Genomic DNA, 230686 nt, shown 5'->3' with positions numbered 1-230686 from the left:
GCAGGGCATCGAGGAAGTAGTCGTTGATGAGCGCTTCCGTCTGGGGGCGGATATTGAGCTCGTCGTAGACGGCGCGGACGGCGGCTACCTTAGCCTCCTCGTCCGCGACGGGCTGGCCGATGTGGCGGGCCAGCACGGCGCGCTGGGCGGGGCCGGCCTGGGCCTGGGCCGTGAGCAGCAGGTAGGTTTTTTTGTCGGAGAGAATGTCGCCGCCCACGCGCTTGCCGAAGGTGGCCGCGTCGCCGTACACGTCCAGCAGGTCGTCGCGGAGCTGGAAGGCCAGCCCGATGCCCACCCCGAACTGGCGCAGGTGGTCGGCATCAGCCTCCGATGCGCCCCCGAGAAGGGCGCCCAGCTCCAGAGCGAAGCCCAGCAGCACGGCCGTTTTCAGCCGGATCATGTCCAGGTACTGAGCAATGCTCACGTCGGACTGGGTTTCGAAGTCCATGTCCCACTGCTGGCCCTCGCAGACCTCGGCGGCGGTTTGGGAGAAGCGGCGCAGCACCGGAGCCAGCAGGGGCGCGGGCACGTCCAGCAGCAGCTCGTAGGCCCGCACCAGCATCACGTCGCCGCTCAGGATGGCCACGTTGGGGTTCCACTTTTCGTGCACCGTGGGCTGGCCCCGGCGCAGGGGGGCCTGGTCCATCAGGTCGTCGTGGAGCAAGGTGAAGTTGTGGAAAACCTCGGTGGCCAGGGCGGGCTTCACCACGGCGTCGAGTTCCTCGGTGAAGAGGTGGGCGCCCAGCAGCGTGAGCACGGGCCGGATGCGCTTGCCGCCGAGGCGCATGATGTAGCGGATGGGTTCGTAGAGGCTCTCCGGCTGCTCGCCGTAGCGCAGGCCCACGAGGCCGGCCGTGAGTTTATCGGTAAAGAAAGAAAGGTCCACGCAAAGGGCTAAAGGTTCAGAAGGGAAAGGTACGGACCCCGGCGCGGTTCTGATTGCCCAGGGCTTCTGATGGCCACGCGAGGGCCAAGGCAGCGCCGGTACTTCGGCCCCTCATCGTTATCTTACTACTGATTAACCGACTTACCCCGATGCGCTACCTCCCTATCCTGACCCTGCTACTGCTCCCGCTGTCAGCGGCGGCCCAGAACTCTTACAACCGCTGGGATGCCCGCCCGCCCGACCCCATCGTGCCCCTGCCCCGCAACACCGGCACCCGCCTACCCAAACCGGCCCCAGAGGCGGCGCCGGCCCCCACCGATTCGGTGGTCCTCACCACGGGCAAGTACCTTTTGTTGGAAGTGACGCCGACCTTCCCGGGCGGACAGCAAAACCTGCTTGCCTTTATCAAAAAGAACCTGAAACGCCCGCCCGGCCCGAAACAACATGGGCAGGTAATGGTACAGTTTACAGTGCTGGCCTCGGGTGCCGTGACTGGGGCGCACGTGGAGCCGGGCCGGGGCCTGAGCCCCGCCTACGACGCGGCGGCCGTGGATGTTATCAGCCGTCTGCCCAGCTATAGCAGCCCGGGAAAGCGCCGGGGCGAGGCGGTTGCAATGGAGCTGACGGTGCCCGTGGAATTTAAGTAGTCGCCGGTGAGAACCGGCACGAAAAAGCCCCTGCTGCCGATTCCGGCAACAGGGGCTTTCCGCTGTCTGGGGTTTACCCTGACGAGCCGGGGCGTTACCGGCGGCGCTTGCTGTTGCCGCCTTTGCCGCCGCCACCTTTGCTGCTACTCCGGCCGCCAGCGCTGTTGCTGCTGTTTTTGCCGTCGGCGCGGCCCCCACTTTTGCCGCCGCCCGACTTGCCGCCGCTGCGCTCGGGGCGGTAGCCGCGGGGGTTGTTGTTGTCGCGGCGCTCCTGCTGCTCGCGCTGCTTATCGGCGTCGGGGCGGTCGTCCACCAGCTCGAAGTCGATGGTGCGGTCGAGCAGGTTCACGGCTTTCACCACCACCTCCAGCTCGTCGCCGAACTGGATGATGCGCTTGGTGCGCTGGCCCACGAGGCGGTAATTGTCCTTGTCGAGCTCGAAGAAGTCACCGGGGATTTCGCTCACCCGGATCATGCCTTCGCACTTGTTCTCCTCAATCTCGACGTACATACCCCACTCGGTGAGGCCCGACACCACGCCGGTAAACTGCTCGCCGATGTGGTCCTGCAGGAACTCCACCTGCTTGAATTTGATGCTGGCCCGCTCGGCGCTGGCGGCCAGTTTCTCGCGCTCCGAGGAATGCTTGCACTCCTCCTCAATGGGCTCCACGTCCACGTTGCGGCCACCCTCCAGGTAGTGCTCCAGCAGGCGGTGGGCCATCATGTCGGGGTAGCGGCGGATGGGCGAGGTGAAGTGCGAGTAGTGCTCGAAGGCCAGGCCGAAGTGGCCGCGCGGGTCGGTGGTGTAGGTGGCCTTGGCCATGGTCCGGATGGCCAGGGTCTGGAGCACGTTCTGCTCGGGGCGGCCCACCACTTCGCTGCTCAGGTCGTTGAGCTCGGTGCTGAGTTTTTGCGGGTTGGTCAGGTCGAGCTGGTGGCCGAATTTCTTGGCGAACAAAGCGAAGTTCTGGAGGCGCTCCGGGTCGGGGGCGTCGTGCACGCGGTACACCATCGTGAAGCGCGGCTTGGTTTTCTTGAGCTTGAACACGAACTCGGCCACCTTGCGGTTGGCCAGCAGCATGAATTCCTCAATCATCTTGTGGGCATCCTTGCGCTCCTTCACATACACGCCCAGCGGCTTGCCGTCCTCATCAAGGCGGAACTTCACTTCCTGGGTTTCGAAGCTGATGGCGCCCTGGCGGAAGCGGGCCGCGCACAGCTTTTTGGCGATGCTGTTCATCAGCTGCACCTCCTGGGTGTAGTCCGACTCCAGCCCTTCGATGCGCTCCTGGGCGTCTTCGTAAGCGAAGCGGCGGTCGGAGTGAATGACGGTTTTGCCAAACCAGGTGCTGTAGAGCTTGCCGTTCTCATCGAGCTCGAACACGGCCGAGAAGGTGAGCTTGTCCTCGTTGGGCCGCAGCGAGCAGAGGCCGTTGCTGAGCCGCTCGGGCAGCATCGGAATCACCCGGTCCACGAGGTAGACCGAGGTGGCGCGGTGGCGGGCTTCCGTTTCCAAAGCCATGTCGGGCCGCACGTAGTGGGTCACGTCGGCAATGTGCACCCCGATTTCCCAGCGCCCGTTGTCGAGCTTCTGAATGGAGAGGGCATCATCAAAGTCCTTGGCGTCGGCGGGGTCGATGGTGAAGGTGGTGATGCCACGGAAGTCGCGGCGGCGCTCAATTTCGGCGGCCGGAATCTCCACCGGAATGCCTTCCGACTCGGCCTCCACTTCGGCCGGGAATTCAAACGGCAACCCGAACTCGGCCATGATAGCGTTGATTTCGGCTTCGTTGCCGCCGGCCTGCCCGAAGCTGCGCTCAATCACGCCGGCCGGGGAACGGTCGGAGCCGTCCTCCGGAAACTCGGTCACGCGCACCAGCACCTTCTCGCCGTGCTGGGCGCCCTGGAGGTCGTCCTGGCTCACGTACACATCGAAGTACATCTTGCGGTTGTCGGGCTTCACGAAGGCCACGTTGTCGCGGATCTGGAGGCGGCCCACCACCTCGGGGCGCTTGCGTTCGAGCACCTCCACCACGTCGCCCACCGGGCGGCCGTCGCGGGAGCTGCGCAGGCGCAGGCGCACCGTGTCGCCGTGCATGGCAAACCGGAGGCGGTCGGTGAAGACGCGCACGTCCTTCTCGGTCTCCTCGCTAATCACGAAGGCGTACTTGTCGGTGGCCAGGGCCACCGTCCCGACGATGGTATCGCCCCCGCTTTCGCGGCGGTTGCGCGGCGGCTGGGGTTCGCCGGCGTTGGGAAAGTCGAAGCCGGCCTCGCGGCGACGGTGCACCACGGGCGTGTCGCCGAACTCCGATTCCACGGGCCGGCCACCGCCGTAGCTGCGGCTTTTGTCGGCGGGCTTCTCGTCGGCCGCGGCGGGCTTGCGGCGGCCCTTGGGGGCGGGCGCAACGGCCGCGGCGGCGGCCTCCGTGAGGCGGTACTCGTCGTTCTGAATCAGCTCCAGCGTGGCCGACTTGCGCAGCTCGCGCAGGTGGGCAAATACTACTTCGCGCTGCTCCTTGTTGGTCACGCCGAGGCGGCGCGAGAGCTGGCGGTAGGTGAGCACCTTGCCGGGGATGTCGTAAAAAATGCGCAGAATCTGGTCCTGGCTGATGGGGGCAGCGGCGGCGGGCTCACTGCGGTCCGCCTTCGCGCGGGAGGCGCGGGGGGCGGTAGTTTCGTCTTGTTCTTTCATGTAGAAAACGGGCCGCCAGTAAGGGTCGGGTTCGCAGGCGGCGGGGTTGAATGAGGGAGGAAAGCCGGGATACTTTCGGGGCCTTCCGGGAGAGAGAAAGGAGGAAGCCGCTAAGCAGCTTCGGTAGATACTACGGAATATAGCAGGTAATAACTATAGTGTACTGGAAAGGATAGGTTATGGTTGAGTGAAGGCCGTGCAGCTCGCAGCGAAGCAGCTCGCAGGCTGATGCTTACCCGGCACTCCAACGCCATGCTGAGCGCAACGACGCGGCGCGTTCAGCATGACTATTACGCCCGGCTGGCCACGGCGGCCCGGATGTCGGCGGGCGTGTCTTTAGGGATGGCCGCCAGCAGCTGCCGGGTGTACTCGTGCTGGGGGTTGGCGTAGAGTTCGGCAGCGGGGCCGCTTTCCACAATCCGGCCCTGACGCATGACCAGCAGCCGGTCGCTCATGAAGCGGGCCACCGACAGGTCGTGGGTGATGAACAGATACGTGATGCCGAACTCGCGCTTGAGGTCGTTGAGCAGGTTAAGCACCTGAGCCTGCACCGAGACGTCGAGGGCCGACACGGATTCGTCGCAGATGATGCACTTGGGTTGCAGGGCCAGGGCCCGGGCAATGCAGATGCGCTGGCGCTGGCCGCCGCTGAACTCGTGGGGGTAGCGCATAAAGTGCTCCTCCCGCAGGCCCACCGTGCGCAGCAGCTCCAGCACCCGGTCCTTTTGCTGCTGGCGGCTGCCGCCTACGCCGTGCACCCGCATGGGCTCCAGAATAGCCTCGCCCACGGTCATCATGGGGTTGAGGGCGGCATAGGGGTCCTGGAAAACCATCTGGAAGTCGCGGCGGCGGCGGCGCAGGGCCTCGGCCGGCAGCTTCGCCAGATCGTCGCCTTCGAACAGGATGCGGCCCGCAGTTGGTTCCACCAGCCGCAACAGAGCCCGGCCCAGCGTCGTCTTGCCGCAGCCCGACTCCCCTACCAGGCCCACCGTTTCGCCGGGATAAATATCGAAGCTCACCCCATCCACGGCCCGCACGAACTCGGGTTTGCGGTTGAAGAACCCTTTACGGATGGGAAAATGCACGTTCAGGTCTTTCACTTCCAGCAACGGCGTCCCAGGGTTGAAACCCTGGGCTACGGAGCGGGCACCGGAAACGGCGCCAGCTACTGGGGCATCATCCGCCGCTGCACTTGCCCCCATGCCCAATTCGCTGACTAGCCCAGGTCTTACGCCCTGGGGCGCCGGGCCGGCGCTGGTAAGCGGAAGTTCCACGCCGGATTCGGCCCCGGGAGCCGATTCAAGGCCGAAATGCGGTTTCACAGGGCGTGAAACAGGATGTTCCACGGGGAACGTTTTGGTGGTTTCACGGTCGTTGTGAGAGGCAGCAGTGCTACCGGCACCGCTTTCACCATCAGCTACTTGCCCCGGAGCAGTTTCAGTGGCAATAAAGCCTCCATCGGCCGTTTCACGCATGAAATCGGCCACTACGGGAAGTTTTTTTCGCCCGACGGAAAGTTTTGGCCGGCAGGCCAGCAGGCCCTTGGTATAAGGGTGCTGCGGATTGGTGAAAATATCGAGCACTCCCCCCTGCTCCACCACGTGGCCGCGGTACATCACGAGGATGCGGTCCGCTATTTCGGCCACCACGCCCAGGTCGTGGGTGATGAAGATGACGGCCGTGTCGTGCTCCCGGCGCAGTTCGTCGATGAGGCGCAGCATCTGGGCCTGCACCGTCACGTCGAGGGCCGTGGTGGGCTCGTCGGCGATAAGCAGGGCCGGGTTGCAGGCCATGGCCATGGCAATCATCACGCGCTGCTTCTGGCCCCCGCTGATTTCGTGGGGGTAGCTGGCGAAGATTTTCTCGGGCCGGGGCAGGCGGGCCATCGTGAACAGCTCCACGGTGCGGGCCGCGGCTTCTTTCTCGGAGAGGCGGGTGTGCAGGCGCAGGGCTTCCACCACCTGGCTGCCGCAAGTGTACACCGGATTCAGGGAGGTCATGGGCTCCTGAAAAATCATCCCGATGTCGTTGCCGCGTACCTGCTGGAGTTTATCGTCGGTGAGGGTGAGCAGGTCCACCTCCCCTAGCGCCCCGCTCTGAAACCGGGCCTGGCCGCTCACCACGCGGCCGGGCGGCATCGGAATCAGGCCCATCAGGGCCAGCGAGGTCACCGATTTGCCCGAGCCCGATTCGCCCACGATGGCCAGCGTCTCGCCCCGGTGCAGGTCGAAGGAAATGCCCTCCACGGCCCGGGTATTGCCTCGGTGGCTGTGGAAGTCAATGGTCAGGTCGCGGACGGAGAGGATGGGCTGGGACACGGGGCAACGCGGAACGAGGCGGAAAAAGGTAAAGATAGGCCGGGGCGTGGTAGCTTGCCGCGGGCGTTTCGCGTACTACCCACTACACCCCACTCCGTTTTCTTTCCTTCTTCTTCTATTCTATGCAGTACCGCAAACTGGGCAAAACCGGCTTCCACGTCTCCGAAATCAGCCTGGGCACCTGGCAGGTGGGCGGCAAATGGGGCGACCCGTTCAGCCACCAGACCGCCGACGCCATTCTCAACGCCGCCGTAGATGGCGGCATCAACTTCATCGACACGGCCGATGTGTACGGCGACGGGGAAAGCGAGCAGGCCGTGGGCCGGCTGGTACGCAGCCGCTCCGAGCGCGTGTACGTGGCTACCAAGTGCGGCCGCCAGCTCCAGCCTCACACCAACGACGCTTACCAGCCGGCCGCCCTGCGCCGGTTCGTGGAAGCCAGCCTGCGCAACATGCAGCTCGAAACCCTGGACCTGGTGCAGCTCCACTGCCCGCCCACGGAAGTATTCTACCGGCCCGAAATCTTCGAGCTGTTCGACCGCCTCCGGGACGAAGGCAAAATCCGCCACCTGGGCGTGAGCGTGGAGAAGGTAGAAGAAGGCCTGAAAGCCCTTTCCTTCGCTAACGTGACCACCATTCAGCTCATCTTCAACATGTTCCGGCAGCGGCCCCAGGAATTGCTGTTCCGCGAGGCCCGGCGTCACGACGTGGGCCTGATTGTGCGCGTGCCCCTGGCCAGCGGCCTGCTCACCGGCAAATTCTCGCCCCAAACCACCTTCTCCCCCGACGACCACCGCCAGTTTAACCGGGAAGGGTCTGCTTTCGACAAAGGTGAAACCTTCGCCGGCGTGGACTACGAAACCGGCCTGGCCGCCGTGGAAGAGCTGAAACTGGTGTTTCCCGACCAGCCCAACCTCGCCCCGCTGGCCCTGCGCTGGGTGCTGATGTTTGACGAAGTGAGCTGCGTAATTCCGGGCGCTTCCAGGCCCAGCCAGCTCCAGTCGAACCTGCACGCCGCCGAGCTGCCGGCCCTCAGTCAGGAGCAGATGCAGGCCGTGAAGGCCATTTACGAGCAGCGAATCAAGCCGCTGGTGCACTACAGCTGGTAATCGAGCCCGTTCTAAACGCAAACGTCCCGCCGGAATAATTCCGGCGGGACGTTGCTGTTTTAGGCCTCAGGAGTTGGGCTAGGCCGGTTCCGAGGCGTCGCGGCGGGCCTGGGCGGCGGCGGCATCAGAGGCGGCCAGGGGTTGGGCGGCGGCCCGTTCCTGAGCGGCCCGGGCTTCGGCGGCTTCAAAGTGCGGGCCGTAGAAGCGGTTCTGAAAAATCAGAATCAGGGCCACGCCCACGAAGATGGCGGAGTCGGCGATGTTGAAAATGGGCCAGAGCGAGAGGTGGGTGCCGCCCACCAGGGGCCAGGTGGAGGGCAGGATGCCCTCGTAGAGGTCGGCATACAGCATGTCAATCACCTGCCCGTGGAACCAGGGCGTGGGCGCACCAAAGGGGGCATTGTCGTAGATGACGCCGTAGAAAATGGAATCGACCAGGTTGCCGATGGCCCCGCCCTGAATCATGGCAATGCAGATAATCAGGCCGTTAGGCGCGTGCTGCTTCCAGAGGCGGTAAATATAGTAGCCGATACCCGTGACGGCCACCAGCCGGAACAACGTCAGCAGCAGCTTGCCGTAGGGCGGTGGCAGCTCCACCCCGAAGGCCATGCCGGGGTTCAGCGTGTAGTGCAGCTTGAACCAGTCGCCGAACACGGGAATTTCCCCGGGCAGGCCCATGACCATATAGCGGTGCACGGCCCACTTCGAGAGTTGATCCACAACGATGACGAGCAGCGCCACCAGGTAATATTTCCAGTACTTCATTTAGGAGAAGTGAGAGGTTAAAAGGGAGAAGTGAGACGCTGAGCTGACGTCTTGTCAGAACGAGTCCCTCTCCCCTCTCGTGGCACAAAGTGACGCAGAATTTTAGACTTCGGCCGCGGACCTGAGTGCCGGGCCGGTACGCCGTTGGTATATGTTTCGGGTGGCAGCTTATGCCGTTTTGAGCCGGATTCGGTGACCTGTTTCACGCTTTGTGCGCCGGTGTGCCAACCGCCGTTTGGGAGGCGGCGGTTGGCACCTGAGGCTTAGGCAGTTGCCACATTCAGCAATACGGGCACGGAAAACTCGTCGAATTCCAGCACTGCGCCGCCGCTGATTTCCGGGGCGAAATCCAGGCTCAGGGCCTGCACTTCCTCCCGGATGTAGCCGCCGAACGACTGCACGGCGGCTTCCAGCTCGGGCTGCTGCTGCAGCGTGACGCGGATTTTGTCCTGCACTTCCAGGCCGCTGTCTTTGCGCAGGTTCTGGAGGCGGTTCACCAGCTCGCGGGCCACACCTTCCTGGCGTAGCTCGTCGGTCAGGGTCACGTCGAGGGCCACGGTGAGGGGGCCGTCGGTGGCCACCAGCCAGCCGGGCAGGTCCTGGGTGCGGATTTCCACGTCGTCGGGGGCCAGGGTGTAGGCTTCGCCGTCGATTTCCACGGCCAGCTGGCCGGTTTTTTCGAGGGTGCTGATTTCCTCGGCGCTCATCTGCTGGATGCGGGCACCCACGGCTTTCAGCTTGGCGCCGTACTGCTGGCCCAGGCGCTTGAAGTTGGGCTTCACCGACTTCACCAGCACGCCGCTGGCATCGTCGAGGAACTCCACGTGCTTCACGTTCACCTCGGCGCAGATCAGGTCTTCCACCAGGGCCACCTGGGCGCGGGTGGAATCGTTGAACACCGGCACCAGAATGCGCTGCAGCGGCTGCCGCACCTTCAGCACCGACTTCTTGCGGAGCGAGTGCGTGAGCGAAGAAATGCGCTGGGCCAGCTCCATACGCTCTTCCAAAGACTTGTCGATGCGGGCCTCATCGGCCTCTACCAGCAAGGTCAGGTGCACCGATTCGGCGGCCAGCGGGGTGTTGCGCTCGATGGCTTCGGCGCGCATGCCGTTGGTCATGTTCTGGTAGAGCCATTCGGCGAAGAAGGGCGCAATCGGGGCCATGAGCTGCGACACCACCACCAGGCATTCCTGCAGAGTTTCGTAGGCGGCGCGCTTGTCGGCGGTCAGCTCGCCCTTCCAGAAGCGGCGGCGCGAGAGGCGCACGTGCCAGTTGGAGAGCTGGTCGGTCACGAAATCCTGGATGGCGCGGGCGGCCTTCGTGGGGTCGTAGCTGTCGTAATGGCCGCGCACTTCCAGAATCAGCGACTGGAGCTTGCTCAGAATCCAGCGGTCCAGCTCGCTCAGCTCGGCGTGCGGCGTACGGTCGAACTCGCGGGCCTGGAAGCCGTCGAGGTTGGCGTAGAGGGCGTAGAACGAGTAGGTGTTGAACAGCGTGCCGAAGAAGCGGCGCTGCACCTCCGTGATGCCCGCCACGTCGAACTTGAGGTTGTCCCAGGGCTGGGCGTTGGCAATCATGTACCAGCGCGTGGCGTCGGGGCCAAACTGCTGGATGGTGGCAAACGGGTCCACGGCGTTGCCGAGGCGCTTGCTCATCTTGTTGCCGTTCTTGTCCAGCACCAGGCCGTTGGCCATCACGTTTTTGTAGGCCACTGAGTCCTCCAGCATCACGGCCAGCGCGTGCAGGGTGAAGAACCAGCCGCGGGTCTGGTCCACGCCTTCGGCAATGAAATCGGCGGGGAAGTTCTTCTGAAACTGCCCTTCGTTTTCAATCGGGTAGTGCCACTGGGCGTAGGGCATGGCGCCGCTGTCGAACCACACGTCAATGAGGTCGGTTTCGCGGTACATGGGCTGGCCCGAGGGCGACACCAGGAAGATGTCGTCCACGTAGGGCCGGTGCAGGTCTGCGCCACCAAATGTCAGTGGTATAGATTCAACTTTTTCCTCGCCGTCAGAATTTCTAATGTGGCGCTTTAAAGTTGAGAAGTCGATTGACGAGACATCTATTGAGTAAATGTCACCACCCAATTTTCTGTCTTTAAAATTTACTGTGTTGCCGTTGAATAATTCAGGCTTGCTTAAGAATGAGCCTTCGTAGACGTTTCCTTGCTTGTCTTTGAATGACACCCACCCGAAATCATTCACAACTAATCCCTGAATCACATTCTTAACGAATGGATTCAGGGTCATGACTTCGGCGGCGACGGCCTTGTCGATTTCGGCGTTCAGCTGCTCGATACTGCCGATGCATATTTCCTCGGTGCCGTCCTGGGTGCGCCAGATGGGCAGGGGCGTGCCCCAGTAGCGCGAGCGGCTCAGGTTCCAGTCCACCAGGTTTTCCAGCCAGTTGCCGAAGCGGCCGGTGCCGGTGCTGGCGGGCTGCCAGTTGATGGTTTTGTTGAGCTCGATGAGCCGGTCTTTCACCGCCGTGGTCTTGATAAACCAGGAGTCGAGCGGGTAGTAGAGCACGGGCTTGTCGGTGCGCCAGCAGTGCGGGTAGGTGTGTTCGTACTTCTCCACCTTGAAGGCCGTGCCGTCGCCTTTCATGCGGATGGCAATGCTTTCGTCGAGGGTTTTGTAGTCGGCGCCCGACTCGTCGTGGCCGTCGTAGTTTTTCACCCAGCGGCCGCCGAATTCGCCCATTTGGGCCACGTAGCGACCCGTCCGGTCCACGATGGGGCCGAGCTTGCCTTCGTCGTCGGCTACCAGCAGAGCGGGCACGCCGGCCAGCTGGGCAGCCCGGAAGTCGTCGGCACCAAACGTGGGCGAGATGTGCACGATGCCGGTACCGTCCTCGGTGGTTACGAAGTCGCCGTTGATGACGCGGAAGGCGTTTTCCTCGCCCTCAAACGCCGGATAGCCTTTGTTCTGGCCGAACAGCCGCTCGTAGCGGATGCCCACGAGGTCGGCACCTTTGAAGGTGTTTTCGATGCGCCAGGGCAGCACTTTGTCGCCGGGCTTGAAGTCCTCAAACGAGGCCTCTTTGCCTTTCACCGAGAAGTATTTGCCCACCAGCGCCTCCGCCAGCACCACCCGGATGGGCGCGTAGGTGTAGGGGTTGAAGGTGCTCACCAGCAGGTACGGGATGTTTTTACCCACAGCCAGACCGGTGTTGGCGGGCAGGGTCCAGGGCGTCGTCGTCCAGGCCAGGATGTACACGTCCGGCTCCGAGGCATTGTCGCCGTAGAGGGCCGCCAGGGGCACTTCGTCGAGTTGCACGTTGCCAAACAACGGCTCCGACTTCTCATCCCGCTTCACCTTGAACTGGGCTACCACAGTGGTGTCCTTCACGTCGCGGTAGGTGCCGGGCTGGTTCAACTCGTGCGACGACAGGCCGGTGCCGGCGGCCGGGGAGTAGGGCTGAATGGTGTAGCCTTTGTAGAGCAGGCCCTTGTCGTAGAGCTTCTTGAGCAGGGCCCAGCAACTCTCAATGTACTCGGGCTCGAAGGTGATGTAGGGGTCGTCGAGGTCCACCCAGTAGCCCATTTTCTCGGTGAGGTCGTCCCACTGGGCCTTGAAGCGCATCACGGTTTCGCGGCAGCGCTGGTTGTAGTCCTCGATGCTGATTTTTTTGCCGATATCCTCCTTGGTGATGCCCAGCTCCTTCTCTACCTGCAGCTCGATGGGCAGGCCGTGGGTATCCCAGCCGCCTTTGCGGTGCACCTGCTTGCCCAGCAGCGTCTGGTAGCGGCAGAAGATGTCCTTCACCGTCCGGGCCATTACGTGGTGAATGCCGGGGGCGCCGTTGGCCGAGGGTGGGCCTTCGTAAAACACGAACGTGGGCTGCCCTTCGCGGGTGCTCACGCTTTTCTCAAAGATGCCGTTCTGCTTCCACCACGCCAGGATATCGGTGCCGACCTGGCCGTAGTTGAGCGGCTGCTTGAATTCGGGGTAGTTCATTGTTGGGGTCTTGGGGGCTTAGGGTCTTGGGGGCTTGGTTTTGTTGGGCGCGAATCAGGATTCCAGGGCTTCAGACAATGTTCCAGCCGTTTGATTACGGTTGCTGGTAGAACATCATCCAAGTCCCTAAGCCCCCAAGTCCCCTTTCTGCATGCGGCTCAGGTTCAGCTCCAGGTCGTCGTCTTCCTCGTGGTAGTTGTCATCGTAGTGCTTGATGCCGGACTGGTCGATACTCGTTTCGTCGGCGCCGTGCTCGAAGGTAACCAGCAGGCAGGGCAGCAGAATCAGGTTGGAGAAGTTGGTAATCAGCAGGCTCGCCGACATGAGCAAACCCAGGGCCTTGGTGCCGCCGAACTCGGAAAAGGCAAACACCGAAAAGCCCAGAAACAGCACAATGCTGGTGTAAATCATGCTGGTACCGGCCTCCGAAAGCGTGGTGCTGATGGCGGCCCGCACCCGGCGGCCGTTGATGGCCATTTCCTGGCGGAACTTGGCCAGCAGGTGAATCGAGTTGTCGCCGTCAATGCCCAGGGCAATGCTGAAAATGAGGGCCGTGCTGGGCTTGAGCGGAATGCCGAAGTAGCCCATAATGCCGCCCGTGAGCAGCAGCGTAAAAAAGTTGGGCAGCAGGGCAAAGAACACCGTGCGGATGCTGCGGAATAGCACCAACACCACCAGGCCCACCAGCAGAAACGCGTGCAGCAGGCTGCTTTTGAGGGTGCCAATCAGAAACTCGTTGCCCTTGGTGAAGATGATGGTGGTGCCCGTGAGCTTCACCTTCATGCCCGTGCCGTTGAAAATCTTGTTGATCTGGGGCTGAATCTGGTTGCTGAGCAGGGTATCCAGGTTCTGGGAGCCGATGTCGGCAATCTTGAGCGAGATGCGCGCCTCCCGCATGGTGGAGTCGGTGAAGGAGCGCATGAGCTTGCTGGTGAGGTTGCCCTCCGACCCTTCCTTGCTCTGGGAGCGGGCCAGGTAGCTGAACACGTAGTTCTTCTCCGAGTTGTCGGGCAGGCGGTAGAAATCGGGGTTGCCGTTGTAAAAGGCCTGGGTGGAGGCCTTCAGGAAGGTCACCACGCTCACCGGACTCGTGAGCACGGGCTGGGTGCGCAGGTAGTTTTCCAGCCGGTCGATGCGCTCCAGGTTTTTGATTTTGAGCAGGCCCTTGGCCTTGCCCGTGTCCACCACCAGTTCCAGGGGCATCACCCCGTTGAAGTGCTGTTCGAAAAACTTGAGGTCGGAATTCACCGACGAGTTTTTGGGCAGATCATCCACCATGTAGGAGACGGAGCGCACCTTGCTCACCCCCACTCCGGCCAGTACGGTCAGGGCCAGGGCCGTCAGGTACACCGTGCGCCGGCGCTCCAGCACCAGGTAATCGAAGAACTCGAGCAGCTTGATGAGGGGCTTGGCCTCCAGGTGTTCCAGCTGCTTGGGCGTGGGCGGGGGCAGCAGCGTGAAGATGATGGGCATCAGGATAAACGACACCAGGAAGGCGACGAAGATATTGATGGTGGCCACCAGCCCGAACTGGAAGAGAATGGCAATGTTGGTAAAGCAGAACACCACGAAGCCGATGGCCGTGGTGGTGTTGTTCATCAGGGTCACGAAGCCGATTTTGCGCACCACCCGGGTCATGGCCAGCACCTGGTTGCCCGATTTGCGGTAGTCGTAGTGGTAGCGGCTGAGCAGGTAGGTGCAGTTGGGAATCCCGATGACGATGATGATGCTCGGAATCAGGCCCGTGAGCAGGTTGATTTTGTAGCCCAGCAGCACCATGCTCCCGATGCACCAGGTTACCACAATCAGCACAATCAGCAGCGGGAACACCACCGCCGACCAGGTCCTGAAAAACATGAGCAGCGTGAGGGCCATCATCACGATGGTCAGGGCCACGAACAGCTTCATTTCCGAGGCCACCTTGGTGGTCATGGTGGCCCGCACGTAGGGCAGGCCGGCGTAGTGCATCCGGATGCCGGTTTTGCGCTGGAACCGTTCGGCGTGACCCAGGATTTCCTGCATCACGGCCCCGCGGCGGCTGGAGTTGAGGTACTGGGGGTCGAGGGTGAGGGCCAGCAGGGTGGCGCCGGTGGTGGACGAAATCAGCTGGCCCTTGTAGAACTCCTGCGCGTTCACCACCCGCATCAAGGAGTCGAGCTCGGTTTGGGTACGGGGCGGGGTGCGGAAGATGGGTACGGCCCGGAAGGCCCGGGCGGCAGTGTCTTTTTCCAGGCGGGGCAGGCGCGTAACGCCCAGCACGCCGTTTACGCCCTCTACGGCGCTGAGCGTGTCGGTGAGCAGGCGCAGCTCGTTGAAGTTGCCCAGCTCGTACACCGAGCTGTCCTGCATGCCCAGCACGAGCACGTTGCCGTCTTCGCCGAACTGCCGCTTGAACTGCTGGAAATACACCATGTCCGGGTCGTCGGGCGCGACGACCTGGGCGAAGTCGTAGGTCATTTCCACCTTGCGGGCTTCCCAGGCCATGAACACGGTAATGGCCGCCAGCAGCCCAATCAGCAGCCGACGGTTCTTAATCACAAACAAGGCGAGGTTTCTCCACATAGGCCGCTAAAATGCAGCAAAGGTACGCAACCCCGGGCAGGTATGGGGTGAGCGTCAGTGGTTAAACCTGCGGGCCCGGTTTCTATCTATACAGCCGGCCGGTTGGAAAAGGCATTTTTTCTTCCGAATATAGGGAACATTTTATGCCCTATACGTCGTAACTACGCGCACTTCAAGCCGTTGCGAAGTACTTCAATTGCACTTTACCTGTTTTGGCTTGTTATTTTTCCTTTCATTATGACCCTGTACCATTCGCCAGACGCGTCGCTGACGTACAATCCGGTATCTAAAACCCTGCACCTTAGCTACAATGCCACCCGTTTATCCCTGTCGTTCGGGCAGGCGTACCAGCGGGCCCTGGAAGAAATGCTTCATCATAACGTAGGCAAGCTGCTGCTCGATCTGAAACGCAATGCCCCCCCCACCGACGAAGCGGAGGAGCTGCTCGCCCCGCTCACCCTGGCCCTGGCCGAACAGCCCGACCGCCCGCTCTTCATTGCCGCCGTCGTGTCGGAGGGCCAGTACCAGTATCAGATTGGCTCCTCCATTGCTTCCTCCACCCTGCCCCCGGCCCAGGTGGAGTTCAACTACTTCACCTCCCGCCGCGACGCCACCCAGTGGCTGAGTGAAAACTGAGTTGAGAAGGTTAGCAAGTTGATGAGTTAGGAAGTTTTTAAGTTAGAAAGTGAAAAAAGGAACGGCTATCCGCATTCGTGCAGGATAGCCGTTCCTTTTTTCACTTTCTAACTTAAAAACTTCCTACCCTTCCAACTGCTCAAATATCCGCGAGAAGCTCACGGCCTCGCCGATGTAGGCGCGCAGCTCCGAAATCGGCATGCGGGTCTGCTCGCGGGAGTCGCGGTGGCGGACCGTGACGGTGTCGTCCTCCAGGGTCTGGCCGTCGACCACGATGCAGAAGGGCGTGCCGATCAGGTCCTGGCGGGTGTAGCGCTTGCCGATGGCGTCGCGCTCCTCCATAATCACGCGGAAATCGTGGCGCAGCGAGTTGAAGATGTCGGTGGCCTTTTCAGGCATGCCGTCCTTTTTCACGAGCGGGAAAATGGCCGCCTTGATGGGCGCCAGGGCCGGGTGCAGGCGTAGCAGGGTACGGGTTTTGGTCTGCTGCTGCTCGCCTTCGCCCTCGGTAATGGTTTCTTCCTGGTAGGCCTGGCAGAGCGTGGCCAGGAACAGGCGGTCGGCGCCCACCGAGGTTTCCACCACGAAGGGCACGTAGTTGCCGTAGGCCTTGCCGGTTTCGGGGTTGATGTCGGCGTCGAAGTACTGCTGTTTCTTGCGGCTGAGCGTCTGGTGCTGGGTCAGGTCGAAATCGGAGCGGGAGTGGATGCCCTCGATTTCCTTGAAGCCGAAGGGAAACTCAAACTCGATGTCGACGGCGGCCTTGGCGTAGTGAGCCAGCTTGTCGTGGTCGTGGAAGCGCAGCTTGGCGGCGGGCAGGCCCAGGGCCTCGTGCCAGCGGCGGCGGGTGGCCTTCCAGGTCTCGTACCACTCGCCTTCGGTGCCGGGGCGCACGAAAAACTGCATTTCCATCTGCTCGAACTCCCGCATGCGGAAGATGAACTGCCGGGCCACAATCTCGTTGCGGAAGGCCTTGCCGATCTGGGCAATGCCAAACGGCACCTTCTGGCGGGCCGACTTCTGCACGTTCAGGAAGTTGACGAAGATGCCCTGGGCCGTTTCGGGGCGCAGGTAAATCTGGCTCGAATCCTCAGCCACGGCCCCCACCTGGGTCGAGAACATGAGGTTGAACTGGCGCACGTCGGTCCAGTTGCCGGTTTTGCTGACGGGGCAGACGATTTTCTCGTCGAGGATGAGCTGCTTGACGCCGGCCAGATCCTCGCTCGTGAGCAGGCGGCCCATTTCGGCCAGCAGGGTTTCGGCCCGGGCCAGCTCGCCGTTCTTCTCGTACTCGGCGGCCTTGTCCTCGAGCAGCACGTCGGCGCGGTAGCGCTTCTTGCTGTCGAGGTTATCAATCATGGGGTCGGAGAAGCCGTCGACGTGGCCGGAGGCTTTCCAGGTGAGCGGGTGCATGAAGATGGCCGCATCGATGCCCACCACGTTCTGGTGCAGCTGGGTCATGGCCTTCCACCAGAGCTGCTTGAGGTTGTTTTTGAGCTCCACGCCGTTGGGACCGTAGTCGTAGACGGCGGCCAGGCCGTCGTAGATTTCCGATGACTGGAACACGAAGCCGTATTCCTTGGCGTGCGACACGATATTGGCCAGCGTACCCTCGGTGGTAGGCGCGGCAGATTTGGGCTCGTTGCTCATGTTATAATAGAGAAGGGAGAGGCAGGTAGGGAGAGGTGAGAAGGAGCCAGCCTGGGGTACTCCGGTCCGAAGGCCCGTTTCCATTTGCGCCTTGTTTCTCGCTTCTCACGCCTGAACTGGGGCAAAAGTAGCTAAAGCCCGCACTAGAAGCCTAGCCGGGCCAACAGAAATAGCCCTGAAAACCTGCCAGTCAGGAATTTAGGCACGCCGGGGCAACTAGCTCAACCAATATGAGCAGGCTGCGTTTAGCGGCTCAACTCGCCGGGCCTTCGGGCAGTGCGGTAACAATTTCATAATCTTGCGCCCCCTTAGGGCGGCAGTACCTTTGGTTGCCGAAACTGAATCCTCACCAATCCCCCTTGTATGTTTGGCTTAGAGCCTCATGTGCTGCTGCTACTGGTCTTGTGCCTGATGGCGGCCTGCGCATTTGAATTCGTCAACGGTTTCCACGACACGGCCAACGCCGTGGCTACCGTTATTTACACCAACGCCCTGCGGCCCTGGGTGGCCGTGGTCTGGTCGGCGTTCTGGAACTTTATCGGGGTACTCACCGGCGGTATTGCCGTGGCCATGGGCATTGTGTACCTGCTGCCCGTGGAGAGCCTCGTGGATCAGAACGTGTACCACGGCATTGCCATGGTGGGCGCCCTCATCGTGGGGGCCATCATCTGGAACGTGGGCACCTGGTACTACGGCCTGCCCTCCTCGTCGTCGCACGCCCTGATCGGGTCCATCCTGGGCGTGGGCATTGCCTACAGCCTGCTGCCCGGCGTCAATAACGCGGCCGTAAACTGGGCCAAGGCCGGGGAAGCGGGTCTGGCCCTGATTGTGGGTCCGGTGTTCGGTTTCACGCTCACCATCCTGCTCATGTTCATCCTCAAGCGGGTGTCCACCAGCAAGGTTATCTTCAAGGAACCCCACAAGCGCAAGCCCCCACCCCTCTGGATTCGCCTCACGCTGGTGGTGACCTGTACGCTGGTGAGCTACTTCCACGGCTCCAACGACGGCCAGAAGGGCGTGGGCCTGGTGATGCTCATTCTCATTGGCATCGTGCCCTCCTACTTCGCCCTCGACCAGAGCAAAAACCCGCTCGATATGCGCGACTCCCTGGTGCGCGTGGAGCAGGTGATGAGCCGCGTGAACGTGAACGAGCTGAGCGTGGTAGACAAGAAAACGGTAGCTGACATTCGGGTACAGACCGACCGGCTGGACCAGATTTTCGCCGGGGCCCAGACCCTGGAGCAGTTGCCCCAGCAGGCTCGCTTTGATATCCGCAAAGCCATTCTGCTGCTCTCCGACCGCGCCAAAAAAATCCAGAACAGCGACAAAGTGCGCCTGAGCACCCTCGACCGGGACACGCTGTCGACGGGGTTGGCTGATATGAAGGGCTTCACCGATTACGCGCCCACCTGGGTGTTCGTCATCGTGTCGCTTTCGCTCGGCATCGGCACTATGGTGGGCTGGCAGCGCATCGTGAAAACTATTGGGGAACGAATCGGCAAGGAGCACCTGACCTACGCCCAGGGCGCTTCCTCGGAGCTGGTAGCGGCCTCCATGATCGGGGCCAGCTCGGCCCTGGGGCTGCCCTCCTCCACCACCCACGTGCTGTCGTCGGCTATTGCGGGCAGCATGGTGGCCAACCGCGGCATCAAGAACCTCAACCCCCAGATGGTGCGCAACATCGGACTGGCCTGGGTGCTCACCCTGCCCGTCACGATGACCCTGTCGGGGGGACTGTTCCTGCTGCTGCGGGCCCTGATGCCCTCCTAAAACCTTACCGGAATATTCGACTGCGTCTTGAAATTACACAAAAAGGCCCGCCGGTTTCGGCGGGCCTTTTTGCATGGGTGGGCTGAGTATCAGGGCCGTGTGAAACTTGCCTGACCAGTGCTCCAAATCGGGAAGCGTTGTTGAAAACTCCGGATTATTAGTGAGTTGTCAACTTATCCACAGCTTTTTCAGGGCATTTTGTGGATAACTCCGAACTAGGCGGGCCACTGTACCTCCAGATCCTCATCGATGAAGACGCCGAAGTTGACAAACTGCAGCTCGTTTTCGTCGAAGTACAGATCAATCATTTCCTTTTCGTAGGAAATGCGCATCTCGCCGGTGTCCATTTTCTCCACTTCGCTTTGCTCGTGGCCGTGGCGCTTCATGAGGGCCTGAATTTCCTCGGGGCTTTTGCCGTGAATGGCTTCGCCGTAGAGGCGGATGCCGGGATGGTCGGTTTCGATGCAGCTCAGGCGGTAGTCGTCCTCGCGGTCGAAGTAGAGCGAGTAGCCTTCTTCGAGGTAGTTCCAGGCCTGGTGCTCAAACTCGTCGTCGTCGTCCGACTCTTCTATTTCTTCGGGCTCGCCCATCAGGGCGCGCACCTCGTCCATGGAGGCGCCGAACTTGAGCGGACCCATGCCGATGCCGAGGCTGATTTCGTTTTCTTCGGTGCTGGAGTTGGGGGCGGATGTCTGCATTGCCGGGGGAATGGTAAGAGAGGGTGAAGAATGGTGCTTTCAGTGGAAAGCGGCTGACGGCCAATGATGGGCCGCTGAACCAGCTAACGTTTTTTTAAGGGTCAAGGGCCAAAGCTAACAGCTAATCCTTCTCAGCTGAAGGCACACTGCAAAATTACTTGCCGTAGCGCTGCTCAAAGGCGGCGCGCTGGGCCTGGTAGCCGGGATGAGCACGGGCCTCGTCCCAGCGGGCCTTAAAAATGGCCGCCGCTTCGGCTTTTACGGCATCTTCGGGCGAGCGGGGCAGTTCCTCGCGGCCGTGGGCTCCGCTCTGGCCTTTCTTATCGGCCGGTACGGGGCCCGCATATTTTTTCCCACCCCGGTGGTTGGCGTAGCGCCGGGCCCGGGTGTAGCCCATCTGCAGAAACTTACGGGCCATGTCGGCCCCCACAAAGTCCTGAGCCCGCAGATAGGCCTCAAACAGCCCGTAAATCGTATCGGCCGACTCCCGGGCCACTTCCGGGGTGCGGAAGCGCCAGTGGGGCAGAATCTCGCCTTTATAAGGCTGCACCAGCAGTACGCCCTGCTCGCCCTTGCCCACCCGGTACAGTTCGGGGCGCTGGCGGAAATCAACCGTCTGAAAGTCCAGGGTGTAATCGAAGGGCATGGCAGTGGGGATAACGGGCGCAGGCACCCTGAGCAGGGCATTTTTATACGAGCCGACTGCCCCGGGGGCTGCCTCCCGGGTCCCCGATTCCCCAAAACAGTGGATAACGCCGTCGTTTTGGTGGATAACTTCTTCAGGCCAAGTGAATAAGTGCCTCCTTTTTTTCATACCGGGATTTTCCCCGATGGCCAGCCCCCAGTCGGGCGCGAGTCCGGTGGGGGAACTGCCCGGCAGCCTTGCGTTGCCTGGCCGGACTGGTCAGCAGCAGGAGCGGGAAACCCGGGCCGCTTATCCACAGGGTTAATAACTTTTAAGATTCTTTTTTTAAATAAATTCTTTTTGTCCCCCATCATTAGGGGTGTTGATAAGTGGATAAGAATCAGGAGTTATCCACGAGTGGGATAACATGTGTACAAGAACGGACTTATCCACCGTCCATCAACAGGGGGTGTGGATAATAACTTGTTGTTTATCAGACGATTATCATAGTTTTTAACAATCCACAGGACTTATCCAGAAATCCACAATCCACAGCCTTGCCCGAGTGTGGATTGTGGGATTTTCGGGGGAAAGTTATCCACCTCTATCCACCGCTCATGTGGGTAAAGTACCCCCTGTGGAGCGGGTTGAACAACCAAAAAAACTTGTCCGCAAGTTCTCCACGCATTATCCCCAGGTTTCCCCACCATTATCCACAGGTTATGCTCCCAAGCTTCAGATTCGTGGAAAACTATGTGGATTACGTTTCCCGGAAGGCCCCGATATGCTCTTCCGACGCCCCAGGCCCCGATTTGCAGTGTGGATATCTTTGCCGCCCGTACGCTATATAGGCACAAGTAGGACTTTAGCTGGTTTGCCTCTTTCCGCCCGTCAGGCCGGCTCCAGCTACCTTGGGCCGGCTACCATCCGAGGCGGGCGGGCCACGGTAAGGGCAGGAATAGCACCCTTGGATGCGCCGTGGCCCACCAGCAGCCATGCCGTACTGCCAAGCGGTGGTGCGCAGCGGGAACCTCCTTCCGTAGCCCCTGGCCGACCGAAGCCAGCGCGCAGAAAGCCGTTGGGCCGGCAACACCACGCCGAGGCATGCTGTTGCCGGCCCAACGGCCTGGCAGGTATTGTGCAGCGGAACGGATGATCCGGGCTCCGGGTCTGCCTAGAAGCTCAGGGTTTCCACGTTATCAAAGTTGGAGCGAATCTGGATGGTTTTGGGCAGCAGATACACCGGCTCGGGTGGCGTGCGCAGGTCGGGGGCACCGCCCTGCCAGCGCCCGTCCTGATTCTGGTCCAGGAGCACGCGCAGGCGGTACGTTCCGGGGGGCAGGTTATCGAAGCGGTAAGTGCCTTGGGGACTGTCGAGGGTTTGCTGCACCTGGCCGCGCTCATCCAGCAGCTGCACCCAGTAGCGTTTGGCCGTAGTCTGCACGGGGCCGCTGAGCGTGCCGGTGGTGGTTTGCTCCACGACGGGCAATTTCAGCGGTTTCAACCCCAGGGACTGGCCCGTAACACCGCGGACCACCGCGCTGTCGAGAATAAAGGTGACGGTTTTACGGGCGCTGGTATTCAGGTTCAGGGCCAAGGTGGTGCGGTCGGGACTAAGGGAGCCGTCCTGGGGCAGGCGCAGGGGACGGCGCTTCAGGGAGTCTTCTACCAGCGTGCCGATGGGCTTACCGGGCACGAGGCGCAGCGGTTCGGAGAACTCAAACTGCACCTGGCCCTGGCGATACACTTCCCGGGGGCTGCCGGCCACCGTGTATTTCGGAGCCGGTTTGGGCGTTACTTTCGGCGCTTCGGCGAACTTTACCGTCAGCGTGTCGCGGCCGGGGTTGCCGGCGCTGTCGGTGGCGGCCAGCAGGTAGCGCCCTTCGGTCAGATCCGGCGTCCGGAAGAGTACCACCGTGCGGCCGCGCTCGGTGAGTTGCACGGCTTCGTTGAGGGCAGCGGGGGCCGCCGCCGCCCCCAGGGGGGTGAGTACGGCCTGAGTCAGCCCTTCGCTGTAGCTCACCCGCAGGTCGGTGGGGCTGGCTTTCTGGGCCGTCACGAGCGGGCGGCGGGTATCGGGGCGGGTGAGCAGGAAGCGCAGGCTGTCGGGGCCGCCGCCGGGGCCGACCGTGAGCAGGTCGGGCAGGTAGCCAATGAGCTCGGGCTCCTCGTAGCGGTTGTTCTGATTCTTGTCGGCCAGGGCGTAGGCGCGGTAGCGGCCGGCCTTGAGGTAATTGAGCTCGAAGCGGCCTTCTTTGTCGGTGCGGGCCAGGTAATAGGGCCGGCCGCGGCGGATGTTGGCCGTGTCGGCTTCAGGATAAAGCACCACCGATACGTTCTCGGCCGGCTGCTGGCTGAGCACGCCCACCACCGTGCCCCGCACCGCGGCCGAGTCCAGCTCGGGGCCGGTGCTGAAGCTCACCCGGGCGTTAGCGGCCTTGTTGCTCTCAGTGATGTCACTGATGGCTTCCCCGAAGTTAAACGAGTAGGTTGTGTTCGGAGCGAAGGGCTTCTCGAAGGTGAGGGTAACGGCCGTGCGGTCTTCGCGCAGTTTGTAGGGGTTATCGGCGTCGAGCAGCGGGGCCACGATGAGGTTTTTGGCCAGATCCTTCACCTGCACCTGCTCCGAGAACTCCAGCCGTACGCTCTGGCCGCTCACGTTGCGGGACCCGTTGGCGGGCGTAGTGCTCACCAGCTTGGGCGGCGTCGTGTCGCGGGTACCGCCCTCGGGCGAGCTGATGGCCGCGCAGCCACTCAGGCCCGCCGCCGCGGTAGTCAGGAAGAAAAGAAAGCGCATCGCGGATGTTGCGGATGATGGAATTGCGCAGCCCGGGAAGTAGTCCGAGGACACTCCTGAAGCCGTTGGCTGGGCCGGGGCCGAAGGTACAAACCCTAACGCTGGCCGCCCCGCAAACAGGTATGCCGACGGCCGGGCAACGGGCCAGCTTCCTCATCCGGAGGACCAAAACCCCTCCCCTACCCCACCGGCTACCGCTTGTGGGCCACGTAAATCAGGCTGCTGTACTGGCCCTCGTGCCGGGCCGCGTACTGGTTGGATTTGTAGCCGGCCTTGAGCACCGACAGCATGCCGCCGCCCCGCTCGGCCCGGTGCTTCTCACTGAGCATGCTCACATAGTAAGCATCCAGGGGCATGGGCAGCACCTGCGTCACCTGCATTTTATGCTTTTTAAGCAGTTGCTTCATGGTTTTGGGGCTGAAGTGGTACAGGTGCCGGGGCACATCGTAGGCGGCCCAGTCCTGGCGGTAGTGCTGGGCGTCGAGGCTGTCCACGTTGGGCACGGCCACCAGCAGGGTGCCGCCGGGCTTCAATAGCCGGATGAGCTGCTGGAGGGTATCGTTCAGCTCGTGAACGTGTTCGAGCACGTGCCAGAGCGTAATGGCCTCGAAGGAAGCTTGCTGGTACTGCACCAGGCTTTCGGTGCCTACGGGCTGGCCCACGCGCCGGCTGGCTTCCTCCCGGGCCCGGGCGTTGGGCTCCCAGCCGGCTACCTGCCAGCCGTCGGCCTTAGCGGCGGCCAGGAAATGGCCCGTGCCGCAGCCGTAATCGAACAGCTTTCCTTTAGTGGCCAGCTTGTTCACCAGGGCCACCTTGCGGCGCATGGTGAAAACCCGCGCCACCTTGTACGCCTGGTTGATAATCCCCCCGGCCCCACTGTTGTGCGATACGTACTCATCCGACTCGTAATAGCGGCCGATGTGGGCGGCGTCGGGGCGGGGGTTGGTGAACTGGAACGTGCAGGCCTCGCACTGCTGAATGGCGAAGCTCTCCTTGCTGACGGATTTATCCTCGACCACCAGCTTGTTGCGAAACTCCGTTTTGCCGCAAACCGGGCACTTCTCCAAACGCTCGTAAATCACAGATGCTCGCTGATTAGGTTGATGACGCAGATTGCAACAGCCGGCCGGCCGGACCCGCAATGCGCACCACGAAAGTACGAAACCAAACCGGCCGCAGAACCTGGAAGATTCTGCGGCCGGTTTGGGTAACAGGAACGTCATAAGTAAGAACGTCATTCCATCAGAACGTCATTCCGAGCGGAGCGAGGAATCTCGCGTGCTGATACAGGAGTAGTAATCCAACCTCAGCACGCGAGATTCCTCGCTGCACTCGGAATGACAGTTAGCCTCGGGCGAGATTCCTCGCTCCGCTCGGAATGACGTTCTGGTTGCTCAGGATGACACCATCCTACCGCCCCAGATACACCATCAGCACCGATACATCCGCCGGTGAAACGCCGCTGATGCGCGAGGCCTGGCCCAGGGTTTCGGGCTGGATCCTGAGCAGCTTTTCGCGGGCTTCGTGCGAGAGGGCGGGCATGGCGGTGTAGTCGAGGCGGCCTTGGATGACGAAGTTTTCCAGCTCCTGCACGCGGGCGGCCTGCTGGTGCTCTTTCTCCAGGTAGGCCTCGTACTTCACCAGAATTTCGGCCTGCTCCAGCGCGTCGGGGCGGTACGGGGCCAGGGCCAGGGTGAGCTCGGGCAGCACGCGGGCCAGGGCCGGCAAATCAATGCCGGGGCGGCGCAGCAGGTTCACGGCGCGGGTTTTCTCGCTGATAACGGCCGAGCCGATTTCCGTGAGCCAGGGATTAATGTCCTGGGCCTCGATGCCGAAGTTCTTCAGCAGCTTGGCTACTTCCTTGGTCTGCTGCTCCTTTTCGCGCACCAGCTGCATGCGCTCCTCCGAGGCCAAACCCAGCTCGTAGCCCAGGGGCGTGAGGCGCAGGTCGGCGTTGTCCTGGCGCAGCAGCAGGCGGTGCTCGGCGCGGCTCGTGAACATGCGGTAGGGCTCGTCGGTGCCTTTGTTCACGAGGTCGTCGATGAGCACCCCGATATAGGCTTCGCTGCGCTTGAGCACGAAGGGCGCCTTGCCGTGCACCTTGTTGTGGGCGTTGATACCGGCCATCAGGCCCTGGCAGGCGGCCTCCTCGTAGCCGGTGGTGCCGTTGATCTGGCCCGCGAAGTACAGGTTCTGGATCAGCTTGGTTTCCAGGGTGAGCTGGAGCTGCGTCGGCGGGAAGAAGTCGTACTCGATGGCGTAGCCGGGGCGGAACATCTTGGCGTTTTCGAAGCCGGCAATTTTGCGCAGGGCGCGGTACTGCACGTCCTCGGGCAGCGAAGAGCTGAAGCCGTTCACGTACACTTCCACCGTGCTCCAACCTTCCGGCTCCACAAAAATCTGGTGGCGGTCCTTGTCGGCGAAGCGGTTGATTTTGTCTTCCACGCTCGGGCAGTAGCGCGGCCCCAGGCCCTTGATGCGGCCCTGGAACATCGGCGACTTCTCGAAGCCCTCCTTCAGGATTTCGTGGACTTCGGAGTTGGTGTAGGTGATGTAGCACGGGCGCTGGTTGCGCAGCGCGGGCGTGTCGAGGTACGAAAACTTGCTGGGCTCAGCGTCGCCGGCCTGTTCCTCCATTTTGCTGTAGTCCAGGCTGCGGCCGTCCACGCGGGGCGGGGTGCCGGTTTTCATGCGGCCGGCTTCGAAGCCCAACTCAATCAGCTGCTCCGTGATGCCGGTGCTGCCCTTCTCGGCCGCGCGGCCGCCGCCAAACTGCTTTTCGCCGATGTGGATGAGGCCGTTCAGGAACGTGCCGTTGGTAAGCACCACCGACTTGCCCCGGAACTCGATGCCAAGCTGGGTTTTCACGCCCACGCACACGCCGTCTTCCACCACGAGGCCCGTGACGGCTTCCTGCCAGAAATCCACGTTGGGCGTCTGCTCCAGCGTCATGCGCCACTCCTCGGCAAAGCGCATCCGGTCCGACTGCGCCCGGGGGCTCCACATGGCGGGGCCTTTGGAGCGGTTCAGCATCCGGAACTGAATCATGGTTTTGTCGGTGATGAGGCCCGACTGGCCGCCCAGCGCGTCTACCTCGCGCACAATCTGGCCCTTGGCCACCCCGCCCATGGCCGGGTTGCACGACATCTGCGCGATGGTGTTCATGTTCATCGTCACCAGCAGGACTTTGGAGCCCATGTTGGCGGCCGCGGCGGCGGCCTCGCAGCCGGCGTGCCCGGCTCCTACTACAATGACGTCGTACTTTTCTTGCTGAAACATGAATTCGCGGATTTAGGCGGATTAGTCGGATTTCGCGGGTAATGGAGCCCAAGCGCGGGCCCGGCCCGGATTGAACACGGTTTCGTCCGGTAGTCGTTCAACGAGGCGCCAAGCCTTTGCTTGGCGTTGCCTTGCCGGGCTGTTGGCGCTCCGGATAAACAGAAAACGCCTGCCTCGGGCCGGCGTAGCGTCAGAAAAAACCGGGCTTCCCGGCGGCCCCAACCCGCTCAAAACGTGCGCAAAGATACGCACTCGGCCGCTTCTTTGCGCGCCGCCGGAGCTTATTCGGGTTCTTCCTCTGCTGCCTCCTCCTCTCCCCAACCGGCCAGCAGCTCAGCGGATTGCTCCCGCACCGCCTCCCAGTCGAAGGGCTGCCACATGCTGCGCCGGCAGTCGAACACCTCCGTGGCAGTCAGGCAGGGAAATAGCTTGTAGTCGAATTTGGGGTAGTCGTTGACGAGGTAGCCGGGGTAGTAGTAGGTGTGGCCGCAGCGGCGGGCGTGCTCCAGCTTGAGCAGCATCAGGTACTTGCCCAGGCTGTTTTTGCGGTAGGTGGGGTCGTAGAAGTTCATGATGCCGGCCAGGGTGCGGGCGCCCCGGTCGAAGATGCCGGCCGCAATTAGCCGGCCCTCGTCGCGCACTTCCAGCACCTCGGTCCGGAACACGTTATGGGTGGCGCCGGCCAGCAGGAAGGCCTCGACCGTATCGGGGGCATCGAAATTGATGCTGCGGCGGTAGCGGGCATAGAGCTCCTCCACCTCGGCCGTCAGCTCAAACGGCCGCAGCCGCACCGAAAACGGCGCGTTCAGGCGCAGCAGGCGGCGCTGGGTGGGACCGTACACCACATCGGCCAGGCGCAGACGCAGCCAGTGCACGGTGTACAGCTGCTCATTGATAGGCAGAAACCGGCAGGTAAACAGGTCCTGGTGCATCCGGTAATACCCCTGGCCCAGGTAGAAATCCAGGGCCTCGCCGGGAATAATGCGGATAGGTGGCGGCGTAGCGGACATAGGCATTTCAGGCGGGTAGAGGAATGATTTAGCGGATAAAACGTCATTCCGAAAAGAAAACGTCATTCCGAGCTTGCCGAGGAATCTCGCGTGCTGACGTTGAATTACTCTGGCAACATCAGCACGCGAGATTCCTCGGCAAGCTCGGAATGAGGTTCTTTTTTAATTCATCGGACACCAAAAACGCCCACGTTTCGGCGGGCGTCTCTGGAAAAAAACAAGGCGGTAAGCGCCTAAAACGTGCGCAGCGAAAGGCAGTCGTCTTCCTTTTTGCGCATGGCGGTCTGGCTGAGTAGGTCCTTGTCGGCGTAACCCAGCAGGTGGAGCACGCCGTGAATCATGACGCGGTGCAGCTCATCGCGGAAGCTCACGCCGTGGGTCTGGGCGTTTTCGCGCACCCGGTCCACGGAAATAAAGATGTCGCCCTCGATGAGGTCGGCGTCGTCGGCGTTGTCGAACGTGATGACGTCGGTGTACGTGTCGTGGTCGAGGTACTCCACGTTTACCTTGTGCAGGTATTCGTCGGAGCAGAAAATGTAAGTGAGCTGCACGATTTCGTGCTCATGCACTTCCGCCACGCGCTCAATCCAGGACGTCAGGTCCTGGGCATCGGCCAGCTCAAACTCCACGTCCTCCACCAGGAACTCGATGCCGTGCGATTCAGCTTCGAAGCCCTCATTTTCCAAATCATCGTGCTCAGTTGGCAGGTCGCTCATGAGGGCAGCAGGCAAAGAAGGTACTAACAGCAGGAAACCCAAACGGGCCGGCAGCGCAGCCCGGCGGGCAACTTAGATGGTTTCGTTGGCGGTCGAATGCTCGGCCTCCGCCTCGTTGGGCGTGGTGGGCAGCATGAAGGTGAGCTGCACGTGGCGGCCGTCCTTGGTGAATTCCACCTCGTCGGCCAGGTGGCGAATCAGGAAGATGCCGCGGCCGCCGGGGTTTTCGATGTTTTCAGGAGCCGTAGGGTCGAGCAGGTTGTCGTAGTCGAACCCGGTGCCTTCGTCCTCCACTTCAAACTTCACGCGGTCGGGCTCCACAAACAGCGACAGGAACACGTTTTTGTCCTTGTCGAACTTATTGCCGTGGCGAATGGCGTTGTTCACGGCTTCCGTGACGGCCACCATGATGTTGCCGTAAATGTCATCGTCGATGTGAAATGTATCCTTCGAGTTGTCGATAAAACTTTCTACAACGCGGATATTTTCAACCAGGGAGGGAATCTGAATTTTGACCTGCTTCATAAAAGGGAAAAAGGAAGGGCAGCGGGTAAGGGAGGTAAAATTAGCTGAATGCTATTTTATTTTCTGAAAATATTCACTCACTTCCCGCTGATAGTACGGAGTAAGCGCCGGGGGTACAATACGCAGCAGTTCGGTCTGGCGGTTTTGCTGCCGTTTGTACTGCTGAAATGCCGGCGGAAAAACCGGGGGACGTTGCTGGGCCGTCTGCGCCTCCCGCTTGTCGTCCTGGTCCCGCTCCCGGGCCGATTTCTCGGCTTCCAGCAAACGGGTAAGGATTTGGCGCTGACGCAGAACAGTCTGTTCCGTCAGCCGCTTGTTTACGAGGTCGGTTTCGGTTTGTTCCATCATTTTTTTCACGTCGCCGAGGCCGCCGGCGCCGTCCTGGCCCTGGCCATCCTGGTTGGAACCGGGTTTGCCGCCGCTTTTCTGCTGCATGCGCTCCAGCTCCTGCAGGGCCTGGCGCAGCATCTGCTGCTGGCCGGCCAGCTTGGCCAGTTCCTCGGAGAGGGCCCGGCCGGTTTTGCCGCTCTGCTGGAGCTGCTGAATCTGCTGGTTGAGCTGCTGCTGCATGCGGCCCATCTGGCCTTCGCCGGCGGAGCTGCCCTTCTTCTTCTTGCGGCCCGGCTTGCCCCCGCCCTGCATCTGCTGCTGGCCCTCGCGCTGCTGCTGCTGCATCTGCTGGAGGGCGTCGTTGAGCATGAGGGCCAGGTTGTTCATGCTGGTCATGGCCTGCTGCTGGGCGCTGGTGGCCCGGCCCACGTCGCGCTGCCGGATCTGGTCGAGGGCCTCGTCCATGCGGCCGTTCATCTCGCCCACCTCCCGGGTCACGAAGCTCTTGATCTGGAACACGCGGTTGGCCAGGGCGTAGAGCGAGTCCTGCACCACCCGGGCGTCGTCCTTGAGCTTGCGCTGGGTCTGGCCGAGCTGCACGAAGCGCGGGTCGCTCTGGTCTACCTGCCGGAACTGCTGCATAAGGTTTTCCTCGTCGAAGCTGAGCTTGAGCAGGTTTTCGAGGATGTCGCGCAAATCGTCGATGTTCTGCTGCTGCTGGTCCTGCTCCTCCTGCTCCATCTGCTGCTGCATCTTCTGGGCCATCTGCTGCATTTTCTGGGCGGCCTGACGCTGGCTCTGGCTGGCTTTCTGATTCTGGTTTTTGCCCAGCTGCTGCTGGCTCTGCTCCTGCTGCTCGTCCACCTGCTGCTGGTCCTGCTTCATCTCGTCGGCCCCGTTCTGGCCATCGAGCTGCTGGTCCATCTCCTTCAGGTCCTTGAGGTCCTCTTTCACCTCCTCGAACTTTTGCTGCTGCTCGGCCTGCTGCTGCTGTAGTTTTTGGTTTTCGGTTTTTTGTTGTTGGCTATCCTTCTGATTAGCGGGATTCTGCTTGTCGTTCTTCTCAGTTTGTTCGGCCAGCTGCTGCTGCTCCTGGGCCAGCTGCTGGAGCTTTTCGAGGGCCTGGTCCTGCTTCTGCTCGAACTGGAGCTGCTTGAACATTTCGAGGGCCCGCTCCAGCTCCTTTTGCAGGGTGTTTTCCTTGTTTTCGAGCTGCTGCAGCAGTTTCTGCATCTCGGGCTGGTTCTGGTCCTGCTGCTGCTCGAGCAGCTTGCGCAGCTCCTCGTAGAGCTTCTTGGTTTCGGGGTCGAGCAAATCGTCCATGAGCTTCTGGAGCTCCTTGGCCTTCTCGGCCAACTGCTCGTTCTTTTGCGGGTCGAGCTGGTTCTGCTGTTCCTGAAGCTGCTCGAACTGGCGCTTGAGCTCATCGAGGGCCTGATCCATCTGCTGCTTCTCGTCGAGCATGTTCCGGAGCTGCTTGCGGTCCTGGAAGCTCAGGTCGCGCTTCACCTTGAGCTTGTCCTCGGCCTTGGCCAGCTCGCGCTCCATCTTCTTCGACTCCTTGGCGGCCTGGCTCATCTGGCTCTGCATGGCCTGGCTCTGGGAGGCCAGCTGCTGGCGCTGCTCACTGCGCGAAGGCAGGCGGAACTCGGCGGTGCGGCTGCGGCCGGGTTTGGCCCCGTTCACGCCGTCGTTGTCCCAGACCTGCACGAAGTACTCGAGCCGGTCGCCGGGCTTGAGGCTGAGCTTGCGCACGTCCCACTGGTAGGCGTAGCTCTGGCTGGGGCCGCGGCCCAGGGGCAGGGCGCGGGCCTGGTAGGCGGCGTTGGGCCGGCTCTTGCTGAGCACGCGGTAGTGAAGTTGGAGGCGGGAGAAGCCGTAGTCGTCGCGCAGGTTGCCGCCCAGGGCCAGAAACTGGCGGGCGGTGGTGTCCTGGAAGCTCTCCAGCGTGACTTCGGGCGCCGCGTCGGGAATCACCGTCAGCTGGTATTCCATCGGGTCGCGGTTGGGACTCACGGCATTGCGCAGCTGCACGGCGTAGGTCTGGGAGCGGGTGGCGCGGCGGCGCAGGCGGAACTGGCCGGCGGCGGTTTCGTCGGGGGTGGCGGCCACAGTTTCGGCGGGGTCGCGGAATTGCAGGCGCAGCTGGTCGGTGGCCTCGGTCTGGAACTCCCAGCTCAAGGCCGTGCCCTCGGGCACGGTGAGGTTGCCGGTGTTGCGGATGGTTTCGGCCGCCCGGCCCAGGTAGGCCGGGTACGTGGCCCGCACGGCAAAGTCGCGCAGGTTGGGCCGCTGCTTCACCTTCAGGTCGTATTCCTCCGACGAAAACCCGGCCGCTTCGAGCTGGAAAGCCACGTCTTGGCGCAGCTGGCGGAAGTCGTAGCGGAAGCGGCCCGCGGCTTCGCGGGTCAGGCGGCGCTCCTTGCCCTCGTACTGAATGCTGATTTCGTTGGGCAGCACGTCGCCTTCCACCGTTACGCTGAGACTGAAATCCTCGCCCTGGAAGGCCGTCAGGTCCTGGTTTTCCACCACGAACCGGAACGGTGCGGGCGGACTGTATTGCTGGTTGTAGTGGAGAATCCGGCCGGTGCCCTGCACGAAGAAGCTCGGGTAGGCCAGCAGCAGCACGGCCACCACGGCGGCGGGCACGGCGGCGTACTTCCACAGCGGCCGGGTCTGGCGCTGAATATCAATGCCCCGCGCGAACTCGACGCCCCGCAGCTGCCCGGCCCGCTGCTCGAGGCTGGCGGCCAGCAATGCGTTCTCCTGGGCCTGGCCCCGCAGCTGGAGGGCGTTGAGCAGCTTGTCCTGGACGTCGGGGAAGAGCTCCCCCACCCGGCGGGCGGCCTGCTCGTCGCTGAGCATGCGCCGCAGATGCGTGAGGGCCGCCAGCGGCTGCCAGATCCAGCGCAGGAAGGCGTAGACGGTGCCGCCCACGAACCCGAACAGCAGCCCGGCCCGCACCCCGGTGGGCAGGTACAAGAAGTATTCGAGCAGATTGAGCACCAGAAACAGGCTCAGCAGCAGGCCGCCGGCCACCAGGGCCCCGCGCACCAGCAGGCTCAGGTAAAACTTCCGCTTAAACGCATCGAGGCGGGCCAGCACATCATCCAAAGCCCGGGTCGTTGCGGGGTCTTGCTCCACTACCATATACTTCCTAAGCTGTTAGCTGCAGCTATAAGCCGTCAGCTTTTTTTCTGACCTGCAACGGCTCATGCAAACCGCGCTACGCATGCAAAGTTGAGTAGCCTCTTTCGCCACCCGTTTCAGGCCTGGGAAAGATACGTATTTCGGCCCGGCGGCTGCATGTAGTGGACAAACCCGGTGGGGCAACAGGTTCCCGGCGTGGCTACTCCGCCGCTACTCCCCGGAAAGATAAACGCCAATAAACGCCAACCGGCCCGGCCCGCACTGCGCGAACCGGGCCGGTTTTATCAAAGAGCAAGAACCGTTAGTCCTTGTCTTTGTCGCGCTTGGACTTGCGCTTCTCCTTTTTGCCCTTGCCGTCCTTGGTTACCACTTTCATCTTCTCGGTTTCCATAGGTGCGGTCAGGCTGCCGGCGGCGGGAGTGGGCGTCGGGGCAGGGGTTACGCGGGTGCCGTTCGTGTCTAGCTCCACTACTTCGTAACCCAGCTCGTTGAGGCCGGGGAAGGCCTTGGCCCGGTCGCCGACGACCACGATGTACATCTGCTCGGCGGGCAGGTACTTCTGGGCGATGCCCTGCACGTCTTCCTTCTTGAGGTTTTTGAGGATGTCGTTCTGCTGCTTCACGTAGTCCATGGGCAGCTCGTACTCCAGCAGGCGGCTCAGGAACAGGGCCTTCTGCTGGCCGGTTTCGTACTTGAGCGCGTCGCTCTGGCCGATGGAAGCCTGCAGGAACTGGAGCTCCTCGTCGGTGATGCCGTTGCGGTAGTTCTGGATTTCCGACATGAATTCCTTCACCGAAGCGGCCGTGGCATCGGCGCGCACCCCGGCCGAGGCCGTGTAGGGGCCGGCGTAGCGCGTGGCCTGGAAGCCCGAGCGGGCCCCGTAGGTGTAGCCTTTGTCCTCGCGCAGGTTCAGGTTGATGCGCGAGTTGAAGGCCCCGCCCAGCAGGTAGTTGCTCAGGTAGGCGCGGTAGTAGTCGCCGGTGGCGTCGTAGGTGAGGGGCGTGAGGTAGCCCACCCGGATTTCCGACTGCGCGGCCCCGTCCTTGTTCACGAAGTAGATGCGCGTCTTATCGGGCTGGGTGGCCGTTTCGCCGGCCGGCAGGCTGATTGGCTTCTGCTCCCAGCCTTTGAGGAAGCTCAGCTGGTTGGTCAGCGTGGCCTGGTCTACGTCGCCGGTAGCCACCAGGTAGCTCACGTTGGGCGCGTAGTAGCTCTGGTAGAACTTCTTCACGTCGTCGAGCGTGATGCTGCCCACGGTGGCCGCGGTGCCGCTGCCGGGCACGCTCATGATGTCGACCGGGTTGTACACCAGCCGGTCGAACGTGTTGTTGGCAATGACTACGGGCTGGGTGACCTGGTTGGCAATACCTTCCAGGGTCTGCTTTTTGAGGCGGGCGAAGTCGGCCTCGTCGAAGCGCGGGTGCAGCAGGCGCTCTTCCAGCAGCTTCATGGTGGCGGGCAGGTTCTTGGTCAGCGTCTGCACGTACACCGTGGTGTTGTCGTTGCCGGAGTTCACCCGGATGGTGCTGCCCAGCTTGTCGAGCTCCGAGCTGAACTGCTCCGCCGTGTACTTCTCGGTGCCCTCGTTCATAAGGGCCGCCGTGAGCGAGGCAATACCGGCCTGGTTGCGGTTGAGCTGCTCGAGGCGGTGGCCGCCGCGGATGGTGAGCAAAGCCGTCACGGTCGGAATCTCGGTGTTGCGGTTGCCCATCACGCGCAGGCCGTTATCGAGCTGGGTCTGCCACACTTCCGGCACCTGCACCACGGGGTTGCTGCCGCCGGCCGGCTGCTTGCTGCGGTCGAAGCTGTCGGTGGCTTTGGCGTAGGTGAGGCCGGCGTAGCCGTAGTCGGGAGCCTTATAGCCGTCCTTGGAAACCGTGTAGTTATCGGCTTTGGCCGGAGCCATGCCGCCCGTTTTCGGCACCACGCTCAGAATCACGGCGTGCTTGCCCTTGATGTACTGGTTGTAGACGCGGTTCACGTCGGCCGGCGTCACGGCCCGCAGCGCCTTCAGCTCCAGGGGCAGGCGGTTGGGGTTGTTGTAGTAGGTCTGGTTGGCAGCCAGCTGGCTTACCTTGCCGCTCACGCTGGCCAGGCTGTTGACCACCTGGGCCTCGGTGCTTGACTTGAAGCGGGCCACCTGCTCGGCCGTGGCGCCGGTTTTCTCAAACTCGGCCAGGGTGCTGCGCACCTGTAGCTCGAGGCTGTCGAGGCCTTTGCCGGGGAAGGGCAGGGCCACCATGGTAAACTCGCCGGCCAGCTCCGAGGTGGAGTTGTAGGACTGGGCCTGAATGGCGCGCTGGGGCTTGATGAGGTTTTTGTAGAGCAACGAGTTCTTGCCCTGCCCGATGATTTCGGCCAGCGCATCGAGGGCGTACTCGTCGGGGTGGCCGCTGGGCACCGTCGGGAACACCATCTGCAGCATGGGGAAGCGCACGTTGTCCTGGTAGCTCACGTAGCGGTCCTGGCTGAGCTTGGGGGCGGGCAGCTTCTGGGCCGTTACGGCGGGGCCTTTGGCAATGGGGCCGAAATACTTGGCCGCCAGCCGGAGCACATCCTGGGTTTTCACGTCGCCGCCCACCGTGAGGGTGGCGTTGTTGGGCCCGTACCAGCGCAGGAAGAAGTTTTTCAGGTCGTCGACGTTGGAGCGGTCCAGGTCTTCGAGGTAGCCGATGGTGAGCCAGCTGTAGGGGTGGCCGTAGGGGTAAAGCGTTTTGGATACGTTTTCGGAGGCCAGCCCGTAGGGACGGTTGTCGTAGTTCTGGCCCCGCTCGTTTTTCACGGTGGCGCGCTGCACCTCAAACTTCTGCTGCGTTACGGCATCGAGCAGAAAGCCCATGCGGTCGGCTTCGAGCCAGAGGGCGGTTTCGAGCTGGTTGCTGGGGACGGTTTCGAAGTAGTTGGTCCGGTCGCGGTTGGTGGTGCCGTTGAGCGTGCCGCCGGCCGCCGATACCAGCTTGAAGTGCTGCTCGTCGCCCACGTTGTCGGAACCCTGGAACATCATGTGCTCGAAGAAGTGGGCAAAGCCCGACTTGCCGATCTGCTCCCGGGCCGAGCCCACGTGGTAGGTCACGTCCACGTGCACCAGCGGGTCGGAGTGGTCTTCGGTGACTATTACCGTCAGGCCGTTGGGCAGCACGTATTTTTCGTAGGGGATAACCAGCTCACCGGGCTTCCGGGTCACTTTTTCCACGAGCCGGGCCCCGCCCACGGCGGTGGCGGCCGGGGCAGCGGAGGTGGTTTTCTGGGCGAAGGTGGGCTGGACCGACAGAGCAGCGCCGAGGCCCAACAGCAACAAGTGGTTACGCGTCATCAGACAGAGATAGGGAATGGAGGGTGTAGAATGGGGTGGGAAGGTACAACGCGAAGGACAAACGCGCCAGCGGGTGGGCTGCACGCCCCGCTGCCCCCGCCCGGTATGGGCCGGTGGCCATCATCCGGTGTTCATAAAGGCCGGCGCACTTTGCGGGAGCGGGGCACCGGCCCGGTTCCGGCGGGCCCGGGCTGGAAAGCCGTCATCAGCGGGCCCCGATTCCGCCGTATCTTTGTTCGGCCTCTCCCCTGCCCTACTGCCCTACCGCCGTGCCCGTTTCCGACTACGTCCTGATTACCTACCGGCCCGATCTGCAGCTGCTGATTATGCGCTGGACGCGGCCGGCTACCCCGGCCGAGCACCGGGCCGGCTACCAGGCCGCCCTCGCGCTGGCCCGGCAGCAGCAGGTGGGCCGCTGGCTGATCGACCTGCGCAGCCGCGGCCTGGCCGACCCCGCCGACCTGCTCTGGGTGATGCACGATTTCCGCCAGGAGTTCCGCACCGCGCTGCCCACCGCCGCCCGCCGTATTGCCTACTTCACCACCCCCTATCACGCCGATATCCTGAGCGCCCGTCTGCGGGAGCTGGAAGCCGCCACCCTCGACGGCCTGCAACTGGCAGTCTTCGTGGAAGAAACCCCGGCCTACCAGTGGCTGGTTAAGTAAACGGCCGCACTGAAAACCCGTCATCCTGAGCGCAGCGAAGGATCCTCTCTCGCCAGCACGCATCGTTAGTACGATACCGTTCCGACGTGAGAGGATCCTTCGCTGCGCTCAGGATGACGTTCTTTTTGCCAACAGTTACAGGCGCGGGTCCGACTCGACGGTGGTATCATAGCCGGGCGAGCTGGTGTGAATAGTAGCGTCGGCAGTAGGGAGCTGGATGTCGTCGGCGTCGTGTACGCGCAGGGTCAGCAGGCCCGAGATAATCATGGAGCAGCCGCCCAGCACCAACGTGTACACCGCTTCGCCGTGGAACACGTTCTGGGTGAAAAAGCCCAGAATCAGGCCCGCCACTACCTGCGGAATCACGATGAAGAAGTTGAATACGCCCATGTAGTAGCCCATTTTGTTGGCGGGCAGCGCGCCGGCCAGCATGGCGTAGGGCACGCTCAGAATGGAAGCCCAGGCAATGCCCACGCCCACCATCGAGAGCAGCAGCATTTTGGGGTCCTGGATAAAGAAGATTGAAATCAGGCCCAGGCCGCCCGCTACCAGGCAAATCAGGTGCGTGACGCGGCGGCTGGTGCGCCGGGCAATAACGGGCAGCAGCAGGGCCGCCACGGCCGAAACGCCGTTGTAGACCGCGAAGCAGATGCCCACCCAGTCGGCACCCTCGTTGTAGAGCTTGGAGGTGGTATCGGTGGTGTGGTAAATGTGGCTCGTGACGGCGGGCGTAGTGTAAATCCACATCGAAAACAGGGCCAGCCAGCTGAAAAACTGCACGATGGCCAGCTGGGCCATGGTTTTGGGCATGTGGAAAATGCCGGCAAACGACTCGCGGATACCGTTCCAGAAGCCGGCCGTGCGGCGCTTTTCCTCCTCAAATTCTTCCAGGTTCTCGGGCGGGTACTCCTTGGTGTTGAACACCGTCCAGAGCACGGCCGCCAGGAACACGGCCCCGCCGATGTAGAAGGCGTATTTCACCGAGAGCGGAATCTGGCCGGCCGGGGCCGTATTGCTGATGCCAAACCAGTTGGTGAACATCCAGGGCAGCGACGAGGCCACCACGGCACCCACGCCAATAAAGAACGTCTGGGCCGCGAAGCCGGTGGTGCGCTGCTCGGAGGGCAGCAGGTCGCCTACCAGGGCCCGGAACGGCTCCATGCTGATGTTGATGCTCGAATCCATGATCCAGAGCATGCCCACCGCCATCCAGAGGGCTGTCACGTTGGGCATCACCAGCAGCGCCAGCGAAGCCAGAATGGCCCCCACCAGGAAAAACGGCCGCCGCCGCCCCCACTTTGGGCTCCAGGTACGGTCCGACATGTAGCCGATAATCGGCTGCACCAGCATGCCCGTGAGGGGGGCGGCCAGCCAGTAGAGCGCTATTTCGGTGCCGCCCAGGGTTTCAAAAATGCGACTCACGTTGGCGTTCTGCAACGCAAAGCCGAACTGGATGCCCAGAAAGCCGAAGCTCATGTTCCAGATCTGCCAGAAACTCAAACGGGGTTTTTCGCGGGTGCCGGTGGGAGCGGCCGCTACACTGGATGCCATAGTGGGGGAATTTGGGAGGTTGTTTGTGCTTAGTGCTTAGGTGATTGTGCTTAGTGCTTAGTTGGTCGTGCATAGTGCTTAGGCCGGACGGGTGAACGACCTAAGCACTATGCACGACCAACTAAGCACCAATCACTACTTCTCTTTGATCTCGAAAATATAGGCGCTTTGCGGGGCCAGCGTCACGGTGAGGTTGCTGGTGGCCGGGGCCTGGCTCAGCAGCTCGGTGTAGGTGTAGAGCTGGTTGCCGGGCAGGCCGAGGCGCTCCAGCACTTTCTCGGGGAGCTGCAGGTTGGGCCGGTAGGTCTGGTCGGGGCTGAAGTTGACCACGATGAGCAGGCGCTCGGTGTCGGTGTAGCGCAGGTAGCTGTACACGCGGTCCTGGTGGTACTGCGCATCGAGATTATAAGTATCCTGGAGCTCGTAAAACCGGCCCTTACGGATGGCTTCGCGCTGGCTGGTGAGCGTGAGCAGGCGCTGGTAGAAGGCGTGGAGCTGCTTCTGCTCGGAACTCAGGCGGCCCCCGTCGAACTTGCCGCCGTTCATCCATTTCTGGTGCTCGGGCACGCCCCAGTAGTCGAAAATGGTGGTGCGGCCGTCCTCGCCCGAGAAGCCTTCCGAGCCCTGGGCCGGCTCGCCCACGTGCTGCCCGAAGTAGAGCATCACCGGGCCGGTGCCCAGGGTGGCCGAAACCGTCATGGCCGGCAGGGCGGCGCGGGCGTTGCCGGCAAAGTCCGGGCTGACGATGCGCTGCTCGTCATGGTTTTCCAGGAAGCGCAGCATGTGGCCCGAGAAGCCCCGGCTTTCCTCCTTCCAGACCCGGGTGATGTCCTCGGTGGTGCCCTCGTTGCGCATGAGGCGGCGCAGCCCGTCGTAGAGACCCACCTTGTCGTAGAGGTAGTCGAAGTGGCCCCGCTCGATGTACATCTGGTAGGTTTTGGCGTCGTAGGCTTCGCCGATGAACACGAGGTCGGGCTTTATTTTTTTTAGCTCCGGAATCACCCAGGCCCAGAATTCCACGGGCACCATCTCGGCCATGTCGCAGCGGAAGCCGTCCACGTCTTTCTGGGCCCAGAAGATGAGAATGTCGCGCATTTTCAGCCAGGTATCGGGCGTGGGCTCGAAGTGGGGCTGGCGGCCGTTCTGGTAATCGACGCCGTAGTTGAGCTTGATGGTTTCAAACCAGTCGTCCACCTTGGGCGTGGCCGAAAACACGTCGTTGCCGGTCGCCTTGGCGGGGTTTTCCTGGAACTTGCCCTCCTCGCCGGGGCCCTTGAGCGCGCCCAGCGGGTTGTAGCCGGCCGGCACCACGAAGGGTTGGCCGGGGAAGTAGTAAAAGTTGTTGGACGGCTTGAACGCCTGGGTTTTATCGTCCCGCTCGCCCAGGTCTACCACGCCGGCCGGTTTGGCATCCGACTTATAGGTGCGGGCCACGTGGTTGGGGATAAAGTCGATGATGACCTTCAGGTCGTGGGCGTGGGTGCGCTTCACCAGGGCCTCAAACTCCTGCATGCGGTTTTTCACGTCCACGGCCAGGTCGGGGGCCACGTCGTAGTAGTCGCGGATGGCATAGGGCGAGCCGGCGCGGCCTTTTATCACGTCGGCGTCGTCGAGGGCAATGCCGTACTTGGTGTAGTCGGTCATGGTGGCGTGCTCGATTACGCCGGTAAACCACACGTGGCTCACCCCCAGCTGCTTGATGGCGCGCAGGGCCTGGTCGTTGATGTCGTTGAATTTGCCCACCCCGTTTTCCTCAACGGTGCCGTAAGGCTTATTCACGGCGGTTTTGTTGCCGAACAGGCGGGTCATAAGCTGATAAATCACCAGCTTATGGTCCTGGGGCTGCTCGTCGGTGGTATTGCGGTCGGAAGTCACGGCGGCGGTTGGGGTAGAAGTTCCGGCGGCGGGCCCGGGAGCGGCCGCGGCGCTAGTGCCGGCAGGTTGGGTGGTGGAGCAGGCGCTCAGGCCGCAACACGCCGCCAGGACGGCCGGAAGAAACAACAATTTCATAAAGCGGGTGGGGCGGGAAAAAAGAAGCGGAACGAAGAAGGCGCGGCTAAAGCTACCATTCCTGGGACACGGGATGCAACATCAGCTCATCCACCACCACGTGGGCGGGCGCCTCGAGCACGTAGCGCACGGCCTGGGCCACGTCGGAGGGGCGCAGGTGAGTTTTTTCGGCGGCGGCGCTGCCCGGCTTGGAGTCGTTGAAGTAGGTATCCACCATGCCCGGGTAAATGGTGCTCACCTTGATGCCGTGGGGCCGCACCTCCTTGCGCAGGGAGCCCAGCAGCGCGTCCTGGGCGTACTTGGTGGCCCCGTAGGCGGTGCCGTGCTCAAAGGTGCGCCGGCTCACATCGGAGGCAATGCCCACGATGTGGCCCCGGCCCTGGGCCTTGAAGTGGGGCACCACGGCCTTGCAGAGCAGGAAGGTGCCCTTCACGTTCACGGCAAACATCTGGTCCCACTCGGCGGCCTCGAAGTGCTCGAGTAACCCGAAGGAACCCACCCCGGCGTTGCAGATGAGCATGTCGAGGCGGCCGTAGCGGCTCAGGGTTTCGTTGACGATGTGCTGGGCGTCGGCTTCGTCGGCCACATCGGCCGGAATGGCCAGGCCCTGAGTTTTGGCGTTAAGCTCTTCCAGTTCCTCGGCGGTGCGGGCTACGGCTACCACTTTGGCACCCTGCAGGGCCAGCAGCAGGGCAATGGCCCGCCCGATGCCGCGGCTGGCACCCGTTACAATGGCTACTTGGTCGGTGAGGTCAGTCATGGTTTTATCAGGTTTACACTGAAAATACTACAAGCGTAGCATATAAGTAGCGGGGGCCGGCGGTGGTTCCCGGCGGCCCCGCAGTTCTTATTTTTTCAGCTCCACCACCCAGGACGTGCGGCCGGGAATTGTAAAGGTTTTAAGGTCGGAAAGCGCCGCACCGGTCATGATTTCGGTGCCGCCCGTGAAGCCGCCGGTGCGCTCCACAAAGCGGGCCCCGTCCACGGTTTTCTCGTCCTTATTGCCGTTGAGCAGGATCATGACGGCCTCGCCCTGGTCGTTGTAGCGGAAGTAGGTGTACACGCCATCCTGCGGGATGAACTGCATGAGCTTGCCCGTGGCCAGCACCGGGTGGGCCTGGCGGTAGAGGCTGAGCTTGCTGAGGTAATTGAACGCCTCGCCCGCCTGACCCGTGCGGCCGGCCGCCGTGAAGTAGTTCTGCTTATCACCGGCAAAGCCGCCGGGGAAGTCCTCGCGCACCTTACCGTCGGGGTTCGAGAAGTTCTTCATCAGCACCTCGGTACCGTAGTACAGCTGCGGAATGCCGCGGCTGGTGAGCAGCCAGGTAACGCCCAGCTTGTACTTGTCGAAGTCTTCGCCAATCACCGAGTAGAAGCGGCTCATGTCGTGGTTGTCGAGGAAGGTCACGTTGCGGGTGGCGTCCTCGTACATCCAGTCGCCCTGCAGGGCTTCGTACACCCGGTTCAGGTTGGGCTGGTCGCCCCGCAGCGCGTCGTGAATGGCGTTCTGCGACTGGAAATCGAACACCGATTCCAGGTTGGACTTGAAGCCATCGACGGGCTGGAACACGTTGCGGGCGAAGAACGCCTGCTGGGCTGTGCTGCCCACCCAGGCCTCGCCAAACTTGAACAGGTTCGGAAACTCCTCATTCAGGGCCTGGCCCCACTGCATCAGAAACTTAGGGTCGGAATACGGGTAGGTGTCGATGCGGTAGGCGTCGAGGCCGGTGTACTCCACCCACCACAGGAAGTTCTGAATCAGGTAGGTCGCCACCAGCGGGTTGCTCTGGTTCACGTCGGGCATGGTGGTATCGAACCAGCCTTTGTTATACAGCTTGCGGTCCAGCTGGGAGCCGTAAGGGTCGTTGAGGGCCGAGGAGTTGTAGTTGCTGCGCGTGAAGCCGGGCCACTGGTTGAACCAGTCCTTGGCGGGCTGATCCAGGAACAGGTAGTTTTGGGAACCCATGTGGTTGAGCACCACGTCGTGCACCACTTTCAGCCCGTTCTGATGGGCCTTTTCTACAAACTGCTTGTATTCTTCCAGCGTGCCGTAGCGGCGGTCAGTGTTGTAGTAGTCGGTGAGGGCGTAGCCGTGGTAGCTGGCCTTGGGCATGTCGTTTTCCACCACCGGCGTCAGCCACAGAGCCGTCACGCCCAGGCTCTTGAAGTAGTCGAAGTGGTTTTCGATGCCCTTCAGGTCGCCGCCGTGGCGGGCGTACATCGAGTCGCGGGCCACTTTGGGCGCGCGCATGTCCTTGATATAATCGTTTTTCGGGTCGCCGTTCGAGAACCGGTCGGGCATCAGGAAGTAGATGAAATCCTGTTGCGCGAGGCCCTGCACCTTCTGCTGGTCGCCGGGCGTGGTGCGCTGCCTGAGCTCGTAGGCGAAGGTGGTTTTCTTGCTGCCCTTAAACTCCAGCTGCAGCTTGCCGGGCCGGGCCGTGGGGCTGATGGTGAGGTTGAGCAGCAGGTAGTTGGGGCTTTCCAGCTTCTGCACCCCGTCCAGGGTCACGCCCTCGTAGGCCCTGAGCGTGGCGGTGCTGCTGGCAATGCCGGGCCCGTGCACCAGCAGCTGCAGCTTGGGGTTTTTCATGCCCACCCACCAAAAGGTCGGGTCGATGCGCTGGATGGCGGCGGTTTTGGCGGCCGGGGCGGCCAGTTCGGTAAGCGTTACGGCCGGGGCAGCCAGGGTGGCAGAGGTGGTGGCGGCAGCCAGCAGTGAGCCGGCCAGCAGCGGCAGAAATCGGGAAGGTATCATACCAGTGAGTGGGAAGTCGGAAACGTGGCAGACAAGGTACGGTGCCCGGCCCCGGTTACGCTACTGCCTCACCACCCCAAACTAGTGGGCTATTGACGAATGTTGCGTGCCTCGTTGCGCTGTCGAGCCGTTTCTGCTCCACAACCCGGCTAATGGGGCACGGACTCCAGTTCGTAGCCCGCCGCCCGAACGGGCCACGGACTGAAGTCGGTGCCCCCATAATCAGCCTACGCAAAAGCCCCGCCACCTGTACACCAGGCAACGGGGCTTCGGGAACGGGTGTGGACCGGCGCCGACTTCAGGACTCAGCCGGCAGCAAAATCAGGAGACGCGGGCAGGCCAAGGGAGCTTAGAGAGTCGGGCCGTTGTCGACCTTGGCTTCCACTACCTGCTGCACGCTGGCGGGCAGCGCGGAAAGCACGTCGAGGCCGGTGGCCGCCTCAATGGCATCGACGCTGGTGCGATACTGGCCCCAGTTGCTGGTCGTCCCCTGCTGATTGGGCGTGTCGATGGCGATGATGCGGGTCGAAGTCGACACGCGGCTCACATCGTTATTGCCCACGGGCAGCACCACGATAACCTTCCACACGCGGGCCGGCACCTGGATGCGGCCCTGGTCGATGGTTTCGGTGTAGCCGGCCGAGCCAGTGCCGCCACGGCCGTAGGCGCCCATGATGATGTAGAGCTCGTTGCCCTGGCTCAGGAGCGTGCGGGAGTAGTTTTCCAGCGCCGCCCAGGTAATCTGGTTGTTGTTGGGCGCCTGCGGAATCATGTTGGTCATCAGGAACGTGGCCGAGTTGGCGGCCACCGAGCTGGTGCGGTCCGCGGAGGGGCAGTTGTGGCCCCGGTCGAAGCCGGAACCGCTGTAGCTGGTGCCCTGCACCTGGTACCAGCCGGCGGGCAGGGTGTTGTCGGCCCGGAAGTCATTCTGGCGGGCGGCGGAGCCGCTCCAGCTGGCATCCAGGTGCCAGCTTACCCACGTAGGAGTGCCCCGGTCGCGGTGGTAGCTCAGCGCATACTCCGGCTTGTTGAGCAGGTAGTTGGTGGGCATACTGATGTTGGTTGCCGCCCCGCTGGGGTTGCCCATGGTCAGGTGCTGATTGTCGGCCGCGGCGGGCGGGGGCGGCGAAGTAGTTCCGCCGTACTGCTCTACCGTGATGTTATCAAAGTTGATGCGGCTGGTACCGCCCGAAGTCTTGCGGATTTGCAGCCGCACGGTGCCGGTCAGGTTCACGCTGATGGAGGCCGTGCTGAGCGCGGTGCTGCTGGTGGTGATGGTGCTGCCCTTCTTGGTGAAGGTGCCACCATTCTGACTGGCCCACAGCTCCCACTGCGACGAGGCGTCGGAGCCGTACTTGGCGTGCTGCACCGTAACCACGCCCGCGCCGGTGGTGAGGTTAAAGTTGGTGGCCAGCGAGCCGGTATTGCGCACCCGCGCCGACTGGCTGCCGGTTTTGCGGTCGGCGGTGGTGTTGCCCAGCAGCGCGTCATTCAGGGTCCAGGAGCCCGAGCCGAGCGTGACGGAACCCGTAGTATAAGAGGTTTTGGTGCCCGTTTCGAAGGTTTCCGGGAAGCCGGCGCTGCTGACATCGGCCGCAGACGTTACGGCGGCAACTACGGGAACGGGCGTGATTTCCTGCTTGGCGCAGGACAGAACGGAGAAGCTCAGCAGGGAAGCTGTGAGCCAGCGCAGGGGGTAGCGCATAGAAATGAGGGAGGTGTGTGTGGTTGTGGAGAACGGGACAGGGCTGCCATCCGCGCCGCAAAGCTACCGGGGCCGCCGCGTCGGATAAGGCCGCTTACATTATGTAATTATTACCAAATCAGCAGGCTGGCAGCCGCCGTAGTGGGCAACCCGCCGCCGGAGTCGCCACGGGCCTGATGGCGAACGGGTCCGCACCCAGCGCGCCGCCCGGCAATGATGCTTGTTTGCCTATTATCGGTGGTTGATTTGCATTTTGCGCTTCTTCACGAAGTCCAATCGAACTGCTACCGGGTTTTCCGCTTTTTTTGGGTACTCATGCGTGGCCCGGCTCCGGTCCGGCCGCTGGTTCTTCTTGTATTCCCCACTGACGACCCCGCCCTATGGCCTTCGAATTTACCCCCTACACCCCCGCCCCCGAGTTTGCCACGCCGGCCGCCTACTTCTCCATGGAATTTGCCCTGGACCAGGCCCTGAAAACCTACTCCGGCGGCCTGGGCTTTCTGGCCGGCTCCCACATGCGCTCCGTGTACGAGCTCAAGCAGAACGTTATCGGCATCAGCATCCTGTGGTCGTTCGGCTACTACGACCAGGGCCGCAACGAGGACCAGACCATGCGGGCCGACTTCCGCCACAAGCACTACAGCTTCCTGCAGGATACCGGCCTGACCTTCCCCATCACCATCCACAACGCCCAGGTGCTGGTGCGCGCCCTCTACCTGGCCCCCGACACGTTCGGCACGGCCCCCATGTTCTTCCTGACCACCGATATTCCGGAGAACGACTACCTCTCGCGCACCATTTCCCACCACCTCTACGAGGCCGATACGGCCGCCCGCGTGGCCCAGAGCATCCTGCTGGGCGTGGGCGGCGGCAAGCTGCTCGACCTGCTGGGCCGCCAGACGGAGGTCTACCACCTCAACGAGGGCCACGGCCTGCCCCTGGCCTTCTACCTCTACGATAAGTTCGGCCGCGACCAGCAGAAGGTGCGCGAGCACCTCGTGTTCACGACCCACACCCCCGAGCTGGCCGGCAACGAGGAACACCCCCTGGATCTGCTCTACAAGATGTCCTTCTTCGGCACGCTGAACCTGGAGCAGGTGCGCGCCCTGGGCATCGTGGAGAACGAGCGGGTGAACTATACGCTCACGGCCCTGCGCTTTGCCCGCATCAGCAACGGCGTTTCCAAGGTGCACGGCAAGGTGGCCAACGAAATGTGGGGCCACAACGCGGGCATCAGCCCCATCATCGCCATTACCAACTCCCAGAACGGCACCTACTGGCGCGATAAGGCCCTGCACGAGGCCCTCGAAGCTAACGACGACGAGGCCCTGCTGGCCCGCAAGCGGGAGCTGAAAAAGCAGCTGTTTGACATCGTGGCCGACCAGACCGGCACCCTGCTCGACCCCGATGCCCTCACCCTGGTGTGGGCCCGCCGCTTCGCCGGCTACAAGCGCGCCGACCTGATTCTGCGCCACTTCGAGCGGTTCCGCAAGCTGGTAACCGACTCCGGGCGGCCGCTGCAGGTGATCTGGGCCGGTAAGCCCTATCCTAAGGACTACGGCGCCATCGGGGTGTTCAACAGCCTCATCGAGCAAACCAAGAACTTCAACACCTGCGCCGTGCTCACCGGCTACGAGCTTAACCTCTCGGCCGCCCTCAAGAAAGGTTCCGACCTCTGGCTGAACACGCCCCGCTTCCCCCGCGAGGCCTCCGGCACCAGCGGCATGACGGCCGCCATGAACGGCAGCATCAGCCTGAGCATCCCCGACGGCTGGATTCCTGAATTCGCCCGCCACGGCGAAAACAGCTTCCTGCTGCCCCTGGCCGACCTCCACGCGGCCGATAACGTGAAGGACGATTTTGAGGCCCAAGGCGTGCTCGACGTGCTCGAAAACGAAATCATCCCGCTCTACTACGGCTCACCCGAGAAGTTCCTGGCCATCCGCAAAGCCGCCATGCGCGAGGTGGAGCCCGAGTTCGAGTCGGGCCGCATGGCCACCGAGTACTACGAGCGGATGTATAAAGTGGGGTCTTAGGATCTTAGGGTCTGGGGGTCTGGGATGACGTCCAGGCCGGCGCAACGGCTTGGCCGGTTTATAAGGGTCTGGGGTCTGGGATGATGTCCACCGGCATTGGACATCATCCCAGACCCTAAGACCCCAAGACCCCACTCAGCACCGGCCACACGTTGTCGGCCAGGAGTTTCTGGCCTTCGGCGTTAGGATGCACGCCGTCGGGGAGGTTGAGGTGGCGCTGGCCCAGCACGCCGTGGAGCAGGAAGGGCACGAACTCGACGGCATTTTTCTCGGCCAGCTGGCGGAACAGGGCCTTAAACTCCTGGGCGTAGTGGCCCATACGGCCCCCGCCCAGGGTAGCCAGCGGCCCCAGATCGAAGGGAAACTCCATGCCTACCAGCACCCGGCGGGCCTCAGGGTGAGTGCGCTTCACCTCATCGAGCATGAATTGCAGGTTCTGGGCGGTTTCGCGGACCGGAATGCCACGCAACGCGTCGTTCACGCCCAACTCCAGCACGAATACGCTGAGGCGCTCGAAACGGGCCAGCACACCGGGCAGGCGCTGGCGGCCACCGGCCGTGGTTTCGCCGCTCACGCCGTAGTTGTGGGCTTTATAGGGCAGGTGGTGGGCATCGAGCTTTTCCTGAATCCGGGAAGGGAACGACTCGCTGGCGCGGAGCTGGTAACCCGCCGTGAGCGAGTCGCCGAAGAAGAGAATGGAATTCATAGCGCAGGAAAACCCCGGCCGGCCCCGAAAAGTTGCCCCGGTGCCCGCCTGCACCCCGACATTCGGCTACGCGCATGTTCCGGTCCGCAGGAGAACTTTTTTGTCGGCCCCAGGCTTTACCTTTGCCGGTAGAGGAGAATGATTCTCTGCTGTCCGCTTTTTTTGCCGTTTCTCAAACTTGCCTAGCATGTCCGTTACCAAAGCCACCGACGCCGATTTCCAGCAACTGCTCCAGGAAAATGAAAAGGTAGTGGTGAAATATTACGCCGACTGGTGCGGCAACTGCCGCCTGTTTTCGCCTAAGTTCAAGCGCCTGGCCCAGGCCGAAGAAAACCAGGGCATGACCTTCCTCGACGTAAACGCCGAAACCAGCCCCGAAGCCCGCAAGCTGGCCAGCGTGACGAATCTGCCCTTCTTTGCCGTATTCCGCAACGGGGAGCTGGTCGACACCGTGGCCGCCAGCAAGGAAGAAGCCGTGGCTTCGCTCATCGCCCGCCTCAACTAACCCGCCGCGCCATGAAAATGCCCGTTATCCGGCACCTGGTGGAAACCCAGACCCTGGAAACCCTGGTGGCCGCCGAAGAAGCCCTGCTGGAAGAGCAAACGCCCGCCTTTGCGGTAGAGGGCGAGGACGAAGGCGAGCAGCTCACCCACGTGTTTGCCGCTATCTTCATCCTCAACCACATGCAGGACCACCAGTCCGACTTCAAAACTGCCCTGCGCGAATACACTAAAAAAGTCCGTGTCAGCATCAGCTAACGGAGAAGTGAAATAGTGAGGTGGTGAAATGGTGAGTTGATGTTCAGGAATTCTAACCGCGCTGATTGCGCCGACAGGACTTCCGAACATCAACTCACCATTTCACCACCTCACTATTTCGCCTTCAGCCGGTACACGCCTTTGGTGCTGGTGGGCTCGTAGCGGCCGAAAATGCCGGGAATCTTGTACTGGAGCTCCGGCACGAGGCCGCGCTGGTCGATGAGGTAGCGGGGTGGGTTGGGGCGGAAGTTGCGGGCCAGCCGGAACACCGCTTCGTATTGGTTGAGGTGGCCGAAATCGGTTTGGGCGAGCTGCCAGCTGAGGTAGGGCGTGGCGAGGCGGTTCTGCACGTAGGGGCCCATATCGGGGCCGAGCACCAGCAGGCGCTGCCCCTTCAGAAACTGGTAGCGGGGGTTGGGCCGGCTGGCATAGCGGCTTTCGGAGGGTAGCCGGAGTACGTTGTCCAGGAAAAATGCCGCGCGGTAGCGCACCACCAGCACCGCGCCCACCAGCACCAGCAGCAGCAGCTCGGGCACCCAGGCCCGCTGGGTTTTCTGCCACAGGTAGAGGCTGAAATACGTGAGGGGAGGCAGCAGCAGGACCAGCGTGCCGGGGGCAGTGCCCCGGCCGGCGGCGGCCATGAGTGCGGCCACCAGCAGCCACACCAGCATCAGCTGCTGAAACTTCACCTGAAACACGAGGCCCGGGGGCAGCACGAAGCTGCGCAGCAGCCCCGCCAGCAGTACCACGCCCGGCAGCAGCAGCAGGCGCAGCTGCACCCACAGCGGCAGGCCGTCGGCCCCGGCTACCAGCCCGCTGAGCGTAGGCCGCAGGTGGAACTGTGCAAAGCCCGGCAGTGAATCGGTGTAGAGAAAGAAGGTGCCCACCACCGCGTAGGGAAACAGAAATCCGCACACCAACAGCAAAAAGCTCCGGAACGAGTTGGCGGCGAAGATAATAACCGCAAACAGGGCCAGCAGCAGAAACAGGGCCAGCGGCAGATAGCACAGGGCCGCCACCCCAATCAGAAAACCCGCCCGGAACAGGCGCCGGTTGTCGTAGCCCTCCCGCGAAGTGGGCAGCAGGGCGCTGAAACCGGCAATCAGGAAGGTGTGGCCCAGCAGCAGGGGCGAGAGGATGTCGAGGTCGGTGGAAACGGACCCGAGCAGCAGATACACCAGGGCCGCCACATAGCCCCGCTCGGGGTGCACATCGGCGCGGTTGAGCACGAAGTTGAAGCGCAGGGCCTGGAACGCGAGCAGCCCCAGGGCCAGCAGGCGGTAAAGCCACAGGGGCCGGTTGGCTACCAGCTCGAGCAGACCAGCCAGGGCCGCCGCCAGCGGGGCCGTACTGTCGTACAGGTCGCGGTAGAGGTGGGCGCCCGCTCCCAGCTGCTCGCCCAGCAGCATTTCGCGCAGCTCCACGGGCATCAGCGGCAGGCCCCACCAGAGCAGCGGCAGGCGCAGGGCCAGCAGCAGCAGCAGCAGCACCGCGAGCCGGGTAAGCAGGGAGCTTTTAAAAAATTGTAGCAAGTGGACGTGGGGGCTTGGGTAGCAGAGGCTCGGAAGCCCGGAAACAAATATACGGCCTCCCTCGTGGCCTCCCGCGCCTCATTTCTTCCTGAGCCTCCTCCGAAATGCCCCCGCGCCCTGGTGGCCCGCTACGCGCTGCTATGCGGGCCAGCATGCTCGTTGTTGATTCGGCTTCCCTGACTTCAACCAGACTCCCGGCGTTTTACGCTTCTAAGACCCTAACAAAGACGTATCTTTGCCGCCTATTATGGAAAGCAAACGACAGCAAAAAGTATCCAGCCTGCTCCAGCAGGAATTAGCCGCCGCCTTTCAGCGCGACCTGCCCCACCTGTTTCCGGGTCTGCCGCCCGGCATCAGCACGGTGCGCGTATCGCCCGACCTGGGCGTGGCCCGCGTGTACCTGAGCGTGCTCACGGTGGGCGGCACCAATCCCGGCGAGCAGCAGCTGGTGCTGGTGAAAGACAATGGCAAGGCCATCCGCCAGGCCCTGGCCAAGCGCGTCCGCAGCCAGTTGCGCATTGTGCCCGAGCTGGTTTTCTTCCTCGACGACTCGGCCGCTTACGCCGCTCAGATGGACAAGGTATTCGGCGACCTGCACATTCCGCCCGCCCCCGCCGAAGACCCCACCGGTACCGCGGATGAAGCCGGCAGTGCCCCCAAACGCCCCAAACTCTTCGCCGACGATGAAAGTGAGTGAGCTGGCGAACTAGTGAACTAGTGAGTTGATGTTCGGCTGGCCCTGTTTGGAGCAGATTGCTCAGGCACCCAGTCAGTCGACCGGCTCCTTATTTTGCTGTTCCAACCTCAACTCACCATTTCACCATTTTCCCCTCTCACCTTGTACTACGACCCGATTAAGAAGTCGCTCGGCGAAGTATTCAACCGCACGCCGCTACTGCGCCGCCTCTTCTATCACCTGCTCGATTTGCTGCTGCTGCGCACCTGGCACGTGCACCGGGAGCTGCGCCAGTGGTCGAAGGGCCGTACCCAGGAGGCCCTGGCCATCCTGGATGCCGGCTCCGGCTACGGGCAGTACACGTACTGGCTCTCGGGTCAGAGCCCGAAGTGGGAAATCCTGGCCGTGGACGTGAAGGACGAGCAGGTGGCCGATTCCAACCGCTTCTTCCGTCAGATTGGCCGCACCAACGCCCAGTTTGCGGTCCAGGACCTGGTGCTCTACCAGCAGCCCAACACCTTCGACCTGGCTTTGTCGGTCGATGTGATGGAGCACATTCTGGAAGATGTGGAAGTGTTCCGCAACATTCACGCCTCCCTCAAAGACGGCGGCATGCTGCTCATTTCCACCCCCAGCGACCAAGGCGGCTCCGACGTGCATTCCGACGGGGAAACCTCCTTCATCGAGGAGCACGTGCGCGACGGCTACAACATCCACGAAATTCAGCAGAAGCTGCGTACGGCCGGTTTTGAGCGCATTGAGGCCCAGTACAGCTACGGCGAGCCGGGCCAGATTTCCTGGCGCCTGAGCATGAAGTACCCCATCCTGATGCTGGGCTACTCCAAGTGGTTTTTCCTGCTGCTGCCCTTCTACTACCTTCTTACCTTCCCCTTCTGCCTGCTGCTGAACTGGTTTGATGCCAACACCCGCCACGAATCCGGCACCGGCCTGATTGTGAAAGCCTGGAAATAGCCCTTTTCCGTTGGAGGACGTATCTTGGCTTCGGAACCCGGCCCCGGTGCACTTCACGCACCATGGCGCCGGCTGACCGCCCGTTGCCTTTCTTTCACTCTCTCCCCATCCGCCAAATCGCGCCCTGCACGTGAACGTACCGTTGCTCATTGCCCGGCGTTATTTTCTCTCGAAGAAGAAGCGCAACATCATCAGCATCATCTCCAACATTTCCATGGTGGGCGTGGCGGTAGGCACGATGGCGCTGATTATTGTGCTGTCGGTTTTCAACGGGCTCGAAGATCTGGTGCGCAGCCTCTACGGCAAATCCGACCCCGATCTGGTCATCACGGCCGTGAAGGGCAAGTCGTTTGAGCTCCAGGCCCCGCTCCTGACCAGGCTCCGGGCCACGCCCGGCGTGCGCCTGGTCACGGAGGTCATCGAAGACAATGCCCTGCTCCAGTACCGCGACCGGCAGATGGTGGTGAAGATGAAGGGCGTGTCGAAGAATTACTATAACCAGAGCAATATCGATTCGGCCATCGTGGACGGCAGCCACGATCTGCACCGCGAAGGCCTCGATTACGCCCTGCTTGGGGCCGGGGTGCAGCATGAGCTCAGCATTACCCTCGACAACCGCTTCGCGCCCATGCGCCTGCTCTACCCCAAAGCGGGCAAATTCCGGGTTTCCATGGACCCCGATGCGTACTTTACCCAGAAGAATATTCTGGCCGGGGGCGTCTTCCTGATTGAGCAGCGCATCGACGACAGCTACGTTTTTGTGCCCCTGGAATTTGCCCAGAGCCTGCTCAACTACGGCAACCGACGCACGGCCCTGGAGGTGAAAGTGAAAACCGGCGAGGATATCGGCGACGTAAAGCAGGCCATCAAACAGCGTCTGGGTCCCGATTTTAAGGTGCTCGATTCCGACGAGCAGCACGTGTCGCTGCTCAAGGCCATCAAGGTGGAGAAGATGTTCGTGTTCATCACCTTCGCCTTCATTCTGCTCATTGCCAGCATCAACATCTTCTTTTCGCTGTCCATGCTCGTCATCGATAAGAAGAAGGACATGGCCGTGCTGATGGCCATGGGCGCCGGCCGGCGCACCATCCGCAATATCTTCCTGTTTGAGGGCGCCATTGTGGCCCAGGTAGGGGCCATCACGGGGCTGGTGCTGGGCGTGGGCATCTGCTGGCTGCAGCAAACCTTCCACATCGTGAGTATGGGCATGGCCACCAGCGTGGTCGACTCCTACCCGGTGAAAATGCAACTTTCCGACGTAGTCCTCACCGGCGTGGCCATTATCTTCATCACCATTGCCGTTTCCATCCGGCCGGCCCTGAACGCTTCGCGCCTCGATGTGCGGGATAACCTCTAAAAAGTCAGGCAGTTGATTGTCTGCGCGCCTGGTTTCAAAAAAGGAAGCAGGCAGCGGCAAGGGGCAAAACTGCCCGGAAAGCTTCCCAAAATGAAAATAACCGCCTGAACAGCCCCTAAAGGGTGTTTGGGCGGTTATTTTCTTTTGGCGAAGCGTAGGAATTTCACAGGGGAAGTCTGTTACCTTCGTAGACTACAAAGCGTACTTCGGCTGGCGAATACGCAGTATTCATCTTTAAAATGTAATTATTCTTGGATAAAATTTTACTATGAAGGAAATAATATAGTATTTAGCAATTGCTACTACGTTCAACATTGCCTCCTTATTGCCGACCATGAAGGTCTCAACTTCCCAACCCTTTCAGATCGTTTACTCGCTACTCGAGCACGAGTACCTGGGCTATCTGTTTGAGTCGTACGTGGTGCAGCGCAATGCCCGCGGCCAACTCACGCTCCAGCACCAGACCGTGTCGGCCAAGAATGCGCCCGAGTTTGCGAACGGCCTCGACAAGGTGGATTTTGAGCTGGTAGCCCTCACCGACCAGATTAGTCAGGATGCGGTCATCAAGGAATTCTGGGCCAAGAAAACAACCCCAGCCGACTTCTTTCTTAAGATTTACGACGCCGACAAGGGCGATAAGGGCTTGCAGGACGCCATCTGCCACTACGTGCAGGACCGCATGGCCCAGATTCTGAGCCGCCTCAAAAACAAGCAGGTGTTCATCATGGGCAAAGATGGGGAGCCCACCTGGCGCGAAATCAGCGTGGCCCCGGAGCGGGCCTCGGTGCTGTTCCACTTCCGTCGCAACGAGGAAAGCACCCACTACTTCCCCACCATCCAGTACCAGGGCCAGAAGCTCGATTTTCAGTACAAGAACGCCGTAATTGTGTGTGAGCAGCCGGCCTGGCTGCTGCTCGGCGACGTGCTCCACAACTTCCGCAGCGAGGTGGATGGCAAGAAGATCAAGCCCTTTCTCAACAAGAAGTTCATCGTGATTCCGCGGCAGGTGGAGGACAGTTACTTCCAGCGCTTCGTGGCCCCGCTGGTGGAGTCGTTCGATGTGCACGCCCGCGGCTTCGATATCCGCTCGGAGCGCTACGTGGCCCGGCCCCAGCTCACCTTCACCGACGCCCCGGGCGCGGTGGTGCTGGCGGCTCCCGTGCGCCCCAGCACGGTTGCGCGCCGCGGGCCGGCTCCCGCCGCCCTGGCCCCCGCGGCCGTGTCCGACCACATCCACTTCGACCTGAGCTTCCGCTACGGCGACCATACGGTGCACACCGCCCACGACAAGCGGGTGTGCGTGAAGCTGGAAAAGCAGCAGGACAACTACGTATTCCACCGCCTCATCCGCAACCTCGACCAGGAGCAGGGCATCATTGCCGAGCTGCGCGAGCGGGCCCTGGAGGTGCACAACGGCCGGGCCGTACTGGAAAAAGCCACCGCCTTCCGCTGGCTCCACCACCACGCCGACGAGCTGGTACGCCTGGGCTTCACGGTGCAGCAGGGTACCACGTCGGGCAAGGACTACTTTATCGGCACGGTGACGGTGCAGGTGGGCATCACGGAAACCAACGACTGGTTTGATGTGCACGGGGTGGTGCGATTCGGGGAGTTTGAAATCCCGTTTATCAAGCTGCGGCCCTACATTCTCAACAAGCGCCACGAGTTCCGGCTGCCCAACGGCCAGGTGGCCATCATTCCGGAGGAGTGGTTTAGTCAGTATCTGGAGCTGTTTGCCTTCGCCGAGGAGCGGGAGGGCCAGGGCCTGAGCTTGCGCAAGCATCACGTGGCCCTGGTGTCGGATTTGCAGAACGGCAACCTGGCCACCGTGGTTATGAGCCGCAAGCTGGAAAAGCTGCGCGAGTTTGAGGCGGTGGAAGACCGGCCCCTGCCGGTTTCGTTCCGGGGCGAGTTGCGGCCTTATCAGAAGGCGGGCTACAACTGGCTCCACTTCGTGCAGGAGTACCACTTCGGGGGCTGCCTGGCCGACGATATGGGCCTGGGCAAGAGCGTGCAGACGCTGGCGTTGCTGCTGCAGCGCAAGGAATCGGGCCAGGCCCAGGGCGCGGCCTCCCTGCTGGTGATGCCCACCTCGCTGGTCTACAACTGGATGGCCGAGGCGTTCAAGTTCGCGCCCGCCCTGCGCCTGCTCATCTACACGGGCACCTACCGCGACAAAAACGTGGAGCAGTTCGCCGACTACGACGTGGTGCTGACCAGCTACGGTATTGTGCGCCTCGATATTGAGCTGCTCAAGAGCTATAAGTTCGATTACGTGATTCTGGACGAGTCGCAGGCCATCAAGAACCCCGGCTCCACCACTTCCCAGGCCGTGCGCCAGCTGCACTCCCGCCACCGCCTGATTCTGACGGGCACGCCGGTGGAGAACAGCACCATGGACCTTTGGTCGCAGATGTCGTTCATCAACCCCGGCCTGCTGGGCACCCAGGCCTTCTTCCGCAAGGAGTTTCTCAAGCCCATTGAGAAGGGCAAGGACGAGGCGAAAACGCGCCGTCTGCACGCCCTCATCAAGCCTTTCATCCTGCGCCGCCACAAGGCCCAGGTAGCCACCGAGCTGCCCGGCAAAATCGAGAACCTGAGCTACTGCCCCATGACGGAGGAGCAGCAGCACTGCTACGAGGAAACCAAGAGCTTCTACCGCAACCAGATTCTGCAGAGCATCGAGGAAAACGGCACGGCCAGCACCCAGTTCATGCTGCTCCAGGGCCTGACCAAGCTGCGCCAGATTGCCAACCACCCCCGCATGGCCGACGCGGACTATGCTCACGAGTCGGGTAAGCTGCGGGAGGTGATCCGGATGGTGAAGAGCGTGGTGTCGGAGGGTCACAAGGTGCTGGTGTTTAGTCAGTTTGTAAAGCACCTCGATATTGTGCGGGCGGCCCTCGATGAGCGGCAGATTGCCTACGCCTACCTCGACGGCAATACCCGCGACCGGCACAAGGAAGTGGCCCGCTTCCAGGAAACGGAGGAGTTGCGCGTGTTCCTGATCAGCCTCAAAGCCGGCGGCGTGGGCCTCAACCTGACGGCCGCCGACTACGTGTTCATCCTCGACCCCTGGTGGAACCCGGCCGTAGAGGCCCAGGCCGTGGACCGGGCCCACCGCATCGGGCAGGAGCGCACGGTGTTCACCTACAAGTTCATCACCCAGAACACGGTGGAAGAGAAAATCCTGGCCCTGCAGAACAAGAAAATCCAGCTCGTCACCGACCTCATCACCACCGACGAGGCCATCATCAAGAGCCTCACCCGGGAGGATATTGAGGAGCTGCTGGGGTAACGCAGGCATAGTTTAGCGACACTGAGGTATTGAATTTCCAGACCCTCTACCCCCTTGCCTCTGGCAAGCTCCAAATACTCAGCCTCGATGCGGATGAGCAAGGCAACTTTATTGCCTTGCTGAGCAATTGGGAAGTTTGGATCAACGAGTGGCAACTGTCGCTGCATCAGCAGTTTCGATTTCCGCTGATCAGAAAAATTGATGATAGCCGGTTCTTGGTGGTAGAATCCCGGCGTGGCCCGCAAGACAACGGTCATATTTTTGGAGTTGGCGGTAATAAACTGTTGACGTTCAACGCGGGAGATGCGGTTCAGGATGTTTTGGTGCAGGATGGGAAAATTGTTATTTCTTATTTTGACGAAGGTATCGGTAGCGGTAAACCCAGTAGTGACGGATTGGCCGTGTTCAACTTTGATGGTCAGCAGCTTTGGGGGTTCAACTCAAGCAACTCTGCTCATTTTATACTGGACTGCTATTGCATGTGCAAACTGGGTAAAGACAGTATTCTGTTCTATCCCTACACTGACTTTCCCTTGGTGGAGCTACGTCTTACTGACTACCAGATTATACACCAGGAAGCCCCGGATGACTTTTGTGGTAGCCACGCGCTAACCACCACGCGTAGCAACGTTATTTTCTGTGGTTCCTACGAGGACACGTGTTTCTTCTGGTGGAACAGGAAGGATAAAATCAAACGTTTTGGTGATTCTCCTCCAACTGGACTACGGGGAATCGGTAACGGAAAATTTCTGACTTTCGATGACCATAGCTTTACGATAGTAGATGCTATGGCAGTAATGAATGAGAAATAGTCACCTGGGCATAGTTACACAGGGATAAAGGTTAACCAGAGAAGCAGTATGGGCCTGTTCGACGCGCCAAAACCCGTTCGGGTAGAAATAAAAGGCCACACGCTCCGGTGCGTTATCTGTGGGCACTAGGGCTTCCACCGCAACGAGGTGAAGCTGGAGCGCGCCGGGCTGTTCACTTCCGACTGGTCCGACCCGCATGCCGTCTGCTACGAGTGCGACCACTGCGGCTACCTGCACTGGTTCATGCCGAAGTAAGCGCTTCTCCAAAACCCGCCGCCCCCGCCTGGGGTTAAGGCTGCTATGAACCTCTACCTGCGCACCCACGTTGCCGCCGCCCCCGCCGAGGTGTGGCAGGGCTTTACCCGGGACCTGTTTCTGGCCTTGGCCCCGCCCTTTCCGCCCTTCCGGCTGCTGAGCTTCGATGGCTGCCACCGGGGCGACGAGGTGCACCTGGAGCTGGGCGCCGGCCCGCTACGTCAGCGCTGGACCTCCCTCATCACCGACCACGGCATCACGGCCAACGGCACCTACTACTTCGTGGATGAGGGCAAGCAGCTACCCGCGCCGCTGCGCTACTGGCAGCACCGCCACCTGCTCCAGCCCGCCCCCGACGGCGGCACTTACATCGTGGAGGATGTGGAGTACCGCACCGCCACGCCGGTGCTCGACCGGCTGCTGTGGCCGGCCGTGTGGGCGCAGTTTGCCTGGCGGCGGCCCATCTACCGGCGCTGGTTCGGGGCGCCGGCCGGGCAATAAGGCTGGGCGCGGCCGCAGCAGGCAGCGCGAACGGGCGGGTTGCCGTATACGGCCCCGGTAAGCCGCGTATCTTGCCGCCCATCTGACTCCTACCCATGCCTGCTTCTACTCCCGCCGCCCGTCGTCCGCTTGCCTCCCTGCTGGTTGCCCTCGGCGCCCTGCTGATCCTGGCAGGCTGTCAGAGCACCCGCCCAACATATTCGTTCCAACCCAGTGCAACCACGGCCCCCAGCCTCCCGGCCGGCTCCGCGCTGATTACGCCGCCGAATCCGGTAACGGACGCCGACCCAGGTACTACGGCAGCGCAAACGGCCGCGTCAGCTCGGCCAATGCGCACCATGCGGCCCCGGGCCGTGCGGCAACAGCTGCGGCGGACCGTGGCTCAGGCTACCACGGCGGCTCCGCGCCGACGCACCATGCTCCGGCCAGCACCCCGGGCAGCGGCGGGCACCCAAGCAATGCAGGAAGTTGGGCTGGGAACCACCGTGCTGGGCGTGCTGGGGCTGGTAGTGGGGCCCATTGCTCTCCTTGGCCTGCTCATCTGGGGCGGGCCGGTGTGGGCCATTCTGCTGGGGCTGGCGGCGCTGGCGGTGCTGGTGGCGTATATCGACCCCTTCCAATAGCCCCCGGCCGGGGTAGATTCCGGCCGCGCTGGGCGGGGCGGGGCAGACTGTTACCTTTGTAGTCCATTTTGCTATTCCCGCTGCCATGTCTGCTGCCATCGTTACCCTCAAACCCGGAAAAGACCAGTCCCTGCGCCGCCGCCACCCCTGGGTGTTCTCGGGGGCCATTGCCCGGTTGCAGGGCGAGGTAACGGAAGGCGAAGTGGTAACGGTGCAGGCGCCCAACGGCGAAGTGCTGGGCGTGGGCCACTACGCCCCCGGCTCCATTGCCGTGCGCATGCTCGATTTCGGCCCCGAATCCCGGCTGCCCGACGCGGCGTTCTGGGAGGGCCGCCTGCGCAACGCTTACCAGCTACGCCAGGGTTTGGGCCTCACCGGCACCGGCAACACCAACGTGTACCGCCTCACCCACGCCGAAGGCGACGGGCTGCCCGGCCTCATCATTGACGTGTACGGCGACACGGCCGTGGTGCAGGCGCACAGCGCGGGCATGTACAAGGCCCGCCCGCTTATTGCCGAAGCCCTCAAAGCCGTAATTCCCGGCCTGCGCGCCATCTACGACAAGAGCGCCGAAACCGTACCGGCCAAAGCTGCGCCCGGGGCCCAGAACGGCTACCTGTTCGGCGGCAGCAGCGGGCAGGAGCACGTAGTGCACGAAAACGGTCAGCCCTTCGCCGTGGACTGGGAAACGGGCCAGAAAACCGGCTTCTTCATTGATCAGCGCGACAACCGTAGCCTGCTGGCCCGCTACGCACCCGGCCGCCGGGTGCTCAACACGTTCTGCTACACCGGCGGCTTCAGCTCCTACGCCCTGCAGGCCGGGGCCGAGCTGGTGCACTCCGTGGATAGTTCCAAGCGCGCCATTGAGCTCACCGAGCGTAACGCCGCCCTCACCGGCCTCGAAAGCCGGCACGCCGCCTACGCCGAGGACGTGTTCAGCTTCATGAAAAACAGCCAAGAGCAGTACGACCTCATCGTGCTCGACCCACCGGCCTTCGCCAAGCACCTTTCGGCCCGCCACAATGCCCTGATGGGCTACAAGCGTCTGAACGCGGCCGGCATCCGGCAGATTGCGCCCGGCGGCCTGCTGTTCACCTTCAGCTGCTCGCAGGTAGTATCGGCCGAGTTGTTCGAAGGGGCCGTGCTGGCTGCGGCCATCGAGGCCGGCCGGCCGGCGCGCATCCTGCACCGGCTCACCCAACCCGCCGACCATCCCGTGAGCCTGTTCCACCCCGAAGGGGCTTACCTGAAAGGACTGGTGTTGGCCGTGGAGTAAACACCCAAAAAACCAAAAGCCGGTCTGCACCCCTAACAGGCAGACCGGCTTCGGTAAAAACCTCCCTACGGTTCAGTAAAGAGGCAAGGCGGGGAGGCAGAAGCCGACCGTAGCATCAACGGATGCGGCCAGCGCTCCAGACGGTGGAGCCGGGTGGCTGACGCCTCCCCGGTCCACCGTCTGCGGCTACTGCTTGTACTGGTAAAAACGGGCGTAATCAACCTGCATCTGCTGGGGCAGCACCGTCGATCCATCGGGGTCGCCATCGAACTTGCCCCCAACGGCCACGTTCAGAATCAGGAAGAACGGGTTATTGAAGGGAAACGGGCTGGCGTCGTTGCCGGTGAAGGTGTAGTAAAGCTCCCCATCGAGGAAAAAGCGGAGCAGGTCCTTGCTGCGCACCACCGAGTAGGTGTGGAAGTCGTCGGAGAGGGGAGTGGCAACGGTTTTGGTCGTGCCCTTGTAGCGATGGTCGCTGGCGCTGTTGCCAAAGTGCATGGTTGCCAACAGTTCATTGGGCCGGCTGCCGCGCAGCTCCATGATGTCGATTTCGCCGCAAACCGGCCAGTTGTTCTGGTCAATGTCGGCGCCCAGCATCCAGATGGCCGGCCACACGCCCTTGCCCTGGGGCACCTTGGCCCGCACGTCGAGGCGGCCGTAGCGGAAGCTTTGCTTGCCCTTGGTGATGAGCCGGCCGGAGGTGTAGGCATTGTTGCCCGACTGCTGCCGCAGAGCCTGAATCACGAGGTTGCCGTTGGCCTGGTACACGTTGTCGCGCGAGTTGGTATAGGCCTGCAACTCCTGGTTGCCCCAGCCGCCGCCGCCCAGCTCGTAGGTCCACTTGCTCTGGTCGAGGGCCCCGCTGTTAAACTCATCGGCCCAGATCTGTTCCGTGTACTGGCTGTAGTCGCGGGCTTCCTCGTTGGCAACCGTGGTAACGGGCGGCGGCGGCGTGGGAGTAGGCACGTTCTTGGTCTTGGACTCGGTGCACCCGAGCAGGCCCAGCGTGCAGACCAGCCCCAGACCCAGGGAATAGCGGCTAATGGTGCTCATGCGGAAAGCGTACTTCATTACAAAAGGGTTAAGAGGAAAATCGGAGCAAACGAATCAGCCGACTTTCCCGGGTACCCCGGACCGAAGCGGTGGCTGCGGTCCGGGGCAGTAGGTAAGCGGCCGTTATTTAACAACCAACTTTATAGTGAATACCGTTCCCCCATTCTGGCCACTGCCGGCCCGGAGGGTCATTTTCTGGTCGTCGATGCTCAGAATGCGGTAGACCTGCTCGGTTGGGGAAGCATCGGTGGCGCCGATGAAGGCGCCGGTGCGCGTGAGCCGGAACTGGGCCAGACCAGCGCCCGAAGCCGGGCCAAATACGAAGGGCGAGGGGCCGGATTCAGGGGCTTTGCACACGTAACCAGCTGCTGCCGAGAAGGTTTCGGCCAGGGCATTGTAGGTGTACACGTTGTCCATGGAGAAGGTGTACTCGTCGTCGGACTGGCAGGCGGGCAACTCCCCGGCCTTAACGCCGGCAAAATATTCAATGGGGTTCGCCTCGGTACCGACCACGATGGGCGCATCGACCGTGTTGTCGAGCTTCCAGGTCCGCGACGAGCCGCCGGTGAGCAGCAGCTTGATGGGGGCCGTGGCGTCGAAGGGGGCCAGCGTGATGATGGTGCGGGTGCCGTCGGGGTTGGTGCCGCGTAGGCGCAGCTTCGTGTCGGTGGCTTCCAGGATGTCGTAGGTCTTGTTGGCTACCGAATCGGTCAGGCCCACGAAGTTGCCCCGGCCCTTGAGCACAATCTGCGGGTTGCCGCTCGGGTTAGGCCGGAACACGAAGCTGCCCCCGTTCGGAGCCGAGGTGCCGCAGCTGCCGTTGCTGAACGTCTGGCCGCCGCTGGTATAGCCCAGCGTGTAGTTGCTGCTGAAGGCGAACTGGTCGTCGAGCTGGCAGTTGTTGAGGGTGGTAGAGGTGGAGAGCACCGTGCCGCTGGCCGACTCGCGCACAATGGCGCCGGGCGTATTGGCAAAGGACCACACGCGGGTGCCGCTGCCGGCGCAGTCCACCAGCTTGCTGAACACGGCATTAGAGCATCCGTCGGGCACGGTTACGGTCTGTTTGTCCGAAATACCGGTGCCGCCGCGGCCGGCCGTGAGCAGCTCTACTTCGTAGGAGCCGCCGCGGGTGTAGGCGTGCTGCACCGGGCTGCCGGTACCCAGGCTGTTGTCGCCGAAGTTCCACTCGTAGATAAAGCCGTTCTGGCTGGTGGCCGTGAACGTCACGACCACGGGAAACTCGGTGGTGTTCGGCTGGAACGTGAACGTGGAAGTCGGGACCGGACCTTCCAGCTCGTTGTCGTCACCGTCCTTTTTGCAGGAGGCCAGCATCAGCGGACCTGCCAGCAGGCCCAGCAGGGCCATGCGTACCATATTTTTCATGGGAATTTTTTGAGGGAATGGGGGTGAGTCGCCGCCGGCACCAACCGGCGGCGTCCCGCCAACACGTAATTAATAGCCCGGGTTCTGGGTCAGGCCGGAGTTTACATCAAGTTCCGACTGCGGAATGGGCAGCACCACGTTGAAGGGCTTCACGCCCTTGCGCAGGTACTGGGGAGCGGTGAGCAATTCTCCCGTCCGCTTGGAATCAAACCACCGGTCGTTCTCGAAGGCCAGCTCGTACTTACGCTCCCGCCACACGGCCCGCTTGAACTCGTCGGCGCTCAGGCCCGCCCGCAGGTCGTGGGAGCCGGGGGTGTTGATGTCTTCGCCGAAGGCGCGGCGGCGGACCTTGTTGATGGCTTCCAGACCCGAGGCCGTGGGGCCTTCGGCTTCAGCCTGAATCAGGTAAATCTCGGCCAGGCGCAGCACCGGAATATTGAGCTCCGAATCCCAGACGTTGGTGTTCACCTTCCCGACAAACCACTTTTTGCAGCCGTAGCCGTTGGGCGAACCGGGCAGCGTAGCCGGCTGAGTGCGGCCGTCGGGATACTCGTCGCCGGGCTCCCAGATGGTTACGTCGCGGCGCAGGTCGCCGGGTTCGTAGCCGGCCACGAAGTCGTTTTCAGGAATGTTGAAGCCGTAGCCACCCTGGGGTACGATGCCCTGGCCACGGGGACCGAAGAACTCGTTGCCTACGAAGCCGAGTCCGTCGAAGGTGTATTCGTTGCGACCGGAAATGTAGCCCACTTCAAACAGGGCCTCCCGGCCGTACTCGTTGGCTACCTTGAAATTGTCGCCGTAGTTGGCCCACAGGCTCTTGCCGCTGCTGGCAATTACCTCCCGGGCGCGCTGGGCGGCTCCGGCCATGTTGCCCTGGGTGAGGTACACCTTGGCCAGCAGGCCGGTGGCGGCCCACTTGGTGGCCCGGCCCAGATCGTCGCCGCTGTAGGAGATGGGCAGGTTGTCGATGGCGTCGGTCAGGTCCTTTACAATCAGGGCGTACACGTCGGCTGCGGGGCTGCGCGCTACGTTCACTTCTTCGGGAGTGGTAGGAGGGGTAGTGAGCAGGGGGACGTCGCCGTAGGCCCGCACCAGGTCGAAGTAGTACTTGGCCCGCAGGAACTGGGCCTCGCCGATGCTGCGCTTTTGAATAGCGGGGTCGATGCTCATCGCGGGCACCTTCTGGAGCACGATGTTGGCCCGGCCGATGCCGATGTAGCAGCCACCCCACAGGCGCGATACAATGGGGTTGGTGGCCGGAATGTTGAAGTTGTCGAGCTGCTGCTGCTCAATCCCGTCGCCGCCGCCGCCGCCGCCGGTGTAGGAGATGTCGGACCCGATGTCGCCGAGGCTCCACAGGGCTTGGTTGTACTGGCCGCCCTTGCCCAGCTCGCTGTAAATTGCGGTGGTGGCCTGAATGGCGTCGGTGGTGGTTTTGTAGAAGTTTTCGTCCGTCACCTGGTCGGTGGGCGACTCCGAGAGGAAGTCGCGGCCGCAACCCGTGAGCAGGCCCAGGGTCAGGAGCGTGGCGGTAGTATACTTAGTGAAGGATTTCATCCGAAAGGCTGGTTAGGGAATTGTTGAGGATAGAGCGGCCGGCCTAGAAACCGAAATTGAGGCCGACCAGGAATACGCGGGGCTGCGGATACACCCCCAGATCGACGCCACTGGAACCTACCTCGGGGTCGTAACCGGTGTACTTGGTGAAGGTAGCCAGGTTCTGGGCCGTCACGTAGAGGCGCACCTGCTTGGCGGCTATGCGGTCGAGCACCAGCTGCGGCAGCGTATAGCCCAGGGTGAGGGTTTTGATGCGCATATAGGAGCCGTCTTCGAGGAAGTAGGAGCTCACGCGCAGGTTCTGGTTGGGGTCGTTGGCCACGGCCCGGGGCACTTCGTTGCTGGTACCGGGGCCGGTCCAGCGGTCCAGTACCCGGGTGCTGCCGCTGCTGTTGCCGTAGAGGGGGCTTTCCAGAATGTAGCGGTTCTGGTTGTAGATCTGGTTGCCCTGGGAGCCCTGCAGGAACACGTTCAGGTCGAAGCCCTTCCAGGTCAGCGTGTTGTTGATGCCGTAGGTGAAATCGGGGTTCGGATTGCCGATGAAAGTCCGGTCGTCGGCATTGATGACGCCGTCGCCGTTCAGGTCCTTGAAGCGGATGTCGCCGGGGGCCGTATCGCGGGTGGGGTCGTTGGGGCCGCTGGCGGCATTCTTCTGCTCCGCGTGGGCCCTTACTTCCTCCTCAGTCTGGAACAGGCCATCAGCCACGAAACCGAAGAAGGAGCCGAAAGGCTGGCCCTCGTCGTAACGTACGATGGCAATGTTGTCTAGGCGGCGTAACCCGTCGTAGGGTTCTCCCACGCCCAGGGCATCCAGTTCGGTTTTGTAAGCCGATACGTTGAGCGTCGTCGTCCAGTTCAGGCTTTGGCCCGAGCCCTGCACGTTGCGCGACGTAAACGAGAAGTCGATGCCCCGGTTGTAGGCCGAAGCCGCGTTGCGGTTGACGCTTTCAAACGTACCCGACACCAACGACACCGGTACCGGGGCAATCAGGTTGGGCGAGTTCCGGTTATAGAGGTCGATGGTGGCCTCGAAGCGGTTATCGAGCAACCCGATGTCGAAGCCCAGGTTTGCCTGGTTATTGTTCTCCCAGCGCAGGTCCGCGTTGGCCAGGCGGGTAGGCGCGGCACCGTTCTGAATGGTGCCGTTGGGCCCGAAGGGGTAGTTGATCTGGGAGTTGATGGCGTAGAGGTAGGCGAAGCGGCCGGCGTTGTTGGGGTTACCCACTTTACCGTAACCGGCGCGCACCTTCAGGTTGCTGATGACGCGGTTGCCCTTGAGGAAGTCCTCCTCCGAGATACGCCAGCCGGCCGATACGCCGGGGAAGAAGCCGAACTGGTTGCCGGGCTCGAAGTTGCCGGATCCGTCGTAGCGGGCAATGGCCTGGAACAGGTACTTTCCCGCAAACTCGTAGTTCAGGCGGGCAAAGTAGCTGGCCAGGTGAGCCGCCGGGTCAATCCGGCCCGCGTTGCCGAGCCGGGTGTTGATGGGGCCTGAGTTGATAACCTGCAGATCGTTGCGCAGGTAGCCGCTGCGGAAAGCCTCCACGTTGCTGAAGTTGAACTGTTGAGCCGACTGGCCCAGCAGCACCGTTACCTGGTGCCGGTCGGCAAACAGGTGGTCGTAGGTGGCCGTGTTTTCAATCAGGTAGCTCGGGGCGTAGCCCGCCGTGGCAGTAGCGCCGGCCAGGTTATAGCGGGTGCTGTAGGTTTCCTGACCACCGCCCGGCAAATCAACCCGCAATTCCGGAATGGAAGGCCGGAAGGCCCGGAAGTTGTCGAAGACGAAGTCGGCCCCCACATTGGTGCGGAAGCGCAGGCCCTTCACGGGCTCCAGCTCGGCGAACAGGGTGGTGAGGGCCCGGTTGCGGGTGAAGCGCTGGTTGTTGAGCGTGGCCGCTACAATGGGGTTTTCCTCAATGAAGTTGTCCTGACCGCCGCGGGGCTCATAGTAGTAGCCATCGGGCCGGAACACCGGCAGAATGGCCGGAATGCGCAGCGTCTGCTGCACGGTGCCGTACTCGCCGCTGTTGGTGGTAATCTGCCGGTCGGAGAGATGGGTGAGGGCGATGCTGTTGCCGATTTTCAGAATCCGGTTCACCTGCACGTCGCCGTTGGCGCGCAGCGTGAAGCGCTCAAAGTTGGAGCCCACGATGGTACCATCCTGCTGGAAGTAGCTGCCCGAAATGGCAAAGCGGGCTTTTTCGCTGCCGCCGGTGGCCGAGAGAGAGTAATTCTGGATGGCGGCCCGGCGGAACACCTCATCCTGCCAGTCGGTGCCCTCGCCCAGGGTCTGGGGGTTGCGCAGGCGGTCTACCACGATGGGCAGGCCGGCGGCAATGCGGCTCTCGTTGTTGATGACGGCGTACTCCTGCGCATTAAGCAGGGGCAGCTTGCGCCACACCTGCTGGATACCCCGGTAGGCATCCAGGTTGATGGACGACACGCCGGCTTTGCCGCGCTTGGTGGTAATAATAACCACGCCGTTGGCTGCCCGCACACCGTAAATAGCGGTGGCCGAAGCATCCTTCAGAATGTCGATGGACTCAATGTCGTTGGGGCTGATGGCGTTGAGCTGGTTCTCGCCAACGTTATCCGGCAGCGGGAAGCCATCCACTACGTAGAGCGGGTTGTTGTTGCCCGCCGACGTGATGCCGCGCACCCGAATGGAGGTACCGGCCGCGCCGCCCGGGGCACCGCCGTTGGAGGTCACCGTAACGCCGGCTGCCCGGCCCTGCAGGGCCTGGGTAACATCAGCTACGGGCTGGGAGGCAATTTCCTTCGACGATACCGACGATACGGCGCCCGTTACGCTGCCGCGCTCCTGGGTGCCGTAGCCCACTACTACCACCTCGCTCAGGGCCCGCAGGTCCTCCGCCATCGTAACGGCAATGCCGCTGGTAGCCCCCGTAATGGGTACTTCCTTGCGCACAAACCCTACGTAGCTGAAAATCAGGGTAGAATTTTCGGGCGCGTTCAGGGTGAAGGTACCGTCGGAGTTCGTAGTGGCCCCAATGGTCGTCCCCTTTACTATCACGGTGACGCCGGGCAGCGGGTCGCCGTTTTCCTGCGTCACGCGGCCCGATACGGGCACGTCGGCCAGGGTAGCGCGGGTAGCCGGAGTAACCGCCGGGGCGGGGGAGGCCGCCAGAGCGGGCAGCACGGGCAGCCCGCAGGCGGCCAGCCACAAAGTCCGGCGCAACGCCTGAGTGTAGAGGTGTTGGTTCATTGATGTGTGGGAATTGAGGGAAGGGAAAACAGGTAGAAGACCGGTGGGGAAAACGCTGCCGAACCCTGGGAAAATCCGGCTACCGGGAAAAATAGAAAATCAGGTTGCTGTAAGTTGTCAGCGTTTGGACCAGCGGAAGCGTAAGTCATCAGGGTCCGGAGGAGCAGCAACCGGCAGCCGGGAAGGGAAGCCGCCGGGCCGCTGGTTGTTTGCCACGGCAGAGGCGGCAAGGAGCGTATTCGGTAAGCGGGTGAGTGATGTATTACCCAGGCAGGAGGCAACTTCGTGGGGCAAGCCCGGGAGTCAGCCACGCCGAATAGTCAAATATACCCTGCCTTGTTTGGGAAAAGCAATGGCAAAAACGCTTCTACTGCTGTTTAATGGCGGTTTTTGGTTTTAGAGCACAACCCATCTATACGCTTACTGCACACGCTAAAAAGCTGCCAAAAGCCTGTAGCAGCCCCCCGATGGCGTTCCTCACAGCGGAGGCTAACACGTAAAAAACAACTAAAAAAATACGTGTTTCAGACGAAAAAAATGCACTTCCGATTGCCAGAGTGTGCACTTACATACCAATATAGGAATATCATTTGAACATTGGCCCACGGTCATTCGAGCACCATTGCGGCCCCCGCTGTCCGGGCAGGGCAAACCACCCGGCACCTATGGCCCGGGCTGCGGATGACCCGGACGAATCAGGGGAGGTACCCGGCCGCCTCCCGGACTTGGGAGGATACGGCGGCGCTCCGGCTTCCTAGGCCCGGGCCACCGATTCTTCCGAGGTGGCGGACTCTTCCGCGTCCTGGGTCGTGGCGTCGAGCAGCACGTGGGTCCAGCCCTCGTTCTCGTCGAAGTCGGGAGACTGGCGGCGGCGGCGCATGGCTTCCTGCACTTTCTGGCTGAAACTCCAGCAGGTGCCCTGGCGCAGGTCGAGCACGCGGGAAAGCTCCTGGGAAGAGTAGTTGCCCTGGTGGGTGTAAATCAGGAAGACCGCGTAGAAGGCCTTGATAATGGAGAACTTACACTTCTGAAGCAGGGTGTAGGCCGTGGCCGATTCTACGTACCGGCACTTGGTGCAGCGGCGGGAGTGGGGCTCGCGCCCGTCGCAGAACTTCTCGTGCCCACACTTGCGGCACTGGTACCCCTCGCCCCACTTCAGGTTGGCCAGGTAGGCCAGGCAGGCATCCTTGTCGGGGTAAATCTGGCTGAATTCGCCGAAATCAACCTCCTTGGAAAGCACCCGGGCCGTTTTTACCTCCTGCAGGTCGTGTTGCAGTTCTTTGTTGAGCTTCTCAATGGCCGCCGACTGGAGGGCCAGCAGGCCGTTGGCCTGGAGCAGCTCCCGGTTCTGGGCGGCAATGGTTTCACTCTGCCGGCTAAGTTCGGCGGTACGTTCGGCCACCAACCCTTCCAGTTCGGAATTGAGCTGATCCTTCAGGCTCTGATTGTGATGGAGTTGCTCTACCAACTGGTTTTGCACCTCGTGCTTCTTGCGCAGCTGCTTTACCAGCTTGCCCTGGGTGCGGATGGTAGCATCCTTGATGGCCTTGATCTTCTCGCCCAGCGCGTAGGACAGCACCACGACTTCGACCACAAAGGCCACGTTCATGCTGTACACGGTGGCCGTATTGGTGAACGTATCGATGCCCAGGCGGCGCAGAATCAGGAAGCCTACGCTCAGGGCCACCAGGGCGTGAGCCAGCAGGAAGTAGCGGGCGGTGCGCTGGCCCCGCTGCCACACCCGGTAGGCGGCGTAATAGATAAGCCCATACGGCAGCAGGTAGAGCCAGAATCCCCAGCCCGAATGCAGCCAGGCAGTATCGATAAGCAGGCCTCCCACGCTCAGCAGCACCACGGCCCGCACCCACCGGTCGAGGCGGGGCAGACGCTGGGAGATGTCGAGGAAGTGGCGGGCGTAGTAGCTGAACGTAAGCAGCAGCAGAATGGGCGAGCCAGCAATAATGAGCTCGTTAAGAGCGGGTTGAGTAGGCCACAAATACTGAAAGCCCAGCCCGTCTTCCGATAAAAACACGAGGCTGCAACTGAGCACGTACAGTACGTAGCGCAGGTAGGTCTGCTCCCCGATAAAGAGGTAGATGCACAGGTTGTAGACCACCATAATCAGCAGAATACCATAGAAACCACCCAGCAGGCCGTACTCGGTCTGGAAGTGCACGGCCAGAGGCTGCTCGGTGCGCAGGCGGCTCAGGAAGGTAGTCTTGGAGCTCGATACCAGCCGCAGGTAATAGGTCTGGGTCTGCTCGGGGCGGAGGGGGAGGCGGAAGAGGAAGTTCTTGTAGGGAAACTTGCGGGTGCTCAGGGGCAGGCCCGCGCCAGTAATGGTCGGTGCCGTACCATCGGGCGGGAAAAACTCTACGTTGTTGAGGTGGGAATCGAAGAGCTCCAGGTACCAGTGCTGGCGCAGTTCACCGCGGGCCTGTACCTGCAGGCGCAGCCAGTAGGCCGCGCCGGGGTGGTCCATGGTGGTGGTGGGCAGGGTGCTGGCGCGCTGGAACCGGCCGGCCCATTCGGGTGTCTGCACCTGCTCCAGCGTCAGGGTGCCGGAAGGGTCTTCGAGGACGCTGTAAAACGTGGGCTCGATGAACACTTCTTCCAGGGCGGCATTCACGCGCAGCGTATCGGCCGGCGGAATGGCGCTGGCGGGAAGGGCACCGAACAGGATCAGCAGCAGTCTGCTTAGCGTCAGGAAAGAAAACCAGGTAGCCCGACGCGGTGGGTGGGGGGAGGTTACGAGCTTCATGGCACGTTCAAGGTACGAAAACCTGCGAGGCTTTGCGGCGGCTGCCGGGCGGGCCGCGGGCCGTAGGAGGCTGACTCGCCCGGTTCCACCCTGGCCCCGCCCGGCGAGTAACAGCTGTCGGAGCCGCAGAAAGGCTTGCGAAATAAGCTTGCGGAGGGCGACGCCGGGTTTAGTTGCGGCCCAGGCCCTTGGGCACTTCGGGGGTAAACCGCAGCCAGCCCAGTTGGCGGACGGGCTGCTCAACCCGCAGAAGCAGCGTGTGCGAGCCCACGGGCAGGGCCGGCACGCTCAGGGCAACGGTAGTCCAGTCGGTGCCGGGCGGGACGATGGCGGTAGCGCACACGTTCCCATCAAATTCCAGGGTCAGGCGGCCGGCTTCGGGACCGGGTTGCAGGTGGAGCTGGGCCGCGTAGGCACCGGGCGTGGTGACGGTGACGGTGTAGTTGAGCCACTCGCCGGCGGCCAGGTTCTGCACGGCAAAGCCGCCGGGCAGGTGCGGAGCCGCCGTAAGGTCTACGCCATCGTTGCGGTAAGCCTCGCCCTGGTTGGTGGGCGTCAGGTCGCGGTAGTCAGTGCGGGCGGCGTAGGTGTCGTGGTAGGAAATGCCGTCGCGGCCCAGGTCATAATCGGGGGCGGCCAGGGTGCCGGGGATGGTGAGCGGGCGGAAGGGGGCCTGGTAGTCGGCCGGTTTGGTGAGGGCCGTGAGCACGTCCTGGTTCACCTGGCAGTTGGCGAAGCGGGCGTTGCGCAGCAGGTCGGCGCGGCCCTGCGGGGTGAGCAGGCTGCCGTAGGGGGCAATCCGCAGCAGGCCCGCGCCGGAATTCACCCGCTTGATGTTCCAGTGGGCCCAGCCGATGTTGGCCGCGTTGAGGCCCTGCACGGCCGTGGCAAACCAGTCGTTGGAGTTTTCGCCCGTTTCGCCCACCCACACCGGCACCTGCCACCGCTGCCGGAAGGCTACCAGGTTGGCTATCATATTGAGCTGGTTGAGGTTGGGGTCAGTAAGCGCCGGGTCGTTCGAGCACCAGTAGCGGTGGCCGTTATACACAAGGTTGGTTTTGTCACTGACCTGGAGCTTATCAGGCGTCAGATTGGTGTACTCGTTGCCGTAGCCGTTGCCCTCCAGCAGCAGCAGGTGGGGGTCCTGCCGGGCCCGGACGGCCGTAATCAGGCGGGAGTAGAGCGCGTTCAGCTCCTGGTTATCCGCCGACAGGCCGTTTTCGGGGTTGAGGCCGTGGGGCTCGTTGATGAAGTCGTAGAGGGCAATGGCGGGCTCCCGGCGGTAGCGGTCGGCCAACTGCTCCCAGAGGCGCACGGTAAGGTCCTGGTAAATCAGGCGACCCTGCTGGTCGCGGCGTTTCCACAGGTCGAGGGGGCGGAAGTTGTCGTTGATGTTCAGGTCGGTGCCCTGGCCGCCGGGGGCCGCGTGCAGGTCCAGCACCACGTACATCTGGTTGGCGGCGCACCACTTCACCACGTCGTCGATGTAGCGGAAGCCGTCGAGCTTTTGCGGCCTGGTGAACAGCTCGTTGGCGTCGTACCACTGGCTGAGCTGCTGCACGTAGGCGTTCAGGGTGGCCTCGTTGTCCGGGTCGCGGATAACGGCCGTGCGGGCCCGGCGCTGCTCCGGCGTCAGAAACAGGTCGTAGTGCAGGGGCAGGCGCACGCAGTTAAATCCCTGGCGGGCCAGAAAGTCGATGTCGGCCCGGGTGATGAACTGCTGGCGGTACTGGCGGTAGAACGCTTCCATCTCCGCTTCGGGCATGGTGCGCAGCAGGCCCTGCTTGATGCGCCACTGACTGTTGAGCGTATCGGTGCCCAGAATGTAGCTTTCCTGGAGCAGCCAGCCGCCCACGTTGTAGCCGCGCAGCACCACCTCGCGGCCGGTGGCATCCACCATCCGGGGGCCCTCGGCGTGGAGCATGCTGAGCTTCTGGGCCCGGGCGGAGCCGGTGGCCAGCAGCAGAACGGCCAGGGCCAGTGTAAGCGAGCTGGGGCGTGCGGATGCCTTTCGGGGGCCTGGAAACGGCCGGATGCGCCTTATCATAGCCATCAGAGTTAGAAGAAAGAAAAAAGCGGGAAAGGGAAAAAAAGGGACGGAGAAACTCCATCCCTTTTCCGGCTTTCTCACTCAGATATCGGTAAGCAGCAGGGCCGTTGGGCCACCGGATCTTAACTGGTTATTCTTTGGTGAATCGTTGAACAGTGGCCGGACCTTGGGCGGCGCGCAGAGTCAGGAAGTACAGGCCCGGCGCCAGGGCCTGCACGTCCACCTCGGTGGTGGGCTGTCCGGCCGTGGTAGTCTGGCGGTGTACCTGGCGGCCCAGGGCATCGGTGATGATGAGCGTGGCCGGGCCAGTAGTAGGAACCATCAGGTGGGTGTGGGCCGGGTTGGGATACAGGCGGGCCGCCGGGGCCGGGGCCGCGGTGGTGGCCAGGGCCGTGCGGCTGGCGGTGCAGGTGGCACCCGCCGTGTAGGTGTGCGGGGTGGCGCTGGAGTTGCGCTCCGGTCCGTTGGGGCCCACGCGGTACGTGAAATAGAACGACAGGGCCGCGCCGGCGGTCTGGGGCTGGGCAAAAGTGAAGTTGCTGCCCGCCGCCGTCATGGTGTAGCCCGCGTAGCCGCCCGAGCCCACCTTCACGTAGATGAGAGCCAGGTTGCTGCCGGCAATGGGCGTGAGCGGATTAAACTGCCAGGTTACGGTGCCGTTGGTAGTCGATACCTGGTAAGAATAGTCGCCGTTGGCCACGGTGCCGGTGCAGGCCGTGCTGCCGGTTCCGCCGCCGGTGGCTGCGGTGCCGTACACTTCCAGTTCGTAGAGCGAGTAGCCGTAGGGCGTGCCGCGCAGGGTGCCCAGAATGCGTACGTAGCGCCCGGTGCCGCTCAGGCCGGTGTGGTCGTTGAGCAGGGTGGTGTTGCCGGTTACCGTTTTGAGGGCAGTCCAGGCCAGGCGGTCGGCCGATACTTCCACGCGGTAGTTCCGGCCGTAAGCGCCTTCCCAGGTCAGCTTCACGCGGTTCACGTTGTAGCTCGCGCCCAAATCCACGTACAGCCATTCAGCGTCGGTGAAGGCGCTGCTCCAGCGGGTGGTGGTGCTGTTGCCATCCACGGCGGCGCTGCCAGGCGTTCCCGCGTTTTCCACCGACGAAACCGTAACCGGCTTGTTCAGGGCCAGGTTGGTGGTAGCGGGGGGCGGCGTGGCGGCGGCAAACGAGAGCCAGTTCACGTTGCAGCCCGTAGAGGCCGAGGCGTACACGCGCAGGCGCTGAGTGCCGGCCGGCAACGTAACGGTGGTGCTGATGGTCTGCCAGGCTTGCCAGCCGCCGGTATTGCCCACGTTCACGGAGCCCAGCACGGTGCCGGCACTGTTGCGCAGTTGCAGGGTGGCATTGCCGGTGGCGCTGGCCACGCGGAAGCCCACGGTGTAGGCGCCGGCCGTGGCTACCTGGGCATCGAAGTCAAACCAATCCCCGGTTTCAAACCAGTCCACGTTCAGTCCCCCGCCCGCATCAGTGGTAGGCTCCGTCTGAATGCCCTGCATGGCCACGTAGCTTTCGGCCTGGATGGTGCCCGGAATGGCCTGGGCGGTAGGCGCGGCCGAAACCGTGACGTTCACGGAGGCCGAGGTAGTGACGGCTCCGGCGTTATCGGTAGCCCGGGCGGTGAGGCTGTAAGTGCCCGCTGCCACGCCGGTCCAGCTGAAGGCGTAGGGGCTGCTGGTATCGGTGTTGAGCAGGGTGGTGCCGTTGTAGAACTCCACTTTGCTGATGGTGCCATCCGCATCGGCAGCGTTGGCCGTCAGGCTCAGCGTGGCCGGGGCCGTGAAGCTGGAGTTATTGGCGGGCGAAGTCAGGCTGACGGTAGGCGCCACGTTGGCCGGGGCCGCGTTGCCGGTGAGGCTGCGCAGGTTATCGAGGTAGAAAACGGCCCCGCTGGTCGAATTCGGGCCGAAGAGCAGCACCACGTTATCCACGTCGGCATCGGAGGTGCCAGGATCGGGCGAGCCGGTGTAGCTGAAGGTGAGCGTATGCCAGGCGTTGGTTTGCTTTACTACGGCCTGGTACACGCTGTGCCGGCCGGTGGGGTAGTTGCCGGAGTTGGAAACCGCGCTGCTTTCCAGCTGCCACGATACAATGGTGCCCACCGGGGCCGAGGTGTATACGTCCAGAGCAAACCGCTTCTGGCCGGCCACGTAGGCGCTGCCGTCCTTCACCTGGGTGGTCGTCAGCATCAGCGCATCGTACTGGGCGGTGGCGTTGCGGGTGTAGCGGGCCACGTTGGCCGAGGAGTTGCTGCCCGAAGCCGCGGGGTTGGCGCTGGGGGCCACGTAAGTGCCATCGGCCTTGCGGAAGGGCAGGTTCCGCACGTTATCGTAGTTCTCGAAGGTGGTGCCGGCCACGTAGGTCGGAGTGGCCTTCTTCGCTACCCGGATGTTGTCGAGGTAGTAGGTGTCGCCGGAAGCCACGCCGCTGTTGAACAGGAAGGCCAGCTGATCGATGGCCACGTTGGCCGTCCCGCCGTCGGGAGCATTATTGAAGGCGAAAGTGAGGGTTTCCCACTGGTTCTGCCGGGTAGTGGCGGCCAGATACGTGCTGTTGCGGCCGGCCGGGAACGAGCCCTGGGGGGAAGCCAACGCCTTGTTTTGCAGGGTCAGGTTGATGGGCGTGCCCACCGGGGCCGTTGAGTACACATCCACCTGAAACTGGTAGGTCTGGTTCTTGAACAGGGCCGCGTCCTCTACCACGGTACCAGCCGGAGCGGCATCGAAAAACAGCACGTCGTACTGCTCCGAGGCGTTGCGCACGTACCGGGCCACGGTAGTGGAGGTGTTGGGCGCCACTTTGCTGGGATTGGCCAGCACCGAATACGCCCCGTTGGTCCCGGCCGCATCGAAGCTCAGGCGGGCCGTGCCGTCGTAGTTGAGCAGCACATCGGTAGCCACCACGGGCGCTTCGGGCTGTTTCTTGATGAGCAGGTTATCAAAATAGAACGTGGCCCCGGAGTTGGTGGCCGGCTGCATCAGGAAGGATACGTTGTTGATGGAGTAGATGCTGGTACCCGCGTCGAGGCCCTTCTCAAACTCAAATTCCAGCGTTTCCCAGGCATTCTGGCGGGTGGTGTAAGCGCGGTAGGCGCTGTGCCGGCCCGAGGGAAAGTTGATGGCCGTGGTCACGTTGCTGTTCTCAAACTGCATCGTGATTTTACTGCCCACCGGGGCCGTCGAATACACATCCACGAATACCCGGCGGCGGCCGTACACGAAGTCGTTGGCGTTGCTGATGCCCAGGTTGCGCACGTTCAGCACGTCATACTGCTCCGAGGCGTTACGCACGTACCGGCCCACCCGGGCGGAGGTATTGATGACGGCCGAGGGGTTGGCCACGGCCTGGGTGAGCACGCCGGTAGTGGCCCCGTAGGTGAGCACGCGGTTGCTCTCAAAATCCTCGTACACCCGGTCCAGCTGCAGGGCGGGCGTTACGCTCAGGGCCTTGGTGTAAGTGGCCGTGGGGCAGCCGCTCACGGCCACGCTGGCCGTTACGTTGCCGCTCACCGCGCCGCTGCCAAAATTCACCAGCACGGCGTTGGTGCCCTGGCCGCCCACGATGGTAGCGCCCGCGGGCACCGACCACGAGTAGGTGCCGCCGGTGATGGCGTTGAGGCGAAACGTTTTGTTCTGGTCGCCCTGGTGGACTTCGTTCGGACCGGCTACGGCGTAGTTGTAGGTGCCCTGGTAAACCCGCACGTAATCTACCTGGGTGGTAGTGGGGTAGTCGGAGGGGGTGGGGTTCTGGTAGCCGGTGAAGCCGGTGCCGGGCCCGCCCACGGCCGAGTTCAGGATGAGGTAGAAATTGCCGTCGTTGAAGGGCCAGGAGCCGCCCGTGGTCGTTTTGGGCGAGGCCGTGTGGAAGAGCGTGTTGTCCACGAACCACTTGATCTGGTCGGGGCTCCACTCCACGGCGTAGACGTGGAAATCCTGGGATAAATCGACGGTGGAGCCATATTCGCGGCCCGTGAAGTGCCAGCCGCCGGCGTCGTAGTGAATGGTGCCGGCCGTGGATTTGGGGTTTTTGTGCTTGGCCTCCATAATGTCAATCTCGCCCGTGTAGGGCCAGTTGCCGGGGTCGGCCAGCATCCAGAACGCGGGCCACACGCCCTGGGCCGAAGGCAGCTTCATGCGGGCCTCAATGCGGCCGTACCGGAACGTTTGCAGCGCGCCGGTAGCGGGTATTTTCGACTGAAGCTTAGCGGAAGTGTAGTTGTAGGTGCGCCCGCCTTCCACGGAATTCTCGAAGCGCGTGGTAATGTTGAGGTAGCCGCCCGTGACGGTGGCGTTGCCGGGGCGGTAGACTTGTAGCTCGGCGTTGCCGAAGTTGCAAAGGCCTTCTGCGCAGCCGTCGCCATTGTACACCTGCCACTTATCGAAGTTGCCGGGGGTGTTGAACTCATCGGCCCAGACGAGCTGGTTGCACTGGGCCTGCGCCGGAGCGGGCTGGAGGAGCCAGCCCATACCGGCCGCCAGGGCCAGCCGGGCCCAGCCCCCGAGCCGACGGCCCGGGATTGGTACGGTTGTTTTCATGGTTGTGGGGGAATTGGGTAGGAAGCGTAAGCACCAACCACGGCCTGGGGAGCCGGGGTGGGGTAAAAGAAACGCCAAGGGAGCAGGAGGGCCGCCAACCGGAGCAACACGCCGGAAGAAAGCTGCGGAACCGCCCGGAAAACAGCGGGCTGGTTACCAAATATATCAGACGCGGCGAGTTAAAATCAAATGGCAAAACGCTGATTCTGTTTCGGAAACAAGGATTTTTCAGGCCGGCGCCCTGCCGCTATACGCTTAGCACACACGCGAAAAACGCTCTTGCCAACCGCACTTGCCTTGCTTGCCCCGGCCGGCTCCGGCTAAAAAACAATCTAAAAAATGGGGGCGGCGGCGCAATTATTTTGTGGTGGGCCCCGGCCGGCCCGGCGGCGGAAACATTTCCGGGGGGGCAGTTGTGTAAAACCGCGCCGCCGCCCGTTCTTCGCGGTGGCCGACCGGGCTGGCCGGTTACTTTTGTCTTTGTTTCTTTTTTACGTGTCCCAACCTTTCGCTTCGCCCGCTGCTTCCTCCACTACGGCCATCATCGGGGCCGGTATCGGGGGCATTGCCACGGCCGTGCGCCTGGCCGTGGCCGGGCACCGGGTGACGGTATTCGAGGCCCAGGAAAGCTTCGGCGGGAAAATGCACCAGCTGGAGCTGCCCGGCGGCTACCGCTTCGACGGCGGCCCCTCGCTCTTCACCCTGCCCCATCTCGTCGATGACCTGTTCCGGCTGGCCGGCCGCGAGCCCCGGGACTACTTCCGCTACCAGCGCCTCGACCCCATTACCGAGTACTTCTTCGCCGACGGCACCCGCCTCACGGCCTGGGCCGACGAGGAGAAATTTGCCCGCGAAGTGGAAGCCAAGCTGGGCACCCCGGCCGCCGACGTGCGGGCCTTCCTGGCCCGCAGCGGCCGGGCCTACGACGCCACGGCGGGCACCTTCCTGCACAAATCCCTGCACAAGGCCGGCACTTACCTCAGCCCCGAAGTGCTCAAGGCCCTGGCCGCCCTGCCCCAGCTGGGCCTCACCAGCACCATGCACCAGCGCCACCAGGCCGCCTTCCCCGACCCGCGCCTGGTGCAGCTCTTCGACCGCTTCGCCACCTACAATGGCTCCGACCCCTACCAGGCCCCGGCTACGCTGAGCATGATTCCGCACCTCGAGCACGGCATCGGGGCGTTTTACCCCGAGGGCGGCATCTACGCCATTGCCCAAAGCCTCGTGCGGCTGGCCGAAGAGCTGGGCGTAGAATTCCGTTACCAGGAGCCGGTGCGCGAAATCCGGATCAGCGGAAGCCGCGTGACTGGTCTGCGCACCGACCAGGGAAGCTACGAGTTCGAGTGGGTGGTCAGCAACATGGATGTGGTGCCCACCTACCGCCACCTGCTGCCCGCCCAGCCGGCCCCCGAGCGCACCCTGGCCCAGCCCCGCTCGTCTTCGGCCCTGATTTTCTACTGGGGCATCGGGCGGCGTTTTCCTGAGCTGGGCGTGCACAATATTTTCTTCTCCCAGGATTATAAGCGCGAGTTCGAGGCCATCTTCCGGGAGCAGACGGTGGCCGCCGACCCCACGGTGTACGTCAACATCACCAGCGGCCACACCCCCACCGATGCCCCGCCGGGCCACGAAAACTGGTTTGTGATGGTGAACGTGCCCCACGACCAGGGCCAGGACTGGCCGGCGCTGGTGGCGCGCACCCGCGCCGCCGTACTGGCCCGCCTCAGCCGGGCCCTGGGCACCGAGGTGGCGCCCCTCATCCGGGCCGAGCACGTGTGGGACCCGCCGGGCATTGCCGCCCGAACCTCCTCGTTCGGGGGCGCGTTGTACGGGAGCTCCAGCAATAACGCGCTGGCGGCCTTTTTGCGGCACCCCAATTTTTCGGGGCGGCTAAAAGGGCTGTACTTTTGCGGCGGCTCGGTGCATCCCGGCGGCGGCATTCCGCTTTGCCTGCTCTCGGCCCAAATCGTTTCTGACTTAATCAGTTAAAAATTGAAAGTGAAAAATTAAAAATCACCGGGCAGTACTTGCTGCAGCATTGAGCGAGGAACGCATGCCTGCCAGTCGTTTTTAATTTTTCACTTTTAATTTTTAATTCTCCTCTATGCCCGACCCCACGCCACCACTGCCCGCCACTACCACGGCTGATTTCCGCGCCGCCACCCAACAGCGGCGGCTGCGCTGGGCCCAGGGCGTGCTGCTGCTGTTCCACGTGACGGGCTTTGTAGGACTGGGCTTTTCCAAGGAACCCGAGTTCTTTCTGCGCTTCATGCCGCTGACCATGCTGCTCACGCTGGGGTTGCTGCTGGCCTTTCAGCCGCGGCGCACGGCCTCCTTCTGGAGCTTCTGCGTGGTGACGATGCTGGCGGGTTTTTTTGTCGAAGTAGTGGGCATCCGCACCAACCTGCTGTTCGGGCAGTACGAGTACGGTCCGGCTCTGGGCATCAAATGGTTAGGGGTGCCGCTGCTGATCGGTGTTAACTGGTTTATCGTGACCTATACGGCTGGTATTCTGGCCCGCTACCTGCCCCTGCCCGATTTCGTGCGGGCCCTGCTGGCGGCCCTGCTCATGGTTGGGCTTGATATTTGTATCGAGCCCGTGGCCGTCCGCTACGGCTTCTGGCGCTGGCAGTACGATGTGATACCGCTGCTGAATTTCAAGGGATGGTTGGCCGTCAGCCTCATTTTGCAGGTGTACTTCAACCGGGTCGAGTTCAGCAAGCGTAACCCCTTGGTTCCCTTCGTATACCTGGTGCAGTTGCTGTTTTTTTTCGGGCTGGGTATGTTGCTCTGAGCGCGTGCGGCGTTCGAGCGGCGTAGGCAGCCGGCGGGGGAGGAAGCAAATCATATTCTTAGCCCGTTCTTATGCAGGAAACGATACTCCATCAACTTCTCGACCGCGCCAACGCCTTATTCCGCCAGGTGGGCGTCGGGCTGATTCATGAGGAGCAGCTGGCGGCCGCCCTGGATTGCTCGCCGGCCGCTTTCCGGGAGCAGTTCGGCTCCAAGGCCGAGCTGCTGCACACCGTTACGCAACGCAACCTGCTGCGCCAGCGCCAGGAACACACCGAGCTGTTTGCGAACCTGGCCACGCCCGCCGAGTGTCTGGTGGGCCTGTTGCGCCACAGCCTGCACGAGCTGCGCACGGCTCCCCACCACGATTACCATGTGATGCGCGAGCGGTATCCCGATTCTTGGAACCTGGTTCAGGACCACCTGCACCACTACTCGCGCCCGCAGCTCACGCGCCTGCTGGCCGATGGCATCCAGCAGGGCCAGTTCCGGGCCGACCTCAACCCGGCCTTTATCGCCCACATCATCCTGGCCCAGTTTGGCCTGGTACTCAACGAGCAGCTTTTCCCGCCCGACGAAATCAGCCAGGCCGATACCTACCGCAATATCTTCGCCCCTTACGTGCGGGGCCTCTGCACCATCGCCGGGCTGCGCCTGGTAGCCGCCCACTTCGACCGGCTGTAGCGGCGGCGGCGAGCGAATGAGTGATTCGGTAAATGAGTGAATCGTTCGATGATGGTGAGGACGCATAGGGCCGCAATCCGTCCTGCTCGTGGTTCAAAGCCTGGAGTAAGCAGAGAGCCCCTGACGTCAGCGCGCCAGGGGCTCTTTAAAATTTGAGAATGGGAAGAAGGAGTTGCCTCGGCTACTTGTCGCCCCAACGGCACTCATTCCCTACTTCACGCATTCACCGCTAGCAGCTGATTTTGTCCACCCGGGTTTGGTGACGGCCGCCCTCGAAGGCGGTGTTCAGGAACTGGCTGGCAATGGCGCGGGCGGTTTCCTCGCTCACGAACCGGGCCGGAATGCAGATGACGTTGGCGTTGTTGTGCTGGCGGGCCAGGGCGGCCAGTTCCGGCTCCCAGGCAATGGCCGCCCGGATGCCCTGGTGCTTGTTGGCCGTAATGCAGACCCCGTTGGCCGAGCCGCACAGCAGCAGCCCGAGCGCAAACTCGCCCTTTTCCACGGCCGAAGCCAGCGGATGCACATAGTCGGGGTAGTCCACCGAATCGGGCGAGTGGGTGCCGAAGTCCTGGACCTCGTAGCCGTTGTCGCGCAGCCATTCCAGCAGCATCTGCTTGTACTCGAAGCCCGCGTGGTCGGAGCCGATAGCCAGTTTCATCTTCGTAAGGTGAAAAATGTGAGATAAATGTGGTCAGAATGTGGAGAATGTGGTCAGAATGCGGAGAATGAACTGAGTGCGATGTTTCACTTCACAGGTTCTTTTCATTCCCCACATTTCAACCACATTTCGTTCACATTCTCCCCATTAAAAAGCTACTCCGCCACGCCGTTGTTTTCGGCGAGCTGGGCGTTGAGCGAGGCCGTGCGGTTGCGGGCCACCACCTGGGCAATGTTGATGCTCAGCTCGTAGAGCAGGATGATGGGAATGGTCACGATAATCTGCGACGTGACTTCGGGGGGCGTGATGATGGCCGCAATGATGAGCACCACCACAATGGCGTGCTTGCGGTACACGCGCATGATTTCGGGCGTAATCAGGCCGGCCTTGGCCAGGAAGAACACAATCATGGGCAGCTCGAACACGAAGGCGCACGACAGGCTCATGGTCGTGAGCGTGCTCAGGTAGCTCTGCATGTCAATCTGGTTCTCGATGGTGGGGTCCACCACGTAGCCGGCCAGGAACTGAATGCTCATGGGCGCGGCAATGTAGTAGCCGAAGAGCAAACCCAGAATAAAGAGCACCGACACGAAAAATACTGCCCCGCGCGAGTTCTGCCGCTCGTGCGGATACAGGCCGGGCTCAATGAAGCGCCACAGCTCCCAGAACAGGTAGGGAAAGCCCAGCACAATGCCCACGATAAACGAGGTGCTGATGTGCATGGTCAGCTGCCCGCTCATTTCGCGGTTCTGAATCACGAAGCCAATCTTATCAATGCACAGGCCCGGGGCGTTCAGGAAGGCGGCCAGCTGGCACGACATGCGGTAGGTCCAGAAGTCGGGCCGCGAGGGGCCCAGCATCAGGTCGTGGAACAGAAAGTCCTTGGCAAAAAAGGCGCCGGTGGCAAAGACCACCACGGCAATGGCCGCCCGGATAACGTGCCAGCGCAGCGCCTCCAGATGGTCGATAAACGACATTTCCTGCTGGTCGCCCAGCGCGGGTTGAGTAGAAGCCACTTACTAAATGAGTGAGTCGGTGAATGAGTGAATGAGTGCGGCGGTGAACCAGCAGGCCAGTGAATAGTGAGGACAAACGAAATTAGGGGCCGATAGGATGTGCAGCGGGCTGATTCATCCTGGCCCCGCTCACTCATTCACCGAGTCACTCATTCGCCTAGGCGAAGAGCGGGTACTGCTGCATCCACTCGTTGATTTCGCCGCGCACCCGGGCAATGCGGGTATCGTCGGCGTTGTGGGTCAGCACCTCGTCGATGAACTCCACGATGCGCACCATGTCGGGCTCCTTGAGGCCGCGCGTGGTCACGGCGGCCGAGCCGATGCGCATGCCCGAGGTCACGAAGGGCGACTTGTCATCGAAGGGCACCATGTTCTTGTTGATGGTGATATCGGCCTTGATGAGGGTATTTTCGGCCAGCTTGCCCGTCAGGCCCTTGCTGCGCAGGTCAATCAGCATCAGGTGGTTGTCGGTGCCGCCTGAAATCAGCTCGTAGCCGCGCTCCACCAGGGCCCCGGCCAGGGCCTGGGCGTTGCGCACTACCTGCTGGGTGTAGTCGGCGTAGGCGTCGCTCAGGGCTTCGCCGAAGGCCACGGCCTTTGCCCCGATCACGTGCTCGAGGGGGCCGCCCTGGGTGCCGGGAAACACGCCCGAGTCGAGCAGGCTGCTCATCAGGCGGGTTTCGCCCTTGGGCGTTTTCAGCCCGAAGGGATTCTCGAAGTCCTTGCCCATCATAATCAGGCCGCCCCGGGGGCCGCGCAGGGTTTTGTGGGTGGTGGTGGTGACGATGTGGCAGTGGTGGAACGGGTTGTTGAGCAGCCCTTTGGCAATCAGGCCCGAGGGGTGCGAGATGTCGGCCAGCAGCAGGGCGCCCACCTCGTCGGCGGCTTCGCGCAGGGCCTGGTAGTCCCAGTCGCGGGAGTAGGCCGAAGCCCCGCAGATGATGAGCTTGGGCTGCTCGCGGCGGGCGGTTTCCTTTACTTTCTGCCAGTCGATGAGGCCGGTTTCCTTTTCCACGCCATAAAACGAGGGCTGGTAGAGCTTGCCCGAGAAGTTCACGGGCGAGCCGTGGGTGAGGTGGCCGCCGTGGCTCAGGTCGAAGCCCAGAATTTTGTCGCCGGGGTTGAGAATGGCCAGCATCACGGCCGCGTTGGCCTGGGCGCCGGAGTGCGGCTGCACGTTCACCCACTCCACTCCAAACAGCTCCTTGGCCCGGTCGATGGCCAGCTGCTCAATCTGGTCCACGATTTCGCAGCCGCCGTAGTAGCGCTTGCCGGGCAGGCCCTCGGCGTACTTGTTGGTCAGGATGGAGCCCTGGGCCCGCATCACCTGCTCCGAGACGTAGTTCTCGGAGGCAATGAGTTCAATACCGTGAGTCTGCCGCGCTTTCTCCTTCTCAATCAGATCGAAGATGGCGGTATCGGGGGCGAGGGTAGTGGCTTGGGTTTCCATGAGTTCAAAGGTAGCGGATCGGCGGTGAAATGGTGAGGTGGTGAAATGGTGAGCTTCACGTTCAATGGTCCTCATTGCGCCACTTGCTTCTTCCAGTTCGCTGAACGTCAAACGCACCATTTCACCACCTCACCATTTCACCTTATCTTGCCCGGTATGAACACACCCCAGCAGCTTGCCGAAGTCCTGACCAGCCTCCGGGTGGGCAATCAGTCTTTTCTGATTACGTTTTACGAGCAGAACCGCGGGCTTTTTGCGCGCTGGGCCCGCCGCCAGCACCAGCTGGAGCCGCCGGCGGCCCACGAGCTGCTGCGCTCCGTGCTGGTGGAATTCTACGACCAGGTGGCCGATGGTCGCCTGACCAAGCTGCCCCCCGATGTGCGGGCCTACGTGTACGGTATGGCCGATGAGCAGACCCGTGCCGCCCGTACCACGGCCGTGCTGCCCCAGGCCGAGGCCGGCCGCCGCCAGCGCCTGCTGGGCCTGTTCCGGGAACTCAGCCTCGACTGCCAGAAAATGCTCATGTACTTCTACTTCCGGGGCTATAACTTCGAGAAGATGGCCGGCAAAATGGGCTTTGCCAACGCCAACGTGGCCCGGATGCAGAAATCGGCCTGCCTGCGCAAGCTTTACGAGCTGCAGTTGCGCGCCGCTGCCCCGCCCACGCAGTAGCGCCTGTGCCGGCTTCTGCGTAGCTTAGCCCCGGATCCGTCTGTCTCCCCGATTTTCCTGCGCCGGCGCGGCCTTTTTTGCCCGTTGGCCGCCCGCCGCTTCTTACCCGTACCCATGACCCCGCCCCTCGCCGATATACGTCCTTACCTGGAAGAGCTGGAGCGCTTCGCCGACGGTCAGCTGACCACTGCGGAGCAGGAAGCGTTTGAGGCCCGACTGGAGCAGGACGCGGAACTGTATCAGGCCTACCAGGCCTACGAGCAGCTGGCGGCCGACCTGCGGTGGGTGGCCGGCCACGAAACCCTCTACCAGCGCCTGCTGGCCCTGGATCTGCGCCTCGACCAGCGTCAGGCGGCCCTTAACCGCATCCGGCGGCGGGTGCAGCGGGTGCAGCGGCAATGGGCACTGGCAGCCATCGGGAGCGTGGTCTTGTTACTAGTGGCCTGGGCGCTCTGGCCTTCTACGCCCACAATTGAAGCCACCTGGCCGCGCTACTACGTGCCCGAGGCCGGCCTTACCGATGCGGTAGTGCGCGAAAACCAGCGTCCCCTGCTGGCCGAAGCCATGCGCCAATACCGCGCCGGCCACTACACGCCCGCGCTCTACGCGCTGCGCCGCATCCCGTCCAATACCATTGGGCAGGATACGCTCACCTACTACAACGGTATTTTTCTGCTGAGTCAGCCGGAGCCCAAGCAGCAACTGGCCGCCCAGCCGTTTCTGCGACGGGTGGCCATGCAGTCGGGCTCGGCGCTGGCCGGCCGGGCGCGCTACCACCTGGGCATGGCCTACTGGCGCAACCAGCAGCTGACGGCTGCCCGCAACACCCTGCGCGCCGTGGCCAACGATGCCCGCAACCCCTACCAGGACGCCGCCCGCCAGGTTCTGCGCTCCGGCGTCATCAAGGACTGACGGATAAATGAGTGAATGAGTGAGCCGAGCGGTCATGGCGAGGCCGGAGGCCGAAGCAATCCGTCCTTCACGCGGTGCAAAGCCCGGAGTAAACCCCAAGCCCCTGACGTGCGCACGTCAGGGGCTTGGGCATAGGTCGTAATTGGAGAGAGGGTGAAGAACGGATTGCTTCGCTTCGCGCGCAATGACCGCCCGGCTCACGCATTCCCCACTTCACGCATTCACCGCTTGGCAATCGGGTACTCGGGCTCGATGTTGGGCTGCAGGATGAGTTCCTGGGTATCGAGGTTGAGGGCGGCCAGGTGGCGCAACTCCGGGTTGTGACGGTACACGCAGCCGGTATCGAGGCCGAGGGAGCCGGCCCGGGCCGCCACGCGGCGCTGCACTTCGGCCCCGGGCGTAGGCACGTGGCCGTGCACCAGGCGGCGGCCCTGGAGGCGGCTGGCATCGAAGGTGAACTCCTTGATGTTGAGCATGGTGTTCCAGTCGCGGCGCATGGCGGCGGGTGGGAGCCGGAAGTCGAAACCGGCGTGCACCAGGGTCCAGCCGGGCACGTCGAGCTGGTGGGGCAGCTCGTGCAGCCACTGCTGGTAAACTGCCGGAATATCCTCGGGCCGGGTCACGCCGAAGCTGCGCAGCGTCAGCTGGCGGTCGGCCTCCGAGGCCCAGGTCCGGTCGTGGTGGCCCTGGGCGGCGTCGAGCAGCTCCTGGTCGTGGTTGCCGCGCAGACACACCACGCGGTAGCCCTGTTTGGGTAGCTGCATCAGGTAATCGAGCACGCCCCGGCTATCAGGACCCTTGTGTACGTAGTCGCCCAGCAGGTAGAGCTCATCCGCGGCGGTGAGCCGGAGCCGGTGCTCGATCAGGTGGCGCAGGGAGTGCAGGCAGCCGTGGATATCGGTGGTGACGTAGCGGGCCATAGGCGGGAGAAAAACGGGGTAGACTGAACCGGACCGGAAGGCCCGGACGCAGCACGAGCACCCACCGGAGTGCGTGCTCGTGCTGTTGCTGAATCCGAGGCCAGGCCTAGCTGTAAGGCGGCTTGTCGATGTCGGGCTTATCGTAGTTGCGGTTGGGGTTGTTGACCAGGTGAGGCGGAATCTCGTCGAGGCCGTCTTCGGTGTATTCGTCGGCCAGCTGCTGCTGGTTGTCGTCGGCTGCCAGCGGCTGGCTGTTGGGGTCCGACTGGCGCTGACCGGTACCGGCCGGGTCGCCGTGGTTTTCCTTCGAGGATTGGGTGCTGTTATCAGACATAAGTAGGGGGATTTGTGGCTGATTGGTGGATGGCCAGCTGTTCTTTCAAACGGAAAATTTTTCGGCCGGAAAGAACGGGCCACCACCACCAGCGGGTGAGAAAATTACTGCACGATGGCCGTATCGGTGGCATCGGGGTCGGTGAGGTCGGCGTTGGTGCCCTGGCGGGCCAACTCGTCATTGGAAGGCGGGTTGGCTTCCATCTGGCCCATGCCTACCCGGGAGTCGGGGTCTTCCATCTCGTCGCGGCCGGCGCGGGCGTCGTCGGCGTCCAGTTCATCCACCGGGCGGCGGGGCTGCTGGGTCAGGTCGCGGTCGGGCAAATCTTGGTTGGGGCGGTTGGGGCGGCCTTCGTCGCTGGTGCGCATGTTATCGTCGGGCGGGGCCACCTTGTCTTCGTTCTGGTTCATCGACACGGCCGTGACGCCGTTGCTGCTGTCGGTGCCGAAGCCCTGCTTGCCGTCGCGGTTGCCGAAGCCGCCGCGGGCGTCCTCATTCTTGGGCGGATCGGCACCGGGTACGATGTGGCCGGCGGCCAGCTCCTGGTCGGTGGTATCGTCGTTGATGACGCGCACGGGGCGGTCGTTGGGGTCAATGGCCATAGGAAGTCAGGTGTTGAGGTGGGTAGTAGGTCGTTTGCTAAAGTTGTACTCCCGTTTGGGGATTTGGGTTTAGCTTCGGGCGGCTGCTCGACCCGCCGGCCCTCGTATTGCGCAACGCCCGCAGTAAGAAGCCAGACACTGTATTATGCACAACGCCCCCGTCGGTTGCGCCCGCTGCCGCCCGGAACTCCGGGAATCCTTTCCGGCCTATTGGGACTTCGACGCGTGGCAACCTGGCTTCCTGCAGAAAGCCTTTCGGCCAGTAAACCAGACCCCATCTGCACCCGAAATTCCGGCGGCGCACTCGCCCTGCTACTGCGCCTGCCCCGCCTGCGGAGAAGTATGGGTATTATCAAGCCCGGACAATGCCTGGCGCGGCTACTTTCTGCCCGCGGCAGCGGCGGCGGTGCGACATAGCCGGAGCGAAAGGCGGCTCCGGCGCTGGGGGTGGCTGGGGTGGCTGGTAGTTATCGGACTCGGACTGGTGGCCCGGTGCGGGGGCGTTAGCGCAACGACCGGCAGAAAAAACGTCGGGCTGGAATACCGACTTAAAGTCGGTATTCCAGCCCGATACCCACGCGGAGCACCGCGCCGCTTAGTGATAAAAAGGTTTTTCCTCCTGCGTAATGCGCCAGAGGTACATGGCCCGGGCGGCATCCCCCGAAACATTGGGGTCGGTGATGGGCCCCCAGTTCAAAACGGGGCAGTCGGATTCCAGGTGCACGACGGCCTCTTTGGAGCGGGCGATGGTGCGTAGGGCGTCCCGCTCGCAGTTATCCTGCCGCAGGTCGGATACGTCGGCGAAGGAGTAGAGCGCCACAATGGCCACCAGGGCCGGGATATAGAGGCGGTTGAAGCGGGGTGGGCCGTGGCGCAGCAAATACACGGTGCTGCTACCGTACAGGTACATCAGCGCCAGCGTAATGGGAATGAGCGTGTCGCGGCGTACAATATTAGGCCGGTAGTTGCGGTAGCCGCCCAGGGGCAGTAACACGATATAAATGATTCCCAGCAAAAAAAACCACTGGGCAATGCGCAGCAGACGGGCCGATGCTGGCGTGGGAGCACTGGCTTTCAGCAGCAGCAGGTTAACCAGCACCGCAGCCAGCAGCACCGGAAAGCCTATTTGGCTGGTAAACTCCAGCGGGATACCGTTCCAGAGCTTTTCGTACATCTCCCAAACCGTAAAATCGTGGTTGTTCTCGCTATTGAAGGTGCCGATGTAAAGCGAGTAGAGGCAGCAGATGATAAAAAAGCTCAGTTGCAATATCACCCCGCGAAGGGGGCCGCGCAGCAACTGCGCGGGCAGGCGAACCAGGGTGCCGAGCTGACCGCCCGCCCGCATCTGTTGCCGCTGCGTCGCTGCCGTATACAGCAACAGCGCTGCGCTAATCAGCACGCCTTCTGCCGGAATAAGGGGGCCGCTAAGTGCCAGCACCACGGCCAGCACTGGCAGCGCAACCTGCCAGCCCCACCCGAGGGCGGTGTCGGGCCGCACAAACAGCGCCCGATGCAAGGGCAGATAATAGAACAGCAGCAGCACCTGCGGCAACGCGTAAAAAAAGCAATACGTGATGGAGTAATCGATAACTGCCATCTGGAACATGTAGCCCGCCGTCTGGAAGAAGGGCGTAACCAGCAGGGCCGCCAGCAGGAAAGTCGGCGCGTTGAGGCGGCTGGTTCGGCTGATGTAGTAAGCCAGAAGTATGATGAGCCCGCCCTGCATCAGGGTTTTAGCCACGGCCGAAGCCATGTAGGTACTGTAAACCGGATCGACGAAGTGCTGCAAAAACAGCGGCATGTTGCGCATGTATGCAAACAGGGCACCGTGGGCAAAAAACCGGTTGGGTCCGTTGTAGTGCAGGCCGTCGAGCAGGGCCGAAAGCCCGAACGGGTCGTCGAGAACATACGGCGTAACGGTACGGCGCACAATGTGGGCCACCACGTCGCCGTCATGCATGGCGTTCAGGTGCTCCACGTACGAGTATGTTAGATCGATCAGCAGTGGGATAAGCAGGAGCCAATGCGCATGCCGATAGAAGCGTTGCCAGCCCGTGCGAGAGTGCGATAAAGTGTCAGCCACGAAATAGAAGGTAGAAAAGTGAGGGAAGGCGGAGAAGCGCTTGCCACAAAGCTACCAGTCGGCACTCGATTAAGAGAATTTTGTGAAACCCGGAACCACTAGCGGCCGCGGCCCGCGTTTACCCGCCGCTGGTTACCTTGCAGCCCCACCAATTCTGCCTGCCTGATGTGGACTGAACAAGACAACGCCCTCTGCCGCACCTTCCGCTTTACCGACTTCAAAATGGCCTTCAGCTTCATGAGCGACGTGGCGGAGGAAGCCGAATTCCAAAATCACCACCCCTGGTGGAGCAACGAGTACAACACCGTCAGCTTCCGCCTGCGCACCCACTCCGCCGGCAACGTCATCACCGACCAGGACCGCAAACTGGCCGCCTCCATCGACATCCTGGCCGCTGAGTACGGTGGGGAAGAGGCGTAGGCTTTTAGTTGTTGGTTGTTGGTTTTTGGTTGTCGGTAAAAGAACGTCATCCTGAGCGGAGCGAAGGAACTCGCTTGAAGCCGTTCGTCTTGGTTGCAGATTCAGCACGTGAGATTTCACGGCTTCGTTCGGAGTGACGTGCTGTTTTCCTGCAGCCAACAACGCAACACCAACAACGGACAACCAACCACCGACAACTACCTTTGCGGTATGTCAGAAACTACGCCTACGCTGCTTTACCTCGTGCCCACGCCCATCGGCAACCTGGAGGATATCACCCTGCGGGCCATTCGGGTGCTGGGCGAGGTGGATACGGTGCTGGCCGAGGATACCCGCACCAGCGGCCGCCTGTTGCAGCACCTGGGCCTGAAAAAGCCCATGCTCAGCTACCACCTCCACAACGAGCACCAGCAGGTGCAGCGCCTGCTGGAGCGCCTGGGCAAGGGCGAAACCATGGCCCTGGTGTCCGACGCGGGCACGCCCGGCATCTCCGACCCCGGGTTTCTGCTGGTGCGCGAGTGTCTGGCCCGCGGCCTGAAGGTGGAGTGCCTGCCCGGGGCTACGGCCCTGGTGCCGGCCCTGCTCAAATCGGGCTTTGGGGCCGAGCGGTTCACGTTCGAGGGGTTTCTGCCCGTGAAAAAGGGCCGCCAGACCCGCCTCAAGGAGCTGGCCCAGGAAACCCGGACCATGATTTTCTACGAGTCGCCGCACCGGATTGTGAAAACCCTGGAGCAGCTGGCCGAGGTGCTGGGCCCCGAGCGGCCGGCCTCCGTGAGCCGGGAGCTGACCAAGCTGTTCGAGGAAACCGTGACGGCCCCGCTGGCCGAGCTGGCCGCCAACTTCGCCGCCCGCGCCGCCATCAAGGGCGAAATCGTGCTGGTAGTGCAGGGCCGCGAAAAGGAAGAGCGCCTCAAGGAAGACCGTTACAAAAACGCCGCCGACCGTGACGAATAACCTCCCCCCGGCCCCGGCCGCTACCGGCCGGGCATACTGGCTCCCGAGCCTGCTGGCCCTGCTGAGTGCCGCCCTGCTCTGGGCTGGCTGGCCGGTGCACCCGGCCCCGCTGGCCCTGCTGCTGCTGGTGGCCTGGGTGCCCTACCTGCTGCTGGAAGAGCGCCTGACCCAAAGCGGGGCCAGCGGCTGGAAAGTGTGGCGCTACGGCTACCTCACGCTGGTGCTCTGGAACCTGCTGACCACCTACTGGGTCAGTTTCAGCACCCTGGGCGGCGGCATCACGGCCGTTATCTGCAACGCCCTGCTGATGAGTTTGCCCCTCTCGGCCTTCTACCACACTAAGAAGCGCTTCGGCCCGAAGCTGGGTTATCTGGCCCTGCCCATTTACTGGATAGCCTTCGAGCAGCTGCACCTGCACTGGTTTCTCACCTGGCCCTGGCTCACGCTCGGCAATGGCTTTGCCCAGGCCAACCAGCTGGTGCAGTGGTATGAATACACCGGCTTTCTGGGTGGCTCGCTCTGGATCTGGGTGGTGAATCTGTGCGCCTTTGGCGTAATTAGAAATGAAGAATTAAAAGTTAAAAATGAAGCTCTTGCGAGCAGTAAAGAGCGGCAACGTTTAGCTTTTAATTCTTCATTTTTAATTGCCGCGCTGGCGGCCACTCTGCTGCCCATCGGGCTTTCTTACCTGATTGGGAGCCGCTACCAAGAGAAGGGGGAGACGGCCGAGGTGCTGGTGATTCAGCCCAACGTGGACCCGTTTCTGGAGAAGTTCGAGGGCACACCCAATTTCATCCCCCACGACCAGCAGCTGACCCGCCTGCTCAGCCTCACTGAGCAGAACCTCACGCCCCAAACCCGGCTCGTGCTCTGGCCCGAAACCAGCCTCGACGAAACCTACTTCGAGACGACCATTGAAACCTACCCCAAAATCCAGCGCCTGCGCAGCTTTTTGGGCCAGCACCCCGGCCTGGACCTGGTGACGGGCCTGACTACGGTGGGCCAGTACGGCCCGGCCAAGGAGCAGGCCAGCCCCACCGCCCGCTTCCGCCAGGACCTGGGCTACTACGACCTCTTCAACGCGGCCCTGCACCTGGGCAGCGCCACCGGCCCGCTGGCCTTCTACCACAAAAGCCGTCTGGTGCCGGGTGTGGAAGGCGTGCCGCCCTGGCTCTCGATGTTCGTCATCGACCTCGGCGGTTCGGCCGGCGGCCTGGGCTCCCAGCCCGAGCGCAGCGTGTTTCAGGCGGCCCCGCCGGTCCTGCGCGTGGCCCCGGTCATCTGCTACGAATCGGTGTACGGCGACTTCGTGGGCGAATACGTAGCCAAGGGTGCCACCCTCATCGGCGTCATCACCAACGACGGCTGGTGGTCCGATTCGCCGGGCCACTCCCAGCACCTGCAGTACGCCACGCTCCGGGCCATTGAAACCCGCCGCGACGTGGCCCGCTCGGCCAATACCGGCATTTCGGCCTTCATCAACCAGAAGGGCGAAATCACCCAACAAACCGGCTGGTGGGTGCAAACGACCAGCCGCGCTACCGTTCACCTCAACACCGAGCTCACCTTCTACGTCCGCCATGGCGAACTGCTCGGCCCCGCCTGCCAGGCGCTGGCGATACTGCTGCTGCTGGCCACGGCCGGCGCCGCCGCAACCGGCCGGAAGCGGGTATCAGTGGGGGCGTAAACAAAAGAAACTGTCATGCTGAGCGAAGGCGGAGCCGGAGTCGAAGCATCTCTACTGCAATGGTAATTCTGCCGACTGCAACGAAGCGGAAGAGATGCTTCGACTTCGGCTCCGCCTTCGCTCAGCATGACGGTCTTCCATCCCAGGCACTAACAACGAATCACGAAGCACGAAACCGAATGGATTACAATCAGATCAGCTTTCAGCTCGCGGCCGTGACGCGCCACGCGGGCCAGTTCATCCGCCAGGAAGCCGCTACGTTTGACCGCAGCCACATCGAAAATAAGGGCGTCCACGACCTGGTTTCCTACGTGGACAAGGAAACCGAGAAGCTGCTGGTGGCCGGGCTGCGCGAGGTGCTGCCCGAGGCCGGCTTCATCACCGAAGAAGGCACCGAGGGCGCCGAGCGGGCCGAGGAGTTCAACTGGATCATCGACCCACTCGATGGCACCACCAACTTCGTGCACGGCCTGCCGGTGTACTGCGTGAGCGTGGGCCTGATCCGGGGCCAGGAGCTGGTGGCCGGGGTGGTGTACGAGGTGGTGCGCGACGAGTGTTTCCGGGCTGCCAAGGGCGCCGGGGCCTTCTGCAACGAGCAGCCCATCCGCGTTTCCGACGTGCCCGACCTCAACAGCTCCCTCATCGCCACCGGCTTCCCCTACACCGATTTCGGCCTCATGAACGACTACCTGCAGGTGCTGGGCGCCTTCATGCGCGGCTCCCACGGGGTGCGCCGCGTCGGTTCCGCCGCCGCCGACCTGGCTTACGTGGCCGCCGGCCGCTTCGAGGGATTCTTCGAGTTCAACCTGAATTCCTACGACGTGTCGGCCGGCATTCTGCTGGTGCGCGAGGCCGGCGGCCGTGTTACGGAGTTCCTGGAGGATGGCGACCCGCTCTTCGGGCGCGAAGTGGTGGCCAGCAACGGCCTCGTGCACCAGGAAATGCAGGACCTGATCGGGCAGGTCTGGCGCAAGTAAGGAACCAGGAAAGAACGTCATTCCTCGGCAAGCTCGGAATGACGTTCTTCCTACAATCCTGATTTGCGAACCTCCACCCCCTTCGCCCTGTTACCTTTGCATCATGTGGATTCAATACCTCATCATCGCCCTGTTGTTTGCCGGGGCGGCCTTTTACGTGGGCCGCATCTTCTGGCGGGCCTTCGATAAGCGCCAGACGGGCTGCGCCAAAGGCTGCGGCGGGGCCTGCTCGGTTATCGACGTAGACCAGTTGCAGCGCACCATTGAGCTGGCTGCCGCCGAGGCGGGGGCAGGGCGGTAGCCGGACGCTTTCTTTCCGGCCAGGCATAACCCGCCCCCGTACCGGCTACGTATAGCCCGGCACGGGGGCGTTGCTTTCGCCGCCCGCCAGACCTCTCCGCACCTCTCCATTCCCTAAAAATATCGTTCGCCATGCAGGACAAAGAAGAAGAACGCTCGCTCGTTAACGTAGAGCGCAAACTGAACGCCGACGGCTTCACGGCCGATTTCCGGGTAACCGAAGGCCGTCTGTTCCCAATGGGCGACGACCGCGCCAAAGGCTACGCGCCGGAGGAAGTAACCATCGTGGATTTCTACCGCTTCGAGGGTGAAAGCAACCCCGACGATATGTCCATTCTCTACGCCATCCAGACGGCCGACGGCGTGAAAGGCACTATCTCCACGGCCTACGGCACCTACGGCGACACCGACGTGGACAGCTTCCTCAAAACGGTGGAAGACCTGGGCAAGGACCTCGACAAAAGCCACAAGTAGGTCACTGCTGACGTATAAAAAGAGCCCCGCCGGACGAATCCGGCGGGGCTCTTTTTAGTGCGGTAGAACGTCGATTATTCGGCCGACTGTTCCGGCCGGGCCGCTGGCTCCGGGGGCGTTTGGGGGCGGGTGAGCTTCCGGCTGACCTGCTCCAGCAATTCGGGCGAAATATCGAGGGTGCGGATGGGGAAGGGAATCACGATGCCGGCCGCGTCGAAGGCACGCTTGATGCGCAGGATGGCCTCGCTCTTGGCCCCCACGTAATCGACCTGGCGGCGGTAGGGAATCCAGAAGCGCAGCGTGAAGTTGATGGCACTGTCGCCGAAACCGGTGAACATAACCTCCAGGGGGCGGTTGGTGAGCATCTCGGGGAAGCCCTGCATGCACGCCAGCACCACCTCGCGCACCCGCTCCAGGTCGGAGTCGTAGGTCACGCCGCACTCCACATCTACCCGGCGCTGGGTGGTAACGGTGTAGTTGATAACCGAGCTTTCGAACACCTTGCGGTTGGGCACCCGCACCAGCTCGCCGGTGACCTGCCGCAGATCGAGGGTGCGCAGGTTGATGCTTTCAATGGTGCCGAAGTAGGATTCGGTCTGAATGACGTCGCCCACCGTGAAGGGCCGCTGGATGGCGATGATGATGCCGCTGATGAAGTTGGCCGCAATGTCCTGAAACGCAAAACCCAGCGCCAGCCCGATAATCCCAACGCCGGCCAGCAGTGACGTGACCGTTTTATCGAGGCTCAGCACTTCCAGGGTGAAGAAGATGCCGATCAGCAGCACGCCCACGTGGGCAATGGTGGCCACCAGGTTGTTGAGCGTGACGCTGTGCGACACCCGGGGCAGGAACCGCACGATAAACCGCCGGGCCATCTTGGCCGCGAAGTAGGTGACGGTGAGAATAACAACGGCGATGAGCAGGTTGGGCAGCAGCAGAATCAGCTGCTGCATCCAGCGGATCAGCTTGCCCGAGAGCAGGTTAAAGGCGCGTTGAAAGTCAGTTAATCCGAACATGAACGGGGAATGTGGTGAAAGCGCCGCGGGCCGTGGCCGGACGTACTACGGAAACGAAGCCAGCCGGCCGGGGTTGTGCACGGCCCCGCCAATAGCGGGCCAGTCGGTCAAAAGGTAGATAAACCTTTCCGCCCGACCGAATTACTTTTCCAAGGGCAGTAGCGCAAACTGTGTAGTTCGCGCTACTGCTACCCCCACACTTTGGTGCCTTCGGAGCAGTTGCGGCACATGTCAATCTGGTCGCGGCCCTTGAGCAGGGAGGCGCGGAACTGGCGGTATTTGGGGCCGTGCCAGAGCTGGCGGAAGGTTTCGGTTTTGAGGTCGCCCTGGCGGTATTCGGCGTCTTTATCGAAGCAGCAGGGCACTACGAGGCCGTCCCAGGTAATGACGCAGCTGTGCCACATTTTCCAGCAGTGGTTGAGCAGCTTGTTCTTGAGATTCCAGGTGCCGTCGCCCTGGTTTTCGTAGCGCGAGTAGTAGTCGATGGTCGGGATGAGGGGGGAGCCGTGCTGGTAATCGTAAATCTGGGCGGTTTTAAACCACACGTCGTCCACGCCCAATTCCCGGGCCAGGGCCTTGGCATCGGCAATCTGGTGCTCGTTGGGCCGCACCACCAGAAACTGGAACACAATGCGCGGAGTGCTCGATTTCAGCTCCCGGCGCCACTTCACCACGTTGCGGGTGCCTTCGAGCACCTTGTCGAGCTTGCCACCCACGCGGTACTGCTGGTACACGTCCTGGGTGGTGCCGTCGAGGGAGATGATGAGCCGGTCAAGGCCCGATTCCACCGTGCGGCGGGCGTTCTGGTCGGTGAGGTAGTGGGCGTTGGTGCTGGTGGCGGTGTAGATGCCCTTGTCGGCGGCATACTGCACCAGATCCAGAAAGTTGGGGTGCAAATACGGCTCGCCCTGGAAGTAGAAAATCAGGTACCAGAGCCGGGAAGCCACCTCATCGATGGTAGAGCGGAACAGCGCGTCGGGCAGCATGCCGGTGGGCCGCGTGAAGGAGCGCAGGCCGCTGGGGCACTCGGGGCAGCGCAGGTTGCAGCTGGTGGTGGGCTCGAAGCTGAGCGCCACCGGCAGCCCCCAATGCCGGGCCTGGCCCGTGGCCTTGCTCAGCAGGTAGCTGCCCACCACCTGGGCCCCGTTCCAGAGGCGGCGGGGCGTAGCTTTCGACAGGAAGTTGAGCGAATCAGTGAGCAGGGAAGGCATAGGTGGGGTAAAGGTACGGCGCTTGCGGGGAGCCGGCGGTAAGCTGGCTGTCATCCTGAGCGGAGCGAAGGACCTTGAGCCAGCGGCTATCAGGTGGCTCAAGGTCCTTCGCTCTGCTCAGGATGACAGATGATGGGCAAGCAGTTAAAATTTTTTCCCGGCCCGTGTGGAATCCCGCCGGGGCGGGCATCAGCTAAGCAGAACCCGGCCGGTTCGCTTTGGTTCCACGCTATTCTGCTTCGCTGATGAGAAATTTCTGCTACCTCGTGCTGGCGGCCGGGCTGCTGCCCGCCCGCTTCGCCCCGGCCCAAACCGCCCCCGCGCCGGCCACCGCCGTGACGCCGGCCACCTATTCCGTCACCGGCCGCGTCACGGACCGCGCCACCGGCCAGGGCCTGCCCGGCGTGACGGTGCTCGTGAAGGGCACCACCATCGGGGTGAGCACCAACCCCGATGGCACCTACACCATCCAGGTGCCCGCCGCCGCGAAAACCCTGGTATTCACTTCCATTGGATTTACAACCAAAGAAGTGCCGCTGACCGGCCAGCGGGTGGTGGAGGTGGGGTTGGCTACTGATTCGAAGGTGCTGAGCGAGTGCGTAGTGGTAACGGGCGGCGCTTTGCAGGGACGGGTCGCCGGTGTCCAGATACGGGGAGCCGCTAAAGTAAAAGGAGGCCGCAACCGCCGCGCCGCCGACCAGGCCGGTTACTCGCAACCCTACTTCCCAACTCCCCGCCCCGAGCCTGGAGCGGGCGAAACCTATGCCAGCGTGCAGGAAAACGGTTTCCACGCCGCCCAGAAGGAACCGCTGAGTACCTTCAGCATCGATGTGGACGCGGCCAGCTACAGCAACGTGCGCCGCTTCCTGCAACAGGGCCAGCTGCCCCCGCCCGACGCGGTGCGGGTGGAGGAAATGCTCAACTACTTCCAGTACGACTACGCCCCGCCCGCCGCCCCGGCCCCCGAGCCCTTCCGCGTGATTACGGAGCAGGCGCAATGCCCCTGGAATCCCGCCCACCAGCTCGTGCAGGTGGCCCTGCAGGCCCGCCAGGTGCCCACCGAGCAGCTGCCGCCCGCCAACCTGGTGTTTCTGGTGGATGTATCGGGCTCCATGCAGGGCGACGACCGGCTGGGGCTGGTGCAGCAGGGCCTGAAACTGCTGGTGAAGGAGCTGCGGCCCCAGGATAAGGTGGCGCTGGTGGTGTACGCCGGCGCGGCCGGCACCGTGCTACCGCCCACCGCCGGCTCTGAGAAAGCCGCTATTCTGCGGGCCATCGACAACCTGACGGCCGGGGGCTCCACGGCCGGGGGCGCGGGCCTGCGCCTGGCTTATGACGTGGCCCGCCAGAACTTCAACCAGCAAGGCAACAACCGCGTGATTCTCTGCACCGACGGCGACTTTAACGTGGGCGAGCAGAGCGACAGCGCCATGGAGCGCCTCATTGTGCAGGAGCGCGAGTCGGGGGTGTTCCTGACGGTGCTGGGCGTGGGCCAGGGCAACTATCAGGATCAGAAGATGGAGCTGCTGGCCGATAAGGGCAACGGCAACTACGCCTACCTCGACAACCTCGACGAGGCCCGGCGGGTGCTGGTACGGCAGTTCGGGGGGACTTTGTTCACCCTGGCCCAGGACGTGAAGCTGCAGGTGGAGTTCAACCCGGCCCGGGTGCGCGAATACCGCCTCGTGGGCTACGAAAACCGCCTGCTGGCCGCCGAAGACTTCAACAACGACCGCAAAGACGCCGGCGAGCTGGGCGCGGGCCACACCGTCACGGCCCTCTACGAAATCGTGCCCGTAGGCGCGCCCGCCACCGTCGATGCACTCAGGTACCAGCCCGCGCCGCCCACCCCGGCGGCCCCGGCCTCGGCCGAATGGCTGACCGTGAAGCTGCGCTACAAGGAGCCCCGGGGCCAGGTCAGCCGCAAGCTGGAAGTGCCCCTGACCGGCGCGGCCCGGCCCCTGGCCGAAGCCAGCGAAAACCTGCGCTTCGCGGCGGCTGTGGCCCAGTTCGGGATGCTGCTGCGCCAGAGCGACTACCGCGGCACGGCCACCTACGCGGCCACCGCCCAGCTCGCCGACGGCGCCCGCCGCTTCGACCCCGAGGGTTACCGCGCCGAGCTGGTGCGCCTCGTAAGGCTGGCCGAGGGGCTGCACCCCCAATCCGCCTATGGCACCCGGTAACGTCGGGTGCCCCGGTCCGCCCCCTGCGGGGCCACCCCGACAAATAATTTCGCCTGATTCTGTACCGATTAACCATAAGGCGGCCAGGCTCATGCAACCATAATGCCCCGCGCCGGGCTCCTGCTGACAGCTGCGCTGTACACTACCTGCCTGGCCCTGGCGTTTTGCCCTAACCAGAACCCGGCCCGGCATTCCCGAAGGCGGCCCACTTCACTCACAGACGGCGGGCGGAACAGGTTGCAGCCACTCCGCCGCCTACGCCGCCGGACCGCCTTCGGCTTTTATCCCGATTGGGGTGTTTATCGTTCGTGTTGAACAGCTTATAACGCCAAACGGCCCCGCGGATTAACCGTGGGGCCGTTTGGGTTTCTGCTCGGAATGAGGTTCATTTTCTCACTTCTCACTTCTCACTTCTCACTTCTTTAGAAAGAGTAGTTGAGTGAGGCTTTGATGACGCGGTTCTGGGCGTCGAAGTTGTTGTTTTTATCGAGCGACGAGAGGCCGTAGTCGTAGCCGGCGCTCAGGCCCAAGCCGTTCTGGAACTGGTAGCCCAGGCCACCTACCACCCCAAAATCGACGGTGCGCAACTGGTCTTTCACGTCGAAATCGGTGTTGAGGGCGTTGAAACCGAGAGCTCCGGCCTGCACGCGGGCCTTACCCGAGAGCAGCAGCGAGGCCTGGGGACCGGCGTACACATACAGCCCGTCGGTGATATAGGCCTTGGCCAGCACCGGAATATCGAGGTAGGCCAGGCGGCCGGTGGCGGTAACTTTGGCGTTCAGGAAATCGAACTGCTCCAGCGGAATGCGGCCGGTGAGCACGGTGCCTTTCTCGGAGTAGCCCAGGCCGGGCTCAATGGCGAAGCGCGGGCCCAGGGGTAGCGTGGCGTAGAGGCCGGCGTAGAAGCCGGGCCTCATTTCCTGGGTCAGGGCGCCGTTGGTGTACTCCGCCAGGTCGTTGAAGGTGTTTACCGCGTCGCCCGATACATCGGCCACGTTCACGCCGGCCCGGATGCCGAATTTCACGCCCTCGGTAGCCGAGGAGGAGGAATAGGAGGGCGTGGTGCGCACCGGGCGGGCCTGGGCCGGGCCCGTGTATTTGGGTACGCGGTGGGTGGTAACCTGGGCTTCGGAAGCCGTGGCAAAAGCCGAAATCAAGAGAGTAGCCGCGGCCAGGCGGCCGAAAAGTCGCTTCGTATTCATGGTCAGGAAGTTTTGGAAGGAAGGTCCGGCCGCCGCGTTGCGCAGGATGGGTAGCCGGTTACGCAGAGGGTGTATTGCAAAACCGTGCCAATTTTCGGGCGTTGGCCACTCAGTGGCACGTCTATGGCGCTTATGAAAAGTGTAAGTATTTGTAAATCATCTGGAAAAACAAAGAAGTGGAGGCATGCTGCAAGCGCCGGTGAATTGGTGCGGTTGGTGCTTGGGATGGTGGCGGCCGAGCGTTTGTTCGACCATTTTCTTCCGGTTTGGATTTGGAAATACCAACTTCGGGTCCCACCTTGCCCCCAGCAAAGCCCCCTACTTCTCATGCTACAGCCCACGGCCCGCTTCTTTTTTAGCTATTACTTCTACTACCTGCCCGGTAGTCGAGCGGCCGTCCTGTAGCATTTCTAACCGAAATTTCCAGCGCCTCCCGACACCCCCGGGAGGCGCTTTTTTTGTGCCCACTGCCCAGCCCATCTTTCCCCGCCCAAACGTCAACTCACCATCTCACCACTTCACCATCTCACCACATGGTTGCCATTCAGGGTTTCGAAGGAAGTTTCCACCAGATAGCCGCCCGCCAGCACTTCGGCGCGGAGGTGGCGGTGCTGCCCTGCGCTACCTTTAGCGGGCTGGTGCAAGCCGTAACCCAGGACCGCGCCCGCGCCGCCGTGATGGCCATTGAGAACTCCATTGCCGGCAGCATTCTGCCCAACTACACGCTGCTGCGCAAGGCCGGCCTGCGGGTGGCGGGCGAGGTGTACCTGCACATTCGGCAGCACCTGCTGGCCCTGCCGGGCCAAACCCTGGCCGACATCCGGGAGGTGCACTCCCACCCCATGGCCCTGCTGCAGTGCGCCGATTACCTGAGCCAGTACCCGCATTGGAAGCTGGTGGAAACCGAGGATACGGCCCTGAGTGCCCAGCACATTCGGGAGCAGCAGCGGCCGGGCGTGGCCGCCGTGGCGGGCCAGCTGGCCGCCGAGCTGTTCGGGCTGGAACTGCTGGCGGCCGATATTCACGCCGAGCCCCACAACTACACCCGCTTTCTGGTGGTCACGCGGCCCGAGGATGCCTCCACCGAAGCCCACCCCACCAAGGCCTCGCTCTACTTCGAGGCCCCGCACGCCGCCGGCAGCCTGGCCCGCATCCTGACGGCCGTGGCCGGGCAGGGCGTGAACCTGAGCAAGCTGCAGTCGTGCCCGCAGCCGGGCCGCACCTGGCACTACTTCTTCCACGCCGACCTGGAGTTTGACGACCCCGCCCAGCTCACCGCCACCCTGGCCGCCCTGGCCCCGCTCACGGAAGGCCTGCAACTGCTGGGCACTTACCGGCGGGGGGCGGCGCGCCATCCTGCCGAGGAGCAGGCGGCCCAACTTCTACTTCAACCCTCCTAACTCCCCACTGCCATGCGCGTTGCCAGCCGACTTGAGCCCATTCAGGAATACTACTTCTCGCAGAAACTGCGCGAGATTGAGGGCCTGAATAAAGCGGGAGCTCAGATCATCAACCTGGGCATCGGCAGCCCCGATATGCCGCCCCATCCCAACGTCATTGCGGCCCTCACCCGCGCGGCCGCGTTGCCCAATACCCACGCCTACCAGGGCTATAAGGGCGTGCCCGCGCTGCGCCAGGCCATGGCCGACTGGTACCAGCGCCAATACGGCGTAACGCTGGATGCTGACACGGAAGTTCTGCCGCTGCTGGGCTCCAAGGAAGGCATTATCCACATCAGCATGACGCTGCTGGAAGCTGGCGACGAGGTGCTGATTCCGAACCCCGGCTACCCGGCCTACCGGGCCGCCGCCCACCTGAGCGGGGCCACGCCCCTCGACTACGACCTGACCGCCGAAACCAACTGGCTGCCCGACCTGGAGGCCCTGGCTGCCCGGGACCTGAGCCGGGTGAAGCTCATGTGGGTGAACTACCCGCACATGCCCACCGGCACGCCCCCGCCGGCCGGCTTCTTCGAGCAACTGGTGGCCTTTGCCGCCGCCCACGACATTCTGCTGGTCCACGACAACCCCTACAGCTTCATCCTGAACACCGAGCCGCCCCGCAGCCTGCTGGCGGTGCCGGGGGCGCGGGCAGTGGCCCTGGAGCTGAACTCCCTGAGCAAGTCGCACAACATGGCGGGCTGGCGGGTGGGCCTGCTGGCGGGCCGGGCCGATGTGCTCCAGGAGGTGCTACGCTTCAAGAGCAACCTCGACTCGGGCATGTTCCTGCCGGTGCAGCTGGCCGCCGTGGAAGCGCTCAACCTCGACGACACCTGGTACCAGGAGCTCAACGCCCACTACCGGGCCCGCCGCGAGCTGGTGCTGGAACTGCTGGCGCTGCTGGGCTGCCGGCCCGAACCCCACCAGGTGGGGCTGTTCGTGTGGGCGCGGGTGCCGGCCCAGTACCCCGACGCCTACGCCCTCAGCGACGAGGTGCTGCACCAGGCCCGGGTGTTCCTGACGCCGGGCGGCATCTTCGGTAGCAACGGCAACGGCTTCATCCGCCTGAGTCTGTGCCAGCCGGTGGAAGTGCTGCACCAGGCCCTGGCGCGGGTACGGGCGGCGGTGAAATAGTGAGGTGGTGAAATAGTGAACTGGTGAGTTGATGTTCGGGCGGCGCTATCGGCGCGAGTTGCGCTGCGAGTACCGCCCGTCAGTTCTCCGTTTCCCACTTCTCACTTCCAATTAACCCTGCACGTAGACCGCGCCACTGGCGCAATTAGGCCCCCCAAACATCAAACTCACCACCTCACTATTTCACCACCTCACCTAATGGTCGTCACCATCATCGGAATTGGCCTGATTGGCGGGTCGTTGGCCCTGAGTCTGAAGGAAACCGGGCTGGCCCACCACATCATTGGCCTCGACCGGAGCCCGGAAAACCTGCGGCAGGCCGTGGCCCTGGGCCTGCTCGACGAGCCGGCCCACGACCTGGCCGAGGCCGTACGCCGGGCCGACCTGGTCATCGTGTCGGTGCCCATGGATGCCATGCTCACGGTGCTGCCCCAGGTGCTCGACGCGGCCACTGGGCGGCAAACGGTTATCGATGTGGGCTCGACCAAGGCCCTGCTGCTGAGTCGGGTGGCCGGCCATCCGAACCGGGCCCGCTTCGTGGCGGTGCACCCCATGGCCGGTACCGAGTACTCGGGGCCGGAGGCGGCGGTGCCGGGACTGTTCCGGGACAAAACGCTGGTTATCTGCGACGCGGCGGCCAGCGCCCCCGACGCCGTGGCCCGGGTGGAGGCCGTGTTCGGGCGGCTGGCCATGCGCCTGGTGTACATGGATGCCCCGGCCCACGACCTGCACACGGCCTACGTCTCGCACATTTCCCACATCACGTCCTTCGCCCTGGCTCTCACCGTGCTCAAAAAAGAGCAGAGCGACCAGCAGATTTTCGCCCTGGCCAGCGGTGGCTTCGAGTCGACAGTACGCCTGGCCAAAAGCTCGCCCGATATGTGGGTGCCCATCTTCCGCCAAAACCGCGACAACGTGCTGGATGTACTCGATGAGCACCTGCGCCAGCTCCAGCACCTGCGCCACCTCATGGCCGCCGGCGACGACGACGCCCTGTACGAGCAGATTCAGCAAGCCAACCGAATCAAGAAAATTTTGAAATGAAGAGAGGTGAAATGAGGGGGCAATAAGAGCGTCATGCTGAGCTTGTCAAAGCATCTCTACCGCTTCGTTGTAAGGCTGATTCAGCTTCAGGATGACCACTGCGGTAGAGATGCTTCGACTTCGCTCCGCTGCGCTCAGCATGACGTTCTTTTCCTTTTCCCAATCCGCCATCATCTTCCCTTCCCCATCCAACCCCGCAAAACTCAACCAACCAACCCATGTCTCAACCGCAAACCGCCGCCGAAACGGCCGCTACCCCCAACTTCCCCGGCAAAAAACCGCTGATTATTTCCGGGCCCTGCTCGGCCGAAACCGAGGAGCAGCTGATTGAAACCTGCACCCAACTGGCCGCCACGGGCAAGGTCGACATGCTGCGGGCCGGCATCTGGAAGCCGCGCACCAAGCCGGGCATGTTCGAGGGCATCGGCACCAAGGGGCTGCCCTGGCTCCAGAAGGCCCGCCAGCTCACCGGCCTGCCCACCACCGTGGAAGTGGCCACGCCCAAGCACGTGGAGGACGCGCTGGCCTTCGAGGTGGACGTGCTCTGGATTGGGGCCCGCACCACCGTCAACCCCTTCTCGGTGCAGGCCGTGGCCGACGCCCTGCGCGGCACCAACGTGCCCGTGTTCATTAAAAACCCCGTGCATCCCGACCTGGAGCTATGGCTGGGCGCGGTGGAGCGGCTGGCCAAGGCCGGCGTGAAGAACATCGGCCTGATTCACCGCGGCTTTGCCAGCTACGGCAACACCGAATACCGCAACGCGCCCATGTGGCATCTGCCCATCGAGATGAAGCGCCGCCTGCCCGAGCTGCCCATCATCTGCGACCCGAGCCACATCTGCGGCAACCGCACCGGCCTGGCCGCGGTGGCCCAGAAATCCATCAACCTCGATTTTGACGGGCTGATGCTCGAATCGCACATCGACCCCGACAACGCCTGGAGCGACGCCAAGCAGCAGGTGACGCCCCAGCGCATGGCCGAGCTGCTCGACGGCTTGGTGTGGCGCCACGAAACCACCGACCAGCAGGAATTCCTGACGGTGCTGGCCCAGCTGCGCGAGCAAATCAACCAGCTCGACGACGAAATCCTGCACCTGCTGGGCCGCCGCATGCAGGTGGCCGAAAGCATCGGTACCTACAAGAAGGAAAACGACATCACGATTCTGCAAACCAGCCGCTGGAACGAAATCCTGGAGCGCGGCATGCAGAAAGGCGACCAGCTGGGCCTCACCCACGACTTCATCCGCAAGTACTTCGACGCCGTCCACCTCGAATCCATCAACCGCCAGAACCGGGTGATGAGCAAGTAGAAGGGATGGTTGAATGGTTGAAGGGTTGGACGGTCGAATGGCTGAACTGTCATGGCGGGCAAGGCGAAGCAGTGCGTCCTGCACGCAATCTGAAGCCTTGAAAAACCCGAAGCCCCCGGCGTGCTCACGTCGGGGGCTTCGGGCTTAGGCGGCTATTGGGCGCCGGAGCAGTCCGTTGATGGCCTTGGCATGCGCTATTCCGTTTTCGGCGAAGTGGCGGCCTTGTCTGCGGCAGGCTTAGCGGGCTCGCTCTTCTTCTTGTCCTTGGCCTTTTTGCTGGCGGGCTTTTTGGGCGGGTTCACCTCAGAGGTTTCCACAGACTTTTCCGGCGCGGGCGGCGTCTTTTCGGCGGCGGGCTTTACCGATTCAGTTTTTGCTGGTTCGGGCGTGGCAGGAGCTGCTGCTGGTTTTTCGGGGGCTTCGGCAGAGGCCGGGGCGGCTTCCTTCGTTGGTTGGGCCTGGGCAATGCGCTCCTCAATCTGAGCCATCAGGAAGCCGGCGTCCTCCTTGTGGGGAGCATCGGGGAAGAGGAACTGGGCGCTGCGGGCGTGGTAGCGGGCCTTTTCCAGGTCGCGCAGCTCCAGCAGCACGAAGGCCAGGTTGAGGTGGACGGTGGGGTTGTTGGGCCGTAGTTGCAGGGAGCGTTCGAAGGGCGGGAGGCTCTCTTCAAACTGCCCCAGGCGCTGGTAGGCGTAGCCGAGGGCGAAGTAGGAAACGTAGTCGCCCTGGCCGTGGGCGTGGGCTTCCTGGTAGGCCAGGATGGTGCGCCGGAACACCTCGTCCTCGCCCAGGCCCTGCTCGGCGCAGTCGCACTGCTGCACGGCGTAGAAGTAGTCGCCCAGGGCGCGGGCGAGGCGGTAGTTGTCGGGGTGCTGCCGGCGCAGGCGTTCCAGCACCTGGCGTACCGCAAACCGGTGCCGGGCGGTGTCCTGGTTGAGCAGCCGCAGGCTGTCGGGGGCCGGGTCGGTGAGTCGGAGGTTGCGGAAGGCGAAGCGGGTGAGGCCCTCGGTGGCGGTGTAGTAATTCAGGGCCAGACTGGCCTTCTGCACCACCACGGCCGGGTTGGTATTGGTTGAATCGAGGCGTTGCAGCAGCTGCCAGGCGCTTTCGTAGCGGCGGTCCAGCTCCAACTGCCGGGCCTGGCGCAGCCCCTGGCGTTGGGTGGCCAGGGTGGCCGCACGGACTTTGGCCGCCGCCTGGGAAGCCACTGAATCGGAAGTCGCCATGGTAACCGGGGCCGGGGACCGGGCCGCCGGCACGGTGGCCGACTGAGCACGGGCGGGCAGGGCGCTTGGCAGGAGCAGAAAAAGCAGCAGCGGCAGACGGTTCATCACGGGCAAAGATGCGGGAATTTGACTGGTTGGCGGACCGGCCCCACAGCCGGGGTATTTCCGGCGGCCGGCCCCCGGAAAAGTCTGATTGCCGCGCGAATTGGGTTGGCCATGCGGGCGGGAAGGGCGAATTACGCTTCCGAAGCCGGGCCGCGGCAACTCTGGCGGCCCCGCGCAGTACAATTCCCACCGAAATCTGCTTTTCTTGTAGCCATGCTTTTCTACACGGTCATGAAGCCCCTGGTGCAGGTGGCGTTGCGCGTTTTCTTCCGCCAGCTCGAAATCCGCCACCGCGAGCGGCTCCAGGCGCCGGGGCCGCTGCTCATTGCCAGCAACCACCCCAACACGCTCATGGATCCGCTGGTGGCCGCCGTGAACCGCCGCCAGCCCATTGCCTTCCTGGCCAAAAGCACGTTTTTCCAGAACCCGGTGCTGCGGGCCATCATGGAATCGGGCAACTCCATCCCCATCTACCGCCGTCAGGACCTGGAAACCGGGGCCGAAACCCTCACGCCCGCCCAGCTCGAAGCCCAGAACGAAAAGGCCTTTGGCCGCTGCTACGACTACTTCGACCGGGGCGGCACCATCATGATTTTTCCCGAGGGCACCAGCGTGTCGGAGCGGCGGCTTCGGCCCCTCAAAACCGGGGCCGCCCGCATCGCGCTGGGCGCCGAGGCCCGCCGCGACTTCCAGATGGGCCTGCACATTCTGCCCATCGGCATCAACTACTTCGACCCCCAGCGCTTCCGCTCCGACGTGTTTATGAACGTGGCCGAGCCCATTCGGGTAGCCGATTACGCCCAACAGTACCACCAGGACCCCGAGGCCGCCGCCGAGGCCCTGACGGCCGAACTCCGCCGCCGCCTCGAGCAGCGCCTCGTCATCACGCGCACCGATGAGGAGGACGAGCTCATCACCCAGGTGGAGCGCACCTTCGGCCAGCACCTGATTCAGGACGACGAGGAAACGCTCTACGACAACTTCCAGCTCAGCCGCACCCTGCTGCGGGCCGTGCGCTACTTCGAGCACCACGACGCCGGCCGCGTGACGGAGGTGGAGCAGAAGCTGCGCGCCTACCACCAGCGCCTGAGTGCCTTGCGCCTCACCGACGATGCCCTGGAAGCCCGTGGCCCCGCCAGCACCCGTCCGCGCCGGGCCCTGGAGGCGGGCCTGCGGCTTACGCTGGGCTTCCCGTTCTACCTCTATGGCCTCCTCAATAATTACTTACCGTACCGGATTCCGTCCCTGGTAGCGCGCCGGGCCACCAAGGATGTGGAGTTTGTGGCACCCATCATGCTGGTGGTGGGCATGCTCAGCTTCAGCCTGTTCTACCTGGCCCAAACGGCCCTGGTGCACTACCTCACCCGGCACTGGGGCTGGACGCTGCTCTACCTGCTGAGCTTGCCGCTGTCGGGGTTTTACGCCCTCAGCTACGCCAGCAACCTGGTGGAGCGCCGGCGGCGGCTGCGGGCCCTGCGCCTGTTTGGGCGTGAGCGGGGCCTCATGGAGGACCTGCTGCGCCAGCGCAACGAGCTGCTGCGGCTGCTGCGCGAGGCCCAGGCTGCCTACCTGGCCCGGCGGACCAGTTGACCCGCCCCTGAGCGGGGCGGGTTACGCAGGGGCATCAGCTAACAGACTTATAGATCCAGCTTCAGGCCCAGGGTCAGGGTCAGGATGTCGTGGGGGCCCAGGGCCTGCCGGTTCTGCACGTAGCTGAGCAGGTACAGGTCGTTGGTGCCGAGCTCGTAGTAGCCTGAGAGGTTGCGGCGGCGGCCGGTGGCGGTGGCCGGCAGGGCGTAGCTCAGGCGGCTGCCCAGCAGCGGGCCCACCCGCATGATGTTCGAAAACCAGTAGTAGTCGTCGGGGTACTGGCCGGGTTTGCCGGGGTTGCGCAGGCCGTGAGTGTAGCTGCCGTACACGCCCACCGACAACGGCTTGACCGTCAGGCGGGAGGTGAGCGGCAGCGTCCAGGGCGAATACAGGAGCTTAAGCGTGGCAATGGTCAGGGTGGTACCGGCGTGCTTGCGGGGCACGTAGCCCACCAGCACGTCCGCGTCCAGCCGGTCGCGCAGAAAGGCGTAGCCAACCCCGGCAGCTACCATCCCGACGCCCCCGCCGGTTTGCACCAGCACGTGGCGGGGCTGGTACCAGCGCGCTCGGGGCACTGGTGCGGCCGCCTGCACCGAGTCGGGAAGGATAGGGCCGGCCTGCGGGGCCAGCGGGGCCGCCAGCAGGGCGGCGCAGAGAAGGGACTGCAACATTAGAAATCCACGTGCTTAAGTCGGAATTCCTTGTCGCCCCACACCGTCACAACCAGGTAGCGGCGGCGCTCGAAAGCATAGGAATTGATGTAGGTAACGCCGTCGTTGAACGGCTGGCTCACGCTGTGGCTGTGGCGGTGGCCGTTCATTTCAAATACCAGACGCGGGTCTTCGCGCAGGGCCTGGGCGTACGCCTCGCGCAGGGTTGGGTCAAAGTCGCCATCCAGGGGCGGCACGTGGGAAAGTACCACGTGGCGGCGGGCGGCGGGGTCCCGCAGCTGGGCACTCACCCAGTCCATATCGGGAATGCGGCCGTTGAAGTTGTACTCGCGGCCGTTGGTGTCGGTCATGATGAACTTCGTGTCGCCGTAGGTGAACGAGTAGTTGCGGGGGCCGAAAATCCGCTCGTAGGCCTCACCGCCGTTGGCCACCAGGTCGTGGTTGCCGATAACGGTGAGGTAGGGGATGCGCAGGTGCCGCAGCTGGTCGTCCACCCAGCGCATCTCGCGGCCCAGGCCGAAATCGGAAATGTCGCCGGCCACTACCATGAACTGGACGTCCGGCTGCTGATTAACGCTTTTCACCAGATCCTCGACGTCGTCGTAAAAGCGCTGCGAGTCGCCGGTGAACACGAAGCGCAGGGTGTCCTGAGCGGGCAGGGGAGAGGCGGCCAGACGGGCCAGGTTTTTGGCCGTCAGGTCGCGCTGGTGGCTGGGGGCACGGTGGTCGTTGGGGCTGAACTCAATCATTTCGCAGGCGCTCAGCCAGCTGCCGGCCGCCAGGGGCAGCACCGCCCGGGTAAACAGGTTTCGTAAAAAAGGGGACATACTCCGCAGCACAAAGGGCTCTAAACACCGCCGGCTACCAGCCGGGAACGGGCCTGTATACCAAGTATGGCCCCCGGAAGTTTATGGCCGCAAAAATTCGGGTGGTCCGGCCCGGTCGGCTTGCGGGCGGGCGTTTCCGGGCCGGACCCCGCGCAAAGGGGCCGCAGCCCGGAAAAGCCGCCCGGACCACGCGCGTGCGGCAAGCCCCGGTTTCCGCGAAAAAATGTGCATAAGCGTTTCGGACCGGCTTACTCGTCGAGGTACTGGTGCACGAATTTGATGGCCATGCTGCCCTCGCCCACCGCCGACGCCACCCGGGCCATGGCCCCGGCCCGGCTGTCGCCGGCGGCGAAGATGCCGGGCACGCAGGTTTCGAGCAGGTAGGGCTCCCGGCGCGGATGCTTCCAGGTAGTGGCGTAGCGCGGGTCCGTCAGCAGGTCGCGGCCGGTGAGCAGGAAGCCCTTGCCGTCGCAGACCACCGTATCGCACACCCATTCGGTGCTGGGCCGGGCCCCGATGAATACGAACAGCGCCCGGGCCGGCCGCCGCTCCACTTCGTCCTGCCGGCGAATCACGACTTCCTCCAGGTGGTCCTGCCCGCAGACTTCCGCCACCTCCGTAAACGGCAGCAGCTCAATGTTGTCGGTCTGCCCGATCTGCTCGATGAGGTAAGCCGACATGCTGGCGGCCAGGCTTTCGCCCCGGATCAGGATGAACACCCGGCGGGCGTAGGTGGCCAGGTACATGGCGGCCTGCCCCGCCGAGTTGCCCCCGCCCACGATGTACACGTCCTGCTGGTCGCAGGAGCGGGCCTCGGTGCGGGCGGCCCCGTAGTACACGCCCGCCCCGCTCAGGCGGTCGATGCCGGGCACGTCGAGGGTGCGGTAGCTCACGCCGGTCGTCAGCACTACGGCCCGGGTGCGCACCTCGCTGCCGTCGCTGAGGGTGAGCACCTTGTAGCCGTCCTGCACGCAGAGGTTGGTGACTTCCTGGGGCGCCAGAATTTCGGCCCCGAGGCGCACGGCCTGGGCCCAGGCCCGGTGGGCCAGCTCGCTGCCGCTCAGGCCCGTGGGGAAGCCCAGGTAGTTCTCGATGCGGGAGCTGGTGCCGGCCTGGCCGCCGGGCGTCTGGCGCTCAATGACCAGGGTTTTCAGCCCCTCGGAAGCCCCGTACACACCGGCAGCCAGCCCGGCCGGCCCGCCTCCAATCACCACCACGTCGTACAGCTCCCGCGAGGCCTGCACCGTGAGGCCGATGCGGGTAGCAACTTCCGTGGGCGTGGGGTTAGCCAGGGTGGTGCCATCTTGCAGAATGACCACGGGCAAATCGGCGGCGCGGAGCTGCTTGCGGGCCAGCAGGGCCTGGGCCTCGGCGTCGGTTTCGAAATCCAGCCACTGGTAGCTCACCAGGTAGCCCGCCAGGAAATCCTTGAGCTCGTGGGAGCGGGGCGACCATTGAAACCCAATCAGGCGCACGCCCCCGAACGGGGGCTTATAGGCCCGCTGCCAGGCCGCCAGCAAATCGTGCAGGGTGGGGTAGAGGAGCTGCTCGGGCGGGTCCCAGGGCTTCATCAGGTAATGGTCGAGGCGGGCCGAGTTGATGGCCCGGATGGCGGCCTCGGTATCGGCGTAGGCCGTGAGCAGCACGCGCTTGGCATCGGGGAAGAACTCCCGGGCCCGGGTGAGCACCTCCACGCCCTCCAGGCCCGGCATGCGTTGGTCGGCCAGAATCAGGGCCAGGGGCTCTTCCCGCTCGTGCAGCTCCCGGATGGTAGCCAGGGCTTCCTCGCCCGAAGCGGCCCGCAGCACCCGGTAGTCGCGCCGGAATTCCTGCCGCAGGTCCCGCTCAATGGCGCTGAGCACCTGCGGGTCGTCATCAATACACAGCAGTACGGGCTTTTTCATGGGTGGGGGTCTGGGGTATTGCGGGCAATGAGAACGTCATGCCGAGCGCAGTGAAGCGGAGCCGAGGAATCTCGCGTGCTGACGTTGCGAAGGTATGCCACTCATCAGCAGTTACCAGTACAACGTCAGCACGCGAGATTCCTCGGCTCCGCTGCGCTGCGCTCGGAATGACGTTCTTTTTCACTCATTCACTCATTCACTCATTCACTCACTCACCGGGAGCCAGATGCCGAACTCGGTGCGGCCGGGCTCCGACTGCACTTGCAGGCGGCCGCCGTGCTGCTCCACAATGCGCAGGGCAATGTCGAGGCCCAGGCCGGTGCCTTCGCCGGCGGGCTTGGTGGTGAAAAAGGGCTCTAGGATGCGGGGCAGCACCTCGGCGGGGATGCCGGGCCCGTTGTCGAGGATGAAGACGCGCACGAACTCGTCCTGGGCGCGGGTGCGCACCGTGATGGTGCCGCCCGGCGCCAGGGCATCCAGGGCGTTGTCGAGCAGGTTGGTCCAGACCTGGTTGAGGCTGCTGACCTGGCCCCTCACCAGCGGCAGGTCGGGGGCGTAGTCGCGCTCCACGGTGAGCTGCTTTTCGCGCAGGGCATAGCCCAGCATATTCAGGGTACTTTCAAGGCCCGCCTGCACGTCGAGGGGCGCGAAATCCTGGCCCCGGTCCATGTGGCTGTAGGTTTTCACGTTGGCCACCAGCGTGCTGATGCGGGCGCCGGCCTCCTGCACATCCTGCACCAGCCGGCGGGCCGTGAGCTGGGTTTCCAGCCAGGCCAGGGCCGCCGGGCGCGCGTCGGGCTCCCAGTCTTCCAGCACCGTTTCGAGGGTGGAAATGGTAAGGCCCGCGTCGAGCAGGCCGGCGGCCAGGTGGTAGCCGTCGGGGGCGCCCTGGTTTTCCAGCCAGTCGGCCAGCTCGTCCTCGGCGTCGGCGCGGGCCAGGCCGCTCAGGGGCGAGGCCGTGGGCGGGGCGGCGGTGAGCCGGGTGAGGGCATTGAGGGCCACCGAGGTGGGGCAGTGCAGCATCAGGGCCTGGAGCAGGTCGGGGCGGGCCTGGAGGTTGCGGGCCAGCCCCTGGGCGGCGCGGGCAATGGCGGCGGCGGGGTTGTTGAGTTCGTGGGCCAGCCCGGCCGAGAGCTTGCCCAAGGCCCGCAGCTTGTCGTCGCGCTCCTGGGCGCGGGCTTCCAGACGGGCCCGGTCGTTCATGGCGCTTACCAGGCGCTGCACCAGCTCGGGGCTGACCTGCTCGAGGGCCGCAAACTGGTGGCGGGGCAGCAGAAACAGCTTGGTTTCGCCCACGGCCACGCTTTCGCCCTTTATTACGCGCAGCCGCGAATAGGGCAGTACGCCCCCGATCTGACCGGCGTCGAGGCGGAAAACCGGCTCCCGGTTGCCCCCGCGCACGGTGTAGTACTGCAGGCCCCCGGCCAGTACCGCCAGCAGGTGTTCCGCCTCGTCGCCGGGGCGGCTGACCACGGTTTCGGCCGGGTACGTGCGGTGCTCCCCGTGCTCGGCCAGCCAGGTGAGCACCTCGGGTGGCAGGTCGGCCAGCAGGGCAATGCGGGTCAGGTGGTCGGGCAGGAGCATGGCGGGGCGAGGTAAAGAGGACAATTAAGTATGCTAACTGCCAACTCCTGCCTTCGGTTGGCCGGGGGGGGCAGAACCGCCGGCGTAAAAAGGGCCGGCCTCCAGCTCGTATGGCCCGCAGAACGGAACAACGGACTGGAGGCCGGGTTTGCGGGGAAGAAGAGGGCTACTGACCCGAAGAGGGAGCAACCTGCTCGCAGTTATCGGGTTTCAGGTCGGCGTTTTTCTTCTTGTAAGTGGATTCTGTGACCTCCGTAAATACCATTTTTACGGTCATCAGGCGCATTTTTACGTCGCCCTGAATGTAGTAGACCTTGCCCGCTTCCAGCGTCATCCCGAATTCGTCCTTGTCGGGAATGTTGAGGCCACCGGCAACTGAGGTGAAAGAGGTTTCGCCGGGCTTCAGCTTGGTTACGAAGTAGCGCTTGTTGCTGAGCCGACACAGTTCGGCCCCGTTGGCGCGGACGGTAAAATTGACGCCGGCCTGGGCCAGCATGGCCGGCCGGTAAAAGACTACCGTTGCCATATCAGGCGTGGCAGTGGGCAGCACGCCCTGGGCGTAGCTACCGCCGGCACCGGCCAGCAGCAGGCCAGCCAATGGAAGAAGGAAGCGCATAGTATTGATATTTTTTGAGGGATGAAGGAAGATATTTCGGGCTAAATATAGGGGTGAAGAAGGAGTTGCACGGCCCCTTGGGTATCGGCAGCGGTGCTGGTATCGGAGAGGCCCATTGCCTTGGGAGCAGCTGCGCCGCCGGGAAGTAGGCGGGGTAGCCTCAAACGATGAGCCAGCCTCGCACAGCGGCCGTTATGTGCCGCTGCACGGGGCCGCCGAAAAACCCGTTTCTTGCCAAACTTTTTGGCTTTCTGCTGCATTTCTTAGCTTTCCCCTCTCTTACAAACCCGATTGCCCGCATGGCCAAAGTTAAAACCCTGTATTTCTGCCAGAACTGCGGCGCGCAGTCGGCCAAGTGGATCGGCCGCTGCCCCAGCTGCGGGGAGTGGAACACCTACGTGGAGGAAGTGGTGGAGAAATCCGACCCCAACACGGCCGCCAACGCCTGGAAAGCCTCTTCTTCGGTGGGCACTACCTCCAAGGCGGCCAAGCCCAAACCCCTGGGCGACATTCTCTACGAAGAAGAATCCCGCCTCAACACCCACGACGACGAGCTCAACCGGGTGCTGGGCGGCGGCCTCGTGCCGGGCTCCCTGGTGCTCATCGGGGGCGAGCCGGGCATCGGCAAAAGTACGCTCATGCTCCAGATTGCCATGCAGCTCAGCGGGTTGCGGATTCTGTACGTGAGCGGGGAAGAAAGCGAGCAGCAGATCAAGATGCGGGCCGAGCGCCTGGGTCGCCAGCACCAGGGCCTCTACATCCTCACCGAAACTAACACCCAGAACATCTTCCGCCAGATTGACCAGCTCCAGCCCAACGTGGTCGTCGTCGATTCCATCCAGACCCTGCACAGTACGCTAGTAGAATCGGGGGCGGGCTCCGTGAGCCAGGTGCGCGAGTGCACCACCGAGCTGCTCAAGTACGCCAAGGAAACCGGCGTACCGGTGCTGCTCATCGGCCACATCACCAAGGACGGCTCCATTGCCGGCCCCAAAATTCTGGAGCACATGGTGGACACGGTGCTCCAGTTCGAGGGCGACCGGCACCTGACTTACCGCATCCTGCGCACTATCAAAAACCGCTTCGGCTCCACCGCCGAGCTGGGCATCTACGAGATGCAGGGCGCAGGCCTGCGCCAGGTGAGCAACCCGAGCGAAATACTGCTCAGCCAGCGCACCGAAGTCCTGAGCGGCCTGGCCATCGGGGCCACGCTGGAAGGCAACCGGCCCCTACTGGTGGAGGTGCAGGCCCTCGTGACTCCGGCCACCTACGGCACGCCCCAGCGTTCGGCTACCGGCTTCGACGGCAAACGGTTGCAGATGCTGCTGGCCGTGCTGGAAAAGCGCAGCGGCCTGCGCCTGGGCCAGCACGACGTGTTTCTCAACATTGCCGGCGGTCTGCGCCTCGAAGACCCCGCCTTGGACTTAGCCGTGTGCGCCGCCGTAGTCAGCTCCCTCAACGACGTGCCCATTCGGGGCGAAATCTGTCTGGCGGCGGAAGTGGGGCTGAGCGGCGAAATCCGGGCCGTGAGCCGGCTGGATCAGCGCCTGAGCGAGGCCGAGAAGCTGGGCTTTGCGGAAATGTACATTTCACAGTTCAACGCCAAAGGCCTCGATCTGGCCCGCTACGGCATCCGGGTGCACCCGGCCGGCCGCCTCGATGAGGTGCTGACGGGCCTATTTGGGTAGGCCCGGCCGGTTCCAGGTCATCGGTATTCATCGTCGTGTTAAGAACGTGTTGGCTGGTAAAGTGCTATTTTTTGCTACTCTTGTACCGCAAAAACGTCAGAAGTGTTCAAAACTTTGGCCTTGCCGGAGCCGCTCCCTAAAAAGTGCCCGGTCGGGTTGGGCTTTGTGGGATAATTCAACGTATCTTCGGACAAGGAATTGACTTTTACCGCGAAATACCGTCGGTATAAAAGGCCCTCCCGGGGCCGGCAAGCCATTTTCACCACATTGCTACAGCTACTCCCGATGGCCCATAGATTTTCGTTCACAGCGGCCCTGGTGGGGGCCGGGCTGCTGCTCGCCCCGCTGCTGGGGTGGGCTCAGGGCACGGTGGTGCTCACCGGCAAGGTCACCGGCCGCCTTTCCACCGACTCTGTGGCCGTTTCGGTGCGGGAAAACCCGCTCGATGCCCGCGAGCAGATTACCTACGCCCGCCTCGATAGCAAAGGCGAGTTTCGGATGGCGCTGCCCATCAGCGGCCCCACCCGGGCCGAGCTGGTATACGGCGACGACGTGACCAACATGTTCCTGGAGCCCGGCAATCAGCTGGAAGTGCGCTTCAAGGACTCGGATCTGGCCGGCTCCATCCGCTACAAGGGCCGGGGAGCGGAAGCCAACACCTTTCTGGCCGAGATGGACGATAAATTCGTGGAAAACGATGGCTTTCAGGTGCTGCCTGATAACATCATGTTCTACGAAGCCCCGTTTCTGTCCTTCCTCGACTACCGCCGCCAGGAAGAGCTCAAGTTTATGGAAAGCGGCGCGGAGGGCCTCAGCAAAGCCTTCAAGGACTTTGTGCAGGCCGAAATCACGTACAGCTACGCCAACGACCGGCTCACCTTCCAGGACCTGCGCGAGCAGGTGGTGGCCACCGAGGGCCGCCTGAAAATGTCGCCCACGTACTACGACTTCATCAAGGACAAGGCGCTGATTGAGAACCCGGCCGCCATCCGCAGCGGCATGTACCAGGAATTCCTGCTCAATTACGTTCACCATTTGGCCACCAGCAGCGGCAAGCAGCGCAACGACCCCGATTTCTTTCAGGTATGTTATGATCTGGCCAAATCGAACCTCAGCGGCGCCGTGCAGCCCATCATTATGGGGCGGGTGCTGAAGGAGTCGTTCCGGTTCGGCCACATCAAGCAGTCGGCCGCCATGCTCGAAGACTTCCGTTCGGTGGACAACCGCAGCCAGTACTACCCGGTGCTGAAACAGGATTTCGAAACCCATAAGGCCTTCGCCATCGGTTCGCCGGCCCCGGATTTCCGCCTCATCTCCTCCACCGGCGACACGGTGAGCCTGCGCCAGTTTGCCGGCAAGCTGGTGTACCTCAACTTCTGGCGCACCACCAGCGGCCTGGCCCTGCGCGACCTGCCCTACGCCGCCGACTTGGCCAAGCAGTTTGCCAACAAGAATATCGTTTTCCTGAACATAGCCCTCGATGAAAACGACGGGGCCTGGCGGCAGCTGGTCATCAGTAAGAAGCTGCCGGGGGTACACGTGCGCTCCTCGGGCGGCCTGCGCTCGGCCGTGGCCAAGGCCTACGCCGTGCAGGATGTGCCCAGCTACTTTCTGCTGGCCGAAGACGGCACCTTCCTCAATACCCGCCCCAAGCGCCTGAGCAGCCGCGCCGCCGTGGATGAAATCAAGGAGTCCTTCGGTAAGGCCAATACCTACAGCAGCACGGTGCCGGTCAAAAAGTAAGGAGCCGGGAGCTAGAAGTAAGAAGAACTGTCATTCCGAGTGAAGCGAGGAATCTGGCCTGACCCGTTGCACGTAATCGTCCAACGAATTCTCCCAGAGTCCTCGCTTCACTCGGAATGACAGTTCTTCTTGCTCCTGGCTCCTGGCTTTCAGCTCCCGGCTCCTGGCTCCCGGCTCCCAATTCCCGGCTTCTCGCATGTTTTTCCGTCGCACTCCCCGTCCTGCGCCTGCCGCCGAGCTTTCCGATGCGGAACTGCTCCGGCGCTACCATGCCCAGGGCGACGTGCACGATCTGGGAACCCTTTATGAGCGGCACATGGCCCTGGTGCTGGCCGTGAGCCGCCGCTACCTGCGCGACGAGGCCGATGCCCAGGACGCCGTGATGCAGGTATTTGAGGAGCTGGTAGATAAGCTGCGCCGGCACGCGGTGGACAACTTCCCGGCCTGGCTGCAAACTACCGCCCGCAACCACTGCCTGATGGTGCTGCGGGCCCGGCAACGGGCCGGGCCGGCGGCGGGCGGGGCGCTGGTGGTGCATTTTCCCGATGCCGCCGGTATGGAATCGGCCGCCGCCCGGCATCTGGTAGCAGACGACCCCGCCGAAGCCGAGCAGCACGAACAGCAGCTTCAGCAACTGGAGCACACCCTCGCCGAATTGCCGCCCGGTCAGCGCCAGTGTCTGGAGCTGTTTTACCTGGAAAAGAAAAGCTACCGCGAAGTAGCAACCCTCACCGGCCTCGACCTGAACGCCGTAAAAAGTCACCTTCAAAACGGGAAGCGCAACCTGCGCCGCCTGCTGCAAGCCTCCGCCTCCGATGCCTCGCCCTGACCAGCCTTCCGCCCTCTCTGCCCCGGCCGGCGCCCACCTGCCGGTGGAGCTGCTGCGCCGGTACGTGGCCGGCAAGCTGCCGCCCGCCCAGGAGCACGCCGTGGAAGCCCATACCTTAGCCTGCGACCAGTGCGCGGAGGTGCTCGAAGGCCTGGAAATGCAGCCCGCCGCCGCGCACGAAGCCAGCGTGGACACGTTGCGCCACCGCCTGCACACCCGCGTGGCCGAGCTGGCCTCTGCCGCGGCTCCCGAACCCGCCGTCGTTTCGCTGTGGGCGTGGCGGCCGTTGGCGGCCGCGGCCGTGCTGCTGCTGTCATTGGGCGTGGTGGGCTGGCTGACCGTGAGCCGGTTCAGCAGCACGCCGGAGCTGGCCACGGGCCCGGTTCCGCAAGTCACCCGCGAAAAAACCACAACGGCCACGATACGCCCAACGGAGCCCCCTGTTGCCGCCGCCCCCGAAGTGGCGGCCGTTTCGCCGGTGGCCCTGGCCTCCCCGCTGCGGCGGCCGGGACTGGCGGCCCGGTCGCGCCGCCCGGTGCGGGTGGCCGATGGGGAAACGGCCGTCGCGGCCGATCTGGCGGGGCTGGACGCGGCTGGCTTAGCGACCAGTACCCCTGCAGCAGATGTGGCTCCGGTTGGTGAGCCGGCGGCCCTGGCTATGTCGGGTCCGGTACTAGCAGAACGCAAGGCAGCCGCACCATCGGAGCTGGTAGCGGCCAGAGCGAAAATGGCCCGCGTGGCCGGCGTGTCGGTGGCGGCCGCCCCGGTGGCTCCGGAGGCCACGCGCACCATTCAGGGCCGCGTGACGGATACGGCGGGCCAGCCCATGCCGGGCGCTACCGTACGGGTGCCTGGCACCCAAACGGGCACCAGCACCAACGCCGACGGCTCCTTTTCGCTGCAAGTGCCCGCCGCTACGCCCCAGCTGAGTGTCAGCTCCATCGGCTACTCGCCCCAGACTCGGGCCCTGCGCCCCACCGACTCGACCCTGGCCCTGGCGTTGGCGCCCGATACCAAGCAACTCAGCGAAGTAGTAGTGGTCCGCCGCGAGGCCCCGCCCCTGCTGCCCAGCCTCGGAGCCATGCCCGCGGGCGGCTTTGCAGCCCTGCGCCAGTACTTGGCCGACAGCCTCGACTACCCCGAAAAAGCCCTCACGGACCGTCGCGACGGCACGGTACGGGTACAATTCGTAGTAGGAGCCGACGGCAGGCTCAGTGACTTTAAAGTGGTCAAGTCCGTGTCGCCGGAGTGCGATGAGGAAGCCCTGCGCCTGCTGAAAGCGGGGCCGGCCTGGTTCCCGGCCGTGCAGAACAACCGCCGCGTGGCCCGCAAAGTCGTTGTCAACGTCCCGTTCAAGATAGAACGGTGAACCGGGGAGGTGTCATTGCAAGCCAAGCGAAGCCAAGCAATCCGTCCTGCACGCAGTTCCCAGCCCAACCCACGCAAAAGCCCCTGACACCAGAACCAGGCGTCAGGGGCTTGTTGCTGATCAGGGCTTTGGGGCAGTGAAAAGGACGGATTGCTTCGCTTCGCTCGCAATGACATTTCCCCGGTCCACCAGTTCCCCGGTTCACTGCTACCCGCTGTAGCCGCCGCCGCTGGCGGGCTCGGTGGCGCTGCCGCCGGCTTTGTCGGGGGTGGGCAGTTCGGGCTCGGTTTTTACTTCTACCTGGCTGTAATCGGGCGCTCCGTTGCCGGCGGTGGGCACCGACGTTTCGTTGGTGGCCGAGGTGCCGCCTACGCGGGTGCTGGTAGACTCTTTATTCTCCTCGTTGGGCGGCGTGATGGCCGCGTCCTGGTGGGCGGTTGGCGTGGCGGGCGAGGCAGACAGGGCGTCGGATTCGTCTTCGAAGGTCTTTTTCATGAGGTAGGGCAGATAAGTCGGATGGAAAGCTACTGGCCGGCTATACGCAGCCGGCGGGTTGGTGGCCGCGCCGGATACCCGCAGAATTTGGGGATTTTGGGTCGGGTACGGGGCCGGGTTGCGTACTTTTGCCCGGCGGCCCCGGCCGCAGCCTGTTTCCCTGTCACCTCATCCCCTTCTCACCCCACCAGAAGCATGACGCAGTTCCGCACCGAGAAAGACACCATGGGCACCGTGCAGGTGCCGGCCGACGCCTACTACGGCGCCCAGACCCAGCGCAGCATCGACAACTTCCAGATTGCCCAGGACATCAACCGGATGCCCAAGGAAATCATCCGCGCCTTTGCCTACCTCAAGAAAGCCGCCGCCCTTACCAACCGCGACGCCGGCATCCTGCCCGCCGACAAAGCCGAGCTGATTGGCCGCGTGTGCGACGAAATCCTGGACGGCAAGCTCGACGACCAGTTTCCGCTGGTGGTGTGGCAGACCGGCTCGGGCACCCAGAGCAACATGAACGTGAACGAGGTGGTAGCCTACCGCGGCCACGTGCTGCAGGGCGGCAGCCTCCAGGACGAGAAGAAGGTGCTGGCCCCCAACGACGACGTGAACAAGAGCCAGAGCTCCAACGACACGTTCCCGACGGCCATGCACATTGCGGCCTACAAAATCCTGGTCGAAACCACCATTCCCGGCATCGAGAAGCTGCGCGACACGCTTCAACGCAAGAGCGAGCAGTTCATGCACATCGTCAAAATCGGCCGTACCCACCTCATGGATGCTACGCCGCTGACGGTGGGCCAGGAGTTCAGCGGCTACGTGTCGCAGCTCGACCACGGTTTGCGCGCCATCAAGAACACGCTGGCGCACCTTTCGGAGCTGGCCCTGGGCGGCACCGCTGTGGGCACCGGCATCAACACGCCCGCCGGCTACTCCGAGAACGTGGCCAAGCACATTGCTGACCTCACCGGCCTGCCCTTCATCACGGCCGAAAACAAGTTTGAAGCCCTGGCCGCCCACGACGCCATCGTGGAAGCCCACGGCGCTTTGAAAACGGTGGCGGCTTCGCTGATGAAAATCGGCAACGATATCCGTTTGCTGGCCTCGGGCCCCCGCGCCGGCATCGGCGAGCTGCACATCCCCGACAACGAGCCCGGCTCCAGCATCATGCCCGGCAAGGTGAACCCCACCCAGTGCGAGGCCATGACGATGGTAGCCGCCCAGGTAATGGGCAACGACGTAGCCATCAACATCGGCGGCATGAGCGGCCACTTCGAGCTGAACGTGTTCAAGCCGGTGATGATCTACAACTTCCTGCACTCGGCCCGCCTGATTGGGGATGTGTGCGTGTCGTTCAACGATAAGTGCGCCGTGGGCATCGAGCCCCTGGAAGCCAACATCAAGAAGCACGTGGACAGCAGCCTGATGCTGGTGACGGCCCTCAACCCCCACATCGGCTACTACAAAGCCGCCGAAATTGCCCAGACGGCCCACAAAAACGGCTCGACCCTGAAGGAAACCGCCCTCCAGCTGGGCTACCTCACCGAGGAGCAGTTCAACGAGTGGCTCAAGCCCGAGGACATGGTGGGCGAAATCAAGAAGTAGCGCCACGCCCCGGCGCCCCGCCTCCCCGAACGAGGCCCAAACCGCCCCCGCGTGCCGTTCAACTGGCACGGACGCCGGGGCGCGCCGGACGACGGGGGGACATGCTGCTTAAAAACCGGCCGGACGCTCCTCAACAGGGCGTCCGGCTTGCGTTTGGAGCCCGCCGCCGCCGCCGCCGGAGCATCCCAAACACCGAAAACAGCGCCGGAATCAGCTTCGGTTGCTCCGGCAAGAGCTTCGGGTGCGCCGGCAAGAGATTCGGGTGCTCCGGGAAGGGCTTCAGGTGCGCCGGGAACGGTTTCGGGTGCGCCGGGGACTGATTCGGGTGCGCCGGGGAGGGCTTCGGGTGTACCGGGAACGGATTCGGGTGTGCCGGGGAGGGCTTTGGGTGCTCTGGTAGAGAATTTGGGTGCGCCCGGGGCTACCGGGGCGGGGCGGGGTGGGGGAAGGGGCGGGGCGGCAGTAGCGGGAGTTGGCGGGAGTGGGGGAAATCCGGCATCTTTACGGTCGGCCCCACCACCTGCTCCGCCCGCATGAACTTCGCCCGCGCCATCACGCTCGAAAACAGCCGCGTCCGCCTCCGCTCCCTCGAACTCACCGACTTCGACGAGCTTAAGGAAATTGCCTTCGAGCCGGCCATCTGGCAGTTTACGCCCACGCCCATGCCGGCCAACAGCGTGGAGCTGGCGGCCTGGCTGACCGAGAGCGTGCGGGCCCGCGAGGCCGGCCGCCGCTACCCCTTCGCCATCGTGGACCGGGCCAGCGGCCGGGTGGCGGGCACCACCAGCTACGGCAACCTGGCTTTAGCAGAAGGCCGCCTGGAAATCGGGTGGACCTGGCTGGGGCGGCCCTACCAGCGCACCGGCCTCAACCGCGCCGCCAAGCACCTGCTGCTCAAATACGCCTTCGGGGAGCTGGCCTGCGAGCGGGTAGAGCTCAAAACCGACGTGCGCAACTGGCCCAGCCGCGAAGCCATGCGCCGCCTGGGCGCCACCGAGGAAGGCATTCTGCGCAGCCACATGCCCACCCAGGGCGGCCGCCGCCGCGACACCGTGTACTTCAGCATTCTGCGCCCCGAGTGGGAGCAGCTGCGCCACACCGTTTTCCAGCAGTTCGATGCCCGCGGCTGACCCCGGCCGGCCGGCGCCCCGGCGCTTTCCGGCCCTGGTGCGGCAGCGGGCGGCCAGCTTTGGCTACGCCTTCCGGGGCGTGCGGGCGGCGTTGCGCACGGAAGTGCACCTGTGGTTCCATGCCGCCGCCACGGTGGTGGTGGTGGCGCTGGGCCTGTACTGCGGGCTGGCCCGCTGGGAGTGGGTGGCGGTGGTGCTGAGCGTGGGGGCCGTGTGGTGCGCCGAGCTGGTGAACACGGCCGTGGAAGCCGTCGTGAACCTGGTTTCGCCCCAGTACCACCCCCTGGCGGGGCGGGCCAAGGATGTGGCGGCCGGGGCCGTGCTGGTGATGGCCCTGGCCGCGGCCGTGGTGGGGGTGGTGGTGTTCTGGCCGTATCTGGCCGGCGGGTAGGGCCGGGGGCGGGCGCCAACGAAGTGTAGCCGGCCTGCGTACCGGTGGTTTATATGCATCTTTGCCGCCCCGATGGTTACGGCAGGTGCCCACCACGGCCCACAACCTGCTTTCCTATGCGCATTCCCCTGCTTCTGGCGGCCCCCCTGATGGCGGCGCTGCTCCTCTCTGCCGCCTGCCAGCGCGGCGTGGCCGTGAACACGCCCACCGATGCGCCCCAGACCGGCCTGGCGGGCGGCGTTTCAACCCCCGCCCCCACCAGCACCAATACCATCGAGCCCACCCCCAACCCGGCCCCCACGTTCGACAACGCCCGGCGGCCGGCCTGGCTGGAAACCAAAATTCAGGCGCATTTTAAGGCCGAGAAAGCCAATCCGCCCATTCACATCTACAGCTACCAGTACAACGGCGCCACGGTGTATCACGAGTCGGCGCCCTGCTGCGACCAGTTCAGCAACCTCTACAACGCCGAGGGAAAACTCCTCTGCCACCCCGACGGCGGCCTGACCGGGCGCGGCGACGGCAAGTGCCCCGAGTTTGCGGATAACCGCACGGAAGAAAAGCTCGTGTGGCAGGACCCACGGTAGGGCTTTGGCGAGGTAGAACGTTGTTGGAGTTGGGAAGCTCGAAAGGGAGCCTTGTAGGAAGATGCTGCTGCTGGCGCAGAATAGGGGTAACGCTTGCCTGCTGACACGTTGCAACTTGCCGGCCGCCCCGCTTCCCCCGCCGACTTTCTACCTTTGTAACTTCTCAACTTTCTACCTCAATAATGATTAACACCAACGAAAAGCTGGGGGCCTACGGTGTGTGGGCCAATGAAACCCTGCTGCGCCACCTTGACGGCCTTGTGGCCCAGGGAGCCACTTTGCCCGCCGGTGCGCTGCGTATTTTCAGCCACGTGCTCAATGCCCAGGCCATCTGGCTGGGTCGCCTAACCAACACGCCCAGCCCCGTAAAAGTGTGGCAGGAGCACGATCTGGCCGGTTTGCACCACTGGCACGAGCAGACCTCGGAGCGCTTCCACCAGTATGGCGTGCAGGCCGACGAAGCCGAGCAGCACCGCCTCATTACCTACACCAACTCGGTGGGCGAGGCCTACACCAGCCAGGTATCGGACGTGTTTACCCACGTACCCGTGCACGGCAACTACCACCGGGCCCAGGTGGCCAAGGAGTTGCGCGCGGCCGGTCTGGAGCCCATCAACACCGACTTCATCACTTACTGCCGCGAACTGTCGGCCCAGGCCGCGGCGGCCGACGTGCCCAGCCTCTAAGCCGCCGGATTCGACGGCAAACGAAAAACCCTTTCGGTGGCTTCGGCCAGCCGAAAGGGTTTTTCGTTTGTTAGGGTGTCTGCGGCGGCCGTCCACAACCGGCCGCCGCTTTTTGTCCGACCATCTGTTTTCCGTATGACCACTCCCATTGCCGCCCAGCCGCCCGTGCTGAGCCCCGAGCGCCTCGCCGGCGCCTACACCTACGCCGCTTACCGCCAGCTCATCGACGAGCTGATGGCCGAGGGCAAAACCACCGGCGCCACCCAGACCGACGCCCTGACGGCCTACGCCCGCCTCAACATCCAGCGCATGGAGCGCCTCGACAAAAAGGCCGAGCTGCTGCCCGAAATGACGGAAGCCCTGGCCGCCCTGACCCTGCCCTACGAGTGGGTCATCATCACGGAAGGCTGGTGCGGCGACGCGGCCCAGATTGTGCCCGTGCTCGAAAAAATAGCCCAGGCCAGCCACGGCCGCATCCGCACCCACTACCTGCTGCGCGACGAAAACCTGGACCTGATGGACCGCTACCTCACCAACGGCGGCCGCTCCATCCCCAAGCTGCTCGTTCTGCACGCCGACACGCTTACCGAAGTCACCCACTGGGGCCCGCGTCCGGCTCTGGCCCAGGATCTGTTCCTGGAAATGAAAGCCGCCGGCGCCACCCACGAGGAATTCGCCGAACAGCTCCACGGCTGGTACGCCAAAAACAAAACCCAGGCCACCCAGCACGAGCTGCTGCGCATCGTACGCGGGCTGTAAGCGGTGAAATGGTGAGATAGTGAAATGGTGAGTTTGATGTTCAGCGGTCCTACCTGCGCGAATGGCGCAACCAGGTCCCTCGAACATCAAACTCACCATTTCACTATCTCACCATTTCACTGCTGCTACCGCAGGCGGTCCATGCTGCGCACCAGGCGCTCATCGCGGCGGATAAAGCGGCTGGCCAGCAGGTTGAGCAGCAGGGCCAGGGTGGGCAGGTAGAAGCCCGCCTCAAAGGTGCCGGGCATTTTGATGTTGACCAGCTGCTCGCCCACGCCGGAGTAGTAGAAGCCCGCCCCGATGGTGCCCACAATCAGCAGAAAGTTGAGCATGCCCAGCTTGAGCTGGTTGAAGCGGTTGCGGAACTGGAAAATTTCCAGCAGGGCCACCGCCGCCGAGGCTGCCGCCAGGGCCGCAATCGGCCAGGCGCTGATGGGGGCGGCGGCGCCGGCATTGGCCTTCTCGAAAGCCAGTTGCGTGGCCGTGAGCACCACCGTTTGCTGGCTGGCGGGGTCAGACTTGCTCCAGATGGGCAGGAATAGCACGCTCAGCATGGCCAGGGCCAGCAGCAGCAGGAAAACGCTTTGGATTCTTTGTATCATCTTTGTGTTTTGACAGTTCGGCTTACAAAATACGACCCCGCGGGGCCGGCAAAAGTAGCCAACTACGACCGGAAAAACGCACTCTATCGAATGTCTACTGCCTACATTGTGGACGCTGTCCGCACTCCCATCGGGAAATTCGGCGGCGCGCTCAGCAGCGTCCGCCCCGACGATATGGCCGCCCACGTGCTGCGGGAGCTGCTGCGCCGCAACCCCTCCCTCGCCCCCGCCGCCGTGGAAGACGTGATTATGGGCGCCGCCAACCAGGCCGGTGAGGATAACCGCAACGTGGCCCGCATGGCGGCCCTGCTGGCCGGTTTGCCCATCACGGTGCCCGGTAACACCGTCAACCGCCTCTGCGCCTCGGGCCTGCAAAGCATCATGGACGCTTCCCGGGCCATCCGGGCCGGGGAGGGCGACGTGTACCTGGCCGGCGGCTCCGAGAGCATGACGCGGGCGCCCTTCGTGATGGCCAAATCGTCCACGGCCTTCGCCCGCGACTTCATGGCCCACGATACCACCCTGGGCTGGCGCTTCGTGAACCCCAAGCTCTCGAAGCTGCACCACCCCTACGCCATGGGCGAAACGGCCGAAAACGTGGCCCGCCAGTACGGCGTGTCGCGCGCCGACCAGGACGAATTCGCCTTCCACTCCCAGCGCAAGTACCAGCGCGCCTTCGAGAAGGGCCGCTTCCGCCGCGAAATCGTGCCCGTGTTCATCCCGAACCCCAAAGGCGACACGGCCCTGTTTGATCAGGACGAGCCCCCGCGTCTGTCGAGCCTCGAAAAGCTGGCTTCCCTGCGTCCCGCCTTCCAGGTGGATGGTAGCGTGACGGCCGGTAACTCGGCGGGCATTAACGACGGGGCCGCCGCCGTGCTGCTGGTGAGTGAAGAAGCGCTGAAACAGTACAACCTCAAGCCCCTGGCCCGCGTGGTGGCTTCGGCCGTGGTGGGCGTCGATCCGGCCTTCATGGGTATCGGGCCGGTCACGGCCACCCGGAAAGTGCTCCAGCGCGCCGGCCTGACCCTCAACGACATCGACCTGATTGAGCTCAACGAAGCCTTTGCTGCCCAGAGCATTGCCTGCCTGCGGGAGCTGGACCTCGACCCGACCAAGGTGAACGTGAACGGCGGCTCCATTGCCATCGGCCACCCGCTGGGGGCCAGCGGCTCGCGCATCACGGCCACCCTGCTCCACGAGATGCAGCGCCGCGAGGGCGTCCGCTACGGCCTGGCCACCATGTGCGTAGGCGTCGGCCAGGGTGCCGCCGTGATTTACGAGAAGCTGTAAGGGGTAATGTGGAGAATGTGTCGTTAATGTGAAGAATGTGGGAGATGAGAAAGAGTAGCTGGTCTGAGTAACTCTGGCCTTCCGCTTTTTAGCAGCCAGCGCCGTTCTGCCCAAGCCTCCTCCACATTTGCCACATTATTCACATTAACAACTCATTGCCTTTTCCCCATGCCCGACCCGCTGCTTACCCCCACGTTGGAGTTACCGGTAAGCGGGGCGCGGCTGCGGCCCTGGCGCTTCTCGGATGCCGCCGCCCTGGCCCGCCACGCCAACGACGAGCGGATTGCCCGGAATCTGCGCGACTCGTTTCCGTTTCCCTACTCACCCGGCGACGCGGAGTTTTTCCTGTGCTCGGTGGCCGACAGCAGCCGGGACCTGTTTCTGGCCCTGGAGGTGGAGGGCGAAGCCGTGGGCAGCGTGGGCGTGCACTTCAAAACCGACGTGCGCCGCCGCTCCGCCGAAATCGGGTACTGGCTCACGCCGGCCTGCTGGGGGCGGGGCCTGGCCACGGCCGCCGTGCGTACCCTCAGCAGCTACGTGCTGGCCAATTTCGACATCTGCCGCCTCTACGCGGTGGTTTTCGCCACCAACCCCGCCTCGGCCCGAGTGCTGGAAAAGGCGGGCTATGAGCTCGAAGCCCGCCTGCGCCGCAGCGTGGTAAAGGACGGCCAGACCCTGGATTCCCTGCTCTACGCGCTGGTGGTGTAACTTTTATTTTAAGCTGATAGCTAGTAGCTGCGGGCTGTTAGCTTTTTGATGAACCGTCCGACGACTGGCTATCAGCCAACAGCCCCAAAAAATGCGCTACTTCCTTCACCTGGCCTACGACGGCTCCGCGTTTCACGGCTGGCAGATTCAGCCCGGCGTGAGCACAGTGCAGCAGGAACTGGACCGCTGTCTGACCCAGGTGCTGCGCCAGCCGGTGTACTGCCTCGGCAGCGGCCGCACCGACGCGGGCGTGCACGCCAGCCACCAGGTAGCCCACTTCGATGCGGAGCTGCCCGAAGGCCTCGATGTGCCCACGCTGCTCTACCGCCTCAACCGGGCCCTGCCGGCCGGCATCCGCTGCCAGGTGCTGCACCCCGTCGCGCCCGATGCCCACGCCCGCTACCACGCCAAAATCCGCACCTACGAGTACCACGTGCGCCTCACCCCCGACCCCTTCGCGGCCAGCTTCAGCCTCTACCTCGACCGCGCCCCCGACGTGGCGGCCATGAACGAGGCGGCGGCTATGCTGCTGGGAACCCACGATTTTACCAGCTTTTCCAAAGTGAAGGGCGCCGAAAAGCACTATGTCTGCACCTGCTTCGAGGCGGGCTGGCACCAGGAGCCGGGCGGGCTGGTGTTCCGCATCCGGGCCAACCGCTTCGTGCGCGGTATGGTGCGGCTGGTGGTGGGCACCCTGCTGACGGTGGGCCGGGGCAAAATGAGTCCCGAGCAGTTCGGGGAAGTGTTCCGCAGCCTCAACCGGGTGCACGCCAGCGGCGCAGCCCTGGCAGGCGGCCTGTTCCTGTGCCGCGTGGAGTACCCGGCCGAGCTGGTAGAAGGCGTGGAGCTGCCCGCCGGCCTGCCGTATTTTAGCAGGAGCTAGGAGTCAGGAGGGGAACGTCATTCCGAGCGAAGCCGAGGAATCTCGCGGGCTGACGTTGCTACACTCATCCTGTCGTTGGGGTACCAGCACAACGTCAGCCCGCGAGATTCCTCGGCTTCGCTCGGAATGACGTTCTCTCCTAACTCCTCCACTCCACACCGCTGATTTCTCACAATCCGGCGGCGGGCTGGTTACCTTTGCAGTCCCTTTAGAAACCTCGAATGGAGCAAGCTACCCCCGCCACCAAAAGCGGCAACGTATTCGACTGGCAGGTGCTGCGCCGGCTCGTGAAGTACGTGCGGCCGTATCAGCGCGTCTTTTACTTTCTGATTTTCCTCACCATTGCCACGGCGGTGCTGGGCACGCTGCGCCCCTTTCTGATTCAGCGCATGGTCGACGTGACCATTGAGCAGAGTGACTGGGCGGGCCTCAACCAGATGTTTGCCCTGCTGCTGGGGCTGCTGGTGGCCCACGCCCTGGTCAGCTACCTGCAAACCTACTTCGGGGGTTGGCTGGGCCAGTACATCGTGCGCGACATCCGCGTCGACCTCTACCGGCACATCCTCGACCTGCGCCTCAAGTTCTTCGACCGCACGCCCATCGGCCAGCTCGTGACCCGCAACATCTCCGACGTGGAAACCCTCTCCGACGTGTTCAGCGAGGGACTGGCGGCCATGATTGGCGACATTCTGCAGCTGGTGTTCATCGTGAGCTTCATGTTCTACATCGACTGGCGCCTGACGCTGGTGAGCCTCTCCGTGATTCCGCCCCTGCTCTTCAGCACCTACGTGTTCAAGGAGAAGGTCAAGAAGTCGTTCCAGGAGGTGCGCACGGCCGTTTCCAACCTCAACTCCTTCGTGCAGGAACACCTGACGGGCATGAACGTGGTCCAGATTTTCAACAACGAGGAGCGGGAGCTGCGCAAGTTCAAGGCCATTAACCAGGAGCACACCCGGGCCAACATCCGCTCGGTGCTTTACTACAGCATCTACTTTCCGGTGGCCGAGGTGCTGGCCGCCGCCGGCGTGGGCCTGCTGGTGTGGTACGCCGCCCAGGGCCAGATTGAGGGTACCATTTCCAAGGGCGCGCTCATCGCCTTCATTATGTACAACGCCCTGTTCTTCCGGCCCATCCGCCAGATTGCTGACCGCTTCAACACCCTGCAGCTGGGGCTGGTGAGCACCGAGCGCCTGCTCAAGCTGCTCGACAGCAAGGAGCTCATTGCCGACAACGGCACCTACGCCCCCGCCGAGCTGCGCGGCGACGTGCAATTCGAGCACGTCTGGTTTGCCTACAACGACGAGGACTGGGTGCTGCGCGACGTGAATTTCGACGTGAAGGCGGGCCAGACCTTCGCCTTCGTGGGGGCTACCGGGGCGGGCAAAACCAGCATCATCAACCTGCTCAGCCGCTTCTACGAAATCAATAAAGGCACCATCCGCATCGATGGCCACGACCTGCGCGAGTACGACCTCAAGGAGCTGCGCCGCCACATTGGGGTGGTGCTCCAGGACGTGTTCCTGTTCGCCGGCACCATCCGCGACAACATCACCCTGGGCAAAACCGACATCACCGACGCCCAGATCTGGGAAGCGGCCGATCTGGTGGGGGCCCGCCGCTTCATTGAACGCCTGCCCGGCGGCCTCGATTATGCCGTGATGGAGCGCGGGGCCACGCTCTCGGTGGGCCAGCGCCAGCTCATCAGCTTCGTGCGGGCCATGGTGTATCAGCCCCGCATCATCATTCTGGACGAGGCCACCTCGTCGGTCGACGGGGAAACCGAGGAGTTGATTCAGCAGGCCATCGAGAAGCTCATGCAGGGCCGCACCAGCCTCGTCATTGCCCACCGCCTGAGCACCATCCAGAAGGCCGACCAGATCATCGTGCTCGACAAGGGCGAAATCAAGGAGGCCGGCACCCACGAGCAGCTATTGCGCCACCAGGGCTTCTACGCCAACCTCTACCAGATGCAGTACGCCTGATGCTGAGCGGTTAGCTGAAAGCTATTCACTTTTGGCTTTCGTTCACCGAAACCACTTATACCTGAACCTCAGCTAATAGCCGGCAGCTGTTAGCTAATAGCTCCAACGCTTCATGAATCGAATTCTCCTGATCCTGGCCCTGTTCCTGATAGTGGCGTTTGCCGTGGTATACTGGCAGATGGGCGGCTTCAAGGCGGCCGTCGTGACCACCGAAACCACCACGCAACCTTATTTCGTGGCCGGCCGCTACTATGAGGGCCCGGCCAACGACGAAGCCTTTGGCGACCTGACCCGCGAGGCCTACACCCTGCGCAAAGCCGGCAAGCTGCGCGGCGACTTCGGCAACATCTTCTACAACAACCCCGAAAGCACCCGCGACTCGGCCCGCGTATTTGTGGGCGTGCTCGTCGCCGATACCACCTCGCAACAGCTGCCCGCCGGCTACCGCTACCGCACCTTCGCCGCCGGCCAGCCGGTGCTGCACGCCCGCATCAACGCCAGCTACCTCGTGGCCCCCGATAAGCTCTACGCCGGCATCAAGGACGCCGCCGCGGACCGGAAGCTTGCTCTGCGCCATATCTACCTGGAGCACTTCCCCGAAAACGGCGAGCCCGAGGTGTTTGCGGTGGTGAAGTAGACCGGCGAGCCCCCCTGACAGCGGCCCCGCCGAAGTCCTCGGCGGGGCCGCTGTCAGGGGGGCTCGCCAGGGAGGCAATAACAGGATCAGGGAAGGTTGAGGAAAAGGGCAGAAGCCGCCCGGTTAGCGGGAATGGGCAAAAAAACAGCCCACCGAACCGGAGTTCAGCGGGCTGCTTGTGGAGAGAGTACCGGAGTCGGGGTGGCAGGATTCGAACCTACGGCCTCGTCGTCCCGAACGACGCGCGCTACCGGGCTGCGCTACACCCCGAGGGGTAATTCAGGTACTCAACTGTCGAAAAAAAGCCTCCGGGTGGGGTTCCCAGAGGCTTTTCGAACAGGAAATTCTTCGGTCGGAGTGGCAGGATTCGAACCTACGACCTCCAGCACCCCATGCTGGCGCGATACCAGGCTACGCTACACCCCGATGAATTATAGGGCAAATGTACGGTGGCCAAATGGTAATGTGCAAGCGGTTGGCTGTTTTTTCTGCGTAATTCAGCTTCATTCGAGGGTGTTTGCCGGCTATGGCGTTGCTGGCGTGGAAGTTGGCGCGACAAGAAAAATCGTCGGCTGAAAAATAATTCGGGGATTGGCGCGTTTCTTGCCACACCCGATTACATTAATTTTTTGCCTGACCAGATCCGGGTGGGGGTAGGTTTTTCGTACCTTTCATGTCCCGTATCGTTCACTCTTCTCTGATTAAGAACGCGTATGAAAACTTTTACTTTGCTGGCTGCTCTGTTGCTGACCGTGTGCTTCGGCCCGACTGCTTACGCCCAGAGTGAGGCCAAATCAGGCCCCGTAGCCCTGATTTCGGATAAAATGGCCGACCCCACGCCCAACACCGACGCCCTGAAGGTGCGCGTGGAAACCAACCCCGTAACCAAGCGTCTCACGGTCCGCACCGATGCTGCCGGTCCTACCCGGGTCGAAGTCAACGGCGTGGATGGGCGCCCGGTACTGACCCGGGACCTGATTTCGGGCGCTGCCGCCGCCGTACTCGACGTGAGCAATCTGCCGGCCGGCACCTACATCGTGAAGTGCACCTCCGGGGAGCGGCGGGGCATGAAGCGCTTGCTGCTGGGCCAGTAAATCCGGCTTTTCTTCCTGTTCAACAAACCCCGCGGCTCCGGCTGCGGGGTTTTTGTTTGAGCCTGACCCTGCCCGGGCAAGCGCCCCGGCGGCCCGTTTGAGGATGACTAGGTACTTTGGTCTTCTTTTCCGCTTTACCTCACGCCGGCGCCGATTCATGGACAACCTTTCTTACTGGGAACACCGGGCCTTTCTGGATGAGGCCGATGTGGTGATTGTGGGCGGGGGGCTGGTGGGCCTCACGGCGGCCCTCTACACCCGGCAGCTGCAACCCACGGCCCGGGTGCTGGTACTCGAGCGCGACCCGCTGCCCAACGGGGCCAGCACCAAAAACGCGGGTTTCGCCTGCTTTGGCAGCATTTCGGAACTGATGGAACAAGAGGAGCGGGGCGGGACGGCCGCGTTGCTGGGCGTGGTGCGGGCCCGCTGGGAGGGCCTGGGCCGTCTGCGCGCCCTGCTCAGCGACGAGGTCATCAGCTACCGGCCCGAGGGCGGCTACGAGCTGTTTCGCCCCGAAGATGAGGCCCTGGCCGCCACCTGCCAAGCCCGCATCGGCTACTACAACCACCTGCTGGCCCCCGTCATCGGCCGCGCCGACATTTTCCGGGAAGCCACCGGCCAGATTCCGGCCCTGGGGCTGGCGGGGGTGCGCACCATGCTGGAAAACACGGCCGAGGGCAGCCTCGATACCGGCCGCCTGATGCAGGCGCTGCTGCGAAAGGCCTGGGCGGCGGGCGTGACGGTGCTCCATGGCTGCCCGGTGCAGCGCCTGGAGCCCACGGCCGGGGCCGTGCGGGTGCACCTGGCGGGCCCCATGCTCGAGGCCGGGCAGGTGCTGCTGGCCACCAATGCGTTTTCGCGGGAGCTGGTGCCGGCGCTGGATGTGGTGCCCGGCCGGGGCCAGGTGCTCGTGACGGAGCCCATCCCGGGCCTGCGCCTGCCCGGCACGTTTCACTACGACAAAGGGTACTACTACTTCCGGCAGGTGGGCCAGCGGGTACTGCTGGGCGGGGGCCGCAACCTTGATTTCGCGGCCGAAGCAACCACCGCCCCCGGCCTCACACCGCGGGTGCAGCAGCAGCTTGAGCGCCTGCTCCACGACGTGATTCTGCCCGGCCGCCGCCCCCGCATCGACTACCGTTGGAGCGGCGTGATGGCCTTCGGGTCGGCGCTGGAGCCCATCATCCGGGAAGTGCAGCCTAACCTGTTCGTGGCCGTGCGCTGCAACGGCATGGGCGTGGCCCTGGGCGCCGGCAGCGGCTGGCAGGCGGCGGAATTGATGAGTGAGGGGTGAGGAGGTGAGGAGGTGAGGAGGTGATGGAGTGGACAGGTGAATAAGGTGCCGTCATCCTGAGTATTCCGCGCATCAAGCGGCGACGAAGGACCTTATCAGGTTGAAACGATTGAATTAACGACTCGCTCCTGCGGAATAAGGTCCTTCGTCGCCGCTCAGGATGAGGGCACCTTTTCACCTGCCCACTCCATTACCTTGCGCCCCCTCATCCTTTACGCCTCCTCGCTCTGCAGCTGGCGCTCATACAGTGCCCGGTAGAGGCCTTGCTCGTCCTGCATGAGGGCGTCGTGGGTGCCGTGCTGCACAATCTGGCCGTCGTCGAGGACCAGGATTTCGTCGGCCAGCTTCACCGAGCTCACGCGGTGGCTGATGATGAGGCTGGTGCGGTTGTGCATGATGCGCTGCAAAGCCCCCAGAATGGCGTTTTCGGTGCTGGTATCCACGGCCGAGAGGGCGTCGTCGAGAATCAGGATTTTGGGCTCTTTCACCAAAGCACGGGCAATGCTCACGCGCTGCTTCTGGCCGCCCGAGAGCGTGATGCCCCGCTCGCCCAGCTTGGTATCGAAGCCCTGGGGGAAGGCCAGGATGTTCTCGTACACGTTGGCGTCCTTGGCGGCCTGGAGCATGCGGGCCTCGTCGGGCGCATCGAGGCCGAAGTTGATGTTGTTGCGAATGGAGTCGGAGAACAGGAACACGTCCTGGGGCACGTAGCCAATCTGGCTGCGCAGCGCCGTCAGCGACAGGTCGCGCACGTCCACGTCGTCGACCCGGATGCTGCCTTCGGTCACGTCGTAGAGGCGGGAGAGCAGGGCTGCCACGGTGCTCTTGCCCGAGCCGGTGTTGCCGATAACGGCCAGCGTCTGGCCTTGCCGAACGCGGAACGAAACGTCGCGCAGGGCCTGGATGCCGGTGTCGGGGTAGGTGAACGAGACATGGTCGAAGACGATGTCGCCCTGAATGTCAAGCGGCAGGTTCTGGCGCGACACGATGTCGGTGTGCTGGTCGAGGAACTCGTTGATGCGGGCCTGGGAGGCTTCGGCGCGCTGCACCAGGGAGCTGGTCCAGCCCAGGGCCGTCACGGGCCAGGTGAGCAGGTTCACGTAAATCAGGAACTCAGCAATGCTACCCGTGGTAATGGTCCCCCGAATCACCTCCTGCCCGCCAATCCAGACTGTGATGATGGTGCTCAGGCCAATCAGGAACAGAATCAGGGGAAAAAACAGGGAGTTCACGAAGTTCAGGCTCAGCGACTTTTCCTTGTATTCGTTGGAGGCTTCCGTGAACTGGCGGTGCGAATCCTCTTCCCGCACGAAGGATTTGAGCACCCGGATGCCCGAAAAGGCCTCCTGCACGAAGGTGGTCATGCGGGCCAGGGAGCGTTGAATCTCGTCGGATTTGCGCTCAATCAGGTTATTGACGTAGAAAATACTCACGCTCAGCACCGGCAGCGGCAGCAGCGTGTAGAGCGTCAGCTTCACGTTCACCATCAGCATGAGCGGAATGATGAGCAGAAACAGAATCACGAGCTGCATGAAGTACATCAGCGCCGGCCCGATGTACATGCGCACCCGCCCCACGTCCTCGGAAATGCGCGACATCAGGTCGCCGGTGCTGTGGCGGCGGTAAAAGCTCAGCGGCAACGACTGGTAGTGCTGGTAGATTTCGTTTTTCTGGTCGTTTTCCACGTGCCGGCTCATCACAATGAGGGTCTGGCGCATGAAAAACAGGAAGATGCCCCGCAGCAGGGCCATCACCAGAATCAGCACCCCGTACAGCAGCACGTTGCGCCCGAACAGCTCGTACACCTGGCTCTGGGCCCGGGTGCCGGCGTAGAGGTGGTAGAGGTCGATGCCCTCGCCCACCAGGTCGAAGGCGTAGCGCACAATCTGGGCCGGGAAAATGGCCAGCAGCGTGCTCAGGGCCACGAACAGCACCCCGCCCAGGAAGTGCCATTTGTAGCGCAGCAGGTATTTATTGGTAGCGGAAAGAGCGCGCACGGGAGGAGAGTTGGGGAGTTTAGCGATTTGGAAGTTAGAAAGTTAAAAGCAGCAGAAAGGGTTTCGGGGGGCTAGCCGCCGTGCGGGCCGGTGCCCGGGCGCCCGTTTCTAACTTTCTAACTTCCAAACTTCTAAACTCCCGTAAAACGACGTACTTTTGCACCCGCATTGCGGGGGCCTCTCCAGGGGGAGCCGGGTTGCGGGTTTCATTGCGCGAGGGGAAACAGCCACGGGCCGTTATCAGTCGTTTAACGAAGCCTGGGGCGCGGGTTCCGGGCCGGGAGGTGCCGCAAAGGTACACTACCCACCCTACCCACCCACCCAATTCCCACCCCCATCTCATGGTTGAAACGAAAGTGTTAACCGACTCCTCCGTTTTCGGACAGATTGCCGAGCACCAGCACGAGCAGGTAGTTTTCTGCCACGACCACGAAACGGGCCTGCGCGCCATCATCGGCATCCACAACACGGTACTCGGCCCGGCCCTGGGCGGCACCCGCATGTGGCACTACGCCTCCGATGCCGAAGCCCTCAACGACGTGCTGCGCCTCTCGCGCGGCATGACCTACAAGGCCGCCATTTCGGGCCTCAACCTGGGCGGCGGCAAGGCCGTCATCATCGGCGACGTGAGCCTGAAAAACGAAGCCCTGCTGCGCAAGTTCGGCCGCTTCGTGCAGAACCTCAACGGCAAGTACATCACGGCCGAGGATGTGAACATGACCACCAAGGACATGGAATTCATCCGGATGGAAACCAAGCACGTTTCGGGCCTGCCCGAAAGCATGGGCGGCTCCGGCGACCCCTCGCCGGTGACGGCCTACGGCACCTACATGGGCATGAAGGCCGCCGCCAAAAAGGCGTTCGGCTCCGACTCGCTCAGCGGCAAGCGCATTGCCGTGCAGGGCGTGGGCCACGTGGGCACCTACCTGCTCGAGTACCTCCAGAAAGAAGGCGCCCAGCTGGTGCTGACGGATTACTACGAAGACCGCGCCCTCGACGCGGCCAACCGTTTCGGGGCCCGCATGGTGGGCATGGACGAAATCTATGACCAGGACGTGGACATCTACTCGCCCTGCGCTTTGGGCGCCACCCTCAACGACGACACCCTGGGCCGCCTCAAGTGCCAGGTAGTAGCCGGCTGCGCCAACAACCAGCTGGCCGACGAGAACGTGCACGGCCCGGCCCTGGTGGAGCGCGGCATTGTGTACGCCCCCGACTTCCTCATCAACGCCGGCGGCCTCATCAACGTGTACTCCGAAGTGGTGGGCGGCAACCGGCAGGCGGCCCTCACCCAGACCGAAAAAATCTACGACATCACCACCCAGGTGCTCGCCAAGGCCGAGCAGGAGGGCAGCCACCCTCAGGCCGCCGCTACCCGCCAGGCCGAGGAGCGCATCGCCGCCATCGGCAAGGTCAAATCAACTTACTAATTGAGTTGTCGGTTGCCAGTTGCTAGTTGTCAGGTCTGCTCACAAGGCAATCTGAATAACTGGCAACTGGCAACTGACAACTGACAACTCAACAAAATGCTCAACCGTCGCACGCTCCGCATCAAGGTCATGCAGGCCCTGTACGCCTATCATCAGGCCGTCGGGTCCGATTATTTACTGGCTCTTGACCGCATTGCGGAGGCCTTTGTGCCCGATCTGAACGCGCCCGAAGCCCAGGACCGCAAGCTGCTGCAAGGGCAGCGCAAGCTGGCCGAGGTCATCTTCAGGGAGTGGCACAAAACCGGCGAGCAGCCCGAGCCCACCGACGATGCCGACATGAACGACGCGGTGAAGGAGGCCATCAAGTTCTATCAGGTGGCCGTGGCCAAGGATAAAACCTACTACGGCGGCCAGCTGATTTACGCGGCCGAGAGCATTCACAACCAGTACCTGCACCTGCTCAATATCCCCGAAACCCTGCTCCAGGTGATTGAGGAGGAGCGCGTGCGCGATTCCCGCCGCTACACCGCCGCCAAGGAGCCCCTGCTGGATGCTTCGCGCCTGCTGGAAAACCAGGCCATCGAGAAGCTCATCAACAACCTGCAGCTCCAGGACCTGACCATCCGCCGCGCCCAGAAGTGGCACGGCGAAGACGAGCTGGAGGCCCTGCGCACCGCCTGGCGCTCCGAAATGAAGCAGGATCCCGAGCTGCTGAGCTACCTGGCCGCCCCCGCCGGCAACTACCAGGAAGACCAGGAAATCCTCAAGCACCTGTACAAAAACTACGTGTTCAAGGGCACCAGCCTGCCGGCCTACATTGAGGAGGACGACCTGAACTGGGAGGAAAACCGGGCCGTGGTGAAGAACCTGGTGGTGAAAACCGTGAAGATGCTCGACGAGGCCGCTGACGAGACGCTGGTGCTCATGTCGCTCTCGGCCAACTGGCCCGAGGACAAGGAGTTTGCCGAAAGCCTCTACCAGCAAACCCTGGCCGAGGACGCGAAGTACGAGCAGCTCATCGCCGAATCGACCCAGAACTGGGACGTGGAGCGCGTGGCCCTCACCGATAAGATTCTGCTGAAAATGGCCCTCTGCGAGATGCACCTGTTCCGGGCTATTCCGGTGAAGGTGACCATCAACGAGTACATCGAAATCAGCAAGATGTACAGCACGCCCAAGAGCAAACAGTTCGTGAACGGGATTCTGGATAAATTGGCCCAGGATCTGACCGCCAGCGGCGCCATCCGCAAGTCGGGCCGCGGCCTGCTGGACAACCAGTAGGTGAGATGGTGAGATGGTGAAATAGTGAGTTTGACGTTCCATTGGGCCTTGTGGCGCAATTGGCGCAGTCAGGACCAGCGGAACAGTAAACTCACCATTTCACTATTTCACCATCTCACCACCCGTATATCTTAACGGCTAGTTTTTCCGTATTCAGGTTCTGTACTCTCTGTTTTACTTCTCACATTCCCGTACTCACTTCCAGAAAAAATGGGTAGCAAAACCACCACCGGTATTCTCTGCTTTGCCGGCGGCGCCCTCACCGGAGCCGTCGTTGGACTTCTTTACGCACCCGAAAAAGGCCGCGAAACCCGTAGCTGGTTGAGCTATCAGCTGGAAAAATACCGCGAAACCCTGGCCGACCTCACCGAAAACCTGGTGACCAGCCGCTCCGACCAGGGCCCGAGCTCGGCCAAGAGCGAAGGCCAGCGCGTAATCCAGGATGCCAAAGTTAAAGCGGAGCAACTGCTCGGCGACGTAGATCAGCTCATCGACCAGATCAATTCCCGTAAAACGGTTTAACATGCTGGTCTGAGTGAAGGAAGTGCCGGGGTGCTGATAAAAAACTATCAGTACTTCGGCACTTCTTCATTTTCAGCACCCGGTCCGGATGGGTACCTTTGCGCCCGAATCCGGGGGGCTGATGCCTGCCCCGCAGGGAGCCGCTCTCTCTCTTCCGAGGGCCGCCCGCCGGCCCGCCCGGCTCCCCCCTCTGAATAAGCCCATTAACCCCAACTCACTACAATGCAGCTCATTACCCTCATTCCCGGCGACGGCATCGGCCCCGAAATCACGCAAGCAGTAACCGATATTTTTGCGGCGGCCCAGGTGCCTGTGCAGTGGGAAGAACAGAACGCCGGCCAGACTACCTTCGACCAGTCGGGGGAGCTGATTCCGCAGGCCCTGCTCACGTCCTTGGAGAAAAACCGGGTGGCCCTCAAGGGCCCCATCACCACGCCCGTGGGCAAGGGCTTCCGCAGCATCAACGTGACGCTGCGCCAGAAGTACAACCTCTATCAGAACGTGCGGCCGGCCAAAACCACCCAGGGCATTGCCTCCCGCTACGCCGATTCGGGCATTGACCTGGTGCTGTTCCGCGAGAACACCGAGGGCCTGTACGCCGGCCTGGAGGTGTTTGACGAGCACAACGGCATTGCCGATTCCATTGCCCGCAACACGGTGGCCGGGGCCCGCCAGATCTGCCGCGCGGCCTTCGCCTACGCCGCCAAGCACGGCCGCAAAAAGGTGACGCTGGCCCACAAGGCCAACATCCTGAAGGTGGCCGGCAAGGTGATGCTCGACGCGGCTCAGGAAGCCGCCCGCGAGTTTCCCCAGATTCAGTACGAGGAGAAAATCATCGACAACATGTGCATGCAGCTGGTAATCCGGCCCGAGCAGTTCGACGTGATTGTGACCACCAACCTGTTCGGCGACATCCTCTCCGACCTCTGCGCCGGCCTGGTGGGCGGCCTGGGCGTGGTGGCCGGCGCCAACATCGGCGACGACATGGCCATCTTTGAAGCCGTGCACGGCTCGGCCCCCGACATTGCCGGCCAGGGCAAAGCCAACCCCACCGCCCTGCTGCGCTCCGCCCTGATGATGCTCTACCACATTGGGGAGCACGAGCAGGCCAACAAAATTGAGAAGGCCCTGGAGCTGACCCTGCAGGACAAGAGCAAGTGCACCGGCGACCTGGGCGGCCAGGCCTCGACCAGCGAATTCACCCAGGCCATCATCGACAACCTGGGGAAATAGGTTGTTGGCGGCTGGGTGTCAGTTGTCAGGAGGAGAACGTCATTTGGAGCCGGCCGGGGAATCTCGGGGGCTGAGGTTGCGTTGGAACCCGGACGATAAGGGGACTGTGGCAACGTCAGCCCGCGAGATTTCCCGGCTTCGGCTTCACCTTTGCCCGGAATGACGTTCTGCCACTGACAACTGGCAACTGGCAACTGACAACTGACAACTGGCAACCGCCAACTCCGCATCCCTGTGTATCTTCGCTTTTCGAAGTATGCAAAAAGCTTCTTTTTCTGATAACCAGACTACTATGAAACGCACGTTGTTTTCTGCTGTTCTGCTTTCCGGCGCGCTGCTGCTGGGGGCCTGCAACACCAATAACCAGGCAGAGATAGGCGCCGAAGGCATGAACGCCGCCGCCGCCGATGCCAACGCCACGGCCGCGCCGGTGGTGGACAATCCCAACGTGGTGACCGAAACGGCCGCGCCCAACCCCAACGCACCGGTTATGACCTTCGCCGTGGCCACCCACGATTTCGGCGACATCAAGCCGGGGGCCGTGGTAAAGCACACCTTTGAGTTCACCAACACCGGCAAGTCGCCGCTGCTGATTGAGAATGCCACGGCCAGCTGCGGCTGCACCACGCCCAACTGGACCAAGGAACCCATTCAGCCGGGTGGCAAAGGCACCATCGATGTGCAGTTCGACTCGCACGGAAAAACGGGCATGCAGAACAAGGAAGTAGCCGTTCAGGCCAACACCCAGCCCAGCATCACCAAGGTGGTTATCAAAGCCAACATTCTGTCGGACGGTGCCAACGGCCCCGTGCTGCAGTAGTCGGCCATAGCCTGAGTCTGTCATCCGGGGCGAAGCCATTTCGCCCCGGATGACAGTTTTTTTTGAGCGGTACCGCCGGCCGGCCGCTTGTTCACGTTTCGCCTTCACTTCGCATGTTTGCCACCTTACTCCTTCAAACGCCCGCCGCTTCGGGCAGTCTGCTTTCCTACCTGCCGCTGATTGGTATTGCGGTGGTGATGTACTTTTTTATGATCCGGCCCCAGCAGAAACGGGCGGCTGATGCCAAGAAATTCCGGGCGGCCCTGGGCAAGGGCGCCAGCGTGGTCACCATTGGGGGCCTGCACGGCAAAGTGGTGGAGCTGAGCGAGGAAACCGTGACGGTGGAAGTAGACAAGGGCGTGCGCCTGCGCTTCGACCGCTCGGCCATTGCCCGCGAAACGGGTAGCAAAACCGCCACCCCGGCCGCCTAAGGCTGGCCGTCGGCCGATGATTTCGGTGGCCGGCGGGTAACCCATCCCCGGCCGGATGTGTATCTTGGAACTGCCGGCCCCGCCCGAAGCCCGTCTTTGGGTGGGTAGCCGGCAGTTGGTGCGTCCCCAATCCGCTTTGCTGTGTCGTCTGTCCGTCCGAGTATCCGTGTGCTGCGCTGGTTCGTGAGCCCGTTTTTCGGGCAGGAGCGGAGCTATTGGCGGGCCGTGACGGCGTGTTTTCTGGTGGCCAGCACGTTCTGGCTGCTCAACGCCCTCAACAAGACCTACACCACGCGCATCACCTATCCGCTGGCCTGCCGCTACGATGAAAGCCGGTTCGTGCCGGTGCAGCCGCTGCCTACCGAGGTGGCCCTGAACGTTACGGGGCGGGGCTGGAAGCTGCTGCGCCGCCAGCTGCTGCTCGATGTGAAGCCGGCCGAGGTAAACCTGCGCACTCCGGCCACGCGCTACCTCACGGCCAGCACCCTGCGCCCCGCCCTCCAGCAGGCCATGGACGGGCTGCAGTACAACTACCTGCTCTCCGACACGCTCTGGGTCAGCCTCGACCGGCTGGTGAGCCGCCGCCTGCCCCTGGCCCTGAGCCCCGCCACCGACGGGGCCGCGCTGCCCTACGACGCCCGCTTTGAGCCGGCCGCCGTGGTCTTCAAAGGCCCCGCCAGCAAAGTGGAAAACCTGCCCGAACCCTACCCCGTGCACCTGCCCCAGGCGCCGGCCGGCTCCAGCGCCGGCGACATCCGGGTGCCCATCGGGGGGCCGGAGCTGGTGAATACCAACGTGCAAGATGTGCGCGTGCGCCTGGTGCGCCGCCCCGTGGTCACGCTGCCCGTAGATGTGGTGCCGGAGCTGCTCGATGCCCCGGAAGGCCGCCAGTTCCGGCTTTCACCCGCCACCGTGCGGGTACGCCTGCAGTTTTTCCCCGAAGATACCGCCCGCTTCCGCCCCGATCAGGTGCGGGTGCAGCTCCACTACGGCCAGTTCATCAACCAGGACTCCAGCCTGCGCCCCTTCCTCTCCGAAAAGCCGCCCCAGGTGCGCGGCTACCTCGTCCTGACCCGGGGCGTGCGCGTGCGGAGTAAATAGTTGTTGGTTTCTGGTGGGTGGCTTGTGGTTGTTGGTTTACATCTGAACCCACAAACCACCCACCAACAACCAACAACCACCCACCAAAAACCAAAAAGCAGTCAGATGCTGAAAATCGGAATTACGGGCGGAATCGGGTCGGGTAAGAGCATCGTGTGCCGGCTGTTTCAGGTGCTGGGCGTGCCGGTGTACGACTCCGACGCCCGCGCCAAGTGGGTCATGAACCACGACCCCGGGCTGCGCACCGACCTGCTGGCGGCCTTCGGCCCCGAAACCTTTGATGCCGCCGGCCACCTCAACCGCCCTTACCTGGCCCGCGTGGCCTTCCCCGACCCAGCCCAGCTGGCCCGCCTCAACGCGCTGGTACACCCGCGCGTGGGCCAGGATTTCGCCACCTGGGCCGCCGCCCGCGCCGCCGAGGGCTGCCCTTACATTCTCAAGGAAGCCGCCCTGCTCTACGAATCGGGCGCCTACCGCCAGCTCGACCGGATTATCACCGTCTTTGCGCCCCAGGCCATCCGGGAGGCCCGGGTGCTGCGCCGCGACCCCCACCGCACTGCCGCCGACATCCTCACCATCATCAGTAAGCAGCTCAGCGAGGAAGAAAAGCTCGAGCGCGCCGATTTCGTGGTGCACAACGACGACGAACACCTGCTCATCCCGCAGGTGCTGGATATAGTTGATAAGTTGGGAAGTTTATAAGTTAGAAAGTCAGGGCGTTGATTTGAGGCGGATGCGGGTGAGCAGGGCCACCAGCTCGCCGGCTTCCTGTTTCAAAAGACACAGGCGTTCGGCTGCAATTATTTCGCCTTCTTCCAACACTTCCAGCCAAAACTGCGATTCATCCGCCTCTTCCAGCACAATGCTGATTTTGGCGAAGAACTCCCGCTTCGAACGCGCCCGGCAAGCTGCCCGGTAATTAGCGGCTACCGAAGTAGCCGACCGCAGCAGTTGCCTGCCGATAGTGCGTTCCAAATCGTCCTTCGGCAGGGTTTTATAGAGGCGGATCACCCGTAAGGCGAAGTCCTTTGTACGCTTCTTGAATTGCTCCCCGAACTCATAGTTGCTGATGGGTTCCTCTACGATATCCATGCGCGCCGCAGTAAAACACCGACATATAACTTCCCAACTTATAAACTTCTTAACTTTCTAACCTCCGAACTCACCGGATAATCGGGCTGCGCTCGAACTCCCTTTCGCGGTCGAAAAGGAAGCGGTAGGTGGTGTGGGTTTTGTAGATGCGGGCCCCGATGGAGCGCGTGACGGCCAGCATGCGGGGGTTGAAGTCGCCGATCCAGTTCATTTCGATGTCGTGGTAGCCGGCGCGCATGAACTCGGCGCGGGCGTGCACCATCAGGGCGCTTTCGATGCCCTTTCCCTGCCACGCGGGCACTACTCCGAAGATGACGCCGAACAGCTTTTTATCCCGGCGCTGCTGGTAGCGCCGCTTCTCCCAGAGGAAATGCAGCTTGCTCAGGAGGCCGAACCGCGGGTTCACGTGCTTGAAAATCTGGTTCAGCTCGGGCAGGCTTACGAAGAAGGCAATAGGTTCGTCGTGGTGGTAGGCGAACCAGAGCAGGCGCTCATCGAGCACGGGCTTCATCTGCTTGACCAGGTCGCGGGCCTTTTCCAGGCTCATCGGGCTCACGCCGCTGTGGTTGGCCCAGGCCAGGTTATACACGTGGTGGAAGTCCTGGGCCAGCTTCTCGGCCTGGCGCTTGTCGGCGTGCTGAAAGCGGAAGGCCGGGTACTGCTGGGCATATTTATCGAAGGCCTTGGAGAAGGCCGGGTGCAGGGGCGTGGCCACTTCGCGGTAGCAGGTGTACTGACGGAAGTAAAGCTGGAAGCCGTACTGCTCAAACAGGCGCTGGTAGTAGGGCTGGTGGAAGAACATACCGTAGTTGGGCTCCGTGAATCCATCCGTCAGCAGGCCCCAGAACCGGTCCCGCTCCCCAAAGTTGATGGGGCCGTCCATGGCTGCGAGGCCGCGCCGGGCCAGCCACTGCCGGCAGGCCTCAAACAGCTCGTTGGCCGCGGCCTGGTCGTCGATGCACTCAAAAAAGCCCATGCCGCCCACCGGCAGGGTGGGGTCGGGCTGGGCGGCTTCGTGGTTGATAAAGGCCGCCACCCGCCCGATGACGGTGCCTGTCGCATCGGTGAGCACCCAGCGGATGACCTCGCCGTGGGCAAAATTCAGGTTCTTCTTCGGGTCGAAGACGGCCTCAATTTCCGGGTCGAGGGGCGAAATCCACTGGGGCTGGTTCTGGTAAAGGCGGGCGGGCAGATCCAGAAACTGCCGGACGAGGGCGGGAGAGGTTACTTCGAGCAGGGGCATACGCTGGCAGAATGGGTCGGAAAAGTGGGCGGGCAGCGCCGCGCGGCCGCAAGTTACGGCTGTTTAGGCACGGCAGGCGGCCCCGGCGGCACGGGCAAATACAGCACCGACAAAATAGGTAGCCCGTCGGCCCGCACGGTATATACCGACCGGCCCCGTTCTGCCGGGGCCGGACCGGGCCAGCTCCGGTAGCCGAGCAGGTAGTAGCGGCCCGGCCCCGGCGGCACCAGATGGATACGCTGCCGGTCGGCGGTGGCGAGCCAGGCGAGGTTGTTGAGCAGAGGCTGCTGTTCGGCGGCTGCCACGTAGATGGGGCCGGTAGGGTGGCGGCGGATCAGGTAGGCAAGGGCCGGCCGATAAGCAAGTCCCCAATAGTCGCGCTCGAAGCCATCGGCAACCTGGCCGTTGGTCAGGCAGCTGAAGTACACCTGCTGGTGAGGGTGCAGACGGATCATCCGGCCGGCCGTCACGGCCATTTCCAGCCCGGCCAGCAGCCCCAATAGCAGCCCTAGTGGCCGGCCCCAACGGTGCTGACGGCTCCAGTACCAGAGCTGACGCGCACCCAGGGTGGCCAGCAGCAGCAGGGCCGGATAGGTAAAGTACAGGTGCCGCCAGCCGTCGTAGACAACCGAATGCAGGCCGATCACCAGTAAAAACGGCAGCAGCAGCCAGCCCGCGAGCAGTAAGTCCAGGCGACCATTCCGGGTTGCCAGCCACGCCACCGGCCGGCGTAGCAGTCGGCTGGCTGTCAGGGTCAACCCCAGCAGTGCCCCTGCGGAATAGGCTACCGGCGTTGTAATCAGCAGCCAGACGGGGGCGTAGTGCCAGGGCAGGTGCCGGGCCGCCAGCAGCTGGCCTGCGTACAGAATCCGGCCCTGCCACCGAAAATAACTCAGGTGTTGAAATGCAGTCAGAAAACGGGCTGCGGGCTCCTGCCACAGATAGGGCCAGCCGGCCACCGTGGCCGCTGCGGCCGCCAGCAGAAAGGCACCGGCTATAGCAGCCAGGTTGCGTACCGGATCGGGCCGGATGGGCCGCCAGGCTTCCAGGCCCAGCATGACCAGCGTAAACGGGACCAGAAGCACGCCCAGCAGCCGGATGTCAATGGCCAGGGCCGTTGTGATGCCGTGCAGCAGGGCCCGGCTCGGTGTGGGACGGGTGATCAGCCGGGTTAGCGTATAGATGCCCAAGGTAAAAGCCGCCAGAAAGAGCAGGTCCTTGGCGTTATAGAAACTATTGGCAAACAGGCGGGGCGATAAGACGAACAGCCCCACCGGCAACAGCGCCAGGTGCGGGTTGCGCAGCCGGTAGCGGGCCAGTCCGTAAAGGGCCCACAGGCCCCCCCAGCAGAGCAGGAAAATGAGGCCGTGCCGGAGCAGGTAATAGTTGCGGCTATCCAGCTGTCCGGGTGCGTCAAAAACCAGGCGGGCCAGTAAAGCCATGGGCAGCTCGAACAGAACGCCGTGGTCACTATCGGGATAAGCGGCCAGGTTGATGGGCTCGCGCCCGCGCGCCAGATCGGCCAGGAAGCGAAGGTTCACGAGCCCGTTCCGGTAGTCCACCGGCTCATCCCACGATACTCCGTAGTCGGGCATCACTAAGACGCCCCCAAGCAGGAGCAGACCGAAAAAAAGCCCCGTCAACCAACGCGAAAAGGGGCGGCGGTACATCAGCGGGCGGGACTAACCGTAGCAGAATCAGGACCGACAACTCCGGCCGGCGTTTCCGCCCGCTTAAATACAGACAATACCGTCAGGCCGTCCTTGCGGATGGTGTACACTTCCGTGCCCAGCGAGTCGCGGTACGACTGCGGGTGCCAGCGGTAGTGGGTGAGGTAGTAGCGGGCCGCGGGCGTATGCACATACTGCAGGCGGCGGCGGTCGGCTGGTTTGATAATGAGGGAATTGTTGTAGAGCGGGTAGTGCCAGAAGGTGTTGACGGTGAGCGTGGCGGCCGTATCGTGAGCGGTAATCCATTCCAGACCCTGCCGGAAACTCAGGCCCCAGTAGTCGCGCTCGAACAGCTGTTCGGCTATCCGGCCGGGCAGAAAGCTGAAGTACACGTTGCCGTGCGGATGCAGCTGCACCTGTCGTACCACGGTGTGGCCCGTTTCCAGCAGTGCCAGCCCCAGAGCCAGGCGGGCCACCAGGCGCCCCCGGCCCTGGAGCTGCCGACTTTGCCGCAGCAGGGCCCGCACCCCGTAGGTAGCCCAGAGCAGCAGGGCCGGATAAATAAAGTAGAGGTGGCGCCAGCCCTCGTACACCACGGCGTGCGTGCCGATAACGACCAGCACCGGGGCCAGCAGCCAGGCGGCCAGCAGCACGGCCACCCGGCCGGCCGGGGCCGTCAGCGCCGCCCGCCCACCCCGCCGGAACCCAGTGCCAACGGCACTCAGCCCGCCCCCCACCGCCGCCAGCAGGTAGGGTACCGGAATGGTGACCAGCATCCAGACCGGTACGTAGTGCCAGGGTAGTTGCTGCACCGTCAGGAACCGGCCCAGGTAGAAGTTGGTAAACGGCCACGGATACCGTACGGCGTGGGAGCTGACGGCCAGCAGCTCGGGCAGGGAGTGAGCCCACAGATAGGGCCAGCCCGCCACCACGCCCGCCAGGGCCGTTACGGTGGCTCCCAGCCCCAGGCGGCCGTAGGGTGGGCGCGCAGCTCCGGGCTCCTGCACCCCGAAGCCGGCCGCCAGACCCAGGCCCAGGGCGGTGAACAGCAGCAGCTGCAGGCCCTGCACCCGGATATCGACGGCCACTGCCACGGCCAGCCCGTGGGTGATGGCGCGGCCCCAAGTCGGGCGGGCCAGCAGCCGCAGCAGCGTGTGCATGGCCAGCGTGAAGCAGCCCAGGTACACGATATCCTTGCCGTTATAGAAAGCTTCGGCAAAGAACCGCGGCGAAGCCACCAGCAGCGCCGCCGTCAGCAGGCCCCAGCGCCAGTCGGCCAGCCAGCGCCGGCCCAGCTGGTACAGCGCCCAGACGCCTCCCACAAACACGCCGAACACAAGACTGTGGCGAACCAGGAAATAGGAGCGCGAGTCATGGTCGGTGAGGACGTAGCTTATCACCACGGTGGCCATTTCAAACAGCGGTCCGTGATGCGCATCCGGAAAGTCGCGGATGTCGGGCGTGGTGGCAAAGGTCGGGTGCTGGCGCAGGGCGTCGCCGACGGGCAGCAGTTGGGCCAGGTACTTGAGGTTGACGAGCCCGTTGAGGTGGTTGTTGGTTTCGTCCCACGACACGCCATAGTCATCGACCAGCAAAGCGCCCAGCAGCAGTAACAGGCCGAAGAACAGCCGCTCCGCCAGCCGTCGGCCGGGGGCCTCGGCCGGGGGGGGCAGCGCCGGCGGGAGCGCGAAAACGGAACGTGGAAACAGGCGGAACATGCGGGGCGAAGTACGGCCAAAGCCGGCCCAAAACAAAAAAGGACTGCCGTTGCCGACAGTCCTTTTTTGAAGGGTGGGAGATACTGGGTTCGAACCAGTGACCCTCTGCTTGTAAGGCAGATGCTCTGAACCAGCTGAGCTAATCTCCCGAGGGGTACGCGTACTAAAAAAGAGTGGGAGATACTGGGTTCGAACCAGTGACCCTCTGCTTGTAAGGCAGATGCTCTGAACCAGCTGAGCTAATCTCCCGAGCTTTATGTCCCGTTTGGGATGGCAAATATGGCGGGTCATTTTCGAATACGCAACTCTTTCCCCCATCTTTGGCCGAAGAAATTTTTCGGCCGGACCGCCGTTTTGCGGGAAGAGCCTGCCAGTCAGAAATTTCGGAAAACTCAGGGAGGTGTCGTCGGTGAATAGATTGCTGAAAATTTCTTTTGCAACCCTGCTGTTTCTGCTCAGCGCGGCTGCGCTCGGGCTGTGGCTGGGCCAGGACCGCCTGATCGGGCTGTTCGTGGCCGCCCTCAACCAGAAGCTCGCCGTGCCGGTGCGCGCCAGCCGCCTGGAGGTGTCGGTGCTTGACCAGTTCCCGCGCCTGTCCGTGACCCTGCATGATGTGGTGATGAACGGCTCCCAGCCCCACGATACCACCCGTTTGCTGCGGGGCCGGCGCCTGTTCTGCGCCTTCGACGCCACCGACCTGCTGGCGGGCCGCTACCGCGTCCGGGCCCTGACCCTCACCGATGGGGAAGTGAACGTGCGCCGCGACGCCCGCGGGGAGGGCAACTACCACATCCTGCGCCCCGATACCACGGCCCCCGCCGATGCGCCCTTCGGCCTGGAGCTGGAGGATATTCGCCTGGAACGCGTGCGCGTCAGCTACGCCGATGCGGCCCGCCGGCAGTTCTTCGCCCTGCATACGCCCGGCCTGCGGGCCGCCGTGGACGTGACCGACAGCCGCATCGACGTGGCCGCCGGCGGCACGGCCCAAACGGAAACCATCCGCCTGGGCACCGACGACTACTTCCGCGCCAAGGACCTGCGCCTGCGGGTTTCGCTGACCATCGACCGGGTCGGGCAGCAGCTCACCATCCGGCCGTCGGAAATTGGGGTGGGGGCGGCGGCTTACTCGGTGGCCGGCACCATCGGCTACGCGGGGGCACCCCAGCTCAACCTGACTGCCGCCGCCCGCCAGACCGATGCCCAGGCCCTGCTGGCCCTGCTGCCCGCCCGCTTCACGAAGCGGCTGGCGGGGTACCGCAGCCGGGGCGCGGTGTACTTCGATGCTACTGTGCGCGGGGAATGGTCGGGGGCGCGTAATCCGGCCGTGCAGGTGCGGTTCGGGTGCCGGGAGGCATCGTTCTTTCACCCCGATTACCGGCAGGCCATCGACCACGTAACGCTGAAGGGCTCGTTCAGCAACGGGGCGCGGCAAACGGCGGCCAGCACCGAGCTGCGTCTGGAGCAGGTGCGCGGGCAGCTGGCCGGCCGGCCGTTCAGCGCCGAGCTGCGCCTGCGGCATTTCCCGGAACCCACCCTCGACCTGCGCCTGCAGGCCGAGTTCGACGTAGCCCGGGCGGTGCGGTTTTTTCCGGTGGCCGCCATCCGGGCGGCCCGGGGCGAAGCCCGCCTGCGCCTGGAGCTGCACGGCCCCCTGCGGGCCCTCCGGCGCCAGCCCACCGCCCGGCAGGCCCGGGGTGCGCTGGAGCTGCGCGGCGTGACGCTGCGCCTGCGCGACTTCCGCCAGCCCTTCACCGGCGTGCAGGCCAGCCTGGAGCTGCAGGGTCCCGACGTGGCCATCCGCAGCTTCCGGGGCCGTTTGGGCAACTCCGATTTTCAGGGCCGCGGCACCCTGGGCAACGTGGCCGGCTGGGCTTCGCGCTCAGGGCAGCCCTTGCGCCTAGAGGCCAGTCTGACCTCGCGCCTGCTCGATTTCAACCAGCTGCTGTACGTGTACCAGCCAGGCGCCGCCGGGGCGGCAGCGGGTGGCGGGGCGGCCCGGCCCGGCTCCGGGGGCCTGCACGTGCCCCCCGATTTGGTGCTGGCGGTGCAGGCCCAGGCCCGGCAGGTGCGGTTTCGGCGGCTGCGGGGGCGGGCCCTGCAAGGTACCCTGCGCCTGCAGAACCAGGTGTTCAGCTCCCCCGGCCTGGCCCTGACGGCGGCCGGCGGCCAGCTACGCGTGCACGGCACCGTGGATGCCCGGCAACCGAATCTGCTGAAGGCCAGTACCGTGGCCAGCTGCCGGCAGTTGCCCCTGGACAGCCTGTTTTACGTCTTCGAGGACTTTGGCCAGCAGTTTCTGACCGGCCGGCACCTGCGCGGCCGGCTCACGGCCACGGCCGAATCGGATACCTACTTCGATGGCCAGCTCAGCCCGCTCACCGACCGCCTGGAGGCCCAGGTGCAGGCCACCGTCCGGCAGGGGGAGCTGCTCAATTTCGAGCCCATGCAGAAGCTGAGTCTGGTGGCCGACCGGGCCACGCTGCGCCACCTGCGCTTCGCGGAGCTCCACAACAGCTTCTACATCCAGAGCCGGACGGTGTACGTGCCGCAGATGGAAATCCGCTCCAACGTGCGCGCCGCCGCCCTCCTCCGCGTGACCGGCACCCACACCTTCGACCAGCAGCTCGACTACCACGTGCAGATTCCGCTGCTGCCGGGCCTGCTGCCCCGCGCCGCCGCCCGCGCCGACGGGCCCATGCTGCGGCTGGCCATCCAGGGCACCGAAAGCAATTTTACGGTGCGCTACGAAACTGCCGCTCCCGCCCGCCCCGCCCCGCGACCAGGACGGGCCCCGGTTCCGTCCGCCTCACCCGCACCGGCGGCGGTCCGCCCGCCCGCCCGGCCTTCCTGGGAGGTGAAAAAACCGGTCCCCAAACCCGCTGAACCGCAGCCGGGCGACTATTTTGAGTTCTGAGCAAGAAACCTCCGCCAAGGCCCAGCAGCCGGGAATTCTGGTTCATTTGCCGCTGGTGGAATCCGCGGCCAACCTCAACCGCAAACTGTGCGTTAAGGGGGCAGAATCATCACCCACTCTACTCTCCTTCCCATGAACGATTCCCAATTGCTCCAGAATTATTCCGACCAGGAAAAAGCTGCTTACCTGAGCGTTATTGCCAGCCTGGCTTCCGCCGACCGCGAGGCCTCGGCCCCCGAAGTGGAGTTCCTGCAGCAGCTGGCCCACCAGGCCGGCCTAAGCGGCGGCGCCACCCAGCAGGTGCTGGCCGCCGCCAAGGATGCCACCAACGAAACCATCAAAAGCAACCTCGATGCCCTGCGCGGCAGCGACCTGCGCTTTTCGCTGGTAACGGACCTGATAAGCTTTGCCCGCGCCGACGGCGCCTACTCCAACACGGAGGAAGACATGGTCAACAAGATTTCGGCTTACCTGGGCATCAGCCAGCAGCAAACCAATACCCTGGAACAGGTAGTGGACCAGGCGGCCCACGTGCCCCACGACGCCAGCGACCCGGCCAAGCAGAGCTTTTTCGGGGGGATTACGGATAAGCTGGAAGGAGCTGGCATTCCGAAAAGTGCCCTCATGGCCGGCTTGCTGGGCGTGGTAGCGCCCATGGTTATCTCCAAAGTAATGGGCGGCCGGGGCCAGAGCGCCGGCGGCATGGGCGGTGGCCTGATGAACAGCGGCATGGGCGGCCTGCTCGGCGGTGCGGCCCAGAGCGGCATGGGCGGTCTGCTTGGCGGCTTGCTGGGTGGTGGCTTGCTCGGCGGCGCCATGGGCGGCGGCCAGCAGCAGGGCCAGTACGGCAACTATCCCCAGCAGGGCTCCCACGTGGGCAGCGGCGGCCTCGGCGGTCAGCCGAACTCCCAGCCCCGCAGCTCCGGCGGCGGCGGCCTCGGTGGCCTGCTCGGCGGCGGCATGGGCGGCCTGCTCGGCGGTCTGCTCGGTGGCGGCCGGTAGGTTGGGCCACTAGCTGAATAAAATAACACGAAGGACCCTGGCTTATAAGAGCGACTGCAACAACAGGTCGCTCTTATAAGCCAGGGTCCTTCGTGTTATTTTATTCAGCTAACAGCCAACAGGCTAGGAGCTGGCAATGGACTGGCCGCCCGATTGCTTGAGGCTGCGCGGCAGGTCGGGACTGCCGCCTTCGGAGCCGGAGAAGCGCGTCATGGTGGTGTCCACGAAGCTGGCCCCGTTCTCTTCCACCGCCGACACGATGCAGAAGTTGATTTCCTCCATCACCGTCAGGTACTCGTCGTAGCTGTCGGTGCGCACGTAGTACTGCACGCGCACGTCCTTGGAGTTGGAGGTCAGGGAGGTGAACTTCACCTGCACGTCGGGGTCGACCAAGTCGTGGCCGAGGATGTCGGTGCGGATCTGGTGGAGGATGCGGTGGAGCTGCTCACTGCTGGTCATCTGGGTGAGCGACATCATGAAGAACACCCGGCGGGCCGTGCGCCGCGAGAGGTTGTCCAAGGGCTTGTCGATCATGGACTTATTGGGTACCGTGACGTAGCTTTTTTCCACGGTGCGGATGCGCGTGCTGCGGAAGCCAATCTTCTCCACCGTGCCCGTCAGGTCGCCCACGCTCACCAGGTCGCCCACCACGAAGGGCTGATCGAGGAAGATGGTGAACGAAGCCAGCAGGTTTTCCAGGCTTTCCTTGGCGGCGAAGGCCACGGCCAGGCCGCCAATGCCCAAACCACCCACCACGGCCGTCACATCGACGGCAAATACCCGGGCCAGAATGATGAGGAAAGCCACGATGGCCACGAACAGCTTGATCAGGTCGCGGGCGAAGGGCACGAGCTGGTTGGTCAGGCGGGAGGGGTCGCGCAGGGCGCGCTTCATGAACACGAGCACCGCCAAATCAATCATGCGCAGTAAAACCCAGGTGACGCCCGTGATAAAGGCAATCTGGTAGGCTCGGAAGGCAAATACCTCGAACCAGGGCGTATTACGCACCAGCTCGGCCGTGCGCACCGGAATGTCGAGCACGCTGTAGGCAACAAAAATGGTAATCAGGAAGATGACCACCGAGATAGGCCGGATCAGCAGCTCGTGAAACTGGTGCTCCGTTACGCCTTCGCCCACTCGCTTGAAGAAGCGGAACAGCGCCTTCGTGAGCAGGCGCGATACCAAGTTTTTCAGGGCGAAACCGGCCAGCAGAATGCCGATGGCAATCAGGTATTGCTGCACCGCAATGCCGAGCAGCTGGTAATCCATCAGGTCCGGGAATGACATAGGCAGGGGGAGAAAGTGAGCTGTTGAACGGCCGGGAAGGCAAGGAGCCGACGCCGGAACCAAGTAGTACTAACGCGCAATGGCCCCGACTGTTTGTCCTTTCTGAACCGGGGACACGCAAAGGCCGCCGACAGCCCGGGCTGCCGGCGGCCCCGGAACGGTGCCGGGCGCGGCTAATTACACCAGTTGGCGCAGGGCCATTTCAAACGACTTCTGGGCCAGGCCGGTGGTGGCCTCGCCCTGGGCGCGGGTGCGCTCCAGGGCCGCCCGGATCACGCGGGACGTATCCCGGAAGATGGCCTGGTCGGTGATTTCGGCGTTGGATTCCATCAGGTAGGCGAATACCCGGGCCATGCCGCAGTTGGCAATGAAGTCGGGAATCACGCTCACCTGGGCATCGGCAAACTCGCCGGTGGGGCCGAAGAAGATTTCGGGGTCCTGGAAGGGCACGTTGGCCCCGCAGGAAATCACCTCCAGGCCGCCGGCCGCCAGCTGCTCCACCTGCTGCCGCGTAACGAGGCGCGAGGCAGCGGCCGGAATAAAGATTTCGGCCCCGCTGCTCCAGATGCGCTGGTTCACCTCCTCAAAGGAGAGCCGGTTGTCGGCGGCCAGCTCGTTGCCGTTGCGGTTGAGGAACAGGCTGCGGATTTCCTCCAGCGAGAAGCCGTCTTCCCGGAGCAGGCCCCCGGCCCGGTCGATGATGCCCGTGACGCGGGCGCCCTGGCTGGCCAGGTAGTAGGCCGCCGCCGCGCCCACGTTGCCCCAGCCCTGCACGATGGCCCGCTTGCCGGCCACCGAGCGGCCGCCCCAGAGCGCGTAGTAGTGGCGCACGGCCTCGGCCACGCCGTAGCCGGTAATCAGGTCGGCCACGGTGTACTTGCGGCTCAGGTCAGGCGTGAAGGTGGCATCTTCGAGCACCTTCACCACGCCCTGGCGCAGCTGGCCCAGCTTCTGAATCTTCTGGGGCTCGGTGGCGCGGTAGTGGCCGTTCACCACGCCTTCCTGGGGGTGCCAGAGGCCGTAGTCCTCGGTAATGGGAATTACGTCGTGGATTTCGTCCACGTTCAGGTCGCCGCCGGTGCCGTAGTAGGCTTTCAGCAGCGGAATCACGGCCCGATACCAGCGCTCCAGCACGCCGCGTCGGCGCGGGTCCTGGGGGTCGAAGTTGATGCCCGACTTGGCTCCGCCGATGGCCGGCCCCGACACGGTGAACTTCACTTCCATCGTTTTGGCCAGGCTTTCCACTTCGCGCTTGTCGAGGCCCTTGCGCATGCGGGTGCCGCCGCCGGCCGCCCCCCCGCGCAGGGAGTTGATGACCACCCAGCCCTCGGCTTCGGTTTCGGCATCCTGCCATTCAAACACGATTTCGGGGCGCTTATTTTCAAACTTGGCCAGCAACTCTTTCATGGGCGGTGGGGGTGGGTATAAAATTTCGGGGCAAAGGTACGCACCCCGGGGCGGCCCGCCACACCCCAGAGCAGCCAAGGCAATCCTAATCAGGTACTAACTGCGTATATAAGATAAATACTATACAAGGAGTCGCCCTTCGGCAAGCTCGACCGGTAAGCAGCCCCGGCGCCCGGGTTTTGTCTTTGGCCCTCCGCGTGGCGTATGAGTTTGCACGGGTGCAATTTTCTTCTTTCCGTAATTTTTTTCAGCTCAGGTACACTCCAAGGAACTTTGCGGGTTTAAAATATCGTATTAGCCCTATTCCTGCATACCTACCCCTTGGTACCACCGTTGTAACGACATATGAAACCATTGCTTTCACGAGTAGAATCCAAAAAAGTAGATAAGGCGGCGGCCATGCTCAAAGTGCTGGCCCACCCCAAACGGCTGGCCATTGTGGACCTGCTGGGCAAAGAGGATAAGATGACCGTCACGGAAATCTACCGTTCTCTTGACCTGCCCCAGGCCATTGCTTCCCAGCACCTGATCACCCTTAAAGACCGGGGCATTCTGTCCTCCTTCAAGGTGGGCACCAAAATCTACTACTCCCTCTCCATTCCGAAGCTGCTCGATGTAATCGACTCGCTGGAAGAGTGCTGCGACACGATTTAGCCCCTTTGTGGTGGTGCTGAACGTCAGCAAAAGCCAGCGGCCCGACTCAGATGAGTCGGGCCGCTGGCTTTTGCTGCTTACCTGAGTGTTGGGCTGCTGAGTTGGGCTAGGCCACGTCGGGCTGGCGCTCCAGGTCGAAGAGGTCGGTGAGCGTGTCGATGAGCTGGTCGGCCTCGCCGCGTTTGCAGGCGGCCTTGAGCTGGAGCACGGGCTGCTTGAGGATTTTCTGCATCAGCGAGCGGGTGATGTCGTCGAGGCGCTTGGTTTCCTCGGGGCTCAGCTTTTTCTGGTAGCGGTCCATCTCCTCGAGGCGGATCTGCTCCAGCGCGTTCTTGAGCTTCTGGATGGTGGGCGACACCATCATTTCCTTGGTCCAGTCCTGAAGGCCCACCATGCTTTCGGCAATGATGGCGCGCACCTGTGGCACGGCGGCCAGGCGGCGCTCCAGGGCGGCCGAGGCCTTGCTCTGGATAGCGTCAATGTTATAGACCAGCACGCCGGGTACCTGCTCCACGTCGGCGGCAATGCTGCGGGGCACCGAGAGGTCGATGAAGAACTTGTAGCTGAGCACCTCCAGATTGGCCACCAGGGCTTTGGTGAAGAAGGGCTCGGCGTGGGCAATGCTGCTGATGATGACATCGGCCTCGCGCAGGGCCCCGGCCAGGTCTTCAAAATCGATGAGGCGCAGGCCGCACTCCTCAGCCAGGGCTTCGGCCTTGGCGCGGGTGCGGTTGCAGATGGTCACGTCGGTGAAGATTTTGCTGTCGCCAAAGTGGCGGCATACGTCGGCCCCGATTTCGCCCAGGCCCACCACCAGCACGCGGGGGTTGGCCACGTCGGCGGTCAGCTCTTCCACCAGCTCCAGGGCGGCATAGGAGGTGGAGGCGGCCCCGTCGCGGAACGAGGTTTCCTGCTGCACGCGCTTGTTGGTGAAGAAAACGGTGTGCAGCAGGCGGTGCAGAAACGGACCCGCCGCGTCGGCATCGGCCGACCACTGGTAGGCCTGCTTGACCTGGTTGCTGATCTGCAGGTCGCCGACTACCTGGGCATCGAGGCCCATGGCCACCTCGAAGAGGTGCTGCACGGCATCGTGGTGGGCGTCGAGGACGTCGAAATAGGGGAAGAACTCACTGACCTCGGCCAGGCCCTTGAGCCGGCCCAGGGCCTCAATGATGGAGGGGCTCTGGTCGCGCTCGGCCGAATAGTAGACCTCCGTGCGGTTGCAGGTACTGAGCACCAGCAGGTCGGAGAGGCCCAGGTCGTGGTGGAGGGTGTGCAGGAAGTGGCGGCAGGCGGCCTCATCAAGCGCAATCAGCTCGCGGATGGCGAGCGGGGCTTTCTTGAACGATAAACTGACGGCCTTGAATGGATGGAGCATAGCAGGTGCTAGTGCGAAAATCAGGGGGCAAAAATACGTTACAAATTGCTAGGGTAAAAACAGTTGATAGCCCCTCGGGGTTCGGCCGGCGGCAATATTGGCCGCATAAAGGCCGTTACCGACGGCTAACGGCGTTTCCGGGCCGCTAAAACAGGTGAAAAACAGTGGGCGCCCGCGGCCGGGCCGGGTTCCGGCCGGGGTCGGAACTGTATCTTCGCCGGGGTGCCGGCCGTATCCGGCACGTCTGCCACCCCGTTTTCAGGTCCTCCGTGCTCCCCATTCCCATCTACGATCAGAAGTCCCGCATCAAGCTCATCATCGTGGGGGTGGCCCTGCTGATTGGGGCGGCCACGGTGGTGTATACCAACATTCTGGTGCAGCGCCTATCCGAGCGGGAACGCCAGCAGATTGACCTCTATGCCAAAACCCAGCGCTACATCATCAACACGGAGGAGGAGTCGAACCTGTCGTTTCTCTACGACGAAATCATTGAGGCCAACAAAACCATCCCCGTCATCATCACCGACGGCGACGACAACATCATCGACACCCGCAACGTGAACGTGCCCAAGGGCGCGTCGGAGGCGGCGTCCATCCGGTTTCTGCGCGGCGAAATTGCCCAGATGCGCGACCAGCACCCGCCCATCGTCATCGAAATCGGGGCGGGGCTGCGCAACCGGCTCTATTATAAGGAGTCGGCGCTGCTCACCCAGCTCCGGTTTTATCCGCTGGTGCAGCTGGCCATCATCGGCTGCCTGGGCGTCATTGCCTACTTCGCGTTCAGCTACTCGCGCCGGGCCGAGCAGAACCGCGTGTGGGTGGGCCTGGCCAAGGAAACGGCCCACCAACTGGGCACCCCGCTCAGCAGCCTGGTGGGCTGGCAGCACTACCTGCGCGAATCGGAACGGTTCCGCGATGAGCCCATTGTGGAGGAGTTGGGCAAGGATATCCGGCGGCTCGAAATCATTACCGAGCGGTTCAGCAACATCGGCTCGGTGCCGGTACTCCAGGATGAGAACATTCTGCGCGTAACGGAAAACGCCATCAGCTACCTGCAAAGCCGGGTGTCGCGCAAGGTGAGCTTCGAGGTGAAAACCGATTTGCCCACCGACACGCCCGCCCAGGTGAATATTCCGCTCTTCGACTGGGTGATTGAGAACATCTGCAAGAACGCCGTGGACGCCATGGACGGCCGCGGCAGCATCACGCTGCACCTGCGCCGCCCCATCCGCAACAAGTCCCAGATTGCCATCGACATCACCGATACCGGCAAGGGCATCCCGAAAAGCAAGATGCAGAGCGTGTTTCTGCCCGGCTACACCACCAAAAAGCGGGGCTGGGGCCTGGGCCTGGCCCTGGCCAAGCGCATCATTGAGAACTACCACAAGGGCCGCCTCTTCGTGAAGTGGAGTGAGCCCGGCCGCGGCACCACCTTCCGGGTGATTCTGAACGGATGAGGAAACGAGTTGTCCGTGTGCAGTTGCTAGTTGTCAGGTCGTTTATGTATCAAGGAACGACCTGACAACTGGCAACTGAGCACGGACAACTCATTTCCCTCTATTCGTGATTTCCACGTAGCTGTTGCCTTTTACCGGCTGGCCGTGGTGGGTGCCCTCGACGCGGCACATGCCCTCCCAGTAGTGCATCTTGATGCCGGCGAAGAGCTTGAGGGTCAGCTCCTGATCGGGCATGACGGGGGTGATGGTGAGGTCGTAGCCCTGGCTGGGCACGCGCAGGCGCCACTTATTGGGGTAGCGCAGCTTGGAGTGGGGGCTGACCCAGTAGTCGAGCACGTCGAGCTGGAACTCCTCGGCGCTCAGGTGCTGGCTGCTCAGGTCGGCGCCGTAGTGGGTGCCGCCGGCTACCATCTGGTTGGTTTTGCGGTCGAAGAGCTGGTAGGCCATGAGTTCGGCCCGGGGCTCGTCGAGCTGCACCGAAAACCAGTCCCAGCCAATGCCCTTGTTGGTGACCGAGTTGCCGTTCCATTGCCGGTCGTACCACAATTCTCCTTCTACTTCGCGCACCTGGCCCCCGATTTCGAGGGTGCCGGTGGTGGCCAGGCGGGGGTAGCTGTAGTAGCCGGCCTTGGCGACGTTGCCGTAGTTTTCGTAGCCGGTGCCGCCGTGCAGGAGCACGGGCTTGGCGGGCGTGGTCGTCAGGTTGATGGCCTGGCCGGGGTGGTCGGCCATGCGGCCCTGGAGGTGGTAGCGGCCCTCCTGGCCGGTGAGGGTCCAGGTCTGGTTTTGCTTACGGGCGCTCAGGTTCAGGGGCAGGGCCGATTCGAGCAGCTCGGGCAGGCGCGTGACTTTGTAATCATAGCGGAACTGCTGGCGCTGGGGGTCGGTGAGGGCGAAGTTGACCATCTGCCAGTCGCGCTTGCCGTTGAGGTTGAAGTGGAAGAACACGTACTCCACTCCGAACATTTCGCTGGAGGCCTTGTCGCGCAGGTGGCCCGTGAAGTACCACCACTCCAGGGAGTTCTGCCGGTGCACAGCTTCCTCCCGGGGCAGCTCGGCCCGCTCCGTGAACACGTCGAATTTATTGGTGGGCTTCAGGACGCAGCCCGAGGCCGCGAATAACAGGAAAACGGTCGTCAGCAGCAGGTTTCTCATACTGCTGGCATAAGGATTTTGGGGGGCGAAAGGTTTGGGCGGTATCCCGATTTGCTACCGCCGAAACGGCCGCGTCAGCCGCTGCCACAGGCCGCGGGGCGTGTATGCAGGGTGCCAAGCTCGAACTCCTCCAGCTACGACTATCACTTCACCCGATTGAATCGTTGGATCTAAACTCATTTTAATAGCGAGTGGCTGCAAGTCGGCTAGCTTTATCGAATGGGTTTGAGCAGTAAACCCAATAGAAGTAATCATCAGATCTACTTGATTATGCATGTTGTAGGATGGGGGCAAAGCCAATTCGAACTTGCCATTCGAATCAGTACCCGTTCCCACAGGAGACCCTTTAAGCAGCACTGTTACCCCAGGTAGTCCCTCGCCGTTAGCGGCATCTGTTACCCGACCCTGAATAACCCGGTTGGGGGAAGCCGCTACAGGCGCAGCCGTTTCCCCCAACAACACCCGCTGCTCCTGCGGGGCGGCCGGTTTGCGTTGCGCCGCCACCGGTCCGGCCACGCCCAACCCCAACAAGGCCAGCGCGGTGGTCAGCCACCGCCGCGACGCCGGTGCTTCTGTCGTGGCCCGCAACGGCCGGCCCAACTGCTCCGCCCGGAACCGCCCGCAGCTTCCGCCGCTGGTCTGGTTTAGGAAAGCCACCACCTGGGCATCGGTCATGCGGCTGAAATCGACTACCGTTTTGGCGCAGGCGGCGCAGTGGCGGCCCTGGGCGGCGGGCGTCATGGTGGCCCAGCTTTCGGGGCAGGGATCGGGGATGGTGAGCGTGAGGGAACGGGCCATGGGGCAGCAGCTTTTGGTGAGGGTCTGCGGGGTTGATGCCGGGCGGCGGCGGATTCCACACGGGGCCAGCCGCTTTTTTTCAGGCCGGCGGCGGGGTGGGCGGGGGCCGGGACCCAGGGCCCCGCCGCGGCGATGGGCAGGAGGAACCCACCCGTGGCGCCGGCCGTCGGATTCTCTTTTCCGGGGCAGAAGCCCGGCTGCTTTATGCCGCTGCCCGGCATTATTCTGTATCTTTTGCCCTCTAAACCTGTTCCCCGCTACTTTGTCAACCCCTGTACCCCCTTCCCGCCTGGGCGGACTATTCCGCCGCAAAACCGTTTCGGACCTGCTCGTGAATCCGCCCGCCGACGCGGATTTGCACGGCTCCCATCCCGGCGAACATAACCTGGAGCGCCACCTCACCGTCCGCGACCTGACCTCGCTCGGCATTGCCGCCGTCATTGGGGCGGGCATCTTCAGCACCATCGGCAACGCGGCCCACGACGGCGGCCCGGCCGTGTCGCTGCTGTTCGTGTTCACGGCCGTGGCCTGCGCGTTTTCGGCGTTGTGCTACGCCCAGTTTGCGGCCACCATTCCGGTGAGCGGCTCGGCCTACACCTATGCCTACGCCTCGTTTGGCGAGCTGGCGGCCTGGATTATCGGTTGGGCCCTGATTATGGAATACGCGGTGGGCAACATCGTGGTGGCCATTTCCTGGTCGGATTACTTTACCGGCCTCCTGGACGGCGTCGGGCTGCACATCCCCGTCTGGCTCACGATGGGCATGCAGAGTGCCTACTTCCATTACTATGAAGTATTAGCAATGATGCAGTCGGGTAACCCGCTCGATGCTTCGGCCGCCCAGCTGGCCGGCTACAACGCCTGGAACACGGCCCCCGAGCTGCCCGGCGGCCTGCGCCTGGTCATCGACCTGCCCGCCGGCCTCATCACGCTGGCCATTACGGCGCTGGTCTACATCGGCATCAAGGAATCCAAGAACGCCTCCAATATCCTGGTGGGCCTCAAGCTGGTGGTCGTGGCCGTGGTGATTGCGGTGGGCGTGTTCTACATCGAGCCCGATAACTGGAGCCCGTTTGCGCCCAACGGCATTGGCGGCGTGCTCAAGGGCGTGTCGGCGGTGTTCTTCGCCTACATCGGTTTCGATGCCATTTCGACCACCGCTGAGGAGTGCAAAAACCCCCAGCGCGACCTGCCCCGGGCCATGATTTACGCCCTCATCATCTGCACCATTCTCTACGTGATTGTGACGCTGGTGCTCACCGGCATGGTGAACTATAAGGAGCTGGCCGTGGGCGACCCGCTGGCCTACGTGTTCAACAAAGTGGGCGTGAAGTGGCTGGGCGGCGTGGTGGCCGTATCGGCCGTATTCGCCATGGCCTCGGTGCTGCTCGTGTTCCAGATCGGCCAGCCCCGCATCTGGATGACCATGAGCCGCGACGGGCTGCTGCCCCCAGTATTCGCCAAGGTGCACCCCAAGTTCCGCACGCCCTCGTTCAGCACCATCGTCACGGGCCTGTTCGTGGGCATTCCGGCCCTACTGCTGAACATGGATCTGGTGATTGACCTGACCAGCATCGGCACCCTGTTCGCCTTCGCCCTAGTGTGCGGCGGCATCCTGATCATCGACCCCTACGGCACCTCCGATGCCCGTTTCAAGGTGCCCTACATCAACGGCCAGTTCCTGGTACCCCTGATTCTGACCATCTGCGGCGTACTCGTGCTCCTCTACAATCAGGCCGGCATCCAGGAGTTCACCCGCGCCCTGACCACCAGCTACGAGGAAGGCCGCCACTACATCCCGATGCTGGTGTTCTTCGCCTTCTGCCTGGGCCTCTCGTGGGTGTCGTTCCGCCGCAAGCTCAGCCTGCTGCCCACCCTGGGCCTGCTCACCAACCTGTATTTGATGACCCAGCTGGGCGTGAATAACTGGCTGCTGTTCTTCGGCTGGCTGGTCATCGGCCTGATTCTGTACTTCAACTACGGCTACAAGCACAGCAAGCTGAGCCTGCGCAAAGCCGTGGGCTGATAACGGTCCGGAGTAAAACAGAAACCCAACCAGCAGAACGTCATTCCGAGCATGTTGCGCATCAAGCAAGGGACCGAGGAATCTCGCGTGCCGATGTTGTGCTGGTAATCCGGATAGTGGAATTACTTCGGCAACGTCAGCACGCGAGATTCCTCGGCAAGCTCGGAATGACGTTCTCTTTTACGGCAGCGTCCTGGCGATAATACCAGCAGCCATCAGACAGCCTATCGTTCACCCATGACCACTGCCCTTGCTGCTCGTCTGGAAGCTGCCCGCCAGGAGCTGCTGGATCTGGGGCTGCGCAATCCGCTGCTCAATTTCCGGCCGCTGGCGGCCCGGGGCGTAACGGTGGTGGGCGAGCAGGCCGCCGCCGTGTTGGATATATTGGTGCGCCGGGGCCGGCCGATGAGCTTTGCTGCCCTGCCCGAAGCCCCGGCCCGCACGGGCTGGAAGGGCGACCCCGAACGGGCCGCCCGCCGGGCCGCCGCCCTGGGCCTGGAGCTGCCCGCCGCCCCGGCTCCCCCGCCGCCCCCGGTGGTCGACCTGCTGGATAGCCACCTGCAAACCCTCGAAACGGCGGAGCGCCTGCACCGACGCCTGCTCAACACCTATTACGCGGCCCGCACCAGCCTCGAAGAACAGGGCGCCAACATCCTGTACCTGGCCCTGGGCCAGCTCATCTGGTACGAAACCGACGCCAGTCCCGAGCCCCGCCGGGCCCCGCTGGTGCTGGTGCCCGTGGAGCTGGTGCGGGCCGGGCCCGCCGAGCGGTTCCGGGTGCGGCACACCGGGGCCGAGGTGGAGGGCAACCTCTCGCTCCAGGCCCGCCTGCGCGCCGATTTCGGCCTGCCCCTGCCCCTGCCCGACGACGACGTGAACCTGCCCGACTACCTGGCGGCCGTAGCGGCCGTGGTGGCCGGCCGGCCCCGCTGGCAGGTGCAGCCCGATGTGCTGGAGCTGGGCTTCTTCTCCTTCGGCCGCTTCCTGCTCTACCGCGACCTGGACCCCGCCGCCTGGCCCGCCGACCAGCCCCTGCTGGCCCACCCGGCCCTGGCGGCCCTGCTCGATCCGGCGGCCGGCTTCCCGGTAGCCCCGCCCACCCACTCGGCTGCCGATTTTCTGGACGACGTGCCGGCCGCCGCCGCCCTGCACCAGGTGCTGGAAGCCGATTCGTCGCAGCTGCTGGCCTTGCTGGCGGTGCAGGAGGGCCGCCACCTCGTGATTCAGGGCCCGCCCGGCACCGGCAAGTCGCAGACCATTGCCAACCTGCTGGCCGAGGCCATCGGGGCGGGCCGGAAGGTGCTGTTCGTGGCCGAGAAGATGGCGGCCCTGGAAGTGGTAAAGCGCCGCCTCGATGCCCTGGGCCTGGGTGTGGCCTGCCTGGAGCTGCACAGCCACAAGGCCAACAAAAAGGCGCTGCTGGAAGAATTGCAGACCACCCTGCTGCTCGGGCGTCCGGCCCCGCCGGCAGCGGCCGTGCAGGACCAGCTCAGCCAGCTGCCCCGCCACCGCGCCGCCCTCAACGCCTACGCCCACGCCGCCAACGCCCCCATCGGGCGCAGCCACCGCTCGGCCCACCAGGTGGCCGGCGAGCTGCTGGCCCTGGGCGAAACGGCCGCCCCGCCGGAGCTGCCCCGCCTGCCCTTCGCCGCCCTAGCCACCTGGACCGACGCCGACGCCACCCACGCCGGGGAGTTGGCCGTTCGGCTCCAGGCCACGCTCCGCCAAATTGGGGTGCCCCGCCACCTGCTGTTCTGGGGCAGCGAGCTGACGAGCCTGCCGCCCGCCGCCGCAGAGGCGCTGGGCCACGCGCTGGCGGAAGCGTCGGCCGCCGTACTCGCCCTGCAAACCGCCACCGCCGCCCTGGCCGCCCACCTCGGCCTGCCCGCCCCGCTCGACCGGGCCGGGGCAGAACAGCTACTGCCCGCCGCCCGCCACCTGCGGCTGGCCCCCGCCCTGGCCGGCGTGGCCGTGGCCGATGTGGAGTGGCACCCGGCTGCCGGGCTGGTGGCGGCGGCCGTGGAAGCCGGGGCCGCCCACGCCGCCCTGCGCCGACAGTACGAGCCGGTGTTGCAGCCCGAAGTCTGGGACCAGAACCTGACTCAGGAACGCGCCGCGCTGCTGACCTACGGCGACAAATGGTGGAATTTTCTCATCGGCGACTACCGCCGGGCCCGCCGCCGCCTCCAGACGCTCTGGCGCCAACCCCTGCCCCGGGAGCTTAACCACCTGCTGCCCGTGCTGGAAGCCCAGGCCGAAGCCGCCCGCCACGCCGCCCGGGTCGCGGCAGCCGACGCCCTGGCCGCCCGCCTGTTCGGCCCCGCCTGGCGGGGCCTGGCCTCCGACTGGCCCGCCCTGCTCCGCATCCAGCAGTTTCTCAGCCTCACCCACCAGCGCATCAGCCGGGGCGAGCTGCCGGCGGAACTGCTGCCCTACCTCACCCGTAATGCCCCGCCCGCCCCCCAACTGGCTGACCTGCTGGCGGCCCTGGAAACTGCACTGGGCAGGCACCGCGCCGCATTGGGGGCGGTGGTGGAGGGGTTGCGCTTGAACGAAGTGCGCCGGTTCGGGCCCGCCGGGCGGCTGGAGTTTCAGCCCTTCGACCAGCAGCAGGCGGTTCTGGCGGGCTGGGCGGCCGGACGGGCGGGGCTCCGGCCCCTGCTGGCGTGGAACAACGTGGCGGCGGCCGTGCTGGCCGAGGGGCACCCGGAGCTGCTGGCAGTGGCCGAGCGCTGGGAGCCCGCCGCCGACTGGCTGGCGGCGGCCGTGCAACGCACTTGGCTGGAGTTTCTGGGACAGCAGGCCCAGGAGCAGCACCCGGCACTACGGCAGTTCGAGCGGGCCGGCCACGAGGCCACCGCCGCCCACTTCCGCCATGCCGACGCCCTCAACCAGCTGGGCCACCGCGTGCAGGTGCTGCGCCGCCATCATGCCCGCCTGCCCAACCTCCAGGCCAGCGGCCAGATGGGTCTGCTCCGCCACGAATTCGCCAAGAAAACCCGCCACCTGGCTTTGCGCCGCCTGCTGCAGGAAGCCGGCCGGGCCGTGCAGGCCATCAAGCCGGTGTTCATGATGTCGCCCCTATCAGTGGCCGCCTACCTGCCGCCGGGGGGCGTGGAGTTTGATCTGGTGGTGTTTGATGAGGCCAGCCAGGTGAAGCCGGTGGAGGCCCTGGGCGCCATTGCCCGGGGCCGGCAGCTGGTGGTGGTCGGCGACTCAAAGCAGCTGCCGCCCACCTCGTTCTTCGACTCCCTGACCCGCGCCGAGGACGAGGCGGACGACGACAACGTGACGGCCGATATTCCCAGCATTCTGGAGCTGTGCCAGGCCCGGCGCATGCCCGCGCTCATGCTCCGCTGGCACTACCGGAGTCAGCACGAGTCCCTGATTCAGCCTTCTAATCAGCTTTTTTACGACGACCATCTGGTGGTTTTTCCCAGCGCCGGCGCGCCTGCTGCCGCGCCGCTGGGCCTGGCCTACCACCACCTGCCCGATACCCACTACGAGCGGGGCACCACCCGCACCAACCCCCTCGAAGCCCGGGCCGTGGCCGCCGCCGTGCTCCGCCACGCCCGCACCGCGCCCCACCTCACCCTGGGCGTGGTGGCCTTCAGCACGGCCCAGCGCCAGGCCATCGAGCAGGCCGTGGAGGAACTGCGCCAATCGGAGCCCGCCGCGGCGTTTTTCGACCGCCACGCCCACGAGCCCTTCTTCGTGAAAAACCTCGAAAACGTGCAGGGCGACGAACGGGACGTGATTTTCATCAGCCTCGGTTATGGCCGCACGAAATCGGGGCAGCTGGCCATGAGCTTTGGGCCGCTGAACGGGGAGGGCGGGGAGCGGCGGCTCAACGTGCTCATTACCCGGGCCCGGCTGCGCTGCGAAGTCTTCACCAACCTGCTGCCCACCGACCTGGACCTGACCCGCACCGCCGCCCGAGGCGTGGCCGCCCTCCAGGCCTTCCTGCGGTTTGCCCAGGCCGGCCGTGCCGCGGAAAACCTGCCGGCGCGGCCCGCGACTCCGGAAGAACCCTTCGAGGAGGTGGTGGCGCGGGCCCTGCGCGCCCAGGGGTATGAGGTGGTGCCGCGGGTGGGCTCGCGGGGCTTCTACCTCGATCTGGCCATTGCCGACCCCGCCGCGCCGGGCCGCTACTGGCTGGGCATTATCTGCGACGGGGCCATGTACGCCGGGGCCCGCTCGGCCCGCGACCGGGACCGGCTGCGGCCGGCCGTGCTGGCAAGCCGGGGCTGGCACCTGCACCACGTCTGGAGCACCGACTGGTTCCGCGACCCGGCCGCCGCCCTGGCCCGGACGGTGGCCGCCATCGAAGCCGCCCGCCGGGCCGCCGAAGCGCCGGCAGCGGCGGCGGTTGAGGAAGGACCGAAGTCAGGCGTGGAACCCGCGTTGCCGGCACTGGTGCGGGAAGCGCCCGTTGCTGCGCCGGCAGCCGTGGCCGAGCCCTACCAGCTGGCCCAGTTGCCCGCCGCCGTGGGCCACCGCGCCCTGCACCAGCACGGCCTGGGCCAGCTGGCCAGCTGGCTGGCCCTGGTAGTGCGCATCGAAAGCCCGATTCACGTGGAGGAAGCCGTCCGCCGTCTGGCCCGGGCCGGGGGCGCGCGCCAGGTGGGCGCCCGCATGCTGCGGGCCGTGGAAGCGGCGGCCGTGCTGGCCCAGAACCTGCGCTACCTGCGCCGGGAGGGCGATTTTCTGTGGGAAATTTCTATGCGCCAGCCCCCGTTGCGCGACCGGAGCGCCCTGCCCGCCGCCACCCGCAAAGCCCCCATCGCGCCCGAGGAGCTGGCCCGCGCCCTGCATACGGTAGTTGCGCAGAGCTTCGCGCTGCCTCGCGAAGCCGCCCTGGCCGCCGCCGCCCGCCTGCTGGGCTTCTCCCGCCCCTCCGATGAGCTGCGCTCCCAACTGGAAACCGCGCTGGCGGAACTGCTGACCGCCGGTCGGCTGGCGGAGAAAAACGGGGTGCTGGAACCCGCCGGCTGAACCCACCCCGCCGCCGCCCTGTTGGAGCAGTGGCTGCCGGCCCGTGGCCCGGACTTCAGTCCGTAGCTCGACAGTTTGGGTGGCCGATTGGTGGCTGCCGCCCGACTAATCGGCTGTTCAAGCCAACGGGATACGGACAAAAGTCCGAGCCACAGGTTAGTGGCCTGCGGAAGTCAACCGTTGCGTGTGGTCTATCTTAGCGAATCATTTTTTCCTGCAATTCCTGCCTATGTTCTCTTTGTTTCCTTCTTCCGGTCCCGCTCTGACGATGCTGGCCGGCCTCGGGCTATTTGGGGCCGCGCTGTCGGCCCAGGGCCAGCCGTCGGCTCCCAACCCGCCGACGGGGATGCAGCGGCCCGCCGCGCCCATGCCCCTGCTCCAGCCCTGGAGTGGACCCCACGGCGGTGTGCCGCCCTTCGACCAGGTGAACGTGGCCGACTTCAAACCGGCCCTGGAAGCTGGCATGGCTGAGAGTATGGCCGAAATCAACGCCATTGCCAACAACCCGGCCGCGCCCACCTTCGACAATACCATTGCCGCCCTGGAGCGCAGTGGTAGTACCCTCGACCGGGTGGAAACCGTGTACGGCATCTGGGGTACCTCGCTCAACGACGCCAAAGTGGCGGCTGTGCAGGCCGAAATGGCCCCCAAACTGGCTGCTTTCAGCGACCAGATAACCCAGAACGCGGCCCTGTTCAAGCGCATTGAGGCGGTGTACAACTCGATGGCGGCCCAAAAGCTTACGCCCGAGCAGCAGCGCCTGACGGAGGTGCGCTACAAGGCCTTCGTGCGGGCCGGCGCCAAGCTCGATGCTCCGGCCAAGGCCCGCCTGTCGGCCATCAACCAGGAGCTGGCCGGGCTGTTCAACAAGTTCTCGCAGAACGTGCTGGCCGATGAAGCCGACCAGACCCTGGTGCTCAAAACCGAGCAGGACCTGAGCGGCCTGCCCGCTTCGCTGCGCGACGGGGCCAAAGCCGCCGCCGACACCCGCAAAGTGGATGCGGCGGGCGTCATCACCAACACCCGCTCGAGCATCGACCCCTTCCTGACCTACTCCGACCAGCGGCCGCTGCGCGAGAAGGCCTGGCGCATGTTCACTAACCGTGGCGACAACGGCGGGTCCCACGACAACAACGCCCTGATTACCCAGATTCTGCAGCTGCGGGCCGAGCGGGCCAGGCTGCTGGGCTACCCAACCCACGCCCACCTGCGCCTTGATAACACGATGGCCAAAACCCCCGAGGCCGCCATGCAGCTCATGGAGCAGGTCTGGACCCCGGCCGTGGCCCGGGTGCACGAGGAAGTGGCCGATATGCTGGCCCTGGCCAAAAAGGAAGGCGCCCCCGCCGACTTCAAGATTGAGCCCTGGGACTACGCCTACTACGCCGAGAAAGTGCGCAAGGAGCGCTACGACCTCGACCAGAACGAGGTGAAGCAATACCTGCAGCTCGACAAGATGCGCGAGGGCATGTTCTGGGTGGCCGGCGAGCTGTTCGGCTTCAGCTTCGTGCCCGTGACGGACGTGCCCGTGTTCCACCCCGACGTGCGGGTGTGGCAGGTGAACGACAAAGCCACCGGCAAGCAGGTGGGCCTCTGGTACTTCGACCCCTACGCCCGCCCGGGCAAGAAATCGGGGGCCTGGATGAACGCCTACCGCCGTCAGGAGCGCCTGGATGGGAAAGAAGTGACGACCATCGTTTCCAACAACTCCAACTTCGTGAAGGGCAAGCCCGGCGAGCCAGTGCTCATTTCCTGGACCGACGCCACCACCCTATTCCACGAGTTTGGCCACGCCCTGCACGGGCTGTCGAGCAACGTGACCTACGGCGGGCTCTCGGGCACGAGCGTGGTGCGCGACTACGTTGAATTCCCGTCGCAGGTGCTGGAAAACTGGCTGGCGACCCCGGAGGTGCTTAACCGCTTCGCCCTGCATTATCAAACCGGCAAGCCCATTCCGCAGGTACTCGTGGATCGCATCAACAAGGCCAGCACCTTCAACGAGGGCTTCGCCACTACCGAGTTTCTGGCCAGCGCCCTGGTGGATATGAAGCTGCACCTGGCCGGCGACCAGAAAATCGACCCCGACAAGTTCGAGCGCGAAACCCTGGCCCAGCTGGGCATGCCGTCCGAGCTGGTGATGCGCCACCGCACGCCCCAGTTCAACCACGTGTTTTCGTCGGATGGCTACTCGGCCGGCTACTACTCCTACCTGTGGTCGGTGGTGCTGGCCGCGGATGCCTACAGCGCCTTCACGGAGGCCGGCGGCCCCTACGATCCGGCCGTGGCGGCCCGCCTGCGCCAGCACGTGTTCACCGTTGGCAACACCGTGGACCCGGCCGCCGGCTACCGCGCCTTCCGTGGCCGTGACCCGAAAATTGAGGCCCTGATGCAGCAGCGCGGCTTCCCGATGACCGGGGCCGCGGCAGCCGCTACGCCGGCCGCGCCGGCTGTTTCCACCGAGAAACCCGCCAAAACGACTAAGGTGAAAACCAAGGTCAAGGCCTCCAGGCGCAAGTAGTTCTGCCGAAAGGTCCCTTAAAAAGTCGGGCGGAAGCTACCTTACGGGGGTAGTTTCCGCCCGACTTTTTTTACCCCTGCTATGCTGCCCGCCGGTGAAACCATTCTGCTCACGTTGCGCCTGGCCGGCTCCGTGCCTACCCGGGCTGGCCGGGAACTGCACACCCAACGCGTGGCCGCCCAGCAGGCCGCCCGCACCGCCCCCGACCCCTTGGCCGCCGCCCGCCGGGCCGAAAAGCGGTTTTTTGCGGACTTCGATGCGCTGCTGGATGCCGCCCCTGTCGGGCCGCAGTACCTGGAGCGGGAGAAGCTGGCGGAGCTGGTGGCCGGGGAGCTACTGATGCTGGAGGAGCAGGGGCTGCGGGTGCCGGGCTTCGTGCTGCTGCCCAACCACCTGCACGCCGTGCTGCACCTGCCGGCCGGCGTGGGCCTCTCACTTTACAAAACCATCGAGCTACTCATGCAACGCACCGCCACCCAGGCCCGCCGCCTGTTGCGCGGCCAGCTCCCCCCCGAAGCCGACTTCTGGCACCCCGGCTCCCACGAGCTGGTGGTGCAGGATGAGGATGAACTGACGCGCGTACTGGCTTACCTGGCCACCCACCCGGTCCGCCTGGGTTTGCCCAAGCGGTTTCACGAGTGGCCGTATGAGAGTGACTCGGCGAATGAGTGAAGTGGTGAATGAGTGATTGAGCAAAAAAAACGTCATCCTGAGCGGAGCGAAGGATCTTGCTACGTCAGCACGAACCGTTGATATGGTGTCGTTTCAGCGTAACAGGAATCTTCGCTCCGCTCAGGATGACAGGGCTTTTTTTACTCAATCACTCATTCACCGAGTCACCCATTCACCGCTACCGCGCCCTATGAATGATGGCCACACTCACCAGGATAATGACCATGCCCAGCAGGTGCCAGCCGTTGAACTGCTCTCCATCCAGCACGCCCCAGGCCAGGGCGACTACCGGGATGAGGTAGGTGTTGGAGGCAGCGAACAGGGCGGTGGAGGTTTGGATGAGCTTGTTGAACAGTACCATGGCCACGGCCGTGCTCATGGTGGCCAGCAGGGCGATGTAGCCGAAGGCCGTCCAGGCGCCGGGCACGGTGGCCAGCTTGGGTACGAAATCGGTGCCGAGCAGCAGGAAGGCCAGGGCCGGTCCGCCGATGAAGAGCAGCAGCAGCCCCGTCACGGCCAGGGCCGGAATGTCGCTCAGGTGGCGCTTGATCACGTTCACGCTCACCCCGTAGCCCAGCGTGGCCGCCACAATGAACAGCCCGTACCAGGCATTTTCCTCGCCAGCGGGCGAAGTGCCGGCCGCCGCGCTGCCGCCCAGCAGCATCAGAACCACCGTGCCGGCCAGGCCCAGGGCAATGCCCAGCACCCGCAGGCCGGTGAGCTGCTGCCCGAAAAAAGCCGCGCCCACCACCAGCGTAAATACGGCCGTGAGGGCGTTGAGCACGCCCGCCAGCCCCGAGGCCAGCCGGGTTTCGGCGTAGGCGAACAGGAAAGCCGGAAGGAGCGTACCCACTACGCCGCTCAGCAGCAGCCACTTGAGCTTATCCCGGTTCACCCGGCCCACGTGGCGCAGGGCGAAGGGCAGCAGCAGCAGGGCCGCCACGCTCACCCGGCAGGCGCCTAGCTCCAGGGCCGAAAATACCACCAGTCCCTTCTTCATCAGAATAAACGAGGTGCCCCAGATGCCCGCCAGCACCAGCAGCAGCCCCCAGGCCGCCGCCGAAGGAGCCGCCGGCGCCGGCGTAACGGGGGGCAGCGGGGTAGGCGCGGGGGTAGTAGTGGGCATGGGGTGGGGGAGGAAAGGGTGCTGTATGAGATGATAAAAGAACGTCATGCTGAGCTTGCCGAAGCATCTCTACCGCAATGCTAACTTCTTTGATTAGCTCCGGTAGAGATGCTTCGGCAAGCTCAGCATGACGTTCTAAAGAACCGAAATTACCCCACCATCATGGGCTCGGCGGCCGATATTTCGTCGAGGATGTGGTGGATTTCCAGCGGGTCGTTGGTGTCTACGAGGCGGCTGCGCCACTGGCGGGCACCTTCGAGGCCGCGGAAGTACTGGGCGTAGTGGCGGCGCATCTCGAACACGCCGGCCCGGGGGCCTTTCCACTCCAGGCTTTTCTCGAAGTGCATGCGGCAGGCCTGCACGCGCTCCTCCACGGTGGGCGGGGCCAGCAGTTGGCCGGTGGCCACGTAGTGCTTCACCTCCCGGAAAATCCAGGGGTAGCCGATGGCCGCCCGGCCAATCATCACGCCATCCACGCCGTAGCGGTTCTTGTACTCCACGGCCTTCTGGGCCGAGTCGATGTCGCCGTTGCCGAAGATGGGGATTTTGATGCGCGGGTTGTTCTTGATGCGGCCGATCAGGTCCCAGTCGGCCTCGCCCTTGTACATCTGCACCCGGGTGCGGCCGTGCACCGTGAGAGCCTCGATGCCCACGTCCTGGAGGCGCTCGGCCACTTCCTCCACGTTCTTGGTCGAGTCGTCCCAGCCCAGGCGGGTTTTCACGGTCACGGGCAGGTGGGTGTTTTTTACCACGGCGGCCGTCATTTCCACCATTTTGGGAATGTCGCGCAGCAGCGCGGCACCCGCGCCCCGGCAGGCCACCTGCTTCACGGGGCAGCCGTAGTTGATGTCGATCAGGTCGGGGCCGGCCTCGGTGCTGATGCGGGCGCACTCGCCCATCGTGTCCACATCGGAGCCGAAGAGCTGAATGCCGATGGGCCGCTCGTAGTCGAACACGTCGAGCTTCTGGCGACTCTTGGCGGCGGCCCGGATCAGACCTTCCGAGGAGATGAACTCGGTGTACATCAGATCGGCGCCGCCCTGCTTGCACACGGCCCGGAACGGCGGGTCCGACACGTCCTCCATGGGCGCGAGCAGGAGCGGGAAATCGGGCAGGGCAATGTTACGAATGTGAACCACGGCAGGCTATTCTAGTATTTTGCGCAAATTTACGACAATAGGATTTAGTGCCTGGTGCGTAGTGCCTGGTGCGTAGGTCGTTCAACGACAAAGGGCAGTTGGTCTTCCGGACCACTAAACACTAAAATCCAAGCACTAAGCACCAAAACACCATGAAAGGTTTCGTTTCCAGCCGGCTGCATCCGGCCGCCAATCTGGCTCTGCTGCTGGTGCTGCTGCTGGCGGCGCTGTGCGTGGCGGGCTTCTTCACGATGGCCCTGAGCCAGATTTTCTTCGGCATCGGCTTCCAGGAGCTGGGCAACGTCAACCGGCACCCGCAGGACTACCCGCAGGGCTGGGGCGTGATGATGCTGGCCCAGGGCGTGACGCTGCTCGTGATGCTGGGCGGGGCGGCCGTGGCCTTCGCCCTGCTCACCGGCCACACCCTGGCCGACTATTTCGCCCCCCGCCGGCCGGTGCCGGTGGGCTGGCTGCTGCTGGCCGCGGCTCTTATCATCCTGAGTCTGCCGGCCATGTCGGGTCTTATCGCCTGGAATGCCCAGCTGCACCTGCCCGATTTTCTGGCTGATTGGGAACAGTGGGCCCGCGAGTCGGAGGACCGGGCCCAGGAAATCACGCGCTACCTGACGCGCTTTTCCTCGCCCTGGAGGCTGGTGGTGGCCCTGGTGGTGATTGCCGTGGTACCGGCCCTGAGCGAGGAGCTGTTCTTCCGGGGCGTGATTCAGCGCAACCTGGTGCAGTGGTTCAGCTCCCGGCACGTGGGCATCTGGGCGGCGGCGGCCATTTTCAGCGCCATTCACATGCAGTTCTTCGGCTTCTTCCCGCGCTTCGTGCTCGGGCTGGTGCTGGGCTATTTATACGAATGGAGCGGTAACATCCTAGTGCCCATGGCGGCCCACTTTGCCCAGAACGCCTTTCAGCTGCTGCTGCTCTACGCCCAGCAGCGCGACTGGTCGTCGGCCGAGTTCGACCCCGATTCTACGGAAGCCCTGCCCTGGTACTTGGTGCTGGCCTCCTTCGTGCTGTGCGGGCTGCTGCTGCGCTACCTCTACCACCAAACCCAAACACCCCGGCCCGAGGAGTTGCCCACCGAAATGCATACGCTCGGGGGCCGGGGCGTGGCCGTGCACCGCCCCGATACAGCGCCCCCGCCCGCCCGCACCCTCAGCCACGACGGCGTGGATGCTACCCGTTCGTAGTTTGTGACTGATAGCTATTAGCTGATGGCTGTTAGCTTTGTTCGATACGTTAAAAGTGCTGATGGCTGATTTTCGCCCGCCCGAAAGCCATCAGCCAATAGCCATCCGCTAACAGCCAAAACCGCTTGTCTACCTCTTCCGCCCCTGCTTCCTCTCCCGCTGCTGCTGCCCCGCCGGCCGATAAACCGCCCATGTCCAACCTGAGTCAGCGGCTTATTTTCGGCCTGATCGGGGCGGCGTTGCTGCTGGGCAGCGTGTGGTACAGCGCCTGGACGTTTGCCCTGTTTTTCGCGGTGGTGCAGGTAAAGATGCTGCTCGAGTTCTACCGCATGATGCGGCAGGCCGGCTACAAGCCCGCGGCCATGCTGGGCGGTACCATCAGCGTGCTGCTGTTTGCCAGCGTGGCCGCCCTCACCGATTTTCGCAGCCTGGCCAACCATACGCTGCCGGCTTCCGTGAGCGACCTGCAGCAGCTGCGCCTGCTGGCGGCCGGCCTCATTGTGCTGCTGCCCGTGATTCTGATTCTGCGCGAAATGTACGCCTGGCCCCGCGAGAACCAGCCGTTTTCGCCCTTCGCCAACGTGGGCGTGGCGTTGCTGGGGTTGCTCTACGTGAGCCTGCCCATGAGTTTGCTGCACGTGGTGGCCTTCAGCGGCACCGGCTACGACTACCGCCGCATCTTCGCGCTCCTGTTTCTGGTCTGGTCCTCCGATATTGGGGCCTACGCGGCGGGCAAAACCCTGGGCAAGCACAAGCTGGCGCCCAAAATTTCGCCCGGCAAAACCTGGGAAGGAGCCGTGGGCGGCTTCGTGCTCACGCTGGTAGTGGGCTACCTGCTGGGCTACCTGCTGCCCGAACTCTCGCTGACTTACCGCCTGGTGGTGGCCGGCGTGGTGGCCGTGTTCGGGCCCCTGGGCGACTTGGCCGAGTCCATGCTCAAGCGCAGCGTGGGTGTCAAGGACTCGGGCCGCATCATGCCCGGGCACGGCGGCCTGCTCGACCGGTTCGATGCCTTCCTCTTTATTCTGCCCGTGCTGGCGGTGCTGCGGCTGCTCTGGAGCTAGGGGTCGAAACTGCCCCGGCGCGCCGGCCCCCGGGCCACTATTCCTGAAAAGCCAACGCCCTGGGCGTTGGCTTTTTTTGGTGTAAAAAATTGATGATAAAGCCTTTGGCGTGGTCTTTGGTCGGCCGGGCGGCAGCCCAGGGCGGCGGGAGCGTAATGGGAGATGGTTCGGCCGGAAAGGCGGGCAAACTGCCAGCGCGTAACTCCACGTAAACCCTGTACCTTTGGCCACCCAAATTCCCCCACGGTAGTCCGGAACCCTCCCCCGGACGCCGGTTTTTTTATTTTCCCCACCCAACCCCTTACCCGTATGGCTGCCACCACGGTGTACAAGTACAAAGAGCCGGCTCCCCGCGTAGATGCCGAGAACCCGCTGGAGTCCATGATGTCGCGCTTCAATGTGGCGGCCGATATCCTGGGCCTCGACGAGGAAACCTACGAAGTGCTCAAAGCTGCCGACAAGCAGGTTATCGTGCACATTCCCGTGACCATGGACAACGGCAAGCTGCGCGTGTTCGAGGGCTACCGCGTGATTCACAACACCATCCTGGGGCCCAGCAAAGGCGGCATCCGCTACGACAAGAACGTGCACCTCGACGAGGTGAAGGCCCTGGCCGCCTGGATGACCTGGAAGTGCGCCGTAGTGGACATCCCTTACGGTGGAGCCAAGGGCGGCATCATCTGCGAGCCCAGCACCATGAGCGCCGGCGAAATGGAGCGCCTCACCCGGGGCTACACCCTGGCCATGAAGGACGTATTTGGCCCCGACCGCGACATTCCGGCCCCCGACATGGGCACCGGCCCGCGCGAAATGGCTTGGCTCATGGACGAATTCTCCAAGACGGTGGGCGCCAACTCGCCGGCCGTGGTCACGGGTAAGCCCCTGGTAATGGGTGGCTCGCTGGGCCGCACCGAGGCCACCGGCCGCGGCGTGATGGTGTCGGCCCTGGCCGCCCTCAAAAAGCTCAACCTCGACCCCAAGGACGTATCGGCCGCCGTGCAGGGCTTCGGCAACGTGGGCTCCTGGGCCGCCAAGCTCCTGAGCGAGAAGGGCGTCAAAATCAAGAGTATTTCCGACATCAGCGGGGCCTACTGGAACGCCGACGGCATCGACATCGATGAGGCCGTGGCCTACAAGAACGCCCACGCCGGCCGCCTCGACGGCTTCACGGGCGCCTCGCTCATGGACAACGCCGACGACCTGCTGACCCTGGACGTGGACGTGCTGGTGCCCGCCGCCGTGGAAGACGTAATTACCGAGCACAACGCCCACCAGATCAAAGCCAAACTGATTGTGGAAGGCGCCAACGGCCCCACCTCGGCTTCCGCCGACCCCATCATCAACGAGAAGGGCATTATGGTGGTGCCCGACATTCTGGCCAACTCGGGCGGCGTAACGGTATCCTACTTCGAGTGGGTGCAGAACCGTCAGGGCTTCAAGTGGAGCGAGAAAATGGTGACCGAACGCGCTGACCGCATCATGACCGATGCCTTCGAGAAGGTGTACGCCACCAGCCAGAAGTACAACGTGCCCATGCGCATCGCCGCCTACGTCGTGGCCATCGACAAGGTAGCCCAGACCTACAAGTTCCGCGGGGGCTTCTAAACGGTGAAATTGTGAATTGGTGAAATGGTGAGTTGACGTTCGGCCGGTTCTGGCGGCGCAAACAGCGCAATCGGGACCGGCCGAACGTCAACTCACCATTTCACCAATTCACAATTTCACCGCAAGGCCAGTATATTTGCTTTCCGATAGCCCGAGCCGGTGGTTCGGGCTATCTTCGTGTATTATTTGGCTGGTTTGCTGCCGGGCGGTTCGCCGTCTCTGGCTCGTTTGACGTAAGACCTCCGGTAAATGCTTCAACGTCAGCCTAACGCTTACCAGTAGCAGTCGCTTGTACCTGCGACGTCTGCACCATCTGCATCATCTGCGATTCATGAAGATCCACAAAGAAGGACGACGGATTCTGTTCTTTACCCTGCTGGCCCTGCTGGCCGTAAACCTGCTGCTGTTCCGCTACAATGCCGAAAACAGCGGCTTCAACCAGGTTTTCGCCGCCATCTCGGTGATTATGTTCCTGATCCTGCTGCAGTTCTTCCGCAGCCCGGCCCGGCGCCTGTTCACCCACGAAGACCTCATTATCGCGCCCGCCGACGGCAAAGTGGTGGTGATTGAGGATGTGCACGAGCCCGAGTACTTCGATGACGTGCGCAAGCAGATTAGCATCTTCATGTCGCCGATTAACGTGCACATCACCCGCAACCCCATTTCGGGCATTGTGCGCTATTTCAAGTACCACCCGGGCAATTACCTGGTGGCCTGGCACCCCAAAAGCAGCACCAAGAACGAGCGCACCACGGTAGTAGTGGAGTCGGAAGCGGGCCCGCTGGTGCTCTTCCGCCAGATTGCCGGCGCTATGGCCCGCCGCATTGTGTGGTACGTGAACGAGGGCGACGAAGTAAGCCAGGGCGAGGAGTTCGGCTTCATCAAGTTCGGCTCCCGCGTCGATATTTTCGTGCCCGTGGACACGGAGGTAAAGGTGCAGATTGGCGAGAAGGTGAAAGGCGGCCAGACCACCATCGCCCAACTCAAAACGCCCCCGCCCAGCCTGTTCTAACTGGTTGGCAACCCCATAATATACAGCGGCGGCTCCCGGTTCGGGGGCCGCCGCTGTATTTATGGGGTTATGGCTGAAACTGGGCCTGGATGCCAGCATCACCTACCGGTTGCTGACCGGAAGAGGCGCGACCACCAAACTTGCGCCACCCATTTTCGACGGTGTAGTACCACGTCTGGGTCGTTGCTGCTGTTACCAATTGTCCAGCTAATGCCTGCCCGTAGGAGAACCCGGTTTTCTTCTGACGCGAATCGGATGCTGTGTAAGTGTACGAACAGAGGTATTCATCAGAAGTGTAGACCCATTCCATCGCCACATACACGCCCTGTTGTGGGAAATCTATCCCGTAACGACTCAGATCCACCGTTACCCAGCCTTTCCGGGTGGCGGCCGCCAGCACGGAGCTAAGCAGCAAATCAGTGCCCGGCCCACCAGAAGGGCCATCGGCGGCATATACCCGCACCCGAAAAGGGGCCCGCAACCCAGTTTTACTGCAATGGTTAGGCTTTACGAAGAAGCGCACAGCCGTCAGGTAGCCATCGGTGGCGGGCTGGCATAGGCGGGTTATTTGCCAGCCGGTATTTTTGTCTTTAGATAGACCGTTTTGTGAGTAGCCGAAATTCTTGGGCTCCCCGTTAAATCCCACCCACTCGGCAACGCCCGGCCGCACCACCACCTCGTTCAACGAAACCGGCAACGCGGCCAGCCGCAGGGAAACCGCCGCCCCGGTTGGCACCGCCACGCGCCGCCGCTGGTAACCCAGGGCCGACACGGCCAGCGAATCGGTGGAAGTGAGGCCGGCGGGCAGCGGAAAGCTGAAGCGGCCTTCGTCATCGGCCTGCACGCCGAGCTTTTGGGCGGGCAGCTCCACCACGGCGAACGGGACGACGGCCCCCCGCTCGTCCTGAACGGTGCCGGTGAGGGTGTGCTGGGCGTGGATCGGGGCCACCGCCAAAATAGCCAGCCCCGCCAGGGCCAGCAAACAACGAGTAGGGAAGTGCATAAGCAATAAAAAAAACCGAATAGCGGGGCGAAGCTATTCGGTTTTTGGGATATAAGCCTCGGAAAGCCGCGCTTACGCAGTCTCCCGGGGTAGCTGGTAATGCAGCAGCGTCATGCCATCGGGCCAGGTTTGGGTGCGCAGCAGGTGCAGGGCCTGGGGGTGGTCCTGGTGGCGCCAGAGCGGAATACCGGCCCCGAGCAGGCGCGGCACCACGAACAGCATCAGCTCATCGATGAGGCCGGCCGTGAGCAGGGGCGAGGCCAGGGTGCTGCCGCCAATGAGCCAGATGGTGCGGCCGGGCTGGGCCCGCAGCTCGCGCACGAAGGCGGCCGGATCGGTGCTGATAAAGCGCACTGACTCGTGGGAAGGCTGCTGAGGCGGCTGGCGGCTGAACACGTAGTTCGTGAAGCTGGGGTAGGGCCACTCGCCGAACGTGGTAATCTGCTCGTAGGTGGCGCGGCCCAGCAGGGTGGCGTCGGCGTTGGCGAGGAAGTCGGCGTAGCCGTAATCTTCGCCCGGCGGCGGGGTGGGCAGCCATTCCACCGAGCCATCGGGCGAGGCAATGTAGCCGTCGAGGCTGGTGGCGATGTAGAGGACAACTTTACGCATAAGGGGGTGGGAATTGGTTGTGGGTGGGAGACACTAGAGCAAAGAGCGGAGGGGCCGGCCCGGGGGCAGCGCTGCTCCGGAATACGTACCGGCGGGCGTCCGGGCTGCGAAAGCTCCACCTTCCGGAAACCAGCTGAGCCCGACGCGGATACCCAAACGGCTGATAACCTGAGGGGAAGGCCAGGCTTCAAAATACACTTTCTTTCTGGCCCGACTCCGTTTCGGGCAGCTTAAACCGACCTGAAGCGTAAAAAACCGGGCCGGCCGACTGCCTGGCCCGGCCGGGCGACGCCGGCCGCGCTACCTTTGCGGCGCCCGGCGGGTTGTCAGCCCGGTTCCGTTCCCGGGCCGGGTGCCGAGCCCGGGCCCGTTTCACTCCTTTCCTCCGCATGGCCGAAGAACTGCACCTCGATACCACCCTCAGCAAAGCTGAGCAATACCGCCACCTGCTGCCCCAGCTCGAAGCCCTGACTGCCGCCGAGCCCAACCTGATAGCGAACCTGGCCAACACCGCCGCCGCCCTCCGCCAGGCCTTTGGCTTCTTTTGGGTGGGGTTCTACCTCGTGGAAGGCGAGGAGCTGGTGCTGGGCCCGTTCCAGGGGCCGATTGCCTGCACCCGCATCCGGCGCGGCAAGGGCGTCTGCGGCAGCAGCTGGGCCCAGGCGGCCACCCTGCTCGTACCCGACGTGGAGGAGTTTCCCGGCCACATCGCCTGCAGCTCCGATTCCAGGTCCGAAATCGTGGTACCCATCCTCAAAAATGGCCAGGTCGTTGCCGTCCTCGACGTGGACAGCGACCAGCTCAACGACTTCGACACCACCGACCAGCAGTTCCTGGAGCAGCTTATGCAGCTGGCCGCCGGCTGGTTCTGAGAGTGAATGAGCGAAGGGGTGAATGGCTGGATGGTTCAACTGTCATGGCGAGCAAAGCGAAGCCATCCGTCCTTTTCAGCGCGCGGTACCCATTTCAACACAAAGCCCCTGACGTGCGCGCGTCAGGGGCTTTGCATTTGCTGGAGTTTTTGACTGCGTGAAGGACGGATGGCCTCGCGCCGCTCGCCATGACACTTCAATCATACATTCATTTATTCACCACAGCCTGGTATCGTGGACGCCGGGGGGGAGGGGCGGAAGCTCCTGGAAGCCCAGCACGCACCAGCCCGCGGCCAGGCCAAAGGAGCCGCCGTGCAGGATGTGGCTGATCCAGCGGGTGAGGGTGCGCCCGCTGTACTGTTCGCTCTCTGGTTCATATTCCCGCAGCAGCAGTAAGTCGCCGGGCTGGAAGTGGCGGTCGTTCTCGCGCACATCGAACGGCTTGGCGCCGCTGGCGACGGCGGCGAAACAGGCGGGCCACACTTTGAGCTCGTGGGTAGCGGGCGCGGGGCGCGGGGCAGTGGCGGCGGGGTTAGCATATGAGTACGTCATGGCTTTCGAAGGGAAATAGCCCGGACAACCGGGCATGTGAAAGAAACTGCCGCCGGCCCGGCCCGGCCCGACGGTCAGGAGAAGATACGCGAAAACTGCTAAAGCGCTTGAAGTCTGGGTGGTGCAACGCATTCGCGCGGTTCCTGCAATAGCCGCCAACCCGGGATTTGTGTAGCAGAAGCGCGGATTTGTATAGCACCCGGCCCCGGGTGCCGGCCGACCTTTGGGCCGTTCATTTGTTTCGTCCGGAACTCCCCTTGCCCACTGCCATGTCGCTCACCAATTTTCGCACCCTCGGCCGCTCCGGCCTCGTGGTCAGTCCGCTGGCCCTGGGCACCATGACCTTCGGCACCCCGCGCTGGGGGGCTTCGGAAGCTGCCGCGCGGGATATTTTCAATGCCTATACCTCCGCCGGCGGCAATTTCATTGACACCGCCGACGTGTACGCGGGCGGCAGGAGCGAGGAGCTGGTGGGCCGCTTCGTGGCCGAGGGGGCGCGGCGCGACGAGCTGGTGCTGGCCACCAAATTCGGCTTCAACGCTCAGAAGGGCAACCCTAATGCCGGCGGCAACGGCCGCAAGCAGGTGCATCGGGCTCTGGAGGGCTCCCTGCGCCGCCTCGGTACCGACTACGTGGACGTGTACTGGCTGCACGTCTGGGACATGGTGACGCCGGCCGAGGAAGTACTGCAAACCCTGGGCGACCTGGTGCGGGCCGGCACAATCCGCTACTTCGGCCTCTCGGACATGCCGGCCTGGTACGCCACCAAAATGGCCACCCTGGCCCAGGCCCACGGCGTGCCCGGCCCCATCGCCATGCAGCTGCAATACTCGCTGGTGGAGCGCACCCTCGAAACCGAGTACGTGCCCGCCGCCCGCGACGGTGGCCTCGGCCTGGTGCCCTGGAGCCCGCTGGCGGGCGGGTTTCTGGCCGGCAAGTATGAGCGGGCGGAGGAAGGCGTGCAGCCCGTGGGCGGCAGTGAGGGCCGGCTCAGCGGGGCCAACCCCTTCAGCGGCCCGTTCAGCAAGTTCACCGCCCGTAACTGGCAGATTCTGGCGGTCCTGCGCGCAGTGGCGGCCGAGCTCGGCCGGCCCCCGGCCCAGGTGGCCCTGGCCTGGACGCTGGCCCGCCCCGGCGTCACGAGCACCCTCATCGGGGCCAGCCGCCCCGGGCAGGTGCCCGTCAATCTGGCGGCTCTGGAAATCGATTTCAGCCCCGCCCAGCTCCGCGCCCTCAACGAGGCCAGCGCCCCCGAAACGCCCGGATTTTTCTCGGCCGAACTAAAGCACATGATTTTCGGCGGCACCCGGGTGCAGGGCTGGGAGTAACCACTGGCCCGCCCGGCTTGGTGCGGGTTCGGTTTCACGGGTGGCTCCGGCATTTTGGCGGCGCACGGTGGGAAAAATGCTCTGCGCTGATGCCGGTAGCGCCGTTTTGTGCTGCAGAAACGGGGGTTTGTGTAGCCCTGGCAGGGTGGGCGGGCCGGACCTTTGAGGAAGTAAAACACGTTGAAATCAACTACCCTATGACAACTGAAATCAAACGCGTAGCCCTGGGCAGCCAAGGGCTGGAAGTGCCCGTGGAAGGCCTGGGCTGCATGGGCATGACGGCCGGCATCGACGGCATGAGCGTGTACGGCGAGGCCGACGAAACCGAAAGTCTGGCCACCTTGCACCGCGCCCTGGAACTGGGCATCAACCTGCTCGACACCGCCGACCTCTACGGCCCCATGCTGAATGAGCGGCTGGTGGCCAAGGTGCTGCCCGGCCGCCGGGCCGATATCATCCTGGCCACCAAGTTCGGCTTCGAGGTCAGCGACGACGAGAAGTTCACCGGCCAACTCAACGGTCGGCCCGAGTACGCCCGCAAGTGCATCGAACGCTCCCTGCGCAACCTGGGCACCGACTACGTGGACCTCTACTACCTGCACCGCCTCGACCCGAATACGCCCATCGAAGACACCGTGGTCATGATGAGCCGCTTCGTGGAGGAAGGCAAGGTGCGCTACCTGGGCCTGAGTGAAGTATCGGGCGACATCCTGCGTCGGGCCCACGCCGTGCACCCCCTTACGGCCCTGCAAACCGAGTACTCGCTCTTCGACCGGGGCGTGGAGGAAACCGGTGCCTTGCAGGCCGCCCGCGAATTAGGCATTGGTTTCGTGGGCTACTCGCCGCTGGGCCGGGGCTTTTTATCGGGTGAGATTAAAACCCCCGACGACTTCGAGCCCAACGATTCGCGCCGCTGGTTTCCGCGCTACCAGGGCGAAAACTTCTACAAAAACCTGGCATTGGTGCAGAAGCTGCAGGCCCTGGCCAGCGCCAAGGGCGTAACGGCCGCGCAGCTGGCCCTGGCCTGGGTGCTGGCGCAGGGGGTGGTGGCCATTCCGGGCACCAAGCGCCGTACGTATCTGGAGCAAAACGTGGCCGCCGCCAGCATCACGCTCACTCCGGCCGAGCTGGCGGAGCTGGACGCTAGTATGCCGGTGGGCAGTTCGGTGGGCGCGGCATATCCGGCAGGCTTTTGATTGGGGTAGAATTCAGGACTAGTTAAGTTAGCCTGCAGCGGCGCAAGAGGGCCGCAAGACCTTGCGAATTTTTACCCTGTTTCTCCGCCCATCCAACGCCCTGCCATGAAGCAGCCGAACCCCGATATCCGCGTGCTGACCTCCGTGACGGACTACACCCGTTTCTGCGGGCTGCCGGCCCCGGCTCACCCGCTGCTCACTGTCATCGACCTGGAGCAAGCCCGCGGTAACGTGCTGCCCGAAAAGCTGACGCCCGTGGTGCAGCATTTTTACACCGTGTGGGTAAAGAAAAACCTCAAAGGCAAGGTGCATTACGGCCACCAGTCCTACGATTTTGGGGAGGGCGTAATGGGTTTCCAGGCACCCGGGCAGGTGTTTGCCATTGATGGTACGCTGGATATTTCTCAGCTCAGCGGCTGGATGGTGGTCTTCCACCCCGACCTGCTGCGCAAGTACCCACTGGGGCAGAGAATCGGCGGCTACGGCTACTTTTCCTACGCCGTGCACGAGGCCCTGCACCTTTCGGCCCGGGAAGAAACATTGCTCGATGGCCTGCTGGATACCATCCGGGCCGAGTATGAGCGCCCCATCGACGGTTTCAGCCAGGATGTGCTGGTGGCCCAGCTGGAGGTGCTGCTGAGCTACGCCAACCGCTTCTACCACCGCCAGTTCCTGACCCGGCGGCCCGCCGAACACGACCTGCTCAGCCGCTTCGGGGAGCTGCTGGCGGCCTGGTTCGGCCCCGCCGCCGACCCGCGCCCCCTGCCCACGGTGCAGCACTTCGCCGATGCCCTGCATATGTCGCCGGCCTACCTGAGCGACATGCTCCGGACCCTGACCGGCCGCAGTACCCAGCAGCACATTCATGAGGCCCTCATTGAAAAAGCCAAGAGTCTGCTGCTGGGTACCTCGCTCTCCATCAACGAAACGGCCTTTCAACTGGGCTTCGAGTACCCGCAGTACTTTACCCGCCTGTTCAAGCGCAAAACCGGCCTCACACCGGCCGCCTTCCGGTTTTCGGCCCAGTAAGGCAGTGGCAGAAGCAGAAACCGCCCGCCCCAGTCCTGCAACTATTCGTTACTTTTGGTAGCTGCCACTTTCGGCAGGTATCAGTCCGGCCGGGTGAAGTTTCTGTTCGTTTTCTGGGGGTGTTTGTTGGGAGCGTGGCCAGCGTTGGCGGCGGCCGCTCCGGCCGATAGCCTGCTCGCAGAACTGCATACCACCCTGGCTCACCAGCCGGAGTACGACGCCCGGCGCGGGAACCGCATTGCGGTCCTGACGGATGCCTTCCACGCCACCCAGGGCAACGACAACGCCCGTTTCGAGCTGGGTTTGCGCATTTACGACGAGTACAAAGCCTTCCAGTACGACTCGGCCTTCGTCTACAGCCAGAAAATCAGCCAGCTGGCCCGGCAGCTGCAGAGTCCTGAAAAGGTGGAAATAGCCCGGCTCAAGCTGGGCTTTATCCTGCTCTCGTCGGGCCTGTTCAAGGAAACCTTCGAAACCCTGGAAAGCATCCGGCCGGCCCGGCTGCGCGACCCCGACAAGCTCGACTTCTACTTCCTGATGGCCCGCGCCTACAGCGACCTGGGCGACTTCAACCAGGACCTCGTCTACCGCCCCGCCTACACCGCCAAGGCCCTGGCCTACGCCGACTCGGCCCTGCGCTACGCCCGCCCCGGCTCCTACGAGCAGCTCTCCATGCAGCAGTTCCGGGCCCTGAAAACCCGGAACTTCGCCCGCGGCGCGGCCCTCTACCAGCAGATTCGCCGCCTGCCCGATTTGTCGCTGCACCAGCTGGCGGTGAGTGCCAGCACGGCCGCCTACGTCTACACCCTGCTCGGCCGCGAGGACCGGGCTTTTGAGCTGCTGCTGACGGCGGCCATTGCCGACGTGAAAACGGCCACCAAAGAAACCGTGGCCATGTTTCAGCTCTCCAACTACTGTTACCAGCGCGGCGACCTGGAGAATGCCTACGTGTTCATCAAGGCCGCGCGGCAGGAGGCGGCCTTCTACAAGGCTCGGCAGCGGCAGATTGAAATCAGCCACGTGTCGTCGCTGATTGAGAGCCGCAAAATCAACATCATCGAGAGCCAGCGCAAGGCGTTGCGGGTGTACGCGCTGCTCGTGACGCTGCTGGCCGTGGCCGTGCTGGGGTTTGCCGGGCTGGCGTTCCGGCAAGTGCGCAAGCTGCGCCGGGCCGGCCGCCTGATTTCGGCCACCAACGGCGAACTGCGCACCCGCAACACCGAGCTGCGCCAGCTCAACCGCGGCCTCCACGAAGCCAACCGCATCAAGGAGGAGTACCTGGCCTACTACTTCCACAACAACTCCCGCTACATCGACAAGCTGGAGGCCCTCAAAAAGGCCCTCGACACGCAGCTGGCCGCCAAACAGTACCCGGCCGTGCAGAAGCTGGCCGACAACCTGAATACCAAGCGGGAGCGGCGGGAGCTGCTGCGGGGCTTCGATGCGGTGTTTCTACGCCTGTTCCCCCGCTTCCTCGAGCAGTTCAACGCCCTGTTCCGGCCCGAGGACGCCTTCCGGCTGCCCGACGACCAGCTCCTGAACACGGAGCTGCGCATCTTCGCCCTCATCCGCCTGGGCATCACCGACAGCGAGCAAATCAGCCGGATGCTGGGCTACTCCATCAACACGATTTACACCTACAAGACCCGCGTGAAAAGCCGGGCCCTGGTGCCGAACGAGGAGTTCGAGGCCCGCATTCAGGCCATTCCGGCCGTCTGATTCGGGGGCGGAAATGGTGGGCCTTCCCGCCGGTGCCGGCTGCGGAATCCGGCGAGGCGGCCGCAATACTGGGGGCGTAAGGCGGGCTCAATCAGCTGGAACATGAGCCCCTGATCGGCCATATCGGGTTCATATTCTGAGGTTGTGAATTTGTATGTAACATGTTGATAACAAGAATATTAATCGAAAATAAGATTGATATTTTCTTGATCGGGGCTTGATTAGTTTCAGGCGGAAATGGTTGGGGCTTCCTTTGCTTTACTCCGGGTCGCGAGTACCCGCGCCGGCGTCAGCGTCCTGCCGTTTTATGGCCTTCTGATTTTCCCACCCCGATGAAGTACTTCGTATTCGCCGTGCTGCTGCTGAGCGGCGGGGCGGCCACCGCCCAAAGCGCGGCCCCGCTCACCGCCCGCCTCGATAAGGTGAGCCTGACCTTTGCCCTGGCCCCGAACGGGCGGCCCACCTACGCCGTGCAGTACGGCGCCAAAACCGTCATCAAACCCTCGCGCCTGGGTTTGGCGCTGGCCGAAGGGCCGGGCTTCGAGGGGCCGCTGGAAATTACCGGCTCCGAAACCAAGGACGTGGACGACACCTGGAACCCGGTGTGGGGCGAGGTGAAGACCATCCGCAACCACTACCAGCAGCTCACGGTGCACCTGCGCCAGCCCCAGGCCCCCGGCCGCCGCCTCGACGTGGTGTTCCGGGTGTTTGCCGACGGGGTGGGCTTCCGCTACGAGTTTCCCCGCCAGCCCAACCTGCAATACTTCACGGTGCAGCAAGAACTGACGGAATTCAACCTGCCCGCCGACCACAAGGCGTTCTGGATTCCGGGCGACTACGACTCCAACGAGTACACCTACACCACCTCCCGGCTGAGCGCGGTGAACACCACGCCCATCGAGGCCATTCAGCTGAAGGCGGCCCCCACGCGGGTGCAAACGCCCCTCATGCTCAAGTCCGATGACGGCCTGTACCTGAACATCCACGAGGCCGCGCTGGTGAACTACCCGGCCATGATGCTGAACGTGAACACCCAAACGTTCGGCCTGAGCAGCCAGCTGGTGCCCGCCGCCACCGGGGCCGCGGCCTATTTGCAGGCCCCCGAGCACACGCCCTGGCGCACCCTGGTGGTAAGCGACAACGCCCCCGCCGTGCTGGCCAGCAAGCTCATCCTCAACCTCAACGAGCCCAGCAAAATCGACGATACCAGCTGGATCAAGCCCCAGAAATTCGTGGGCGTGTGGTGGGAAATGCACGTCAACAAGGCCAGCTGGAACTACGCCGATACCAGCAACATCAAGCTCGTCGGTACCGACTGGACCAAGCTCCAGCCCAACGGCCACCACGGCGCCAACACCGCCAACGTGAAGCGCTACATCGATTTCGCGGCCAAGCACGGGCTGGCCAGCGTGCTGGTGGAAGGCTGGAATGTGGGCTGGGAGGACTGGGCCAACAACTGGAAGGAGGAGGTGTTCGACTTCGTGACGCCCTACCCCGATTTCGACGTGACCGAGCTGCAGCAGTACGCCGCGGCCAAGGGCGTGCAGCTGATGATGCACCACGAAACCTCCTCGTCGGTGACCAACTACGAGCGCCGCCAGGAGGCCGCCTACCGCTTCATGCGCGAGCACAACTACGCGGCCCTCAAAACCGGCTACGTGGGCCGCATCATTCCGCGCGGGGAGTACCACGACGGCCAGTGGATGGTGAACCACTACGTGCGCACGGCCCAGCAGACGGCCGCCAACCGCATTATGGTGGACATGCACGAAGCCGTGCGGCCCACCGGTCTGCACCGCACCTACCCCAACTGGCTGGCCAACGAGGCTGCCCGGGGCAACGAGTTCAATGCCTGGAGCACCGGCAACCCGCCCGAGCACGAAACCATTCTGCCCTTCACCCGCCTCATGGGTGGCCCCATGGACTACACGCCCGGCATCTTCCAGATCCAGCTGGAGCCCTGGAACCCGGCCCGCAACCAGGGCAAGCAGGTGCACACCACCCTGGCCAAGCAGCTGGCGCTGTACGTGACCCTGTACTCGCCCCTGCAAATGGCCGCCGATCTGCCCGAAGCCTACGAGCAGCACCCCGACGCCTTCCGCTTCATCGAGGACGTACCCGTGGACTGGGACGATACCCGCATCCTGCTGGCCGAGCCCGGCGAGTACGTCACCATCGCCCGCCAGGCCAAGGGCCTTGACGAGTGGTACGTGGGCAGCATCACCGACGAAAACGCCCGCCGCCAGGAGGTCAAGCTCGATTTCCTGACCCCCGGCCAGCGCTACGAAGCCACCGTCTACGCCGACGGCCCGGGCGCCAGCTGGGATAAAAATCCCATGGCCTACCGGATTCGGAAGCTGAACGTCACCCGCAAATCGACCCTGAAGCTGCAACTGGCCCCCGGGGGCGGCGCGGCCGTGAGCATCAAGCCCGTACGGTAGCCCCCGCCCAATTACGCCCATTCATCATCCCAACCCAATTCCCATGTCCTTGCTAACAAATACGTGCAAAAGCGTGCTGGTGCTGCTGACGGCGGCCGGTCTGACGGTCGGCTGCAAGTCCGAAAATTCGGCTCCGGCGCCCGTTACGCCGCCCACCGTTACGCCCGCGCCCGACCAATACGGCACGCCCTTCGCCGGCGTACCTAACCGCGAAGACGCGGCCATTTACCAGGTCAACATGCGTGCCTTCAGCCCCGGTGGCAACTTCGCGGGCGTCACGGCCCGCCTGGATTCCATCAAGGCCCTGGGCGTGAACGTGGTGTACCTGATGCCGATTTACCCCGTGGGCAAGGTGCGCAGCGTGAACTCACCCTACGCCGTGCAGGATTACCGGGCCGTCAACCCGGAGTTTGGGACTCTGGCCGATCTGCGCACCCTCGTGGATGCCGCCCACAGCCGCGGTATGGCCGTCATTCTTGACTGGGTGGCCAACCACACCGCCTGGGACCACGCCTGGATTACGGCCCACCCCGACTGGTACCTGCGCAACGCGGCCGGCACCATTCTGAGCCCGCCCAACACCACGTACACGGACGTGGCCCAGCTCGATTTCACCAACGCGGCCATGCGCCAGGAGCAGATTGCGGCCCTCACCTCGTGGGTGTATACGGCCAACGTGGATGGTTTCCGCTTCGATTACGCCGATGCCCCTCCCGTCTATTTCTGGCAGCAGGCGGTCGGGGCGTTGCGGGACATCAAAACCCACAAGCTGCTGCTGCTTTCCGAAGCCACCCGCCCTGCCAACTTCGGTGCCGGCTTCGACTATAACTTCGGCTTTGAGTTCTATGGCGGCCTGCGTAGTGTATACCGCAGCGGAGAGGCCGCTACTTTCCTGACTACTCTCAATAACACCGAGTACGCCGGGGCTACCGGCACCCAACAGGTGGTGCGCTATACTACGAACCATGATGTGAACGGCTCCGACGGCACGCCCATCAGCGTATTCGGGGGCGATGCCGCCGCCATGTCGGCCTTCGTGGTGGCCTCCTGCTTCAAGGGCGTACCGATGGTGTATAACGGCCAGGAAGCCGGCATGACCTCGGCCATTCCGTTTCCCTTTACGGGCGTGAAAGTTCGCTGGGATGCGCGTCCGGAAATTACCAAGGCGTACAAGCGCCTGTTGCGGGCCCGGGCCGCCAACACCGCCCTGCGCGCCGGCACGCCCACGGCCTACAGCTCCGCCGACGTGTGCGCCTTCACCAAAACGGCCGGCACCAGTCAGGCGCTGGTGCTGGTGAACGTGCGTAATACGCCCGTGCAGTATACGGTACCCGCCGCCCTGGCTAACACCACCTGGACCGATGCCCTGCTGGGCGGGTCCGTCACGGTGGGCACCCAGGTAACGCTGCCAGCCTACGGCTACCAGGTGCTCACCAAGTAAGCAAAGCGCAGCGGGCAGCTCCCACAGGGCTGCCCGCTGAACGGCTGCCGCAGGCAGAATCTGCCCGCGGAATCGACCAGATAGGGCAAAAAAGAAGCGTCCCGGCTGCCTGTTGGCAACCGGGACGCTTTCGGTAGCGGGGACTGGATTGCAACCCATAATCAAGGACTATACTCAGAACGACTATAAAACGGCTTTATTGGGCTTTAGAGGCAATTTCGGTCAGGTAGCCAATCGGGCTATGTAGGACAAAATCTGATTCAATCGGAATTATTGTCCTAGATACTGTCCTACATGGGACAAGTTTTCATACCTTAGGAGTGGCAATAACGCTGCTCCAATATGGCTAAAATATCGTTCCTGCTCTCTGCTCCTGGTGCAGACAAGCCTACCCCCATCTTCTGCTTCCTCAGCTTCAACGGGCGACGGGTGAAGGTGTACGCCAACCGTTCGATCCACCCCAAGCAATGGGACGCGAAAGAACGCCGCGCCCTTACTCGGGGCTACCCACGCAACGGCGCGATAAACGATTGGCTAGAGCTGTTAACCAAGCGGCTCACTGCCTGCTACGATACCCACGCCGCCGCTGGCACCGCACCCACGGCGGCGGAGCTGCGGGCACTTGCCGAAACGGAAGAAGCAGAGGAGCCCGCGCCCGTAGTCGATGCCCCGCAAAAGTTCTGGCAGCAGTACGACGAGTGGGTGAACTACACCCGTGCCGCTGGTACCGTGCGCACGGCCCAAGCCCACGCCACGGCGGGCCGCCACCTGCGGGAGTTTGCCGAGGCCAACGGCTACGCTATTGACTTCGACACCCTCACCCCGACAATGGGTGACCGTTGGGCCGCTTACCTGCTGAACGTGGCCCGCCTGACGGATAACACCATCAATAAGCATTTGGGACGGCTCAAAGCATTTATGAAGTGGGCGGGAAAGCGGGGCTACACGGAAAGCACCGCACTTGACCGGGTGAGTTGGGCGCGTAGGGAGCCGGACGTAATAGCCCTGAGTTCCGCCGAACTGGCCGCCTTGGAAACCTTGCCGCTGCCCGTTGGCTCCCGGCTGGAAAAGGGCCGCGCTTGGTTTTTGCTGGCCTGCTACACCGGCCTACGCTACTCCGACCTAGTGAGCATCCGGCCCCAGCACCTGCGGCCCGCCACTGAGAAGTTACCGGCCCACCTTCGCCTGACCGCCAAGAAAACCCGCGCCGTAGTGAATGTGCCCCTGAGTGCCGCCGCCCTGACGCTTGTAAACCGGCTGCTGGCAAATGAGCTGGACACGTTGAAGAACCAGCCCATTACCAACCCGGTACTAAACCGCTTCCTCAAAGAGCTGGGCCAGTTGGCCGGAATTGATTCGCCGGTGGAAGTTATCCGCTATCGGGGCGGAGTGGCCGATGTGACGACGTGCCCCAAGTATGAGAAGCTGACGGTACACACGGCCCGCCGTACGTTCGTAACCCTAAACTTGGGCAAGGGCATGAGTGCTGAGTTTGTAATGAAGCTGACCGGTCACACCTCGTACAAATCATTCCAGCGGTACGTGAACCTCACGCCCCAGCGAGTAGCTGAGGAATTCGCCCGATTCCACGAAATGCCGGGATAGTTCTATATATCTGATAAGTTATGAGCTTCAACGATAGCGAGTTTCGGAAAAGGCAACGGGCTGCAAATACAGCGCACTATAAAGCAGGAACCCGTATTGCAGTCAAGTATAAGGCTGGGAAGCCTGAACAGACCAAGGAGCAGGAGCAAAGGATGTTTCTAGAGTTCGGCACCCTAAAGCGCCCTCCTTATCACCATCTATTCGAATTTGAATTCGCTGATACATTAGGTGTGCATAAGTATTCAGAGGTTATCCCTTTGTTGGATGCGTGGTTTCCAAGCCCTGATGCGGTGGACCTCCAGTATGTGGAGGATATTGTTTTTACTGTTTTGTCACCTTCACAAAGAGACGGTAGGCTTGGCAGAACAAGTATAGACGATGACTTTAAAGAAAAGGCACTGAAAGCTAGAGAATGGGTTACTCAAAAAAGGCAACCTAATAATACTGTGTCGGTGGATGCCGGCAGCATAGAGAAGATTGTACCCGCTGAAGTGACACAATCTTCTATAGCTGATTTGTGTATAGCTCCGATGACCTCTGACCTTTTGGCTTCTTTACTGAAGCATCTGGGTGTGTTGGAACAAACAGGCCCTCCTTATAAGCTATACAAAGGCGTGGATGGTTTGAAAGGGAAGGGCAAAAACCGGATTAGCAAGAGCGTAGCAGCCTTTCAGGTACTAAGCGAAGACGGCTTTTTTAATCCTGACAGAAGTCTGTGGCCTTCTGCCGCTTTGCGTGATTATGGGTTACCTATTGGGGAAAAGGCGCTAGGGTATCATTATCATGGCACAGGAGAAAGGGGGAGTCCATCGTATGATAGGGCGGCAGATAATACAATAGAATGGCTAAACAGACAGAAACAACTAGATACCGACTCCTAATGAGTCTAATGGGAGCACCCCCTATAACCACCTATTAGAAGTCGGTGCTTTGCATTGTCCTTGTCGGAAAGCAACGTCTAGAACTCGCTGGGCTGCCTTCCTCCGGCACAGGAAATGCAATGGTAATAGTTACCACCATCGACCAGTTAGAGGCCGTAGTATTAGATACTCTATGGCCTAAAATCTTATTCAAGCTCAATGAGCGGGCGGAAGTGCAGGTGTCTAAAGCCCCCAAGGACGAGTTACTGACAGTCTCCGAAGCGGCTAAGATGCTCAATGTGTGCCCACAGACGGTACACGACTGGAAGCGCCGGGGGGTGCTGCCGTATCACAAGATGGGCGGCCGCACCTACCTCAAGCGTGCCGACCTGCTGAACGCGCTGCAAAGCCACCAGCGCACAGTGAAGCCCAGCCGCAAAGCTGCGTAAAGGGTCGATGTATGACAACCTGAACGCCCGTTCCTCACTGCCTGACGAGGAAGCGGAAAAGGCCCTAGCTCATTCCCCTGCCTTTGCGGGCCACGATGGGGAGCCTAACGCCAAGGGCTGGCTTACAACAGAGTACCGAGGGTTGCGGATTGGCTACAGGCGGGAAAATCGGATGGTTCGAATCCGTGGCTCTCTGCATACTTTCCACCACGGCCACAACATGGGCCAGTTCTCCGCCGAGCAGGTACGGCAAGCCTGCACCGAACTAGCGGCCGCCGTAGGCCAGCCTGCCGAGTCCCTGCAAATAGTGGGTCTGGAAGCTGGTGTAAACCTGCCCTCCGCCGTTTCTCCGAGGCCGTTTCTGGAAAACCTAGCCAGTCACAAAAGCTCCCCCTTCACTGCGACCAAGCCCCCGAGGGGAGCCACGCGGCCATTGGAATACGGAGCCTTTCACGGCGACTACTGGGTAAAGGCATACGACAAGGGCAAGTACAGCCAGATACAAGGCCGCCCGCTGCCTGTCACAGCCCCGCCGCACCTGTTGCGCTTCGAGGTAGTGTACACCCGCGCCCGGCCACTGCTGAGCCTGACAAAGCTACCCGTTCTGACTCTGGCGGACTTGCCACGGCCCGAAGTGATGGAAGCAATTAGGGAGAATATCCTTACTCATTGGAACGCCACCGAACATCACCACCTGATGCAAGACTCCGATTTTACCGGCCTGAGCCTCTCAGATGCGGCACTCCTGGCACTCGCTGATAACACGTCCTTCTGGGAAGCGATGAAGAAGGAGCAGCCCGAAAGTACCTACAAGCGCAACAAGCGACGGGCAAAGACTCTGCTAGAGCAGCGAGCAACGGCCAACCCCTACACCGACACGCTACACCAGGAGCTGGCCGGTATGGCACCCACCCCCGAGGCTCATATCTGAACCCTGTTTCCACGCATGTAATCATCTGGAATCCCTCCCCCTCTCTTACCCGGTTACGCCACCTCTCCGCAAAGGGGCACGGCCACCCGCAGCGAAGCGAGGACGTGGCAAAAGCACAGCGCAGCGTCAAGGTTTGCTGACTCTGCTGACGTTGTGTAGTCCGCACCCGTAGCCCCCAAAACGGGCACCCTGGCCCAACCATGCCTTTATGTTCGTACTTCCCAAAGTCCCCACCGCCTACCACGAAGGCCGCACGTTCTATCAAATACAGGGTGCTTACAACGCCTTTGTCAGTCCATGCGGAGGTGTGTATTCAAATCTTTCAGACCGGCTACTAACAGCTAAGCCTTGTCGGATAGGCTATATCAGAGTGGCGATAAAGTTTGCGGGCACAGCAAGAAAAAAGCTCTGTAGCATGCACCGTTTGGTTGCCATGCGCTTCCTGCCTAACCCGGAAAACAAGCCTGATGTGAACCACCGGGACGGGAACAAAGCTAACAATGCAGTAGAAAACTTGGAGTGGGTGACTAAGAGCGAGAACACCCGACACGCCTACGCCACTGGCTTGATGAAAGCCAAGCAAGGCCCAGAGCATCACCGCTATGGCAAGAGAATTGAATTCGACTCAGAGACCAGAGCTAAAATGTCAGCTCAGAAGATGGGCGAGAAGCACCCCAAGTTCACGGGCTACTATCAGGTTCCAGCCGGACTATTCCCATCGGCCCGCGCTGCTGCTGAGGCAATGGGCACTTACGCCAAGCGGATTATCCACTGGTGCAAGAGCGGGAAGAAGCGGGCCGAGGGGTACGACTTCATTCCGGCCACCTCCGAAGGTCAGGCCCTGGCAATGGCAGCCTAGCACCATGAAAGCCGCCCACCTGTTGCCCTGCCCGTTCTGTGGTGGGCCAGCCGCCGAGGATAACAACCTGTACCCGCTGGCTTTCCCCAAGGTGCCCACCGAATACTTCATCGTATGCACCAACGCGGGCCGCACCTGCCCCGCCGCCATTCTCTTTGTCGGCCCTTGCGCCACCTTCGCAGAAGCCGCGCACCGCTGGAATACCCGCGCCAAGCCTCCACCCTAAGAGGCCAGCGCAAAATGGAGCCGCGAGGCACCCACACACAGGCAATAGGCATTTCAGCCCTTTTACTGCTCAACGCCTGCGCCTCCCTACGGCGCGGATAAAAAGCGCAACCAAATGAAAATCAAGAACCCCCAACTGCTGGCCGCTTCTTTACTGGCTGCTGACCACCTACGGGCGCAAGCCACGGCAACCGGCCTTCCCGTTGGGCAGTTGCGGGTACTTCTGGCGGTTCAGCTCCTACTACTCGATGCCCACCGCCCCGCCATCACCCTGGCCGAACTTCGGGCGGCGGCTATCCTGTCTCCGACCAGATTACGGGAAGCCATTGGTGGGCTGGTGGGCGCGGAGTTGATGATAAGGCGGCGGGGTCGGCGGGGTCGGCATGAGGTAGCCCCGACCCTTACCGGGCGCATCAAGGCAGAGTTAGCCGCCGCCCAGCTTGCCCGCGCCGCAAAGAGGTTTGTCACCTGGTACTGATCGGGTGGACTGCCCAAAAACGGTGAGCCAGCTACATGGGGACACCTCACGCCCAGAAGCCGCCCCCCTGACTTCTCAAACAGAAACGGAATCCGGCGACCGGGTGCCTCTGAAAAGCACTCCCCCGGCCCCGGCAAGGTGCTGCTTTCTTTTGCCTCCGGGGCACTAGCTAACGGTAAACAGATAGGTAGAACCACGTAATTTAATTACGTATACAATTGTAAATCAATTATTTATATCGAAAAACTCTTGCGAATCACGTATCAACCCCTGACATTTAGCCCACTGTTCACCCTCTCACTACACGACAATGCAGACCGACCGGAGCCCCCAACCAATCAACCAATCCAGCGCCCCAAACGACGAGCTGCTGACCCAGCCAACCACCTACCACGGAGCGCCCGCCGTGGACCTGCTCACCACTGAGGAAGCGGCTGGCTGCTGCCGGCTCTATCTGGCCCGCAATGATGTTCACGCCCCAACCCTAATCCAGGGGGATTTCATGGTGTGCCGCCCCGTTGCTCGTGACCAATGGGCAAGCATTGCCCCTGATTCGCTGGCCCTGCTGCTCATGCAGTACGAAGCCGCCGAAGATGGGAGTTGGGAGCCTTTCCAGGCGCACCACGTTTCCCGCATCGTGGGCAATGACCCACGCGGCGGCGGCCTGCTCGTTCTCCATGACGACCCCGAGAGCATGTACGACCCAGCACAAACGGCCGCCGCCGACTTGGTAGAAGTCTATCAGATTACCCGCACTATTCGCCCGATTCAGGCCAGCACGATTGATAGCCTGTATGAGTTGGACCCCATCTTTGCCGGGCAGGATGCCAACGACCCCACCACGGGCGCATACATCTATTCAAAAGCTGGTGAGCTATTCCAACGCATACAGGAGGGCACTTTAACGGACAAAGAGGCAAGCGCCGAAATGAGGCGGCTTAACGCCTTGCTGAAAGACAGCCGGAAGGCTGTCACTACCAAAAGAGCCGAGGTCAAAGCGGGCAGCCGCCAATAGAACAATTCTGCTGATATGCCTGCTATGAAAAGTCCCCGTCTTGTTCGCCTTGCCGGTTGCCTCAACTCTGACTGTCTGCTGACCACTACCCGCCCTGTACCGGCTACCATGCAGGACGAGGAAGCGGCCAGGCGGTACCTCTCCCTGCTTTCAGCAGCCTGCCCCGAAACCCTGCTTAGTATCGCCGTTCACGAGCCGGGAGCTATCCACCCCTATTACCTGTACGCCTGTCACGGCAACCTACATGAGTGGTTCGGCTGTCAAACGGACGGCGACGCCTACCACTTGGCGGCCCTGCTGGCCTTCCCCGAAATATAACAGACCCTATGATGGACAATCCCACCGAGAAAGACGAAAAATATGAACAGTTCGCCCGCGAACATCCCGATGTAACGTGGCTACGTGAGTACCTGTATTGTCTGGCCCAGCATACGCCCGACGTGTTTCTAGAGCCTCCGACAGATACGGTTATCCGGTGTTATAGCATGGGTTACGCAATTCGCGACTTCGTTACCATGTACCAACTTGGCGGGGAGTTGCTGGCCGGAATGGTACTGGATGAATATGAAGAGCGCGAAGACTACGAAGCCTGCGCCGAGATTCAGCAAGCCATGAAGGACCATTACCAGGAGTGCCGCGAGATTCACCACACAGTTCGCCGTATCTACGGCCGGGCCTAAACCGGGCCAAAAGAAACACCCGCCCAAATTGAGCGGGTGTTTCTGCTTTCAGGGGCTAGGTGATCAGCGTACAGTGGTGAGGGTTGGCTAGTAGGCCCCGCCCCGGTTAGCTGGGCTGGACGTGCCGAAGCCTAGCACGTCCTTTTTACCGACTAGTTCCGATTTCGAGGGGTCTGGTACGCCAATACGGAGTACTACCTTATCCTTCTTTCGGTATTTGTCGCCAGAGCCAGTGGCCGGGCGGGAGTCAGGAACACCCCAATCAACGCCCGTCTTCTTCAAGGCCGGCTGGGGTTGCTGCCCGGTGGTGGGCGTCTGGGTGTACGGGTCGATTAATCGGCCGCCCTTGCGCTTCAGGGCTTCCACGGCGCGGGATTGCTCCGGGGTGAGGCGTCGCGGGTTCCAGGTGCCGCCGCTGGCCCGCTGTAGCTGGGCGTCGGTGGTCTGGTTGGCTTGTATGATTACCGATTGCTCCGTCGCCGTAGGACCTGAGCTGCGGCCCTCTGTTTCCGAAGCATCCCACGGGTTTGCCCCTTTCGGGCTGGTCTCGGCCGGTTCCCGGTTCCCGGCTGCATTCTGGCCCCCGGTGCCGCTGTTCAGGGTGCGGGCCTTGTCCGTGATACTGCCCCGGTATTCAGCCCGTAGTTCCGCTTTGCGGGCCTGTTCCGGGGTGAGCCCTTCAATGGTTTGCAGTAGATACGTGTAGGCGTCCGTATCCGAGGTAAACGCCTGTGTGCGGCCTACGCGCTTGCCGTTGATATATAGAGCCAGGTCGCGGCTGGTGATACGAGCCGGTACCTTGCCGTTGCCCTGCGCGAGCTTGGTAGTTGTGCCGTTCTGGCCCACCACCTCCGCGCCCCGGTTGTCTACCATCACCTCCGCGAACGGGCTCCGGGCGCTGGCAAAGGTCACGCCCACGGTGGGGTAATGATTGGTGACCCGGGCCGGGTCTATGCCTAGTGCCGCTTTCATGGTGCGCTGGCGAAGGCCGGAAGGTTCCGGGGTATAGGTGCTGGCCTGATAGCCAACGGTCGGCGTAACGGTAATTTCCGACGCGGGCTTTTTGGCCGCTGCCTTGGGGGTCTTGGCGGCTACCGGCCGGGCGTAGGTCTGTATTTCGCTGCTTCGCTGGTAGGCATGGGGAAGCAGCAGCTCATCCAGGTACTGAACGTATCGTTTGGGGCCGGTCTGCTCCTGCTCAACAAGCTGTTGCTCCTGCTCCGTCAGTGGCTCGAATGCCCTCATTTTCTCCACCACCCCGGCCACTGTTGCCGCGTGGGCCTGCATCTGCTGGTCGATGAGCTTACTCACAAACGGGTCGCGCCGGGCGGCCTCCACCACTTCCGGGCGGCTGGTGCGGGCAATGCGGCGGCCGGTGGCCGGGTCGAGCTTAAAAGCCCCGTCCTCCACCTCGAAGAAGTTAGACGTCGCCGTATTGCGCTGCCCGTAACGGCCGGGCGTGGCCGCCGTGGAAACCGTCGAGCTGTCCGCTTCGGCAAGCTGGTCCAGAAACCGGGTTGCTACGGCGGTCCGGTCGAACGTATTCGGGTTATCGAGCACGGCGCTTGCCACGTCGGGGTTGTAGGTGCCCGGGGGCAGGATGTTCCCCTCCTTGTCCTTCAACGTCGCCTGTAGGGCGGCATCCACGGCGGCCGGGTTGTAGGGGGCACCGGCTGCGCTGGAAAGCCTGACCACATCTTTAAACCGGCTTTCAAGCTGCTTGGTCCAGTTAACGCGGCTGTTGTAGCTGGCTATTCTCTCCTCCGCCAGGCTCTGCCTGTCGGTGCTGTTCAGGTTGGGGTTTTGGTAGACCTTCCGTACCTCTTCATACAGCCCGCCCCGCTCTTGGTCAAGCAGGGGTTTGTATGGAAGGAAGCCATCGGTGGCAATGCCTGCGCGTAGCCGCTGCATCTGCTGTGCCTCCTGTTGCGCCTGCTTCTGCTTGTCGGCGGCGGCTTTTTCGGCTGTGCGACGGGCTATCAAATCCTGCCGGGCCAATGTCGCTAAAGGCTTGTCGCCGCCTTGAAGTATATAGGCTTCACCAGTGCCCGAAACTCCGAGGGGAACGGGCGAATAACTTGGGAATGATACTTTTGCCATTACCCAAATTTACGACAAAACCAGCGGTCTGCTCAGCCTAAAGTACGACCTGCCCGGCCCCTGATGGGGTAACTAAAGCCCCTGATTTCCAAACGAGGACAGCGCGAAATGGTGCTGTCCTCGCAAGTACAGCCGTCTGCGTACTCCAGCAAGCTTCTATCGACCTTTTGACTTTACGGGAGCTGCTGCTTTTCGTATCGTCTGCAACGGTGCGATTCTTAGATATACACTTCCATGCAAATTATCACGCGTTGGGCCTGCTTCTAATGGAGTGTTGGTAAGTCTGATTGTGTAATCGTATACCGTTAGCATCCCCTTTGGCTTATCTGGAACATGGGAAATGAGATGCAAGCACTTGGGTGATTCAGGGCAGGTATCCTTTACAATCGTATTCTTCGACCACCAATAAGCTAAGTAGTCATACGTATTGGCACTGTAATCCATCATTACGTCGAAAGAGACACTATACACCTTACTACTGCCATAGTCAACTGTTTCGAAAAAGAAACGGCTCTCATCCATCAGTCCCATCCCCCTCACTACGGGGTCTTTACTGGTTTGCTCACGAACCATAGAAAAGTCGCCACTATGCTTTATTCCATTCAACGTATAGTCGGGGGTTGATTTCATTATCTTGAATCCAGCATTTTCCAGCTTTGCCTTTACTATATCAACCTGATTGTCAAAGTATAGCTGTATTATTTCGTCCAATTCCCTTCCTTCGAGTTGTTGAGCATTAAGTGAATGACTTGTAAGTAATGCGATTATTAGAAAAGCTTTTTTCATACCGAACATTACAAATTTATCTTCTCTAAAGCAAAATAGACTATGTCTGACTGTAGACACCACAATACCCCGCACTTGAATAGGGACAAAGTAGTGAGGTGCCCCCGATTTGTCCCACAAACTGTCCCACGGACAAAAGAAAAGGGCGTTTCCGTTATGGAAACGCCCTTTTAGGTAGCGGGGACTGGACTCGAACCAGTGACCTTTGGGTTATGAGCCCAACGAGCTACCAACTGCTCCACCCCGCACTGTTTGGTAATACAAATGTAACAGGGTTTTTTTAAGATGCGGCACCCCGAGCCGGAATTTGCAGCGGCCGGCGCCGTTCCGGTTGATTATCAGGGGTAAAAAAATAATGCGGATCAGGAAGGACGCTGCCTGAATAAGGGGTTGGGTCTACAATTACGGGCCCGAGCTGACGCGGCGCAGAGGCTTGGGCAGAGCGGTTGGCCTGACTTCCTCAAAACCGGCTCGTGATGCCGAAGTGGATTTTGCCCGAGCTCAGGCCGAAGCGCTGCTGCTGGCTGCGGCCCAGGGCGTACACGAACTGAAACTGGCCGGCCCCGGTCCGGAAGCTCAGGCCCGCGCCCAGGCCGGTGGGCGTGTCGCGGGGGAAGGGGTCCTGGGGCAGGTCGCGGCGCAGGTAGGCCTGGTCGGCGAAGACGAACACGTAGGCGTCGGCGCCGGTAAACTGGCGGAATTCGGCGGTGCCTACCGCGTACTGGCTGGCGTAGAAGTTGAGCTCGTTGAAGCCCCGCAGCGTGGCCAGCCCGCCCAGGCGGAACAGGTCGTTGAGGAAAAGCCGGTCGTTGAGCAGGGCCTCGCCCCGCAGGCGGGTCACGAGCACCCCGGCCCGCCCGAAGCGAAAATACCGCTCGGCCCGCAGCCCCAGGCTGGCCTGCCGGCTGCGCAGGCTCAGGCCGTCGTAGAGTTCGGGCTTTACGTCGCCGTTCCTGCTGAGGCGCTTGGTGCCGAGGGCGGCCTGCGCGCTCACCAGCAGGCCACGCCGCGGAAAATACGGGTCGTCGAGGGTGTTCCAGGTGTAGTCGAGGCCGTAGGAGGCAAAGCGCGAGTCCACATTTGCTGGCAGCCGGGTGGCCTGCTGCAGGGTCGAATTCTGGTTGAGCAGCCGCGAATTGCGCTGTTCGAAGAACACAGCCAGCCGCCCTGCCTGGGCCGTGGGGTAGGCTACCTGCACCCGCGGCCGGGTGGTCAGAAAAGAGGTGTCCTGCTTAAGCAGGTTGAAGGAGGCGCTGACTTCGAGCGGGGTGCCGAAAAACGTGGGGTGCAGGTACTGGGCATCGAGCAGCTGGGAAGTGGCATCGAGCTTGCGCCACTGCACGCCCAGGCCCTTGCCGCCGCCCCCGATGTTGCGCAGGTTCAGGGTCACGTCGCCGGTAATCTGCACCTTCTTCTGGCCCAGGCCGGGGTTGGGGTTGGGCAGCACGCCCACAATGGCATCGAACTGGTTGGCCGTGCGGTCGTCGAGCAGGAAGTACACCCGGGCCTGGCCCTGGGAAAAGCGCACCTCGGGCGCGGCCTTCACCTGCAGGTAAGGCAGCTGGCGCAGCCGCCGGTCGGCCTCGCGCAGGCGCTGCTGGCTGAAGGGCTCGTTGGGCTCAAGCTGGAGGTAGCGGGTGAGGAACCGGGCCTTGGTTTTGGTTTTGCCGATGATCTGAATGGAGTCGAAGACCACGGCCGGACCCCGGCGCAGCACTACCCGGCCCTCGATTTCGGTGCTGGTGAGCATGAGCGAGTCGAGGCCGATGGTGGCGAAGGGGAAGCCCTGGTTTTCGGCCTCGTGGAGCACGTTTTCCTGGAAGCGCACCCACTCCTGGGGGCGCAGGGGTTGCTGGCGGTAGAGCTTTTCGCGGAAGCCGCCCCGGGTGAGCAGGGCGTCGCCGAGGTTGCCGTTGCGCAGGCGGGCCCAGCGGAACTGCTCGCCCACGTACAGGCGCACCGTCAGCGTGTCGGAGCCGGGGCCCCAGCGCAGCTCGTCGGCCGAGGCCGTGAGGTAGGCATCGGCCTGCAGGGCCAGCACCAGCTGGCGCACCTCGCGCAGGGCGGCCAGCGAATCGGGTAGCTGCTGGCGGTAGCGGTAGGGGCGCAGCACGGCGGCATCGGCGGCTTCGGTAGCCAGGCGCAGTACCACCGGGCGCACCGGCCGGGGCGGGGCGGGCGCGGCTTTCCGGGCCGAATCGGGCGGCGTGGCCACGGCCGGCGAGGCGGCCAGCGGCGGGGCGGCCGGGTTGAGCGGCGTGGTGCCCTGGGCCCCGGCCCCCCGGACCACGCTCAGCAGCAACCACCAGAAAACGAGCAGACGGGCGTACATTTGTAACCAGGCAACGCGAAACGCCGCGTTTAATTTCCCGAAGATACTTTTTCGCGGTGGCACGGACTTTAGTCCGTAGCCCGCACCAGCCCACCTGTTTTCGCCGCTTGGTGCTCCGGCGCTGATTTTCCGGGCTGGTTTTCCCATTCTTGACTTTTGGGCTACGGGTTGAAGTCCGTGCCACACCCACTCCTCCCGCTTTGTCCGGCATCTACCTCCATATTCCCTTCTGTAAGCAGGCCTGCCACTACTGCGACTTTCACTTCAGCACCAGCATGGGCCTGAAGGAGCGGCTGGTGGAAGCGCTGGTGAAGGAAATGGACCTGCGGGCCGGGTACCTGGCGCCCGGCGCGCCGGTGAACACCATTTACTTCGGGGGCGGCACGCCCTCCCTGCTCACGGCGGCCGAGCTCGATACCCTGCTCTCGGCCATTTTCGCGCGGTTTGCGGTGGCCCCGGACGTGGAAATTACCCTCGAAGCCAACCCCGACGACCTCACGCCGGCCAAGGTGCGGGAGCTGGCGGCCTCGCCCGTGAACCGGCTCAGCATCGGGCTCCAGAGTTTCCACGAGCCGCATCTGCGGCTGATGAACCGGGCCCACTCGGCCCAGGAGTCGGGGGCGGCGGTGCGCCGGGCCCAGGACGCGGGCTTCGAAAATATTTCGGTGGATTTGATTTACGGGGTGCCCGCGCCCGACCACGGCATCTGGGAGCAGGACATGGCCGCCGCCTTCGCCCTCGGCGTGCCCCACCTCTCCTGCTACGCCCTCACCATCGAGCCCGATACCGTGTTCGGCCGCCAGCTGCGCAAGGGCAAATTCCTGGCCCCGCCCGACGAGTTCGTGGCCCGGCAGTTTGAGCTGCTGCTCACCGAAATGGCCCGCCACGGCTACCAGCAGTACGAAATCAGCAACTTCTGCCGGCCCGGCCGCGAGTCGCGCCACAACTCGGCCTACTGGGGCGGGGTGCCCTACCTGGGGCTGGGGCCGAGCGCCCACTCCTTCAACGGCCACAGCCGGCAGTACGCGGTGGCCAACAACCCGCGCTACGTAGCGGCCGTGCTCGAGGAAGGTACCGTGCCCGCCACCGAAGAAATCCTGAGTTCCCGCGACCAGGCCAACGAGTACCTGATGACCAGCCTGCGCACCGCCCGCGGCTGCGACTTGGCCCGCCTGCGCGACGAGCTGGGTGTGGATCTGCCCGCCGCCCGGGCGGCTTACCTGGCCCACCTGCAGGCCACCGGCCTGGCCACCCTGGCGGGCGGCTGGCTCCGCCTCACCGACGCCGGCAAGCTCCTGGCCGACCACATCACCCTGGAGCTGTTCCAGGAATAGAGCGAGCCGGCGGGCCGGGGTTTTGGGCGGCCACTGGCGGCGTTTTTCGGGTTTTCTTCTTTCTTTGGGAAAGGGCTACGGCACCTGCGGCCTGCCGGGCCGGTTCTCCCCCAGGGGTTCGTCTGCCAACTTAGTGATTATGAGACGACTGATTGACGCGCTGGCCGACGATACGGATTTCTTCATCGAACAGGTGCAGCTCACGGCCATCGTGTTCGATAACTCCGACGACGTGACCATCTGGGCCACCACGTTTTTCGACCAGGAGCCCCACTTTTTTCACCTGGGCCTCACGTTTCAGCAGCTCGACCTGATGCTGCGCCTGGCCGGCGCCCGCACCGAGGCCCTGCAGGAAGACGTGGCCGATGCCTTGGCTACCGTGCGCGAGTGGCCCTGCCTGCTCGAGTACAGTACCGAAGCCGACCCGCCCGTGCCCCTGCCCAACGTGGCCCTCAAGCTCTCCTGCACCTACCCCGCCGATGAGCTGTTCGGCGACGAAGATGAGGAGGCCGAGGACGATTCCTTCGACATCAGCATGAACGCCGACAGCGAAGACGCCGACGAATTTGAATCCGGCCAGCCCCACAATATCTTCTACCTCGAAGACGTATTTTTGCGCGTAGAGCCCTGATTTCTATGTTCTACCTGATTCCGGGTTTGGGGGCCGATGAGCGGGTGTTCCGGCAGCTGGCGCCGCGCCTGCACGGCGAAACGCAGCTGCTGCCCTGGCTGCCCCCCGAATCGGACGACGAAACGCTGCCGCACTACGCGGCCCGGATGGCGGAGGCCATTCCGCCCGATGCTGCCGGGTGGCTGGTGGGCGTGTCGTTTGGCGGCGTGGTGGGGTTGGAAATCAACCGGTTGCGGCCGAAGCTGCGCACGGTGCTCATCAGCAGCATTCCCGATGCCAGCTGCCTGCCGCCCCTGCTGAAGCTGGTGCGGGCCACCGGCCTGTACCGCCTGTTGCCGCCCCAGGCCCTGAAGCTGTTTCCGCGGGCCGGGCAGTGGTATTTCGGGGTGAAGGGCGGGGGCGAGTACCGGCTGTTCAAGCGCATCCTCCGCGACATGGAGCCGCGCTACACCCGCTGGGCCATTGCCCGGCTCCTGCACTGGGACAGCACCTCCGTGGGCCGCAGCATCCAGATTCTGGGCACCCAGGACCGCGTTTTCCCGCCCGGCCCCACGCCCGTGGAGTACCTCATCCCCGGCGGCGGCCACTTCATGGTCGTCAGCCACGCCCGCCAAATCGCCCGGATTCTGAATGGGTTAGAAGTAGAGGGTGAGGAGGTAATGGGGTGATGGGGCGAGGAGGTGATGGGGCGAGGAATAGAACGTCATGCTGAGCGAAGGCGCAGCCGGAGTCGAAGCATCTCTACCGCAATGCTAACTCCACTGATTGCAACGAAGCAGTCGAGATGCTTCGACTGCGGCTGCGCCTTCGCTCAGCATGACGTTCTTTGTTGCTTCTTCATCACCTCCTCACCTCCTCACCTCCTCACCTCCTCACCCCAAAACCCATGCTCGCCACGTATCCGCACCAGGGCCGCACGTTCAGCTTCAACCCCCACGAGCCCCTGGATATTTCCCTGCCCCTGGCCCCGGGCGGGCAGCAGGTGAACTGCTTCTGGGCCGAGCCAGTGCAGTTCGACGTGATTCGGGTGGGTGATTTTGTGGGCAGCGTAGCCGCCGGGGGCAGTACCAACTACCAGCGCGTGCACATCACGCCCCACGGCAACGGTACGCATACCGAGTGCTACGGCCATATTTCGGCCGAGCCGGGGGCTACGCTCAACCGTTGCCTGCGCCGCTTCCTGTTCGTGGCCCGGCTGGTATCGGTGCAGCCCCGGCCCCAGCCCAACGGCGACGAAGTAGTGATGCTGGCCGATGTGCAGCGGGAGCTGGAGGGTGGCCCCGCCGCGGCCGTGCGGCCCGAAGCCCTGATTCTGCGCACCCTGCCCAACCACCGCGCCAAGCGCACCCGCCACTACTCCGGCACCAACCCCACCTACCTGGAACCCGCCCTGGCCGAATACCTGGCCCAGCAGCACATCGAGCACCTGCTCCTGGATTTGCCCAGCGTCGACCGCGAAGAGGACGGCGGCCGGCTGCTGGCCCACCACGCCTTCTGGCAGTACCCCCACGCCACCCGCCAGGCCGCCACCATCACCGAACTCATCTTCGTGCCCGACGCCGTGGAAGACGGCCTGTTCCTGCTCAACCTCCAGATCACCAGCCTCGAACTCGACGCCAGTCCCAGCAAGCCGGTGCTGTATGAGGTGAGGTGGTGAGATAGTGAAATGGTGAGTTTGATGTTCAGCGGACCTAAAGGCGCAAGTAGCGCAAGCAGGACCAGCCGAACATCAAACTCACCATTTCACCATTTCACCACCTCACCTAATTCAACCACACTGTGAGCAGGATTTCGAAGCGGTGGGGGGCGAAGGCGTTGTAATAGGGGGCCTCGCCCTCGAAGCCGAGGACGTGGATCAGGGGCATGCCCTCAGTGCGCGAATCCACGGTGCGCACGGGGTAGAGCTGGCCCTGGCGGGGCCAGTCGCCGGCGTGGTTGTAGGGGCGCTGGGCGGCGTCGATGCAGCGGGCGTAGTCGATGAAGGGCGCGTGGCGGGTGGCCTCGGCCAGACTCAGATTGGCAACTTCGTACTTAGGCATGTATTCTCAACTGGGCGGAACGTGGTAAACGAATGTGAGCAATGTGCGGAATGCAAAAAGGTGGTGAGACGCATATGCTACCAGATTTTCACATTCTGCACATTGCCTACATTCAGACACATTAAATTATAGGCTGAACTTCAGGCTCACTTTCACCCCAAAGGTACGCGCATCGGGCGCGGTTCGGTAGGTGAGGCGGTGCAGGAAGTCAACCCGTACGATTTTAAAAATGTTCTCCACCGCGTAGCCTACTTCGGCGTAGGGCGCGCGGCCCAGCGACTGGAAGGTGGGCAGGGCCTGGCCGCTGACCGGGTCGGTGGGAGGGGTGATCTGGCGGTTGGCGGCACTCACGCGGCCGTAGAGCAGGTTGCCGGTGGCCACCAGCCGCCAGTTGAGCTGCCTGATGGCCGGCAGGGAATTGAGCATGAAGCCTCCGAACTGGTGCTCCAGCTGCAGGCCCGCGTACCGGTCGCTCACGAACTCGAAGTAGCGCATCAGGTTGTAGGCACCCGCGTTGTAGAACACCGACTGGTTGCCCAGGTGGCTTTTGAGCAGGGGGTAAGGCACCGTGCTCGGGATGTAGCCCGCGTCGAGGCGGTAAGTAGTGCGGCCCAGCTGGCCCAGCCGGATGCTGTGGTCGAGGAGGAGGTTGAACTTCTGGTAGCGGAAATCGGAGCCCAGCAGGTTGTTTACACCCAGCGTGTAGCGCACCGTGAGTACCGGCCAGCGCTTGAGGCCCACGGCCGTGCGCCGGTTCTGGTTGTTGGCCACCAGCACTTCGTCGCGGGCGTAGCGCGATTCCAGCACGATTTCGGAGAGGGTGAAATCGGAGCGGGTGGGGTTGCCGGGGCGGGGCTCGCCGGTGTAGTAGGCAAAGGGGTAGAGCGGCTGAAACTGCTGGCGGCGCAGCATCACGCGCTGGGTAAAGCCCCGGAACAGATCCGACTGCACGGCCACGCTGGTCAGGTCGCGCAGCAGGGGGCGGCTGCTGCTGATGTTGCCCAGGCGCGCGGCCGCCTCAAACAAGGGGTTTTCGAGGGCGTAATCGTTGTCGAGCAGGGCAATCTGGTCGATGTCATGGCGGTGCTCGAAGTTGGCCACCGTCCAGTGGCGGCGGTCCAGTACCCGCAGCACGCGCAGGCCGTACTTGAAGCGCCCGTCCTGGGTGCCGTAGGCCACGTAGGGCCGCAGCTGCCAGTCGCGGCTCCACTCCGTGGACGTGCGGAAACCCGCCCGCAGGCGCAGACCCTCAATATTATTATAGCCGAGCGTGGCCAGAATCGGGCCCAGATCCACCTTGCCCAGCGGGTAGTAGCCGTTCACCACAACATCGGCCAGCTCCAGCAAGGAGCGCACGGCCGGCAGCTGGCGCACGGTATCGAGCACCGTAAGCGTGAGCTGCTCCTGGCGACTGAGCGAATCAGGGCGGTTGGCCGCGAAAAAGCCCGCCGGCACCTCGTAGGCGTCGGCGGCTACTTCCAGGGGCTTGTCGTAGAAGGGCAGGGGCTTCACCTGGTTTACCACGAAACCGGAATACACCGTAGTGATGCGGGCCAGCACGCCGGTACTGCCTTGGGAGGGCTTGATGCTGATAACGAACCGGGTGCGGGTGGGCAGCCAGGGACCGGCCGCAGTGGGCGTCAGCTCCTGGCTGACGGCAATCTGCTCAATGAAGTTGAGGTTGGCCTGGGTGCTCACGGCCAGATCAAGCTGGCGCAGGGCGTAGGTATCGGTGGTAATCCAGATCGTGCCCTTGAAAGCCAGATCCTGGGGCCGGCGCGGCGTCACCTTGATTTTATAGCAGTAGTCGTCGCCCACCAGCAGCGAGTCCTGCAGCTCGTACTCGTAGGAAAATTTCCAGCCCTCGGCAATGGGCGAGACAAAGTCCTTGCCCACGATGCGGATCCAGTTGCGGTAGAAGTCCCAGTCCTGAAACGAGGAGCCCATCACCTGCGACACCACCGAGCCTTCGCGGGGCGCCGCGCCGTGCATCTGGGTTTTGCTCACTTCCTCGCGCTGGCGCAGCGGGTTGTTGTTCTGGTAGAAACGCGAGAGCACCTCGGAGGCGAAAACCGGCACCACGGGCCGGCCATTGGCGTCGCGGTCCAGGCCCAGGGTGTCGGCCACGGCCGTCATCTGGCGCAGCAGCTTGCGGCGGCTTACCTGGTCGGGCAGGTTATTGAGCAGCAGCTCGTTGCGGGCGTAACTGTCGTATTCGTAGGCCAGCAGCTCGGTTTTCTGGTTGCGGGCCCTGTTTTGCTGCACCCGGCGCAGAATGCGGTAGGCTGGGTTTTCGTGGGGTCGCACAATCACCTCGCCCAGTGAAACCGCCCCGGCCCCCAGCGCAAAGTTGACGGTTTGCTGGGCCTTGCTGCTGGACACGGCTTTTTTAACGGCCGAAAACCCGATGGCCGAGGCCGTGAGCGTGTCCACGGGGCCGGGGAGCGTGAGCTGGTAGCGGCCGTTTTCATCGGCCGTGGCGCCCTGGCTGGTGCCGCGCACGAATACTGAGGCGAAGGGAACCGGCTTGCCGTCGGCTTCCGTGATGCGGCCGCTAAACGTAATGCGTTGCGCCCAGCCCGCCGGAATAGTGAGCACGAGCAACAACAGGCACAGCGGATAAGCAAGACGCATACGGGATAAACTAGGGCGCGGGCAGAGGTCGGGAAGCTAGGTGCAGTAAGATACCGCCCCCGGCGGGAAAAACCCAGCCAACCCCGGCAAGTTCCCCCGCCGGCCCTGGCCTACTTGGGGCATTCTTCCCGGGTGAGGGTTTCGTTGATGCTGATGGCGGCCTTGCTGCCCTCGGCGGCGGCCAGAATGGCCTGCTGGGTACCGGGCGTGTTGTCGCCGGCCGCGTAGAGGCCCTTCACCGTGGTCTGCTGCTCCTTGCTCACCCAGATGGCGCCCTTGCCGGTGAGGCGGCAGCCCAGCTGCTCGGCCAGGGGGCTGCGCTGGTGCTGGTGGGCGTGAATGAACAAGGCCGCGCGGGCCAGCTTCGCGCCGGTTTCAAACACGAGGTGGCGCAGCTCGCCGCCGGCAGTGCCTTCCAGCCGCACCAGGGGCTCCTCGCGCACCGTAATGCGCTGGCGGCGCAGGCGGCGGCGGGCGTGCGCCGTGAGGTTGGCCGGGTCTTCCACGCACACTACCACATCGGGGCTCCAGCGGCTCACGAGTAGGGCCAGCCCGGTCACGAGCTTGGCCCGGCCGTACACGGCCACCGGCTGGTCGCGCACTTCCCAGCCGTGGCAGTAGGGGCAGTGCAGCACACCCCGGCCCCACAAATCCCGCATCCCCTTGATGGGCGGCAGCTCGTCCTCCACGCCAGTGGCCAGCAGTACCTTGCGGGCCGTGCGCGTGCTCTGGCGGCCGGTGGGCCCTTCCAGGGTCAGCTCGAAGTGCTTGCCGCACACGCGCACGGCCGTTACCCGGGCTTGCTTTATCTCCACCGACTCATACGCCGCAAGCTCCGCGCGACCCAGTTCCAGCAGTTGGGCAGGCCGGGTGCCGTCGCGGGTCAGGAAGCCCTGCACGGCGGGCGAAGGGGCGTTGCGGGGCGCGCCGCCATCGAGCACCAGCACCCGGCGCAGGCAGCGGCCCAGCACCAGGGCCGCGCTCAGCCCGGCACTGCCAGCCCCAATGATGGCGACATCAATATCGGTTACAACGCGGCCAGGTGCGTGAGGGCGAGCAGGCATACAGGGGAGCTTAGAAGGGGAGGAAATGGGGGACGGCGGGTACTGCTGAGTACCGAGGCATTCGGAATAAGTAGTCAGGCAACCTTCCGTCATCTGACTATCCTCAATGCGCAAGGAATCCAGAATGCCTATACCGACAAAGCCGGTTGCTGGTTGGGGGACTCTGGCCAACGGCCAGGCCCTAAAAAGCCGAATGCCCCTCGCCGGTTGGCAAGGGGCATTCGGTTACGGGTGGAAACAACCCGGAGGTTACTCCTTAATCAGGCGCTGCGTGAACGATTCGCCGTTGCCTTTCACCAGCACCAGGTAGGTGCCGGCCGGGAGGCTGGTTACATCCAGCGCCTCGTTGCTGGCTCCCGCCTGCGAGAAGCTGCGCAGTACGCGGCCGGTCATGTCCACGATGCTCACCTGGTAGGTGCCGGCCTCCGTGCCCGACAGATCCAGACGCGTGTTGGTCAGGTTCGAGGCGGGGTTAGGGTACACGGCCACGCTGGTGGTGCGGGTGGTCAGACCGAAAGTCACCGTCTGCACTGCGCTGAAGGTACTGGTGCCGTCCGTATCTACCTGCCGCAGGCGGTAGTAGGTTACGCGGCCCTGGGCCTTGTTGGCAGCCTGGGCGTCGGTGAGCGTGTAGTTCGTGGCCGAGGCTTTGGTGCCTTGGCCCTTCACTTCGGCCACGGCCGCAAACGCGTGACCATCAAAGCTGCGCTCTACCACAAAGTGGTCGTTGTTGAGTTCCTGGGCCGTAGCCCAGGTCAGGCGCGCATCGGCCCCGGCGGCCTTCGCCGAGAAGGAAACCAGCGTTACGGGCAGCGGACGGCTACCAATCGGAATCGTCACGCTCTGCGTATTGGTACCCCCGTTGATATCGGTAGTTGTTACGCTCACCGTGTAGCTGCCCTGACGGAGTAGCGTCCGGTCCGAAACGAAGAACTGGCCGGTAGTGGGATTGATGTCGATACCAGCTGCGTTGAGCAGGGCTTTGTCCGGCGCGGAAATCACCGCATTAGTTGTGCCTGTAGTTGGCAGGCCATTGCTGGCATCATTGACCAGGGCGCCGGTTGTAGCATCATATACCAGACCAGCGCTGTTGTAGCGAGCGGCATTAATATCCGTCACGTAAGCTAGTACATCGTTGTTGTTGTATACGTTTGCGCCACCTTTAGTCGGTGTATAGGCGTACACTGAGCTGTTGTCCTGGCCAACGGGCAGCGTGTACGTTGCCGTATTCAGCGAGCCCAGGTTGCTATTGTCGGTGGCCGTATAGTTAAAGAACGCATTGCCTATGAAACCGGTTGCTGGCAGGAAGGAGAGCTTGCCAGCATCGGCCAGTAGAACCACCGTGCCTTCGGTAACTGCCACGCCATCTACAAACATTGTTCCCTGAGTGGTGGTGTTAGGCAGATTGGTAAGTGTGAACGAACGAATCGTGCCGTTCGCATCAGTGGCAACCAGCGGCAAAATGGCTTGGGCCATGGTGGCTGTGCTGCCATCAGGGGCCGTGATGTTGTTCACTACGTCACGCGCTACCGGGGCCTGGTTGGCAATGTTCGTCCGATTCGTGTTGGTATTGTTAGCCGTATTGCTCTCTGCCGTCGAAGTGGAGACATTGGCGGTGAGCGTGTAGGCAGCCGTTGGGAAATCAAAGGCGATGGTGTTGATAACCGCCTGTAGGGTGCCCGAGTTGAGGGTCGGAATAGTTGGGAAAGTCACTAAACCCGAAGCGTTGTCGTAGGTTCCACCGCCCGAGATGCTGACCGTGCCACCGTTATTGGTGAGGCCGGCCGGAATCTGAACCGTTTGCTGCACGCTGCTGGCTGCCGACTTCCCGTTGTTGCGGGTGATGACGGTGTAGGCCACCCGCGAACCCGCGATGGTCGAACCTGGGCCGGTAATCGTGGTCTGCACATCGGCCAGGGCCGAAATGTTCACGCTGGTCTGGCTGATGTTGTTGGCTGGCACATTATCCGAAACATCCGAAGACGTGCTGGCGACAGCTAATACTGGTCCGGCACCCGGCGCCGCAATGGAGAACGTGTACGTCTGCGAGGCGCCGCTGGCGATGCTGACGTTGGCGGCGTTAGCCGTCAGCAGCACGATGCCCGTGCCATTGGCACCATTGCTGTAGCTGCCGCTGGACGTACCATTGGCAAAGCCGGTCAGGTCAGCGGGCAGTGCTACCCGGGTCCGGACGTCGGTGGCCGTGGCCGAACCGTTGTTGGTCACCGTTACGGTGTACGTGATGGGGCTGCCGGCCGCGTAGTTGGCTGCGTCGGCGCTGATGCTGACCGCTAGGTCGCTAAGGTCGCTGGTCACCGGACTCAACGTGATAGCCGAGTTGGCTACGTTGTTGCTCAGGTTCAGGTCATTGGTCGCCGCTGATACGTTAGACACGGCCGTTACATTAAGGCGGATTGCGTCAGGCGCAAGGAAGCCGATGGTGTTCGTCACCGTGCCATCGGCACCGGGAGCCACGTTCGTGCGCGTAGGGAAGGTCACAACGCCTGTGGTGGCATTGTAGATTCCGTCGCCCGAGACCGTTACGCCACTCAGGCCAGCAGGCAGCTGAACGGTGGTCGTTTCGGAGGCTGCCGGCGAGTTGCCATTGTTCTTGGTTGATACCGAGTACACGACCGGCGTACCGGCTACTACCGGCGAAACCGGTGTGGCGAGGACGATCTGCACATCGGCAGAGCGCTGGCCCGTGGTCGTCAGGGTAGCCGTGTTGTTGGTTCCATTCGACTCCGGAGTGGAGGTTGAGACGGAAGATACGCCGCTTACCTGCGTTTCGGTCGGCATATAGAAGCTCACCGTGTTCTGCGCCGTAGCGCCAGCCTCTACAGTTCCCAGGCTGAAAGTAACGTCGCCGGTGTTGTTATTATAGCTGCCACCGCCGCTGATGGTAACATTGGCTGGGCCGAGGAAGGGCGGAATCCGAACTGTCTGAACAGTACCCAGGGCCGCGGTGCTGCCAATGTTGGCCGCCGTTACGTTGTAGGTCACCAGCTGGCCGGCCACTGCGGTGGTCGTACCCGTGATGGCCGTCGTCAGATCCGTACGCGGGGTTACCGTAACGTTGGCAATGGCCACGTTATCGGCCGGAACGGGGTCGATAGTGGTGGCGGCAATGGCGGAAGTAGCCGTTACCGTACCAGCGGCCGGAGCCGTTACGCTGAAAGTGAAATTCTGGCTGGCACCGCTGGCCAGGGTAGCCAAGGGGGTGGTAGCCGTAATTTCGCCGGTTGTTGTGTTATACGTAAAGCCCGCTGGCAGGCCCGTAACTGTCAGGCCCGGGGCCAACAGAATCCGCAACGCCGGATTAGTGGCAGCCGACGGACCATTGTTGCCATAAGCCACGGAGTACTGATACAGTTCAGCCGGTGCCGGGTTAGCCGTAGAAGGCGTTATGGTCGTGAACAGATTGGCTTGGTTGTTCGTCGCAGCAGCATTTACCGTGAGTGCGGCCGTTGCCTGATTATTGGTCGTCACCGTTTCCACGCCGTTACCGGCCGCTATGTTGGCCGTTACCGAAACTGCGCCGGCCGCCGGAGCAATGAAGCTTACCGAATGGTTGGCGTTCTGCCCAACGGGTAGTGAAGCCAGGGTTGGGAACGTGACGATTCCCGTGCTTGCGTCATACACACCAAAGTCGGAAACATACACGTTAGTCAGGTTGCGGGGCAGCGTGACCGTTTGAGCTACAGCCGGGGCCGTGCTGCCGCTCAGGTTAAGTGAGGTAACGTTGAAGGTTACCAGTTGACCAGCTACTACTGTAGCCGGACCGCTAATGCGGGTGGCCAGGTCGAAAGCCGGTGTAATGACGACCGGAGCCGTTGCCACGTTGTTGGTCAGGACGATTTCGTTGCTGGTCGTTGAAATCTGGGCTGTACCATTAATTGGACCGCTGGTTGGAGCAGTAAACGTGATACCGTAGGTAGTGGAAGCGCCCTGAGCCAGCGTGCCGTTGGTCAGGAACGTAACCAGACCGGTGTTGTTATTGTAGCTCCCGCCGTTGGAAAACGATACGCCTGTCAGGCCGGCGGGCAGTTGCAGCGTCTGGGTGACGCCTGCTGCGCTGGTGTAGTTCGGGGTGGTCAGGTTGGAAGCCGTTACCGTGAACGTAACGGGTTGCCCGGCCTGTACGGTAGCAGCGGTGGTGGTTACCGTTGTGGCCAGATCGACAAGTGCACGAACCGTAACGGCAATGTTGGCCTGGTTAGAGGTTACGCCCGACGTACCATTGACGGTGTAGGGAATAACGGCCGTGCCGAGGAAGCCTGCCACGGGGGTAAAGGTCACGTTGCCTGCGTTATCGACCGTGAAGGTTCCTTGGCCGGCTACCGTTTTTGTGGTCTGGCGGCCGGGGGTGTTCGGGTCGAGGTCAACGGTGGCTACGTCGCGGGGAGCCCCGGCATCGTTACCCGTTACGCTGAACGTAATGGGCGTGTTAGGTGCGGTGACATTAACATCATTGAACGCCGTCACGCCAGTGGCCACTGGAATAGTATAGGTAGCCACGTTAGAGCCAGTGCCGCTGTTATCGGTGGCCGAGTAGGTGAAGGTGGCATTCGTAGTTCCGGCAGCATTACCAAAATCCGAGGCCGGATCGAAAAACAGGTTGCCGGCCTGAGCGGCCGGAATGACCTGGCCGGCCGTTACGGCCGTCAGGTTACCGCCCGTTGAGAGGAACAGGGTACCCGAAGCGGCAGTAGGCAGCGTCAGAATGGTGTAGGAGTCAATCTGGCCATCGGGGTCGGTTGCGCTCAACGCGGCAATAGGCGTAGCCGCGTTGGTGTTGGGCATGGCCGGGGAGTTGGTAACGTTAGCCGCTACCGGTGGCTGCGAAGCGCTGGCGCACAATACCGAGTTGGGTACGATCCGCTTGCTGATGTTGGCCGTCGTGCTGGCGTAGGAGAAGGTGAGCACGTTGCCCCCGCCGTTTTCACCGTAGATGATCAGCAGGTTGTGAACCCCAGCCGAGAGGGTAACAGTTGCTGAACGCTCTACAGTCCCATGCAAACCACCGTTGTTGATAGCGGCATTACCAGTAGTAGGAGCTACTACGGCGCCATCGAGCCACAGGTAGGAGGCATCATCGGAGCTCAGGTAGAACGTGTAAGAACCAGCCGTGGCAATAGTAATGCTTCCGCTGTAGCGGGCAGTGAAGGCCTCTGGGTCTGAAGCGCTACCGGTTGCCGGCGGCACGAGGTTACCCCAGCTGTTGGTAGCCGGGAAATTTACGGTGGCATCGTAGCGGGTTACCCCGGCCGTTTTGCCAGCGAAGAAGTTCAGGTCATCATTGAAGTAACCCGCGAAATATTCACCATACAGGCCGCTGCTGCGGGCGGGGCCGTACTGCGGGCCGGCACAGCCGTTCGAAGGTAGGCTAACAACCGTTGATACCTGGGCATTGGCCTGGCTGCCGTTGTTGTTGGTGGCCGAGGGGTCGGCGGTAGGGGAACTGCTGACCGCTACGCCCGTGATGGTCGTGCTGTAGTTCGGGGCCGGGAACGTGATGGCGTAGGTCAGGGCACTGCCCGCCCCGGGAGCCAGTGAAGCCGTGGTGGGCAGGGTTACCACGCCGCTGTTGTTGTTGTACGAGGCACCAGCGGGCAGATTGGCTGCTCCCAGCAGCAGGCCGGCGGGCAGTTGTACGGTAGATGCTACGGTAGCAGCGGCCGAAGGACCGTTGTTCTGCACCCGGGCCGTATAGGTAATGCTGGCGCCAGGAGCCACGGCCGTCTGCGTAGTCGAGAGAGTCGTGACAACGTCAGCTACGGCTGTTACCGGAATGGTGTAAGTAGCCGGCGTGGCATCCGAGACTCCCAGGTCATCGGTCACGGTGTAGTTGAAGGTGACGTTGCCTACAAAGCTGCCCGCAGGCGTGAACTGGAGTTGCGCTGCCTGAGCAGGTGTAAGTACGGTGGAGGTCGTAATGGGCGTACCGTTCAACGAGAGCGTACCTTGCGCAGGCAGGGTAGTAACCCGGTACGAGGCAATGGTGGCGTTACCGTCCGGGTCGGTGCCCGTCAGGGCCGGAATAGTGGTAGGTCCGGCGTTAGCAGCCACGGCTGGCGCGGTGATGTCGTTGGCTACGGGTGGGCGGTTTTGTACCGTCGTTACACTGGCGTTGGCCAAAGAACCGTTGTTGTTGGCGGGTTCAGTATCGGGGCTGGTTGAAGTGCTGGATGCCGTTCCCGTCACGCTGCCCGAAGCTGGCATCGTAAACGAAATAGTTGTGACGCTTTGCTGGTTGGGCGTCAGCGTCCCGATAAGGGGTAGCGTCAGCACACCAGTGCTGGCCACGTACGTGCCGCCCGTTACATTTTGCAGGTTCGTCGGCAGTTGCACCTGCGTGCGGACGCCTCCGGCATTGGTATCCCCCTGGTTACGGGTCGTGACAACGTAGCTAACTGTTTGGCCGGCTTGGCTGCGGGCCGGGCCGGTGAGCGTAGTAGCAATATCGGCCTCTTCGCACCAGGTAAAAGCCGAAATATATACGGCCTGGGTTCCAGGGTCAGTCAGTTCAGTTTGCAGGTTTTTGTAAATTAACTCCAGGCGCACGATGGGCTCCCGAAAGTTAACCGTCACGTTGCCATCGGGGCCTACTGTGCTGCCCGAGCCGGTGGCAGGGTTCGTGCGGCCGGTAATCCGGTTGCCGCCACTAAAAACGTTGTTGCCATTGGGCGCCAAGCTGATGTCGCTGGCAGCCAATGTCACCACTGTCCCGTCTACCTTATAACCGTTGAAGGTTACGTCATCCACGAAGGCACTGCCTTCAGCTGCGGTGCCTTTGTCCAAGTCACCCATCGTGAAGCTGAAGTTTTTCAGCGGACGATTGAAGACAAAGTTGGCGGTGCTGGTGATGTTGGTCGTGCCAGTGTAATCGGTAAACCAGTCGAGGGCATAGCCCGGGCTGCCAACCCGGTAATCCGTAGTAAGCGTGGTTTGCCCGGCGGGTGCCGCGTAGTCTCGGGTCGTGATGGTCACGTTGGAATTGGCCACGGCCACCGTACGTGGTGCCGACCAGTCTTCTCCGTCAGGCCGGGAGGTAAAATCGAATACTAAGGCCTGAGCACAAGTCGCCTTGTTTACCGGAATGCCGAATCGGCCAATGTTGGAGTCGGCTCCATCATTATCTTTTATTCGGAATGAGGCAATAGCATCCGTTCCGGAATAGCCTATCACGGGCTGGAAAGCGAGTTGCGCCGACCGGCCAACGGGATAATCGGTGTTGAGCTGCGCTGGTACGCCGTTCACGTACAGCGTGCCGATGGTAGCAGTGGCGGGCAGGGCTGTAAAACGAAATGACGCAACAGTGCCGTCTATGTCCACAAAGCCCCAGGCGGCCAGGTCCCGCAGGTTCTGGCGCAGGCCGTTCCCGATGAGCGTAGGGTTAGTAAAGTCCCGCGCTGTCGGAGCCGTGTTGATTATCTGAAACGTGTAGTTAGCCTCCGGCGAAGTTCCGTCGGCATTGCGGGCGCGGAATCGGAAGGACGTACTGCCTAACGTGGCATTAGTAGCCGCGCTAAAGGCAATAAATTCCGCCTGCTGAGCAGTTACTACCTGACCTGCCGTGACTGTAGTGTAGAAGGAGACAGTAGGATCAGCCACATAGAGAATTCCCTGGCTCGCCGTGGGCAGCGTAGAAAAAACAAAGCTGGTCGCATCCCGGCTGGTGCTGGAAAGCCTTGGTAACAACCGAATGATACCCGTTCCCCGGCCTACGCTAGTTGTGGAGGCAATATTGGCTACCGTGGGAATAGCCGCAGGCCTGTTGGGAGCCGTAGTAGCTGATGCGGTGCGATTGCCTTCTTCACTGGCGAAGGGCGTCAGCAGGCTAGCGGCATTTGCCTGCTCGAAAAGCGGGTGCAACGTGCCTTGCGGCTGTACCAGGCTGGCGCGAATACTGGAACTGGCCACCTCAGCGGCTGGCAGAGCCGGCCGGGTCTGTGCCCAACCGGGCACTTGCCCTATACCAGTCCAAGCCGCCAACAAGAGTAGCGTGCGTAAAGAGTTTCTCATGCGTACTAACAGGAAAATTGTAAGGCAGGTCAGGTGGCCTCCCAGAACTAGAAAACCAATTCCCAAAGGTACGCCGGCTGCAACTCTCCCAATGCATTTTTTCACGGGGTAAAAGCGCCCGTTCACCCTGTTAAATACCTGATTCGCAGAATTTCCCCGGGTAGCACAGTCCGTAAATGCCGAAGCCCGGAGTTCCATTTTGGAACTCCGGGCTTCGTGTTTCCTGCTAAGTGTTGGATTACTCGCTCTTAACCAAGGGTTTTACGAACAGCTTGCCGTTGCCCTGCACCCGTACCAGATAGCTACCTACCGGCAGGCCGGCTACGGCCAGTTCTCCGGTGCTACCACCCTCTGCTTCCAGCGTCTGCACCACCCGGCCCGTCATGTCCATGATGGTGACGGTGTAGCGGCCGGCGGCCAGTGCTTTCAGGTCCAGGTAGGTGGGCGCCTGCCCGGAGGTAGGGTTGGGGTACACCACTACATCGGTTGGGGCTACGGTCTGGAAGGCTACCGTCTGGACCGACGTCCGGGAGGCCGTACCATCGGTGTCGACCTGGCGCAACCGGTAGTATACCGTGCCCTGCAACTGCCGGCCGATACCGGTATCCGTGAAGTTGTAGCGGGTAGCGGAGCTGGTAGTACCTTGGCCGGTTACCCGGCCGATGTTGGCAAACGTGCGTCCATCCAAGCTGCGCTCCACCACGAAATGGTCGTTGTTGAGCTCCTGGGCCGTTTCCCAGTTCAGGCGCGCATCGTGGCCAACGGCCCGGGCCGAGAAGCTGACCAGCGTAACGGGCAGTGGGGCCGCCCCGATGGTGAAGCTCACGGGCTGGGTGTTGGTGCCCCCGAACTCATCCACGGTCGTTACCTGAATGGTATAGGTTCCGGCAGCCAGCTTGGTGCGGTCCTGCACCGAAATCAGGCCGGTAGTGCTGTTGAGCGTGAGTCCCAGATTAGTGAGCTGAGCAGTACCCGCCGCATCGGTGCTGGCGTTGGTAAGGCCGTTGTCGGTCACGTTGCCGGTTGCATCGTAGGCCCCGCCGTTCAGATCAAACACCGAGGCAATGGGGTCGTTGTTCTGGTAGGCCGTCGCGCCGCCCCGCACGGGGGCAGCGGTATAGAGGGAGCTCACATCCTGCCCAACGGGAATGGTATAGCGGGCGTTGGCTGACGTAGCGTTGAGGTCGTCCGTTACCGTGTAGGTGAAGAAGGCGTTGCCCGTAAACCCGGCGGCCGGATCAAAGAACAACTCCCCGGCCTGGGCGGCCGGAATACTCTGGCCTACCGTTACGGGCTGGTTGTTGAAGAGCAACACGCCCTGGTTGGCATCCGGCAGCGAGGTGATGGTGAAGAACGCCAGCGTGCCATCGGCATCCCGTCCGCTCAGGGGCGAAAGAGACAGGGCGTCGGCGGTATTGCCCTGGGGTGTTGTCTCGGAGTTGACAACCTCAATGGCCACGGGGGGCTGATTACCCAGGCTGGTATTCTGCGTAGCCGTGTTGTTGCCCGCATTCGACTCGGCAGTGGCAGTTGTTACCGCACCCACCACGCTGTAGGCTACAGTGGGGGCCGTGAAGCTGATGGTGTTCGTTATCTGATTGGCTACCCCCGGCGCCAGGCTCTGGTCGGGGAAGGTCACCAGACCCGAAGCACTGTCGTACGTGCCCCCACCCGAAACAACTACGTTCAGCAGGTTAGCGGGCAACTGCACCGTCTGGCGGGTAGCAGCGGCCACCGAAGGGCCGTTGTTGATGGTCACAACGCTGTAGGTTACGGCGCCGCCCGGCGTGGTGCTGGCCGGCCCGGTTACCAGGGTCGCGACATCGGCCTGGGGCATTACCGTGATGGTGCTGGCCGCCGAGTTATTGGCCGGGTTCGACTCGCTCTGGCTGGCACTCACAACGGCCGTGGCCGTGAACGAGCCGCTGGCCGGCGCATTAACCGTCACCGTGTACGCCGGTGAAGTAGCGCCAATGGCCTGGGAAGTCACCGCCGGGAAGGTCACAATGCCGGTTGTGCTGTCATAGCTGCCCCCGTCGGAAACTACCACGCCCGTCAGACCGGCCGGCAGGTATACCAGTTGCTGCACGTTGGTGGCCGCCACGGCACTGGTGGCACCGTTGGTGTTGCGGATGGTAAACGTTACGGGCTGGCCGGGAGTACGCGTAGTAGTACTAGGCGTAATGGTCGTCAGCAGGTCGATGGTCTGGGCCGTAGGAGCCGAGAGGGGAGTAACCGTAGTAGCCGAGTTGTTACTGGTCACTTCTTCATTCTCGGCCGCCACGTTGGCCGTGAGGGTCAGCTGCGTCGAAGCCGGGGCCAGGAAGCGGATGGTGTTGGTGATGGAGCCGACCGGCTGGGAGGCAACCGCCGGGAAGGTCACGATGCCGGTCGTGGCATTGTAGCTGCCGTCGCCCGATACCACCACGCCCGTCAGGCCGGTTGGCAGCTGCACCGTGGTAACGGCATTCACCGCGGCCGAGCTGCCCCCGTTGGTCGTCGTCACGGAATACGTCACCTCGTTGCCGCTCACGGCCGTTGCCGGGCCGGCCAGGCTAACGGTCAGATCGGCCACTGGCGTAATGCTGGTGATGATGGCAGCGCGGTTGTTGGCCAGCATCGTTTCGGGCGACGAGGTACTCACCGAGGCCACGTTGTTCAGCGGTCCGGCGGCCGGGGCCGTGTATTGAATGGTGTTGGTCAGGGAGGTCCCGGGCTGCTGGAGGGCAATGGCCGGGAACGTCACCTCGCCGCTAAGCGGGTCGTAGCTGCCCCCGCCCGATACCACCACGCCCGTCAGGCCGGCCGGCAGGGCCACGCGCTGCACCACATCGGTGGCGGCCACGCTGCCTGCGTTGGTCGTCCGGACCAGGTAGGTGAGGGACTGCCCGGCCGTGGCCGAGGTCGGGCCGCTGAGGGCGGTCTGCACATCAGCTACCGGGCTCACCCGCACATCGGTGGTGGCTACGTTGTTGGCCGGCATCGGGTCAGTGGTGACCGAGGCCACGCTGGCCACGGCCGCTACCAGGCCGGAAGCCGGAGCCGGGAGGCTGATGGTGTACGTCGTGCTGCTGCCGCTGGGCTGCGAGGCTACTGCCGGGAAGGTCACGAGACCGGTCGTGCTGTCGTAGGTGCCTCCATCGGAAACCACCACGCCCACCAAACCGGCCGGCAACGATACCGACTGCACCACCTCCGTGGCCGAGCCGGGGCCGTCGTTGCCCTGGGTAACCGTCAGGGTCAGGGGCGCGCCCGGGGCCACCGTGGCGGCGTTGGCGGTGATGGTGGTGAACAGGTTGGCCGTGCCGGCTGCCGGAGCCGCTACGGTGGTGGCCGGAGCCGAGGCCGTGTTGTTGGCCGGGTTCACGTCGCCGGTGGCGGGCGTTACTGCTGCCGTCGCCGTGAAGTTGGTGGCCGGTGCCAGGAAGCTGACCGTGTTATTGACGCTGACCCCGCTGCTCAGCGTGGGCAGAGCCGGGAAGGTTACCAAACCGGTGGCCGGATCGTAAGTGCCGCCGTTGCTCACGTATACCTGCATCAGACCAGCGGGCAGCTGGGCCGTCTGCCCCACGTTGATGGCCACGGACGGACCGTTGTTCTGGGTGATGATACTGAACGTGGTGAGCGTGCCGGTAACCGTAGTGGCCGGGCCGCTGATGCGCGTGAGCAGATCAAAGGCCGGAGTAATGGCGATGGTGGCCGCCGACGTATTGTTGGCCGTGCTGCCCTGTTCGCTTTCGGTGGTCGAAATACTGCCGACAGCCGTTACTGCCTCCCCCGAGCCGGGGGCCGTGAACAGAATCCGGAAAGTACTGCCGGTGCCGGTGGGCAACGACGCCACTTCCGGGAAGGTCACCAGACCGGTAGCCGGGTCGTAGGAGCCACCGTCGGGCAGGGAAACGCCCGCCAGGCCGGCCGGCAACTGTACCTGCCGCACCACCTGCGTTGCCGCGTTGGGGCCGTTGTTGCTGAATTCGACCGTGAACTGACCCTGGGTGCCGGCGGCAATGGGCGAAGCCTGGGCCGTTACGAGCACGGCCACATCGGCCACGCCGCCCACGGTGAGTTGCAGCGTCGACTGATCGGGCGCCGCGTTGGCACCCTGAGCCGTGGCGGTAGTGGTGTTGCTGACGACGGTAGCCGTGCCCGGGGCAGCGGGGGCCGTGAAGCTGAACTGGTAGCTGTTGGTAGCGCCGCTACCCAGGGCGGCGGCCGTCCCGAAGTTGATGACGCGGGTAGTCGGGTTATAGGTCGCTCCGTTCGGAATCACGACGGCGGTGGCCCCAATCGGCAGGGTCACGGTCTGGGCGACGTTGCTGGCGGCACTGGGGCCGGTGTTGCTGAAGGTGGCCGTGTACGTGCCGGTGGGCTGGCTGGCCAGGACGCTGGTCGGGCCGCTTACCACGGTGGTGACATCTGCCACGGGCGTAACGGTAATGGTGCCGCTGGCCGAGTTGTTGGCCGTGTTGGGGTCGCGGGCATCACCACCGATAACTGAGGAGGCCGTAACCGTTCCCCCGTTGGCCGGGCTGGTGAACGTGATAACTGAATTGGACGAAGCTCCGCTGGCCAGGCTGCCTACTGCACCGTAGGTTACAATACCGGTAGCGGGATTGTAGGAGCCCCCATTTGAAGCAACTACATTCTGCAGACCCGCCGGCAGTTGTACCTGGCGCACTACATTGTTGGCAGCATCGGGACCATTATTGGTGAAGGCTACTGTAAACTGCCCCGTAGCACCGGCGTTGATGGGAGTAGCCAGTGGCGTAACGGTGGTCAGCAGATCAGCCTGAGCACAGAAGCTCAAACTATTGATACCAATATTCTGCGTGCGGAGAGTTGTCGTATTGTTAGAGGTGTTGAAGTAGACGAGGCGAAGCCGCCGAATGGGGGTGGTAAAGCGTATCGTAGCATTGCCCGCAATATTGCCTGCCCCTACACTCTGCGTACCCCGGAGTATATTGGGTGCAACAAAGCTATTGGCAGCTCCCAAACTAAAGTTGGCTGAACTTAATGGAATCTGTGTGCCCCCGGTAGCTACGTCATAAGCTTCAAAGGCGATGTTATCGATAAAGTTACCAGTAGTTTGATCCGCGTCAACATCCTGAAAAGTCAGCGTAAGATTGTCTGTCAAACGGTCAAAGAGTAACGTTACGGCAGATCCACCACTGATAGCAGTAGTAGTCTGGTTCCATACCAATGTCTGTCCCTGCAAAATTCCTGGACTGGTGCCCACAGCAAACACGTTAGCTCCTGTTACCTGTGCAGTCTGGTAATCGGTGTAGCTAAATGTGGTGCCGTTTACTGTTTCAGTGCCCGTCTTGCGGCTGCCAGCAGTAGCAGTAGTGTAGTTTAGGGTGCTCACCTGATTACAGTCACTCACAGTCAGCGTGCGGGTGGCCGTGTTGTTGGCCGTGGCGCCGTTCTCGTTGCCGGGCGTGCTGGTGGAGGCCGTTACGGGGTAGCTGCCGGCCGTTGTTGGTACCGTGAAGCCGAACGTGAAGGCGTTGCTGCTGCCGCTGGCCAGCGTGGCCGCCGGGCCGAAGTCAATAACCCGGGTCGTGCTGTTATAAGTTGCGCCGGCAGGCAGCGTTACGTTGGTGGCGCCGGCGGGCAGCGTCACGGTGCGCGTCACCTGCTGGGCTTCGTCGGGGCCATTGTTACCGTATTCTACGGTGTAGCTCACGGTGTTGCCCACATTGGCCGCCACCGGCCCGGCCGTGAAGCGGGTGTACACATCCACCACCGAGCACCACGACATGGAGTTGATACCGATAACCTGCCCGCCGGGGTTATCAATAGGCTCCGTGTTGCGGTAGGTCAGGCGCAGGCGCACAATGGGCTGCGGGAACGTCACCACCACGTTGCTGTTGGGGCCGAAGTTGTTCAGGTTGCCCTGGCCGGTAATGCGGTTGGGGCTGCTGAAGTTGTTGGAGTTGTTGGGAGCCAGGGCAGCATCGGCCGCCGAAAGCGAAATGAGCTGCCCGCTGGCCGTAAAGCCATCGAGCTGCAATTGATCGGTCCAGACGCCGCTAACTTGGTCAATGTCCGCTAAAGCCAGGGAGAAGTTTTCCAGGGGCCGGCTGAAGGTAAAATCCACCGAAGAGGAGTTATTGGCCGATGACGAGTAATCCGTCTGCCAGAGCAGGGTTTTGCCGGGCAGGGACTGGCTGTCGAAAATCAGAAGATCAGTTTCACCGGCCGGGGCCGTGTAGTTGCTGGCCGTGATGGTCACGCCTTCTACCAGAATCGACTGCGTCGTCTGGAAGCTGCGCCCGTCGGCCAGGGTGGCAAAGTTGAGCGTGCTGGCCTGTCCGCAAATGGCCCGAGCCACCGGAATGCCGTAGCTCGCCACGGCGCCGCCAGTGCCGCTGGCATTACGCGCCGTGTAGTTGAATACCGCCGTACCGAAGAAGCCGGCCGCCGGGTCGAAGGTCAGCTGGCTGGCCTGGGCGGGAGTGATAACCTGGTTTACCGTAACAGCCGTGCCGTTCAGGGCCAGTACGCCCTGGGCGGCCGTCGGAATGCTGGTGATCTGGTAAGTGGATGCCGCCAGGCTGCCGGGCTCCACGGCCAGTGGTTCGGTCAGGGGCGTAGCCGGGGCCCCGGCCGGCACAATCTGCGAAATCAGCTGGGCCGCAACCGGTACCTGCTGAACCGTCAGGGTCACCGTGCTGGTATTTGTCGAGAGTTCTCCATTATTGTTGCGGGGGCGGAATCCAAACGTGGTACTGACATTATCGTTGACTGATGGAATCGCTACTACTTGGTTGAAATTGCTCAGCAAAATCTCATCCGGGATGTTGGCAGCGACAATCTCCCGTAAGGCCCCGGTCGTGGAGTTCCGGGCAAATACCCGCGCAACAGCAGGGTTGGGAGCGGCCACGAAACGGTAGGCACGGATGGGAAAGCCGCCGTTATTGGTAATCAGTGGGGCTACGTCAACCAGGAACAGCACGTTAGTGATGCCCGGCAATACAAAATCGCCATTGACCACCGTAGGGGCAGCTTGAGGGCGGGCCACTCCCGGGTTGCTGCGCGCTGCCCGAGGTTGGCTGATACCTGTGAGGCGGGCCTCCCGCAGCACGGCCTGGGGTGCTGGCTGCTGCCAGCGGAAGGAAGGCGGCCGCAGGTCGCTGATGTCGGAAAGAACTGCCGCCGGGGCCGGCGTCACCTGTTGGGCCTGTCCGGCTGGAGCAAACAAGCTGCTGCCCAGCAGCAGGGCCACCCAAAGACGTAAAGCTTTCTTCATGATGCCTATAAAAACGGTAGGTGAATGGTATGCGTGCTGAAAGAGAGCCACCCGAAGGCAGTGTCGTGGTCTACAAATCTGCCTTGGCAAGACCTTGTAAATGACATTTTTCGATGAACGGCCCTAATTCCCCTGCAAACCTACGGGATGGCATTAGGATTGGATGTAAGTATCTATAAATGAAACGGGTATGAGGTCATATTGGGAAGGATGAGCGCCCTTTCCCATAATAGGAAAGCGCGCTTGACCAAGCTTTGGGGCAGCAGTGCCGGTAATCAGGAAGCGGGGCAATGCGGAAGCGGGTGAGCATACCAAAAGCCCGGTGCCCCTGGCACGGCCAACCAAGGGTCGGCCGCGCCAGGGGCACCGGGCTTTATATATAAGTAAGGAATCGGGCTGCGTCTAAAAGACGCGGGAGTTCACTCCCGCGTCGGGCCGCAACGCCTAATACACCTGATTCCGGCCGCTCTGGTCTACCAACTGCCGGATGTCGGCGTTGAAGCCGGCTTCCTCGCGCAAATCTTCCAGCGGGATGTGGAAGCGGTACTTCCAGAAGTGCGTGGGGTTGGAGGGCACGTTGATCTGCTCGGCCAGCGGGTCCTGGCGGCGCAGGCGCGCATCGAGGGCCACCAGGTCCTGGAGGGGGAAGATGGCCCACATGGCCGGCGAGTACAGGTGTTGCACCGTGATTTCGCGGGCCACCCAGGGCTCACAGAAAGGCGGGGCCTGCTCGTGCCAGTGGCCCAGGATGGTTTCGAAGAAGCGCTGGGTCTGCTCCCGGTCTTCTTCCCACCAGCCGCGCAGGGTGCTCATGTCGTGGGAGCCGGGGCTCACTACGCTCAGGTAGGGCGCGTGGTCGGGGTGGCCGAACTCGGTTTCCGGGTTGGCGGGCATGCGCTGGATATTGAGGCCCAGCATACCCAGGGCTTTCATCACGCCCGGCACCGAGGCCGGCACCATACCCAGGTCTTCGCCGCAGATGAGCATGTCGGTGGCCCAGCGCACGGCCGGCAGCTTGGTCAGACCCTGGCGGCGCCAGAAGTCCTCGTGGCGCTGGAAGAAAAAGTCGTTGTAGAGGGCCAGCAGGCGGGGGCGGCTGTACTCGTCGAGCTCCCGGTAGGAGCGGCTTAGGTAGAGCGTGATGCGCGGGTGGTAGAAATCGGCCTGCTGGTCGTCGGGCACAAAGAGCACCTCGTTTACCAGCCCGAACAGGCCGGCGCGCAGCCAGCGGTAGTGCTCGGCGTTGGCCGGGTCCTGGCTGATTTTCTCGTGGATGACGGCCTCAATCTGGCGCTGGGTGCGCACGTGCTCCTTGAGGCGGATGGCGCCGTAGCCGGCGTCTTCCATGAACTCCCCGAACACGGCCGGGGCCTGGGCATGGAACACGGCTTCGAGCACATGCCAGCGGATGTAGGGCTCGCAGAGGCGGCCGTAGTCGAACCAGCCGAGGCGCTGCTCAATCTCGTGGCGGTGCAGGGGCAGGGCCGGCGAGAAGTGCCCGAGCAGGCCCTCCACCGAGTGACCGGGAATCTCCCAGATGCGGAAGAAGCCCAGGATGTGGTCGATGCGCAGGGCGTCGAAGTAGCGGGCCAAGTGGCCCATGCGCTGCTGCCACCACTGGTAGCCGTCCTCGGCCATCCGCTCCCAGTTATAGGTCGGGAAGCGCCAGTTCTGGCCCGTTACCGAGAAATCATCGGGCGGGGCGCCGGCCTGCTGGTGCATGTGGTAGAGCTCGGGCTGGGTCCAGGCGTCCACCGAGTGGCGGTAAATGCCGATGGGCAGGTCGCCCTTGACCACCACGCCGTGCTGGCGGGCGTAGTCCACGGCCGCGCGCAGCTGCTTGTCGAGGTGGTACTGGGTGAAGAAGTGCAGGCCGAACTCGTCGAAGTCGGGGTTGTCTTCCCGGGTGAGCTCGGCGGCGGCGGCCGGGGTGCGGAACTCCGCGGGCCACTGGTTGAAATCGGCCGTGCCGAACCGGTCGCGCAGGCCGCAGAAGGCCGCGTAGGGCATCAGCCAGGCCTGCTGCTCGTCGCGGAACTGCCGGAAGTCGGGGTTGGCGAGCAGGGCCGCTTTTTCCTGCTGGTAGAGCTGGCGGATGAACTGCCACTTGGCGTTCATCACGGGCTCGTAGTCCACAAAGTCCTTGGCGTTGAACTCCGCGCGCAGGCGGTCCAGCTCTTGGCGGGCGGCCGGGTCCTGCAGCTCGGCAATGCTGTCGAGGTTGAGGTACTGGGGGTGAAGGGCAAACACCGAAATAGCCGCGTAGGGGTAGCTATCCACCCAGGTGTGGGTGGCCACGGTGTCGTTGATGGGCAGAATCTGCACCAGTTTGAGCCCGGTGCTCACGGCCCAGTCGACCAGCAGCTTGAGGTCGGGGAACTCACCCACGCCCAGGCCCTGGTGGCTGCGCAGGGCAAACACGGGCAGGGCCACGCCGGCCCCCCGCCAGTTCCCGGTGCCGTAGCGGAACTGGTCGTCGGACAGTACGCGCAGGGTGCGCGGGGCGGTAGCCGCCGGAATCAGGCGGTCTTCCCCGGCTTCGAGGTGAAGGATGCGCTGCTCGCGCGGGTCCCAGATGCCGTACTTATAGCGGGTTTCCTGGCCGGGCGTGGCCAGGGCCACGGCCGCCGTCCAGGTAGGGTAGTCGGCGTCGGAAAGCAGCACGGCCCGGCTGGCATCCCAGGCCCCGAGGGCAGCGTCGGAACCCAGTACGCAGAGCTGGTGCTGGGAATCCACGCGCGGGGCTGCCAGCTGGAAGCGCACCACCAGCGCGTCGGGGGGAGCGGGCAGCTGGGGGGCCGGTGCAGCCGGAGCCGGGCGCCGCATGAGGGCCTCGGTGAAGGCGGCCGTGTGCAGCTCGTTTTCGGCCAGGGCCGGTGCGCGCCAGAAATCGGCCAGCACCACGCGGGTGAACGTGTCCGTTACCGGGCCCAGCGTCCGGTTAGGCCCCCATTCCCAGTGCTTGCCCCCGTCGCGCTCATCCAGCAGCACATACTTATAGGCTACCGTTTCCAGCTGGTCGTTGGGCAGGCTGATTTCCTGGGTCCAGTGGCCGGACTCGGCGTGGTAGTGCAGGCTCAGGGCCTGGTCAAGGTTCCACTGACCCAGGCTGGGCAGGGAGCCGCAAACAACCAGCCGCTGGCCCCAGGCCGTGCGAAAGGGGAGCGTAAAACGTAGAATCATCGGGAGCTACTCGGATAAAATGGGGCTCCAAAGATAGCGGTTACCGGGCGGAAAAGGCGGGCCACAGGAACGGATAATAGCCCGAATCGGGCGAGAATTTTCGGCCTTTACGGGGTGCTAATGCCTGATTGATGGGTATTTGATGCTCGGTTGATGAGGCCGGCGGCGGGCCCGAGTGAGTGCTTAGTAACCGCTACCGGAGGGCCACGTCGCCGGCGCGTGCGGGGGCGGCCGGAGCCGGCGGCAAGCAGCGGGCTGCTGGGCTTTTCAGTTACCGGAGCTGGTCAAAACGCGGCGGAGCCGGGGCGGAATAGTTTAGCCGAACCGGCCGCCGCCCCTCTTCTGTTGCATTGCGTGGGTGGGGCCGCAACTCCCCACCTGCTGTTGCGGCCGATGGGGGCAAAGACGGGGCTGCTGAAGAACGTACTTGCAAATCGTCGGGCTCCCGCCAGCGGCGCAGGGCGGAAACCAGGTTTTCAAAGATTCTCTAACTTGCCCTGAAAGCTCCGCCCTATTCGTGAACAGGAGGTTGGCAGCAATTGGAATAGCAGCCAACCTCCCGAGGGGTTTTTCCGTTTGGGCCACTGAGTTCCATTTCTACTGTTCCGCCTTTGCCAGTCTATCTGCGTCGTATTTTGTACGCCCTGTTGGGGCTAATTGTGTTTGTGCTGGTGGTAGCGGGCGGGCTGTTCCTGTTCGTACAGACGCCCGCCGGGCAGGACTTCGTGGCCGACAAGGCCGAAGGCTACCTGCGCGACAAGCTCCAGACCGAGGTGCGCATCGGCAAGTTCCGGTCGGATTTCCGCCACGCCATCAGCTTTGACGACGTGTATCTGGAAGACCAGCAGGGCGATACGCTCGTGTCGGTGGGCCACCTGGGCCTCGACCTGGATTTGTGGGCCCTGACCAAGTCGGAAATCAACCTGAGCAGCCTGGAGCTCAACGACGGGCGGGTGGCCATCACGCGCACCGAGCCCGACAGCATTTCCAACTACGACTTCATCCTCAACGCCTTCAGCACCGCCGACACCACTGCCGTGGCCACCACCCCGGCCGATACCACCGGCGCGGGTTTTAAGTATAACATCGGCGACGTGAAGCTGACCAACATCCTGCTCACCTACAACGACCAGGTGGACGGCATGAACGTGCGCACCAAGGTGGGCGAGCTGGCCGTGAACATGGACCAGGTGGACGTGGACGCCTCGATTTACAAGATTGACCAGGCCGCGCTCAAGAATACCAGCATCGGCATCACCCAGACCAAGGTGCCGCCGCCCACGCCCGCCGATACGGCCGCGCTGGCCCTGGATTTCGGCCTCAACCGCGCCCGGCTCGACAACGTGAGCCTGACCTACCGCAACAACCCCTCGGCCCAGTTCATCAGCACCCGCATCGGAGAGGGCGAAATCACGGCCGACAACATCGACATCGTTAATAACCGCATTGCCCTCAACAAGCTCATGCTGCGCGATGCCACCGTGGCCTACGCCCAGAACGAGGACGTGCCGGTGGAGCAGCGGGTGGTGAACCCGGCCCAGACGGTGCGCGACCTGAATACGTCGGTGGAAAACGCCACCGGCCAGCCCAGCAACTGGGTGGTCACGCTCCAGGAGTCCGACATCAGCGGGGTAGACGTGGCCTTCGATAACTTCGACGAGCCGCGCCAGAAAACCCGGGTGCGGGGCCTGGACTACAATCACCTCAAGTTCAGCAACCTCACGCTGAACCTGGAAAACCTGCGCTACTCCGAAAACAGCACTACCGGCCGCATCACGCAGCTCTCGGGGCAGGAGCAGAGCGGCTTTGCCGTAACCCGGGCCCAGGCCGACGTGGTGTTCGACTCGACCGAAACCCGCCTCGACAACCTCGACCTGGTCACGCCCCACACCCGCATCCGGCGCACCCTGGCTATGCAGTACCGGAGCCTCGACGCCATTGCCGACGACCTGGCCAACCTGCGCCTCGAAGCCGACCTGCGCGACACCCGCTTGGGTTTCCGCGACATCCTCTACCTCGCCCCCGACCTGGCCGACACCCCGCCCTTTACCACCGGCCCCAACCAGTCGGTGCTGGTGAGCGGGCTGGTAAGCGGCCGGGTGGGCGATTTACGCCTGCGCAACGTGGAAATCGTGGGCCTGCGCAACACCCAGCTGCTGGCCAGCGGCCGGATTCAGGGCCTGCCCGAAACTGACCGCCGCCTCTACGCCGACCTCGATATCCGGAAGCTGGTGACCACCAACGCCGACATCCGCAGCCTGGTGCCGAAGGGTACCATTCCGGCCGGTTACTCCCTGCCGCCCCTCCTGACGGTGAGCGGCACCTTCAAGGGCCGCCCCACGGCGCTGGTGTTTGATACCGACCTGCGGGCCACCACCACGTATGGCAACTTGGCCGCCAAAGTGAACGTGGGCGCGGGCCCCGTGGGCCAGGAGCCGGTGCGGGCCGTGTTCAGCACCCAGCAGTTGAACGTGGGCAAGCTCATCGGCGACCCTACCATCGGGACCGTCACGGCCAGCGGCACGCTTACCGGCCGGGGCGGCCTCGACCCCAACCTGCTCCGCGGCCAGCTCACGGCCAGGGTGCAACAGGCCACCTATAACGGCTACACCTACCGCGGCATCACGGCCAACGTCGACATCGACCGTAACCGCTACGTGGTGGACGCCCGCAGCCAGGACGACCCCAACCTCAACCTCGACCTGCTGGCCACCATCGACCTGCGCAACGCGGCCAACCCCACCTACCGCATCGACCGCCTGAACCTGCGGGGGGTGAACCTGACGGCCCTGGGCTTTTACACCGGCGGCAACCTGAGCGTGCAGGGCGACCTGCAGGCCAACCTGAGCGGCTCCGACCTGAACTCGCTCAACGGCACGTTCTCGGGCAACCGCATTGCCATTGTCAGTGACGGCAAACCCTTCGTGCTCGACTCCGTGAGCGGGCGGATTCTGCAGCGCACCGGCCGCACGGAAGTGGACTTTGCCAGCTCCGTGGCCGACCTCACCCTGCGCGGCAACACCCGCCTGGGCGACCTGGCCACGGCCGTTCAGCAGCACATCGACCGGTACTTCGATTTGCCGGGCGTGCAGTTCCGGCCCGGCGGGCCCTACCGGCAGTTTACCTTCGAGGCCAACGTGAAGGAGCCCCAGATTATCCGCCAGTTCGTGCCCGATCTGCAGCAGATTTCGCCCTTCCGCCTCAGCGGCGGCTTCGACAGCCGGGAAGCTGACCTGCGGCTCAACACCCGCATCACCCGCCTCCGGTACCTGGGCTACCAGCTGGATTCGCTGCGCCTGCAGGTGTCGTCCGACCCCCAGGCCCTCGATTACGCGCTCAAGCTCAACCACATCCGCCAGGATACCACCCTGAACCTGCCCAACCCCAGCCTGACCGGCAGCGTGGCCAACAACCAGGTAGGCACCCACCTGCGCATTGCCGAAAACGACAGCACCACCAAGCTTGATCTGGCCGGCACGCTCAACGTCATCGGCCAGGGTGCGGCCTACGCCTTCAGCTTCGACCCCAAGCTGGTGCTCAACAACCAGCAGTGGGCGGTGCAGCCCAACAACAGCCTGCGCTATGACCTCAACACCGGGGCTATCCGGGCCGAGAGCGTGCGGCTCAGCCAGGGCGACCAGGCCATTGCCCTCCAGACCCTGGCCGGGGCCGGCTATCCGCTCCAGGCCCAGTTCAGCAACCTCAACCTCAACACCCTGGCTACCGCCGGCGGCCTCCAGGACTCGCTGGTGGGGGGCACGCTCAACGGGCAGGCCGTGATCAGGTCCCTGGGGCAGGCCAACATGGCCTTCACGGCCAACGCCGGCCTGCAGGGACTGGCCTACAACAAAACCGTGCTCGGCAACGTGGACCTGAAGGCCGATAACCCCGCCGCCGACCGCTACAACCTGGATGTGCGCCTGACCGGCGGCCCTCAGAACCACGAGGTGCAGCTGACCGGCAACTACCTGGCCAGCGGCGCCCTCGACATGCAGGCCGACGTGACGCGCTTCGGGCTGGGCATCATTGAGCCGTTTGCCCTGGGCGAAATCCGGGAAACCAGCGGCTACCTGAGCGGGCGGCTGGCCATTACGGGCACCGTGGCCGCCCCCGAGGTGCGCGGCAAGCTCACCACCAACAACGCCGGCTTCACTCTCACCCAGCTCGGGGCGCCCTTCACGCTGCCCCAGGAAGACCTGGTGTTTGATGAGCAGGGCATTCTGTTTGACGACTTCCTGATTCTCGATTCCCTGGGCAACAAGGCCGTGGTGAATGGCCACGTGCTCACCCAGGACTTTATCGATTACGGCTTCCAGCTGCGGGCCACTACCAGCAACTTTATTGCCGTGCAGAGCACCCGCCGCGACAACCCCCTGTTCTGGGGCAAGCTCATCGTGGATTCCGATTCGCGCATTACCGGCGACCTGAACCTGATGCGCGTGCGCACCACGGCCTCCGTGGTGGAGGGCTCCGACTTCTACGCGGCCGTGCCCAACGACGAAGCCAACAAGGTCAGCTCCGAGGGCATTGTGCAGTTCGTGGACAAGAGCGCCCCCCTCGATACCCTGCTTCAGCAGCAGCTGGCCCGCCAGGATTCGGCCAAGACGGCCGCCGGCTACGACATTGCCGCCACCATCACCGTGACCGACGAAACGCCGTTTACCATCATCATCGACGAAGCCTCGGGCGACAACCTGAAGGTGCGGGCCAACGGCACGCTCAACACGGCCATCGACCCGGTGGGCAACATCACGCTCAGCGGCCGCCTCGACGTGCAGAGCGGCAGCTACCACATGTCGCTCTACGACCTG

The 230686-nt window shown here is 63.1% G+C and carries 164 protein-coding genes and 5 tRNA genes (2 of these 169 cut by a window edge); 91 read left to right on the top strand and 78 right to left on the bottom strand.

Going from position 1 to position 230686, the window contains the following annotated elements:
- A protein-coding gene (locus KLP40_RS03550; RefSeq protein WP_215592259.1) for a polyprenyl synthetase family protein crosses the window boundary here: on the bottom strand, nt 1–886 show its 5' portion. The gene continues 86 nt to the left of window position 1, outside the view; the window shows 886 of its 972 coding nt (coding positions 1–886); it begins with the start codon at nt 884–886; its stop codon lies beyond the left edge, outside the window.
- A gap of 149 nt (nt 887–1035) precedes the next feature.
- Here KLP40_RS03550 and KLP40_RS03545 point away from each other — a divergent pair, with 149 nt between their 5' ends.
- Nucleotides 1036–1533, top strand: coding sequence for an energy transducer TonB family protein (locus tag KLP40_RS03545; RefSeq protein ID WP_215592258.1), 498 nt, complete (start codon nt 1036–1038; stop codon nt 1531–1533).
- 94 nt (nt 1534–1627) lie between these two features.
- Here KLP40_RS03545 and rnr read toward each other — a convergent pair whose 3' ends face one another.
- Nucleotides 1628–4228 (bottom strand): ribonuclease R, encoded by a 2601-nt coding sequence (rnr, locus tag KLP40_RS03540; protein WP_215592256.1) that lies wholly within the window; start codon nt 4226–4228, stop codon nt 1628–1630.
- A 290-nt stretch (nt 4229–4518) separates the two neighbouring features.
- A complete protein-coding gene (locus KLP40_RS03535) occupies nt 4519–6546 on the bottom strand; it encodes an ABC transporter ATP-binding protein (protein WP_215592255.1) in 2028 nt (675 codons plus the stop codon).
- Between the two features lie 122 nt (nt 6547–6668).
- Between KLP40_RS03535 and KLP40_RS03530 the strand changes: the two genes are divergently transcribed.
- Nucleotides 6669–7655: an aldo/keto reductase gene (locus KLP40_RS03530; protein ID WP_215592254.1), complete on the top strand. Its 987-nt coding sequence runs from the start codon at nt 6669–6671 to the stop codon at nt 7653–7655.
- Between the two features lie 78 nt (nt 7656–7733).
- On the opposite strand, the gene KLP40_RS03525 is transcribed toward KLP40_RS03530, so the two are convergent.
- The 3 genes from KLP40_RS03525 to KLP40_RS03515 all read right to left on the bottom strand — a co-directional run bounded on the left by KLP40_RS03525 (nt 7734) and on the right by KLP40_RS03515 (nt 14941).
- The gene (locus tag KLP40_RS03525; protein WP_215592252.1) at nt 7734–8420 is read right to left on the bottom strand and encodes a lipoprotein signal peptidase; all 687 of its coding nucleotides are present in this window, start codon (nt 8418–8420) and stop codon (nt 7734–7736) included.
- Nucleotides 8421–8683: 263 nt separating this feature from the next.
- A complete protein-coding gene (gene ileS / locus KLP40_RS03520; protein ID WP_215592250.1) occupies nt 8684–12379 on the bottom strand; it encodes an isoleucine--tRNA ligase in 3696 nt (1231 codons plus the stop codon).
- Nucleotides 12380–12505: 126 nt separating this feature from the next.
- Nucleotides 12506–14941, bottom strand: a complete 2436-nt coding sequence (locus KLP40_RS03515; RefSeq protein ID WP_215592248.1) for an efflux RND transporter permease subunit — start codon at nt 14939–14941, stop codon at nt 12506–12508.
- Nucleotides 14942–15178: 237 nt separating this feature from the next.
- Here KLP40_RS03515 and KLP40_RS03510 point away from each other — a divergent pair, with 237 nt between their 5' ends.
- Nucleotides 15179–15577: a hypothetical protein gene (locus tag KLP40_RS03510; protein ID WP_215592246.1), complete on the top strand. Its 399-nt coding sequence runs from the start codon at nt 15179–15181 to the stop codon at nt 15575–15577.
- Between the two features lie 123 nt (nt 15578–15700).
- Here the strand turns inward: KLP40_RS03510 and KLP40_RS03505 are convergent, their stop codons facing one another.
- Entirely contained in the window at nt 15701–17227 is a 1527-nt protein-coding gene (locus KLP40_RS03505) for a glycine--tRNA ligase (protein ID WP_215592244.1), read from the bottom strand.
- A gap of 363 nt (nt 17228–17590) precedes the next feature.
- On the opposite strand from KLP40_RS03505, the gene KLP40_RS03500 reads away from it, so the two are divergent.
- The gene (locus tag KLP40_RS03500) at nt 17591–18997 is read left to right on the top strand and encodes an inorganic phosphate transporter (protein ID WP_215592242.1); all 1407 of its coding nucleotides are present in this window, start codon (nt 17591–17593) and stop codon (nt 18995–18997) included.
- A gap of 215 nt (nt 18998–19212) precedes the next feature.
- On the opposite strand, the gene KLP40_RS03495 is transcribed toward KLP40_RS03500, so the two are convergent.
- The 10 genes from KLP40_RS03495 to KLP40_RS03450 form a co-directional block, all read right to left on the bottom strand.
- A complete protein-coding gene (locus KLP40_RS03495; protein WP_215592241.1) occupies nt 19213–19695 on the bottom strand; it encodes a hypothetical protein in 483 nt (160 codons plus the stop codon).
- A gap of 154 nt (nt 19696–19849) precedes the next feature.
- Nucleotides 19850–20341 (bottom strand): DUF4385 domain-containing protein, encoded by a 492-nt coding sequence (locus KLP40_RS03490; protein WP_215592240.1) that lies wholly within the window; start codon nt 20339–20341, stop codon nt 19850–19852.
- A gap of 1153 nt (nt 20342–21494) precedes the next feature.
- On the bottom strand, nt 21495–23117 hold the full coding sequence (locus tag KLP40_RS03485; RefSeq protein ID WP_215592239.1) for an Ig-like domain-containing domain: 1623 nt from the start codon (nt 23115–23117) through the stop codon (nt 21495–21497).
- 191 nt (nt 23118–23308) lie between these two features.
- The gene (locus KLP40_RS03480) at nt 23309–24199 is read right to left on the bottom strand and encodes a class I SAM-dependent methyltransferase (protein ID WP_215592238.1); all 891 of its coding nucleotides are present in this window, start codon (nt 24197–24199) and stop codon (nt 23309–23311) included.
- 328 nt (nt 24200–24527) lie between these two features.
- Nucleotides 24528–26396 (bottom strand): tRNA uridine-5-carboxymethylaminomethyl(34) synthesis enzyme MnmG, encoded by a 1869-nt coding sequence (gene mnmG, locus KLP40_RS03475; RefSeq protein WP_215592237.1) that lies wholly within the window; start codon nt 26394–26396, stop codon nt 24528–24530.
- Nucleotides 26397–26677: 281 nt separating this feature from the next.
- Entirely contained in the window at nt 26678–27412 is a 735-nt protein-coding gene (locus KLP40_RS03470) for a GNAT family N-acetyltransferase (RefSeq protein WP_394369970.1), read from the bottom strand.
- A 227-nt stretch (nt 27413–27639) separates the two neighbouring features.
- Nucleotides 27640–28122, bottom strand: a complete 483-nt coding sequence (gene ybeY, locus KLP40_RS03465) for an rRNA maturation RNase YbeY (protein WP_215592334.1) — start codon at nt 28120–28122, stop codon at nt 27640–27642.
- 72 nt (nt 28123–28194) lie between these two features.
- Nucleotides 28195–28647 (bottom strand): ATP-binding protein, encoded by a 453-nt coding sequence (locus tag KLP40_RS03460; protein ID WP_215592236.1) that lies wholly within the window; start codon nt 28645–28647, stop codon nt 28195–28197.
- A 51-nt stretch (nt 28648–28698) separates the two neighbouring features.
- On the bottom strand, nt 28699–32127 hold the full coding sequence (locus tag KLP40_RS03455) for a DUF4175 family protein (protein ID WP_215592234.1): 3429 nt from the start codon (nt 32125–32127) through the stop codon (nt 28699–28701).
- 301 nt (nt 32128–32428) lie between these two features.
- Entirely contained in the window at nt 32429–35440 is a 3012-nt protein-coding gene (locus KLP40_RS03450; protein WP_215592232.1) for a M16 family metallopeptidase, read from the bottom strand.
- A gap of 269 nt (nt 35441–35709) precedes the next feature.
- On the opposite strand from KLP40_RS03450, the gene KLP40_RS03445 reads away from it, so the two are divergent.
- Nucleotides 35710–36105 carry a hypothetical protein gene (locus KLP40_RS03445; protein ID WP_215592230.1) on the top strand — a complete coding sequence of 132 codons (396 nt, stop codon included), beginning with the start codon at nt 35710–35712 and terminating at the stop codon, nt 36103–36105.
- Nucleotides 36106–36240: 135 nt separating this feature from the next.
- On the opposite strand, the gene KLP40_RS03440 is transcribed toward KLP40_RS03445, so the two are convergent.
- From KLP40_RS03440 to KLP40_RS21155, 5 genes are all read right to left on the bottom strand, one after another.
- The gene (locus tag KLP40_RS03440) at nt 36241–37656 is read right to left on the bottom strand and encodes an MFS transporter (protein ID WP_215592228.1); all 1416 of its coding nucleotides are present in this window, start codon (nt 37654–37656) and stop codon (nt 36241–36243) included.
- Between the two features lie 135 nt (nt 37657–37791).
- The gene (locus tag KLP40_RS03435; protein ID WP_215592226.1) at nt 37792–39666 is read right to left on the bottom strand and encodes an alpha-amylase family glycosyl hydrolase; all 1875 of its coding nucleotides are present in this window, start codon (nt 39664–39666) and stop codon (nt 37792–37794) included.
- 52 nt (nt 39667–39718) lie between these two features.
- Entirely contained in the window at nt 39719–40426 is a 708-nt protein-coding gene (locus KLP40_RS03430; RefSeq protein WP_215592224.1) for an SDR family oxidoreductase, read from the bottom strand.
- A gap of 87 nt (nt 40427–40513) precedes the next feature.
- Nucleotides 40514–42424: a glycoside hydrolase family 13 protein gene (locus KLP40_RS03425; RefSeq protein ID WP_215592223.1), complete on the bottom strand. Its 1911-nt coding sequence runs from the start codon at nt 42422–42424 to the stop codon at nt 40514–40516.
- 349 nt (nt 42425–42773) lie between these two features.
- Entirely contained in the window at nt 42774–44129 is a 1356-nt protein-coding gene (locus KLP40_RS21155) for a DNA/RNA non-specific endonuclease (protein WP_246558609.1), read from the bottom strand.
- Nucleotides 44130–44509: 380 nt separating this feature from the next.
- On the opposite strand from KLP40_RS21155, the gene glgP reads away from it, so the two are divergent.
- On the top strand, nt 44510–46165 hold the full coding sequence (gene glgP / locus KLP40_RS03415; protein WP_215592222.1) for an alpha-glucan family phosphorylase: 1656 nt from the start codon (nt 44510–44512) through the stop codon (nt 46163–46165).
- 115 nt (nt 46166–46280) lie between these two features.
- On the opposite strand, the gene KLP40_RS03410 is transcribed toward glgP, so the two are convergent.
- Nucleotides 46281–46871, bottom strand: a complete 591-nt coding sequence (locus KLP40_RS03410; RefSeq protein ID WP_215592221.1) for an arylesterase — start codon at nt 46869–46871, stop codon at nt 46281–46283.
- A 187-nt stretch (nt 46872–47058) separates the two neighbouring features.
- On the opposite strand from KLP40_RS03410, the gene KLP40_RS03405 reads away from it, so the two are divergent.
- Both KLP40_RS03405 and KLP40_RS03400 read left to right on the top strand, forming a co-directional pair.
- A complete protein-coding gene (locus KLP40_RS03405) occupies nt 47059–47376 on the top strand; it encodes a thioredoxin family protein (protein WP_215592220.1) in 318 nt (105 codons plus the stop codon).
- 11 nt (nt 47377–47387) lie between these two features.
- Nucleotides 47388–47630 (top strand): DUF6952 family protein, encoded by a 243-nt coding sequence (locus KLP40_RS03400; protein ID WP_215592218.1) that lies wholly within the window; start codon nt 47388–47390, stop codon nt 47628–47630.
- Nucleotides 47631–47743: 113 nt separating this feature from the next.
- On the opposite strand, the gene KLP40_RS03395 is transcribed toward KLP40_RS03400, so the two are convergent.
- Nucleotides 47744–49162 (bottom strand): hypothetical protein, encoded by a 1419-nt coding sequence (locus KLP40_RS03395; RefSeq protein WP_215592217.1) that lies wholly within the window; start codon nt 49160–49162, stop codon nt 47744–47746.
- A 247-nt stretch (nt 49163–49409) separates the two neighbouring features.
- Between KLP40_RS03395 and KLP40_RS03390 the strand changes: the two genes are divergently transcribed.
- From KLP40_RS03390 to KLP40_RS03355, 8 genes are all read left to right on the top strand, one after another.
- Nucleotides 49410–49859: a ribosome-binding factor A gene (locus tag KLP40_RS03390; protein ID WP_215592216.1), complete on the top strand. Its 450-nt coding sequence runs from the start codon at nt 49410–49412 to the stop codon at nt 49857–49859.
- A gap of 141 nt (nt 49860–50000) precedes the next feature.
- Nucleotides 50001–50810, top strand: a complete 810-nt coding sequence (locus KLP40_RS03385) for a class I SAM-dependent methyltransferase (protein WP_215592215.1) — start codon at nt 50001–50003, stop codon at nt 50808–50810.
- Between the two features lie 130 nt (nt 50811–50940).
- The gene (locus tag KLP40_RS03380; RefSeq protein ID WP_215592213.1) at nt 50941–52167 is read left to right on the top strand and encodes an FtsX-like permease family protein; all 1227 of its coding nucleotides are present in this window, start codon (nt 50941–50943) and stop codon (nt 52165–52167) included.
- Nucleotides 52168–52501: 334 nt separating this feature from the next.
- Nucleotides 52502–55465 carry a DEAD/DEAH box helicase gene (locus KLP40_RS03375; protein ID WP_215592211.1) on the top strand — a complete coding sequence of 988 codons (2964 nt, stop codon included), beginning with the start codon at nt 52502–52504 and terminating at the stop codon, nt 55463–55465.
- Between the two features lie 29 nt (nt 55466–55494).
- Complete coding sequence (locus KLP40_RS03370; protein ID WP_215592210.1) at nt 55495–56277, top strand: hypothetical protein; 783 nt, start codon at nt 55495–55497, stop codon at nt 56275–56277.
- A gap of 300 nt (nt 56278–56577) precedes the next feature.
- The gene (locus KLP40_RS03365) at nt 56578–57033 is read left to right on the top strand and encodes an SRPBCC family protein (RefSeq protein ID WP_215592209.1); all 456 of its coding nucleotides are present in this window, start codon (nt 56578–56580) and stop codon (nt 57031–57033) included.
- Nucleotides 57034–57128: 95 nt separating this feature from the next.
- On the top strand, nt 57129–57656 hold the full coding sequence (locus KLP40_RS03360) for a hypothetical protein (protein WP_215592208.1): 528 nt from the start codon (nt 57129–57131) through the stop codon (nt 57654–57656).
- Between the two features lie 85 nt (nt 57657–57741).
- Nucleotides 57742–58932, top strand: coding sequence for a class I SAM-dependent rRNA methyltransferase (locus tag KLP40_RS03355; RefSeq protein WP_215592206.1), 1191 nt, complete (start codon nt 57742–57744; stop codon nt 58930–58932).
- Between the two features lie 186 nt (nt 58933–59118).
- Here the strand turns inward: KLP40_RS03355 and KLP40_RS03350 are convergent, their stop codons facing one another.
- The 7 genes from KLP40_RS03350 to KLP40_RS03320 all read right to left on the bottom strand — a co-directional run bounded on the left by KLP40_RS03350 (nt 59119) and on the right by KLP40_RS03320 (nt 75490).
- Nucleotides 59119–60003, bottom strand: a complete 885-nt coding sequence (locus KLP40_RS03350) for a glycoside hydrolase family 16 protein (RefSeq protein WP_215592205.1) — start codon at nt 60001–60003, stop codon at nt 59119–59121.
- A 105-nt stretch (nt 60004–60108) separates the two neighbouring features.
- Nucleotides 60109–61368 (bottom strand): PKD domain-containing protein, encoded by a 1260-nt coding sequence (locus KLP40_RS03345; protein ID WP_215592204.1) that lies wholly within the window; start codon nt 61366–61368, stop codon nt 60109–60111.
- A gap of 69 nt (nt 61369–61437) precedes the next feature.
- Complete coding sequence (locus KLP40_RS03340) at nt 61438–62925, bottom strand: RagB/SusD family nutrient uptake outer membrane protein (protein WP_215592203.1); 1488 nt, start codon at nt 62923–62925, stop codon at nt 61438–61440.
- Nucleotides 62926–62968: 43 nt separating this feature from the next.
- Nucleotides 62969–66151 carry a SusC/RagA family TonB-linked outer membrane protein gene (locus KLP40_RS03335; protein ID WP_215592202.1) on the bottom strand — a complete coding sequence of 1061 codons (3183 nt, stop codon included), beginning with the start codon at nt 66149–66151 and terminating at the stop codon, nt 62969–62971.
- A gap of 754 nt (nt 66152–66905) precedes the next feature.
- Nucleotides 66906–68912, bottom strand: coding sequence for a 7TM diverse intracellular signaling domain-containing protein (locus tag KLP40_RS03330; protein ID WP_215592201.1), 2007 nt, complete (start codon nt 68910–68912; stop codon nt 66906–66908).
- Between the two features lie 169 nt (nt 68913–69081).
- On the bottom strand, nt 69082–70965 hold the full coding sequence (locus KLP40_RS03325) for a cellulase family glycosylhydrolase (RefSeq protein WP_215592199.1): 1884 nt from the start codon (nt 70963–70965) through the stop codon (nt 69082–69084).
- A 127-nt stretch (nt 70966–71092) separates the two neighbouring features.
- The gene (locus KLP40_RS03320; protein ID WP_215592198.1) at nt 71093–75490 is read right to left on the bottom strand and encodes a carbohydrate-binding protein; all 4398 of its coding nucleotides are present in this window, start codon (nt 75488–75490) and stop codon (nt 71093–71095) included.
- A gap of 495 nt (nt 75491–75985) precedes the next feature.
- On the opposite strand from KLP40_RS03320, the gene crtD reads away from it, so the two are divergent.
- The 3 genes from crtD to KLP40_RS03305 all read left to right on the top strand — a co-directional run bounded on the left by crtD (nt 75986) and on the right by KLP40_RS03305 (nt 78967).
- Nucleotides 75986–77479, top strand: coding sequence for a 1-hydroxycarotenoid 3,4-desaturase CrtD (crtD, locus tag KLP40_RS03315; protein WP_215592197.1), 1494 nt, complete (start codon nt 75986–75988; stop codon nt 77477–77479).
- A 115-nt stretch (nt 77480–77594) separates the two neighbouring features.
- Nucleotides 77595–78284, top strand: coding sequence for a carotenoid biosynthesis protein (locus tag KLP40_RS03310; RefSeq protein WP_215592196.1), 690 nt, complete (start codon nt 77595–77597; stop codon nt 78282–78284).
- 71 nt (nt 78285–78355) lie between these two features.
- A complete protein-coding gene (locus KLP40_RS03305) occupies nt 78356–78967 on the top strand; it encodes a TetR/AcrR family transcriptional regulator (RefSeq protein WP_215592194.1) in 612 nt (203 codons plus the stop codon).
- Between the two features lie 229 nt (nt 78968–79196).
- Here KLP40_RS03305 and rpiB read toward each other — a convergent pair whose 3' ends face one another.
- The 3 genes from rpiB to KLP40_RS03290 all read right to left on the bottom strand — a co-directional run bounded on the left by rpiB (nt 79197) and on the right by KLP40_RS03290 (nt 82091).
- Entirely contained in the window at nt 79197–79625 is a 429-nt protein-coding gene (gene rpiB / locus KLP40_RS03300; RefSeq protein ID WP_215592193.1) for a ribose 5-phosphate isomerase B, read from the bottom strand.
- 155 nt (nt 79626–79780) lie between these two features.
- Nucleotides 79781–80641, bottom strand: coding sequence for a twin-arginine translocase subunit TatC (gene tatC, locus KLP40_RS03295; protein ID WP_317196743.1), 861 nt, complete (start codon nt 80639–80641; stop codon nt 79781–79783).
- Nucleotides 80642–80798: 157 nt separating this feature from the next.
- Nucleotides 80799–82091, bottom strand: a complete 1293-nt coding sequence (locus KLP40_RS03290) for a serine hydroxymethyltransferase (RefSeq protein WP_215592192.1) — start codon at nt 82089–82091, stop codon at nt 80799–80801.
- Between the two features lie 156 nt (nt 82092–82247).
- Between KLP40_RS03290 and KLP40_RS03285 the strand changes: the two genes are divergently transcribed.
- Entirely contained in the window at nt 82248–82763 is a 516-nt protein-coding gene (locus KLP40_RS03285) for a hypothetical protein (protein WP_215592191.1), read from the top strand.
- Between the two features lie 114 nt (nt 82764–82877).
- Nucleotides 82878–83675, top strand: coding sequence for an anti-sigma factor (locus KLP40_RS03280; RefSeq protein ID WP_215592189.1), 798 nt, complete (start codon nt 82878–82880; stop codon nt 83673–83675).
- Nucleotides 83676–83896: 221 nt separating this feature from the next.
- Here the strand turns inward: KLP40_RS03280 and KLP40_RS03275 are convergent, their stop codons facing one another.
- The 4 genes from KLP40_RS03275 to KLP40_RS03260 form a co-directional block, all read right to left on the bottom strand.
- Nucleotides 83897–84595 (bottom strand): metallophosphoesterase family protein, encoded by a 699-nt coding sequence (locus KLP40_RS03275; protein ID WP_215592188.1) that lies wholly within the window; start codon nt 84593–84595, stop codon nt 83897–83899.
- Between the two features lie 106 nt (nt 84596–84701).
- The gene (locus KLP40_RS03270; protein ID WP_215592187.1) at nt 84702–84929 is read right to left on the bottom strand and encodes a hypothetical protein; all 228 of its coding nucleotides are present in this window, start codon (nt 84927–84929) and stop codon (nt 84702–84704) included.
- 104 nt (nt 84930–85033) lie between these two features.
- Nucleotides 85034–85531: a hypothetical protein gene (locus KLP40_RS03265; protein WP_215592186.1), complete on the bottom strand. Its 498-nt coding sequence runs from the start codon at nt 85529–85531 to the stop codon at nt 85034–85036.
- Between the two features lie 595 nt (nt 85532–86126).
- A complete protein-coding gene (locus tag KLP40_RS03260) occupies nt 86127–87509 on the bottom strand; it encodes a hypothetical protein (protein WP_215592185.1) in 1383 nt (460 codons plus the stop codon).
- Nucleotides 87510–87779: 270 nt separating this feature from the next.
- On the opposite strand from KLP40_RS03260, the gene KLP40_RS03255 reads away from it, so the two are divergent.
- The 6 genes from KLP40_RS03255 to KLP40_RS03230 all read left to right on the top strand — a co-directional run bounded on the left by KLP40_RS03255 (nt 87780) and on the right by KLP40_RS03230 (nt 92426).
- Nucleotides 87780–88034: a 4a-hydroxytetrahydrobiopterin dehydratase gene (locus KLP40_RS03255; protein WP_215592183.1), complete on the top strand. Its 255-nt coding sequence runs from the start codon at nt 87780–87782 to the stop codon at nt 88032–88034.
- Between the two features lie 210 nt (nt 88035–88244).
- Nucleotides 88245–88988 carry a 16S rRNA (cytidine(1402)-2'-O)-methyltransferase gene (rsmI, locus tag KLP40_RS03250; RefSeq protein WP_215592181.1) on the top strand — a complete coding sequence of 248 codons (744 nt, stop codon included), beginning with the start codon at nt 88245–88247 and terminating at the stop codon, nt 88986–88988.
- Nucleotides 88978–90675 carry an apolipoprotein N-acyltransferase gene (gene lnt / locus KLP40_RS03245; RefSeq protein WP_215592180.1) on the top strand — a complete coding sequence of 566 codons (1698 nt, stop codon included), beginning with the start codon at nt 88978–88980 and terminating at the stop codon, nt 90673–90675. Before rsmI ends, lnt begins: the two co-directional genes overlap by 11 nt.
- Nucleotides 90676–90854: 179 nt before the next feature.
- Nucleotides 90855–91652, top strand: coding sequence for an inositol monophosphatase family protein (locus KLP40_RS03240; protein ID WP_215592179.1), 798 nt, complete (start codon nt 90855–90857; stop codon nt 91650–91652).
- A 103-nt stretch (nt 91653–91755) separates the two neighbouring features.
- Nucleotides 91756–91953, top strand: coding sequence for a FeoB-associated Cys-rich membrane protein (locus KLP40_RS03235; RefSeq protein WP_215592178.1), 198 nt, complete (start codon nt 91756–91758; stop codon nt 91951–91953).
- Between the two features lie 131 nt (nt 91954–92084).
- Nucleotides 92085–92426, top strand: a complete 342-nt coding sequence (locus tag KLP40_RS03230) for a hypothetical protein (RefSeq protein ID WP_215592177.1) — start codon at nt 92085–92087, stop codon at nt 92424–92426.
- Between the two features lie 74 nt (nt 92427–92500).
- On the opposite strand, the gene KLP40_RS03225 is transcribed toward KLP40_RS03230, so the two are convergent.
- A complete protein-coding gene (locus KLP40_RS03225) occupies nt 92501–93442 on the bottom strand; it encodes a mechanosensitive ion channel family protein (protein ID WP_215592176.1) in 942 nt (313 codons plus the stop codon).
- Nucleotides 93443–93630: 188 nt separating this feature from the next.
- Nucleotides 93631–94653, bottom strand: a complete 1023-nt coding sequence (locus KLP40_RS03220) for an SPASM domain-containing protein (RefSeq protein WP_215592174.1) — start codon at nt 94651–94653, stop codon at nt 93631–93633.
- 245 nt (nt 94654–94898) lie between these two features.
- Here KLP40_RS03220 and KLP40_RS03215 point away from each other — a divergent pair, with 245 nt between their 5' ends.
- Complete coding sequence (locus KLP40_RS03215) at nt 94899–96836, top strand: vWA domain-containing protein (RefSeq protein ID WP_215592173.1); 1938 nt, start codon at nt 94899–94901, stop codon at nt 96834–96836.
- A 422-nt stretch (nt 96837–97258) separates the two neighbouring features.
- Here KLP40_RS03215 and KLP40_RS03210 read toward each other — a convergent pair whose 3' ends face one another.
- Nucleotides 97259–98038 carry a porin family protein gene (locus KLP40_RS03210; RefSeq protein ID WP_215592172.1) on the bottom strand — a complete coding sequence of 260 codons (780 nt, stop codon included), beginning with the start codon at nt 98036–98038 and terminating at the stop codon, nt 97259–97261.
- A 533-nt stretch (nt 98039–98571) separates the two neighbouring features.
- Between KLP40_RS03210 and KLP40_RS03205 the strand changes: the two genes are divergently transcribed.
- From KLP40_RS03205 to KLP40_RS03190, 4 genes are all read left to right on the top strand, one after another.
- The gene (locus KLP40_RS03205; RefSeq protein WP_215592171.1) at nt 98572–99438 is read left to right on the top strand and encodes a prephenate dehydratase; all 867 of its coding nucleotides are present in this window, start codon (nt 98572–98574) and stop codon (nt 99436–99438) included.
- Nucleotides 99439–99450: 12 nt separating this feature from the next.
- Complete coding sequence (locus KLP40_RS03200) at nt 99451–100611, top strand: pyridoxal phosphate-dependent aminotransferase (protein WP_215592170.1); 1161 nt, start codon at nt 99451–99453, stop codon at nt 100609–100611.
- Between the two features lie 198 nt (nt 100612–100809).
- Nucleotides 100810–101655, top strand: a complete 846-nt coding sequence (locus KLP40_RS03195; protein WP_215592169.1) for a prephenate dehydrogenase — start codon at nt 100810–100812, stop codon at nt 101653–101655.
- Nucleotides 101656–101873: 218 nt separating this feature from the next.
- The gene (locus KLP40_RS03190) at nt 101874–102965 is read left to right on the top strand and encodes a chorismate mutase (RefSeq protein ID WP_215592167.1); all 1092 of its coding nucleotides are present in this window, start codon (nt 101874–101876) and stop codon (nt 102963–102965) included.
- Between the two features lie 194 nt (nt 102966–103159).
- On the opposite strand, the gene KLP40_RS03185 is transcribed toward KLP40_RS03190, so the two are convergent.
- On the bottom strand, nt 103160–104296 hold the full coding sequence (locus tag KLP40_RS03185; RefSeq protein WP_215592166.1) for a tetratricopeptide repeat protein: 1137 nt from the start codon (nt 104294–104296) through the stop codon (nt 103160–103162).
- A gap of 213 nt (nt 104297–104509) precedes the next feature.
- Between KLP40_RS03185 and KLP40_RS03180 the strand changes: the two genes are divergently transcribed.
- A complete protein-coding gene (locus KLP40_RS03180; RefSeq protein ID WP_215592165.1) occupies nt 104510–105886 on the top strand; it encodes a lysophospholipid acyltransferase family protein in 1377 nt (458 codons plus the stop codon).
- A 47-nt stretch (nt 105887–105933) separates the two neighbouring features.
- On the opposite strand, the gene KLP40_RS03175 is transcribed toward KLP40_RS03180, so the two are convergent.
- The 5 genes from KLP40_RS03175 to KLP40_RS03155 all read right to left on the bottom strand — a co-directional run bounded on the left by KLP40_RS03175 (nt 105934) and on the right by KLP40_RS03155 (nt 111488).
- Nucleotides 105934–106557 carry a hypothetical protein gene (locus tag KLP40_RS03175; protein ID WP_215592164.1) on the bottom strand — a complete coding sequence of 208 codons (624 nt, stop codon included), beginning with the start codon at nt 106555–106557 and terminating at the stop codon, nt 105934–105936.
- On the bottom strand, nt 106557–107384 hold the full coding sequence (locus KLP40_RS03170; protein WP_215592163.1) for a metallophosphoesterase family protein: 828 nt from the start codon (nt 107382–107384) through the stop codon (nt 106557–106559). The genes KLP40_RS03175 and KLP40_RS03170 overlap by 1 nt, the downstream gene beginning before the upstream one ends.
- Nucleotides 107385–107632: 248 nt before the next feature.
- The gene (locus KLP40_RS03165) at nt 107633–109288 is read right to left on the bottom strand and encodes an FAD-dependent oxidoreductase (RefSeq protein ID WP_215592161.1); all 1656 of its coding nucleotides are present in this window, start codon (nt 109286–109288) and stop codon (nt 107633–107635) included.
- A gap of 204 nt (nt 109289–109492) precedes the next feature.
- Complete coding sequence (locus KLP40_RS03160; RefSeq protein ID WP_215592160.1) at nt 109493–110872, bottom strand: sensor histidine kinase; 1380 nt, start codon at nt 110870–110872, stop codon at nt 109493–109495.
- Between the two features lie 166 nt (nt 110873–111038).
- Nucleotides 111039–111488 carry a DUF2846 domain-containing protein gene (locus tag KLP40_RS03155; protein ID WP_215592159.1) on the bottom strand — a complete coding sequence of 150 codons (450 nt, stop codon included), beginning with the start codon at nt 111486–111488 and terminating at the stop codon, nt 111039–111041.
- Nucleotides 111489–111787: 299 nt separating this feature from the next.
- On the opposite strand from KLP40_RS03155, the gene radA reads away from it, so the two are divergent.
- The 4 genes from radA to KLP40_RS03135 all read left to right on the top strand — a co-directional run bounded on the left by radA (nt 111788) and on the right by KLP40_RS03135 (nt 117117).
- Nucleotides 111788–113176, top strand: a complete 1389-nt coding sequence (gene radA / locus KLP40_RS03150) for a DNA repair protein RadA (RefSeq protein WP_215592158.1) — start codon at nt 111788–111790, stop codon at nt 113174–113176.
- A gap of 285 nt (nt 113177–113461) precedes the next feature.
- Complete coding sequence (locus KLP40_RS03145) at nt 113462–114919, top strand: TlpA family protein disulfide reductase (protein ID WP_215592157.1); 1458 nt, start codon at nt 113462–113464, stop codon at nt 114917–114919.
- Between the two features lie 196 nt (nt 114920–115115).
- The gene (locus KLP40_RS03140; RefSeq protein WP_215592155.1) at nt 115116–115748 is read left to right on the top strand and encodes an RNA polymerase sigma factor; all 633 of its coding nucleotides are present in this window, start codon (nt 115116–115118) and stop codon (nt 115746–115748) included.
- A complete protein-coding gene (locus KLP40_RS03135) occupies nt 115735–117117 on the top strand; it encodes a TonB family protein (protein WP_215592154.1) in 1383 nt (460 codons plus the stop codon). Before KLP40_RS03140 ends, KLP40_RS03135 begins: the two co-directional genes overlap by 14 nt.
- Nucleotides 117118–117324: 207 nt before the next feature.
- Here KLP40_RS03135 and KLP40_RS03130 read toward each other — a convergent pair whose 3' ends face one another.
- The gene (locus KLP40_RS03130; protein ID WP_215592153.1) at nt 117325–117612 is read right to left on the bottom strand and encodes a hypothetical protein; all 288 of its coding nucleotides are present in this window, start codon (nt 117610–117612) and stop codon (nt 117325–117327) included.
- A gap of 195 nt (nt 117613–117807) precedes the next feature.
- On the opposite strand from KLP40_RS03130, the gene fumC reads away from it, so the two are divergent.
- From fumC to KLP40_RS03100, 6 genes are all read left to right on the top strand, one after another.
- Nucleotides 117808–119214 carry a class II fumarate hydratase gene (gene fumC / locus KLP40_RS03125; RefSeq protein ID WP_215592152.1) on the top strand — a complete coding sequence of 469 codons (1407 nt, stop codon included), beginning with the start codon at nt 117808–117810 and terminating at the stop codon, nt 119212–119214.
- A gap of 533 nt (nt 119215–119747) precedes the next feature.
- Complete coding sequence (locus KLP40_RS03120) at nt 119748–120344, top strand: GNAT family N-acetyltransferase (RefSeq protein ID WP_215592151.1); 597 nt, start codon at nt 119748–119750, stop codon at nt 120342–120344.
- Nucleotides 120331–120735, top strand: a complete 405-nt coding sequence (locus KLP40_RS03115) for a diacylglycerol kinase family protein (RefSeq protein WP_215592150.1) — start codon at nt 120331–120333, stop codon at nt 120733–120735. Before KLP40_RS03120 ends, KLP40_RS03115 begins: the two co-directional genes overlap by 14 nt.
- A 116-nt stretch (nt 120736–120851) precedes the next feature.
- Nucleotides 120852–121322: a DUF6970 domain-containing protein gene (locus KLP40_RS21150; RefSeq protein WP_246558608.1), complete on the top strand. Its 471-nt coding sequence runs from the start codon at nt 120852–120854 to the stop codon at nt 121320–121322.
- A gap of 182 nt (nt 121323–121504) precedes the next feature.
- The gene (locus KLP40_RS03105) at nt 121505–122008 is read left to right on the top strand and encodes a DinB family protein (protein WP_215592149.1); all 504 of its coding nucleotides are present in this window, start codon (nt 121505–121507) and stop codon (nt 122006–122008) included.
- 135 nt (nt 122009–122143) lie between these two features.
- Entirely contained in the window at nt 122144–122767 is a 624-nt protein-coding gene (locus KLP40_RS03100; protein ID WP_215592148.1) for a thioredoxin family protein, read from the top strand.
- 125 nt (nt 122768–122892) lie between these two features.
- Here KLP40_RS03100 and KLP40_RS03095 read toward each other — a convergent pair whose 3' ends face one another.
- A complete protein-coding gene (locus KLP40_RS03095; protein WP_215592147.1) occupies nt 122893–123369 on the bottom strand; it encodes a DUF4293 family protein in 477 nt (158 codons plus the stop codon).
- A gap of 90 nt (nt 123370–123459) precedes the next feature.
- Here KLP40_RS03095 and KLP40_RS03090 point away from each other — a divergent pair, with 90 nt between their 5' ends.
- The 5 genes from KLP40_RS03090 to KLP40_RS03070 all read left to right on the top strand — a co-directional run bounded on the left by KLP40_RS03090 (nt 123460) and on the right by KLP40_RS03070 (nt 128869).
- Complete coding sequence (locus tag KLP40_RS03090) at nt 123460–124659, top strand: thiolase family protein (RefSeq protein ID WP_215592146.1); 1200 nt, start codon at nt 123460–123462, stop codon at nt 124657–124659.
- A gap of 168 nt (nt 124660–124827) precedes the next feature.
- Entirely contained in the window at nt 124828–125367 is a 540-nt protein-coding gene (locus KLP40_RS03085) for a GNAT family N-acetyltransferase (protein ID WP_215592145.1), read from the top strand.
- Between the two features lie 91 nt (nt 125368–125458).
- Nucleotides 125459–126250: a tRNA pseudouridine(38-40) synthase TruA gene (truA, locus tag KLP40_RS03080; protein ID WP_215592144.1), complete on the top strand. Its 792-nt coding sequence runs from the start codon at nt 125459–125461 to the stop codon at nt 126248–126250.
- 221 nt (nt 126251–126471) lie between these two features.
- Nucleotides 126472–128232, top strand: coding sequence for an ABC transporter ATP-binding protein (locus KLP40_RS03075; RefSeq protein ID WP_215592143.1), 1761 nt, complete (start codon nt 126472–126474; stop codon nt 128230–128232).
- 112 nt (nt 128233–128344) lie between these two features.
- A complete protein-coding gene (locus KLP40_RS03070) occupies nt 128345–128869 on the top strand; it encodes a hypothetical protein (RefSeq protein ID WP_215592142.1) in 525 nt (174 codons plus the stop codon).
- A 196-nt stretch (nt 128870–129065) separates the two neighbouring features.
- Here the strand turns inward: KLP40_RS03070 and KLP40_RS03065 are convergent.
- Together KLP40_RS03065 and KLP40_RS03060 are read right to left on the bottom strand one after the other, a co-directional pair.
- Nucleotides 129066–129139, bottom strand: a tRNA-Pro gene (locus tag KLP40_RS03065).
- Between the two features lie 82 nt (nt 129140–129221).
- Nucleotides 129222–129295: transfer RNA gene (locus KLP40_RS03060), tRNA-Pro, on the bottom strand.
- Between the two features lie 287 nt (nt 129296–129582).
- Between KLP40_RS03060 and KLP40_RS03055 the strand changes: the two genes are divergently transcribed.
- Both KLP40_RS03055 and KLP40_RS03050 read left to right on the top strand, forming a co-directional pair.
- Nucleotides 129583–129963 (top strand): T9SS type A sorting domain-containing protein, encoded by a 381-nt coding sequence (locus tag KLP40_RS03055; RefSeq protein ID WP_215592140.1) that lies wholly within the window; start codon nt 129583–129585, stop codon nt 129961–129963.
- Between the two features lie 157 nt (nt 129964–130120).
- The gene (locus tag KLP40_RS03050; protein WP_215592138.1) at nt 130121–131257 is read left to right on the top strand and encodes an NAD(P)/FAD-dependent oxidoreductase; all 1137 of its coding nucleotides are present in this window, start codon (nt 130121–130123) and stop codon (nt 131255–131257) included.
- A gap of 212 nt (nt 131258–131469) precedes the next feature.
- Here the strand turns inward: KLP40_RS03050 and KLP40_RS03045 are convergent, their stop codons facing one another.
- A complete protein-coding gene (locus KLP40_RS03045; protein WP_215592137.1) occupies nt 131470–133254 on the bottom strand; it encodes an ABC transporter ATP-binding protein in 1785 nt (594 codons plus the stop codon).
- Nucleotides 133255–133595: 341 nt separating this feature from the next.
- Here KLP40_RS03045 and KLP40_RS03040 point away from each other — a divergent pair, with 341 nt between their 5' ends.
- The 8 genes from KLP40_RS03040 (at nt 133596) to coaE (ending at nt 140774) form a co-directional block, all read left to right on the top strand.
- A complete protein-coding gene (locus KLP40_RS03040) occupies nt 133596–134684 on the top strand; it encodes a Glu/Leu/Phe/Val dehydrogenase dimerization domain-containing protein (protein WP_215592136.1) in 1089 nt (362 codons plus the stop codon).
- A gap of 96 nt (nt 134685–134780) precedes the next feature.
- Complete coding sequence (gene nusB / locus KLP40_RS03035; RefSeq protein ID WP_215592135.1) at nt 134781–135965, top strand: transcription antitermination factor NusB; 1185 nt, start codon at nt 134781–134783, stop codon at nt 135963–135965.
- A 210-nt stretch (nt 135966–136175) separates the two neighbouring features.
- Nucleotides 136176–136487: a YtxH domain-containing protein gene (locus KLP40_RS03030; RefSeq protein WP_215592134.1), complete on the top strand. Its 312-nt coding sequence runs from the start codon at nt 136176–136178 to the stop codon at nt 136485–136487.
- 222 nt (nt 136488–136709) lie between these two features.
- The gene (locus KLP40_RS03025; protein ID WP_215592133.1) at nt 136710–137720 is read left to right on the top strand and encodes an isocitrate/isopropylmalate dehydrogenase family protein; all 1011 of its coding nucleotides are present in this window, start codon (nt 136710–136712) and stop codon (nt 137718–137720) included.
- Between the two features lie 292 nt (nt 137721–138012).
- Nucleotides 138013–138540: a DUF1573 domain-containing protein gene (locus tag KLP40_RS03020; RefSeq protein ID WP_215592132.1), complete on the top strand. Its 528-nt coding sequence runs from the start codon at nt 138013–138015 to the stop codon at nt 138538–138540.
- Nucleotides 138541–138653: 113 nt separating this feature from the next.
- Nucleotides 138654–138971, top strand: a complete 318-nt coding sequence (gene yajC, locus KLP40_RS03015; protein WP_215592130.1) for a preprotein translocase subunit YajC — start codon at nt 138654–138656, stop codon at nt 138969–138971.
- 141 nt (nt 138972–139112) lie between these two features.
- The gene (locus tag KLP40_RS03010) at nt 139113–140072 is read left to right on the top strand and encodes a YbbR-like domain-containing protein (protein WP_215592129.1); all 960 of its coding nucleotides are present in this window, start codon (nt 139113–139115) and stop codon (nt 140070–140072) included.
- Between the two features lie 105 nt (nt 140073–140177).
- Nucleotides 140178–140774 (top strand): dephospho-CoA kinase, encoded by a 597-nt coding sequence (gene coaE / locus KLP40_RS03005; protein WP_215592128.1) that lies wholly within the window; start codon nt 140178–140180, stop codon nt 140772–140774.
- 9 nt (nt 140775–140783) lie between these two features.
- Here coaE and KLP40_RS03000 read toward each other — a convergent pair whose 3' ends face one another.
- The 6 genes from KLP40_RS03000 to KLP40_RS02975 form a co-directional block, all read right to left on the bottom strand.
- Nucleotides 140784–141164 carry a four helix bundle protein gene (locus KLP40_RS03000; protein WP_215592127.1) on the bottom strand — a complete coding sequence of 127 codons (381 nt, stop codon included), beginning with the start codon at nt 141162–141164 and terminating at the stop codon, nt 140784–140786.
- 70 nt (nt 141165–141234) lie between these two features.
- Nucleotides 141235–142407: a GNAT family N-acetyltransferase gene (locus KLP40_RS02995; protein WP_215592126.1), complete on the bottom strand. Its 1173-nt coding sequence runs from the start codon at nt 142405–142407 to the stop codon at nt 141235–141237.
- Nucleotides 142408–142460: 53 nt separating this feature from the next.
- Entirely contained in the window at nt 142461–143948 is a 1488-nt protein-coding gene (locus KLP40_RS02990) for a hypothetical protein (RefSeq protein WP_215592125.1), read from the bottom strand.
- Nucleotides 143949–144076: 128 nt separating this feature from the next.
- Nucleotides 144077–145795, bottom strand: a complete 1719-nt coding sequence (locus tag KLP40_RS02985) for an ArnT family glycosyltransferase (protein WP_215592124.1) — start codon at nt 145793–145795, stop codon at nt 144077–144079.
- A 74-nt stretch (nt 145796–145869) separates the two neighbouring features.
- Nucleotides 145870–145944 (bottom strand) — tRNA-Val (locus tag KLP40_RS02980).
- Between the two features lie 25 nt (nt 145945–145969).
- Nucleotides 145970–146044: transfer RNA gene (locus tag KLP40_RS02975), tRNA-Val, on the bottom strand.
- A gap of 169 nt (nt 146045–146213) precedes the next feature.
- Here KLP40_RS02975 and KLP40_RS02970 point away from each other — a divergent pair.
- Complete coding sequence (locus KLP40_RS02970) at nt 146214–148709, top strand: AsmA-like C-terminal region-containing protein (protein WP_215592123.1); 2496 nt, start codon at nt 146214–146216, stop codon at nt 148707–148709.
- 132 nt (nt 148710–148841) lie between these two features.
- The gene (locus KLP40_RS02965; RefSeq protein WP_215592122.1) at nt 148842–149711 is read left to right on the top strand and encodes a TerB family tellurite resistance protein; all 870 of its coding nucleotides are present in this window, start codon (nt 148842–148844) and stop codon (nt 149709–149711) included.
- A 123-nt stretch (nt 149712–149834) separates the two neighbouring features.
- On the opposite strand, the gene KLP40_RS02960 is transcribed toward KLP40_RS02965, so the two are convergent.
- Both KLP40_RS02960 and KLP40_RS02955 read right to left on the bottom strand, forming a co-directional pair.
- Nucleotides 149835–150998 carry a mechanosensitive ion channel family protein gene (locus KLP40_RS02960; RefSeq protein ID WP_215592120.1) on the bottom strand — a complete coding sequence of 388 codons (1164 nt, stop codon included), beginning with the start codon at nt 150996–150998 and terminating at the stop codon, nt 149835–149837.
- Between the two features lie 177 nt (nt 150999–151175).
- Complete coding sequence (locus KLP40_RS02955) at nt 151176–152405, bottom strand: Glu/Leu/Phe/Val dehydrogenase dimerization domain-containing protein (RefSeq protein WP_215592118.1); 1230 nt, start codon at nt 152403–152405, stop codon at nt 151176–151178.
- Between the two features lie 345 nt (nt 152406–152750).
- Between KLP40_RS02955 and KLP40_RS02950 the strand changes: the two genes are divergently transcribed.
- A complete protein-coding gene (locus KLP40_RS02950) occupies nt 152751–153059 on the top strand; it encodes an ArsR/SmtB family transcription factor (RefSeq protein ID WP_215592117.1) in 309 nt (102 codons plus the stop codon).
- Nucleotides 153060–153165: 106 nt separating this feature from the next.
- Here the strand turns inward: KLP40_RS02950 and hemA are convergent, their stop codons facing one another.
- A complete protein-coding gene (gene hemA / locus KLP40_RS02945; protein WP_215592116.1) occupies nt 153166–154437 on the bottom strand; it encodes a glutamyl-tRNA reductase in 1272 nt (423 codons plus the stop codon).
- Between the two features lie 269 nt (nt 154438–154706).
- Between hemA and KLP40_RS02940 the strand changes: the two genes are divergently transcribed.
- Nucleotides 154707–155894, top strand: a complete 1188-nt coding sequence (locus KLP40_RS02940) for a HAMP domain-containing sensor histidine kinase (protein ID WP_317196740.1) — start codon at nt 154707–154709, stop codon at nt 155892–155894.
- Between the two features lie 90 nt (nt 155895–155984).
- Here the strand turns inward: KLP40_RS02940 and KLP40_RS02935 are convergent, their stop codons facing one another.
- Nucleotides 155985–157049, bottom strand: coding sequence for a lipocalin family protein (locus KLP40_RS02935; RefSeq protein WP_215592115.1), 1065 nt, complete (start codon nt 157047–157049; stop codon nt 155985–155987).
- 54 nt (nt 157050–157103) lie between these two features.
- Nucleotides 157104–157847, bottom strand: coding sequence for a carboxypeptidase-like regulatory domain-containing protein (locus tag KLP40_RS02930; protein ID WP_215592114.1), 744 nt, complete (start codon nt 157845–157847; stop codon nt 157104–157106).
- 262 nt (nt 157848–158109) lie between these two features.
- Here KLP40_RS02930 and KLP40_RS02925 point away from each other — a divergent pair, with 262 nt between their 5' ends.
- From KLP40_RS02925 to KLP40_RS02910, 4 genes are all read left to right on the top strand, one after another.
- Nucleotides 158110–159873, top strand: a complete 1764-nt coding sequence (locus tag KLP40_RS02925) for an amino acid permease (protein ID WP_394369964.1) — start codon at nt 158110–158112, stop codon at nt 159871–159873.
- A 237-nt stretch (nt 159874–160110) separates the two neighbouring features.
- A complete protein-coding gene (locus tag KLP40_RS02920) occupies nt 160111–164868 on the top strand; it encodes a DUF3320 domain-containing protein (protein ID WP_215592113.1) in 4758 nt (1585 codons plus the stop codon).
- Between the two features lie 229 nt (nt 164869–165097).
- Entirely contained in the window at nt 165098–167386 is a 2289-nt protein-coding gene (locus KLP40_RS02915; protein ID WP_215592111.1) for a M3 family metallopeptidase, read from the top strand.
- 81 nt (nt 167387–167467) lie between these two features.
- Nucleotides 167468–168058, top strand: a complete 591-nt coding sequence (locus tag KLP40_RS02910) for a hypothetical protein (protein WP_215592110.1) — start codon at nt 167468–167470, stop codon at nt 168056–168058.
- A 178-nt stretch (nt 168059–168236) separates the two neighbouring features.
- Here the strand turns inward: KLP40_RS02910 and KLP40_RS02905 are convergent, their stop codons facing one another.
- Together KLP40_RS02905 and dusB are read right to left on the bottom strand one after the other, a co-directional pair.
- Nucleotides 168237–169184 carry a DMT family transporter gene (locus KLP40_RS02905; RefSeq protein ID WP_215592109.1) on the bottom strand — a complete coding sequence of 316 codons (948 nt, stop codon included), beginning with the start codon at nt 169182–169184 and terminating at the stop codon, nt 168237–168239.
- A gap of 149 nt (nt 169185–169333) precedes the next feature.
- The gene (gene dusB / locus KLP40_RS02900) at nt 169334–170323 is read right to left on the bottom strand and encodes a tRNA dihydrouridine synthase DusB (RefSeq protein WP_215592108.1); all 990 of its coding nucleotides are present in this window, start codon (nt 170321–170323) and stop codon (nt 169334–169336) included.
- Between the two features lie 152 nt (nt 170324–170475).
- On the opposite strand from dusB, the gene KLP40_RS02895 reads away from it, so the two are divergent.
- The 4 genes from KLP40_RS02895 to KLP40_RS02880 all read left to right on the top strand — a co-directional run bounded on the left by KLP40_RS02895 (nt 170476) and on the right by KLP40_RS02880 (nt 175203).
- On the top strand, nt 170476–171522 hold the full coding sequence (locus KLP40_RS02895) for a CPBP family intramembrane glutamic endopeptidase (RefSeq protein ID WP_215592107.1): 1047 nt from the start codon (nt 170476–170478) through the stop codon (nt 171520–171522).
- Nucleotides 171523–171647: 125 nt separating this feature from the next.
- Nucleotides 171648–172586 (top strand): phosphatidate cytidylyltransferase, encoded by a 939-nt coding sequence (locus KLP40_RS02890; RefSeq protein WP_215592106.1) that lies wholly within the window; start codon nt 171648–171650, stop codon nt 172584–172586.
- Nucleotides 172587–172895: 309 nt separating this feature from the next.
- Nucleotides 172896–174191 (top strand): Glu/Leu/Phe/Val family dehydrogenase, encoded by a 1296-nt coding sequence (locus tag KLP40_RS02885; protein ID WP_215592104.1) that lies wholly within the window; start codon nt 172896–172898, stop codon nt 174189–174191.
- Nucleotides 174192–174522: 331 nt separating this feature from the next.
- A complete protein-coding gene (locus KLP40_RS02880; RefSeq protein ID WP_215592103.1) occupies nt 174523–175203 on the top strand; it encodes a phosphatidylserine decarboxylase family protein in 681 nt (226 codons plus the stop codon).
- A 67-nt stretch (nt 175204–175270) separates the two neighbouring features.
- On the opposite strand, the gene KLP40_RS02875 is transcribed toward KLP40_RS02880, so the two are convergent.
- On the bottom strand, nt 175271–176206 hold the full coding sequence (locus tag KLP40_RS02875) for a carboxypeptidase regulatory-like domain-containing protein (protein WP_215592102.1): 936 nt from the start codon (nt 176204–176206) through the stop codon (nt 175271–175273).
- A 72-nt stretch (nt 176207–176278) separates the two neighbouring features.
- On the bottom strand, nt 176279–176815 hold the full coding sequence (locus tag KLP40_RS02870) for a dihydrofolate reductase family protein (protein WP_215592101.1): 537 nt from the start codon (nt 176813–176815) through the stop codon (nt 176279–176281).
- A 389-nt stretch (nt 176816–177204) separates the two neighbouring features.
- Here KLP40_RS02870 and KLP40_RS02865 point away from each other — a divergent pair, with 389 nt between their 5' ends.
- Nucleotides 177205–177687: a GAF domain-containing protein gene (locus KLP40_RS02865; RefSeq protein ID WP_215592100.1), complete on the top strand. Its 483-nt coding sequence runs from the start codon at nt 177205–177207 to the stop codon at nt 177685–177687.
- Between the two features lie 216 nt (nt 177688–177903).
- Here the strand turns inward: KLP40_RS02865 and KLP40_RS02860 are convergent, their stop codons facing one another.
- Nucleotides 177904–178239 carry an ASCH/PUA domain-containing protein gene (locus KLP40_RS02860; protein ID WP_215592099.1) on the bottom strand — a complete coding sequence of 112 codons (336 nt, stop codon included), beginning with the start codon at nt 178237–178239 and terminating at the stop codon, nt 177904–177906.
- A 269-nt stretch (nt 178240–178508) separates the two neighbouring features.
- Between KLP40_RS02860 and KLP40_RS02855 the strand changes: the two genes are divergently transcribed.
- The 15 genes from KLP40_RS02855 to KLP40_RS02785 all read left to right on the top strand — a co-directional run bounded on the left by KLP40_RS02855 (nt 178509) and on the right by KLP40_RS02785 (nt 194495).
- Nucleotides 178509–179567 (top strand): aldo/keto reductase, encoded by a 1059-nt coding sequence (locus KLP40_RS02855; RefSeq protein WP_215592097.1) that lies wholly within the window; start codon nt 178509–178511, stop codon nt 179565–179567.
- Nucleotides 179568–179764: 197 nt separating this feature from the next.
- Nucleotides 179765–180763 carry an aldo/keto reductase gene (locus tag KLP40_RS02850; protein ID WP_215592095.1) on the top strand — a complete coding sequence of 333 codons (999 nt, stop codon included), beginning with the start codon at nt 179765–179767 and terminating at the stop codon, nt 180761–180763.
- A gap of 105 nt (nt 180764–180868) precedes the next feature.
- Nucleotides 180869–181792 carry a helix-turn-helix domain-containing protein gene (locus KLP40_RS02845; RefSeq protein WP_215592094.1) on the top strand — a complete coding sequence of 308 codons (924 nt, stop codon included), beginning with the start codon at nt 180869–180871 and terminating at the stop codon, nt 181790–181792.
- Nucleotides 181793–181846: 54 nt separating this feature from the next.
- Nucleotides 181847–183511: a DUF6377 domain-containing protein gene (locus tag KLP40_RS02840; protein ID WP_215592093.1), complete on the top strand. Its 1665-nt coding sequence runs from the start codon at nt 181847–181849 to the stop codon at nt 183509–183511.
- A 332-nt stretch (nt 183512–183843) separates the two neighbouring features.
- Entirely contained in the window at nt 183844–185952 is a 2109-nt protein-coding gene (locus KLP40_RS02835; protein ID WP_215592092.1) for a glycoside hydrolase family 97 protein, read from the top strand.
- A 43-nt stretch (nt 185953–185995) separates the two neighbouring features.
- Entirely contained in the window at nt 185996–187393 is a 1398-nt protein-coding gene (locus KLP40_RS02830; protein ID WP_215592091.1) for an alpha-amylase family glycosyl hydrolase, read from the top strand.
- A 342-nt stretch (nt 187394–187735) separates the two neighbouring features.
- On the top strand, nt 187736–188998 hold the full coding sequence (locus KLP40_RS02825; RefSeq protein WP_215592090.1) for a site-specific integrase: 1263 nt from the start codon (nt 187736–187738) through the stop codon (nt 188996–188998).
- Nucleotides 188999–189018: 20 nt separating this feature from the next.
- The gene (locus KLP40_RS02820; protein ID WP_215592089.1) at nt 189019–189879 is read left to right on the top strand and encodes a DUF5343 domain-containing protein; all 861 of its coding nucleotides are present in this window, start codon (nt 189019–189021) and stop codon (nt 189877–189879) included.
- A gap of 44 nt (nt 189880–189923) precedes the next feature.
- Nucleotides 189924–190307, top strand: coding sequence for a helix-turn-helix domain-containing protein (locus KLP40_RS21380; protein ID WP_215592088.1), 384 nt, complete (start codon nt 189924–189926; stop codon nt 190305–190307).
- A gap of 7 nt (nt 190308–190314) precedes the next feature.
- Nucleotides 190315–191238 carry a hypothetical protein gene (locus KLP40_RS02810; RefSeq protein WP_215592087.1) on the top strand — a complete coding sequence of 308 codons (924 nt, stop codon included), beginning with the start codon at nt 190315–190317 and terminating at the stop codon, nt 191236–191238.
- 208 nt (nt 191239–191446) lie between these two features.
- Nucleotides 191447–192097, top strand: a complete 651-nt coding sequence (locus KLP40_RS02805) for an HNH endonuclease signature motif containing protein (RefSeq protein WP_215592086.1) — start codon at nt 191447–191449, stop codon at nt 192095–192097.
- Between the two features lie 4 nt (nt 192098–192101).
- Nucleotides 192102–192323: a Lar family restriction alleviation protein gene (locus KLP40_RS02800; protein ID WP_215592085.1), complete on the top strand. Its 222-nt coding sequence runs from the start codon at nt 192102–192104 to the stop codon at nt 192321–192323.
- Nucleotides 192324–193110: 787 nt separating this feature from the next.
- Entirely contained in the window at nt 193111–193815 is a 705-nt protein-coding gene (locus KLP40_RS02795; RefSeq protein WP_215592084.1) for a hypothetical protein, read from the top strand.
- A 24-nt stretch (nt 193816–193839) separates the two neighbouring features.
- Complete coding sequence (locus KLP40_RS02790; protein ID WP_215592083.1) at nt 193840–194133, top strand: hypothetical protein; 294 nt, start codon at nt 193840–193842, stop codon at nt 194131–194133.
- A gap of 8 nt (nt 194134–194141) precedes the next feature.
- Entirely contained in the window at nt 194142–194495 is a 354-nt protein-coding gene (locus KLP40_RS02785; protein ID WP_215592082.1) for a hypothetical protein, read from the top strand.
- Between the two features lie 87 nt (nt 194496–194582).
- Here KLP40_RS02785 and KLP40_RS02780 read toward each other — a convergent pair whose 3' ends face one another.
- The 4 genes from KLP40_RS02780 to KLP40_RS02765 form a co-directional block, all read right to left on the bottom strand.
- On the bottom strand, nt 194583–196478 hold the full coding sequence (locus KLP40_RS02780) for a hypothetical protein (RefSeq protein WP_215592081.1): 1896 nt from the start codon (nt 196476–196478) through the stop codon (nt 194583–194585).
- A 273-nt stretch (nt 196479–196751) separates the two neighbouring features.
- On the bottom strand, nt 196752–197381 hold the full coding sequence (locus tag KLP40_RS02775; RefSeq protein ID WP_215592079.1) for a hypothetical protein: 630 nt from the start codon (nt 197379–197381) through the stop codon (nt 196752–196754).
- 175 nt (nt 197382–197556) lie between these two features.
- Nucleotides 197557–197629, bottom strand: a tRNA-Met gene (locus KLP40_RS02770).
- A gap of 212 nt (nt 197630–197841) precedes the next feature.
- A complete protein-coding gene (locus KLP40_RS02765; RefSeq protein WP_215592078.1) occupies nt 197842–199713 on the bottom strand; it encodes a BamA/TamA family outer membrane protein in 1872 nt (623 codons plus the stop codon).
- A 200-nt stretch (nt 199714–199913) separates the two neighbouring features.
- Between KLP40_RS02765 and hemW the strand changes: the two genes are divergently transcribed.
- The 4 genes from hemW to KLP40_RS02745 all read left to right on the top strand — a co-directional run bounded on the left by hemW (nt 199914) and on the right by KLP40_RS02745 (nt 203335).
- Nucleotides 199914–201047: a radical SAM family heme chaperone HemW gene (gene hemW / locus KLP40_RS02760; RefSeq protein ID WP_215592077.1), complete on the top strand. Its 1134-nt coding sequence runs from the start codon at nt 199914–199916 to the stop codon at nt 201045–201047.
- A gap of 139 nt (nt 201048–201186) precedes the next feature.
- Nucleotides 201187–201678, top strand: a complete 492-nt coding sequence (locus KLP40_RS02755) for a hypothetical protein (RefSeq protein WP_215592076.1) — start codon at nt 201187–201189, stop codon at nt 201676–201678.
- 5 nt (nt 201679–201683) lie between these two features.
- On the top strand, nt 201684–202346 hold the full coding sequence (locus tag KLP40_RS02750; protein WP_215592075.1) for an alpha/beta fold hydrolase: 663 nt from the start codon (nt 201684–201686) through the stop codon (nt 202344–202346).
- Nucleotides 202347–202564: 218 nt separating this feature from the next.
- Nucleotides 202565–203335 (top strand): cyclase family protein, encoded by a 771-nt coding sequence (locus tag KLP40_RS02745; RefSeq protein ID WP_215592074.1) that lies wholly within the window; start codon nt 202565–202567, stop codon nt 203333–203335.
- Nucleotides 203336–203441: 106 nt separating this feature from the next.
- Here KLP40_RS02745 and KLP40_RS02740 read toward each other — a convergent pair whose 3' ends face one another.
- The 6 genes from KLP40_RS02740 to KLP40_RS02715 all read right to left on the bottom strand — a co-directional run bounded on the left by KLP40_RS02740 (nt 203442) and on the right by KLP40_RS02715 (nt 225875).
- The gene (locus tag KLP40_RS02740; protein WP_215592073.1) at nt 203442–203717 is read right to left on the bottom strand and encodes a hypothetical protein; all 276 of its coding nucleotides are present in this window, start codon (nt 203715–203717) and stop codon (nt 203442–203444) included.
- 126 nt (nt 203718–203843) lie between these two features.
- Nucleotides 203844–206351 (bottom strand): DUF5686 and carboxypeptidase-like regulatory domain-containing protein, encoded by a 2508-nt coding sequence (locus KLP40_RS02735; RefSeq protein WP_215592072.1) that lies wholly within the window; start codon nt 206349–206351, stop codon nt 203844–203846.
- Nucleotides 206352–206461: 110 nt separating this feature from the next.
- Nucleotides 206462–207415 carry an NAD(P)/FAD-dependent oxidoreductase gene (locus tag KLP40_RS02730; RefSeq protein ID WP_215592071.1) on the bottom strand — a complete coding sequence of 318 codons (954 nt, stop codon included), beginning with the start codon at nt 207413–207415 and terminating at the stop codon, nt 206462–206464.
- Nucleotides 207416–207664: 249 nt separating this feature from the next.
- On the bottom strand, nt 207665–215029 hold the full coding sequence (locus KLP40_RS02725; RefSeq protein ID WP_215592070.1) for a T9SS type A sorting domain-containing protein: 7365 nt from the start codon (nt 215027–215029) through the stop codon (nt 207665–207667).
- A 649-nt stretch (nt 215030–215678) separates the two neighbouring features.
- A complete protein-coding gene (locus KLP40_RS02720) occupies nt 215679–222692 on the bottom strand; it encodes a T9SS type A sorting domain-containing protein (protein WP_215592068.1) in 7014 nt (2337 codons plus the stop codon).
- Between the two features lie 444 nt (nt 222693–223136).
- Complete coding sequence (locus KLP40_RS02715; protein ID WP_215592067.1) at nt 223137–225875, bottom strand: 4-alpha-glucanotransferase; 2739 nt, start codon at nt 225873–225875, stop codon at nt 223137–223139.
- 611 nt (nt 225876–226486) lie between these two features.
- On the opposite strand from KLP40_RS02715, the gene KLP40_RS02710 reads away from it, so the two are divergent.
- On the top strand, nt 226487–230686 hold the 5' portion of the coding sequence (locus tag KLP40_RS02710) for a translocation/assembly module TamB domain-containing protein (protein ID WP_215592066.1). The gene runs 993 nt beyond the window's last position; only the first 4200 of its 5193 coding nucleotides appear in the window; its start codon is at nt 226487–226489; the stop codon falls past the right edge of the window.

Source organism: Hymenobacter piscis (assembly GCF_018760735.1).
Classification (GTDB): domain Bacteria; phylum Bacteroidota; class Bacteroidia; order Cytophagales; family Hymenobacteraceae; genus Hymenobacter; species Hymenobacter piscis.
The sequence above is the reverse complement of the archived record's forward strand: the minus strand, read 5'-3'. Positions and strand labels throughout refer to the sequence as shown.

What these genes read in the sequence shown, in the direction of transcription:
- ybeY (WP_215592334.1), bottom strand. Translation starts at nt 28,122, where the DNA reads ATGAGCGACCTGCCAACTGAGCACGATGATTTGGAAAATGAGGGCTTC.
- KLP40_RS03100 (WP_215592148.1), top strand. Translation starts at nt 122,144, where the DNA reads ATGACCACTCCCATTGCCGCCCAGCCGCCCGTGCTGAGCCCCGAGCGC.
- KLP40_RS03140 (WP_215592155.1), top strand. Translation starts at nt 115,116, where the DNA reads ATGTTTTTCCGTCGCACTCCCCGTCCTGCGCCTGCCGCCGAGCTTTCC.
- KLP40_RS02810 (WP_215592087.1), top strand. Translation starts at nt 190,315, where the DNA reads ATGTATGACAACCTGAACGCCCGTTCCTCACTGCCTGACGAGGAAGCG.
- KLP40_RS03040 (WP_215592136.1), top strand. Translation starts at nt 133,596, where the DNA reads ATGGTTGAAACGAAAGTGTTAACCGACTCCTCCGTTTTCGGACAGATT.
- KLP40_RS03270 (WP_215592187.1), bottom strand. Translation starts at nt 84,929, where the DNA reads ATGTCTGATAACAGCACCCAATCCTCGAAGGAAAACCACGGCGACCCG.
- KLP40_RS02950 (WP_215592117.1), top strand. Translation starts at nt 152,751, where the DNA reads ATGAAACCATTGCTTTCACGAGTAGAATCCAAAAAAGTAGATAAGGCG.
- KLP40_RS02885 (WP_215592104.1), top strand. Translation starts at nt 172,896, where the DNA reads ATGGCTGCCACCACGGTGTACAAGTACAAAGAGCCGGCTCCCCGCGTA.
- KLP40_RS03090 (WP_215592146.1), top strand. Translation starts at nt 123,460, where the DNA reads ATGTCTACTGCCTACATTGTGGACGCTGTCCGCACTCCCATCGGGAAA.
- KLP40_RS03210 (WP_215592172.1), bottom strand. Translation starts at nt 98,038, where the DNA reads ATGAATACGAAGCGACTTTTCGGCCGCCTGGCCGCGGCTACTCTCTTG.
- KLP40_RS02875 (WP_215592102.1), bottom strand. Translation starts at nt 176,206, where the DNA reads ATGCACTTCCCTACTCGTTGTTTGCTGGCCCTGGCGGGGCTGGCTATT.
- KLP40_RS03180 (WP_215592165.1), top strand. Translation starts at nt 104,510, where the DNA reads ATGCTTTTCTACACGGTCATGAAGCCCCTGGTGCAGGTGGCGTTGCGC.
- KLP40_RS03305 (WP_215592194.1), top strand. Translation starts at nt 78,356, where the DNA reads ATGCAGGAAACGATACTCCATCAACTTCTCGACCGCGCCAACGCCTTA.
- KLP40_RS03425 (WP_215592223.1), bottom strand. Translation starts at nt 42,424, where the DNA reads ATGATACCTTCCCGATTTCTGCCGCTGCTGGCCGGCTCACTGCTGGCT.
- KLP40_RS02825 (WP_215592090.1), top strand. Translation starts at nt 187,736, where the DNA reads ATGGCTAAAATATCGTTCCTGCTCTCTGCTCCTGGTGCAGACAAGCCT.
- KLP40_RS03290 (WP_215592192.1), bottom strand. Translation starts at nt 82,091, where the DNA reads ATGGAAACCCAAGCCACTACCCTCGCCCCCGATACCGCCATCTTCGAT.
- KLP40_RS02915 (WP_215592111.1), top strand. Translation starts at nt 165,098, where the DNA reads ATGTTCTCTTTGTTTCCTTCTTCCGGTCCCGCTCTGACGATGCTGGCC.
- KLP40_RS03165 (WP_215592161.1), bottom strand. Translation starts at nt 109,288, where the DNA reads ATGAAAAAGCCCGTACTGCTGTGTATTGATGACGACCCGCAGGTGCTC.
- KLP40_RS02895 (WP_215592107.1), top strand. Translation starts at nt 170,476, where the DNA reads ATGAAAGGTTTCGTTTCCAGCCGGCTGCATCCGGCCGCCAATCTGGCT.
- KLP40_RS03545 (WP_215592258.1), top strand. Translation starts at nt 1,036, where the DNA reads ATGCGCTACCTCCCTATCCTGACCCTGCTACTGCTCCCGCTGTCAGCG.
- KLP40_RS03440 (WP_215592228.1), bottom strand. Translation starts at nt 37,656, where the DNA reads ATGGCATCCAGTGTAGCGGCCGCTCCCACCGGCACCCGCGAAAAACCC.
- KLP40_RS02960 (WP_215592120.1), bottom strand. Translation starts at nt 150,998, where the DNA reads ATGTCATTCCCGGACCTGATGGATTACCAGCTGCTCGGCATTGCGGTG.
- KLP40_RS03230 (WP_215592177.1), top strand. Translation starts at nt 92,085, where the DNA reads ATGCAGGACAAAGAAGAAGAACGCTCGCTCGTTAACGTAGAGCGCAAA.
- KLP40_RS02995 (WP_215592126.1), bottom strand. Translation starts at nt 142,407, where the DNA reads ATGCCCCTGCTCGAAGTAACCTCTCCCGCCCTCGTCCGGCAGTTTCTG.
- KLP40_RS03350 (WP_215592205.1), bottom strand. Translation starts at nt 60,003, where the DNA reads ATGAAGTACGCTTTCCGCATGAGCACCATTAGCCGCTATTCCCTGGGT.
- KLP40_RS03405 (WP_215592220.1), top strand. Translation starts at nt 47,059, where the DNA reads ATGTCCGTTACCAAAGCCACCGACGCCGATTTCCAGCAACTGCTCCAG.
- KLP40_RS03460 (WP_215592236.1), bottom strand. Translation starts at nt 28,647, where the DNA reads ATGAAGCAGGTCAAAATTCAGATTCCCTCCCTGGTTGAAAATATCCGC.
- KLP40_RS02730 (WP_215592071.1), bottom strand. Translation starts at nt 207,415, where the DNA reads ATGCCTGCTCGCCCTCACGCACCTGGCCGCGTTGTAACCGATATTGAT.
- KLP40_RS03190 (WP_215592167.1), top strand. Translation starts at nt 101,874, where the DNA reads ATGTCTCAACCGCAAACCGCCGCCGAAACGGCCGCTACCCCCAACTTC.
- KLP40_RS03485 (WP_215592239.1), bottom strand. Translation starts at nt 23,117, where the DNA reads ATGCGCTTTCTTTTCTTCCTGACTACCGCGGCGGCGGGCCTGAGTGGC.
- rpiB (WP_215592193.1), bottom strand. Translation starts at nt 79,625, where the DNA reads ATGAAACTGGCTATCGGCTCCGACCACGCGGGCTTCGAGTACAAGCAG.
- KLP40_RS03360 (WP_215592208.1), top strand. Translation starts at nt 57,129, where the DNA reads ATGCCTGCTTCTACTCCCGCCGCCCGTCGTCCGCTTGCCTCCCTGCTG.
- KLP40_RS03105 (WP_215592149.1), top strand. Translation starts at nt 121,505, where the DNA reads ATGATTAACACCAACGAAAAGCTGGGGGCCTACGGTGTGTGGGCCAAT.
- KLP40_RS02790 (WP_215592083.1), top strand. Translation starts at nt 193,840, where the DNA reads ATGAAAAGTCCCCGTCTTGTTCGCCTTGCCGGTTGCCTCAACTCTGAC.
- KLP40_RS03505 (WP_215592244.1), bottom strand. Translation starts at nt 17,227, where the DNA reads ATGAGCAACGAGCCCAAATCTGCCGCGCCTACCACCGAGGGTACGCTG.
- KLP40_RS02830 (WP_215592091.1), top strand. Translation starts at nt 185,996, where the DNA reads ATGTCCTTGCTAACAAATACGTGCAAAAGCGTGCTGGTGCTGCTGACG.
- KLP40_RS02805 (WP_215592086.1), top strand. Translation starts at nt 191,447, where the DNA reads ATGTTCGTACTTCCCAAAGTCCCCACCGCCTACCACGAAGGCCGCACG.
- coaE (WP_215592128.1), top strand. Translation starts at nt 140,178, where the DNA reads ATGCTGAAAATCGGAATTACGGGCGGAATCGGGTCGGGTAAGAGCATC.
- radA (WP_215592158.1), top strand. Translation starts at nt 111,788, where the DNA reads ATGGCCAAAGTTAAAACCCTGTATTTCTGCCAGAACTGCGGCGCGCAG.
- KLP40_RS03410 (WP_215592221.1), bottom strand. Translation starts at nt 46,871, where the DNA reads ATGAATTCCATTCTCTTCTTCGGCGACTCGCTCACGGCGGGTTACCAG.
- KLP40_RS03510 (WP_215592246.1), top strand. Translation starts at nt 15,179, where the DNA reads ATGACCCTGTACCATTCGCCAGACGCGTCGCTGACGTACAATCCGGTA.
- KLP40_RS21150 (WP_246558608.1), top strand. Translation starts at nt 120,852, where the DNA reads ATGCGCATTCCCCTGCTTCTGGCGGCCCCCCTGATGGCGGCGCTGCTC.
- KLP40_RS02835 (WP_215592092.1), top strand. Translation starts at nt 183,844, where the DNA reads ATGAAGTACTTCGTATTCGCCGTGCTGCTGCTGAGCGGCGGGGCGGCC.
- KLP40_RS02880 (WP_215592103.1), top strand. Translation starts at nt 174,523, where the DNA reads ATGAAGATCCACAAAGAAGGACGACGGATTCTGTTCTTTACCCTGCTG.
- KLP40_RS02800 (WP_215592085.1), top strand. Translation starts at nt 192,102, where the DNA reads ATGAAAGCCGCCCACCTGTTGCCCTGCCCGTTCTGTGGTGGGCCAGCC.
- KLP40_RS03160 (WP_215592160.1), bottom strand. Translation starts at nt 110,872, where the DNA reads ATGCTCCTGCCCGACCACCTGACCCGCATTGCCCTGCTGGCCGACCTG.
- KLP40_RS02715 (WP_215592067.1), bottom strand. Translation starts at nt 225,875, where the DNA reads ATGATTCTACGTTTTACGCTCCCCTTTCGCACGGCCTGGGGCCAGCGG.
- KLP40_RS03495 (WP_215592241.1), bottom strand. Translation starts at nt 19,695, where the DNA reads ATGCAGACATCCGCCCCCAACTCCAGCACCGAAGAAAACGAAATCAGC.
- KLP40_RS02865 (WP_215592100.1), top strand. Translation starts at nt 177,205, where the DNA reads ATGGCCGAAGAACTGCACCTCGATACCACCCTCAGCAAAGCTGAGCAA.
- KLP40_RS03330 (WP_215592201.1), bottom strand. Translation starts at nt 68,912, where the DNA reads ATGAAGCTCGTAACCTCCCCCCACCCACCGCGTCGGGCTACCTGGTTT.
- truA (WP_215592144.1), top strand. Translation starts at nt 125,459, where the DNA reads ATGCGCTACTTCCTTCACCTGGCCTACGACGGCTCCGCGTTTCACGGC.
- KLP40_RS02870 (WP_215592101.1), bottom strand. Translation starts at nt 176,815, where the DNA reads ATGCGTAAAGTTGTCCTCTACATCGCCACCAGCCTCGACGGCTACATT.
- KLP40_RS02745 (WP_215592074.1), top strand. Translation starts at nt 202,565, where the DNA reads ATGCTCGCCACGTATCCGCACCAGGGCCGCACGTTCAGCTTCAACCCC.
- KLP40_RS03390 (WP_215592216.1), top strand. Translation starts at nt 49,410, where the DNA reads ATGGAAAGCAAACGACAGCAAAAAGTATCCAGCCTGCTCCAGCAGGAA.
- KLP40_RS03275 (WP_215592188.1), bottom strand. Translation starts at nt 84,595, where the DNA reads ATGGCCCGCTACGTCACCACCGATATCCACGGCTGCCTGCACTCCCTG.
- KLP40_RS03525 (WP_215592252.1), bottom strand. Translation starts at nt 8,420, where the DNA reads ATGAAGTACTGGAAATATTACCTGGTGGCGCTGCTCGTCATCGTTGTG.
- ileS (WP_215592250.1), bottom strand. Translation starts at nt 12,379, where the DNA reads ATGAACTACCCCGAATTCAAGCAGCCGCTCAACTACGGCCAGGTCGGC.
- KLP40_RS03255 (WP_215592183.1), top strand. Translation starts at nt 87,780, where the DNA reads ATGTGGACTGAACAAGACAACGCCCTCTGCCGCACCTTCCGCTTTACC.
- KLP40_RS02720 (WP_215592068.1), bottom strand. Translation starts at nt 222,692, where the DNA reads ATGAAGAAAGCTTTACGTCTTTGGGTGGCCCTGCTGCTGGGCAGCAGC.
- KLP40_RS03335 (WP_215592202.1), bottom strand. Translation starts at nt 66,151, where the DNA reads ATGAACCAACACCTCTACACTCAGGCGTTGCGCCGGACTTTGTGGCTG.
- KLP40_RS02850 (WP_215592095.1), top strand. Translation starts at nt 179,765, where the DNA reads ATGACAACTGAAATCAAACGCGTAGCCCTGGGCAGCCAAGGGCTGGAA.
- KLP40_RS03200 (WP_215592170.1), top strand. Translation starts at nt 99,451, where the DNA reads ATGCGCGTTGCCAGCCGACTTGAGCCCATTCAGGAATACTACTTCTCG.
- KLP40_RS02985 (WP_215592124.1), bottom strand. Translation starts at nt 145,795, where the DNA reads ATGTTCCGCCTGTTTCCACGTTCCGTTTTCGCGCTCCCGCCGGCGCTG.
- fumC (WP_215592152.1), top strand. Translation starts at nt 117,808, where the DNA reads ATGACGCAGTTCCGCACCGAGAAAGACACCATGGGCACCGTGCAGGTG.
- KLP40_RS03490 (WP_215592240.1), bottom strand. Translation starts at nt 20,341, where the DNA reads ATGCCCTTCGATTACACCCTGGACTTTCAGACGGTTGATTTCCGCCAG.
- rnr (WP_215592256.1), bottom strand. Translation starts at nt 4,228, where the DNA reads ATGAAAGAACAAGACGAAACTACCGCCCCCCGCGCCTCCCGCGCGAAG.
- KLP40_RS03000 (WP_215592127.1), bottom strand. Translation starts at nt 141,164, where the DNA reads ATGGATATCGTAGAGGAACCCATCAGCAACTATGAGTTCGGGGAGCAA.
- KLP40_RS03115 (WP_215592150.1), top strand. Translation starts at nt 120,331, where the DNA reads ATGCCCGCGGCTGACCCCGGCCGGCCGGCGCCCCGGCGCTTTCCGGCC.
- KLP40_RS03055 (WP_215592140.1), top strand. Translation starts at nt 129,583, where the DNA reads ATGAAAACTTTTACTTTGCTGGCTGCTCTGTTGCTGACCGTGTGCTTC.
- KLP40_RS02750 (WP_215592075.1), top strand. Translation starts at nt 201,684, where the DNA reads ATGTTCTACCTGATTCCGGGTTTGGGGGCCGATGAGCGGGTGTTCCGG.
- KLP40_RS02765 (WP_215592078.1), bottom strand. Translation starts at nt 199,713, where the DNA reads ATGTACGCCCGTCTGCTCGTTTTCTGGTGGTTGCTGCTGAGCGTGGTC.
- KLP40_RS03185 (WP_215592166.1), bottom strand. Translation starts at nt 104,296, where the DNA reads ATGAACCGTCTGCCGCTGCTGCTTTTTCTGCTCCTGCCAAGCGCCCTG.
- KLP40_RS02965 (WP_215592122.1), top strand. Translation starts at nt 148,842, where the DNA reads ATGAACGATTCCCAATTGCTCCAGAATTATTCCGACCAGGAAAAAGCT.
- KLP40_RS03225 (WP_215592176.1), bottom strand. Translation starts at nt 93,442, where the DNA reads ATGTTCGGATTAACTGACTTTCAACGCGCCTTTAACCTGCTCTCGGGC.
- KLP40_RS03020 (WP_215592132.1), top strand. Translation starts at nt 138,013, where the DNA reads ATGAAACGCACGTTGTTTTCTGCTGTTCTGCTTTCCGGCGCGCTGCTG.
- KLP40_RS03455 (WP_215592234.1), bottom strand. Translation starts at nt 32,127, where the DNA reads ATGGTAGTGGAGCAAGACCCCGCAACGACCCGGGCTTTGGATGATGTG.
- KLP40_RS03030 (WP_215592134.1), top strand. Translation starts at nt 136,176, where the DNA reads ATGGGTAGCAAAACCACCACCGGTATTCTCTGCTTTGCCGGCGGCGCC.
- KLP40_RS03235 (WP_215592178.1), top strand. Translation starts at nt 91,756, where the DNA reads ATGTGGATTCAATACCTCATCATCGCCCTGTTGTTTGCCGGGGCGGCC.
- KLP40_RS02755 (WP_215592076.1), top strand. Translation starts at nt 201,187, where the DNA reads ATGAGACGACTGATTGACGCGCTGGCCGACGATACGGATTTCTTCATC.
- KLP40_RS03145 (WP_215592157.1), top strand. Translation starts at nt 113,462, where the DNA reads ATGGCCCATAGATTTTCGTTCACAGCGGCCCTGGTGGGGGCCGGGCTG.
- KLP40_RS03345 (WP_215592204.1), bottom strand. Translation starts at nt 61,368, where the DNA reads ATGAAAAATATGGTACGCATGGCCCTGCTGGGCCTGCTGGCAGGTCCG.
- KLP40_RS02735 (WP_215592072.1), bottom strand. Translation starts at nt 206,351, where the DNA reads ATGCGTCTTGCTTATCCGCTGTGCCTGTTGTTGCTCGTGCTCACTATT.
- yajC (WP_215592130.1), top strand. Translation starts at nt 138,654, where the DNA reads ATGTTTGCCACCTTACTCCTTCAAACGCCCGCCGCTTCGGGCAGTCTG.
- KLP40_RS03175 (WP_215592164.1), bottom strand. Translation starts at nt 106,557, where the DNA reads ATGTTGCAGTCCCTTCTCTGCGCCGCCCTGCTGGCGGCCCCGCTGGCC.
- KLP40_RS02855 (WP_215592097.1), top strand. Translation starts at nt 178,509, where the DNA reads ATGTCGCTCACCAATTTTCGCACCCTCGGCCGCTCCGGCCTCGTGGTC.
- KLP40_RS02930 (WP_215592114.1), bottom strand. Translation starts at nt 157,847, where the DNA reads ATGGCCCGTTCCCTCACGCTCACCATCCCCGATCCCTGCCCCGAAAGC.
- KLP40_RS03430 (WP_215592224.1), bottom strand. Translation starts at nt 40,426, where the DNA reads ATGACTGACCTCACCGACCAAGTAGCCATTGTAACGGGTGCCAGCCGC.
- KLP40_RS03285 (WP_215592191.1), top strand. Translation starts at nt 82,248, where the DNA reads ATGAACACACCCCAGCAGCTTGCCGAAGTCCTGACCAGCCTCCGGGTG.
- KLP40_RS03515 (WP_215592248.1), bottom strand. Translation starts at nt 14,941, where the DNA reads ATGTGGAGAAACCTCGCCTTGTTTGTGATTAAGAACCGTCGGCTGCTG.
- KLP40_RS03135 (WP_215592154.1), top strand. Translation starts at nt 115,735, where the DNA reads ATGCCTCGCCCTGACCAGCCTTCCGCCCTCTCTGCCCCGGCCGGCGCC.
- KLP40_RS03095 (WP_215592147.1), bottom strand. Translation starts at nt 123,369, where the DNA reads ATGATACAAAGAATCCAAAGCGTTTTCCTGCTGCTGCTGGCCCTGGCC.
- KLP40_RS02820 (WP_215592089.1), top strand. Translation starts at nt 189,019, where the DNA reads ATGAGCTTCAACGATAGCGAGTTTCGGAAAAGGCAACGGGCTGCAAAT.
- KLP40_RS03130 (WP_215592153.1), bottom strand. Translation starts at nt 117,612, where the DNA reads ATGAAAAAGACCTTCGAAGACGAATCCGACGCCCTGTCTGCCTCGCCC.
- KLP40_RS21155 (WP_246558609.1), bottom strand. Translation starts at nt 44,129, where the DNA reads ATGCGCTACCCCCTGCGCTGGCTCACAGCTTCCCTGCTGAGCTTCTCC.
- KLP40_RS03340 (WP_215592203.1), bottom strand. Translation starts at nt 62,925, where the DNA reads ATGAAATCCTTCACTAAGTATACTACCGCCACGCTCCTGACCCTGGGC.
- KLP40_RS03500 (WP_215592242.1), top strand. Translation starts at nt 17,591, where the DNA reads ATGTTTGGCTTAGAGCCTCATGTGCTGCTGCTACTGGTCTTGTGCCTG.
- KLP40_RS03435 (WP_215592226.1), bottom strand. Translation starts at nt 39,666, where the DNA reads ATGAAATTGTTGTTTCTTCCGGCCGTCCTGGCGGCGTGTTGCGGCCTG.
- KLP40_RS03320 (WP_215592198.1), bottom strand. Translation starts at nt 75,490, where the DNA reads ATGAAAACAACCGTACCAATCCCGGGCCGTCGGCTCGGGGGCTGGGCC.
- KLP40_RS02955 (WP_215592118.1), bottom strand. Translation starts at nt 152,405, where the DNA reads ATGAAAGAGTTGCTGGCCAAGTTTGAAAATAAGCGCCCCGAAATCGTG.
- KLP40_RS02740 (WP_215592073.1), bottom strand. Translation starts at nt 203,717, where the DNA reads ATGCCTAAGTACGAAGTTGCCAATCTGAGTCTGGCCGAGGCCACCCGC.
- KLP40_RS03205 (WP_215592171.1), top strand. Translation starts at nt 98,572, where the DNA reads ATGGTTGCCATTCAGGGTTTCGAAGGAAGTTTCCACCAGATAGCCGCC.
- KLP40_RS03355 (WP_215592206.1), top strand. Translation starts at nt 57,742, where the DNA reads ATGTCTGCTGCCATCGTTACCCTCAAACCCGGAAAAGACCAGTCCCTG.
- KLP40_RS03075 (WP_215592143.1), top strand. Translation starts at nt 126,472, where the DNA reads ATGGAGCAAGCTACCCCCGCCACCAAAAGCGGCAACGTATTCGACTGG.
- rsmI (WP_215592181.1), top strand. Translation starts at nt 88,245, where the DNA reads ATGTCAGAAACTACGCCTACGCTGCTTTACCTCGTGCCCACGCCCATC.
- KLP40_RS02775 (WP_215592079.1), bottom strand. Translation starts at nt 197,381, where the DNA reads ATGAAAAAAGCTTTTCTAATAATCGCATTACTTACAAGTCATTCACTT.
- KLP40_RS02860 (WP_215592099.1), bottom strand. Translation starts at nt 178,239, where the DNA reads ATGACGTACTCATATGCTAACCCCGCCGCCACTGCCCCGCGCCCCGCG.
- nusB (WP_215592135.1), top strand. Translation starts at nt 134,781, where the DNA reads ATGCTCAACCGTCGCACGCTCCGCATCAAGGTCATGCAGGCCCTGTAC.
- KLP40_RS03025 (WP_215592133.1), top strand. Translation starts at nt 136,710, where the DNA reads ATGCAGCTCATTACCCTCATTCCCGGCGACGGCATCGGCCCCGAAATC.
- KLP40_RS03365 (WP_215592209.1), top strand. Translation starts at nt 56,578, where the DNA reads ATGAACCTCTACCTGCGCACCCACGTTGCCGCCGCCCCCGCCGAGGTG.
- KLP40_RS03120 (WP_215592151.1), top strand. Translation starts at nt 119,748, where the DNA reads ATGAACTTCGCCCGCGCCATCACGCTCGAAAACAGCCGCGTCCGCCTC.
- KLP40_RS03325 (WP_215592199.1), bottom strand. Translation starts at nt 70,965, where the DNA reads ATGGCTATGATAAGGCGCATCCGGCCGTTTCCAGGCCCCCGAAAGGCA.
- KLP40_RS03240 (WP_215592179.1), top strand. Translation starts at nt 90,855, where the DNA reads ATGGATTACAATCAGATCAGCTTTCAGCTCGCGGCCGTGACGCGCCAC.
- KLP40_RS03170 (WP_215592163.1), bottom strand. Translation starts at nt 107,384, where the DNA reads ATGTCCCCTTTTTTACGAAACCTGTTTACCCGGGCGGTGCTGCCCCTG.
- KLP40_RS03220 (WP_215592174.1), bottom strand. Translation starts at nt 94,653, where the DNA reads ATGCCTTCCCTGCTCACTGATTCGCTCAACTTCCTGTCGAAAGCTACG.
- mnmG (WP_215592237.1), bottom strand. Translation starts at nt 26,396, where the DNA reads ATGTTTCAGCAAGAAAAGTACGACGTCATTGTAGTAGGAGCCGGGCAC.
- KLP40_RS03215 (WP_215592173.1), top strand. Translation starts at nt 94,899, where the DNA reads ATGAGAAATTTCTGCTACCTCGTGCTGGCGGCCGGGCTGCTGCCCGCC.
- KLP40_RS03265 (WP_215592186.1), bottom strand. Translation starts at nt 85,531, where the DNA reads ATGGCCATTGACCCCAACGACCGCCCCGTGCGCGTCATCAACGACGAT.
- KLP40_RS03155 (WP_215592159.1), bottom strand. Translation starts at nt 111,488, where the DNA reads ATGCGCTTCCTTCTTCCATTGGCTGGCCTGCTGCTGGCCGGTGCCGGC.
- glgP (WP_215592222.1), top strand. Translation starts at nt 44,510, where the DNA reads ATGGCCTTCGAATTTACCCCCTACACCCCCGCCCCCGAGTTTGCCACG.
- KLP40_RS03195 (WP_215592169.1), top strand. Translation starts at nt 100,810, where the DNA reads ATGGTCGTCACCATCATCGGAATTGGCCTGATTGGCGGGTCGTTGGCC.
- KLP40_RS03400 (WP_215592218.1), top strand. Translation starts at nt 47,388, where the DNA reads ATGAAAATGCCCGTTATCCGGCACCTGGTGGAAACCCAGACCCTGGAA.
- KLP40_RS03070 (WP_215592142.1), top strand. Translation starts at nt 128,345, where the DNA reads ATGAATCGAATTCTCCTGATCCTGGCCCTGTTCCTGATAGTGGCGTTT.
- KLP40_RS02920 (WP_215592113.1), top strand. Translation starts at nt 160,111, where the DNA reads ATGACCACTGCCCTTGCTGCTCGTCTGGAAGCTGCCCGCCAGGAGCTG.
- KLP40_RS03050 (WP_215592138.1), top strand. Translation starts at nt 130,121, where the DNA reads ATGGACAACCTTTCTTACTGGGAACACCGGGCCTTTCTGGATGAGGCC.
- KLP40_RS03280 (WP_215592189.1), top strand. Translation starts at nt 82,878, where the DNA reads ATGACCCCGCCCCTCGCCGATATACGTCCTTACCTGGAAGAGCTGGAG.
- KLP40_RS02785 (WP_215592082.1), top strand. Translation starts at nt 194,142, where the DNA reads ATGATGGACAATCCCACCGAGAAAGACGAAAAATATGAACAGTTCGCC.
- KLP40_RS03450 (WP_215592232.1), bottom strand. Translation starts at nt 35,440, where the DNA reads ATGACGCGTAACCACTTGTTGCTGTTGGGCCTCGGCGCTGCTCTGTCG.
- hemA (WP_215592116.1), bottom strand. Translation starts at nt 154,437, where the DNA reads ATGCTCCATCCATTCAAGGCCGTCAGTTTATCGTTCAAGAAAGCCCCG.
- KLP40_RS03085 (WP_215592145.1), top strand. Translation starts at nt 124,828, where the DNA reads ATGCCCGACCCGCTGCTTACCCCCACGTTGGAGTTACCGGTAAGCGGG.
- KLP40_RS02905 (WP_215592109.1), bottom strand. Translation starts at nt 169,184, where the DNA reads ATGCCCACTACTACCCCCGCGCCTACCCCGCTGCCCCCCGTTACGCCG.
- KLP40_RS03470 (WP_394369970.1), bottom strand. Translation starts at nt 27,412, where the DNA reads ATGCCTATGTCCGCTACGCCGCCACCTATCCGCATTATTCCCGGCGAG.
- KLP40_RS02795 (WP_215592084.1), top strand. Translation starts at nt 193,111, where the DNA reads ATGCAGACCGACCGGAGCCCCCAACCAATCAACCAATCCAGCGCCCCA.
- KLP40_RS03530 (WP_215592254.1), top strand. Translation starts at nt 6,669, where the DNA reads ATGCAGTACCGCAAACTGGGCAAAACCGGCTTCCACGTCTCCGAAATC.
- KLP40_RS02910 (WP_215592110.1), top strand. Translation starts at nt 167,468, where the DNA reads ATGCTGCCCGCCGGTGAAACCATTCTGCTCACGTTGCGCCTGGCCGGC.
- KLP40_RS02845 (WP_215592094.1), top strand. Translation starts at nt 180,869, where the DNA reads ATGAAGCAGCCGAACCCCGATATCCGCGTGCTGACCTCCGTGACGGAC.
- KLP40_RS02935 (WP_215592115.1), bottom strand. Translation starts at nt 157,049, where the DNA reads ATGAGAAACCTGCTGCTGACGACCGTTTTCCTGTTATTCGCGGCCTCG.
- KLP40_RS03375 (WP_215592211.1), top strand. Translation starts at nt 52,502, where the DNA reads ATGAAGGTCTCAACTTCCCAACCCTTTCAGATCGTTTACTCGCTACTC.
- KLP40_RS03310 (WP_215592196.1), top strand. Translation starts at nt 77,595, where the DNA reads ATGCCCGACCCCACGCCACCACTGCCCGCCACTACCACGGCTGATTTC.